Below are 223538 nucleotides of genomic sequence, written 5' to 3' on the forward strand. Positions count from 1 at the left end.
GTGGACGCGATCGCCGGCGCCGGCGGCCGGGCCCTCGGCGTCGGTGCGGACGTGTCGGACCGGGCCCAGGTGGAGGCGGCGGTCGAGCGGGTCGCCGCCGAGCTGGGCGCACCGACCGTGCTGGTCAACAACGCCGGCGTGCTCCGCGACAACCTGCTGTTCAAGATGTCCGACGCGGACTGGGACACGGTCATGGGCGTGCACCTGCGGGGCGCGTTCCTGTTCAGCCAGGCCGCCCAGCAGCACATGGTCGAGCGGAAGTGGGGCCGGATCGTCAACCTCTCCAGCACCTCGGCGCTGGGCAACCGGGGCCAGGCGAACTACTCGGCGGCCAAGGCCGGGTTGCAGGGCTTCACCAAGACCCTCGCCATCGAGCTGGGCCCGTTCGGCGTGACGGTCAACGCGGTCGCCCCGGGCTTCATCGTCACCGACATGACCGCCGCGACCGCCGCCCGGATGAAGGTCGACTTCGAGGCGCTGCAACAGCACGCCGCCGCCGAGATCCCGGTCCGCCGCCCCGGCCGGCCCGAGGACGTCGCGCACACCATCTCGTTCCTGGCCAGCGAGGGCGCGTCCTTCGTCTCCGGCCAGGTCATCTACGTCGCCGGCGGCCCCAAGGACTGACCCGTCGCGTCCCGCCCGGCGCGCTGCCGGGCGGGACGCCTCAGGCGGTGTCGTGGCGGGTGCGCCAGAGCCAGAGCAGGCCGAGGACGGGCAGGACCAGCGGGATGTAGCCGTAGCCGCTGCCGAACTCCGACCAGACCGTCTCGTCCGGGAAGAGCTCCTCGTCGACCAGGCTGAGCACGCCCACCCCGACAACCCCGATCAGCTCCACGGAGCAGCAGGCGAGCGCGACGCGCCGGCCGGCGTGACCGGCCCGGGCCAGCCCCACCGCGGCCACGATGTAGATCGCCGCGGCCAGCCCGGAGAGCAGGTACGCCACCGGCGCCTCGTCGAACTTCGTGGCGAGCTGGAGCCCGGCCCGTGAGGTGGCGGCGATGGCGAAGAGCAGGTAGACGGCGATCAGCAGCCGCCCCGGCCCCTTGTTTGTGGTCCGTTCCGGCGTACCGGTCTCAACCACCGAGGACCTCCCAGGTCTGCTGGAGCCGGACCACCACCACCGGGGTGACCAAGCAGATCGCGCAGACGATCGCCGAACCCCAGCGGGTCGGTTCCATCTTCGCCAGCACCCAGGCCAGCGGCGGCAGGCAGACCAGCGTCACCAGGTAGCCGAAGAAGGCGCCGGGCTCGCCCGGCCGCTCGCCGCCGCCGAGCGCGACCAGCGCCACCACGGCCAGCGCGAGCAGCGCCACCTCCAGGGCGGCCAGGCCGACGAACTGGAGCCGGTCCGGCGGCCGGTGGCGGACCGCCGCCACCAGGCTCCAGAGCGCGAGTACGAGCGACAGCACGATCGTCGCCGTCGCGAGGATGCCGTCCACCGGGGACCCGGCCGCGGCGGCGCTGGTCATCGGCGACATCCGATCGGAGTCTCGGTCACCGGCACAGCCTACTAAGCGTCGTAGTAATCCCCGGCGTCCCGGTCGGTCGGCCGCGTCGGCTGCACCCGCCGGGCCGGGCGACTAGCGTGGATCACGGCCACGGCACCACCGTGGCGGACGACGACTCCGGGGGTACTCGTGCTGCGGTTCGGCTTGTTCGGCACCGGTCACTGGGCGGCGGAGACGCACGCCGCCGCGATCGACGCGCACCCGCGCGCCGAGCTGGTCGGGGTCTGGGGGCGCAACGCGCAGCGGGCCGGCGAGCTGGCCGACCGGCACGGGGTGCCGGCGTTCGACGACGTCGACGCCCTGCTGGACGCCTGCGACGCGATCGCCGTGGCGCTCCCGCCGGACATCCAGGCCGACATCGCCGTCCGGGCCGCCATCGCCGGCCGGCACCTGCTGCTGGACAAGCCGCTCGCGCTCAGCCTCGCCGACGCCGACCGGGTGGTCGCCGCGGCCGGGAACGCCGGGGTGGCCTCGGTGGTCTTCTTCACCCAGCGGTTCCACCCGAACGTCACCGGCTTCCTCGCCGCCACCGCCGCGGCCGGCGGCTGGCAGCACGCGCGGGCGACCATGTTCGCCTCGATCTACCAGCCGGGCAACCCGTACGGCGACTCGCAGTGGCGGCGGGACCGGGGCGCGCTGTGGGACATCGGCCCGCACGCCCTGTCGCTGATCCTGCCGGTGCTCGGTCGGGTGAACCGGGTGGCGGCGATGGACGGGCCGAGCGGCCTGGTCCACCTGCTGCTGACGCACGACGGCGGCGCCACCAGCTCGCTCTCACTCACCCTGGACGCGCCGACCGAGGCGATGACCCGCGACTTCGTCTTCTTCGGCGAGAACGGCACCGAAACCGTCCCGCCCGGCGACGGCAGCGCGCTCGCGGCCTACGGCACCGCGATCGACCAGCTGCTGGAGGAGATCGACGCCGGCACCCGGGACCACCGCTGCGACGTGCGGTTCGGCCGGGAGGTGGTGGCGGTGCTGGCCGCCGCCGAGGCCGCCCGCGCCCAGGGCCGCACCGTCGAAGTCTGACCCCCGCGTCCGGCCCGCGGGCCGGGTTGGTGAGTGGGTGGACCCGGGTGTGTTCCTCCGGCTGGCTGTTGCCGGTTGAGCCTGATGACTCTGAGGTATCGGTATGCCTCAGAGTCATCACGCCCAACCAGACATGCGCTTCCCCCGTGGTCACGGGCGGAAAAGGTGTCGCGGGGTGGCCGGCGCGTGGCTAGCCTGGCGGCATGTTCACGCATGCCCTGATCGATGTGGCCGTCACGCCGGCCGCGCGGGGCCTCCTCCAGGTCGCCCGTCCGCGAGTCCGGCGTCCGGCCCTGGCCGGCCGGGACCTCCGGCGCGCCTGACCTGACCCGCGCACCGCAGCCGGCCGGCGACCGCCGCCGGCCGGTGCGCCGCGTCCACCACGGCACATCGCCGCTCGCCTGATCCGCGGATCCGTCCGCGCCTCAGGCGGCGGGCGTCGCGTCCCACGCCGAACTCCAGGGTCGTCCGAGTCCCGATCCGCTCGGACAGGCCCCGCCGTGCGCAGCCTGTCCGTACCGTCGCCGGCCGGCGACAGACAGGACGATCCCCGTGGCGCCCCGCCGACCCCGCACCACCGCACGCGACCGGTCCCGTCGCGTACTGTCCCAGAACTTCCTCACCGACCCGGCCGCCACCGCGCGGTTGGTCCGGGCGGCCCGCCCCGGCCCGGACGACCTGCTGCTGGAGGTGGGTGCCGGCCGGGGGCAGCTGACCCGGGCGCTCGCCGCCCGGTGCGGCCGGCTCGTCGCGTACGAGATCGACCCGGTGGTCGCCCCGGACCTGGCGGCCCTCTGCGCGCGGCTGCCCCGGGTGGAGCACCGGCAGGCCGACTTCCTGGCGGCGACGCCGCCGGCCGAACCCTTCTCGGTGGTCGGCAACATTCCCTGGTCGCTGACCGCCGCCGTGGTCCGGTGGTGTCTGGCCGCGCCCGGGCTGCGGGCGGCGACCCTGCTCACCCAACTGGAGTACGCGCGCAAACGCAGCGGTGACCACGGCCGGTGGAGCCGGCTCACCGTGCTCACCTGGCCGGAGCACCACTGGCGGCTGGCCGGTCGGGTGCCGCGCACCGCGTTCCGCCCGGTTCCCGGCGTCGACGGCGGCATCCTGCGGATCGACCGCCGGCCCGAACCGCTGCTGCCACCGGCGGCGCTGCCGGCGTATCGGAGGATGGTGGAGACCGGGTTCGGCGGAGTCGGCGGCTCGCTCGCGGCCTCGCTGTCGACGGCCCACCCGCGCGCCCGGGTCGACGGGGCGCTGCGGGCCGCGCGGCTCGACCCGGGCACGCCGGTCGGGCTGGTCTGGCCGGAGCAGTGGCTGGTGCTGTTCCGGCTGCTGCACGCCCGCGATCCGCGCCGGTGACGCGCCCGTGGATCAGGCGAGCGTGGCGAGCGCCTCGTTCAGCTCCGCCGGGTCGGCGAACTGTTCGGCGGGCAACGCCCGCAGCATCTGGAGCATCTCGGTGCTGGCCCCGTTCTCCTGACCCCAGCGGACCAGGTCCTCTCGGGAGACCGGATAGTCGAGCCCGGCCAGGTACTCCTGCAACTGCACCCCGGTGACCGTCATGCCCGCCGGCTACCCGTCCAGCCCGTCGGCACACCCCGATCCGCCCCGGTTTGCCCGGCGGGGTGGCCGGGTAGCCGCGCACATGCTGGTTCAGCGGCTCGGCGCGCCGAGCGACTTCGACCCCTTGCTGGAGCGCGTCCGGGACGCCCGGGTGGTCATGATCGGCGAGGCGACCCACGGCAGTCACGACTACTACCGGCTCCGCGAGCAGCTCACCCGCCGGCTCATCGCCGAGCAGGGCTTCTCGTTCGTGGCGGTGGAGGGGGACTGGCCCGACTGCGACCGGGTGAACCGCTCGGTCACCGGTGCGCCGGGTGGCGCCTCCGATCCACGGACCGCCCTGGAGGACTTCGCCCGCTGGCCCACCTGGATGTGGGCGAACGCCGAGGTGGACCGGTTCTGCCACTGGCTGCGGGCGTGGAACATGGCCCGGCCGGAGGGGGAGCGGGCCGGCTTCCACGGCCTGGACGTCTACAGCCTCTGGGAGTCCATGCAGGCCATCTTCGACTACCTCGGCGAGGAGGACCCGCGTTCGCTGGAGGCCGCGCAGGAGGCGTACAAGTGCTTCGAGCCGTACGGCAAGCGGGTCGAGGAGTACGGCGCCGCCGCCCGTTTCGTCTCCGCGCGTTGCGAGGAGGAGGTGGTGCGCCTGTTGGCGCGTACCCGGGAACACGCCGCGTCGGACGGCCCGGCGGCCTTCGCGGCCTGGCAGAACGCCGAGGTGGTGGCGGGCGCGGAGCGCTACTACCGGGCGATGGTGCGGGGCGGCCCGGAGTCGTGGAACGTCCGGGACACCCACATGGCGGACACCCTGGACCGGCTGCTGGCGGAGTACGGCCCGGACGCGCGGGGGATCGTGTGGGCGCACAACACCCACGTGGGCGACGCGCGGGCCACCGACATGGCCGCCGACGGGCTGGTCAACATCGGTCAGCTGGGCCGTGAGCGGCTCGGCCGGGACGACGTGGTGCTCGTCGGCATGGGCGGTCACCGGGGGACGGTCGTCGCCGCGCCGCGCTGGGGTTCCCCGGCGGAGTCGATGGTGGTGCCGCCGGCCCGGGAGGGCTCGGTCGAGCAGCGGCTGCACGAGCTGATGCCGGAGCGGGCGGTGCTGGTCTTCGGCGGGCCGGACCAGCCGGAGTGGGTGACCGGCACCGCCGACCACCGGGCGATCGGGGTGGTGTACGACCCGAGCTTCGAGTCCTGGGGCAACTACGTGCCGACCCGGCTCTGCGACCGCTACGACGCCTTCATCTGGTGCGACGAGACCACCGCTCTGCACCCGTTGTCCGCAGCCACCTCGCTCGGCGAGATGCAGACGTACCCGGCGGGGGTCTGACCGGGCCCCCTGCGGCGCGGTGGCGGCAGGGGGCCGGTCGTCCCGGCTCAGACCTTGGCGGGCTGCCGGTCGAGGTGGGCGCGCAGCCCCTCGCCCTCGATGTCCACGTTGGGCAGTGCCCGGTCGAGCCACCGGGGCAGCCACCAGGCCTTCGTGTTCAGCAGCGACATGACCGCGGGGACGATGGTCATCCGGACGACGAAGGCGTCGATGGCGACGCCGACGGCGAGCGCGAAGCCCATCGACTTGATCACCGGGTCGTCGAGGAAGACGAAGCCGCCGAAGACCGAGATCATGATCAGGGCGGCGGCGGTGACCACCCGGGCGCCGTGTCCCATCCCGTTGATGGTGGCCTGCCGGGCGGTGTCGCCGTGCACGAAGTCCTCCCGCATCCGGGAGACCAGGAAGACCTCGTAGTCCATGGCCAGGCCGAAGAGGATGCCGATCAGCAGGATGGGCAGGAAGCTGATCAGCGGTCCGGGGGTGTCCAGGCCGACCAGCTCGGCGAGGTGGCCCTGCTGGAACACCGCGACCGTGATGCCGAAGGTGGCCGCCACGGTGAGCAGGAAGCCCAGCGCCGCCTTCACCGGCACCAGGATCGACCGGAACACCAGCATCAGCAGCAGGATCGACAGTCCGACCACGAGGAGCAGGTAGACCGGCAGCGCGTCGGTGAGCTTCTCGGAGACGTCGATACCGATCGCGGTGACCCCGGTCAGCAGCACCTCGGCGTCGGCGATCCCGCCGACCTGGGCCCGGATGTCGTTGACCACCGTCTCGGTGGCCGCGTCGGTCGGCCCGGTCTTCGGGATGACACCGAGCAGCGCCGTCCGGCCCGTGGGGTCAACCTGCGGCGGGGCCACCGCCAGCACGTTCTCGGTGCGCTGGATCAGCGCGGTGACCTGGGGTACGGCGGCCGAGGTGGCCTGCGGCGAGTCGGCGGTGACGACGACCGCGAGCCGGCCGGTGAAGCCCGGCCCGAAGCCCTCGCGGATGAGGTCGTTGCTGACCCGCGCCGCGCTGCCCTCCGGGGCGGTGCCGGCGTCCGGCAGCGCCAGCCGCATGTCCTGGGCGGGGAGCGCGAGCAGGCCGAGACCGAGCAGGCCGGCCAGGATGACCGGCAGCCGGAAGCGGGTGGTCCACCGGGCCCAGCGGAACCCGAAGCCGGAGCGGTCCTCCGAGCCGGTGTCGTCGGACTCGACCGCCTCCCGTCCGCGCAGCTTGCGGGGGAGCACCCGGCGGCCGGCGAAGCCGAGCAGCGCCGGCTGGAGGGTGATCGCGACCAGCACGGCGACGGTGACGGTGCCGGCGGCGGCCAGACCCATCACGGTGAGGAACGGGATGTCGACCACGGCGAGGCCGGCCAGCGCGATGACCACGGTGGCGCCGGCGAATAGGACGGCGGAGCCGGCGGTGCCGACGGCCCGGCCGACGGCCTCCTCCGGGGACAGCCCGTCGAGCAGGTTCTGCCGGTGCCGGGAGGTGATGAAGAGCGAGTAGTCGATGCCGACGGCCAGGCCGAGCATCAGCGCCAGGATGGGCGCGGTGCTGGTCAGCTCGACCGCGCCGCTCAGCGCGAAGAGGCCGGCCATGCCGACGCCGACGCCGATCAGCGCGTTGAGCATGGTCATCCCGGCCGCGACCAGGGAGCCGAAGGTGACCATCAGGACGATCGCCGCGACCAGCACGCCGAGCGCCTCGGTGGAGCCGACCTCGGGCTCGGTGTTGAGCACCTCACCGCCGGGGGCGACCTGCCAGCCCGGCGCGGCCCGCGCGCCGACCTTCTCGTACGCCTCGCGCTGCTCGTCGGTGATTTCGTCGGCGCCGGTGGCGAACTGCACCTGCACCAGGGCGTACCGGCCGTCGGGGGAGAGGGCCTGCACCTGGAACGGGTCGACGGCGCCGACCACGCCGGGCAGCGTGGCCGCCTGCTGCACGATCCCCTTGACCACGGCCTGCCCCTCCGGGGTGGCCAGTTGGCCGGCCGCGGGGGCCTTGACCGCGATGGTGCCGGTGGCCCCGCTGGCCGCCGGGAACCGGTCGGCGAGCAGGTCGAGCGCGCGCTGCGACTCGGTGCCGGGCATGGTGAAGTTGCTGGCCGTGGGGCCGCGCAGGGTCGCCGCGGCGAAGCCGAGGCCGACGAGCACGACGAGCCACACGGCGACGACGAGTCGCCGGCGGCGCAACGAGGCCCGGCCGAGCCGGTACAGCAGGGTCGCCATCAGATCCTTGTCCTCACTCGGGGATGGGTGGGTCGATCGGTGCCACCGCCCGCCGGGCCATGGCCAGCAGGGCCGGTCGCAGCTCGTCGTCGGGCACGTCGACGAACTCGGCGCACGCCTCGGGGATCCCGGCGAGCAGGACCAGCGCGGTGATCCGGGCCTCCACCCGGTCGCTGTGGCCGGCGAGCGCGTCGAGGAGCCGTTCGGAGATCTGCTGGACGTGCGCGAAGGCCGGTTGCGCCAGCAGCTCGGGGAACTCGCCGCGGAGCAGCGCGATCTCCCGGCGGAAGCGCACGGCGAGGTCGACGAAGCCCTCGGCGGCGGCGCGCTGGGCGCGGTCGCCGGTGAGCCCGGTGACCCGTTCGTCCAGCTCGACGAGGACCTCGATCGGCTTCGCCATCAGCGCCGCGAGCAGCGCCTCCTTGTTGGCGAAGTGGTAGAGCACCGCCGCCTTGGAGCAGCCCACCTCGCGGGCGATGTCCTGCAACGAGGTGCCCCGGTAGCCGGTCACCGCGAAGCGCCGCGCCGCCGCGGCGAGGATCTCGCCGTGGGTCTCGGGTACCGCTCGAGCCATGCGTTCCAGCATGCCTGACCGATCGGTCAGTGCCTGACCGATCGGTCAGACTAGTGGGGTGGCCTTCGCCACACCCGTGCTCACTCCGGGTCGGGCCCGCCCCCGGTCCAGCCCGCGAGCCACTCCCCGGACCAGGTGAGCGTCCCGGTGCGCAGGTCGGCGGCGAGGGCCCGCACCCAGTCCAGCTCGGCCCGCGTCACCGCCAGCCGGTACTCGTCCTCGACGAGGAAGAGCCGGGGCAGCTCGACGGCGGCCAGCAGCGCCTCCCGCTCGCGCAGCCGCGCGGCGAGCGTCTCGGCGCGACGTTCGAGCTGCCGGGCGGCCTCGGCCGGGGGTAGCAGCGGGAGGAAGGAGAGCGCCGCCGGGAACTCGGGGAACTCCCGCGCCGGGGTGGCCAGCGCCTCGACCAGCCAGCGGTCGAGCGTCCGCCGGCCGGCGTCGGTGAGCTCGTAGACCGTGCGCTCCGGGCGGCGCTCGTCCCGCGCGGTGTGGCTGACCCGGACGAGTTCGTCCCGGAGCAGCCGCTCGATCGCCTGGTAGATGCTGTTGCGCTGCGCGACGTTGACGACGTCCTGCTTGTCGCGCTCCCGGATGAGCTGCTGCATCCGGTACGCGTGCATCGGCTCCTCCACCAGGAGGGCGAGCACCATCATCGCCAGCGGCGAGTGGCGGTGGGCGCGGGCTGCCATGCCATCACCTTAGGTGGCGCCCTTCTGCATCATAGTCATTCTATGTATAGTCATGACATGACTAAAGCACTCGTCATCGGTGGCGGCATCGCCGGCCCGGTCGCCGCCATGGCCCTGCGACGCGCGGGCATCGAATCGGCCGTCTACGAGGCGTACGAGCGGGACGCCGTCGGTGTCGGCGCCTTCCTCACCCTCTCGGTCAACGGCGTGGACGCCCTGCGGGCGGTCGACCTGGCCGACCTGGTCGCCGGGCTCGGCCACCCCACTGCCCGGATGGCGATGTACAACCACCGGGGCCGCCGGCTCGGGGAGTTCGGCACCGCCGGCACCCGCACCCGCGACCTGGGCAGCACCACCATCCAGCGCTCCGACCTCTACCGTGCGCTGCGCGACGAGGCCGTCCGGCGAGGCGTGCCGATCGTGCACGGCGCACGCCTGGTGGACGCCGAGCCGGCCGGGTCCGGCGTGCGGGCCCGGTTCGCCGACGGCCGGACCGCCGAGGGTGACCTGCTGGTCGGCGCGGACGGGCTGCGCTCGCGGACCCGGCAGATCATCGACCCGGCGGCACCCCCGCCGCGGTACGTGCCGTTGCTCAACGCCAGCGGCCGGGCCCACGTGCCGGGGCTGTCGGGAGAGCGCGGGGTGATGCACATGGTCTTCGGGCGGCGGTGCTTCTTCTGCTGGATCCCGGTCGGCGGCGACGAGGTCTGGTGGTTCGCCAACCCGCCCCAGCCGGTGGAGCTGACCCCGGCGCAGCTCGCCGCGATCGGGTCGGAGGAGGGGCGGAACCGGCTGCGGGCACTCTTCGCCGGCGACGTCGGTCCGGCGTCGACGATCGTCGAGAACACCGAGGTGATCCGGTACGGCTGGCCCACCTACGACCTGCCGTCGGTGCCCACCTGGCACCGCGACCGCATGATCGTCATCGGCGACGCCGCGCACACCGCCGCACCCTCCTCGGGGCAGGGCGCGGCGATGGCGTTCGAGGATTCGGTGGTGCTCGCCCGGTGCCTGCGCGACCTGCCGGACGTCCCGGCCGCCTTCACCGCGTACGAGCGGCTGCGCCGGGGGCGGGTGGAGAAGGTGGTGGTCCAGGGGAGGAGGACCAGCAGCACGAAGGCCGCCGGCCCGGTCGCCCGGGTGCTCCGGGACATCGCCCTGCCGATCATCGCGAAGCGGGTCGCGAAGGACGACGGGGCCTCCCTCGCCTGGCTCTACGACCACCACATCGAGTGGGACGCGACGGTGGCCGCCTGAGTCAGTCCCGCCGGTGCTCCCGGTCGTACGCCGCCCGGGCCGCGCTGATCGCCGCCCGGTGCCGCTCGGCCCACCCGGTCAGCGATGGGACACGACAGTGCCTCCCTCCGCTCGGCCCGATGGTCACACAGGATGCCCCGTGGCGACGAAGCGTGAGCGGCATCGGCGCGGGGACGGGGTCGGGGTCCGGCCGGCGTGCGGCGTCACCCGGGCCGGTCCGGCCCCACCCCGGGTACGCCCGGACCGGCCCGGTGCACCGCGATCGCGACGTGGAGCCGGTCCCGGGCACCGAGCTTGTCGAGGATGTGGCGGACGTGCGTCTTCACCGTCCACTCGCTGATCACCAGGTGGCCGGCGATCTCCTCGTTGTTCAGCCCGGCGGCGATGAGGAACGCCACCTCCCGCTCCCGAGCGGTGAGCCGGTCCAGGGCTTCGGCCTCGGCCGGCCGGGGTGGCTCGGCGTACCGTTCGATGACCCGTCGGGTGACCGCCGGGTCGAGCAGCGCCTGACCCGCGGCCACCACCCGCACCGACTGGCGCAGCGTGTCCGGTGGGGCGTTCTTGAGCAGGAACCCGCTCGCCCCGGCGCGGAGCGCGGCGAAGACGTACTCGTCCAGGTCGAAGGTGGTCAGGACGATCACCCGGGTGGGGTGCTCGGCGGAGCGGCCCACGATCGCCCGGGTCGCCGCGATGCCGTCCGTGCCCGGCATCCGCACGTCCATCAGCACCACGTCGGGCCGCAGGTGCCCGCTCAGCGCCACCGCCTCGGCACCGTCGCGGGCCTCGCCCACCACCAGGAGGTCGTCGGTGCGGTGCAGCAGCGACCGCAACGCGTCCCGCACCGCCTGCTGGTCGTCGGCGAGCAGCACCCGGACGGTCATCGGGACGCCCCCGGCTCGGCCGGCAGCCACGCCTCCACGAGGAATCCCCGCTCCGGGCCCGGCCCGGCCCGCAGCCGACCGCCGACGCTGCGGGCCCGGTCGGACATCCCGGCGAGGCCGTGGCCGCCCTGCGCGGGCAGCGCGCCGGGGCGGCCGTCGTCGTCGAAGCGCAGGTGCACCCCGTCCCCGGCGTGCTCCACCACCAGGCGGGCCCGCCTGGCACCGGAGTGCCGGATGGTGTTGGTCAGCGCCTCCTGGCAGATCCGGTAGACCGCGAGCGCCACCGAGCCGGTCAGCTCGGATCCGGGGCTGATCCGCACTTCCAGCTCCACCCCCGCCGCCCCGGCCACCGCCCGGAGACGGTCCAGGTCGGCCAGGCCGGGCGCCGGGGCGAGCGGCGCCGCGCCGTCCCCGTCGCTCCCGCCGCGCAGCAGCCGGACCGTCCTCGTCGTCTCCCGCAGCGCCTCGTCGTGGGCGGCCAGCGCCGCGGCGACCGCCGCCCGGCAGGCCGGCGGGTCCGCGGTCACCGTCTCCTCGGCGATCCGCAGCTGCAGCCCGATCACCACCAGGCTGTGGGCCGCCACGTCGTGCAGGTCCGCCGCCACCGCGAGGCGCTGCTCGGCCATCCGCTGGGCGGCCACCCGCCGGTTCTCCTCGGCGGCCCGGGCTAGCCGGTCCCGCACCTCGCCCGCCCAGCGACGCCGCTGCCAGGCGGCCTCGCCGACGGCCAGCGCGAGGCCGACGACGATCAGCGTCTGCGCCTCACCGACGAGGACCGGCAGGACCGGCTCGCCCTCGGCGCCGGTCCGCCAACCGATGTCACCGACGCTGATCACGACGGCGATCAGCGCGGCGGGGAGCAGCCGCCCGGCGGTGGCGGCCCGGGCGTACGGCACCAGCAACGGCCAACCCAGCCCGATCGCCGGAAAGCCGGCCACGTGGTAGCCGACCACCACCGCGGCGGAGAGCGCCAGCACCGGCACCGGTCGACGCCGCCCGGCCAGCTGAAGGGCGCCCAGCACCCCGCCGAGGGCCCAGCCGGCGAGCCCCGGCGACCGGCTGGCCGGTTCGACGGCGATGTCCACCGCCAGCCAGACCGACCCGGCGACGAGGCCGGCGGCTGCCGCGTCCCGGAGCCTCACGGGTGCGGGTGCGGAATCAGGTTCGTCGGGTTCACCTGGCCCTCCGTCCCGGGCGCTACGACGACGTACTGTCCCATCATGCCGGCGTCCTCGTGCGCCAACAGGTGACAGTGGAACATGTACGGCCGGGTCGCGTCGGCGTGCTGTCCGAAGCTGACCAGGAGGGTCACCTCGGTGCCCGGCGCGACGAAGACGGTGTCCTTGCGACCGCGCATGTCGGGCGTGGTCGCCCCGCTGACGGTGAACGCGGCGTTGTGCACGTGGAAGTTGTGCGGCACCCCCTGCCGGTTGCGGATCCGCCACCGCTCGGTGGTCCCGAGTGGCACCGCGAAGTCGATCCGGCCGAGGTCCATCGTCCGGCCGTTGATGGTGAAGTCGCCCAGGTCGAACCGCCGGTCGGGGTGGCCCCGGGGCGGCTGCGCGACCGGCGCGGCGGCCGGCAGGCGCGCCGGTAGCGGGACCGACGGCGCCAGCTGCCCGTCGGCGGCGAGCAGGAGCAGGTGGAACTCGTCGTCGCCGCCGGCCAGCCGGTCGTAGAGCACGTTCGCCCCCAGCTCCGGCGGGCGGCTGACCAGCAGCAACCGTTCGCTCGGCCGGACGGTGACCACCAGCTCGACGCGTTCGCCGGGGCTCACCCGGACGTGGTCGGTCTCCACCGGCGCGGGCAGCAGCCCCTGGTCGGAGCCGACCAGGTGGAAGGGGCGACCGTCGGCGAGGGCGAGGTCGTACACCCGTGCGTTCGAGGCGTTCAGCACCCGCAACCGGACCCGCTGCGTGGTCACCCGGAGCACCGGCCCCCAGGTGCCGTTGACGAAGACGTCCCGGCCGAGCAGTCCCACGATGTCGGTGCCACCGAAGTCGATGCCGTCGGTGTCCGTACCGCCGTCGTCGGTCACGGTCCGGTCCTGCAGGACCAGGGGGATGTCGTCGACGCCGTAGCGCTCCGGGAGCAGACCCGCCGCCCGGTCGTCGTCGACCAGGATCATCCCGGCCAGGCCGCGGTGGACGTGGTGCCGGGTGGAGCCGTGCGGGTGGGGGTGGTACCAGAGCGTGGCGGCCGGTTGGTCGATCCGCCAGGACGGCTGCCAGGTGCCGCCGGGCGGGACCAGCTGGTGCGGGCCGCCGTCGGCGACGGCCGGCAGCTCCATCCCGTGCCAGTGCAGGGTGGTGGCCTCCGGCAGGTCGTTGCGGACCCGGGGGGCCACCAGTTCCCCCCGGCGCATCCGCAGCGTCGGGCCGAGGTAACTGCCGTTGGCGCCCCAGGTGGGGGTGCTCCGTCCGGGCAGCAGCTCGGTGGTGCCGGCGCGCAGGGCCAGCTCGTGGACGATGCGACCGGCGGCGTCCCGGCGGGGCGTGGCGACCGGCGGCACGGCCAGCGGCCGGTCGAACCGCACCCGGCCGACGTTGCCGCGACCGGCGGTGACCCAGACGTGCCCGGCCAGCGCGCCCGCAGGCACCACGGTGGCCAGGCCGGCCAGTCCGGCCAGGCGGAGGAAGCGGCGGCGGGAGGTCACGTCCCCGGCCGGTCGCGCCGGGGCCACGCAGCGAGAGCCAGGCCGAGCAGGATCAGCCACCCCGCCACCCAGGACTCCGGCGCCGGCACCACGGCCGGCTCGCGGAGGATCACGTGCAGGGGCACGAAGAGCCCGCCGAAGAGGACGAAGACACCGAAGAGGGCCAGCGCCGCGCCGAGCAGCCGGCGCACGGGGACTGATCTACCGTGAGGTCGGGACATGCGGTGACGCTATGACCGCGCCATCGGCCCGGGCATCGCTCCACGGAGGTATCCGTCGGCCGCCCTGGTTGACCGGGGCCGCTGTGGCGGGGAGGGTGACGTGATGAGCGGGGCGGAGGAGACGCGGGACGGGGTCAAGCTGACCAGTCTGGACCAACCGCTGCTCGCCGGCGGGGACGTCACCAAGCGGGACCTGGTCGACTACCTCGACGCGGTGCGCGAGCGGATCCTGCCCGGCCTGCGGGACCGGCCGCTGTCGGTGATCCGGCTGCTGCGCGGCCAGGACCCGTTCATGCAGAAGAACCTGCCGAAGTACACCCCGGAGTGGGTGCGCCGCACCTCGGTCTGGGCCGAGGCGTCGCACCGGCAGGTGTCGTACGCCCTCTGCGACGACCGGCGGACCCTGCTCTGGTTCGCCAACCAGCGGGCGATCGAGTACCACCCGACGCTGAGCACCGTCGCCGATCCCCAGCACCCCACCCACCTGGTGCTGGATCTGGACCCGCCGGAGGGGGACGCCTTCACTGCGGTCGTCGGGGCCGCCCGCCTGGTGCGGCGGGCGCTCGCCGAGGCGGGGCTGGCCGGGGCGGTGAAGACCAGTGGCGCGAAGGGCCTGCACGTCTTCGTGCCGGTCGCGGCGGGCACCAGCGCCGAGGAGGCGGCCGCCGCCACCCGCGCCCTGGCCGTGCACGCGGAACGGCTCGACCCGGCGCTCGCCACCACCGCCTTCATCCGGGAGGACCGGGGCGGGCGGGTCTTCGTCGACGCGACCCGGGCCGGCGGGGCCACCGTGGTGGCCACGTACAGCCCCCGGGTGCGGCCCGGCCTGCCGGTCTCGTTCCCGGTGGCCTGGGACGACCTGGACGCGGTGAGCCCGGCGGACTTCACGGTGCGGACCGTCCCGGCCCTGCTCGGCGATCGGGACCCGTGGGCCGAGGCGATGCCGGCGCCGCAGCGGCTCCCGGACGACCTGGTCGCCGAGGGTCGGACCATCCCGGTGGCCCGGGTGCAGGCCATGCACGAGGGGAAACGCCGCGCGAGGGCCCGTCGGGAGTCCGGCGGCGGCTGACCGGGGCGACGTCGCTCCAGATCGTGGAGGAGGAGTGGGCATCGGTGGAGCTGTCGCTGGGTCCGGCTGCCAGGGCCGCCCTGGCGGAGCGCGGGTGGTCGAGTGAGCGGAGGGTGGACATCGCGGATCAGGCGTCTCGACTCTCCCGTCTCGGTTACCGGCTGGATGACAGGATGCTCGAGGTTCTGTCCTCCCTCGTCGGACTGCGGGTGGGCCCGGTCGTGGTGAGGGGCGTGGACTTCCATAACGATGAGCCGTTCATCGTCGACCCGCTGGGAGTTGGCACGAGGAACCGGGACGAGTGCCGGCGGCTGGAGAGGATGTTCGGCACGACGTTCAGTCCACTGGGGTGGTGGCTCTGTCGGTCGCACGTCTACTTCGGCGCCAGCGGACTGGTGGTAGCCGCGTTACCCGGCGTGATCTGGCATCTGGGCGACACCCTCGACGAGGCGATCGAGTTCATGTTGTTGGCGAACCGTCCACTCGTCAGGCTCTTGAGCAAGGATGGCCTGGAATGAGGGGTTGACGTCCAACGCGAAGAAGCCCGGACCGACTGGTCCGGGCTTCTTCGCGTTGGTGGTGCCCCCGGCAGGATTCGAACCTGCGCCCCCGCCTCCGGAGGGCGGTGCTCTATCCCCTGAGCTACGGGGGCTCAGCGACTCGGAAAGACTAGCAAACGCCCCTACCGATCGCCGAATCGGTATCCACTGTCCTTCTCCGTGTCGCCCACCCGCCCGCGAACCCCCGTGGTGATCATGGAGTTGGCGGCGATGTGGATCTTCAAACCGCCGTAAACTTCATGATCAGCGGCTGGGGTGGGTGGGTCAGGCGGCGGCCTGGGCTCGGCCGCAGCTGGGCAGGGGGTGCAGGGCGATACGGCGGGGCAGGCGGCGGGGCCACTCGTTGCGAGGCCAGGAGCCGTCCACGATCAGGTGCACGGTGCGCTCCTCGGCGCCGCTGAGCCGCAGCACGAAGTCCCGGGGGAGCGGCGCGTCGACGCCGGGCGTGGTCACCATGAACCGGACCCGGCCCCGGGACGACACCGCCGAGATGACGTCGGCGGCCGGCATGGTGCCCCGCAGGCGTACCCGGCCGATCCAGTAGACCTCGGCGGCGTGCTCCTGGGCGGCCCGGGTGATGGCCGGGTACTCGCTGCGTACCCACCGCTCCACCGCGCCGACGCAGAGCCCGCAGGCCCGCTCCCGCGGCTCCCGCGGACCCAACCCCCAGGCCCGCAGGTACGCCCCGACCGTGCCGGAGTCCATCGCCAGGTCGAACTGGCGCTCGACGAGCATGCTGAGGCTCTGTCGCGTCCACAGCTCCTCGTCCAGCCCGAACTCGTCGGGATGGACGCCGCGCAGGGCGTCGATCAGTTCCAGTTCCTGGTCGCGGCTGAGCGTTCCGGACTCGCCCTGCCGGTGTCCGCGACGGACGGCTGCCACCGCTCCGTCACCGCCGATGGTGTGGCGTCGGCACCAGCTGGTGACCGAGCGCCGCGCGTCTCTGAGTGCAACCCCCACGTCCTGCGCAACGAGCACGAATCACGACCGGTCACGCCATATGGCTGAAAAGGTTCACCAAGTCCCTCTAAAGCGATGAAGCGGCTGAAAGGGATGCGAGCCCTATAAGGTGCATATCGGACCCCCGGCGACCCGCCCGTGTGGGTACGGCGGGAGCGGTGGCTTCTCGCCGCGGTGTCGGCGGCCGCGACCTGTCGTTGCACCTGTGTGACGTGCCATCCGCCGCCGAGCCCCGGCCGGGCCTCCCCCGGAACCACCCGCTGGGCCCGGCTGTGCGTCGTGACGCTCACCCTCGGCGCGTTCGGTCCGTACCTCGCGCCGGGTCTGCGGACGGAAGAGGTGAGCGTCTACGGGGCGGTCGCGGCCCTGTTCCTGCTCGGGCTCTGGACGCGGGTCCGCCTCACCGGCACGGCGCAGTGGGTGGCCGCGGCGCACCTGACCCTCATCGCGGTCGCCACGTCCGGGGTGCTCCTCCCGCCGCCGAACCACACGCTGTACCGCCCGGGCAGCATCCTCGCCGGCCTCGACAACGTGCTCCTGCCGATCGCGGTCGTCGCCGTCGTCGGGATGCTGGTCGGGGCCGGTGCGGACCCGGGCCGCATGCTCCGCGCCGGCTGCGCGACCGTGGTGTGGGCGAACCCGGGTGCTGGCCCCGTTCCGGCTCTTCGGCGACGCGGAGAGCGTCGCCGACCGGGCCGAACAGCTCGGCCGCTACTGCTGTTGCTGGTGCGGCGGGACGGTAGCGCCGGGCCCTGGTGGCAGGCGGCCGGCTCCGGCCGGCACCGCACCCTCCTACCGCAGGGGGTGCCGCTGCGCCGGTCAACCCACCGGCGGTCGGGAGGTGCGCCGTGACGACGAGGGCCGCCCCCTCTCCACCGGAGAGAGGACGGCCCTCGCGGGTGCCGGCTGCCTCAGCCCTTCGCCTGCTTCTGCAGGTCCAACAGGTTGTTCAGCTCGTTCTGCTGGGTCGACTTCATCGTGGTGGCGAGCCGGACCACCTCGGGGTCGTCCGTGGCGTCCAGCACGGCGTCGATCATGTGGATGCCGCCCAGGTGGTGGGCGATCATGAGCCGGAGGAACTGCTGGTCGACCGCGATCCCCTGGGCCTCGCGCAGCGCCTTCATCTCCTCGCTGGAGGCCATACCCGGCATCAGCCCGTCGCGGAGCGCCTCCCGGCCGTCGGGCATCCAGGCCATCGGCGGCTGCGAGCCGGTCGGGGCCAGCCCCCACTGCCGCAGCCAGGTCTGCATGGCACCGATCTCGCCCTGCTGCCCGGTGGCGATGTCGACGGCCATCTGACGCACCGCCGGCAGGGTCGCCGAGCGGTACGCGGTGAGGCCCATCTCCACCGCCTGGGTGTGGTGGGTGGTCATGTCCCGGGCGAAGCCCGCCTCGACGGAGGTGTCGCCGGGGCGGGTGAGCCCGGGCGTCAGGAGGCCACCGGCGTACCCGAGGAGCAGGCCGACCACGACGGCGGCGAGCAGCGCGAGGGTGCCGGTGCGGCGGGTGGCCCCCCGGCCGTCGGTGTCGACGGCCGGGGTGGTCTCGTCCTCCGTCATGGCGGAAACAGACATCAGAGGCGTTCCCTACTGCGTCGGCTGGAGGTCGCGCGGCGTGGTGCCGGTGGCCGTGACGCCCTGGTTGCACAGGGCGGTCGGGCCCTCGATGGAGGCGTTCACCCGGAGCGCCTTGATGAACTCGTCGATCCGACCGTCGCCCGCGTCGTCGACCTTGAGCTGGTAGCCCCAGGCCTGGAGCGACACCGGCTTGTCGAGGCCGTCGACCGGGCTCATCATCGTCTTCTCAACGCCGCGCACCCGGTCGGCCAGCTTCTCCACCTGGTCCTTGGGCAGGTCCGACCGGTAGGTGACCCAGACCGCGCCGTGCTCCAGGCTGTGCACCGCGTGCTCGTTGGCGATCGGGGCGTCGTAGACGTCACCCATGCAGTTCTGCCAGGCGTTGTTGTGTCCGCCACCGACCGGCGGGTTGTACTTGTACTGGAGCGGGCCGGAGGTGTGCCTCTCGTACTTGAGGCTCTCGGGGTCCTTCTCGCGGAAGTTGACGATCCCGCTGATGTCGGCGGCCCGGTCCTCCCAGCTACGGGAGCCCTTGAATGCCGCCCAGGAGCCGTACCCGATGATCGAGACGGCCAGTACGCCGACGGCGACGAACAGGGCGATCGGCCCCCAGGCACGGCCGCTGCTCACCTTCACCGGGGTGACCGGCTTACGGGGGCCCTTGCCTCCCGAGGTCGGGCGGGGGTTGCCCGCCGACTTGCCGGCCCCGGGCTTGGCGCCGGGCGCGGGCCGGCCAGCCGCCGGCTTCTTGCCGGTGCTGACCACGGTGGGACGGCGCTGCGGGCCGCCCGGGGTGCTGATGCTCATGGTGCCTCGTCAGGTCGGTCGGTCAGGGGTTGGCGGGCCGGGTGACACGCTGGGTCGCCGCCGAGTTCCCGAGTCTACCCCCGATAACATGGATCAGTGACTCCTGCAGAACTCGCTGAGGTCGTCCTCTCCGCAGCCCACGCCGTCTTCACCGACCGGGGCCTCGACCCGGCCGCGCTCCCGGCGCGGACGGCGGTGGAACGACCGCGCAACCCCGAGCACGGCGACTACGCCTCGACGCTGGCGTTGCAGCTCAGCAAGAAGGTGGGGGTCCCGCCGCGGGAGCTGGCCGCCGCACTCGCCGAGCAGCTCGGCCGGGCCGGAGGGGTCAAGTCGGTGGAGATCGCCGGCCCGGGCTTCCTCAACATCCGGCTGGACGCGGCCGCCGCCGGGCAGCTCGCCCGGGTGATCGTCGAGGCCGGCCCGGAGTACGGCCGCAGCGACCGGCTCGCCGGCCAGAAGATCAACCTCGAGTTCGTCTCCGCGAACCCGACCGGCCCGGTGCACATCGGCGGGGTCCGGTGGGCCGCGGTCGGCGACGCGCTGGGCCGGCTGCTGCGCGCCACCGGCGCCGAGGTCGGCACGGAGTACTACTTCAACGACGCCGGCTCCCAGATCGACCGGTTCGCCCGGTCCCTGCTCGCCGCCGCCAAGGGCGAGCCGGCCCCCGAGGACGGGTACGCCGGCGCGTACATCAACGAGATCGCCGAGGCCGTCCAGCGCGTCCGGCCTGACCTGCTGGAGCTGGACGACGCCACCGCCCAGGAGGTCTTCCGGGTCGAGGGTGTCGCGCTGATGTTCTCCGAGATCAAGTCCTCGCTGCGCGGCTTCGGTGTCGAGTTCGACACCTACTTCAACGAGAAGGACCTGCACGACCGCGGTGAGCTCGACCACGCGCTCAACCGGCTGCGTGAGCAGGGCCACCTCTTCGAGGCCGACGGCGCCACCTGGCTGCGCACCACGGACTTCGGGGACGACAAGGACCGGGTGCTGCGCAAGTCCAACGGCGAGTGGACCTACTTCGCCGCCGACTGCGCCTACTACCTCGACAAGCGCGAGCGCGGCTTCGAACGGGTCGTGATCATGCTGGGCGCCGACCACCACGGCTACATCGGCCGGATGAAGGCGATGGCGGCGTGCTTCGGCGACGACCCGGAGCGCAACCTGGAGATCCTGATCGGCCAGCTGGTCAACCTGGTCCGCGACGGCGTGCCGGTGCGGATGAGCAAGCGGGCCGGCACCGTGGTCACGCTGGAGGACCTGGTCGAGGCGATCGGCGTGGACGCCTCCCGGTACGCGCTGGCCCGCTACTCCAGCGACTCGCCCATCGACATCGACGTGGAGCTGTGGACCCGGGCCACCCGCGACAACCCGGTCTACTACGTGCAGTACGTGGCCGCCCGGACGGCGAGCGTGGGGCGCAACGCCGCCGAGGTCGGCCTGACCCGGGGCGACGGCGACAGCTTCCGCCCCGAGCTGCTCGACCACGAGAAGGAGAACGAGCTGCTCAAGGCGCTCGCCGAGTTCCCCGCCGTGGTCGCCGCGGCGGCGGAGCTGCGCGAGCCGCACCGGGTCGCCCGCTACCTGGAGGAGCTGGCCGGCGCCTACCACCGGTTCTACGACAACTGCCGGATCCTGCCGCGTGGCGAGGAGGAGGTCACCGACCTGCACCGCACCCGGCTCTGGCTCAACGACGCCACCCGCACGGTGATCGCCAACGGCCTGCGCCTGCTGGGTGTCTCCGCGCCCGAGAGGATGTGATCGCGTGCGAGCGCGAGGAGTGAGCTTGCGAGCCCCCCGGTCGCGAAGCGGAGATCGCTGATGCGGGCCCACGAAGCCGGCGCCCTGCACGGCGACATCGGCAGCCGGCCGCCCTGGCTGCGTGCCCCCGGGGACGTCAACGCCCTGGTGCCGCAGCTGTGGCCGCGCAACGTGACGCGGGCCGCCGACGGCACGCTGGTGGTCGCGGGCCTCGGCGTCCGCGACATCGCGGCCGAGTTCGGCACCCCGGTGTACGTCCTCGACGAGGACGACCTGCGCTCGCGCTGCCGGGACTTCCGGGCCGCCTTCCCCAGCGAGGACGTGTACTACGCCGGCAAGGCGTTCCTCTGCCGCGCGGTGGTCCGGATGATCGCCGAGGAGGGCATGCACCTGGACGTGTGCACCGGCGGCGAGCTGGCCACCGCGCTCTCCGCCGGGATGCCCCCCGAGCGGATCGGCTTCCACGGCAACAACAAGTCGGTGGCCGAGCTGACCCGGGCGCTGGACGCCGGGGTGGGGCGGATCATCCTCGACTCGTTCACCGAGATCGACCGGCTCACCGCGCTGGCCCGCGAGCGCGGGGTACGCCCCGGCGTCATGATCCGGGTCACCGTCGGCGTGGAGGCACACACCCACGAGTTCATCGCCACCGCTCACGAGGACCAGAAGTTCGGCTTCTCGTTGACCGGTGGGGCGGCCGCCGCGGCCGCCTTCAAGATCCTCGACGAGGACGTGCTGGACCTGCGCGGCCTGCACTCGCACATCGGCTCGCAGATCTTCGACGCCAGCGGCTTCGAGGTCTCCGCCCGCCGCGTGCTCGGCCTCCAGGCGCAGATCCGCGACGCGCGCGGGGTGGAGCTGCCCGAGCTGGACCTCGGCGGCGGCTTCGGCATCGCGTACACCACCCAGGACGACCCGGCCACGCCGCAGGAGCTGGCGAAGCGGCTGCGCAAGATCGTCGACGGCGAGTGCGCCGCCGAACGGCTGGCCGTGCCGCACCTGTCGATCGAGCCGGGCCGGGCGATCGTCGGGCCGGCCGTGTTCACCCTGTACGAGGTGGGGACGGTCAAGTCCGTGCCGACAGGCACTGGTAACGACGCAGGGGATGGACGTCGTGCCTATGTCAGCGTCGACGGCGGGATGAGCGACAACATCCGCACCGCGCTCTACGACGCCTCCTACTCGGCGACGCTGGCCTCCCGGGCCTCGGCCGCCCAGCCGATGCTCGCCCGCGTGGTGGGAAAGCACTGTGAGTCCGGGGACATCGTGGTGAAGGATGAATTCCTGCCCGCCGATGTGCAGCCGGGAGATCTTGTCGCGGTGCCCGGCACGGGTGCCTACTGCCGGAGCATGGCCAGCAACTACAACCACGTACCCCGACCCCCGGTGGTCGCGGTGCGCGACGGCCACGCCCGGCTGATCGTCCGGCGGGAGACCGAAGAGGACCTGCTCGCTTTGGATGTGGGATGACGTCACCTGTGCGTTTGGCGCTGCTCGGCTGCGGGACCGTGGGCAGCGAGGTGGTCCGGCTGCTGCACGAGCAGTCGGCCGACCTCGCCGCCCGGATCGGCGCTCCGCTGGAGATCGCCGGCATCGCCGTACGCCGGGTGGGCCGCGACCGCGGCGACCTGCCGGTCGACCCGGACCTCTTCACCACCGACCCGCTCGGGCTGATCAAGCGCGACGACGTGGACGTGGTGGTCGAGGTGGTCGGCGGCATCGAGCCGGCGCGCACCTGGCTGGTCGAGGCGCTGCGGGCCGGCAAGAGCGTGGTCACCGCCAACAAGGCGCTGCTCGCCGAGGACGGCGCGGCGCTGCACGACGCCGCCGCCGAGGGGGGCGCCGACCTCTACTACGAGGCGTCGGTCGCCGGGGCGATCCCGCTGCTGCGCCCGCTGCGCGAATCGCTGCACGGGGACCGGATCAACCGGGTCACCGGCATCGTCAACGGCACCACCAACTTCATCCTCTCCGCGATGGACGCCACCGGCGCCGGCTTCGCCGAGGCCCTCGAGGAGGCCACCGAGCTGGGCTACGCCGAGGCGGACCCGACCGCCGACGTGGAGGGCTTCGACGCCGCGGCCAAGGCGGCGATCCTCGCCTCGCTGGCGTTCCACACCCGGGTCGGCGCCGCCGACGTGCACCGCGAGGGGATCACCGAGGTGACCGCCGCGGACGTGGCGAGCGCCAAGGCGATGGGCTGCACCATCAAGCTGCTGTGCATCGCCGCCCGGGGCGCCGACGCCGCCGGCCGGGAGACCGTCAGCGTCCGGGTCCACCCGGCGATGATCCCGCTGACCCACCCGCTGGCCAGCGTCGGCGACGCGTTCAACGCCGTCTTCGTCGAGGCGGAGGCCGCCGGCCAGCTGATGTTCTACGGGCGCGGCGCCGGGGGCGCGCCGACCGCCAGCGCCGTGCTCGGCGACGTGGTCGCGGTGGCCCGCAACCGGCTCGCCGGGGCTCGGGCGGCCAGCGAGTCGGCGTACGCCGACCTGGCGGTGCGGCCGATGGGGGAGGCGCTGACCCGCTACCACATCAGCCTCGACGTGGCCGACCGTCCGGGTGTGCTGGAGGCGGTGGCCGGGGTGTTCGCCCGGCACGAAGTCTCCATCGCCACCGTGCGGCAGGGGCCGGCGGGCGGCGGGCCGGCCGGGCAGGGCTCCGACGCCGACCTGGTCATCGTGACCCATGTCGCCCCGGACGCCGCGCTGGCCGCGACCGTACGGGAGCTGCGCGGCCTGGACATCGTCCGCTCGGTGGCCAGCGTGCTGCGGGTCGAGGGCGGGCAGTGACGCTGTCCCGCCCTGTGGTTGGGGGCGGGTGCGCCGGGAGCCGGTCCGGGCGGCTGGTCCAGGCTTGACGTGGCCCCGGCGGGACGCCGGCGGTGGGAGCGAGGAGAACGACATGTGGCGTGGTCTGATCGAGACGTACCGGGACCGGCTGCCGGTCACCGATGCCACCCCCGTCGTCACCCTGCACGAGGGGAACACCCCGCTGCTGCCCGCGCCGGTGCTCTCCGCCCGGCTCGGCTGCGACGTGTACCTCAAGGTCGAGGGGGCCAACCCGACCGGCTCCTTCAAGGACCGCGGCATGACCGTGGCGGTCTCCAAGGCGGTCGAGGCCGGGGACAAGGCGATCATCTGCGCCTCCACCGGCAACACCAGCGCCTCCGCCGCGGCGTACGCGGCCCGGGCCGGGATCACCTGCGCGGTGCTGGTGCCGCAGGGCAAGATCGCGCTGGGCAAGCTGGCCCAGGCCCTCGTGCACGGGGCGAAGCTGCTCCAGGTGCAGGGCAACTTCGACGACTGCCTGTCGCTGGCCGCGAAGCTCGCCCAGGACTTCCCGGTGGCGCTGGTCAACTCGGTCAACCCGGACCGGCTGCACGGCCAGAAGACCGCCGCCTTCGAGATCGTCGAGGCGCTCGGCGACGCCCCCGACATCCACTGCCTCCCGGTGGGCAACGCCGGCAACATCTCCGCGTACTGGATGGGCTACGGCGAGGACCTGGCCGCCGGCAACGCCACCCGCACCCCGAAGATGTACGGCTTCCAGGCCGCCGGGGCCGCGCCGATCGTGACCGGGCAGGTGGTGCACGAGCCCTCCACCATCGCCACCGCCATCCGGATCGGCAACCCGGCCAGCTGGACCAAGGCCGTGGACGCCCGGGACGCCTCGCAGGGACTCATCGCCGCGGTGACCGACCGGGAGATCCTCTCGGCGTACCGGCTGCTCGCCCGCGAGGTGGGTGCCTTCGTCGAGCTGGGCAGCGCGGCCAGCGTGGCCGGCCTGCTCCAGCAGGAGGCGCAGGGGCGGATCCCGGCCGGCTCCACCGTGGTCTGCACGGTCACCGGGCACGGGCTGAAGGACCCGGAGTGGGCCATCTCCACCGCGCCCGCGCCGGTCACCATCGCCAACGACGTCCTCGCCGCGGCGCGCTCCCTCGACCTGGCCTGAGGCGCCCCCGCCGCCGGCGACCCGGCTGCGGGCGGTGCGGGTCGGGTCGGGCACACTTCCCGTACCCCTCCCGCACGCACCCTCTCCCAGGAGTGACCACGCTGATGTCGCTGCTCGCCAGATTCAGCCTCGCCAATCGGGGGCTCGTCGCACTAGTCGCGGTGGTGATCACGGCGTTCGGCGCCTTCGCCGTACCGTCGTTGAAGCAACAGCTGCTGCCGTCGCTGGAGTTCCCGGCCGCGTTCATCGTGGCCCCCTACCCCGGCGCCGGCCCCGAGATCGTCGAGTCGCAGGTCACCGAGCCGATCGAGAACAGCCTCCAGGGCATCCCGGGGCTGGAGAAGCTCACCTCCACCTCCCGCGAGGGACTGACCACCATCCAGGTGCAGTACGCGTTCGGCACCGACCTGGACGACGTGGTCAACAAGATGCAGACCGCGCTGAGCCGGATCGACGCGCAGCTGCCGGAGAGCGTCGACCCGCAGGTCCTCGCCGGCAGCACCGACGACCTGCCCGCGGTGGTCCTCGCCGCGGCCGGCGGGTCCGACCAGGGGGCGCTGGCCGAGCGGTTGCGGGACACGGTCGTGCCGGAGCTGGAGGCGATCGAGGGCGTCCGCACGGTGGAGGTGACCGGCACCCGGGACGACGTCGTGGTGGTCACCCCGAACCTGGCCAAGCTGGCCGCGGCGAAGCTCTCGCCGACCGCGATCGGCACCGCGTTGAAGACCAACGGCGTCGCGGTGCCGGCCGGCACGGTCGTCGACGGCACCCGGGCGCTGCCCGTGCAGGTCGGCACGCCGATCGCCACTCTGGACGACCTGCGCGGCATCGTCCTCGCCCCGGCCGGGCCCAAGGCGGCGCCGGTCCGGCTCGGCGACGTGGCCACCGTCGAGCAGCAGCTCGCCCCGGCCACCGCGATCACCCGCACCAACGGCCAGGACAGCCTCGGCATCGCGGTCACCGCGGCCCCGGACGGCAACGCGGTGCAGATCTCGCACGAGATCCGGGACCGGCTCGCCGAGCTGAAGTCCGCCTCGGGCAGCGAGCTGACCGTGGTCTTCGACCAGGCCCCGTTCGTCGAGAAGTCGATCGAGAGCCTGACCACGGAGGGGCTGCTCGGCCTGCTCATGGCCGTCGTGGTCATCCTCGTCTTCCTGCTGTCGATCCGTTCGACGGTGGTCACCGCGGTCTCCATCCCGCTCTCCGTCGTGGTGGCGCTGATCGCTCTCTGGATCGGCGACTACTCGCTCAACCTGCTCACCCTCGGCGCGCTCACCATCGCGGTCGGCCGGGTGGTCGACGACTCGATCGTCGTGCTGGAGAACATCAAACGACACCTGGAGTACGGCGAGCCGAAGCGTGACGCGATCCTCGGCGCGGTCCGCGAGGTGGCCGGCGCGGTCACCGCGTCGACCCTGACCACGGTCGCCGTCTTCGCCCCGATCGCGCTGGTCGGCGGCTTCGTCGGGCAGCTCTTCGCGCCGTTCGCGATCACCGTCACGGTGGCCCTGCTCGCCTCGCTGCTGGTGTCGCTGACCGTGATCCCGGTGCTGGCGTACTGGTTCCTCAAGCCGCCGCGGGGCGGGGTGGACGACGCCGCGGCCCGCCGCGCCGCCGAGGAGAAGGAGCTGCGCAGCCCGTTGCAGCGGGCGTACCTGCCGGCCATCGGGTTCGCCACCCGTACCCGGGCGACCCGGTGGATCACCGTGGGGCTCGGGGTGCTGGTGCTGCTCGGCACCTTCGGGCTGGCCAGCCAGCTGAAGACCAACTTCCTGGACGACTCGGGCCAGGACACCCTGAACATCACCCAGGAGCTGCCGGCCGGCACCGGTCTGGCCGGCACCGACCAGGCGGCCCGCCGGGTGGAGGCGGTGCTGGAGCGCACCGACGGCGTCGAGACGTACCAGGTCACGGCCGGCGGTGGCGACAACCCGTGGCAGGGCGGCGGCGGCAACAACGTCGCCACCTGGTCGGTGGCGCTCGGTGGCGACACCGACGCCAAGGAGATGCGGGAGATCCTGCGCCGCGAGTTCGACACCCTCGGCCCGGAGGCCGGTGAGATCAGCTTCGGCGGCGGTGAGGGCGGCGCGTCCGCCAACCAGCTGGAGGTGGTCGTCCAGGCCACCGATCCCGAGGCGCTGGCCCGGGCCGCGGAGGCGGCCCGTACGGCGATGGCCGGCACGCCGGACGTCGAGGACGTCTCCACCAGCCTGGCCGCACGGGTGCCGCGGGTGGACGTGACCGTCGACCGGGTCGCCGCCGCGCGGGCCGGGTTGACCGAGGCCGCGGTCGGGCAGCTGGTGGCGCAGGCGTACCGGGGTGCCCCGCTGGGTCAGGTGGCGCTCGACGGCGGGCAGCGGGACGTGGTGCTGCGCACCTCCGCCACGCCGCCGACGACGGTGGAGCAGCTGCGCGCCCTGCCGGTCGGGCCGGTCAAGCTGGACGACATCGCGGACGTGGTCCAGGCCGAGGGGCCGCAGCAGGTCACCCGGATCGACGGCGAGCGCAGTGTCTCGGTGACCGGCACGGCCACCGGCGCCAACCTGGGCGCGACGACCCAGGAGCTGCAGAAGCGGCTGGACGACATCGACGTGGCGGGTGCGACGTTCGAGGTGGGCGGCGTCAGCGCCGACCAGGAGGAGGCCTTCGGTGACCTGGGGCTGGCCGTGCTGGCGGCGATCGCGATCGTCTTCCTCATCATGGTGGCGACGTTCCGGAGCCTCACCCAGGCGCTGATCCTGCTGATCTCGATCCCGTTCGCCGCCACCGGCGCGATCGGGCTGCTGCTGGCCACCGGCACCCCGCTGGGCGTGCCGGCGCTGATCGGCGTGCTCATGCTGGTCGGCATCGTGGTGACCAACGCGATCGTGCTGTTGGACCTGATCAACCAGTACCGGGCGCAGGGGATGGGCGTGGCCGAGGCGGTGGTCGAGGGTGGCCGGCGCCGGCTGCGTCCGATCCTGATGACCGCGGTCGCCACCATCTTCGCGCTGCTGCCGATGGCGTTGGGGCTCACCGGCGAGGGTGGCTTCATCTCGAAGCCGCTGGCGATCGTGGTCATCGGCGGTCTGCTCAGCTCGACGCTGCTGACCCTGGTGCTGGTGCCGACGCTCTACACGATGGTGGAGCGCACCAAGGAGTCCCTGCGCGAGCGCCGGGCGCGGCGCCGGGGCGGTCCGGCCGCGGTGGACGGTGCTCCAGCCGCGACCGACGGCGGCCCGGCGGCGGACGACGCCCGCCGGCCCGCCGCCGAGCCGGCTCCGGTCGGGGCGCCGGCCGAGGCCGCGCAGGCGGATCACGAGCCGGCTCCGGCCCGGCCGACCCCCTCACCGGCGCTGGTGGACGGTACCGACCAGTTCGAGGTGCTGCGGCTGCCCAAGAGCCGGCAGTCGCCGCTGCCTCCGACGGAGTAACCCCGTCCGGCACGCAGACCCCCGGTCCGGCTCCACCGGCCCGGGGGTCTGTCGTGTCGGCCGCCCGTCCCACCGAGTCGTTCACGTCATCAGCTCTGAAGCGTCCACACCGTAGGTGCGCCCCCTGGCCGAGCCGCCGCTGCCACCCGCCTCGTCGGCCCCGGGCCGGCTGGCCGCGGCCGGCCTCCGGTCGGTGGCGCACCTCCGGGCCGGGTGCCCTTCGGCACGGCCGCCCACCTGCTCCGACGTGGGGCCGAGGGCCGGTCGGCGGGTAAGGTTCCGGCACGTGTCACCCACCCTGTCGGTCCTCACCGGCAACCGGAACTTCCGCAATCTCTTCCTCGCCGAGCTGGTGGTCTTCGGCGCCGACTGGTTCGTCATGGTCCCGCTGCTGGTGCTCCTGCCGGAGCTGACCGGCAGCGGCGTGTGGGGCGCCCTGGTGCTCGCCCTGGACACCGGCGTGGTGGCGCTGCTGCTGCCGTACACGGGGACGATCGCCGACCGGTTCGACCGCAAGAAAATCATGATGGTGGCGAACCTCGTCACCCTGCTCGGCGTGCTGCTCCTGCTCGGCGTCCGGGACGCCGGCACCGCCTGGCTGGCCATGGCGGCGATCACCCTCGTGGCGGTGGGCAAGGCCTTCTACTCGCCGGCGGCGCAGGCCGCCCTGCCCAACGTGCTCGACCCCGACGAGCTGGCCGCAGGCAACGCGGTGGCCGGTTCCGCCTGGGGCACGATGACCGTGGTCGGCGCCTCGCTCGGTGGGGTACTCAGCGCGGCCTTCGGGCCGTACGTCTGCTTCTGGGTGGCCGCGGTCGGCCTGGCGCTCGCCGCGGGCCTGGCCGCGCTGATCCGCCGGCCCCTGCAGGCGCCCCGGGAGCTCGACCGGCCGACGCCACGGACCTGGGCGGCGATCCGCGAGGCGCTGGGCTACATCGGCCACCGGCCGCGGGTGCTCGCCCTGGTGACGGTGAAGTCCGCGGTCGGGCTGGGCAACGGCGTGCTCACCGTCTTTCCGCTGCTCGCCGGGGTGTTCGGCGTCGGCGCGGTCGGCGTCGGCCTGCTCTTCGCGTCCCGGGGCGCCGGGGCGCTGGTCGGGCCGATCCTGATGCGCCGGGTGCTGACCAACCGGGCCTGGCTGCTGCCGGGGCTCGCCCTGTCGATGTCGCTGTACGGCCTGGCCTACGTCGGCGTCTCGGTGGCCGGCTGGTTCCCGCTGGTGCTCGTCCTGGTCTTCGTCGCCCACTTCGGCGGCGGCAGCAACTGGGTGCTGTCGAACTTCGCCCTCCAGGGTGAGGTGCCGGACCGGCTGCGCGGCCGGGTCTTCGCCACCGACATGATGCTGGCGACCCTGGCCATCTCGATCAGTCAGCTGGTGGTCGCCGCCATGGTGGACGTGGTGGACGAGCGGGTGGTGCTGGCCGCCTGCGGCCTGGTGACCCTGGTGTACGCGGTGGGGTGGCGGATCGCGACCCGGCGCCTCTCGCTCTCGGACCCGGTCACCGAGCCCCGGGTGGCGCCGGCCCGGTGAGTCAGTCGGGGCGGCCGGCCGGTGGCGGCGCGGCCGTCCCGCCCCACGGCGCGGCGGCCGGGTCGACCGCCGGCGGATGCGACCCGGCCGGGTCGACGGCCGGTACGCCGGTCGCCGGGTCGCCGCCGTGCGCCGGGGGCGTCCAGCCGCCCCACGGGTCGCCCGGCGCCTCGGTGACCCGCCGCCCGGCGAACACCGCGCCGAGGAGCAGGCCGATGCCGACCGGGTAGGCCAGATAGAGCACGGCGCTGACCGCGAGGCTGATCGTGCTCAGCCGCCCGAAGCCTCCGTCGTCGAAGTGGTCGGACCTGATCAGATGGGGGAAGACCACCGTCCAGGCCAGGCCCATCAGCTCGACCAGCAGCAGCAGGGCGACACCGGAGAACAGCAGCAGCCGGGCCCGGCGGGGCAGCCGCTTGCGGCGTGCCACGGCCAGCACCAGGCCGGTCACCAGCACCGCGAGGGTGGGCACGTGTCCAACCGCCTGCATGACCTGGAAACCGAGGAACTCCACGCCGCCTCCCGACCGCCGATGACGGCGTCAGGCTAGCGGAAATGATCAATTCCCACCGTCCGGGCGGAACACCGGGACGTCGGCCCCGGGCCCTAGCATGAGCCCGTGCCGACGACATTCCACTCCGGCCCGGTCCGGGTCCGGGTGCCCGCCACCAGCGCCAACCTGGGCCCGGGCTTCGACGCGCTCGGGCTGGCCCTCGGCCTGCACGACGACGTGGCCGCCGAGGTCACCCCGGGCGGCGTACGGGTGACGGTGACGGGCGAGGGCGCCGGCGAGCTGCCGGCGGACGACCGGCACCTGGTGGCCCGGTCGATGCGGGCGGCCTTCGACGCCCTCGGCGGGCAGCCGCCCGGGCTGGTGCTGGAGTGCGTCAACCGGATCCCGCAGGCCCGCGGCCTCGGTTCGTCCTCGGCGGCGATCGTGGCGGGCGTGCTCCTGGCCCGGGCGCTCGTCGTCGACGGCGCGGAACGCCTCGACGACGCCGCGGTGCTGCGCCTGGCCGCCGAGATCGAGGGCCACCCGGACAACGTGGCTCCCTGCCTGTTCGGCGGCTTCACCCTGGCGTGGACGGAGGCGGCGGGGGCCCGGGCCGTCTCGCTCACCGTCGACGCGGCCGTCCGGCCGACCGTCTTCGTGCCCACCGGGCGCGGACTGACCGCGACGGCCCGGGCGGCGTTGCCGCCCTCCGTGCCGCACCCCGACGCGGCGCTGAACGCCGGCCGGGCCGCGCTGCTGGTGCACGCGCTGACCGCCGATCCGACGCTGCTGCTGCCCGCCACCGTGGATCGGCTGCACCAGGACTACCGGGCCGCCGGCATGCCGGAGACGGCCGCCCTGGTCGCTGCGCTGCGTGCGGCGGATGTGGCCGCCGTGGTCAGTGGGGCCGGTCCGACCGTGCTGGCGCTGACCGAGCCGCCGGCCGGCTTCGAGCCGGGAACAGACTGGCAGGTCTGGCGGTTGCCGGTAGAGGCGCGCGGTGCGGCGGTCTTCCGGGGTAGACTTGGACACGCCGAGCGGGACCCTGTTGCCGCAGGTCGGAAGAGTTGATTACGCTCTAGACTTAGCACAGCCGCGAAGCATGCGATCTCCCTGCGGGTCGGCGCACCCCCGAAGCTCTCGGCGGTCAGCCCGTCACCCCTGCCAAGGCCTACGCCGCACCGCAGTTTCCACAGGTCGCCGCAGAGGGCGAGACCTGCTCACCGACGTTGGTGAGTCGGGAAACCGACCGGCTGCTGTGCCACAGACTCCCGCGACGCGTCAGTGCGAGGCGGGTGCACCGAGGCCGCCCGGCCACCTGGCTTTTCGACTCCGGGCAGTCCCGGCCTATCGAGGGAAGGAATCCATTGAGCGACACCACCGACGTGACGTCGGATGTTTCCAACGTCGCTGGCGATGCCACCACCGCCGCCCCTGCCCGCCGTCGGCGTAGCGGTACCGGCCTGTCGGCGATGCTGCTGCCGGAGCTGCAGAGCCTGGCCGCGTCGCTCGGCATCTCCGGCACCGCTCGCATGCGCAAGGGCGAGCTGATCAGCGCGATCTCCGAGCGGCAGGGCGCCGCCGGCACCCCTCGACCTCGGGCCGAGGTCGCGGCCGCCGCTGCCCCCGCCCGTGAAGAGGTCCACGCCGAGGTGCGGGAGGAGCGGCCCGCCGAGCAGGCGCCGGCCGCGCCGGCCGCCACCGGCGAGACCGAGGGCCGGACCAGGACCCGGCGTGGCCGGGTCACGGCCGAGAGCCGCACCACCACCGAGGGCCGGGCTCCCGAGGAGCGCGCCGCCGAGGCGCGTACCGAGGAGGCTCCCGCCGAGACCGGTGACCGGGCCGAGCGCGGCGAGGGCCGCGGCGGTCGTGACCGGGCCGAGCGTGGCGACCGGGCCGAGCGTGGCGACCGGGCCGAGCGTGGCGACCGGGCCGAGCGCGGTGACCGGGCCGAGCGCGGTGACCGGGCCGAGCGTGGCGAGCGTGGCGAGCGTGCCGAGCGCGGTGACCGTGCCGAGCGCGGCGACCGCGGTGACCGGGCCGAGCGCGGCGACCGTGGCGAGCGGGCCGACCGTGGCGACCGGAACGACCGCGGTGGCGACCGGGCCCAGCGCGACAACGACGGTGACGACGACGGCGAGGGCGGCGGCCGGCGCGGCCGGCGCAGCCGGTTCCGTGACCGTCGTCGTGGCCGGGGCGACCGCCCCGAGGGCGGCGGCGACACCGGCGGCGGCCGCGAGCCGCAGGTCGCCGAGGACGACGTGCTCGTCCCGGTGGCCGGCATCATCGACGTCCTCGACAACTACGCCTTCGTGCGGACCACCGGTTACCTGGCCGGTCCGAACGACGTGTACGTCTCGATGTCGCAGATCAAGAAGTACGGGCTGCGCCGCGGTGACGCGATCACCGGCGCCGTCCGGGCCGCCCGCGACACCGGCGGCGAGCAGCGGCGGGACAAGTACAACCCGCTGGTGCGGCTGGACACCATCAATGGCATGGAGCCGGACGAGGCGAAGCGGCGTCCCGAGTTCTACAAGCTCACCCCGCTGTACCCGCAGGAGCGGTTGCGGCTGGAGACCGAGCCGCACATCCTGACCACCCGGGTGATCGACCTGGTCATGCCGATCGGCAAGGGGCAGCGGGCGCTGATCGTGTCGCCGCCGAAGGCCGGTAAGACCATGGTGTTGCAGGCGATCGCGAACGCGATCACGCACAACAACCCGGAGTGCCACCTGATGGTGGTGCTGGTCGACGAGCGGCCCGAAGAGGTCACCGACATGCAGCGGTCGGTCAAGGGCGAGGTCATCGCGGCCACGTTCGACCGTCCGCCGCAGGACCACACCACGGTGGCGGAGCTGGCGATCGAGCGGGCCAAGCGTCTGGTCGAGCTGGGCCACGACGTGGTCGTGCTGCTCGACTCGGTGACCCGGCTCGGTCGGTCGTACAACCTGGCAGCGCCGGCCAGCGGCCGGATCATGTCGGGCGGTATCGACTCCACCGCGCTCTACCCGCCGAAGCGCTTCCTGGGTGCGGCCCGCAACATCGAGAACGGCGGCTCCCTGACCATCCTCGCCACCGCGCTGGTGGAGACCGGGTCCATGGCGGACACGGTCATCTTCGAGGAGTTCAAGGGCACCGGTAACGCGGAGCTGAAGCTGGACCGGAAGATCGCCGACAAGCGGGTCTTCCCCGCCATCGACATCAACCCGTCCGGCACCCGCAAGGAGGAGGTCCTGCTCGCACCCGAGGAGCTGGCCATCATCCACAAGCTCCGCAAGGTGTTGCACTCGCTGGACTCGCAGGCGGCGCTCGACCTGCTGCTGGACCGGCTCAAGCAGTCCCGCACCAACATCGAGTTCCTGATGCAGATCGCGAAGTCGACGCCGGGGGAGTGACCTCACCCGGGTGAGACCCCGAAGGGCACGGCCGCACCGGCCGTGCCCTTCGTCGTCGCTCGACCGGCCGCCGTCCACACCGGACGGCCGCGGCTGCTCAGCGCGCCGGGAGGCGCTTCTCCATGACGTGCTCGCGGCGGACGCCGTCGGGCATCGCGTCGCCGAACCGGCCGGTGTCGGTGAAGCCGCTGCGGCGGTACAGCCCGATCGCCGCGTCGTTCCCCTCGGCCACGGCCAGCCGCAGCACCTCGGCCCCGGACCGGCGGGCCCACTCCGCCACGGCGCGCACCAGTTCGTGCCCGACGCCCCGGCCCCGTCCGGCCGGCGCGACGTACATCGAGATCAGCTCCACCACCCGCTCGTCGTCGGTCGGCACGCCGCTGGCCATGCCGACCGGCTTGCCGTTCCGCACCGCCAGGACGTTGTACGAGCGCGGGATGGCCAGCCGGGCGCGCCACCGGTCCTCCCGGTCGCCGTCGCCCTGCCAGTCCGCCAGCCGGGCGCCGAAGGCCTGGGGCGCCTCGGTCAGCGCGCGCAGCCGCAGTTCGCGCCAGCTCTTCCAGTCGTCAGGGGTGAGGGTCCGCAGCTTCAGCATGCCGGTCAGCCTCCCCGACCGGCCGGCACCGGGCCAGCGATAAACCCGGCCGCCTCAGAAGTCGCCGTCGGCGACCTGGAAGACGGTCAGGCCGAGGGAGCGCCACATGCGGACCACCTGCTGCCGGTCGTCGAAGACCCCGACCACCCGGTAGCGGTCGCGTACCTCGCGTTCGTAGATCTCCCGCTTGACCACGGCGTCCTTGCGGGAGTCACCCACCGCCCGCAGGTGCAGCGCCAGGTAGGGCACCCGCACGTGCCGGTCCAGCCAGGCCACCGTGGCGGGCCGGGCGGAGGCGTCCCGGCCGGAGCAGAAGACCACCCCGTACCCGGCGGCGTGCATCGCCCGCACCGCCGTGATCACCGCCTCGTTGGGCTGGTCCTCGCCGACCCGGGTCATGTCGTACGGGCTGCGGGAGATGTTGAGCGCGACCGTGCCGTCGATGTCGACCAGCACGATCTCGGTGGGCGCCGGCCGGGCCGGGTCGACGGCGCCGGCCCGGCCGACGCGGGCGGTCGGCACCGGCAGCGGCAGCGGACGGTCGGCGAGGTACCGCTCGTGCAGCCGGCGGATGTACACCTCGCCGACCCGGTCCTCCTCCGCCCGCACGGCGTCGCGCCGCAGGCACTCCTCGAGCGGTACGTCGGTGAAGTCGTGCACCACGAAGTCCGCGTCGTGGCGCGCGGCGAGGTCGGCCCAGTCCCGCAGGGTGCGGGAGCGCAGGTTGGTGTCGTCCAGGCAGACGCTCACCCGGGCGCCGAGCAGGGCCTCCACCTGGGCCCGCTGGGCCAGCGTCACCTGGTACTCGGCCCGCTGGGTGAAGAGCCGCTCGCCGTGCAGCATCCGGCGCAGGTCGTCCCGGTTGACCCGGACCACGGCCGGCTGGAGGCTACGGGCGAAGGTGGTCTTGCCGGAGGCGGGCAGCCCCCGGGTGGCGATCAGGCGGAGCGTGCGGCCCGTGCGGAGCGAGTCGGGCACGGCCCCCTCCGGGGACGAATCGGGCACCTGCCCACCGTAGCCGGTCAGCGTGAATGCTGGTCGAGGGCTGCGGGAATGCGGGTGGGGACGGGGGCGTTACTCCTGCCGGACCAGCCGTGCGGCCCGCCTGCCGGGTCGGCAAAGGCCCATGGCACACTGGTCAATCGGCCACCGGTTCCGGTTCACGCCCGAGTCCGTCGCGCACGAGGCGACGGGGAGATCAGCGGCGACCCGGCGACCACCGACGAAAGGACCGAGGCGACATGAAGCCCAACATCCACCCGGAGTACACGACCACCGAGGTCCGGTGCTCCTGCGGCAACTCCTTCACGACCCGCAGCACCGCCAAGGGCGGCTCGATCACCGTCGAGACCTGCAGCGCCTGCCACCCGTTCTACACCGGTAAGCAGCGCGTTCTCGACACCGCGGGCCGGGTCGCGAAGTTCCAGCAGAAGTACGCCAAGGTTCAGGCGAAGAAGGCCAAGTAGCTCCACCGACGACGCCCGTGCCCGGCTCCGTGCCGGGCGCGGGCGTTCGTCCGTTCCGCCCGCTTTCGCCCCCGGTCGTCGTCGAAGGAGCATCCCCCGCATGAGCAGCGAGCGCCTGGCCGCCCTTCTCGATGAGTACGCCGAGCTGGAGAAGCGGCTGGCCGACCCGGCCATCCACGCCGACCAGGCCACCGCCCGGCGGGTCGGCCGCCGGTACGCCGAGCTGGTCCCGCTGCACAAGGCCGCCGACGAGCTGGAGCAGGCCCGGGCGGACCTGACCGCGGCCCGGGAACTGGCCGCGGAGGACCCGTCCTTCGCCGGGGAGGCCGAGTCGATCGCGGCCGGCCTGCCGGCGCTGGAGGAGCGCCTGGCCGAGCTGCTGATCCCGCGTGACCCGCACGACGCCAAGGACGTGATCATCGAGATCAAGGCCGGCGAGGGCGGGGAGGAGTCGGCGCTCTTCGCCGGCGACCTGCTGCGGATGTACACCCGGTACGCCGAGCGGCACGGCTGGCTCACCGAGGTGATCGACGCGCAGGACTCGGACCTCGGCGGGGTGAAGGACGTCTCGCTGGCGATCAAGACCAAGGGCGTCCCCGAGGGCGGCAACGGCGTCTGGTCCCGGCTGAAGTGGGAGGGCGGCGTGCACCGGGTGCAGCGCGTCCCGGTGACCGAGTCGCAGGGGCGCATCCACACCAGCGCCGCCGGCGTCCTGGTGCTGCCCGAGGCGGAGGACGTCGACGTCACCATCGACCCGAACGAGCTGCGGATCGACGTGTTCCGCTCGTCCGGGCCGGGCGGCCAGTCGGTGAACACCACCGACTCGGCGGTGCGGATCACCCACCTGCCGACCGGCGTGGTGGTCTCCTGCCAGAACGAGAAGTCCCAGCTCCAGAACCGGGAGCAGGCCATGCGGATCCTGCGGGCCCGGCTGCTCGCGGTCGCCCAGGAGCAGGCCGACGCGGCCGCCTCGGACGCCCGCAAGGCGCAGGTCCGCACCGTGGACCGGTCGGAGCGGATCCGCACGTACAACTTCCCGCAGAACCGGATCACCGACCACCGGATCGGCTACACGGCGTACAACCTCGACCTGGCGCTCGGCGGTGAGCTGGACGCCGTCCTCGACGCCCTCACCGAGGCGGACCGGGCCGCGCGACTGGCCGGCGAGACCGACCTGAGCCGCCGCTGACGCCCCGCCGGGGGCGTCAGGAGGCGCGCGGCTTGGCGCGGAGCATCTCGCGGTCGGCGATCTCGAACGCCGTGCCGAGGGCGTCCCGCAGGGACGTCCCGCCGGCGCCGTCGACCTCGGCGAAGCCGATGCTCACCCCGACCGGGGTACCGGGTACCAGGGACTCCCAGTCCTCGCTGCGCACCGCCGCGTCGATCCGCCGGCCCACCTCGGCCGCCTCGGTCATGCCGGCACCGGAGAGCACCACCACGAACTCGTCCCCGCCATAGCGGGCGACGAAGTCGCCCCGGCGCATCACCCGGTTGATCACCCCGGCGATCCGTTGCAGCACCAGATCCCCGGAGTGGTGGCCGTGCCGGGTGTTGACCGCCTTGAAGCCGTCCAGGTCGCAGACGCCGATCACCACCCGCTCGCCCCGGGACACCACCGAGCCGATGTAGCGCTCCAGCCGGCGCCGGTTGGGCAGGCCGGTCAGCGGGTCGGTCAACGCCTCGCCCTCGTACCGGGCCGCCTCGCGGCGCATCTCCTCGTGGTCGATCCGGGCGGCGATGCCGTCGATGTAGACGTCCCGCAGCCGGTCGTTGCGCTGCGCGGCGAGCCGGAACGCCACCCGGTCGGCGCGGTGCGCCGCCGCGTGGTCGCCGCCCCGGGCGAAGGCGATGCTGCGCAACCGGGCCGGCTCGGCCGCGCCCAGCGTCTCGGTGGAGACCCGGGCGGTGTCCAGCCGGGCGATCGCCTCGATCGGCCGCCCGTCGGCGATGGCCAGGCAGGCCTGCCCGAGCTGACGCATGTCCCGCGCCCGGGCGCTGTCCCCGCCGTGACCGAGCAGCTTGACCGGGTCGGCCTCGTTGTCGCCGTCCAACCGGTCACCCAGCGCGGCCCGGCGGGCCGCGGCGTAGCCGTACGCGGCGAGGCTGCTGGGGCGGATGTTGCCCGCCCGCCCGTCCCGCAGGAAGCGGCCCAGGTCCGCGGCGACGTCACGGAGCACCCGCAGGCAGCCGTCGCTGTCGCCGTTGTGGTCGAGGGCGACGGCGTTGCGCAGCCGGATGCCCGGCGCGGCGAAGGCCTCCTCCTGGATGCCCGCCGCCAGGCCGAGCTGCCGGGCCCGCTCGATCGCGCCGAGCGCGTAGCCGTGGAAGCTGAGGTAGGAGTACGCCATCGCCAGGTCGTGCCAGCCCCAGGCGGTGTCCCGGTCCGGGTCGTCCACCGCGCCCAGCCAGCGGGACGCCTTGACCAGGTGGGTGACGCAGCGGTCCAGCGCCCCCTGGTGGTGCGCGGCGAGCGCCGCCAGCGCGTTGAGGTGCCCGTGCAGGTAGGGCTCGGACAGGTCGCGGACGGCGGTGGAGGCCTCTTCGATGGCCCGGGTGAACTCCGCCGTCCGACCGAGATTGATCAGTGCGCAGAGCCGCTGGACCAGCGCGTCCGCCCGGGTGTGCGGGTCGGTGGTGGTGCGCAGCACCCGGTCGAGCAGGGCGCAGGCCTCGGCGGACCGGCTGAACTCCTGGAGATGGCGGGCATGCGTCAGGGCGTCAACCTGGTCATCGACCCGGTCGAGCCACCCCACCTGCCGAACCTCCCGTCGGTGTGCGTCCGGGCGCACCCGCTCGTGTCGAAATCTGCGACGCTTCATGATTATGTCGTGACCTATCTCCCGCGCCACCCCTCCGAAGGGCCAAGACACGAACGGGTTTCGCCGGTGCTGGCGCGGGCCGCCCGGGCGCTCGCCGCAGCCGGGGTGCCCTCGGCCCGGGCCGAGGCCGAGCTGCTCGCCGCGTACGTGCTGGACGTGCCCCGGGGACGGCTGGCGCTCGCCGACGGCTTCACCGCCGAGCAGCGCGACCGGTTCGACGCGCTGGTGGCCCGGCGGACCGCCCGGGAACCGTTGCAGCACCTCACCGGCAGGGCCGCCTTCCGGCACCTGGAGCTGGCGGTCGGGCCCGGCGTGTTCGTGCCCCGCCCCGAGACCGAACTGCTCGCCGGGTGGGGGATCGAGGTGGCCCGGGCCCGGCCGGCGCCGGTGGTGGTCGACCTGTGCAGCGGCTCGGGGGCGATCGCGCTCTCCGTCGCCCAGGAGGTGCCGGGCGCGCGGGTGGTGGCGGTCGAACGGTCACCGGCCGCGCTGGAGTGGCTGCGCCGCAACGCCGCCGACCGCGCCGCCGCCGGGGACCGGCCGGTCGAGGTGGTCGCCGCCGACGTCACCGACCCGGAGCTGCTGGCCGAGCTGGTCGGCCGGGTCGACGTGCTGCTCTGCAACCCCCCGTACGTGCCGCGCGCGGTGGCCGTACCGCCGGAGGTGGCCGGGCACGACCCGGACGAGGCGGTCTTCGGCGGGACGGACGGGCTGGACGTGATCCGGCCGGTGGTCGACCGGGCCGCCACGCTGCTCGGACCCTCCGGTGCGCTGGGCGTCGAGCACGACGACACGCACGGCGCGGCGGTGCCGGGGCTGCTCGCCGCCGACGGCCGGTACACCGCCGTCACGGAGCACCGCGACCTGGCCGGGCGTCCCCGGTTCGCCACCGCGTCCCGCCGGGCGGACGGCCCGCACGCCGTCCGGGTCGCGGCGTGGCAGACTGGCTCACCGTGATGCTCTACGACTGTCGGTCGCCCGCCGACCGGGACCGCGGCATCGCCGCCGCGATCGAGGCGGTCAAGAACGGCGAGCTGGTGGTCCTGCCGACGGACACGGTCTACGGAGTCGGCGCCGACGCCTTCACCCCGTACGCGGTGAAGGCCCTCGGCGACGCCAAGGGCGGCAGCCGGACGGCGCCCCCGGTGCTGATCGGTTCCCGGCACACCCTCGACGGCCTGGTCTTCTCGCTGCCCCGGTCGGCCCGCGACCTGGTGGAGGCGTTCTGGCCGGGTGCGCTCACCATCGTGGTGGAGCACTCGCCGAGCCTGGCCTGGGATCTCGGCGACGCCAGCGGCACGGTGGCGGTCCGCATGCCGCTGCACCCGGTGGCGCTGGAGGTGCTCCGGGAGACCGGCCCGATGGCGGTCGCCTCGGCCAACAAGGTCGGCCAGCCGGCCGCGCTGACCGCCGAGGAGGCCCGGGACCAGCTGGCCTACTCGGTGCGGGCGTACCTGGAGGCCGGGCCCTGCCCGGACCCGGTGCCGAGCACCATCGTCGACCTGACCGGGGAGGCGCCGCGGCTGCTCCGGCTCGGTGCGATCAGCCTGGAGAAGCTCCGCGACGTGGCCCCGGACATCCTCGACGGTCGGGGGGCCTGAGTGCCACCGTTCACCGTCCTGCACGTCTGCATGGGCAACATCTGCCGCTCCCCGATGGCCGAGCGGCTGCTGACGCTGGCGGTCCGGGAGCGGCTGGGCCGGCTCGGCGCCGACCCGACCCGCTCCGACGAGCTGCTGCACAGCCACAGCGCCGGCACCGGCGGCTGGCACGCCGGCGAGGAGATGAACCCGCCGGCGGCCCGCCAGGTGCTCGGTCGCGGCGGTGACGTCGAGGGCTTCGCCGCGCGCAAGCTCCGCTCGGATCTCATCGACGCCGCCGACCTGGTCCTCACCGCCACCGCGGACCAGCAGGACTACGTGGTGGCGCTGCGCCCGGACGCGGCGGCGCGCACCTTCGTGCTCGGCGAGTTCGGCCGGCTGCTGGCCGGGGTGGACGCCGGCGGCCTGCCGCCGGCGCAGCCCACCCCGGACGCCGTGTACGCCCGCGGGGTGGCCCTGGTGGCGGCCGCCGACGCCGCCCGGCAGGGCGCGTCCGCGCTGCACTCGGACGACCTGGACGACCCGTGGGGTCGCGGCGACCAGTGCTTCAGCCGGGTCGCCGACGAGATCGAGGAGACGGTGCAGCCGCTCGCCGTCGTGCTGCTGCCCTGAACCACCCGCCCGGGTGACCTCTGCGGCGTGTCCCGCGCCGCGCGCCTTGTCCCACTCGCGAATTTCCTCCGTATCTGGGGAAAAGTGAGGGGATGCCGAGGTTTGCGGGTCATTCTGAACAGGTCCTGCCGGCTCCTGCGGGGAGAGCTGATGATCCGGGCCCATCTCGACAAAGTGCTGACCGTGTTGATCGCCGGCGTGCTCGCCGGACTGGTGCTGGCGGCGGCGGCCCTACCGGCCGCGCTGGTGTTCGGGATCGGTTTCGGCGCGCTCGCCGCGCCCTACGCGGAGCTGCCCAACAACCTGCGCACCACGCCGGTCGCCCAGCGCTCCAACCTGTACGCCAACGACGGCGTCACCCTGATCACCTCCTTCTACACCGAGGACCGGGTGGAGGTGCCGCTGGCGAAGGTCGCGCCGGTGATGCGGCAGGCGATCGTGGCCGCCGAGGACGCCCGGTTCTACCAGCACAGCGGGGTCGACATCCGCGGCGCGGTCCGCGCGTTCACGGTCAACCGGCGTGACGGGCGGACCCGGCAGGGCGCCTCCACGCTGACCATGCAGTACGTCCGCAACGTGCTCCGCAACGATCCCCGGCTCACCCAGGAGCAGCGGCGGAAGGCCACCGAGATCACCACCACCCGCAAGCTCAAGGAGATCCGGTACGCCCTGGCGCTGGAGCGGGAGCTGAGCAAGGACGAGATCCTCACCCGCTACCTCAACATCGCGTACTTCGGTGCCGGGGCGTACGGCATCGCCGCGGCGAGCAAGCGCTACTTCTCCACCTCGCCGGCCAGGTTGACGCTGGACCAGGCCGCGCTGCTGGCCGGGCTGGTCCGCTCACCGGACACCGACGACCCGATCAACGGCGACGTCCACGCGGCGCTGACCCGCCGCGCGTACGTGCTGGAGCGGCTGGTCGAACTCCGGCAGCTCCCGCCCGCCGAGGCGGCCCGGGCGAGGAACGCCCCACTGGAGCTGCGGCCCAGCCGGACCCCGAACGACTGCACGGCGGTGCCCGAGGAGCACAACGACTGGGGCTTCTTCTGCGACTGGTTCACCCAGTGGTGGAGCGCCCAGCCGGCGTTCGGCGCCACGGTGGCGGAGCGGCAGGACAACCTGCGCCGGGGCGGCTTCCGGATCGTCTCCTCGCTGGACCCGGCGGTGCAGCGGAGCACCGTACAGCAGGTGCTCGGCATCTACGACGTCGACAACCCCAAAGCCGTGCCCACGGCGGTGGTCCAGCCGGGCACCGGGCGGGTGCTGGCCATGGCGGTGAACCGCAACTACAGCGTGGCCGACAACCCGCGCGGCCAGCGGAACCAGCCCAACACCGTCAACCAGCTCGTCGCCGGCGGCAACGGCATCGAGGGCTACCAGGCCGGCTCGACGTTCAAGCTCTTCGCCATGCTGGCCGCGCTGGAGTCGGGGCTCCCGCTGGAGACCAGCTTCGTCGCGCCCAGCCGGATCCTCACCCGGTTCCCGGCCGCCAACGGGGCAGCCAGCTGTGACGGGCGCTGGTGCCCGGCCAACGCCACCCCGGCGTGGATGAACGGCCAGCGCACGATGTGGAACGCCTTCGGCCGCTCGGTGAACACGTACTTCGCCTGGCTCACCGAGCGGGTCGGCGCGGAGCAGGTGGTGGAGATGGCCGAGCGACTCGGCATCGTGTTCCGCGCCGAGGACGACGCCCGGCTGGCGAGGTACGGGGCGCGCAACTGGGGCGCGTTCACCCTGGGGGTCTCGTCGACCACGCCGCTGGACCTGGCCAACGCGTACGCGACGGTGGCGGCCGAGGGGACGTGGTGCGCGCCGGTCCCGGTCCTGTCGATCACCGACGGCGCGGGGCAGCGGGTGGCGGCCGGCCAGCCGGACTGCCGGCAGGTGATCGACACCGACGTGGCCCGGGCCGCGGCGGACGCGGCCCGCTGCCCGGTCGGCGACCGCTCCATGTACGGCCGCTGCGACGGTGGCACGGCGGAGCGCCTGCGGCCGATGCTGGGCCGTCCGGTGGCCGGCAAGACCGGCACTTCGGAGCGGGCCGAGACCGCGGCGGTGGTGGCCTTCACCCCGCAGCTCGCGGTCGCCTCGATCGCGGCGAACCCGGACGCCCCCCGGGATCCGGTCGGCCCCACCGTGCAACCCCGGATGGTCGACGCGATCGGCCGGGTCCTCGCCGCCGCCCTGCGCGACCAACCGGTCCGCGACTTCGTCCCACCCAGCGAAGCCGTCGCCTGGCACCCCACCACCACCCCCCGCAACGGCAACTGACCCACCAGCGGGTCCGGGGGCTGGGGCGTCAGCGGTGGAGGTGGTGGGCGGGGGTGGGGTGTTCGGCGTTGCGGGCGATGTTGCGGGCCATGCCGCCGAAGACCACCGCGTGGAACGGGGTGACCGAGCCCCAGTAGAGGTGGCCGGTGAGGCCGCGGGGGAGGAAGACGGCGCGCTGGACGTAGCGGCTGCCCCCGCCCTCCGCCGGCTCGGCGCGCATCTCCAGCCAGGCCCGGCCGGGCAGCCGCATCTCGGCGCGCAGCCGGAGCAGCTCACCGGGGACGATCTCCTCGACCCGCCAGAAGTCCAGCGCCTCGCCGACCTGGAGGCGGTGCGGGTCGCGCCGGCCCCGGCGCAGCCCCACCCCGCCGACCAGCCGGTCGACCCAGCCCCGCACCGACCAGGCGAGTGGGAAGGAGTACCAGCCGTGCTCCCCGCCGACCCCCTCGATCACCCGCCAGAGCGCGCCGGGCGGGGCGTCGACCAGGCGCTCCCGGACGTCGGTGTAGACCGTGCCCCCGGACCACTTCGGGTCGCTGGGCAGCGGTTCGGCCGGGGCGTCCGGCCCGCTCGCGGTGGACCAGCGGGTCTCCACCTCGGCGTCGCGTACCTTGGCCAGCGCCAGCGCGACGGCCTGGTCGAAGCCGGTGAGCCCGCCCGGTGGGTCGGGGATCCAGCGGGCGATGTCGTGCTCGTGCGCGACCGCCTCGTGGATCAGGCTCTCCACCAGCGGCCGGGCGATCTTGTTCGGCACCGGGGTGATCAGCCCGACCCAGTGCGAGGAGAGCGACGGGGTCAGCGGCCGGACCGGCACGATGACCCGCCGACGCAGCCCGGCCACCCCGGCGTAGCGCTGCATCATCTCCCGGAAGGTGAGGATGTCCGGCCCACCGATGTCGAAGCCCCGGTTCACCTCGGGCGGCAGCGCGGCGCAGCCGGCCAGATAGCGCAGCACGTCGCGGACCGCGATCGGCTGGATCCGGTTGCTGACCCAGCGTGGGGTGACCATTGCCGGCAGCCGCTCGGTCAGGTAGCGCAGCATCTCGAACGAGGCCGACCCGGACCCGATGATCACCGCAGCCCGGAGCACCACCGTCGGCACCCCGCTGGCCGTCAGGATCCGCCCGACCTCCGCCCGTGAGCGCAGGTGTGGCGAGGGAACGGCGCCGTCCTCCGGCGGCTGCGGGCCGCCCAGGTAGACGATCCGGCGTACGCCGGCCGACGCGGCGGCCGCGGCGAAGTTGGTGGCCGCCTCCCGGTCGGCGGCCTCGAAGTCGGGCCGCCCGAGCGAGTGCATGAGGAAGTACGCGACGTCGACGCCGTCGAACGCCGGCGGCAGCGTCTCCGGCTTGCGTAGGTCGGCCTCGACCACGTCGGCCCGGGCCGCCCATGGCACGTCGCGCAGCCGACCGGCCTTGCGGGCCAGGCAGCGCACCTCGTGCCCCTCCGCGAGCAGGCGGGGCGCGAGTCGCCCGCCGATGTAACCCGTGGCTCCGGTGACGAGGCATCTCACCGTCTCATAGTGCCCCAGTCGGAGGGTGCGCGAACCGGGTCCCGCGATTCGCCTCGGCGCATCCGTGAGGTGTCAATGGCGCCGGGGGCGGCACCACGATGTGGTGCCGCCCCCGAAATTGCCTTCCGGAAATTGTCGCGGTGAAATCAGAGGTAGTTTGCGGCCGTGGCATTGGTGCCGTAGCCGTACACCTTCAACTGGTAGCGCTCACCGTAGAGGCCGGGAATCTTGTGGTTGCGCTTGCTGCCGGTGCCGTGGCCGACCACGGCGCCGGTGTCGAGGTCGGTCACCCACCACTCGGTGGAACGCGCGACCTGCTTGACGTCGATCCAGACCCAGTGCTGCGAGCGGTGCGCCGGAATGGCCGGGCACTTCTTGGTCTGCTTGATGCCGGTGACCGGGTTGATGTTGCAGGTGACCCTGTCCCAGTCGGCGTGGGCCGGGCTGGAGACCACTGCCGTGCCGAGCAGTGCGGCGCCCGTGAAAGCGACGGCGGTGAGGGCTCTGGTGATTTTCCTGCGTGTGCCGGATGACCTCATTGTGTTCCTTCCCCGTTGCGGTGGGTGGATGGAGAACAAGCTAGCGGAGCGTTTACCGGGCTCGCTGCCCCTAATTTCCGGCCGTTAACTTTTGAAATATTTCACCAATGCGTTTCTCGCACGTCGATGCAGGTGGGGGAATTCAAAGGGGGGAGAGAGCGCGTTCACAGAAACTTGTGTCGATGTTGTTGCGATGCGCCGCCGCGCCGCCGCGCCGCCGGCGTCGCGACGAACGGGCGTCGCGTTCGGCGGGGCGGCCGACCTCTAGACTCGGCCCTGTGACATCAGCAGCGCCGCAGCCGGGGCCGAACCGGGAAACCGCCTTCTGGGGGCCGGACTTCCAGCAGCTCAGCGCCGTCGATCCGGAGATCGCCGGGGTGGTGCTCGGCGAGCTGGACCGGCTGCGCGGCGGCCTTCAGCTGATCGCCAGCGAGAACCTGACCTCCCCGGCGGTGCTGGCGGCGCTCGGCTCGACGCTGACAAACAAGTACGCCGAGGGCTACCCGGGGCGGCGCTACTACGGCGGCTGCGCCGAGGTGGACCGGGCCGAGGAGATCGGCATCGCCCGGGCGAGGGAGCTCTTCGGCGCCGAGCACGCCAACCTCCAGCCGCACTCCGGGGCCAGCGCCAACCTGGCCGCGTACGCCGCCCTGGTGCAGCCGGGGGACACGGTGCTGGCGATGGACCTGCCGCACGGCGGGCACCTGACCCACGGCAGCCGGGTGAACTTCTCCGGCAAGTGGTTCCACACCGTGGGCTACACGGTGCGGCCGGACACCGAGCTGATCGACTACGACGAGGTCCGCGAGCTCGCCCTCGCGCACCGGCCGAAGATGATCATTTGCGGCGCCACCGCCTACCCCCGCCTGATCGACTTCGCCCGGTTCCGGGAGATCGCCGACGAGGTCGGGGCGTACCTGATGGTGGACGCCGCGCACTTCATCGGCCTGGTGGCCGGCGGGGCGATCCCGTCCCCGGTGCCGTACGCCGACGTGGTCTGCTTCACCACCCACAAGGTGCTGCGCGGCCCGCGCGGCGGCATGATCCTCTGTCGGGAGCCGCTGGCGTCCCGGATCGACAAGGCGGTCTTCCCGTTCACCCAGGGCGGCCCGCTGATGCACGCCGTCGCGGCCAAGGCGGTCGCGCTGCGCGAGGCCGCGCAGCCCGAGTTCCGCACGTACGCCGCCCAGGTGATCGCGAACGCGCGGGCGCTGGCCGCCGGGCTGGCCGCCGAGGGGATGCGGCCGGTCTCCGGCGGCACCGACACCCACCTGGCCCTGATCGACCTGCGGGAGACCGGGGTGACCGGTGCCGCGGCCGAGGCCCGCTGCGACGCCGCGGGGATCACCCTGAACAAGAACGCCATCCCGTACGACCCGCAGCGGCCGATGGTCGCCTCCGGCATCCGGGTGGGCACCCCGAGCGTCACCACCCAGGGCATGCGGGAGGGCGAGATGCGGCAGGTGGCCGGGCTGATCGCTCGGGCCGTCTGCACCGACCCCGCCGCACCCGGTGGCGCCGACACCCTCGCCGGGATCGCCGCCGAGGTCACCGAGCTGGTCGCCGCCTTCCCGGCGTACCCCCGTGCCTGAGCCCGGGGTGCGCGCGCCGGAGGCCGCCGCGGACCGACGGTGGCGGCTGCGCCACCTGCCCGTGCTGCTGGCCGCCTCGGCCGCGCTGGCCGTGGCCGCGGCGGTGGTCGGTGGGGTGACCGGCGGTGCGGACGCGGCGCTCGGCGCGGCGGCCGGGGTGGCGGTGACGGCGACCAGCTACACCCTCACCACCCTGGTGCTGGCCTGGGCCGACGGGGTGAACCCGCAGCTCGTGCTCCCCTTCGGACTCGGCCTGTACGCCGCCAAGTTCACCCTGCTCGGGGCCGTCATGGTGACGGTCGCCTCGACCGGCTGGGCCGGCCTGATCCCGCTCTGCCTCGGCATCGCGGCCGGCGTGACGGTCTGGACCGGTGTGCACATCTGGTGGCTGACCAGGGTGCATTCCCGCCAACCGGCGAGCTGACGTCCCACCGGTCGCCGCGGCGCGCCCGACTGTCCACGTTCGGTCATTCACTGACTGGCGGAAGGGGAGTAGCGTGCCCCCAGACGACTGCACCCGCCATACGCCCACACAACGACGGTTGTGCGGGGGGTGAGGCACAGCCTCGTCTTCCCGACTGATATCGTTCGCCCCGTCATGGCTGGTGACCAAACCCCCCAACCCGATGGCGGCTCAGGCGAAGTTCCGTCCGGTGCCGGCCAGGGTTGGACCGCGCTCGGATACCTCATCACGGGCATGGTGTTCTGGGGTTTCATCGGCTGGCTGGTCGACCAGTGGCTCGACTCCGGCGGTATCGCCACCGGGATCGGCGTCGTGCTCGGCATGGCCGGGGGGATCATCCTGGTCGTCCGCCGACTCGGCACGCCTACTTAGGAAGGGACGCGGTGTTCGGACAGGCGAACGTCCTGGCAGCGGGCCAGGCGGCATTCCCACCCAGCGTGGAGGACTTCTACCTGCCCAGCATCCTGCCCTGGGGTGCGACCGACTCGTACTGGTTCACCAAGATCACGGCCATGGTCTGGATCGCCGTCGGCGTCCTGATCATCTTCTTCCTGGCCAGCTACCGGAAGCCGCAGCTGGTCCCCACGAAGAAGCAGTGGTTCGCCGAGTCGATCTACGGCTTCGTGCGCAACAACATCGCGGTCGAGATGATCGGACACGCGGGGGTGCGGTTCGCGCCGTACTTCACCACGCTGTTCTGCTTCATCCTGCTGACCAACCTCTTCGCGATCGTGCCGCTGTTCCAGATCTCGCCGAACTCGCACATCGCCTTCCCGGCCCTCCTCGCCGTGATCAGCTACGTGATGTTCATCTACGCCGGCATCAAGCACCACGGCGCCGGCAAGTTCATCAAGAACTCGCTCATCCCGCCGGCGCCCTGGTACATCCTGCCGCTGCTGATCCCGATCGAGTTCTTCTCGACCTTCCTCGTCCGGCCGTTCTCGCTGGCCGTCCGTCTCTTCGCGAACATGTTCGCCGGCCACATGCTCCTGCTGGTCTTCACGCTCGGCGGCTTCGCGATGCTCAACGTCAGCACCTGGCTGGCGCCGGTCTCGGTGCTGTCCTGGGCGATGACTGTCGCGCTCACCTTCCTCGAGTTCCTGGTGATCGTCCTGCAGGCCTACGTCTTCACGGTGCTGACCGCCAGCTACGTGCAGGGCGCGCTCGCCGACGAGCACTGATCCACCGGGCAGGCGCTCGCCAGCGAGCGCTGATCCACCGGGCAGGCGCTCGCCAGCGAGCACTGATCCAACTTGGCACCAACAGTTGTCGTCCCGCGTGACCGTCACGCGTGATAACCAGGAGGAACCCACTAATGGACATCTACGCCGCGGTAGAGGGCAGCACCGCCGCCATCGGCTACGGTCTCGCGGCCATCGGCCCGGGCATCGGTGTCGGCCTGGTCTTCGCCGCCTACATCCAGTCGACGGCCCGCCAGCCGGAGTCGTCCCGGCTGACCCTGCCGTACGTCTGGATCGGCTTCGCCGTCATCGAGGCGCTCGCACTGCTGGGCATCGCGTTCGGCTTCATCTGGCAGGGCCCGATTCAGTAATTCCGCCCCCCTTCGACCGGGAGGTCATCCATGTTCTTCCTCGCCGCACCAGAGGGTGGTGAGTCGACCCACAACCCGATCGTGCCCATCTGGGAAGAGATCGTGGTTGGTGGCGTCGCCTTCATCCTGCTCTGCTTCGTGCTGATGAAGTTCGTCTTCCCCCGCATGGAGCAGACGTTCCAGGCTCGGGTCGACGCGATCGAGGGCGGCATCAAGCGCGCCGAGGCCGCCCAGGCCGAGGCGAACCAGCTGCTCGAGCAGTACCGCGCGCAGCTCGCCGAGGCGCGCACCGACGCCGCCAAGATCCGGGACGACGCCCGGGCCGACGCGGAGGGCATCCGCCAGGACGTCCTCGCCAAGGCGCGGGAGGAGTCCGACCGGATCATCGCGGCCGGCAAGGAGCAGCTCGCCGCCGAGCGCGCCACCATCGTGCGCGAGCTGCGCACCGAGGTCGGCACGATCGCGGTGGACCTGGCCAGCAAGATCGTCGGTGAGTCCCTCGCCGACGAGGCTCGTCGCAAGGGCACGGTCGACCGGTTCCTGAGCGGTCTCGAGAGCGCGGGGGCCCGCTGATGCAGGCCGCCAGCCGGGAGTCGTACAAGGTCGCGGCCGAGCACCTCGACGCGTACGCGCGCAGTGCCGACCCGGTCGCGGTGGCCCACACCGCGAACGACCTGCTCGCCGTCGCCGGCCTGCTCCGGCGGGAGCCCCGGCTGCGGCGGGCGCTCTCGGACCCCGCCCGGTCCGCGGCGGACCGCGCCGGTCTGCTCGGCGAGATGCTGCGGGGCAAGATCGGCGAGGGGGCGCTCGACCTGCTCGCCACGCTGGTCTCCAACCGCTGGTCGGCGCCGTCGCAGTTGCTCGACGGCGCCGAGCGGCTCGGCGTGGAGGCCGTGCTGGCCAGCGCCGAGGCCGCCGGTGACCTGGGCGAGGTCGAGGACGAGCTGTTCCGTTTCGGGCAGGTCGTCGCCGGTCAGCCCGAGCTCTCCGCGGTGCTGTCGAACCCGGCGGTCCCGGTGGACAAGCGGGGCGTCCTGGTCGGCGAGCTGCTGGCCGGCAAGGCCCGGCTGGCCACCGTCCGGCTCATCGAGGTGGCGCTCTCCGGTCTCGGCGGGCGCTCCTTCACCGGATCGCTCTCCCGGCTGGTCGAGCTGGCCGCCGAGCGGCGGGACCGTCAGGTGGCGTACGTCACTGTGGCGGCCCCGCTGAGTGACGAGGAGGAGCGACGCCTGGGTGCGCGCCTCTCCGCGATGTACGGTCGAGAGGTTTCCGTCAAGCAGACGGTCAACCCGGAGGTGCTCGGTGGGGTGAGCGTCCAGGTCGGCTCCGACCTGTACGACGGCACCGTCCTGCGCCGCCTCAACGAGACCCGCAACGCGCTCGCGAAGCGCTGACCAGCGTCCTCGCAGCCCCTGATCGACGCCATTCGGACCGGTCGGTACTAGGTATCCCGGGACCCTGATACTTAAGGAAGCAGAGGATGGCCGAGCTGACCATCTCGACGGAGGAGATCCGCGGCGCCCTGGAGCGCTACGTCTCCTCCTACTCGTCCGACGTCTCCCGCGAGGAGGTCGGCACCGTCGCCGACACCGGCGACGGCATCGCCCACGTCGAGGGCCTGCCCTCGACCATGACCAACGAACTCCTGGAGTTCGAGGACGGCACGCTCGGCGTGGCGCTGAACCTCGACGTCCGGGAGATCGGTGTCGTCGTTCTCGGTGACTCCGCCAAGCTGGAGGAGGGGCAGCGCGTCAAGCGCACCAACCGGGTGCTCTCCGTGCCGGTCGGCGACGCCTTCCTCGGCCGCGTGGTCAACGCGCTCGGCCAGCCGATCGACGGGCTCGGCGACATCGCCAACGAGGGCTTCCGCGAGCTGGAGCTCCAGGCCCCGAACGTGATGGCCCGGCAGTCCGTCGACGAGCCGCTGCAGACCGGCATCAAGGCGATCGACGCCATGACCCCGGTCGGCCGGGGTCAGCGGCAGCTGATCATCGGTGACCGGAAGACCGGCAAGACCACGGTCGCCCTGGACACCATCCTCAACCAGCGGGAGAACTGGCGCACCGGCGACCCGAAGAAGCAGGTCCGCTGCATCTACGTCGCCATCGGCCAGAAGGCCTCCACGATCGCCTCGATCAAGGGCCAGCTGGAGGCGGCCGGCGCGATGGAGTACACCACCATCGTCGCCTCGCCGGCGTCCGACCCGGCCGGCTTCAAGTACCTCGCCCCCTACACCGGCTCGTCCATCGGGCAGCACTGGATGTACGGCGGCAAGCACGTCCTGATCGTCTTCGACGACCTGAGCAAGCAGGCCGAGGCGTACCGGGCCGTGTCGCTGCTGCTGCGCCGCCCGCCGGGCCGCGAGGCGTACCCGGGTGACGTCTTCTACCTGCACTCCCGGCTGCTGGAGCGCTGCGCCAAGCTCTCCGACGAGCTGGGTGGCGGCTCGATGACCGGTCTGCCGATCATCGAGACGAAGGCCAACGACATCTCGGCCTTCATCCCGACCAACGTCATCTCGATCACCGACGGCCAGATCTTCCTGGAGACCGACCTGTTCAACCAGGGCGTCCGGCCGGCGATCAACGTCGGTACCTCGGTCTCCCGGGTCGGTGGCGCCGCGCAGGTCAAGCCGATGAAGAAGGTCGCCGGTTCGCTGCGGCTCAACCTGGCCCAGTACCGCGAGCTGGAGGCGTTCGCCGCCTTCGCCTCCGACCTGGACCGGGCCTCCCGGGCCCAGCTGGAGCGCGGTTCCCGCCTGGTCGAGCTGCTCAAGCAGCCGAACTACTCGCCGTACCCGGTGCAGGAGCAGGTCGTCAGCGTCTGGGCCGGCACCGAGGGCAAGCTGGACGACATCCCGGTCGGCGAGGTCCGTCGCTTCGAGGCCGAGTTCCTCCAGTACCTGCGGCACAAGCACGAGGGTGTGCTGGCCGGCATCGCCGACAACCAGTGGAACGACGACATCATCGGCTCGCTGAACTCGGCAATCACCGAGTTCAAGCAGGTCTTCCTGGGCAAGGAGGACGAGCGTCGGATCAACGAGGCCCCGGCCGCGCCGCTCGAGGGCGAGGAGAACCGCGAGACGGTGACCCGCTTCCGCGACGGCCAGACCGACCGCCCGGCCGAGAGCTGATCCCATGGCGGCCCAGGTACGCGTTCTTCGTCAACGGATCCGCTCGGCGAAGTCGATGAAGAAGATCACCAAGGCGATGGAGCTCGTGGCGACGAGCCGGATCGCCAAGGCCCAGGCCCGGGTGGAGGCGTCCCTGCCGTACGCCCGGGCCATCACCGGCGTGCTCACGGCACTGGCGTCCAACGCGCGGATCGACCACCCGCTGCTCACCCCGCGTGAGCGGGTGCGGCGGGCGGGCGTCCTGCTGGTCACCAGCGATCGTGGCCTGGCCGGTGGTTACAGCTCCAACGCGATCAGGATGGCGGAGTCGCTGGTCGCCCGGCTCAAGGACGACGGCAAGGAGCCGGTGCTCTACGTCATCGGCCGCAAGGGCGTCGGCTTCTACCGGTTCCGTGACCGGGAGATGGCGGCGAACTGGACCGGCTTCTCGGAGCAGCCCTCCTTCGCCGACGCCCGCGAGGTGGGCGAGACGCTGATCAAGGCGTTCTCGGCCGGCGCGGACGACGCGGAGGGCCGGGCCGGGGCGGACGGGGTGCTCGGGATCGACGAGTTGCACATCGTCTACACCGAGTTCCACTCCCTGATGACCCAGACGCCGGTCGCGAAGATCATCGGTCCGATGCAGGTCGAGGATCGTCCGAAGTCCGAAGGGCTGCTGCCGGCGTACGAGTTCGAGCCGGAGGCGGAGGCACTGCTCGACGCGCTGCTGCCGAAGTACATCAACACCCGGATCTACGCGGCGTTGATCGAGTCGGCGGCGAGCGAGTCGGCGTCGCGGCGGCGGGCGATGAAGAGCGCCACCGACAACGCCGAAGAGATGATCGAGAAGTACACGCGCGAGATGAACTCGGCCCGCCAGGCCGGGATCACCCAGGAGATCAGCGAGATCGTCGGCGGCGCGAACGCGCTGGCCGCGTCGGGAAGTGAAGTGTGATGACTGCCCCAGTAGAGACCAAGACGGCCACGGGTCGCGTGGTCCGGGTCATCGGCCCGGTCGTCGACGCCGAGTTCCCGCGCGACGCCATGCCGGCCCTGTTCAACGCTCTGCACGTGGACGTGACCCTGTCCGGCGGTGAGAAGAGGCTGACCCTGGAGGTCGCCCAGCACCTGGGTGACAACATGGTCCGCGCCATCTCGATGCAGCCGACCGACGGCCTGGTCCGCGGCTCGGAGGTGCGCGACACCGGCTCCGGCATCAAGGTTCCGGTGGGCGACGCGGTCAAGGGCCACGTGTTCAACGCGATCGGCGAGGTCCTCAACCTCACCGAGGGCGAGACGCTCAGCCCGGACGACCACTGGCAGATCCACCGCAAGGCCCCGGCCTTCGCGGATCTGGAGCCGAAGACCGAGATGCTGGAGACCGGCATCAAGGTCATCGACCTGCTCGCCCCGTACGTCAAGGGCGGCAAGATCGGCCTGTTCGGCGGTGCCGGCGTGGGCAAGACGGTGCTCATCCAGGAGATGATCACCCGTGTCGCCCGGAACTTCGGTGGTACGTCGGTCTTCGCCGGCGTGGGTGAGCGCACCCGTGAGGGCAACGACCTCATCGCCGAGATGACCGAGTCCGGCGTCATCGACAAGACCGCGCTGGTCTACGGCCAGATGGACGAGCCGCCGGGCACCCGGCTGCGCGTCGCGCTCTCCGCGCTGACCATGGCGGAGTACTTCCGTGACGTGAAGAAGCAGGAGGTGCTGCTCTTCATCGACAACATCTTCCGCTTCACCCAGGCCGGTTCCGAGGTCTCCACGCTGCTCGGCCGCATGCCGAGCGCCGTGGGTTACCAGCCGACCCTGGCCGACGAGATGGGCGAGCTCCAGGAGCGGATCACCTCCGTCCGGGGCCAGGCCATCACCTCGATGCAGGCGATCTACGTGCCCGCCGACGACTACACCGACCCGGCGCCGGCCACCACGTTCGCCCACCTCGACGCGACCACCAACCTGGAGCGGTCGATCTCCGACAAGGGCATCTACCCGGCCGTGGACCCGCTGGCGTCCTCGTCCCGGATCCTCGCCCCGGAGTTCGTCGGCGAGGAGCACTTCCAGGTCGCCACCGAGGTGAAGCGGATCCTGCAGCGCTACAAGGACCTGCAGGACATCATCGCCATCCTCGGTATCGAGGAGCTCTCCGAGGAAGACAAGATCACCGTGGCCCGGGCCCGGCGGATCGAGCGCTTCCTGTCGCAGAACACCTACGCGGCCGAGCAGTTCACCGGCGTGCCGGGCTCGACGGTCCCGATCGCGGAGACCATCGACGCGTTCCGGAAGATCAGCGAGGGGGAGTACGACCACTTCCCCGAGCAGGCCTTCTTCATGTGCGGTGGTCTGGAGGACCTGGAGCGCAAGGCGAAGGAGCTGATGGCGGAGGGCTGACCTCCGGCAGATTCCACGAAGGCCACCCCGGCACGCGCCGGGGTGGCCTTCGGCCGTTCCCGTTCCCGTCCCCGGCGGCGGGCGGTCTCCGGCCGGGGATCCGTACCGCGGTCACCGGGTACGCGATTCCCAGCGGCGCGCGGTACCGTTTCGGCGCGACGCTCGCGAACGGGTGTCGATCCGATGCAACTTTTCACCTTCGTACGCCCGTCTCCTTGTCGTGGGCGTGACGACGAATGGAGATGCTGGTGGGTGAGACCGGCAAGGGCGGGCGCAAGCCGTCCGTCTGGTCGGGTGTGCCGCGGTGGGCCCGGGCCTGCACGGTGTTTGGCGCCGTGCTCATGGTGCTCAGCGGCGCGGTGCTGGTCGGCTACGAGGCGCTGCTGACCCGGTACGAGGGCGCGGTGGGCAAGGCCGACCTCTTCGGCGACCAGGCGGCCGGCGCCCAGGAACGCAAGAGCAACATCAAGGGCCCGCTCAACATCCTGCTGGTGGGCACCGACCCGCGCAAGCCGGAGGACCAGCCGCTGGCCGACTCGATCATGGTGCTGCACGTACCGGACTCATTGGACCGGGCCTACCTGTTCTCCCTGCCGCGCGACCTGATCGTCGACATTCCCCGGTTCGACAAGGCCGGCTACTCGGGCGGCACCGGGAAGCTCAACGGCGCCATGTCGAAGGGCAGCATCGTGCAGGGGCAGAATCCGAGCGCGTCGCAGGGCTTCGAACTGCTCGCCAGGACGGTGCAGAAGGTGACCCGGATCGAGCGGTTCGACGCCGGCGCGATCATCAACTTCACCGGCTTCCAGAAGATCGTCGACGCGATGGGCGGCGTCGACATGTACATCGAGCGGGACGTGAAGTCCGAGCACCGCGAGCCGAACGGCACGCACCGCAAGGGCAACCCGTACGGCCAGGGCTACATCGGGCCGCAGGCGGAGTACAAGAAGGGCCGGCAGCACCTCAGCGGCTGGCAGGCGCTGGACTACGTCCGGCAGCGCTACCCCAAGAACGGCGTCCCGGACGGCGACTACGGCCGCCAGCGGCACCAGCAGCAGTTCATCAAGGCGATGGTCAGCCAGGCGTTCAGCGCCGACGTGGTGACCAACCCGCTCAAGCTGGACCGGGTCATCCGGGCCGCCGGCCAGTCCCTGACCTTCAACGGCCGGGGCAACAGCGTGGTCGACTTCGCCATCGCGCTCAAGGGCATCCGGCCGGAGAACGTGGAGCTGATCAAGCTGCCGGGCGAGGGCGTCGGCACCGGCTCGGCGTACCGCGGCGAGCGGTTCCTGCCGGCCGTGGACGACTTCTTCACCGCGTTGAAGAACGAGCAGCTCGACGCGTTCATGCTGGAGCACCCGGAGTTCCGTAACAAGAACAAGTGACCGGCGCGCGCACCGGGTCGGCCCCGCGGGTCGGCCCGGTGCGGCGTGTCGTGGGTCCCGACCGGCGTGTCGGCGACGCGGGTGGCGCAGGTCTCGCCACCCGCGTTGGGGCGCGCACCCGGGCGGGACTAGACTTTCGACAATCCGCCGCCGCAGCAAGGAGACAGCGTGGCACAGCAGCTTCACGTCGAGCTCGTAGCCGTCGAGGAGAAGGTCTGGTCGGGCGAGGCCGAGATGGTCGTCGCCCGGACGACCGAGGGTGAGCTCGGCGTGCTGCCGGGGCACGCGCCGCTGCTCGGTCAGCTGGCGGAGCCCAGCCAGGTCCGGATCAAGCAGGCCGGTGGGCAGCAGGTCGCCTACGACGTCGCCGGTGGTTTCCTCTCGGTGACCGGCGAGGGCGTCACGGTGCTCGCCGAGAGCGCCACCCCCGCGACCCCCGCGCGCTGAGCCGACCCGCCGATGGAGATCTTGGAAGGGATCGGAATCGGCGTAGCGGTAGTGCTCGCCGCCGTGCTGATCCTCTTCATCCGGCGGGCCCTGGTAACCCGCAGCGGTGGCATCATCCGGCTCAGCGTCCGGGTCAGCACGATGCTCGACGGCCGGGGCTGGTCGCCCGGCTTCGGCCGTTTCGCCGGCGACGAACTCCGGTGGTACCGGATGTTCAGCTTCGCCCTGCGGCCCAAGCGGGTGCTCTCCCGCAAGGAGCTGGTCGTGGAGCGGCGGCGCCTGCCCGAGGGTCAGGAACGCCTCTCCATGCCCGCCGACTGGGTGATCCTGCGCTGTACCAGTCAGCACGCACCGGTCGAGATCGCCATGGCGCGCTCCACCGTCACCGGTTTCCTCTCGTGGCTCGAGGCCGCCCCGCCCGGGGCGGCCTCGCCGCGTCTGGCGTCCCAGGACTGGCCCGCGGCCTGACCCGCGCACCCGTCGACGCGCCGGCTCAGACGCCGCTCACCTCGCGCCGTCACCGGGTCCCGGTGGCGGCGACCAGCTCGACCTCGTAGCCCTGCCCGTCGGCCAGGAGCCGGCGTAGGTGCCGGGCGCCCCGCCGGCGTGCGGGTGCCGCTCCGGGAGGAGCGGCACCCAGCCGTACGCCGGGGCCGTGGCGCGAGGCCGCAGCCAGGTTTGGCACCCAGATTTCGACGTAATGCAGCGCGCCGGCGCTCAGCGGTTACCGCCCGGCACCCATAGCACATCCCCGTCCGGATTCGCGCTTCTTGACAGGATGAAGAGCAGATCGGAGAGGCGGTTGAGATACTTTGCCGGAAGGGAGCTGGTGCGATCCGGATCGTGGGCGACCAGTGCCCAGGCCGCCCGTTCGGCGCGCCGGGCGATCGTCCGAGCCACGTGCAGCAGCGCCGCGCCCGCGGTGCCGCCGGGGAGGATGAAGGAGTCGAGCTTGCTCAGGCGCGCGTTGTACTCGTCGCACCAGCCTTCCAGACGCTCCACGTACTCCTCGGTCACCCGCAGCGGCGGGTACTGCGGGTCCGGCTCGACCGGGGTGGCCAGGTCGGCCCCCACGTCGAACATGTCGTTCTGGATCGACCCCAGCACCGCCCGCAGCTCCTCGTCGAGCTGCCCCAGAGCGAGCGCCACGCCGATCGCGGCGTTGCACTCGTCGACGTCCGCGTACGCGGCGATCCGTGGATCGGTCTTCGGCACCTGCTCGTTGTTGCTCAGCCTGGTCATGCCGGCGTCGCCGGCCTTGGTGTAGATGCGCGTGAGGTGGACGGCCATGACGCACAGCCTACGTATCCCGGACCTGACGATCCCGGCGCGGCCGGACCCGGCGGGCGGTTGGCCCGTCGGGGTGGGCCCCGGCCACGCCGGTGACCCGGCGGTCACCGACGTCGACGTCATCCGGGTCCGCGGTGACGCCCGGCTGGCCGGCACGGTGCACGTGGTCGGCGCGAAGAACTCCGCGCTCAAGCTGATGGCCGCCGCGCTGCTGGCCCCCGGGCGCAGCGTGATCACCAACGTCCCACGGATCACCGACATCGCGATCATGGGAGAGGTGTTGCGCCGGCTGGGCTGCGGCGTGCGGTTCGAGGCCGACGATCCGGTCGATCCGATGGTGGCGGTCGGCGGGGTGGCCCGGTCCCGCTCGGTCGTCATCGACGTGCCCGAGCAGCCCGGTGTGGAGGCGGACTACGACCTGGTCCGCCGGCTGCGCGCCTCCATCTGCGTACTGGGCCCGCTGCTGGCCCGCCGGGGCTGTGTGCGGGTGGCTCATCCCGGCGGGGACGCGATCGGCTCGCGCGGCCTGGACATGCACGTCGCCGGGCTGACCCGGATGGGCGCGGACATCTCCGGCGAACACGGGTTCGTCATCGCCTCGGCCCCGCACGGCCTGCACGGCGCGGAGATCCTGCTGGACTTCCCGAGCGTGGGCGCCACGGAGAACCTGGTGATGGCGGCGGTGCTCGCCCGCGGCGTGACGGTGATCGAGAACGCGGCCCGGGAGCCGGAGATCGTCGACATCTGCACCATGCTGAACCAGATGGGGGCGCGGATCTCCGGCGCCGGCGGTTCGACGCTGCGCATCGTCGGGGTGCCCGAGCTGCACCCGGTGCGGCACGCCACGGTGGGGGACCGGATCGTCGGCGGGACCTGGGCGTTCGCCGCCGCGATGACCCGGGGGGACGTCACCGTCACCGGCGTGGACCCGGCCTATCTGGAGGTCGCCCTGGACAAGCTGGTCTCGGCCGGCGCGCTGGTGGAGACCCGCGGCGACGCCTTCCGGGTACGCGCCGACGAGCGGCCCGCCGCCGTCGACGTGGTCACCCTGCCGTACCCGGGCTTCGCCACCGACCTGCTGCCGATGGCGATCGGCCTGGCCGCGGTGAGCGACGGCGCCTCGCTGATCACCGAGAACATCTTCGACGGCCGGTTCATGTTCGCCAACGAGATGATGCGGCTGGGCGCGGACATCAAGACCGACGGCCACCACGCCGTGGTCCGGGGCCGCGACCGGCTCTCCGCCGCGCCGGTCCGCGCCACCGACATCCGGGCCGGCGCCGGGCTGATCATCGCGGGGCTCTGCGCGGACGGGACCACCGAGGTCTCCCACGTGCACCACGTCGACCGCGGCTACCCGGACTTCGTCGCCGACCTGCGGGCGCTCGGGGTCGAGGTGGAGCGGGGCACCGCGCCGGAGGCGCCCGACCCGACGATCTGAGGGCCTTAGTCCTCGTTCAGGCTCGCCGACTAGGGTGCAGACAGACACTCAATCAGGCGAGGGAGAAGCAGATGGCGGGTCGACTCGCGGTCGTCGGTGCCGGGCTGATGGGCTCGGGCATCGCCCAGGTGGCGGCGCAGGCGGGCTGGCAGGTGACGCTGCGGGACGTGGACGACGTGGCCACCCGGCGGGGCGTCGACGGCATCCGGAAGTCGCTGGCGAAGTTCGCCGAGAAGGGCAAAATCGACGCCTCCGAGGTCGAGGCGACCCTGGGCCGGATCACCCCGACCACCGACCTGGAGGCGGCCGCCGACGCGGACATCGTCGTCGAGGCGGTCTTCGAGAAGATCGAGATCAAGCACGAGGTGTTCCGCGCGCTGGACAAGATCTGCAAGTCCGACGCGATCCTGGCCACCAACACCTCGGCCATCCCGGTCACCCAGATCGCCACGGCCACCGAGCGGCCGGAGTCGGTCGTCGGCACGCACTTCTTCTCGCCGGTGCCGATGATGAAGCTCTGCGAGCTGGTCCGCGGCTACAAGACCAGCGACGAGACCCTGACGGTGGCGAAGGCGTTCGCCGAGGGGATCGGCAAGACGGTGGTGGTGGTGAACCGGGACATCGCCGGCTTCGTCACCACCCGGCTGATCTGCGCCCTCGCCATGGAGGCGGTCAAGCTGGTGGAGTCCGGCGTGATCTCGGCGGAGGACCTGGACACCGCCTGCCGGCTGGGCTTCGGCCACGCCATGGGCCCGCTGGCCACGGTCGACCTGACCGGCGTGGACGTGCTGCTGAACGCCACGAAGAACATCTACACCGACACCGCGGACGAGAAGTTCTTCCCGCCGGAGCTGCTCCAGCGGATGGCCACCGCCGGTGACCTGGGCCGCAAGACCGGCACCGGCTTCTACTCGTACTGAGCTCGGCATGCGGAAAGGGGGCGGGCGCCGGGCGCCCGCCCCCTCTCCGTGCCTCAGCCGTCGCGCCGGGTGGTCCAGCGGAAGGTGGTCAGGCAGAGGATCAGGCCGATGACGCACCAGGCGGCGAGGACCAGGGCCACCCGGCCCAGTTCGAACGAGCCGGCGGGCTCCTGGGCGCCGAAGCTCTCCGGCAGGAAGACCGCGCGCAGGCCCTGGCACATCCACTTGAGCGGGAAGATCGCCGCGACCTGCTGCATCCAGTTCGGCAGCTCGGTGAAGACGAAGAACACCCCGGAGATGAACTGGAGCACCAGCGCCACCGGGGTGACCACGGCCGATCCGCTGCGCGCGGTGCGGGCCAGCGACGAGATGGCGATGCCGCAGAGGGTGCAGGCGGTGACCCCGAGCGCGGAGACCCAGCCGAAGGTGAGCCACTTCGCGGCGGTGTCGGGCAGGTTCAGGTCGAACAGCGCCACCGCGACGGCCAGCAGCAGGACGGTCTCGGCGACCCCGATCGCCACCACCATGATCACCTTGCCGGCGAACCAGACCCACTTCGGCATCGGGGTGCCCCGGTAGCGCTTGAGCACCCCCCGGTCCCGTTCGATCGGGATCCAGATGCCGAGGTTCTGGAAGCTCACCGTCATCAGGCCGGTCGCGATCATGCCGGTGATGAAGTACTGGGTGAACTTCACCCCGCCGCCGATCTCCCCATTGAAGATGGCCGCGAAGATCAGGATCATGATGATCGGGAAGCCCAGCGTGAAGACGACGGACTCCCGGCTGCGCAGGAACTGCGTGATCTCCAACCGGCCCTGCCGCAGGGCGAGGGCCGCCGGGCCGAGGCGGCGACCCGGGGCGGCGGCGGTTCCGGCCGCCGGCTTCGTGGTGGTCGTCATGAGTGTCCGATCATCTTCAGGTAGACGTCTTCCAGGGTGGGCCGGGTCACCGTCAGGCCGGGGACCTCGCCGCCGAAGCGCGCGGCCAGCTCCGCCACCAGGGCCGTCGGCGTCGCGCTCTGCGCCGTCTGCGGCGTCCCGTCCGGGGTACGCCAGGAGACCGTGGCCAGCTCCTCCTGCCGGTTGCCGAGCCGGTTCGGCGGAGCCACCTCGACCAGCCGGCCGTCGGCGATCACGCCGACCCGGTCGGCCAGCGCCTCGGCCTCGTCCAGGTAGTGCGTGGTGAGCACGATGGTGGTGCCGGCCGCCGCCAGGCCGCGGATCAGCTCCCAGAACTCGCGCCGCGCCTCGGGGTCGAAGCCGGTGGTCGGTTCGTCGAGGAAGAGCAGTTCGGGGCGGCCGACGATGCCGAGCGCCACGTCCAGCCGCCGCTTCTGCCCGCCGGAGAGGGTGTGCGTACGGGCGGTCGCCTTGCCGGCCAGCCCGACCCGGTCGATGACCTTGTCCGGGTCGTCGGCGTCGGCGTAGAAGCCGGCGAAGTGGCGGACCACCTCCGCGACGGTCAGCTCGTCGAACTCGCCGGTGCCCTGAAGCACGATGCCGACCCGCGAGCGCCAGTGCGGGTCCGGGTTGGCCGGGTCGCTGCCGAGCACCCGTACCTCGCCGGAGTCGCGCCGCCGGTAGCCCTCCAGGATCTCCACCGTGGTGGTCTTGCCCGCGCCGTTCGGGCCGAGCAGGGCGAACACCTCGCCGCGGTGGACGTCCAGGTCCACGCCCGCCACCGCGACGTTGTCGCCGTACGTCTTGCGCAGTCCCCGGACGGAGATCGCGAGCTCGTCATCCATGACGTCAAGTGTGCGACCCCGGCGCACGTGGCGGCGGCCCGGGGTGTGGTGGTGTCGGCCATCTCGCGCCGCGTCGACCCGGCTGCCCGCTCCATGGAGCTGTGTAATTCTCCACAGCCCGTTTTACTGAACGGTAACTTAGACTCCGGCCATGGATGAGAAGGCTCTCCCGGGCCGGCTGCCCGAGCGCGACCGCCCCTGGGTGATGCGTACCTACGCCGGGCACTCCTCGGCCGCGGCCACCAACGCGCTCTTCCGCCGCAACCTGGCCAAGGGGCAGACCGGCCTGTCGGTCGCCTTCGACCTGCCCACCCAGACCGGGTACGACCCGGACCACGAACTCGCCGCGGGCGAGGTCGGCCGGGTGGGCGTGCCGGTGGCGCACCTGGGCGACATGCGGGCCCTCTTCGACGGCATCCCGCTGGCCGAGATGAACACCTCCATGACCATCAACGCGCCGGCGATGTGGCTGCTCGGCCTCTACGGCACGATCGCCGCCGAGCAGGGCGCCGAGCTGGCCCGCTGCGCCGGCACCACCCAGAACGACATCATCAAGGAGTACCTGTCCCGGGGGACGTACATCTTCCCGCCGGCGGCGTCGCTACGGCTGACCGCCGACGTCATCGCGTACACGCTGCGCGAGATGCCGCGGTGGAACCCGGTGAACATCTGCTCGTACCACCTGCAGGAGGCCGGCGCGACGCCGGTGCAGGAGGTCGGCTTCGCGCTGGCGACCGCGGTCGCCGTGCTCGACGCGGTCCGCGACTCCGGCCAGGTGCCCGCCGAGCGGATGGGCGACGTGGTCCAGCGGATCAGCTTCTTCGTCAACTCCGGGGTGCGCTTCGTCGAGGAGATCGCCAAGATGCGCGCCTTCGGCGCCCTCTGGGACGAGATCACCCGGGAGCGCTACGGCGTCGAGAACGCCAAGCAGCGGCGCTTCCGCTACGGCGTACAGGTCAACTCGCTGGGCCTGACCGAGGCGCAGCCGGAGAACAACATCCAGCGGATCGTGCTGGAGATGCTCGGCGTGACCTTCTCCCGGGACGCCCGCGCTCGCGCGGTGCAGCTGCCCGCCTGGAACGAGGCGCTGGGCCTGCCCCGCCCCTGGGACCAGCAGTGGTCGCTGCGCATGCAGCAGGTCCTGGCGTACGAGTCGGACCTGCTGGAGTACCCGGACCTCTTCGAGGGCTCGCACGTGATGACCGCACTGGTCGACGAGATCGTCACCGGCGCGCGGACCGAGCTGGAGAAGGTGCTGGAGATGGGCGGCGTGGTGGCCGCCGTGGAGACCGGCTACCTCAAGAGCGCGCTGGTCGCCTCGCTGGCCGAGCGGCGGCGCCGGATGGAGTCCGGCGCCGACGTGGTGGTCGGCGTCAACCGGTTCACCGAGACCGAGCCGTCGCCGCTGACCGCGGCCGGCGCCGAGGCCGTCGAGCAGGTCGATCCGGCGGTGGAGGCGGCCGCCACGGCCTCCGTACGCCGGTGGCGGGCCGACCGGGACGACGCCGCGGTCGACGCGGCGCTGGCCCGGCTGAGCGCGGACGCCGCGACCACGACCAACCTGATGCCGGCGACGCTGGAGTGCGTGCGGGCCGGGGTGACCACCGGCGAGTGGGCCGGCGCGCTGCGCCAGGTGTTCGGCGAGTACCGGGCGCCGACCGGGTTGACCGGCGCGGCCGGCGTGGGCGGGGACGCCACCCTGGTGGCCGTGCGGGAGCGGGTCGCGGCCACCGCGCGGGAGCTGGGCAGCGGCCGGCTGCGGTTGCTGGTCGGCAAGCCGGGCCTGGACGGGCACTCCAACGGCGCCGAGCAGATCGCGGTCCGCGCCCGCGACGCCGGCTTCGAGGTGGTCTACCAGGGCATCCGGCTGACCGCCGGGCAGATCGTGGCGGCGGCGGTCGAGGAGGACGTCGACCTGGTCGGCCTGTCGGTGCTCTCCGGCTCGCACCTGGCGGCGGTGCCCGCGGTGCTGGACGGGCTGCGCGCGGCCGGGCGCGGTGACCTGCCGGTGGTGGTCGGCGGCATCATCCCCGCCGGGGACGCCGAGGCGCTGCGCGCCGCCGGGGTGGCCCGGGTCTTCACCCCGAAGGACTTCGCCCTCACCGGCATCATCGACGAGCTGGTCGGCGTGATCCGGGAGGTCAACGGGCTGACCGCCTGACCTGTGGCCCACCGCCCGCGCGACCGCCCGGTCGTGCGGGCGGGCGTGGTCAGCGGCTCTGGTACGTCACACAGTCGGCCATGTCCTCGTCCGGGGCGACGGTGATCGCCGGGGCGTGGCACTCCAGCTCCGAGTTGTGCCGGCAGTCCGACCGGCTGCACGCGCCGACCTGGGCGATGAGCTGCTCGATCCCGCCTCGCACCGGCAGCTCGACGAAGGTGTGGCAGCGGGCGCGGTCGCTGCTGCCGACGGTGATGGCGAAGGCGTGGCAGTCGTTGGTGCGGTTGTAGGCGCAGGACACGACCGTGCACTCCTGTACCCGAGGCATCTCGATTGCTGCGGTCATGACGGCCTCCCTCTCGGCTTCTGTCCCGATGGTAGGCATCTGCCCCGGTTCGGCGCGGTGTTCGGGCGGACGGTCACCCGCACAGGCGCCAGGTCCCGTCCTCCTTGACCAGAGTCAGCAGCCGGGTGCTCTCGCCGCCGGTCTCCGTCGTCAGCCGTACGGTGGCGGTGCCCCGGACCCGGCCGTTGGTGTTGTTCACGGTCAGCCCCGCGACGTCGTAGTCGACCAGGCGGGGCTCCGCCGCCTGCCGCCGGGCGAAGTCGGCCGGCGGCGTCCGCTCGCGCTCCTCGCGGCAGAGCAGCTCGTACGCCCGCTGGTGGTCGCCGGCCCGGACCGCGTCCAGGTAGCTCGTCGTGGCCTCCCGGACCGGACCGACCGCCTCCTTCGCGGCGCCGTAGAGGAAGAAGCCGCCGACGGCGCCGCCGAGGCAGCAGACCGCCAGCACCACGCCCACCACGATCAGCACGATCCGCAGCGTGCGGCGGTTGTCACGCGGGGGCACCGGGATCGGCGGGTAGGTCATGGCCGCAGGCTAGATCGTTCGCGCAAGCCCTCCGCCCACGTCCGGTTCACCGGGCGAGCACCTCGGAGAGCGGGGCGGGCGTTAGGCCCCGCTCCGCCAGCCCCGCCAGGATGTGGGGCAGCGCCTCGTCGGTCATCGCCGCGTTCGCCTCGGTGACGTGCAGGATGATCACCGAGCCGGGCCGGACCTGGCTCAGCACCGCCCGGACGATCGGCTGCCAGGCGGTGGCGAAGGGGTCGCCGCTGACCACGTCACCGTCCACCACGGTCAGCCCGAGCGGCGCCAGCTCGGTTAGCGCCGCCCGGTCGTGGCAGAGGCCGGGAAAGCGGAAGTAGCGGGTCTGCCGGCCGCCGTACCGGCCGATCACCTCGAAGGTCCGCGCCACGTCCCGGGTCATCTCCCGTCGGGGCAGCGGCGTCAGGTGGTAGCAGCGCGGGGTGAACGCCGCGTGCCCGTAGGTGTGGTTGGCCAGTTCGAAGCGCGGGTTGTCGGCCAGCCGGCGGGTCAGCTCCGGGTACTCCTCGACCCACTTGCCGGTGAGGAAGAAGGTGGCCGGCACCCGCTCGCGCTCCAGCAGCTCGACGATCGCCAGGTTCGCGTACGACGGCGGGTGCGGCCGGCGCAGCTGCCGGCGCATGGTGTCGGTCATGTCGGCGTCGAAGGTCAGCGCCACCCTGCCCCCGGTACGGGGTCCGTGGTCGACCACCGGTGGCAGCGTGCCCGGCGTCGTCGCGCCGGGCAGTCCGGAGTCCTCGTCGGGCCGCCCACCGTCGTCGGGCTGCCCGCTCTGCCCGGGGGTCGGCGGTACGGCGGTCCCGCCCGCCGTGGTGGGTCGGAGGCCGGCCGGCGCCTCCGGCACGGCGGCCCTTTCCGGGGTCCGATCGGGTGACGGGCCGACGAGGAGCGCGACGACGGCGGCCAGTGCGAGGGTGGCGGCGGTGAGCAGGACGCGGGAGTTCTTCGCGAGCACCGGATGATCATGGCAGTGGGGACGATCTCGTGGTGGCCCCCGAACGGCCCCTTCCGCCTGACGGCGGGTCAACCAGGTGGGGTGTCGGTGGAGAACCGCTCGTGCCCCAGCACGGCGAGCAGCCGCAGCTTCTCGTGGCCCTCGCTGCGCGGTGGCGCGGTGAGCACGAGCAGCGCCTGGGACTGGTCCTCGGTGAACAGGACCTGGCAGTCCAGCTCGATCGCGCCGAGTTCGGGGTGGATGAGCGTCTTGTGGTCGGCGAAGCGCTGCGCGACCTCGTGCCGCTCCCACAGCTCGGCGAACTCCGGGCTCACCTTCTGCAGCACCCGCACCAGCTCACCGGCGCGCGACCGCGGGCCCATCGACCCGTACGCGGCGCGCAGGTTGGCGACCTGGGCGCGGCTCTGCCGGGGGCGGTCGTCCTCCGGGTAGCGCAGCCGCCGACCCCCACACCAAGTAACCCGCCCCCTCCCCCTTCCCCCACCGAACGCGTCGATCATGAAGTTGACGGGGTGGGGGAGATCCAATCCGCCGCCAACTTCATGATCAACGGGGAGTGGCGGGGGGTGGGGGCGCGCGGGGGTTAGACGCGGAAGCCGGCTGCGCGGGCTGCCTGGCGTTCCCGGCGGCGGTCGGAGCGGCGGCGCAGGAACCAGAAGCCGAAGGCCACCAGCCCCAGCAGGAAGGCCAGCACCAGCACCGGCAGGATGATCGCCACCACGGACATGACCACGCTCGTCGCGTCCTCAGCGGTGCTGGCCACCGGTGCGCCGAAGCCCGCGGTGGTGGCGTTGACAACCGGCCGGGCCGCCGACTTCAGCAGGTGCACGCCGAGCGCGATGACGACGCCGCTCACCACCGGCACCCACTGGTGGGACGAGAAGAAGCTGCCGGGGTCGCTGACCGTGACCGTCTCCGAGCTGGAGCCCGCGCCGAAGGCGAGGCCACCGGCGGTCGGCCGGACCACGGTCTGCACGATGTCGTTGACGTGGTCGACCACCGGCACCTTGTCGGCGACGACCTCGACGGCGAGCAGCACCGCCAGGATGAGGACGACCCAGCCGTTGCCCAGCCACTGCCAGCCGCTCGGTAGGTCGATCAGGTCGGTGTAGCGGGCGAGCAGACCCATGGTGAGCAGGGGAATGTAGGCATTCAGGCCCGCCGAGGCGGCGAGTCCGGTACCGGTGAGGACTTCGAACACGAAATCAGCATCGCACCGGCACGCCAGTGCCGCTCGGTGGCGATGGTCCGGTCCTCGGCTACCCTCGTCGGGTGCGGCTGGTGATTGCGAAGTGCTCGGTGGACTACGTCGGACGGCTCTCGGCTCACCTGCCGCTGGCCACCCGGCTCCTCATGGTGAAGGCGGACGGGTCGGTGTCCATCCACGCCGACGACCGGGCGTACAAGCCACTCAACTGGATGAGCCCGCCGTGCCGCCTCGAGGAGGCCCCGGGCGTCTGGCGGGTGGTCAACAAGGCCGGCGAGGAGCTGCGGATCACCCTGGAGGAGGTCTTCCAGGACACCTCGTACGAGCTGGGCGTCGACCCGGGGCTGCGCAAGGACGGCGTCGAGGCGCACCTGCAGGAGCTGCTCGCCGCCAACCCGGAGACCCTCGGCGAGGGCTTCACCCTGGTCCGGCGGGAGTACATGACCGCGATCGGCCCGGTCGACCTGCTCTGCCGGGACGCCAACTCCCGCGCGGTCGCCGTCGAGGTGAAGCGGCGCGGCGAGATCGACGGGGTGGAGCAGCTCACCCGCTACCTCGAGTTGATGAACCGGGATCCGCTGCTCGCTCCGGTCGCCGGGGTCTTCGCCGCGCAGGAGATCAAGCCGCAGGCCCGGGTGCTCGCCACCGACCGGGGCATCCGCTGCGTGGTGGTCGACTACGACAAGCTGCGCGGCATCGAGCGCGACGAGCTGACCCTCTTCTGAGCCGACGCCCGGTCAGCGCCGGCCGTACATCAGCTTGGCGGCCTTGACCAGGCGGGCGACGTCGGCGGGGGTCCGCTCGAAGGTCATCGAGGGCAGCAGTGACCGGGCCCGCCGCCGGGTGATCGACTTGGCCCGGCCGAACTCGCGCAGCCCGTCCTCGCCGTGGATTCGCCCGAAGCCGGAGTCGCCCACCCCGCCGAACGGCAGCGTGGACATGCCGGCGAAGGTGAGCGTCGAGTTGACCGAGGCCATCCCCGAGCGCAGCCGGCGGGCGATCGCCACCGCCCGCTTCCGGCCGAAGACCGAACCCCCCAGGCCGTACGAGAGCGCGTTGGCCCGGCGTACCGCCTCGTCGGCGTCGCGGACCCGGCTGATGGTGAGCGTCGGACCGAAGGTCTCCTCGCGTACGGCGGCCGAGGACTCCGGCACGTCCACCAGCACGGTCGGGTGCACGTACGGCGGCTGGACCGCCTCCGCCCCGCCCAGGACGGCCCGGCCGCCGGCGGCCAGCGCGTCGTCGATGTGCCGGCGGATCACGTCGAGCTGGGCCGGCATGGTGATCGGTCCGATGTCCGCCCCCTCCGCGCCGACGGTGAGCCGCTCGGCGCGGGCCACCACCTTGCCGACGAAGGCGTCGAAGACCGGCTCGACCGCGTAGACCCGTTCGATGCCGATGCAGGTCTGGCCCGCGTTGGTCAGCGCCCCCCAGACGCACGCCTCGGCGGCGGCGTCCAGGTCGGCGTCCGCGTCCACGATCATCGCGTCCTTGCCGCCCGCCTCCAGCAGCACCGGGGTGAGCGACTCGGCGCAGGCCGCCATCACCTTCTTGGCCGTGGCGGTGGAGCCGGTGAAGGCCAACTTGTCGACCCCCGAGCGGCACAGCGCCGCGCCCACGTCACCGAGCCCGTGCACCGCGGTGAACACCGGCTGCTCCGGCACCACCTCGGCGAAGGCGTCCACCAGCCACTGCCCGACCGCCGGGGTGTACTCGCTGGGCTTGAGGACCACGGCGTTGCCGGCCGCGAGGGCGTACGCGGCGGAACCGATCGGGGTGAAGACCGGATAGTTCCACGGGCCGATCACGCCGACCACCCCGTACGGCTGGTATTCGAGGTGACCGGAGAACTCGGCGAGGATCAGCCGGGAGCGCACCTTGCGGGGACCGAGCACGCGCGGCGCGTTGCGGGCGGCCCAGTCGATGTGTTCGATGGCCGTGAGGATCTCGACGATGGCGTCCGAGACCGGCTTGCCGCCCTCGGCGTGCACCAGCTCGGCGAGCGACTCGATCCGCCGGGCGAGCAGGCTGCGCCAGCGCAGCAGCCGCTCCCGGCGGCCACCGAAGCCCAGCCCGGCCCACCAGTCGCCGGCTGCCCGGGCGCGGTCGACCGCGCGGGCGACGTCGGCCGGAGTGGCGACCGGGAGGCGTCCGGCCTCCTCGCCGGTCGCCGGGCTCGTCGACACCAGTCGACCGTCCTCGATGACCGGGGTTCCCGGGACATGCACAGCCGTCATGGCGGAAGTCTAGACCCGGAGATTACCCACCGGTAGGCCCAGCTAATTCCGGCGACACCGACACGCTCCCGACCGAACCGGTTATCGGGAGTTGACCGGCCGGGGTCGCCGAGGTGGCCGGCCGGGTGGTGAGGTGGGTCCGGTCGAGCTGGCAGGCTGACCCGGGGGGCCATGCCGGGGGTGGGGAGCTGAGAGTCCATGGAGGATCATCCGGAACTTGTCCCGTTGCTGCGGGTGGCGGGCGGACCGATGCGTGGGGCGATCTTCCGGCTCGGCCGGCGGCAGCTCGTGATCGGCCGCGCGCCGAACGCCGAAATCGCCGTACCCGATCCGCACCTGAGCCGCCGGCACGCGGCGGTGCGGGTCTCCGACGCCGGGGTCACCCTGGTCGACCTGGGTTCCACCAACGGGACCTGGCTCAACGACCGGCGGATCCGCGTCGAGGAGTTGCTGTCCGACGGGGACGTCATCCGGATCGGCCGCACCGAGCTGCGCTACTCCGATCCGGGCCTGGCCACCACCGACCCGGTCGGGCTGAGCTTCGCCTCGGGCGGCGTCCGCCGCGACCACCGGCCGACGCTGCCGTTGCCGCTGGCCGCACCCGCGAACGGGCCGACGGAGGCCCTGCCCACGGGTGAGCCGGTGCCGTCCCGGCTCGGCGAGGGCTGACGGCGCTCCACGCGCCCTCCACCGGGCCCCGTCGCCGTGGCCCGCCCACCGGCGGTGCTCCGGCACATCGCGGGGCCGCCGATCGTGGGTGGCCGGCCCATGGACCACCCCGGGGCGTCGTGGCACCATGCCGCGGATGGAGATCGCGCAGCGGACCGTGACGGCGAACGGCATCGGCCAACGGGTCCGGGTGGCCGGGCCCCCGGACGGCACGCCGGTACTGCTGGTGCACGGCAACGCCTCCTCCTCGGCCTTCTGGGAGCCGCTGCTGCGCCGGCTGCCCGCCACGCTCCGGGTGATCGCGCCCGACCTGCGCGGGTACGGCGACACCGACCCCGCCCCGGTGGACGCCACCCGGGGGCTGGCCGACTTCGCCGACGACGTGGCCGCGCTGCTCGACGCCCCCGGGCTCTTCCCCGCCGACGCCCGCCCCGTCGTGGTCGGACACTCCCTCGGCGGGGGAGTGGCGATGCGGCTGCTCGTCGACCATCCGCAGCGGGTCGCGGCGCTGCTGCTGGAGGCGCCGGTCTCGCCGTACGGCTTCGGCGGCACCCGCGACCTGGACGGCACCCCGACCACGCCCGACTTCGCCGGCACCGGGGCCGGCACCGCCAACGCGGACTTCGTGGCCCGGCTCGCCGCCGGTGACCGGGGTGCGGACGCCCCGACCAGCCCCCGCAACGTGCTGCGGGCGACGTACGTGGCCGATCCGGCCACCCTGGCCGAGGACGAGGAGCTGCTGCTGGACAGCGTCCTGTCCACCGCGACCGGCGACGACAACTACCCGGGCACGGCCACCGGCTCGGCGCACTGGCCCGGCACCGCCCCCGGTGGGCGGGGGGTGCTCAACGCGCTCGCCCCGGCCCACTTCCGGATCGCCGACGAGCTGATCGCCGTCGCGGTCAAGCCGCCGGTCACCTGGGTACGCGGCGACGCGGACGTGATCGTCTCCGACACCTCGCTGTTCGACCTGGCGTACCTGGGGTCGCTGGGGATGGCGCCGGGCTGGCCCGGGGAGGCGGACTGCCCGCCGCAGCCGATGGTCGGGCAGACCCGGACGGTGCTGGAGCGGTACGCCGCGGCCGGTGGCACGTACCGGGAGGTGGTGCTCCCCGGCTGTGGGCACAGCCCGCACCTGGAACGGCCGGCCGAGTTCGTCGCGGAGCTGCTGGCCCTCACCGGAGCGCCGGCCACGACCTGACCCTGGCAGGGTGCGTGAAATATCCCACGGCGTCTCGACAACCCGACGTCACGTGGCAGACTCCGGCGCATAACCTTAGCGGCCGTTCAAGTCGGCTGCGGAGCGAACAGGGGAGGCCGGTCGTGGCGCGCGAGTTCACCAGTGTGGGTGTGGTGGGTCTGGGCACCATGGGTGCCGGCATCGTCGAGGTCTTCGCCCGCAACGGCATCAACGTCGTCGCGGTGGAGATCTCCGAGGCCGCCGTGGAGCGCGGCCGGGTCACCCTGACCGGCTCGACCGACCGGGCGGTCGCCAAGGGCAAGCTCGCCGAGGCCGACCGGGACGCCCTGCTCTCCCGGGTCGACTTCCAGGTCGGGCTGGAGGCCCTGCACTCGGTGGACCTGGTGATCGAGGCCGTCCCCGAGCACCTCGACCTGAAGCAGCGGATCTTCGCCGAGCTGGACCGGGTCTGCAAGCCCGAGGCGATCCTGGCCACCAACACCTCCTCGCTCAGCGTCACCGAGATCTCCGTCGCCACCACCCGACCCAACCAGGTCATCGGCATCCACTTCTTCAACCCGGCCCCGGTCATGAAGCTGGTCGAGGTGGTCCGCACGGTGGTCACCTCCGCCGACGTGGTCGCCGACGTCGAGGCGCTCTGCGCGCGGCTGGGCAAGGTCGACGTCACCATCAACGACCGGGCCGGCTTCATCGCCAACGCGCTGCTCTTCGGCTACCTCAACCACGCCGTCAGCATGTTCGAGGGCCGGTACGCCACCCGCGAGGACATCGACGCCGCGATGAAGCTCGGCTGCGGCCTGCCGATGGGCCCGCTCGCCCTGATGGACCTGATCGGCCTCGACACCGCGTACGAGATCCTGGACACCATGTACCGGCGCGGCGGCCGGGACCGCCGGCACGCCCCGGTGCCGCTGATCAAGCAGATGGTCACCGCGGGTCTGCTCGGCCGCAAGTCCGGCCGGGGCTTCTACACCTACGAGCGGCCCGGCTCCCCGGTGGTCGTACCCGACGAGCAGACGCCCGTGACGGCGGAGTCGGCGCTCGCCGACGGCGCCCGCGCGATCGCGAAGGTCGGCGTGGTGGGATCCGGAACGATGGCGACCGGCATCATCGAGGTCTTCGCCAAGGCCGGCTACGAGGTCGTCTCGGTGACCCGGGGCGCGGAGAAGTCCGCCAAGGTCTTCGAGGCGGTCAAGACCTCCCTCAACAAGGGCGTGGTCCGCGGCAAGCTCAGCGAGAGCGACCGGGACGCCGCGCTCGGCCGGATCAACTGGTCCGCCACCCTGGAGCACCTGGCCGACGTCGACCTGGTGGTCGAGGCGGTGGTCGAGGAGCTGAGCGTCAAGAAGGCCCTCTTCGCCAGCCTCGACGAGATCTGCAAGCCCGGTGTCGTGCTCGCCACCACCACCTCGTCGCTGCCGGTGATCGACGTGGCGATGGCGACCCAGCGGCCGGCCGACGTGGTGGGGCTGCACTTCTTCAACCCGGCGCCGATCATGCCGCTGGTCGAGGTGGTGCGGACCATCCGCACCTCGGCGGAGACCACCGCCACCGCCCGCGCGGTCTGCGCCGCGCTCGGCAAGACCGGCGTGGTCTGCGGCGACCGGTCCGGCTTCATCGTCAACGCGCTGCTCTTCCCGTACCTCAACGACGCGGTGAAGATGCTGGAGGCGAGCTACTCCACCGCCGACGACATCGACCACGCGATGAAGCTGGGCTGCGGCTACCCGATGGGCCCGTTCGAACTGCTCGACGTGGTCGGGCTGGACGTGTCGCTGGCCATCCAGCGGGAGCTCTACCTGGAGCTGCGCGAGCCGGGCTTCGCCCCGGCGCCGCTGCTGGAGCACCTGGTGACCGCCGGCTACCTGGGCCGCAAGAGCGGCCGCGGCTTCCGCGACCACACCCGACGCTGACTCCGGTCAACGCCGGACGCCGCTGACGGCGTCCTGAGGATGTGACCTTCGAGGAGTACGTCAGCAGTCGCGGGCCGGCGCTCGTCCGGCTGGCCCGGCTGCTGACGGGGGACGAGCACCGGGCCGAGGATCTCAGCCAGGACGTGCTGGCGCGGGCCTACGTGCACTGGCGCAGGATCGCCCGCGCCGACCGGCCGGACGTCTACGTGCGGCGGATGCTGGTCAACGCCCACACCTCCTGGTGGCGACGGCGGTCGAACCAGGAACGGGCCACCGCCGACTTCGCCGACCGTCCCGGGCGCGACGACCTCGGCGGCGCGGCGGCGGACCGGGACGAGATGTGGCGGCTGATCCGCACGCTGCCCGACCGGCAGCGGGCCGTGCTGGTGCTGCGCTACTACGAGGACCTCGACGACGCGACCATCGCCCAGATCCTCGGCTGCTCGCCGGTCACCGTCCGCACCCACGCGATGCGGGCGCTCACCCACCTCCGGGCGCGCATCGGCGCCCCGACGACGCAGGGGAGCCGGCCGTGACCGACCTGGACCAGCGGATCGCCGCGACGTTGGCGGAGCGCGCCGAGGGCGCGGTGGACACCGACCGGCTGGCCGCCGGGGCGGTCGCCCGGGGCCGGCTGCGCCGCCGTCGTCGCCGGACCGGCGCGGGGATCGCACTGGGACTGGCCGTGGCGGTCGGCCTCGGGCTGCCCGCCGCCCTGCCGGACGCCGCTCCGGACCTCGGGGTCGCCGCCGCGCCGGTGGCCCCGCCCCGGCTCGACGCGACCGCCGGAGCCGCCGCCCGCCCCGACCTGGTCGGCACCGACCCCGAGGTGCTGCACTTCGGGGTCGACCCGGCCCGGGCCCGCCAGCTCACCTGGCGGACCGGTCGGGGGGTCGAGGGCGGCCGGCTCGACCTCGGCGGCGGCCGGCAGGTCGCGGTCGACCTGTCCACCGACGTCGCCGCGGTGGAGCAGTCGACGCACGAGGGCATGACCTACCCGGACGAGCCCGCCACCGCCGCCGACTTCGACGGGCGGGTGCAGCGGGTGCCGTCGCCGGGGCCCGGCGGGCCGCCGGGCTGGTTCCTGCGCTGGCAGCCGACCCCGGGGCTCTTCGCCCGGGTGCACACCGTGGCCGACGACGACAGCGTGCTGCGCGAGGCGGTGGCCGCGCTCCGACTGGACGAGGCGCACCGGTGCGCCTCCCCGCTGCGGCTCACCACGCTGCCGCCGGACGCCCGGCTGGCCGGCTGCGAGGTCAACGCGATCGGCTTTCCGGACTCGCTGGACGTCGTCCTCACCGTCACCCGCCCCGGCGACCAGCGGCTCGACGTGCGGTTGGAGTACCGCGAGGGGATCGCCGGCCTCCGGACCCGGGGAAACCGGACGATCGGCGACCGCCCGGCCCACCTCTCCTCCCTGGGTGAGCTGGAGCTGCTCGGCATCCGCAAGGCGCACCTGATTGCCCGCTTCGGCTGGCCGCAGCCGGGGTTCACCGAGGCGGACGCGGCGACCGTGCTCGGCGGGGCGGTGTTGGCGACGGACCTCACCAGGCCGGAGACCTGGCGGTGACCGTAATCTGGGGGACGTGAGCCCCCGTCGCAACCGTCCCCGCCGCGAGGACACCGACCACCTGGACTCCGCCCGGGTCCGCCAGGGCGTGGAGACGGTCCAGCAGTGGCGCGACGGCGAGTGGCAGGTACGGGGGATCGGCGGCGGAGCGTCCACCAAGACGTACCGATGCCCGGGGTGTGACCAGGAGATCCGCCCGGGCGTGGCGCACCTGGTGGCCTGGCCGGCGGACGGCACCGGTGACCTCACCGACCGGCGGCACTGGCACAGCGGCTGCTGGCGGGCCCGGGACCGGCGGGGCCCGGCGATCCAGCGGGGCCGCAGCGCCCCAAGGTACGGCTGAGCGATCTGGGTCACCCTGTCACGCCCGGGTGGGCGGCAGCAGCGACTTCGCGCCAGACTTGAGCGGTGAGCACACCGATCCGCGCGTCGTCGATCCTGCCCGCCCGCCGGGAGGAGATCGAGCTGCACACCGCCGACGGCCTCCGCCTCGTCGGTGAGCTGGCCCGTCCGCTCGACCGCGAGCCGGTCGGCACGCTGGTCTGCCTGCACCCGCTGCCCACGCACGGCGGAATGATGGACAGCCACGTGTTCCGCAAGGCGGCCTGGCGGCTGCCGGCGCTGGCCGACCTGGCGGTGCTCCGGTTCAACACCCGGGGGACCAGCAGCGTCCGCGGCACCAGCGAGGGCGCCTTCGACAACGCGGTGGGGGAGCGCTTCGACGTCGCCGCCGCGATCGAGTACGCCGAGTTCCACGAGCTGCCGAACATCTGGCTGGTCGGCTGGTCGTTCGGCACCGACCTGACGCTGAAGTTCGGCTGCGACCCGGCGGTGTCCGGGGCGATCCTGCTCTCCCCGCCGCTGCGCTACTCCCAGCCGGGGGACCTCACCATCTGGACGGAGACCGGCAAGCCGCTCACCGCCCTGGTGCCCGAGTTCGACGACTACCTGCGGCCGGCCGAGGCCCGGGAGCGCTTCGCGGCGGTGCCGCACGCCGAGGTGGTCGGGGTCGACGGCGCCAAGCACCTCTGGGTGGGCGACGCCGAGACGGCGCTGAACGAGATCGTGCGGCGGGTCAACCCGGCGGTGCCGCTGCCGCTGCCGACGACCTGGGACGGCCCGATGGAGACCGGCGACGTCAGCGCGTACGCCGACCGTACGGTGGCCTCGTTCGCCGACACGCCGGTACCCGGACCGCAGCGGGACTGACCCGTCGCCGTCGTGCGGGGCGCGGGTCAGTCGGACTCAACGGTGACCGTGCTCGGCTTGGCGCTGCGCTCGTCGGTGGTCGGCTTGGTCGGCCGCTTGCCGTTCTCCCCGGTGCTGGTGATCCTGGTCGGGGTGGCCTCCCGTCCACCGGCGCCGGGCACCGCCGCCACGATCGGCTCGCCGTCGACCCCGGCGCTGGCCGTGGCACCGTCCACCGTGGTCACCGACTCGGCGCCCGGCCGGGACTTCGCGCCCCCGCCGTCCGAGGCGGGCGTGAGAGCGGGCTTGGCGCCCTTCGCGGCGGACGTCACGGTCGACTTCGCGCCGTCGGCGGCGGGCGTCGTCCGGCCCGCGCCGGTGTCGGTGGTCCGGACCGCCTTGCCCCCGTCCACCGCGACGGGCCTGCCACCGTCCACGGCGGCCGGCTTGCCGCCGTCCACGGCGACCGGCTTGCTGCCGGCGACGGGCTTGGCGCCGTTCCCCGAGGTCGGGAGCGGTCGGGCGCCGTCCCCCGCCGGGCCGGCCCCGTCCATCGACGGCACGGCCGCGGTGCCGGTGACCTTGCGGAGCTGGAGTTCGGTGATCTGCCGCTGAAGCTCGTCGAACTCCTGCCGCGCCTGCCAGGTCTCCTGGCGCAGGTCGGCGAGCTGCTGCTGGGCCTGGGCGATCTCCAGCATCACCTGGGCGAGCTGCTGGCGGCCCGCCGCCGCCTCCTGCTGGGTCGCGGCGAGGTGCTGCTGCGTGGTGGCCAGGTGCTGCTGGGTGGTGGCCGCGTACTCCTCGAACTGGCGGCGTGAGGCGGCGACGTGCTCGTCGGCCTTGCGGCGCTTGTCGGCGGCCTCCGTCTCGGCCCGGCTGAGCAGCGTCGCAGCCTCCTCCTCGGCGCGCTGGCGCATGGTCAGCGCGTCCTCCTCGGCGGCCCGGCGGATGCCCGCGGCGCCCTGCTCGATCTCGTCGCGCCGGGCGGTCCACTGGCGTTCCAGCTGGTCGTGCCGGGTCTTGTGCTGCTTCTCCAGCTCCTCGGACCGGGTCCGGTGCTGCTTGTCCAGCTCGTCGCGGCGCTTGGCGAACTCCTGCTCGGCGGTGGCGCGACGCTGGGCCAGCTCCCGGTCGGCGGCCTCGCGCCGGCCGTTGACCTCCTGCTCCACCCCGGCCCGCCAGGCACCCAGCTCCTGCTGCGTCTGCGCGCGGGCGTGCTGCACGTACGCCTCGGTCTCCGACCGCATCCGCTGCACGTACGACTCGGTCTCGGCGCGGTTGCGCTTGGCCGCCTCGGCGGCCTCGGTGGTCAGCCGGTGCGCCTCCTGCCGGGCCCGGCCCCGGGTGGACTTCGCGGCCTCCTCGGCGTCGTCGGTGATCCGCTTCGCCTCCTGGAGGGCCTTGGCATGCGTGGCCCGGCCGGCCTCGGCCGCCGACTCGGTGAGCCGCTTGGCCTCCTGCTGGGCCTTGGCGTGCACCTCCTTGGCCGCCTCGCGCAGCTGGGTCGCCTCCTGCTGGGCCTTGGCCAGCGCCTCCTTGGCCGTGTCGCGCAGCTTGGTGGACTCCTGCTGGGCGCGGGCGTGGATCTCCTTCGCCGTGTCGCGCAGCTGGGTGGCCTCCTGCTGGGCCTTGGCCAGCGCCTCCTGCGCGGCCTTGCGCAGCCGGGTGGACTCGTCCTGCGCGGTGGCACGCAGCTTGGTGGACTCGTCCTGCGCGGTGGCGCGCAGCTTGGCGGCGTCCTCCTTGGCCGACCGCAGCGTGGCTTCCGCCTCGGCCTTGCGGGCGGCGGTGTGCCGCTCCTCTTCGGAGCGTCGGGCGGCCAGCGCGATCTCGAAGTCCTTCAGGGCCTTCGCGGCCTGCTCACGCGCCTCGTCGATGATGTGCTCGGCGGCGCCTCGACGGGCCTCGATCTCCTCGTGGGCGGCGGCCAGGATGGCGTCGGCCTGCTCCTCGGCGAGGCTGAGGATCTGCTCGACCCGGGGCCCGAGGTGTCGGAACGAGGCCCGGTCCACCGCGCCGACCTGCTTACGCACCTGGACCAGATCCCGCTGGAGGTGCTCGACCTGGCCGGCCAGCTTGTGGATCTGCGTGTACGCCTGCTCCCGCTCGGCCGCCAGGGTCGCGATCTCGTGCTCCGCACGAGCGACGTAGCGGTCTACCTGTCGTTTCTCGTACCCCCGCAGAGCGGACTCGAAGCTGGGCTCCGTGGTCACGTCCCCGCCGAGAGCGAACAGTTCCTCGCCGTGCGACATGACCCCATCCTCACACGCATACCGCCCTGCTGGGGCGATACGGACGCCCCTGTTGGGAGCTACTTCACTCGCTTCGGACGAGTTGGTGTCAAGGGGTGGGAAACGGTCACGGCGTGGGGCAACACCGGTCACCCGGTGTCACCCCACGCCGTCAGCCCCGACGCTGCGGTGGGTCAGCTGGTGGTCTCCGCGGTGGCCCGCTGCTCGGTGCCGGCCTTGGCCGGCTCCGGCTTGGCCGCCGTGGCGGCCGGCTGGGACGGCACACCCGGCACGATCCCGGCGAGACCGGAGAGCATCTGGCCGAGCTGCGAGGTGACGGCGTCCTTCTGGCGGGTCAGGTCGTCCACCTCGCGGCGAGCCGCCTGGGTGGTCAGGTCCGCCTCGGTGCGAGCCTCGTGGAGCAGCCGCTTCGCCTCGGCCTTCGCCTCGTTCAGCGTCTTGTCGGCCAGCGCCTTGGCCTTGTCGACCGTCTCGTTGGCGGTGCGCTCCGAGTCGACCCGGCGGGCCTCGGCGCGCTGCTCGATCTCCTTGGCGCGCTCCTGGGCGGCGCGGGCGCGCTGCTCGGCCTCGCCGACCAGCTTCTGGGTCTGCGCGACCTGGGCGGCGTGCCGCTCCGACTCCTCGCGCTCGGCCTTCTCGCGGCGCTCGGCGAGCTGGAGCTCCAGGGCCTGGAGGTCCTTGTCGCGCTTGTCGCGGGCGTCGGTGAGCAGCTTGGTCGCCTCGGCGCGCTTCTCCTCGGCCTCGCGGGCCGCCTTCGCCCGCTGCTGGGTGATCTCCCGCTCGGCGGTGGCGCGGAGGGTCGCGACCTCACGCTCGACGGTGGACTTCAGCTCGGCCACCTCGTGCGCGGTGACCGTACGAAGCTGCTTGGTCTCCCGCTCGGCGTCGGCACGGAGCGTGTCGGCCTCGCGGCGGGCCTGCACCCGGACCTCGGCGGCCTCGCGCTCGGCGGCGGTACGGACGGTGCCGGCCTCCCGCTCGGCGGTGGCCTTCATCGCGGCCGCCTCGGCCCGCGCCTTGTCGGTGATCTCCCGCGCCTCGAGGCGGGCGGCGGAGAGGATGCCCTCCGACTCGCGCTTGGCCTCGTTGCGGTGGTCGTTGGCCTGCTCCTCGGCCAGCCGGAGGATCTGCTCGACCCGGGTGCCGAGACCGGAGAGGGTCGGCCGGCTGTTCTCCTCGAGCTGCTTGTTGGTGTCGGTGAGCTTCTGCTCGAGCGCGGTCTGCCGCTGCTCGGCCTGCCGGAGCCGACGCTGCGCGTCGTTCATCCGCTGCTCGGCCTCGGCCCGAGCCTGCTCGGACTGGGTCAGCGCGGCGGTCATCCGGCCGATGAAGTCGTCGACCTGGTGGGTGTTGTATCCGCGCAGGCCAACGGTGAAATCTGGCTGCGAGTTCGCGTTATCGAAGAACGCGAGAGGGGAGGACTGCTGCTGGGGCATTGGGACATACTCGCAGACCCCCCGGGGGCGTTCGCAAGAGCGGTCCCGAGCTTTCGTGTCCTCTTTACATGGTCAACTGCAACGCCGCGGGAGACCGGACCAAACGGCGATCTTGGCAGCTCCCGGGCGGGCCGGGGGTCACGCAAAGTGAGCGTGAAAAGGGCCGCGGGACATGCCCGCGGCCCTTTGTCCCGCTCACTCGAATGGCGGTCCGGTGACCGGTGCGGAAAGGCAATGGCCGCCTCGCCGCAATGGGTGAGCGGCCCTCACCCGGACGGCTCAGTGGCCGCGGAACCGGTTGATCGCGCTCTCGTGGCGGGACCGCATCTCGGTGTCCCGGACCCCCAGCCCGTCGGTGGGGGCGAGGCAGCGGACACCGACCTTGCCCTGGTGGGCGTTGCGGTGCACCTCGTACGCCGCCTGGCCGGTCTGCTCCAACGGGTAGGTCCTCGACACCGTCGGGTGGATCTGGCCGAGCGCGACGAGACGGTTGGCCTGCCACGCCTCGTGGTAGTTGGCGAAGTGGCTGCCGACGATCCGCTTGAGGTGCATCCAGAGGTAGCGGTTGTCGTACTGGTGCAGGAAGCCGCTGGTGGAGGCGCAGGTGACGATGGTGCCGCCCTTCTTGGCCACGTAGACGCTGGCGCCGAAGGTCTCCCGGCCGGGGTGCTCGAAGACGATGTCCGGGTCCTCGCCGCCGGTCAGCTCGCGGATCCGCTCGCCGAAGCGGCGCCACTCGTCCTGGTCCTGGGTCTGCTCGTCGGACCAGAACCGGAAGCCCTCCGCGGTGCGGTCGATCACCAGCTCGGCGCCCATCGACCGGCACAGCTCGGCCTTCTCCGGCGAGGAGACCACGCAGACCGGGATCGCGCCGCCGTTGAGCGCCATCTGGGTGGCGTACCCGCCGAGGCCGCCGGAGGCGCCCCAGATCAGCACCACGTCGCCCTGCTTCATGTTGGCCCCGTGGTGTGAGACCAGCTGCCGGTACGCGGTGGAGTTGACCAGCCCGGGGCTGGCCGCCTCCTCCCAGCTGAGGTGACGCGGCTTCGGCATCAGCTGGTTGGCCTTGACCACGGCCAGTTCGGCGAGCCCGCCGAAGTTGGTCTCGAAGCCCCAGATCCGCTGCTGCGGGTCGAGCATGGTGTCGTCGTGGCCGGCCGCGTCCTCCAGCTCCACCGACAGGCAGTGCGCGACCACCTCGTCGCCGGCCTTCCACTTCGTCACGCCGGGGCCGGTACGCAGCACCACGCCGGCGGCGTCCGAACCGACCACGTGGTACGGCAGGTCGTGCCGGCGGGTCAGCTCGGAGAGCCGGCCGTAGCGCTGGAGGAACTTGAAGGTCGGCAGCGGCTCGAAGATGCTGGTCCAGACCGTGTTGTAGTTGATCGCGCTGGCCATCACCGCGACCAGGGCCTCGCCCGGACCGAGTTCGGGGGTGGGCACCTCCTGCAGGTGCAGCGCCTTGCGCGGGTCCTTGTCCCGGGTGGCCATCCCGTCGAACATCCGGGTCTCGTCGGCGCGGACCACCATGCCCCGGTAGCTCTCCGGTACGGGCAGACCGGCAATACGGGCCAGCTCGCGCTCCGGCTGGTCGGAGCCTTCTGCCGCCATGATCGCTTCGAGGATGTCCTGCACGGTGACCTCCCGTTCGTCCGCACCCACGCCGGGGGGCAGGGGTGCTGCCATCGTCGGCGCCGGTGCGACCGACCGCCATGTCGGCAATCGACACATCCGGCACCGGTCGCGCTCCTTGTGGGCCGGGACGTTACTGAACGGTAGCTAGGGCCGGAAGTCCTCTGTGAAAAACTGCATTGGCCGATGCGTGGAGCTGTCCGTGGGACACGCCTATCGCGCACCGCCGCGCTCCGTCCCGCCTCCTGGGACGGGTCACGTCGTCGCCTTCGCCGGTGCCGCCCCCGCCGCCGGCCGTCAGCGCGGCCCCGGTTCGCGGCGTGTCGGGGTGTCCGGCGACAGGGGCGGCCCGACACGCCGCAAACGGCGGCACAGGGCAGGGGCAGGGGCGAAAGCGGTGGTCAGTGGGCGTCGGCGGCCGGCTCGACCAGCTCGACCAGGACGCCGCCGGCGTCCTTCGGGTGCACGAAGTTGATCCGGGAGTTCGCGGTGCCCCGCTTGGGCTCCGGGTAGAGCAGTCGCACGCCCCGCTCGCGCAGCGCCGCGCAGGCCGCGTCGATGTCGGCGACCGTGTACGCCACCTGCTGCACGCCCGGGCCGTTGCGGTCCAGGAACTTCGCGATGGTCGACTCCGGGGTCAGCGGGGCGAGCAGTTGCACGCAGCCGCCCTCGGTGGTCGGGCCGACGGCCAGCATCGCCTCGCGTACGCCCTGCTCGGTGTTGGTCTCGACGTGCACGCAGCGCATGCCGAAGGTGCGCTGGTAGAAGTCGATCGCCGCGTCCAGGTCGGCCACCGCGACGCCGACGTGGTCGATGCGGCGCAGCCCGACGTCTGTGACAAAGTCGGCAGCGGTCTCGACGGGGGAGTTCTCAGCCATGGCGCTAGTCTGACCGAACAATCGTTAAGGCGTACAGGTCGGCACCCCCTCGGAGGCAGGCAATGGCTTCGGTGATCGTCAGCGGCGCGCGGACCCCGATGGGGCGCCTGCTCGGCAACCTCAAGGATCTCCCGGCGACGAAGCTCGGCGGCGTCGCGATCAAGGCCGCGCTGGAGCGCGCCGGCGTCGCCCCCGACCAGGTCCAGTACGTGATCATGGGTCAGGTGCTCCAGGCCGGCACCGGTCAGATCCCGGCCCGTCAGGCCGCCGTCGAGGCCGGCATCCCGATGTCCACCCCGGCGCTGACCATCAACAAGGTCTGCCTCTCCGGGCTGGACGCGATCGCCCTGGCCGACCAGCTGATCCGGGCCGGCGAGTTCGACATCGTGGTGGCCGGCGGCATGGAGTCGATGACCAACGCCCCGCACCTGCTGCTCGGCCAGCGCACCGGCTACAAGTACGGCGACGTCACGATCAAGGACCACATGGCCCACGACGGACTGAGCGACGCCTGGGACTGCTGCTCGATGGGCGAGTCCACCGAGCGGCACGGCGCGAAGCACGGCATCACCCGGCAGGAGCAGGACGCGTTCGCCGCGGCCAGCCACCAGCGGGCCGCCGCGGCGCAGAAGAACGGCCACTTCGCCGACGAGATCACCCCGGTGGTGATCCCGCAGCGCAAGGGCGACCCGCTGGTGATCAGCGAGGACGAGGGCATCCGCCCGGACACCACCGTCGAGTCGCTCGGCAAGCTCCGCCCGGCCTTCGCCAAGGACGGCGCCATCACCGCCGGCAGCTCCTCGCCGATCTCCGACGGCGCCGCCGCCGTGGTCGTGATGAGCAAGGCCAAGGCCAAGGAGCTGGGGCTGACCTGGCTCGCCGAGATCGGCGCGCACGGCAACGTCGCGGGTCCGGACAACTCCCTGCACTCGCAGCCGTCCAACGCGATCAACCACGCCCTGAAGAAGGGCGGCCTGGGCATCGACGACCTCGACCTGATCGAGATCAACGAGGCGTTCGCCGCGGTCGGCATCCAGTCCACCCGCGACCTCGGCATCAGCCCCGACAAGGTCAACGTCAACGGCGGCGCGATCGCGCTGGGCCACCCGATCGGCATGTCCGGCGCCCGGCTGGTGCTGACCCTCGCGCTGGAGCTGAGGCGGCGCGGCGGTGGCACCGGCGCGGCGGCCCTCTGCGGCGGTGGCGGCCAGGGCGACGCGCTGATCATCCACGTCCCGGCAGGCGGTGAGACCGCGTAGTGAGCGCGAGGATTGAGCCGGGTCTGCGAGCCCCGCAGTCGCGAACGAGGACGGCACAGTGAGCGAGGCTGTCGACGTCCCGGCCGCGTCCGCCGTACCGGTGCGGCGTAGTCGGGACGTACCCCTGCTGGTGGAGCGGGCCCGCGCGGGTGACCCCCGCGCGGTGGCCCGCCTGATCACCCTGGTCGAGTCCGGTGACGAGGTGCTGCCGCAGGTGGCGGCGGCGCTCGCGCCGTACGCCGGTCAGGCCCAGGTGGTGGGCCTGACCGGTTCCCCGGGTGTCGGCAAGTCCACCACCACCAACGAGCTGGTCCGGGCGCTGCGGGCGCGCGGACACCGGGTCGGGGTGCTGGCCATCGACCCGTCCAGCCCGTTCACCGGCGGGGCGATCCTCGGCGACCGGGTGCGGATGCAGGACCACGCCACCGACCCGGGCGTCTACATCCGTTCCATGTCCAGCCGGGGCCACCTCGGCGGCCTCTCGGCGGCGACCCCGCAGGCGGTCCGGGTGCTGGAGGGCGCCGGGTGCGACGTGGTGCTGGTGGAGACCGTGGGCGTCGGTCAGGCCGAGGTGGAGGTCGCCTCCCTGGCCGACACCACCCTGGTGCTGCTCGCGCCCGGCATGGGGGACGCGATCCAGGCGGTCAAGGCCGGCATCCTGGAGATCGCCGACGTCTTCGTGGTCAACAAGGCCGACCGGGACGGCGCCGACGCCACCGTCCGCGACATCCAGGGCATGATCGCCCTGGGGGAGCGCGGGCCGGGCGAGTGGCGCCCGCAGGTGGTCCGGTCGATCGCCGCGCGGGGCGAGGGGATCGACGACATCGCCGCCGCGATCGACAAGCACCGCGGCTGGCTGGAGCAGCACGGCGAGCTGCGCCGCCGCCGGGAGGCGCGGGCCGCCGCCGAGATCGAGGCGATCGCGCTCGGCGTCCTCCGCGCCCGGATCGGCTCACTGCGCGACGGTACGGAGCTCCCGACGCTCGCCGCGAAGGTGGCCGAGGGCGGCACCGACCCGTACGCCGCCGCGGACGAGCTGCTCGCCCAGCTCCGCTCCTGACCCTTCCACTGCGGACGGTCCCCGACTAGTACGCTCGCACCGCCCCACGACGCGTGGGGCGGTGCGAGCCGTGGTGGGGAGAGCATGGACGAGGCGACGCAGGAGCTGTCGGTGACGCCGGACGCGGTGGCGGGCGGGACGACGCAGGTCTCCGACGAGGTGGTCGAGAAGATCGCGGTGGCCGCCGCGAAGTCCGTACCCGGCGTGGCCGAGCTGGGCGGCGACGTGGCCCGCTTCTTCAACGCGGTGCTCGACAAGGTGGGCCTGGACCAGGTCGGCGACGCCCGGCGAGGCTGCTCCGCGCACGTCACGGACGGCGCCGCGGTGGTCAACCTGGTGCTGGTGATCGAGGCCGGTCACCCGGTGCCGCAGGTGACCGACGGGGTGCGGGCCGCGGTGACGGCGGCGGTCGAGGGTTACGGGCTGCGCGCCGACGAGATCAACATCCGGGTCGACGACGTGGCCCTGGGCGGTCCGCCGCTGTCGCCGGCCTGAGACGGCCCGCTCAGGTGAGCGTGGCCCGGATCTGTGGCGGCACCTGGAGCAGGTCCAGGCTGTTGCGCCACAGCGTCTCGAGCTGGGCGGGGTCGTTGAGCAGCTTCGCCAGCAGCGCGCGTCCCTCGATCTGGGCGACCATGGAGCGCGCGGCTTCGCGGGTGTCGACCGACGGGCCGGCCAGCCCCTGCTCCTTCGCCTCGACGATCACCTGCTCGATGAGGTCGATCTGGGCCTCGAAGATCTCCTGGAGTCGGCTGCGGACCTCCTCGGCCTGGTTGCTCAGCTCCAGTGCGAGGTTGCCGAAGAGGCAGCCGGTGACCAGGCCGGCCTCGCGCTGCCCGGCGCGCTGCACCTCCTCGGTCGCCTCGAACAGGTCCCGTAGCCGCCGCAGCGGGTCGCGGTCGTTGCCGAGCAGCTCGACCCACTGCCGCCGCTGCTCCGCCCAGTGCTCGTCGATGACGGTGAGCGCGAGCGCCTGCTTGGACTCGAAGAAGTAGTAGAAGCTGCCCTTGGGCACGCCCGCCGTGGCGCAGATCTCCGCCACGCCCAGCGCCGAATATCCGCGCCGCTCCAGCAGCGTCGCGGCCGCTTCCAGGATCTTGTTCCGCGCATCACTCGTCCGGCCCATGCATTGGACGATACACGACCGGTCGGCTAGTTTTTTGTCGACCAGTCGTCTACTGGCCATCCAGGGCCGGGCCAACGGGGTCTTCGCCCGTCAGGAAGGGACACCTCATGACCACCAGTCAGGGACAGAAGGTCGCCGTGATCAGCGGCGCGTCCCAGGGCATCGGCGCCGGCCTCGTCCAGGCCTACCGCAAGCTCGGGTACGGCGTCGTGGCGACCTCCCGCTCGATCGGCGACGCCCACGACCCGGAGATCGTCACCGTCCGGGGCGACATCGCCGACGCCGGCACGGCGCAGCGGGTGGTCGGCGCGGCCCTCGAGCGCTTCGGCCGCATCGACACCCTGGTCAACAACGCCGGCATCTTCGTCGCCAAGCCGTTCACCGACTACACCGACGAGGACTTCGACCGGGTCGCCGGGATCAACCTGGCCGGCTTCTTCCACCTCACCCAGCGCGCCCTGCCGCACCTGCTGGCCTCCGGCGCCGGGCACATCGTCACCATCACGACCAGCCTGGTGGACCAGCCCAACCGCAACGTCCCCTCGGTGCTCGCGTCGTTGACCAAGGGTGGCCTCAACTCCGCGACCAAGTCCCTGGCCATCGAGTACGCCAGCCGCGGACTCCGGGTCAACGCCGTCTCGCCCGGCGTCATCAAGACCCCGATGCACCCGGTGGAGACCCACGAGGCGCTCGCCGGCCTGCACCCGGTCGGCCGGATGGGCGAGACCGGCGACATCGTCGACGCCGTCGTCTACCTCGAGTCCGCGCCCTTCGTCACCGGCGAGATCCTGCACGTCGACGGCGGCCAGAACGCCGGTCACTGACCCCCGACCCCGACCGACCCGCAACCCCTGAAAGGACCAGTGCGATGCCGATCGTCAACATCCAGATCACCCGGGAGGGCAGCACGCCCGGTACCTCCGCGGCCACCGCCGAGGAGAAGGCGGCCCTCATCAAGGGGGTCAGCCAGCTGCTGCTCGACGTCCTGAACAAGCCGCTCTCCTCGACCTTCGTGGTGATCGACGAGGTCGACACCGAGAACTGGGGACGGGGCGGCCTGCCGGTGGAGGAGTTCCGCCGACTGGAGGGACCGGCCGCGTCCCGGTAGCCGTCGAAGCGCGTACCGGCCGGTCACGTTACCGGCCGGTACGAACTTCCTTAGCGATCGTTCAGGCACCCGTTCTACACTCGGTCTTCAGTCGAGGACCCGAGGAGGAGCCCCGCGGATGAACGCCGACGAGATCGCAGCCGGACGGGCACGCTGGCAGGCCCGCTACGACGCCGCGCGCAAGCGGGACGCCGACTTCACCACGCTGTCCGGGATGACCGTCGACCCGGTGTACGGCCCACCGGAGGGCACCGCGTACCCGGGCTTCGAGCGGATCGGCTGGCCGGGCGAGTACCCGTACACCCGGGGTCTGCACCCGACCGGGTACCGCGGCCGGACCTGGACGATCCGTCAGTTCGCCGGATTCGGCAACGCCCAGCAGACCAACGAGCGCTACAAGATGATCCTCGGCGCCGGCGGCGGTGGACTCTCGGTCGCGTTCGACATGCCGACCCTGATGGGGCGGGACTCCGACGACCCGCAGGCACTCGGCGAGGTCGGCCACTGCGGCGTGGCGATCGACACCGCCGCCGACATGGAGACGCTCTTCGACGGCATCGACCTGGCCGGCGTCACCACCTCGATGACCATCTCCGGCCCGGCCGTGCCGGTCTTCTGCATGTACCTGGTCGCCGCCGAGCGGCAGGGCGCCGACCTGTCCAAGCTGGACGGGACGCTCCAGACCGACATCTTCAAGGAGTACATCGCGCAGAAGGAGTGGCTCTTCGACCCCGAGCCGCACCTGCGCCTGATCGGCGACCTGATGGAGTACTGCGCCCGGGAGATCCCGCGCTACAAGCCGCTCTCGGTCTCCGGCTACCACATCCGCGAGGCCGGCTCGACCGCCGCGCAGGAGCTGGCGTACACCCTCGCCGACGGCTTCGGCTACGTCGAGCTGGGCCTGTCGCGCGGGCTGGACGTCAACGTCTTCGCCCCCGGGCTGAGCTTCTTCTTCGACTCGCACGTGGACTTCTTCGAGGAGATCGCCAAGTTCCGGGCCGCCCGCCGGATCTGGGCCCGCTGGCTGCGCGACGTCTACGGCGCCACCAGCGAGAAGGCCCTCTGGCTGCGGTTCCACACCCAGACCGCCGGGGTGTCGCTGACCGCGCAGCAGCCGGTCAACAACGTGGTGCGGACCGCCGTCGAGGCGCTCGCCGCGGTGCTCGGCGGGACCAACTCGCTGCACACCAACGCGCTGGACGAGACCCTGGCGCTGCCCACCGACGAGTCCGCCGAGATCGCCCTGCGTACCCAGCAGGTGCTGATGGAGGAGACCGGGGTGGTCAACGTCGCCGACCCGCTCGGCGGCTCCTGGTACGTCGAGGCGCTCACCGACAAGATCGAGGCCGAGGCGGAGGAGATCTTCGCCCGGATCCGGCAGCTCGGCGGCGAGGGCCCGCACCAGATCGGCCCGATGACCTCCGGCATCCTGCGCGGCATCGAGGACGGCTGGTTCACCGGCCACATCGCCGAGTCGGCCTTCGTCTACCAGCAGGCGCTGGAGAAGGGCGACAAGAAGATCGTCGGGGTCAACTGCCACACCGGCACCGTCGCCAAGGACCTGGAGATCCTGCGCATCTCGCACGAGGTGGAGCTGGAGCAGCGCCGGCTGCTGGCCGAGCGGAAGTCGACCCGCGACGACGCGGCCGTACGGGCCGCGGTCGCCCGGATGGTCGAGGTCAGCCGCACCACGGAGAACATGGTGCCGGCGATGCTCGACGCCGTCCGCGCCGAAGCCACCCTCGGCGAGATCTGCGACGCCCTCCGCGCCGAGTGGGGCGTCTACCGCGAACCCGCCCGGTTCTGACCTCCGTCCACCCCACCCCGTCACCTCTCGGTTCCGGCCCGTCGGACGCGGCATCCGCCGCTGCTGTCGGGGTCGCGACCGCGAGATCGCGGGGTGGGGTGGCGTGCGGCCCGGCAGGGGGATGAGCAGGGGTGAGAGTTGCAACTGTCGCCGTCGCGGTTGATCTGAGTTCAGCGGGACACGTGCGAGACTAGGTAACCATGAGCGACCCACGGATCACCTCGTCGATCTTCACCCGCGGCGCGGTCGACCTCAGCGCGCTGCGCAGCACCGCACCGGCCCCGACCCGCCCCGCCACACCGACCCAGGCCGGCCCGCCCGCCGGTCTACCGGGCGGCCCCGCCGCAGGCGGCGGCGTCGCCGTGATCGACGTGACCGAGGCCACCTTCCAGTCCGAGGTCCTCGAACGTTCGCTGAGCACACCGGTGGTCGTGGACTTCTGGGCCGAGTGGTGCGAGCCCTGCAAGCAGCTCAGCCCGGTGCTCGAGCGGCTCGCCGCCGAGGGCGGCGGGGCCTGGGTGCTCGCCAAGGTCGACGTGGACGCCAACCCCCGCATCGCCCAGATGTTCCGGGTGCAGGGCATCCCGATGGTCTACGCGGTGGTCGGCGGGCAGCCGGTCGACGCCTTCTCCGGCGTGGTGCCGGAGGCCCAGCTGCGGCAGTGGATCCAGGCGGTACTCAAGGCCGGTGGCGTGAGCGTCGCCGAGCCGGAGGACCCGCGCCTCGACGAGGCCGACGACGCCCTGATGAGCGGCGACCTGGACGCCGCCGAGCGGGCGTACCGGAAGATCCTGGCCGACGCCCCCGCGGACGCCGCGGCCGAGGCCGGCCTGGCCCAGGTCGGGGTCGCCCGCCGGGTCGCCGGTGTCGACCCCCGGGCCGCGCTCGCCGCCGCCGAGGGCGCCCCCGACGACGTCGAGGCCCAGCTGCTCGCCGCCGACATCGAGGTGCTCAGCGGCCTGGCCGAGCAGGCGTACGCCCGCCTGGTGGGCCTGGTCCGCCGGACCTTCGGCGACGACCGGGAGAAGGTACGCCAGCACCTGGTCTCGCTCTTCACCATCGCCGGCCCGGACGACCCCGCGGTCGCGTCGGCCCGACGGGCTCTGGCCAGCGCACTGTTCTGAGTTCCCAGCACGCCAGCGCGGGCCGGCGTTCCGGCCGGCCCGCCCGACCACCGAGGACGGGAGCCCATGATGCGCCGGATCGCCGTCCTCGACGCGCCGACGAACCTGGGTCTGCGACCCCCCACGTCCACCTCCGTGCCCGGCTGCGCCAAGGCGCCCGGCGCGCTGCGTGACCAGGGGCTGCTCGCCCGGCTGCGGGCCCGCGACGCGGGCTGCCTGACCCCGCCCCGGTACGACCCGGGCGACTGGCGGCCCGGCGACGGCGTCTGCCACGCCCGGGAGATCTCCGGCTACTCGCTGACCCTCGCCGACCGGATCGGCGAGATCATCGACCGGGGTGAGTTCCCGCTGGTGCTCGGCGGGGACTGCTCGGTGCTGCTCGGCTCGGCGTTGGCCATGCACCGGCTGGGCGAGGCGGTCGGCGGGCGGATCGGGCTGGTCTTCGTCGACGGCCACTCCGACTTCCGGCACCCCGGCAACGCCTCCTACGTGGGCGCGGCGGCGGGGGAGGACCTCGCCCTGGTGACCGGGCGGGGGCAGGCCGATCTGGCCGCCATCGAGGGACGGCGGCCCTACTTCCGGGACATCGACGTGGTCGTGCTCGGCATCCGCGCGCAGGACGAGTACCGCCTCGACCTCCAGGCCGCCGGCATCACCACCCGGCCGGTGCCGGCGTTGCGCGCCGAGGGCGCCGCCCGGACCGCCCAGTGGGCGCACGAGCAGCTCGCCGACTGCGCCGGCTACTGGGTGCACATCGACGTGGACGTGCTCGACCCGGCCGTGATGCCGGCCGTCGACGCGCCCGACCCGGGCGGGATCGCCTTCGCCGAGCTGGAGATCCTGCTCGCCGGCCTGGTGGACACCCCGCACTGCCTCGGCGTCGAGCTGACCGTCTTCGACCCCGACTACGACCCGGACGGCTCGTACGCCGCCGAGATCGTCAACACCGTCGTGGCCGGGCTGGCCCCGGTCTCCGCACCGGGGGCGGTGCCGCCCCGGTTGCTGCCGTCGGCCCCGCCGCCGCAGCGCGTCCGCTCCGTCGGGCCGGGGCTCCTCGTCGGTGCGGCCACCCCGTCCGACAACGGCGCCGGCGCGGCCGACCGTTCGGGGCCGGGCACGCCGCTGGCCAGCACGCCGGTCGGGCCGGCCGGGCCGACGGGGGAGCCGAGGGCGGTGCCGGGCCCGGGAGCCCTCGTGGCCGGGGACCTCGCTCCGGCGCCGGTGGAGACGCCGGTGCCGGCGGTCGCCGTCGAGCCGGTCGGACCGCCCGCCGCCGTCGGGCCCGGCCTGCTCCGCCGGGTGCCCCGCGCCGAGGAGGACGGTGCGTCGGAGGACGACCCGTCGTCGTCCGCCGGCATCGCCTGACGGCTCCGCCTCCGACCCGGCGGCCATCCGCGCTGCCGTGCGGCCGTCCCGCCCGGGCCGGTCCCGACGGTGCCGCCCGCGTGATCGACCCCGGTTGCGGCGGGTCGGGGTATCCCGGCCGGCGACACCCCGACACGCCGCAAACCGGGGTGACCGGCCGGCGAGCCTGGAGCGGTGGGTCAGCGGAGGGCGCGGAGGAAGCGCTCGGTGATCGGGACCGCGCTGTCGGTGCTCGACCCGCCCCGCTCGACGAAGACGGCGAACGCGATGTCGCCCTGCCAGCCCACGAACCAGGCGTGGGTGTGCTTCGGGTCGTTGTCGTACTCGGCGGTGCCGGTCTTGCCGTGCACCGGGCCGCCCGGCACGTCGGCGAGGGCCTTCGCGGTGCCGGCGGTGACCACCTCGCGCATCATCGCCCGCAGCGGCTCCACCGCCGCGGCCTTGAGTTGCGGGCCGGGCTCCGCCGGCTTGGCCGGGGCCGGGTCCGACACCAGCTTCGGCTGTTCCCAGCGGCCCCGGGCGACGGCGGCGGTGGCGCCGGCCATGGCCAGCGGGCTGACCACGGTGGTGCCCTGGCCGATGGCGGCGGCGGCCTGCTCGACCGGGGGGCCGTTGGCGGAGACCTTGCCGGTGAAGAGCTCCGCACCGAGGTCCCAGCTGCCCTCCAGGCCGAGGGTACGGGCGGTCTGGGCGAGCCCGTCGGGGCCGAGCTGCGCTGCCAGCGGGGCGAAGGCGGTGTTGCAGGATCTGGCGAAGTCCGTTCGGAACGGCACCTTGCCGAGGACGAAGTCGTCGGAGTTCTTGAACTGGCGGCCCTCCACGGAGACGTTCCTCGGGCAGTCCACGATGGCGTCCGCGGTGACGGCGCCACGGTCCAGCAGGCCGAGGGCGCTGACCATCTTGAAGGTGGAGCCCGGGGGCACCTGGGCGGTGAATGCCAGGTTCTCCCCGGCCGCGCCCGGGCCGTTGGCCACGGCGAGCACCGCGCCGTCGCTGATCCGTACGGCGACCAGGGCGGAGCGCCGCTTCTCGGCGCCCAGGGCGGCGTCGGCCGCGTTCTGGGTGGCCACGTCCAGGGTGGTCCTCAGCGCCTGCCCGGTTCTCGGTTCGCGGCGGAACAGCTCCGTGCCGGTCGGCGACAGCTTGCCGTCGGGGCCCGGACGCGTGGTGACGACGGTGAGGCCGGGGACGCCGCGCAGCCGGTCGTCGTAACGGCCCTGGAGACCGCCGTGGCCGACGAGATCACCCTGGACGTACCGGTCGGGGTGGGCGGCGAGGTCGTCGGCCCGGGCCGGGTCGACCGTGCCGAGCAGGGCCCGGGCGAACTCCCGGGTGGGGGCCAGGTCCAGCTTGTCGGTCGAGAACAGGGTGCCGGGCAGGTCGTAAATGCGCGGACGAATCTGCCGGTACGCCTCGTCCCGCAGCGTCACCACTTCCACGCGGGCCTCCGGATCGGCCTCTTTGAGCCGTTTCGGCAGGTCGGAGAGGTCCACCGGAGGGGTGATCGGCGGCTTGACCGCCTTGAAGGCGGCGTCGAGCTGCTTCACCAGGGCCGGTACGTCGGTGACCTCCCGGGGGTGCAGCCCGACCCGGACCACCGGCCGGGGCGCCACGATCGGCTGGCCCGCCCCGTCCAGCACGCCGGCGCGGGGGCTGGCGTCGCGGCGCAGCGCCAACCGGTCGCCCTCGGTGAGCTGCTCGTGCACCAGCTGCGGCTCCCAGATCACCTGCCACTGGTCGCCGCCGCTGCGGCGCAGCCGCACCGGCCGGTCGTACGCCCAGGTGGTTCGGCCCGGCAACGCCCACTCCACCCGGATCTTCGCGGTGGCGATGTCCTTGGTGATCTCGGCCTCGCCGGAGCGGCGCAGCGTGGGCGGGGTGGCGGCCAGCTCCCCGGAGAGCTCCTTGAGCTCCTGGGCGACCTCGCTGGCCGGCACCCGGGCGCCGGTCGGGTCGATGAAGCCGACCGCGTCGAGGCTCCCGGAGCGCCAGCCGGTGAGGAAGGCGTCCACGCTGCCCTCCGGCCCGTCGCCGTCGGAGCAGCCGACCAGCCCGCCCCCCGTCAGCGCGGTGGCGGTCAGCGCCGCGAGGACCCGGCGGAGGTGCGTACGGCGACGGCGGTATGGGTACGACAGGGACATGGAGCCTTACCTCCGCGATCTCGGGTCCGCCCTGCACGCTAGTACGCCCGCGCCTGCGGCACTGTCCCGCAGGGCCGCACGCCGGGCCGAAGACGGAGCTGCGGGAGTGTGATGAACATCGCGAGTCGGGGTACTCCGCGACCGGCCGACCGTGGATCTGCAACGGGTGAAAGGACAAAGTCCCGAACCGGACGTCCGGCTGGTGGTCCGCCGACGAACGTGTCGAACGGCAGGGCCTAGGCTGAGCGGCAGAGTGACCCACAACGCGGTGGGTCGAGGGGAGTGGCACCGATGGACCGGCGTCCGGCGTTCAAACCGGGACCCGACCTCCGGCAGGCTGACACCGGCCGGGACGACAGCTTCGATTCGGCGACCGACGGGGACGGCCCCGGCCGACTCGACACAGGAGTGACCGGCAGGACCGGTTCGAGTATCGACACCCTCTACGAGCTGGGGCATCCCGCGGAAGCCCTCGGCGACGACGTGGAGGACGCGGAGCTCGACGAGCCGGTACCCAACGCGGAGCGCCTGGTCGCCCAGGCGATGGCGTTGGCCGGTGAGGATCACGACGCGGCGGCCCTGGTGGGCCGGTTCTGGCGGTTCGCGCCGGACGAGGAGCTGATCGGGTTCACCGCGGAGGAGATGCTCGAAGCGGCCCGGGCGCACCGCGACCTGGCCCAGCAGCGGGTACCGGGGGAGCTGAAGCTCCGTATCCACGAGCCCCACGCCGAGCAGCACCACACCGTGATCGAGATCGTCACCGACGACATGCCGTTCCTGGTCGACTCGGTGACCGCCCTGCTCAACGCCCACCACCTCGACGTCCACCTGCTGGTGCACCCGCTGGTGGTGGTCCGGCGGGAGCCGCTGGGCCGGCTCACCGAGGTCGCCGCCGACGTGGAGCCCGACGACGCGATCGCCGGTGACCTGGTCGAGAGCTGGATGCGGGTCGAGATCGACCCGGTCCGCGACGCCGGTCACCGCGAGCAGCTGCGGCGCGAGTTGCAGCGGGTGCTCACCGACGTCCGGGAGGCCGTCGAGGACTGGCCGAAGATGCGCCAGCGCGCCCTGGCGCTCGCCGACGACCTGGCCGCCGCGCGGACCTCGGACAACCGCCCACCGGTGCCGGAGAAGGACATCACCGACTCGGTGGAGCTGCTCCGCTGGCTGGCCCACGACCACTTCACCTTCCTCGGCTACCGGGAGTACCGGCTGGTGGACGAGTCGGGCGAGGGCGGTCCGGCGCTGGAGGCGGTGCTCGGCACCGGGCTGGGCATCCTGCGCTCCGACTCGCCGGAGGTCCGGACGCTGTCGTCGATGACCCCCGAGGCGCACGAGAAGGTGTTGGAGAAGCGTCTGCTGATCATCACCAAGGCGAACTCCCGGGCGACCGTGCACCGGTCGGCGTACCTGGACTACATCGGCTTCAAGATCTTCAACGAGGCCGGCGAGGTGGTCGGGGAGCGGCGCTTCCTGGGCCTCTTCTCGACCGCGGCGTACCGGACCAGCGTCCGCGAGCTGCCCGTGGTCCGCCGCAAGGTGGCCGAGGTGCTGGACCGCTCCGGCCTGAGCCAGCGCAGCCACTCCGGCAAGGACCTGCTCCAGATCCTGGAGACCTACCCGCGCGACGAGCTGTTCCAGATCAAGACCGACGACCTGTACCAAGCGGTGATCGGCGTGCTGCGGATGGCCGGCCGCCGGCAACTGCGGGTCTTCCTGCGCCGGGACGCGTACGGGCGGTTCATCTCCTGCCTGATCTACCTGCCCCGGGACCGGTTCACCACCCAGAACCGGCTGCGCATGCAGGACATCCTGCTGCGTGAGCTGAACGGTGTCGGGGTGGACTACACCACCCGGGTGACCGAGTCGATGCTGGCCCGGGTGCACTTCATCGTCCGGACCGACCCGGCCAACCCGCCCGGCGACATCGACGCCGACCTGCTCGCCGAGGAGCTGGCCGACGCCACCCGGCTCTGGGACGACGACTACCGGCTGGTGCTGGAGCGCAAGCTCGGCGACGAGCAGGCCAAGCACCTGTTCAGCCGGTACGCCGACGCGTTCCCCGAGGGCTACAAGGACGGGCACACGCCGTACGAGGCGATGAAGGACCTGGCCAAGCTCGAGCTGCTGGAAGAGCCCGGCCAGCTGGAGATGCACCTGTTCCGCAAGCAGTTGGCACCGCGGACCAGCCTGCGGGGCGCCGTCGTCGACGAGACGATGGACGTCCGGTTCAAGGTCTACCGGTACGGCGAGCCGATGATGCTCTCCGCCGTGCTGCCGGTGCTGCACTCGCTCGGCGTCCGGGTGGTCGACGAGCACCCGTACGAGGTGGACCGGGTCGACGGCCGGGTCTTCCTCTACGACTTCGGTCTGCGCCTGCCCGAGGCGCACCAGGAGCTGGCCGAGGTGCGCCCGCACGTGGAGAACGCGTTCGCCGCGGCGTGGCGGGGCGAGGCCGAAGTGGACGGTTTCAACGAGCTGGTGCTCCGCGGTGGCCTCACCTGGCGGCAGGTGGTGGTGCTGCGCGCCTACGCGAAGTACATGCGCCAGGCCGGCACCGTCTTCTCGCAGGACTACATGGAGCAGACCTTCATCGCGTACCCGAAGATCGCGGCGCTGCTGGTCGAGCTCTTCGAGGTGCGGTTCGCTCCGGGTCCGATGAGCGTGCAGGAGCGCCGGCAGCGCGGCGACGAGCTGGTCACCGCGATCGGCGCGGCCCTCGACGACGTGGCCAGCCTGGACCAGGACCGCATCCTGCGGGCGTACCTGACCATGATCCAGGCCACCCTGCGGACCAGCTTCTACCAGAAGCCGGTCGGCGGTCGGCCGAAGTCGTACGTCGCCTTCAAGCTGGACCCGCAGGCCATTCCCGACCTGCCGGCGCCCCGGCCGAAGTTCGAGATCTTCGTCTACTCGCCCCGGTTCGAGGCGGTGCACCTGCGGTTCGGGCCGGTGGCCCGGGGCGGGTTGCGCTGGTCCGACCGGCGGGAGGACTTCCGCACCGAGGTGCTGGGACTGGTCAAGGCGCAGATGGTGAAGAACGCCGTGATCGTGCCGGTGGGCGCGAAGGGCGGCTTCGTGCTCAAGCAGAAGCCGGGGGACCGGGACGAGGCGGTCGCCTGCTACAAGGAGTTCGTCGGCGCGATGCTCGACGTCACCGACAACATCGTCGCCGGTGAGATCGTGCCCCCGAACGACGTGGTGCGGCACGACGGCGACGACCCGTACCTGGTGGTGGCGGCGGACAAGGGCACCGCCACGTTCTCCGACATCGCCAACGAGATCTCCAAGGCCCACAACTTCTGGCTGGGCGACGCGTTCGCCTCCGGCGGATCGGCCGGCTACGACCACAAGAAGATGGGCATCACCGCCCGGGGCGCCTGGGAGTCGGTGAAGCGGCACTTCCGGGAGATGGGCCACGACACCCAGACCCAGGACTTCACGGTGGTCGGCGTCGGCGACATGTCCGGCGACGTGTTCGGCAACGGGATGCTGCTCTCGGAGCACATCCGGCTGGTGGCCGCCTTCGACCACCGGCACATCTTCCTCGACCCGGACCCGGACGCCGAGAGCTCGTACGCCGAGCGCAAACGGCTGTTCGACCTGCCCCGGTCGTCCTGGGAGGACTACGACCGGAAGCTGATCTCGGAGGGCGGCGGGATCTTCCCGCGTACCGCGAAGTCGATCCCGATCACGCCGCAGGTCCGCGCGGCCATCGGGCTGGACGACGACGTCACGCAGCTCAGCCCGCAGGAGCTGATGAAGGCGATCCTCACCGCGCCGGTGGACCTGTTCTGGAACGGCGGCATCGGCACGTACGTGAAGGCGTCGAGCCAGACCAACGCCGAGGTGGGCGACAAGTCCAACGACGCGATCCGGGTGGACGGCAAGAGCCTGCGCTGCCGGGTGGTCGGCGAGGGCGGCAACCTGGGCTGCACCCAGCTCGGCCGGATCGAGTACGCGCTGACGGGCGGGCGGATCTACACCGACTTCATCGACAACGCGGCCGGTGTGGACTGCTCCGACCACGAGGTGAACATCAAGATCCTGCTCAACACGGCGGTCGCCGACGGCGCGCTGGACGTCCCCGAGCGGGACGAGCTGCTCGCCCAGATGACCGACGAGGTCGCCGAGCTGGTGCTGCGGGACAACTACGACCAGGCGCGGGCGATCAACAACGCCCAGGCCCAGGCCAGTTCGCTGCTCCCGGTGCACCGCCGGATGATCAACGAGTTGGAGCGGGCCGGTCAGCTCGACCGCGCGTTGGAGGCGCTGCCGCCGGACGAGGAGCTGGCGGTCCGCACCGAGTCGGGGCTGACCGCGCCGGAGTTCGCGGTGCTGCTCGCGTACGTGAAGATCGTGCTGGAGCGGGAGATCCTGGCCGAGGGCCTGGCCGACGAGGAGTGGACGACCGACATCCTGGTCAACTACTTCCCGACCCCGATGCGGCAGCGCTTCGCGGACCGAATGTCCCAGCACCGGCTGCGGCGCGAGATCGTCACCACCGTGCTGGTCAACGAGGCCATCAACCGAGGTGGCATCTCGTTCGTCTTCCGGGTGGTCGAGGAGACCGCGGCGTCCGCGGCGGACGTGATCCGGGCGTACGTCGTGGTCCGCGAGGTCTTCGGGCTGGGCGAGCTCTGGGACGCCGTGGAGGCGCTGGACAACAAGATCTCCCCGGAGTTGCAGACCAGCGTCTACCTGGACACCCGTCGGCTGGTCGACCGGGCGGTGCGCTGGCTGGTCACCAACCGGCGCTCGCCGATCGACGTGCCGTCCGAGATCGCCCGGCTGCGGGACGGGGTGGCCCGACTCCTGCCGAACCTGGAGGAGCGGTTCTACGGCAGCGAGCGCGAGTCGCTGGCGGCGCACATCGACTCGATGTCCGCCAAGGGGCTGCCGCGCGAGCTGGCCGAGCAGGCGACCCGGCTGATGTACAGCTTCGGCCTGCTGGACGTGGTGGAGACCGCCACCACCACCGGACGGGACGTCGGCGAGGTGGCCTCGGTCTACTTCGTCCTCTCCGACCTGTTCCGGGTGGACTCGCTGCTGTCGAAGATCTCCCTGCTGCCGCGGGAGGACCGCTGGCAGACGCTGGCCCGGATGGCGCTGCGCTACGACCTGTACGCCGCGCTGGCCGCGCTCACCGCGGAGGTCCTCAGCTCCACCGCGGACAGCCTGCCCCCGCACGAGCGGGTGCAGGAGTGGGAGGAGTCGAACGCCACCTCCATCCACCGGGCCCGCCGGGCGATGGGTGAGTTCGACGAGTCGCGGGCGGACCTCGCCGCCCTGTCGGTGCTGCTGCGCCAGATCCGTACCCTGGTGCGGACCTCCGCCGCGGCCTGAGGCGTGCACGTGCCTGCGGCGGGCCGGGTGTTCCCGGCCCGCCGCAGGTGTGTCCGGGCGCCTCAGGCGGTCATCGTGGCGAAGACGACGACGTTGCTCAGGTAGCTGGCGGAGGCCTTGTCGAAGATGCCACCGCAGGTGACCACCCGTAGCCCCGGCCGGTCGCTCGGGCCGAAGACCCGTTCGGTGGGGAAGGCCGTCTTCGGGTACGACGTCACCTCGTCGACGGTGAAGTTCGCCTTCGTTCCGTCGGTGCGGGCCACCGTGATGAGGTCTCCCCGCTGCAAGGAGCCCAGCTCGAAGAAGACGGCCGGGCCGAGATGCACCGAGTCGACGTGCCCGACGATCACGGCGTTGCCGGCCTCGCCGGGGCTGGGGCCGGGTTCGTACCAGCCGGTGCGCTGGGCCTGGTCGAGCGGAGGCACCTGGACGGTGCCGTCGGGATTGGTGCCCAGTGCCATGACCTCGGCGTCCACCCCGATGCGGGGGATGGAGATGGTGGTGGGTGCGGACCGGACGAGCGGCGCGACGGCCGGCCCGGCAGCGGGGGACGGGTCGCCCAGATCACCGTCGGTGACCGGCGCGGTGGCCTGGGGATTGGCCTGGGGAGTTGCCTGGGCCGCCGGTTGTGGCGGGCGGGGCGGGGGGACGGTGCGCAGCGACGCGGCGATCATCCCGGCGCCCCCCATGGCCAGCAGGACGACGACGGCCGCGCCGGCGGCGCGCCACGGTTTCCCGTGACGGCCGCCGGCCCGTGTCGCCGTCAGATCAGACGAGCCCATTGGCCCGACGACGCCGCATCAGCACGATGCCACCGAGGGCGGCCGCGCCGATCATGCCCGCACCAGTGGCGGCCATCTCACGGTCGGCCCCGGTGGTGGTCATGCCACCGTCGCCGCCGTCCACGCCACCCTTGGGCAGGACCACCAGCTTGCCCTCGCCGCACGAGCCCTTGAGCTCGTACTCGCCGGGGCGGGCGTCCTTGTCGACCTTGGCCTCGCCGTAGTAGACGAAGTCGAAGTCCCGGTCGTGGTCCCGGTCGCGGTCGCGGTCCCGGTCACGGTCGCGGTCGCGGTCCCGGTCGTAGTCCCGGTCCTTGTGGTCGCGGTCGCGGTCCCGGTCCCGGTCGTGGTCCCGGTCGCGGTCGCGGTCCCGGTCGTGGTCCCGGTCCTTGTGGTCCCAGCCGTCGTGCCGGTCCCAGTAGTCCCGGTCCTTGTGGTCCCGGTCCCGGTCCCGGTCCCGGTCCCGATCGCGGTCGCGGTCCCGGTCGTGGTCGCGGTCCTTGTGGTCCCGGTCCCGGTCGCGGTCCCGATCGCGGTCGCGGTCGCGGTCCTTGTGGTCGCGGTCCCGGTCCCGGTCCCGATCGCGGTCGTGGTCCCGGTCACGGTCCCGGTCGTGGTCGCGGTCGCGGTCCCGGTCCCGGTCGTCCCGGTCCTTGTGGTCGCGGTCGCGGTCACGGTCCCGGTCGTGGTCGCGGTCGCGGTCCCGGTCGTAGTCCCGGTCCTTGTGGTCGCGGTCGCGGTCACGGTCCCGGTCGTGGTCGCGGTCCCGGTCACGGTCCCGGTCACGGTCACGGTCGTCCCGGTCCTTGTGGTCGCGGTCGCGGTCCCGGTCACGGTCCCGGTCGTGGTCGCGGTCGCGGTCCTTGTCGTCGCCGTAGCCGTAGCCGTAGCCGTAGCCGTTGCCGTTGTCGTCGTAGCCGTTGTGGTCGCGGCCCTTGTCGTCGTAGCCGTTGTGGTCGCGGCCCTTGTCGTCGTAGCCGTTGTGGTCGCGGCCCTTGTCGTCGTAGCCGTTGTGGTCGCGGCCCTTGTCGTCGTAGCCGTTGTGGTCGCGGCCCTTGTCGTCGTAGCCGTTGTGGTCGCGGCCCTTGTCGTCGTAGCCGTTGTGGTCGCGGCCCTTGTCGTCGTCGCCGTAGCCGTTGTCGTCGTAGCCGTTGTGGTCGCGGCCCTTGTCGTCGTCGCCGTAGCCGTTGTCGTCGTAGCCGTTGTGGTCGCGGCCCTTGTCGTCGTCGCCGTAGCCGTTGTTGTCGTAGCCGTTGTGGTCGCGGCCCTTGTCGTCGTCGCCGTAGCCGTTGTGGTCGTAGCCGTTGTGGTCGCGGCCCTTGTCGTCGTCGCCGTAGCCGTTGTGGTCGCGGCCCTTGTCGTCGTCGCCGTAGCCGTTGTCGTCGTAACCGTTGTCGTCCCGGTCCGAGCCCTGGTCGGCCATGGCGAAGCCGCCACCCTGGCCGTTCCAGCCGTTGCCGTTGTCCTTGTCGTCCTTGCCGTTGTCGTCCTTCTTGTCGTCCTTCTTGTCGTCCTTCTTGTCGTCCTTGCCGTTCCAGTCCTTGCCCTTGTCGTCCTTGTCCTTGTCGTCCTTCTTGTCGTCCTTGCCGTACTCGTCCTTGTCCTTGTCCTTGTCGTCCTTGCCGTTCCAGTCCTTGCCGTTCCAGTCACCGCGGTCCCCGCGCCGGTCGTCGTCGACCCGCTTCAGGTCGACCTTGCCGGTGACCTTCGACCAGACGTAAGCGTGGTCCTGCTTGTCCTCGCAGACCTCGAGGAACTTGACCTTCTCACCGGGCTTGACGATCTTCGGCTTGGCGTAGACCCTGCCGTCCCGGTCCCTGCCGTCGTGGTGGCCGTCCGCGAACGCGATCCCCGGCGTGAAAACCAGGAGGGACGCGCCACCGAGGGCGGCACCCGCTACGACCTTCCCGAGCATCTTCTTAGCCATGACCTGCGTCACTCCATCCCTGTTGTCCTGAGCCCGACGACAGTCGAGCTATGGCCGACGTTAGACCGTTTCGCGAGCTATCCGGGGAAAGATTCGCGTTTTAGAGTTTGCGGGTGGTGAGGGCGATAGGGGTGCTAGGTGGCTTCTGTGCGGCTTGCGCCCCGCCGCAGGGTCCTTGTCGCCCCGCCGCGCCCTGCGGGCGATGCCCGACGTGACCGGGCGTACGTCCGGGTTTCGAGGGCACATGCGGGTATCGAGGCATTGCCATGGAAGCGCTCCCATGCAAGAATCGCTGCACGCGGTTCGGGGAGCCACACCGCACCGGCAGATGTCGAGGGCAACCGGTCCGACCGGGCGACGTCTGCGTCCGACCACCCCGACCGGGGTCGGTCAGCTCACCACCACCACCGCCCGTCCGTCCGGGGCGGGCAGACCCCGAGACATCCCGTTGGCGCCGAGGTCGTCCCCTTCCGGGCGGTCCGCCGGGCCATTTCGCCGGGCCGTACGCGGATCCGGTCCTCGCCCAAGGAGTTCAGTGGTATGAATCTGTGGAGAAGTCTGTCCGGCCGGCGCCGGGCGCTCGCCCTCACCGGCGCAAGCGTCCTGGTGGCGGGTGGGCTGGTGGCCGTGCCGGTCACCGCGGCGCAGGCCGCGACCCAGTGCAGCGTCGACTACACCACCAGCGACTGGCCTGGTGGCTTCACCGGCACCGTCGTCATCAGGAACCTCGGCGACCCGCTGAGTTCCTGGAACCTCGCCTTCACCTTCCCTGACGGCGGGCAGAAGGTGCAGCAGGGCTGGTCGGCGAAGTGGTCGCAGACCGGCCAGAACGTGACCGCCACGAACGAGTCCTGGAACGGCTCACTGGGCACCGGGGCCAGCACCAGCATCGGCTTCAACGGGGCCTGGAGCGGCAGCAACCCGAAGCCGACCTCGTTCACCCTGAACGGCGTGGTCTGCAACGGCGGCACCCCGACCCCCACTCCGACCAACCCCACGCCGACGCCGACCAACCCACCCCCGACGCCCACCCCGCCGGGCCCGAAGGTGGACAACCCGTACGTCGGGGTGAAGGGGTACGTGAACCCGGAGTGGAAGGCCAAGGCGGACGCCGAGCCCGGCGGTAGCCGGGTCTCGAACAATCCCACCGCCGTCTGGCTGGACCGGATCGCCGCCATCAACGGCACCCCGGACAGCAGCTCCAACGGCGCCTTCGGGGTGCGTGACCACCTGAACGAGGCGCTCAAGCAGGGGGCCGGCTACATCCAGTTCGTGATCTACAACCTGCCGGGCCGGGACTGCGCCGCCCTCGCCTCCAACGGCGAGCTGGGCCCGGACGAGCTGCCCCGTTACAAGGCCGAGTACATCGACCCGATCGCCGCGATCCAGGCCGACCCGAAGTACGCCAGCCTGCGGATCATCAACATCATCGAGATCGACTCGCTGCCCAACCTGGTGACCAACACCTCCGGTCAGCCCGGCGGCACGGCCATGTGTGACACGGTCAAGGCCAACGGCGCGTACGTGAACGGGGTCGGCTACGCCTTGGCCAAGCTGGGCGCGATCGGCAACGTCTACAACTACATCGACGCCGCGCACCACGGCTGGATCGGCTGGGACAGCAACTTCGGCCCGACCGCCGACATGCTGAAGAGCGCGGCCGTCGCCTCCGGCAGCACGGTGAAGAACGTGCACGGCTTCATCGTCAACACCGCGAACTACTCCGCGCTGCGGGAGCCGTACATCAAGATCACCGACACGGTGAACGGCCAGACCGTCCGCCAGTCCAAGTGGATCGACTGGAACTTCTACGTGGACGAGCTCTCGTTCGCCCAGGCGTTCCGCAACAGGCTGGTCTCGACCGGCTTCGACGCCAACATCGGCATGCTCATCGACACCTCCCGCAACGGCTGGGGCGGCGCCGCCCGGCCCACCGGCCCGGGTGCGACGACCGACGTGAACACCTACGTCAACGGTGGGCGCGTCGACCGTCGGATCCACGCCGGCAACTGGTGCAACCAGGCCGGCGCGGGCCTCGGCGAGCGGCCCAAGGCCGCGCCGGAGCCGGGCATCGACGCGTACGTCTGGGTCAAGCCGCCGGGCGAGTCGGACGGCTCCAGCAAGCTCATCCCGAACAACGAGGGCAAGGGCTTCGACCGGATGTGCGACCCGACCTACACCGGCAACGCCCGCAACGGCAACAGCATGAGCGGCGCCCTGCCGAACGCGCCGATCTCCGGCGCCTGGTTCTCCGCACAGTTCCAGGAGCTCATGCGGAACGCCTACCCGGCGCTGTAGGACAGCGACGGTGGGACGGCAAACCCACCTGCCGCGGCAGGAGTGAGGCACTGCCGCGGCGGGTTCCCCAGGCCCCCGACGTGACCGGTACCGGTCACGTCGGGGGCCCCCGGCCATCGGCCGGTACGACGGTCAGGGCACCGTCCGCTCGATCGCCGCCGGGCCCATCTCGGCCAGGTCACGCCGGGCCCGCTCGATGTTCTTCGGCGACAGGTCCTGCCCTCGGGCCTTCACCAGGTCCTCCGGCTCCCACGGCTGCTCGGCGCCGGTGCGGATGTTGTCCCCGCCGGCACCGGTGCCCGTGCCGGTGGCGCCGGTGCCCGCCGCGTACGGGTCGCCGATCAGTTCCTCCGTCGGCGTGCCGCCGGGCTGCTCCCCGGGTGCGGTGAAGGACGGGTTGTCCGGATCGGCGCCGCCGCCGGTGGCCAGCTGCGGCACGGTGGTCTCGTCGTCCACCGCCGCGGCCACCTCCGGGCTCTCCTCCAGCGGCCGGCCGCGGTTCGGGTCACGATCCGTCATGGCGTTGCCCTCCTGTCCCCGACGGTTCTGCGATTTCGCGTACCCCGTCGGGACCGGCCCATGCCGCTGCGGCTCACGCCTTCCGGGCCTCCTCCGTGGTGGGCGGCTCGGCCGGGCGGATCCACTGCCAGGCCAGCATGAGCAGCCCGAAGGCGAGCATCCCCAGGCCGGCCCAGAGGTTGATCCGGACGCCCTGCGCCTTGTCGAGGTCCGCCGCCGAGTCGAAGAGACCGACGAGCCCGACGATCACCCCGTACACGACGAAGAGCCCACCGATGACCCGGCGGATGTCGAACAACCGGGCGGCCGCCGATGCCCGGCGCTCCCGTTCGGTCTCCTCGACCAGCGGGTCGTGCGCCCGCTCGCTGTGGTGCTCCATGTGGTCAGCCTCCTTCTGGTCTGCGTCCGGCTCAGAAGACCGGGATGTAGAGGAGTACGGAGAGGACCAGGGCGATCGCGCCGAGCAGCACGGGGGAGCGCCACCAGACCGCGTCCCCGGCCAGCACGTCGCCCTTGAGGTCCACCCCGCCCATGCCGTAGACGAGCCCTGCCAGCTCCTCGTCCCGCTTGGGCCGGGTGAGCGGGGTGACGATCAGGGCCACCACGGCGACCGTGACGAACGCGATGCCGGCCCCCCAGAAGCTCTCCTCCAGGTCGGAGTTGAAGTGGACGATCCCGCCCTTGTAGAGCAGGTAGGTCGCCAGCGCCGCCAGCGTGCCCGACAGCAGCGACCAGAAACCGGCCAGCGGGCTCATCCGCTTCCAGAACATGCCGATGATGAAGGTCGCGAAGAGCGGCGCGTTGAACAGCGAGAAGAGCGTCTGGATGTAGTTCATGATGTTGCTGAAGCCGGCGGCGATGAACGCCGTGCCGATGCCGACCACCACGCCGAGCACCGTGGCCAGCCGCCCGATCCGCAGGTAGTACTCGTCCGAGCGGTCCCGGCGCACGTACGCCTGCCAGATGTCGTACGTGAAGACGGTGTTGAAGCCGCTGACGTTGGCGGCCATGCCGGCCATGAACGAGGCGACCAGGCCGGTCACCGCGATCCCGAGCACCCCGTTGGGCAGCAGGTCGCGCATCAGCAGCGGGATCGCGTTGTTGTAGACCAGGTCGCCCTCCTCGGCGCCCAGCCCCTTCACCGTCGCCAGCGCGATCAGGCCGGGAATCACGGTGACCGCCGGGATGAGCAGCTTCGGGTACGCGGCGATGATCGGCGTACGCCGGGCGGCGCTCATGTTCCGCGCCGACAGGGCCCGCTGCACCTCGGCGAAGTTGGTGGTCCAGTAGCCGAAGGAGAGCACGAAGCCGAGCCCGAAGACGATGCCCAGCCAGTGCGCGCCGAGCGGGTTGCCGGTGCTGCCGGTGCCCTCCCAGGCGTGCAGGCCGGCCTCGCCGAGCTCCGAGTCGCGGACCGCGTCCATCAGGCCGGACACCCCGCCGACCTTGACCAGCCCGAGCACGGTGATCGGCACCAGCCCGGCCACGATCACGAAGAACTGGAGCACCTCGTTGTAGATCGCGCCGGAGAGCCCACCGACGGTGATGTACGCCAGCACGATCGCCGCGCCCACCACGATGGCGAACCAGAGCGGCCAGCCGAGCAGCGCCTGCATGATCAGCGCCAGCGCGTACAGGTTGACCCCGGCGATGAGCACCTGCGCCAGGGCGAAGCTGATCGCGTTGAGCAGGTGGGTGGGGCGGTTGAAGCGCAGCCGGAGGTATTCGGGGACGCTGCGGACCCGGGAGCCGTAGTAGAAGGGCATCATCACGATGCCCAGGAAGACCATCGCCGGGACGGCGCCGATCCAGTAGTAGTGGACGGTCATCATGCCGTACTGGGCGCCGTTGGCGGCCATCCCGATGATCTCGAGCGCGCCGAGGTTCGCCGAGACGAAGGCCAGGCCGGTCACCCAGGCCGGCAGGGACCGCCCGGAGAGGAAGAAGTCGACGCTGGTTTTGATCGCCCGGCGGGCGGCGAAGCCGACCCCGAGCACGGTGACGAAGTAGAGCGCCAGGATTCCGTAATCCAGCGCGTTCATGTTGAGTCGAAGACCGTCGCCGCCCATCCCGTCACCCTTCATCGAGAGCCTTGCGTGGGCGCGCTACTACCCCTGGCCGCCGAATTTCATGCTGTGACGCGCGACGCCCCGGCCACCGTGGTGGCCGGGGCGCCGCGGGGCAGGTCAGCGGCCCAGTACGCGGTCCAGGAAGTCGCGGTACTGCCGGACGGCCACCCGGAGCTGTTCGGTGTCCGCGGAACCGGCGTCCTGCCAGCCGCCCAGCTTCGCCTTCTGCGCGGCGAGCGCCGAGGAGAGCGCCTGGATGGCCTCCTCGACCAGCGACTGGGCCTCCCCGGCGGCCGCCCGCGGGTCGTCGACGAACCGGAGTTGGACGTCGCGCCACCGGTCCCGGAAGCTCTGCGCGGTGTCGTCGTCGAAGAGCGTCGCGGCGTGGGCCGGCACCGGAGCGCCGGCCGACAGGCCCGCCGCCCCGACGCCGGCCGCGGCCGCGGTGGCGCCACCCCCGGGGGCCTCGGCGTCCGGGTCGACCATCGCCGGGGTGGCGCTGCCGTACCCGGCCGCGCCGGCCACCACCGCCTCGTCGTCCCGCCGTACCGGCGCCGCGCGGTCCGCGCGGTCGTGGCCCAGGCCGGCGGCGTGCTCCGACGCCCAGCGCTGCCGGTCGTGGATCCGGTCCGCCGCCGTCGGGTCGGCCCGCTCGTCGTCGAAGGGCCCGGTCCGCCCCGGGGCGCCGTCCCCGGGCGCCACGGTGTCCTCGCCCCGGGCGTCCCGTTCGTCCTCGGGTCGCCCGCTGGCCAGGGCCGACGCGGCGACCGCGTCGCCCACCGAGGCCGCCCCGAAGGTGGTCGGCAGCGGCGCCGGCTCGTGGAACTCGGGCCCGCGGTCACCGCCGCGCCGCGCGTCGTCGCGGTCGGCGTCCCGGACGTCGTACGGGCGGGTGTCGTCCGCCGCCCGGGGGTCGTCGAAGGTGCCCCGGTCGTCGAGGACGTCCTCGGGTACGTCGGCGCGCCCGTCCCGGTCGGTCCGCGACGCCTCGTCGGCTGGCGGCGGGACGGCCACCGGCGCGGACCGGACGACCTCCGGTCGGTCGTTGTTGACCTGCTCTTCCTGGCGCATGGTGGCGGTCTCCTCAACGGCTCGTGACGTCGTGCGAACTGTCCGGGCGGCGCTGCTCCGGCCGGTGCCCGACCGGCTCCTCGCCGAGCAGGTCGGCGAAGAGGGCGCGGTAGTGGACGACGGCCTGGCGGAGCTCCTCGGTGCTGGCCTCGCCCCGGTCGGTGCGCAGCCGGATCTCGTGCGCATCGCGGTAGTTGGTGAGGGTGCGGGCGTGGTCGACGGAGAGGTGGGCGATCTGGTCGGAGAAGTCCCCGGTGGGGTAGCCGCGCTCGGCGATCAGCCGACTGACCAGTTCGTCGGCGTCGCTGACGGTCTCGGCGGGGGAATCGATGAAGCGGACCTGGAGCTCCTCCCAGGCGGCCGCGTAGCGGGCCCGTGCCTCGGGGGCGAGCGGGGTGAGTTCGAGTTCCGCGTGCCGGCGTTCCCGGTCACGCAGTTCCCGCTCGGCCTCGGCGCGGCTCTCCCGCTCCGCGACGACCCGGTCGTACTCCGGGCCGAAGCGCTGCTTGAGCGCGCGCCGACGGCCGGCCACGACGGCCAGGGCGACCAGCGCCGCGACGACCAGTACGACGAGAACCAGAACGACTATCTGCGTGGGCGACATGGCTCCTCCTTCGCCACCGGTATTCCCTCCGTCCACTGATCGCCAATCCCGATCCCACCGACTTTCCTGGTCCGTTCCGGTACCCGGGATCCGGCTGGGCATGGCGGGGCCCGCCGGACGACCGTCCGGACAGAAATTGACTCATTCCAGAAGACCCGCTTGGGTGTGGGTGCGGGGCGATCGCGACACCCACCGCCAGCACCGATCAGGAGGAGAGCGATGAGCGACCAGGCCGACAAGCCGATCCTCACCACCCGCCAGGGTCACCCGGTGCGCAACAACCAGCAGCAGCGGACGGTCGGTTCCCGCGGCCCGGCCACGCTGGAGAACTACCACTTCCTGGAGAAGATCAGCCACTTCGACCGGGAGCGGATCCCGGAGCGGGTGGTGCACGCCCGCGGCTTCGTCGCGCACGGCGAGTTCGAGGCGTACGGGTCGATCGGTGGCGAGCCGGCCTCGACGTACACCCGGGCCAAGCTCTTCCAGACCCGGGGCGGGAAGACTCCGGTGTCTGTTCGCTTCTCCACCGTCATCGGTGGCCGGGACTCCTCCGAGGCGGCCCGCGACCCGCGCGGCTTCGCGGTCAAGTTCCGCACCGAGGACGGCAACTGGGACCTGGTCGGCAACAACCTGCCGGTCTTCTTCATCCGGGACGCGATCAAGTTCCCGGACGTGATCCATGCGCTGAAGCCGGACCCGGTCACGCACCGCCAGGAGCCGAACCGGATCTTCGACTTCATGTCGAACACGCCGGAGTCGATGCACATGCTGACCTGGCTGTTCAGCCCGCGCGGCATCCCGGCCAACTACCGCACGCAGGACGGCTTCGGGGTGAACACCTACCGGATGGTCAACGCCGCCGGTGAGGGTGTGCTGGTCAAGTACCACTGGAAGTCGCGGCAGGGCGTCGAGTCGCTGACCGAGGAGCAGGCCGCCGCCATCCAGGCCACCGAGCTGGGGCACGCCTCGAAGGACTGCTACGAGGCGATCGAGCGCGGCGAGTACCCGCAGTGGGAGCTCAACGTCCAGATCATGAGCGACGACGAGCACCCCGAGCTGGACTTCGACCCGCTGGACGACACCAAGACCTGGCCGGAGGACGCCTTCCCGCTGCGCCCGGTCGGCCTGATGACGATCAACCGCAACGTCACCAACTTCCACAACGAGAACGAGCAGATCGCCTTCGGCGCCGGTGTGCTGGTGGACGGGCTGGACTTCTCCGACGACAAGATGCTCGTCGGCCGGACGTTCTCCTACTCGGACACCCAGCGCTACCGGGTCGGTCCGAACTACCTCCAGCTGCCGGTCAACGCGCCACGGGAGGACGTCCGGGTCAGCACCAACCAGGACGGCGGCCAGATGTCGTACGGCGTGGACGACCGGGGCGCCAACCCGCACATCAACTTCGAGCCGTCCTCCGTCGCCGGGCTCCGGGAGGCCGACGAGTCCTACCGGGAGTATCGCCCGTTCGTCTCCGGTCAGGTCGTGCGCGCGCCGATCGAGCGGCAGAACAACTACGGTCAGGCCGGCGAGCGCTTCCGCACCATGCCGGAGTGGGAGCGCGACGACCTGGTCAAGAACATGATCAATCTGCTGGGCCAGTGCGACAAGCACATCCGGGAGAAGATGGTCTGGCACTTCAGCCAGTGCGACGAGGGCTACGGCCGTCGGGTCGCCGAGGGGCTCGACCTCTCCGCCACGGGCTGACCAGCCGTACCCGAACGCCCCGCCGGCCCATGGGCGACCGGTCTGTCCCGGATCCGACTCCATCCACAGTAGTTACCGATGGACGGACGGTAGTGCTCCGGCGCGGGATTACGTATCCTGCCCAAGGCGCCCGCGCCGGTGCCCCCGGCGCCGAGGCCGGGCGCTGCCCGGCCGGTGCCGGCGCCTCCGCTGCCACCCCTTCCGGGCGAGGACTCATGAAGACCCGCGACTGGCCGATCCGCGCCAAGCTGACCGCCCTGGTCGTCACCCCGGTGGCCGCCCTGCTGGCACTCTGGATCTTCGCCACCACGCTCACCTTCGGCCCGGCGCTGGACCTGCTCTCCGCGCGGACCCTCCTCTACGACCTCGGACGCCCCGGCGAGCGGGTGGTCGCCGAACTCCAACGGGAACGCCGGATCTCCGTGGTCCGGCTCGCCGGGGCGGCCGTCCAGCCCGCCCTGACCGAGCAGCGGCGGCGCACCGACGCGGCGGTCGCCGAGCTGCGCCGCCGGATCGGCGGCGAGCGGCTGCGCGACGCGGCCGGCGATCTGCTCGACGCCCGGCTCGACAACCTGCTCTCCGCCCTGGACGCGCTCCCCGCCGGCCGCGGCTTCATCGACCGCCGGGAGGTCGACCGGGCCGGCGCCATCGGGCTCTACACCGGCATGGTCACCTCGGCCTTCCAGACCTTCTCGGCGATGGCCACCCTGCCCGACCAGCAACTCAACCGGGAGGCGCTCGCCCTCACCGCGCTCGGCCGCTCCCGTGAGCTGCTCAACCAGGGCGACGCGCTGCTGGCCGGGGCGTTCACCGCCGGGCGGTACGCCGAGGACGAGCACCAGCGGCTGGTCCAGACCATCGGCAACGAGCGGTTCCTCACCGAGCTGGCGGTGGCCGACCTGCCCGCCGCGGACCGCAGCGCCTATCAGCGCCTGACCGAGGGCGAGGAGTTCGTCCGACTGCGCACCATGCAGGAGCGGCTGCTGCGGGCCGACCCGTCCGGCCGGCCGCCGATCGACGCCCGGGCCTGGCAGGCCAGCCACGACGCCGTCCAACAGCGGCTGCGGGACTTCGAGTTGAGCGAGGCCGACGGGCTGACCGACCGCACCGTGCCGGTGGCGGTGGGCGTCCTGGTCCGGCTCGGCGTCGCCGGGCTCCTCGGGCTGCTCGCGGTCGTGGTCTCGGTGCTGGTCGCGGTCCGGGTGGGGCGTACCCTGGCCCGCCGGCTGACCGGGGTGCGGACGGCGGCGCTGGAGATGGCCGAGCAGCGCCTGCCCGACGTGGTGGCCCGGCTGCGCCGCGGCGAGGCGGTGGACGTCGCCCGCGAGGCCCCGCCGCTGGAGTACGGCCGTGACGAGATCGGCGAGGTCGGACGGGCCTTCAACGAGGTACGCCGCACGGCGGTCCAGGCGGCGGTCGACGAGGTGACCCTGCGGCGCGGCCTCAACGAGGTCTTCCTCAACCTCGCCCGACGCAGCCAGGGGCTGGTGCACCGGCAGTTGGCCCTGCTGGACCGGATGGAGCGGCGGAGCGAGGACCCGGACGAGCTGGCCGAGCTGTTCCAGGTCGACCACCTGGCGACCCGGTTGCGACGGCACGCGGAGGACCTGGTCATCCTCGCCGGGGCGGCCCCCGGCCGGGGCTGGCGGCAACCGGTCGCCGTGCTGGACGTGGTGCGGGGCGCGGTCTCCGAGGTGGAGGCGTACGACCGGGTGGAGATCGGCGCGCTGCCGCCGGCCGGCGTGGCCGGTCGCGGGGTCGCCGACGTCATCCACCTGCTCGCCGAGCTGATCGAGAACGCCACCACCTTCTCGCCGCCGGAGACCCGGGTGGAGATCACCGGCGAGCCGACCCCCGAGGGATACCTCGTGCACGTCACCGACCACGGCCTGGGCATGTCCGCCCCGGCGATGGAGGAGGCCAACCGGCGGCTGGCCCGGGCGCCGGAGTTCGACCCGACCGACAGCGCCCGGCTCGGCCACTTCGTGGTGGCCCGGCTCGCCGCCCGGCACGACGTCCGGGTCACCCTCCGCGCCGGGCCGACCGGCGGCACGACCGCCGTCGTCCTGGTCCCGGCCGACCTGGTCACCGCCGAGCCGCAGCCGGCCGCCCCCGACCCGACGCAGCGGGGGTCGGTGACCCGGCTGGCCACCCTGCCCCGACCCCGGACCACCCGCACCACCCGGGAGCGGGCCGATCAGACGGTGCTGCCGTTCGCGCCGGCCCGGGCCGCCGCGACGGAGGCCGCCCCCGACGGCGACGGCCTGCCCCGCCGGGTCCGCCGGCGGGGACCCGCCGCCCGCCCCCGCCAGCAGGCCGGCGAGGCCCCGACGGCCCGCTCGCCGGAGGAGGTACGCCGGCAGATGGCCGCGCTCCAGGCGGGCACCGCCCGGGGCCGGCGCGACGGCGCGGTGGTCCGGCCGGTGCCGTCCGGGCCGAACGACACCCCGGCCCCGGGCGGCGGCCGCCCCGAGGGGCGGGACGTGCCGACGCCACCCCCGCCACCGGGTGACCCGGTGGCGGCCCCCCGATCCCCCGACCGCGACTGAGAGGGACATCCAGTGGTGGAAACGACGAGGCGGAGCGCCGATCTCGGCTGGCTGCTCGACGATCTGGTGGAACGCGTGCCGGCGGCCCGGGAGGCCGTGGTGCTCTCGGCCGACGGCCTGTTGCTCGGCGCCTCCGCCGAGCTGGGCCGGGACGACGCGGAACACCTCTGCGCGCTGGCGTCCGGCTTCTCCAGCCTGGCCAAGGGCGCCAGCCGGCACCTCGACGCCGGCGGGGTGCGGCAGACCATGGTGGAGCTGGAGTCGGCGTACCTGTTCGTGACCGCCGCCGGGCAGGGCGCCTGCCTGGCCGTGGTCTGCGCGGCCGACGCGGACATCGGCCTGGTGGCGTACGAGATGGCGATGCTGGTCATCCGGGTGGGCGAGAACCTCACCGCGCCGACCCGGTCGGCGGCGGGAGTAGCCGATGCGGGCTGAGCCGCCGGGCCCGCGGCACGAGTGGCTGGACGGCGCCGCCGGACCGGTCGTCCGCCCGTACACCCTCACCGGCGGCCGGGTGCGGGCGGCGAAGGGCTTCGACCTGGTCGCCTTCGTCCTCGCGGCGCCCGGCGCCGACCCGGCCGGCCAGCGCGGCCTGCAACCGGAGCACCGGCGCCTGGTCGAGTGCGCCCGCCGCCCCGCCGCGGTGGCGGACCTCGCCGCCGACCTGGACCTCGCGGTGGGCGTGGTCCGGGTCCTCCTCGGCGACCTTCTCGCCCGGGGGCTCGTCGCGGTGCACCAGCCGCCGGCCGCCGGAGCACCCGACAACGACATCCTCAAGGCGGTGGTCAGTGGACTACGTGCGCTCTGACCGGGACCACTCCCGGCCCCGGTTGCCGCTGGCTCTCAAGATCCTCATCGCCGGCGGCTTCGGCGCCGGCAAGACGACGCTGGTCAGCGCGTTGAGCGAGGTCCGACCGTTGCAGACCGAGGAGGTCCTGACCGACGCCGGCATCGGCACCGACGACCTCTCCGGGGTGGAGGCGAAGTCGACCACCACGGTGGCGATGGACTTCGGCCGGATCACCATCAACGAGGACCTCCAGCTCTACCTCTTCGGCACGCCCGGTCAGGACCGGTTCTGGTTCCTCTGGGACGAGCTGGCCTTCGGCGCGCTCGGCGCGGTGGTGCTCGCCGACACCCGCCGGCTGGCCGACTGCTTCCCGTCCATCGACTACTTCGAGCAGCGGGGCATCCCGTTCGTGGTGGGGGTCAACTGCTTCGACGACGCCCGCCGGTTCGGCGCCGAGGCGGTGCGGCAGGCGCTGGACCTCGATCCGGAGGTGCCGGTGGTGCTCTGCGACGCGCGGGACCGCCAGTCCGCGAAGCTGGTGCTGATCTCACTGGTCGAGCACGTCGCCCGGCAGCGGGGCGAACCCGTCCCGGCGTGACCGCCGGCCGGCGGGTGACGCACCGGCCGGCCGGCGCGGCGGCGGAGAAATCCGGGAAAACAGGTCTAACCGCCGGGTACGCCGGGAAGCCTCTGGTTGGATCGACGGCAGAATCGGCGGAGGGGTGGATCGGTGACGGCAACGATCGTCCACATCGGGGGTTACACGGCGGCTGGCGGCGGACGGGGCGACGGCATCGTCGCCGCCCGCCGGGACCCGCGGACGGGGGCGCTGACCCCGCTCGGCACCGTCGCGGTCACCCCGTCCCCGTCCTTCCTCGTCCGGCACCCCACCCTGCCGGTGCTGTACGCGGTCAACGAGCTACCGGAGGGGGAGGTCAGCGCCTTCCGGACGGGGGAGCGGGGCGAGCTGACCCCGCTGGGCGTCCGCCCGACCGGCGGCGCCGAGCCCTGTCACCTGGCGGTCGCGCCGGACGGCCGGCACCTCTTCGTGGCCAACTACGGCGGCGGCAGCGTGGCCGTCTTCCCGCTGGATCCGGCGGGCGTGCCCGGCGAGCGCAGCGACCTCGTCGTGCACCAGGGGCACGGCCCGGACCCGGAGCGCCAGGAGAAGGCGCACACCCACATGGTCTCCCCGGACCCGGCAGGCGGGCCGCTGCTCGCCGTCGACCTGGGCACCGACTCGGTCTACCGGTACGACCTGGACGCCGCCTCCGGCCGGCTGGTGCCCCGCGCGCCCCAGGTCCGTACCGCCCCCGGCACCGGGCCGCGGCACCTGGCGCGGCACCCGGACGGACGGCGCTGCTGGCTGGCGGGGGAGCTCGACGGGACGGTCACGGCGTACGAGCTGACCCCGGAGGGCGCGCTGCACCAGCGGGGGCGGGTGGATGCCAGCGAGCGGGCGGGCCACGTCCAGCCCTCGGAGATCGCCGTCGGCCCGGACGGCCGGTTCCTCTACGTCGGCATCCGCGGGGTGGGCACCGTGTCGGTCTTCGCGCTGGACGGGGAGCTGCCCCGACTGGTGGCGGAGGTGGCGACGGGCGGGGAGTGGCCGCGGCACTTCGTGCTGACCGGGGAGCACCTCTACGTCGCGGACGAGCGGGCCGACATGGTCCGGGTGTTCTGGGTCGACCCCGACTCGGGCGTGCCGGAGGCGGTCGGCGAACCGGTTCCGGTACCGAGCCCCACCTGCGTCCTGCCCTGAAAAGTCACCGTCCGATGTGGATGGCGACCACTGGGCGGCACTGAACGGTCACGCAAAGTGGCAAAACCGCGATCAACTGTATCTCCTGCGTAACTTTCGTCCGAACGGTTGTGGCAGTAAGCGAACGAGATACGCAAGATGGTCAGCGTGTCTGGCCGCCATCGCATGCGTTCAAGTATCCGGGGAGCAGGAGCCGCAGCTGCGGCGACCGCTCTCGTCGTCGTGGTCTCCGGGTCGTGGTTCGGGTACCAGCAGCTGGCCGGGCCATCCTGCTCCGGGGAGATTCAGCTCTCCGTCGCGGTCGCTCCCGAGCTGGAGCCGGCCGTCCGCTCCGCCGCCGACGGCTGGCACGGCGCGGCGGTGGGCGGCACCTGTATCAAGGTGAACGTCGCCGCCTCCGAGTCGGTCGACGTGGCGGCCGCCGTAGCCAGCAAGCACGGCGCCACCCTCGCCGGTGTCGGCCAGGCGAGCGGCACCGCGATCACCCCGGACGTCTGGGTGCCCGACTCCTCGACCTGGCTGCTGCGCCTGAAGAACGGCGGCGCGACCGCCTTCGCCCCGGCCAACGGCGCGTCGATCGCCCGCAGCCCGGTGGTGGTCGCCATGCCGGAGCCGGTCGCCTCGCGGTTCGGTTGGCCGGACAAGAAGCTCACCTGGACCGACCTGCTGCGCTCGGTCACCAGCGACAGGCCGGTGCGGGCCGGGATCGTCGAGCCGACCCAGGACGCGGCCGGCCTGTCCGGGCTGCTCTCGCTGACCGCCGCGGCGGGCAGCGCCGGTGGCGACACCCAGAAGGCCACCACCGGCGCGCTGCGCGCGTTGGCCATAGGGCGTTCCTCGCTCCGCAAGGACCTGCTGGCCCGCTTCCCCCGGGCCAACGACGCGACCGCCATCGCGAACGGCCTCGGCGCCGCGGCGCTGTCCGAGAAGGACGTGATGGCGTACAACGGCACCAAGCCGCCGATCCCGCTGGCCGCGCTCTACCTCGAACCGTCGCCGATGCCGCTGGACTACCCGTACGCGGTGCTGCCCGGCATCGAGCCGGCCAAGGCGTCGGCCGCCCGGGTGCTCTACGAGCTGCTGACCACGCAGGGTTTCAAGAACCGGCTGGCCGCGCAGTCGCTGCGCGCGCCGGACGGCAACTGGGGTGAAGGTTTCAAGGCGCTGCCGGGTGCGCCCAGCCCGGCCGGCGGTCAGGCGACGGTGCCGCCGGCGGGTGTCGGCGCGGCGGGCGGCCTGGATCCGGTCGCGATAGACCGTGCGGTCTCCGGCTGGTCCATCGCCACCCAGTCCGGTCGGATGCTCTGCGTCATCGACGTCTCCGGCTCGATGAAGGCGCCGGTGCCGTCCGCCAACAACGCCACCCGCGAGCAGGTCACGGTGGCCGCGGCGAGCCGGGGCCTGAACCTCTTCGACGACTCCTGGTCGATCGGCCTCTGGACCTTCTCCACCAACCTGCGCGGCTCGCAGGACTGGGTGCAGCTGGTCCCGATAAACCCGCTGTCGAGCAACCGGAGCCGGCTGGAGCAGGGCCTCTCCGGGATCAGCCCGTCGAAGGGCAACACCGGCCTGTACGACACCATGCTGGCGGCGTACGAGACGGTCCAGGAGAACTGGGAGCCCGGCCGGGTCAACTCGGTGGTGCTCTTCACCGACGGCAAGAACGACGACAAGGACGGCCTGTCCCAGGCCCAGCTGATCAGCAAGCTCAAGCAGTTGGCCGATCCGGAGCGGCCGGTCCAGGTGGTCATCATCGGCATCGGCAGCGAGGTCTCCAAGGCCGAGCTGAAGTCGATCACCGACGTCACCGGTGGCGCGCCCTTCGTCACCGAGGACCCGACGAAGATCGGTGACATCTTCCTGAAGGCGATCGCGCTGCGTCCGAACGCGCCTCGCTGAGTCACGAGTCAGTGCGGGTGGACCGCCGTGCCGGACAATCCGGTGCGGCGGTTCGCATTTGAGGAATTCTCCGGGCGAGCAAACTGACGGTAATACGTCGGAAGCAATCGGTGAGCATCATTGTCAGGGCAGGATGTCGACAGTGCTCCGGCGTCGGCCCCCCCGGTGGGGACGACGGCGGACCGGGGCCGACCGGTGCGATGTGGGGGAGGCTGAGTGACCTCGGCGACGCTGTCCACGCCCGTACGGACCCCGCCGGCCCCCCGGGCCCGGCCACCGCGACCGGCCACCCACGGCGACCAGCGGGCGTACGTGCGGACCATGGTGGTGCTGGACACCGCCGTGCTCTCCCTGGCCGTCCTCGCCGGCTACGCCGCCCGCTTCGGCGACGGCGTGCCGGTCGGCTCGCAGATCCCCTACCTGCTGGTGGCGCCCGGTCTGGTGCTGGCCTGGCTGGTCTCGCTCAAGGCGCTGCGCTGCTACGACGACCGGGTGCTGGGCTACGGCGCGGAGGAGTACCGGCGGGTGAGCACCGCCAGCCTGCGGCTGGCCGGGACCGTCGCCATCATCGCCTACATCGCCGACGTGGGCGTCTCCCGTGGCTTCCTGGCGATCTCCTTCGCGGTCGGCACGGTGGCGCTGGAGGTGTCCCGGTTCGCCGCGCGCAAGCGGCTGCACCGGGCCCGCTGCAAGGGCGCCGGCTGGTCCCGCCGGGTGCTGGTGGTCGGCGACACCGCCCACGTGCTGGAGCTGGTGCACACCCTGCGCCGCGAGCCGTACGCCGGCTACCAGGTGGTCGGCGCGTGCATCCCCGACGCGCTGCTCGCGCCGGTGCCGCAGCGGCTCAGTGACGTGCCGGTGGTCGGCTCGCTGCGCGGCATCCCCGAGGCGGCCACCGCGATCGGCGCGGACACCGTCGCGGTCACCGCGTCCGGCGAGCTGACCGCCACCCGGTTGCGGCGGCTGGGCTGGCAGCTGGAGGGCACCGGGATCGACCTGGTCGTCGCCCCGGCGCTGACCGATGTGGCGGGCCCGCGGATCCACACCCGGCCGGTCGCCGGCCTGCCGTTGATCCACGTCGAGGCGCCCGAGTTCCGGGGCGCCCGCAAGCTGGTCAAGGAGCTCGTCGACCGGACGGCCGCCGGGCTCGCCCTGTTGTCGCTGCTGCCGCTGATCGCGGCGATCGCGCTGGCCATCCGCCTGGACAGCCGGGGCCCGGTGCTGTTCCGGCAAACCCGGGTCGGGCAGGGCGGCGAGGAGTTCGGGGTGCTGAAGTTCCGCACCATGGTGGTCAACGCCGACGCCCTGCTCGCCGAGCTGGCCGCCCGCAACGAGACCGACGGCCTGATGTTCAAGATGCGCGACGACCCGCGGGTGACCCGGGTCGGGCGACTGCTGCGCAAGTGGTCCCTGGACGAGCTGCCCCAACTGGTCAACGTGCTGCTCGGCCAGATGAGCCTGGTCGGCCCCCGCCCCCCGCTGCCCACCGAGGTGGCCCGCTACGACGGCGACGTGGCCCGACGCCTGCTGGTCAAGCCGGGCATGACCGGGCTCTGGCAGGTCAGCGGCCGCTCCGACCTCAGCTGGGAGGACGGCATCCGACTCGACCTCTACTACGTCGAGAACTGGTCGCTCGCCGCCGACCTGACCATCCTCTGGAAGACCTTCGGCGCGGTGCTCCGGGGGCGCGGGGCGTACTGACCCCGGGTGCGGTCAGGGCTGCGGCCCGGTCCAGTCCAGGCAGACCACCACCGCGTCGTCGATCAGGTCACCGGCGACGAACGCCCGAAGGTCGCCTATCAGCGACCGGACGGCGTCCAACGGCTCCATCGGGCCGGTACGGCGCAGGAAGCGGTCCAGCGCCGTCTCCCCGTACCGGACGTCCCCGCCGGTGGCGTCGACCACCCCGTCGCTGACCACGAAGAGCCGGTCGCCCCGGCGCAGCTGGAAGCGCTGCTCGTGGTAGTCGGTCCCCTCGAACATGCCGAGCGGGAACTGCTTCTCCAGCACCTGCTCGATCACCTCGCCGTCGCGCAGCAGGATCAGGCGGGGCGACCCCGCGTCGACCGCGGTCAGCTCGCCGGAGGCGAGATCGAGATCGAGCAGCAGGGCCGAGAGATGCTGCTCACCCCGGTGCAGGTCGTAGATCGCCTGGTCGGCCAGGGCGGCCTGGTCGGCCAGGGCCAGCCCGGCCCGGCGCGCGTTGCGCAGCGCGTGGGTCGCCAGCGAGGTCAGCATCGCCGCGGCCACCCCCTCGCCCATCCCGTTGACCGTGGAGAGCCAGAGCCGGTGCCCGTTGTCGGACCAGTCGAAGCTGTCCCCGCGCACCGCGTACGCCGGCTCCAGCTGGCCGGCCAGGCTGAACGAGGGTCGGATCCGGCTGCGCCCGGGCAGCAGATCCCACTGCATCTCGGCGGCGAGGGTGAGCCGCCGGGCCCGCCGGGCCGTCAGGTAGACGTCGGTGCCGGGGGAGACGGCGGCCAGTTCGTGGCCGAGCGCGGCGGCGATGCCGGCCAGCTCGGCGATCACGGTCCGGTCGTCCGGCACCGGGGCCAGCCGCAGCACCCCCCGCCGCTCGCCGCGCATCCCGACCGGGAACCAGCCCCCGCCGTCGGCGAGCACCGGCTCCTGGTGGTCGAAGCACCGCCAGGCCGGGTGGCCGGGCCCGGTGAGCGCCTCCCCGTCCCCCAACGGCAGCAGCGCCGAGAGCCGGTAGTCGACCTGGTAGAGCTCACTCTCGGTGACCCCGTAGGCGCTCGCCAGCTCCTCGGCGAGCCGGTCGAGGAGAAGGTCGGCCGGGGCCTCGATCAGCACCCGGCGGGTCCGATCCTCCGGTCCGCTCATCATCACTCCTTCAGGCAGGGCCGGTTGACAGGTACGCCGGGTAGTCTCGGGCGCACCATGGCCGAAGAACGCGGTCCACACGGACCCGAAATGAGTATGGCCGCCGAGGTCGACGCCGCGGCGGGGACCATGCTCGCCGTCTGGGAGGCGGCGCGGGAACAAACCACCAGTCGCCTCTCCAGCGCCCAGCTCCGGGCCGTCATGGTGGTGGAGCGGCACGATGGGATCAACCTGCGTCGGCTCGCCACCCTCCTCGACATGCTGCTCTCCTCGGCCAGCCGGCTCTGCGACCGGCTGGTGGCCGCGGGCATGCTGGAACGCGAACCGGGCCGGACGGACCGGCGGGAGATCTCCCTGCACCTCACCCCGGCGGCCCGGAACATCCTCGTCGAGCTGCGCCGGGACCGCCGGCGGCGACTCGACGACGTGCTCGACGGCATGAGCCCGGAGGGGCGGCTGGCGCTGCTGCGCGGCCTCCGGGAGTTCGACCGGATCGCCCGGGAGCGGGAGGTGCCCGCCGAGCCGTGGCAGGCCGGGACCGTCCCGCCGATCTCCCGCTCCGCCTGACCTGCGGCGGGCCGCGCGGTCACGCCCGGCCGGCCGCGGCGACGGCGAGCATGGCGATGTCGTCGTGGCTCTGCCCGTCCAGCCACTCGTGCACCAGCTGGAGCAGACGGTCGACCACCACGTCCGGCGGCAGCCCGGCCACCGAGGCGAGCGCCCGGTGCAGCCGGCCCTCGCCGAACATCTCCGCCGCCGCCGGGCCGCCGCGCGCCCCGGTCACCCCGTCCGTGTACGCCAGCAGCAGCTCACCCGGGGCGAGCCGGACCGCCACCTCGACGAAACGGGCGGTGCCGAACGCCCCGACCGGCATGCCACCCACGGTGACCGGGGTGACGCCGCCGCCGGGGTGGACGACCAGCGGGGACGGGTGGCCCCCGCCGGCGATCCGCAGGCGTACCCCGCCGTCGGGGTCGGGGGCCACGGTGCCGAGCAGCAGGGTGGTGAACTGGGCCTGCCGGGCGGCGTCCGGCGCATCGAAGAGCGCCCGGTTGAGCAGCCGCATCAGCTCCACCGGGCGCTGCTCGACCAGCCGCAGCGTCTGCAACGACTGGCGGACCCGACCGGTGAGCACCGCGGCGCCGACGCCCTTGCCGCAGACGTCGCCGAGCGCGAACATCCCGCCGTCGGGGGTGGGGAAGACCTGGTAGAAGTCGCCGCCGATGCGCAGGCTGTCCCCGGCGGCCCGGTAGCCGCCGGCGAGGGTCACCCCGGGGACCGGCGGCAGCTCGGGCGGCAGCAGGCTGTTCTGCAGGATCCGGGCCAGGTGGGCCTGCTCGCCGTAGAGGTCGGCGGTGGCGACCGCGGCGCCGGTCCGGGCGGCGAACTCACGGGCCAGCTCGATGTCGCGTGGCGCGAAGCCCGGGCGGTCGGCCCGGCGGATCAGCAGCAGGGCGCCGGCCGGTGCGCCGGCGCGCGGCATCGGGCAGGTCAGCACGGTGCCGGGCCGACCGAAGCCGGCGGGCAGCACCGCGGCCAGCGCGGCCGGCTCCGGGTCGAGCCAGGGGACGGGGTCGGTGACGTCGCCGTCGAGCGTCTCGGCGAGGCCGGGGACGGAGCCGGTCAGCTCCGGACAGCCGATGCCGGTGACCGGGCCGGGGTCGTCCTCGGTGTACCGGATCCAATGCGGCACGGTCTCGGCGGGCGACGGCGGGTGGTGGATCACCAGCGCGGCGTCGGCCAGGTAGGGGACGGGCAGGGTGGTGGCGGCCCGCAACGTCTGGTCCCGGTGCAGCGAGAGGCCGAGCCGGCTGCCGGCCTGGGCCAGGAACGCGGTGCGGGAGCGTTCGGCCAGCAGGGCCTCGGCGCGGGTCTGTTCCTCGGTGACGTCCCGCACGTACCAGGCGCACCGGCCGGTGGTGAGCTGCCGGCAGACGCCGCGCAGCCGCCGGCCCCGATGCTCGGCGTCGAAGCCCCGCGCCCCCTGCTCGACCGCGTGGGCGAGCGCCGGCACGGCGCACTGGGACAGGTCGGTGCCCGGGGTCAGCTCGGGGAGGAGTCGGGCCGCCATGGCGTTGACGAGGGTGACCACCCCGGCGTGGTCGGTGGTGACCACCGCTTCGGCGAGGCCGTCCAGCAGTTCGCGGGCGAGCCGGGGGTCGGCCGGCAGCGGTGCCTCCGCAGCCGGGCGGGCGGCCTGCCCGTCACCGCTCACCGGCCCGGCAGCGCCACTCCGGCGGGTCGTCGTCACCGCCGGTCGCCGGGCGCGGGGCCCTGTCGACCGCTGCGCATGCTGGTGGTGCACTCCTCGGGTGAAGATGGTTGCCTCGCGGAAAGGGTACCGAGGCGGACCCGCGATCGCCCGTCGAGGAAGCCCGTCTCAGGTCGGGCGGGAGAGCCATCCGGACGGTCGGGTGATGATCCGGCGTACCACCGAGCCGGCCCCGCCGACCGCTGCCGACGCGGCCCCGAGCGCCGCCGCGCGGACGGTGACCGGCGACCAGGCGGCGGTGAGCACCCGGTCGGTGAGCTCCGCGACCACGGGGGGCCGCAGCCAGCGGGCCAGGGGGGCGTATCCGCCCCCGAGCACCACGGTGTCCAGGTCGAGCAGGTTCACCACGCCGGCGACGGCGACGCCGAGGGCGGTGCCGGCGGCGTGCAGCGCGGCCAGGGTGGGCGGGTCGCCGGCGTCGGCGAGGTCGGCCAGCCGCCGGGCGGCGGTGTCCGCCGGCAGGTCCGCGCCGGCCAGCCCGGCCGCGGCGAGCACGGCCTCCTGCCCGGCGTACGTCTCGAGGCAGCCTCGTCCGCCGCAGCGGCACGGCCGCCCGCGCGGTTCGACGGGGATGTGCCCGATCTCCCCGCTCCAGCCCCGGGCGCCGCGGAAGAGCGCGCCGTCGAGCACGATCCCGGCGCCGATGCCGACCTCGCCGGAGACGTGCAGGAAGCTGCGGGGTCCGTCCGGTCGGGCGTGCAGCTCGCCGAGGGCGGCGAGGTTCGCCTCGTTCTCGACCACCAGCGGGGGTACGCCCGGCACCGGCTCGGTCACCGTCGGGTGCGCGGCGAGCAGGGCGGGGACGTCCACCTCCCGCCAGCCGAGGTTGGGCGCGAGCCGGACCAGCCCGCGCGCGTCGACCAGGCCGGGCACGGCCAGGGTCGCGCCGGCGAGGGTCAGCCCCTCCCGTACGGCGGCGGCGCGGGCCCGGCCGGCCAGCTCGACCAGTCGGGCGAGCGCGTCGGCGGGGGAGACTGGCCGCAGGTCGGCGCGGTGCACCTCGTGGTGCCGGACCTCCCCGGCGAGGTCGACCACGTAGGCGGCCAGGTAGTCGACGTTGATCTCCAGGCCGAGCCCGGCGGGGCCGTCGCGGGCCAGCAGCAGGACCCGGGCGGGGCGTCCGGCGCCGGTCCGGGGAGCGGGGTCGGCCTCGGCGACCAGCCGGCCGGTGATCAGGTCGTCGACCACCGCCGAGACGGTGGCCCGGGTGAGGCCGGTGTCGGCGGCGATCCGGGCCCGCGACGGCGGGGGGTCGGCGGCGGCGATCCGCCGGAGCACCACGGCGAGGTTGAGCTCGCGCAGGCTGCCCTGCCGAACCGCCCCGGCGGTGCGGGAACTGGTCACCGCTTGACAGTGCCACACGACGGTCATTTAATTCAACCACTGAACAAATTGCGGACGACACCCCCGGAGGTCTGCCATGGCACCCCGTCCCACTCCCGCCGACAAGTTCTCCTTCGGGCTCTGGACGGTGGGCTGGCAAGCCCGTGACCCGTTCGGCGACGCGACCCGCCCGGAGCTGGACGCGGTCGAGGCGGTGCACCGCCTGGCCGAGCTGGGCGCGTACGGGATCACCTTCCACGACGACGACCTGGTGCCCTTCGGCGCGGACGCCGCGACCCGGGACGCCCACCTCACCCGGTTCCGCAAGGCCCTCGACGAGACCGGGCTGGTCGTCCCGATGGTGACCACCAACCTCTTCACCCACCCCGTCTTCAAGGACGGCGGCTTCACCAGCAACGACCGCGACGTCCGCCGCTACGCGCTGCGCAAGGTGCTGCGCAACGTCGACCTCGCCGCCGAGCTGGGCGCCCGCACCTTCGTGATGTGGGGCGGCCGGGAGGGCGCCGAGTACGACCTGGCCAAGGACGTCCGCGCCGCGCTGGACCGCTACCGCGAGGCGGTCGACCTGCTCTGCCAGTACGTCGTCGACCGCGGCTACGACCTGCGCTTCGCCCTCGAGCCGAAGCCGAACGAGCCGCGCGGCGACATCCTGCTCCCCACCGTCGGGCACGCCATGGCGTTCATCTCCACCCTCGCCCACCCCGAGCTGGTCGGGCTCAACCCCGAGGTCGGGCACGAGCAGATGGCCGGGCTCAACTTCGCCCACGGCATCGCCCAGGCGCTCTGGCAGGGCAAGCTGTTCCACATCGACCTCAACGGCCAGCGCGGCATCAAGTACGACCAGGACCTGGTCTTCGGCCACGGCGACCTGCTCAACGCCTTCGCCCTGGTCGACCTGCTGGAGCACGGCGGCCCGAACGGCGGACCCGCGTACGACGGGCCCCGCCACTTCGACTACAAGCCCTCCCGCACCGAGGACATGACCGGGGTGTGGGCCTCGGCCGAGGCGAACATGCGCACCTACCTGCTGCTCAAGGAGCGGGCTGCGGCGTTCCGGGCCGACCCGGAGGTGGCCGCGGCGCTGGCCGCCAGCCGGGTGGCCGACCTGAACACCCCGACGTTGGCGCCGGGGGAGAGCTACGCCGACCTGCTCGCCGACCGGACGGCGTTCGAGGACTTCGACGCCGACGCGGCAGGTGCGAAGGGCTTCGGCTTCATCCGGCTCAACCAGCTCGCCGTCGAGCACCTGCTCGGCGCGCGCTGAGGCGGGCCGCCATGCCGCTGGTCGCCGGGATCGACTCGTCCACCCAGTCCTGCAAGGTGGTGATCCGCGACGCCGAAACCGGCGCGCTGGTCCGGCAGGGCCGCGCGCCGCACCCGGACGGCACCGAAATCCACCCTCGGGCCTGGTGGGAGGCGCTGCGCAGCGCCGTCGAGGCGGCCGGCGGGCTGGCCGACGTCGCCGCCGTCTCGGTCGGCGGCCAGCAGCACGGCATGGTCTGCCTGGACGAGGCGGGCGAGGTGGTCCGGCCCGCGCTGCTGTGGAACGACACCCGCTCCGCCGACGCCGCCCGCGACCTGATCGCCGAGGCCGGTGGCGGCGAGGCCGGCCGCCGCTTCTGGGCCGAGGCGGTGGGCAGCGTGCCGGTGGCCAGCTTCACCGCCACCAAGCTGCGGTGGCTGGCCCGGCACGAGCCGGAGCACGCGGCCCGGGTGGCGGCGGTGTGCCTGCCGCACGACTGGTTGACCTGGCGGTTGGCCGGCGCGCCCGGACTCGACGCGCTGCGCACCGACCGGGGCGACGCCAGCGGCACCGGCTACTGGTCCCCACGAACCGGGGAATACCGCCTCGACCTGCTGGAACAGGCCCTCGGCCGGGCGGTGCGGGTGCCCAGGGTGCTCGGCCCGGCCGAGTCCGCCGGCTTCCTCGACCCGGCCGGGCTCACCGGCGCTCCGCCCGGCGGCGGGTCGGCCGGCGGGCCGTCCCGGTCCGGCGGGGCCGGCCCCGGGATCCGGCTCGGCGCGGGCACCGGCGACAACGCCGCCGCGGCGCTCGGCGTCGGGGCCCGCCCCGGCGACGTGGTCGTCTCCATCGGCACCTCGGGCACGGTCTTCGCGGTGGCCGACGCGCCGGCCGCCGACCCGTCGGGGACGGTGGCCGGCTTCGCCGACGCCACCGGCCGATACCTCCCGCTGGTCTGCACCCTCAACGCCGCCCGGGTGCTAGACGCCGCCGCGGCGATGCTCCGGGTCGACCTCGACGAGCTGAGCGCGCTGGCGCTCGCCGGCCCGCCCGGGGCGGACGGTCTGGTGATGGTCCCCTACCTGGAGGGGGAGCGGACCCCGGACCGGCCGCTCTCCACCGGCGCGGTGCACGGGCTGACGCTGCGTACCGCCACCGCGGCGCACCTGGCCCGGGCCGCCGTCGAGGGGATGCTCTGCGCCCTCGCCGACGGGCTCGACGCGCTGACCGCCCAGGGTGCCGTCGCCGAGCGGGTGATCCTGGTCGGCGGCGGCGCCCGGTCCGCGGCGGTGCGCCGGATCGCCCCGCAGGTCTTCGGGCGACCGGTGGTGGTGCCGCCGCCGGGCGAGTACGTGGCGGACGGCGCGGCACGCCAGGCCGCCTGGGTCGCCCTGGGTGGCGCGGTGCCACCCGAGTGGTCGGTCACCGGCGCCGAGGAGTACGACGCGGAGTCCGTCCCCGCCGTCCGGGAGCGGTACGCGCAGGCCCGTGACCGGACCGTCGAACGGGTGGACGCGCCGAAGGGGTGAGCGGGGGCGGGGGTCGGTCACCGGGCCGTGACCTGTTCCTGGTTGGCTGCCGGTCATGACCAGCACCAGGACCGCACGGGGCGGGAACGCGGCGCACCGGTACTACAGCGTCGTGGTCTTCGTGGTGCTCGCCTCGCTGGACAACGTGGCCATCGGCCTGGTCCCACCGCTGTACGGGCCGATCTCCGGGGCGCTGGACGTACCGCAGCGGCAGCTCGGCCTGGTCACCGCGGTGAGCTTCCTGCTCAGCGCGGTGGCGTCGGTGGCCTGGGCGTACGTGGGCGACCGGACGAACCGGAAGCCGCTGCTCATGCTCGGCACCCTGGTCTGGGCGGCCGGCACCGGCGGCAGCGCGCTCGCCGACAGCTGGTCGGCGTTCCTCGTCGCGCAACTGGTGGCGGCGGTCGGCCTCGGCGCGGTCGGTTCGGTCGGGTTCTCCGTGGTCACGGACCTGATCTCACCGCGCCGCCGGGGGCTGGTGATGAGCTTCTGGGGGCTCTCGCAGGGGGTGGGCACCCTCGCCGGCACGCTCACCGGCGGCATCCTCGGTGCCACCGACTGGCGGCGCCCCTTCCTCATGCTCGCCGTGGTCGGGCTGGTCGCCGCGGTGGCCTACCTCTTCACGTACGACATCCGGCGCGGGCAGAGCGAACCGGAGCTGGCCGGGGTGATCGACGCCGGCGCCGAGTACGACTACCGGATCACCCGGGCCGACCTGCCCCGGATCCTGGCCCGGCGGACCAACCTTTGGCTGATCCTGCAGGGGCTGACCGCGCAGGCGGCGTTCGGCTCGCTGGTGTGGCTGCCGGTGCTCTTCGCCGAGCGGGCCGAGGCGCAGGGCTACTCGACCGCCACCGCAGTGGTGGTGGGCAGCGTCTTCGCCACCCTGTTCCAGCTCGGCGGGGTGCTCTCCATCGTCGGCGGGCTGGCCGGCGACGCGCTGCAACGGCGTACCCCCCGGGGCCGGGCCCTGGTCGCGGCGGTGGGCATCCTCGCGGCCGTGCCGTTCTACCTGGTCCTCTTCCTGGTGCCGGTACGGATCCTGGTGCCCGACGGCGCGGGGGCGGGCGAGGTGGTCCGGGCGGTGCTGGCCAGCGTGGTGACCGAGCCGACGGTCGGGCTGAGCCTGCTCACCGCCGTGCTCGCGCTGGCGCTCACCTCGGCGAACTCGCCGAACTGGTTCGCCCTGATCGCCGACGTCAACCCGCCCGAGCACCGGGGCACGGTCTACAGCCTCGGCAACCTGGTCAACGGGGTGGGTCGGGCGGCCGGCAACGGCCTGGTCGGGGTGGCCTTCCACGGGCTGCGGGCGGCCTTCCCGCCGCCGCTGAACTACGCCGTCGGGCTGGCGGTCTTCCAGCTCTTCTTCATCCCGACCGGGCTGATGTACTGGCTCGCCTCCCGGACCTCGCCCGGGGACATCGAGTCCGTGCACGACCTGCTGCACACCCGCGCCGACCGCCTCTGACCCACCGCGCGCGGACCCGGCGCCGACCGTTCCTTGGCGGAGGCGAGCAGGTCGCCCCGGCCGCTCGCCACCCGGCACCCACCGCCGGGACCCAGCCCCAGCGTCCACCGGCTGGCGCCGCATCGCGCCGACCCGGCGCCCACCACCGGCGCCCCCAGCGTCCACCGCCTGGCGCTGCACCGCTCCGACCCGGCGCCCCACTGCTCACCAGCGGCGTCCCCACCCGCACCATTCGCTGGGGCTGTGGGGGAGTGTCCGTGTGGTGGTGCGGCCCCTTTAGAGCTGATGACGCAAACGACTCAGGTCAGGTCAGGGATGCGGCGACCGGCCCCGCTCCGGTCGCCGCCGACCGGCGAGTCGGGCGTCTGATTCATTTGCGTCATCAGCTCTAAAGGGGGCGGTGAGGTCCTTGCCACCGGCGCCGAGCACCCGGCGGTCGCCGGCCGCCGTCGCAGAGCATCGGCACCGTGCGGCGTACCGCGACACCGCAGTCAGCGCCACGGGCAGCACCGCGACGGCACCGCGACCCGCGCCGCCGGTCCGCGCCGCCGGTCCGCGCCGGGCCGTCCGCGCCGCTGGGCGGCGAACGCCCGTCCGCCGGCCCTCGCTGCGTGGCGGGGCCGGCGGACGGGCGGTACGTCAGGCGCGGACCCAGACCGTGACGTCGGTGGGCACCCGGCCGTCGGCGTCCAGCGGGGCGCTGCTGTGCAGCACCTCCCCGGCCGGCGCCGGCACCGCGGCGTCGCCGAAGTTGGTCAGCACGACCAGGTCGCCGTTGCGGAAGGTCAGCACCTCGTCGCCCGAGGAGAGCCACTCCAGCGTGCCCCGGCCCAGCCCGTGCTCGCGGCGCAGCCGCAGCGCGGTCCGGTACATCTCGTACGTCGAGGTGGGCACGCCGCGCTGCCGGTCGAGGGCGTACTCGGCCCAGAGCGGCGGCTGGGGCAGCCAGCTGGCGTCGGTCGGGCCGAAGCCGTACGACGGGGCGTCGGCCTCCCACGGGATCGGCACCCGGCAGCCGTCCCGGCCCCGCTGGGTGTGGCCGCTGCGCTCCCAGGTCGGGTCCTGCCGGACCTCGTCCGGCAGCGTGGTGTGCTCGGGCAGCCCCAGCTCCTCACCCTGGTAGAGGTAGGCGCTGCCGGGCAGGGCCAGCATCAGCATGGTGGCGGCGCGGGCCCGCCGCAGGCCGAGTGCGGCGTCCGGCTGCGGGTCGCCGACGCCGATGCCGTTGGGCCGGACCGTGCCGATCGGCAGGCCGAGCCGGGAGGCGTGCCGCACCACGTCGTGGTTGGAGAGCACCCAGGTGGTCGGGGCGCCGACCGAGTCGGTGGCCTCCAGCGAGCGGGTGATCACGGCGTACTGGGCGGGAGCGGTCCAGGAGGCGAGCAGGTACTCGAAGTTGAACGCCTGGTGCATCTCGTCCGGGCGCACGTAGCGGGCCAGCCGCTCCGCCGGCTCCACCCACGCCTCGGCGACCAGGATCCGCTCGCCGGGGTACGAGTCGAGCACCCGGCGCCAGTCCCGGTAGATCTCGTGCACGCCGTCCTGGTCCCACATCGGGGGCTGGGGCTTTGCCACCTCGTTGCCGGAGAGGATCTCCTGCGGCTCCTGCCAGTCGGCCAGGTCGGCCTGCTTGATCAGGCCGTGCGCCACGTCCACCCGGAAGCCGTCCACGCCGCGGTCCAGCCAGAACCGCAGCACGTCCCGGAACTCCTCGCGGACCTCCGGGTTGTCCCAGTTCAGGTCCGGCTGGCCGGTGTCGAACAGGTGCAGGTACCACTGGCCGGGGCGGCCGTCCGGGTCGAGGATCCGGGTCCAGGCCGGACCGCCGAAGACGCTCTGCCAGTCGTTCGGCGGCTGGTCGCCGTCCGGGCCGAGGCCGTCCCGGAAGATGTACCGGGACCGCTCCGGGCTGCCGGGGGCGGCGGCCAGGGCGGCGGTGAACCAGCGGTGCGCCGAGGAGGTGTGGTTCGGCACCAGGTCGACGATGACCTTCAGGCCCTTGGCCCGGGCCTCGGCGATCAGCTTGTCGGCGTCCTCCAGCCGGCCGAAGAGCGGGTCGACGTCGCGGTAGTCGGCCACGTCGTACCCGGCGTCGGCCTGCGGCGACGGATAGAACGGCGACAGCCAGACCGCGTCGACACCCAGTTCGGCGAGGTGGCCGAGGCGGTTGGTGATGCCGGGCAGGTCACCGATGCCGTCGCCGTCGGAGTCGGCGAAGGAGCGCGGGTAGATCTGGTAGATGGCGGCCTCGGTCCACCATCCGGGGGCCACGCCCGCGGACTGGTCCGGCTGCCTAGCGTCGGTGTTCAGAGCCTTACTCCCTCTGTATTGCTGTTGCGGATGGTGGAATTCGGTCAGTTTGCCCGGGGCGGCGCGGTCGAGTCGCGCACCACCAGGCGAGTGGGCAGGATCACCGGCTCCGCCGAGCCACCGCCGGGGGCGGCGGGGTCACGCGGCTCGGGGATCCGGCCGGCGTACGGCCCGACGTGGCGGGCGCCGAGCGGGTCGAGCAGCAACTGGGCGGCGAGCCGGCCCTGTTCGGCGGCGGGCTGGGCGATGGTGCTCAACCCGAGCACGCCGGCGAGGTCGTGGTCGTCGACCCCGATCACGCTGACGTCCTGCGGCACCCGGAGCCCGGCGTCGCGCAGCGCCGTCATCGCGCCCATGGCCATCTCGTCGCAGGCCGCGAAGATCGCGGTCGGTGGCTCGCCCCGGGCGAGCAGTTCGACGGTGGCCCGGGTGCCGCCGTCGATGGTGAACTGCGACTCGACGTCCAGGCTCGGGTCGGGGCGGATCCCGGCCGAGCGCAGCGCCTCCCGGTAGCCGCGGCGCCGGTCCAGGTGGGTGGTGAAGGCCAGCTCGTCGTCGGGGTCGCCGGAGATGTGGGCGATCCGGCGGTGTCCCAGGTCGAGCAGGTGCCGGGTGGCCGTCCGGGCGGCGGCCACGTCGTCGATGCGGACGCAGGGCCAGCCGGGGACGACGGTGCCGGAGCTGATGGTGATCCCGGGCAGGTCGAGCGTGGCCAGCGCGGTCAGGTCGGCGGGGCGCAGCGGGGTGGCCACCAGCATGACCGCGTCCACCCGCTTGTGCAGGTTGGCGGTGCGCAGCACCCGCTGGCGGATCTGTTCGCGCCCGCCGAGGTTGTGCAGCAGCAGGTCGTAGCCGGCCTGGTGGAGGTGGTCCTCGACCGCCTCCACCACGGTGCTGAAGAACCAGCGGGTGATCCGGGGGACCACCACGGCCACCGTCCCGGTCCGGCCACCGGCCAGCCGGGAGGCGCTCGGCGAGACCGCGTACTCCAGTTGCTCGGCGGCGGCGAGCACCCGGCGGCGGGTCGCGGCCGACACCGTCGGCAGCCCGCGCAGCGCCCGGGAGACGGTGGCGGTGGACACCCCGGCGAGCCGGGCGACGTCGTCAATCCTGGTCATGGTCTTCCCCCGCTCCGCGTCGACCCCGCCGCCGCCCGGGGCGCCCGGGCGGCGGCGGTACGGCGGTCAACCCTTGACGCTGCCGGCGAGCAGACCTCGCACGAAGTAGCGCTGCAGGGAGAGGAACACGATCAGTGGTACGACGATGGACACGAACGCACCGGCCGTCAGGCGCTGCCACTCGTTGCCCCGGGTGCCGGCCATCTCGGCGAGCTTGACGGTGAGCGGCGCCGTCTCGGCGGCGCCCCCGGCGAAGATCAGCGCGACCAGCAGGTCGTTCCAGACCCAGAGGAACTGGAAGATGCCGAACGCGGCCAGGGCCGGGGTGATCAGCGGCAGGACGATGGTGCGGAAGATCCTGGGGTGGGTGGCCCCGTCGACCCGGGCCGCCTCCATCAGATCCTTGGGCAGCTGCGAGATGAAGTTGTGCAGCAGGAACACGGCGAACGGCAGCGCGAAGCAGGTGTGCGCGAACCACACCTGGACGAACTTCTGTTCGTCGACCAGGTCCCAGGCCGGCATCAGCGTCACGCCGCCGAGGGTGACCCCGGTGGAGAAGAACTTCAGCAGCGGCACCAGGGCCATCTGCAGCGGCACGATCTGCAGCGCGAAGATCGCGATGTAGAGCCAGTCCCGGCCCTTAAAGTTGATCCAGGCCAGCGCGTACGCGGCCAGGGCCGCGAAGGCGAGGGGGAAGAGCACCGACGGGATCGTGATCGCCAGCGAGTTGATGAAGTAGCCGGCGAGCTGCCCGGACGACGAGGATCGCCCGAACAGCACCTGCTGGTAGTTCTCCAGGGTGAACTGCGGGTTGGTGAAGGCGGTCCACCAGCCGGTGGTCTTGATCTCGTCCTCGGGCCGGAGCGACGAGATGAGGAGGCCGAAGGTCGGGATGGTCCAGACCACCGCGATGACGATCGAGACGAGGGTCGCGGTACGGCTGTTCAACCGCTTGCGGACCCGCGCGGCGGTGCCGGGCGTACGGCCGTCGGTCTTCTGGGTGCCGGCGGCGACGGTGGGCGTTGCGGTGGTCATCTCAGCCCTCCCGCTGCTGACGGAGGTTGCGGATCTGGTAAATCACGACCGGGATGACCAGGATGAAGAGGAAGACCGCGAGCGCGGAGCCCCGCCCGCTCTCGCCGTACCGGAACGCCTGGTTGTACATCTCGCTGGCGATCACGCTGGTGTCGTAGTTGCCGTTGGTCGCGGTCCGGACGATGTCGAAGACCTTGAGCGTGGCGATCGTGAGGGTCACCACCACGACGATCAGCGCCGGGCGGATGCTCGGCATGGTGATCTGCCAGAACATCTGCCAGGGGGTGACCCCGTCGAGCCGGGCGGCCTCGACGATGTCCGCCGGGATCGCCTTGATGGCGGCGGAGAGCACCACCATGGCGAAGCCCGCCTGGATCCAGACCATGATGACGATCAGCAGCAGCGTGTTCAGCGGTGACTCGAGCAGCCACTGCTTGGGTTCGCCGCCGAGGCTGACCACGATCTGATTGAGCAGACCGATCTGCTCGCCCTCGCCGCGGTAGGCGTAGACGAACTTCCAGATGATGCTGGCGCCGACGAAGGAGATTCCCATCGGCAGGAAAATCAGTGACTTGGCCACGGTCTCGAACCGGGCCTTGTCCACCAGGACGGCGTAGAGCAGGCCGAACGAGGTAGCCACCAGGGGGACCAGGAGCACCCAGACCAGGGTGTTGATCAGGACCCGGACGATCGAACCGTCGGAGAACATCCAGCCGTAGTTACTCAGCCCCACCCAGTCGTTGCCGCCCCTGTCCATCAGGGAGAGCAGCGTGGTGCGGATGGCGGGGACGACCAGGCCGATGGTGAGCAGCAGCACGGTCGGCAGCAGGAAGAAGAGCGCGAAGAGGCCTTCCCGCTGCCTGGGCCGGCGGGGGAGCGGAGCGCCGCTCGCGGAGGCGGCCACGAGCTGCGCCTCCCGTCGCCGGGCGAACCGGGCGGGCACGACGTCGAGCAGCAGGAGCAGACCGCCCACCGCTACGACGAAGGCGATCAGCCCGTACATCAGCATGAGGAGCTTCGGCTGCTCTTGCGCGAAGTCGAACTCCATCAACCCTCCCTCTGGGGTCGGCTCGGCCGGTGGCCCGGCCCGCGATCGCGGGCCGGGCCACCGCCGGGATCACTTCGGCCAGCTGTTTTCGATGCCCTGGAGCACCGGAGCGGTCTGCTTGCCGTTCAGCCAGTCGACCATGCCCTTCCAGAACGTCCCCGCGCCGACGCCGGCCGGCATCAGGTCGGATCCGTCGAAGCGGAAGACGGCGCTCTTGTCCTGGAGGATCTGGACGGAGAGCTTGTCGATCGGGCTGGCGACGTTGGCGATGTCCAGCTTGTTGTTCGCCGTGAGCCAGTTGCCCAGCTTGGCGCGGCTGTTCACGTACTCACCCGAGGCGAGGTAGGTCTGCACCGCCTGCACCTCCGGGCGGTCGGCGTAGGCGACGACGAACTCGCCCGCGCCCAGGACCGGCTTGCCCTTGGCCGGGTCGATGGCCGGGAAGTAGAAGGCGAACGCGTCGCCGTCCTCGGCCACCTTGGTGCCCTCAGGGAACTGGTTGGCGTAGAAGGACGCCTGCCGGTGCATGGCGCACTTGCCGTTGGTGATCGGCACGCCCGCCTCCTGGAAGGAGGTGGTGGTGATGCTCTTGACGCCGCCGAAGCCGCCGTTGACGTACTTCTCGTTCTTCAGGATCGCGCCGGCCTTGTCGACCGCGTCGGCGACCTTCGGGTCGTTGAACGGGATCTGGTGCGTCGTCCACTGGTCGTAGACCTCGGGACCCTGCGTACGCAGCATCACGTCTTCGATCCAGTCGGTCGCCGGCCAGCCGGTGGCGTCACCGGACTCGACACCCACGCACCACGGCTTCATGCCGCTGTCGGCGATCTTGTCGCTCAGGGCGATGAGCTGGTCCCAGGTGGTCGGAACCTCCCAGCCCTTCTCCTTGAACGTCTTCGGCGAGTACCAGACGAAGGACTTGACGTTCGCGCCGAGCGGCACGCCGTAGAGCGTCCCGTTCACGGTGCCGTACTTCAGCCAGTCGGCCGGCATGTTCTGCTCGGCCAGGGCCTTGGTCTCGGCGCCGAGGGCCTTCAGCTTGCCGGCGTCCGCGAAGCGCTTCACCAGACCCGGCTGGGGCACGAAGGCGATGTCGGGGGCGTTGCCGCCGTCGACCCGGACGGGGAGCTGGGCCTCGAACTCGCCGCTGCCCTCGTACTGGATCTCGATGCCGGTGCACTCGACGAACTGCTCCCACGACTTCTCCAGCAGGTCGGCCTCCGCGTCACGGATGGACGCGTAGATGGAGACCTTCTTGCCGTCGTTGTCGCCGTACTTCTCGTATGGGGCGCACTCCGCGGAGCCCGCGTTGCTGCTCTTCTTGTCGTTGCCGGTGCCACATGCGGTGGCGCCGAGCGCCAGGCCGAGTACGCCGGCGATCGCGAGAGCCTGGCGTGATCTGGCAAACGCCATGCCGATCTCCTTCCTTGCCGGCGCATGGGGGAATCGAATTCGCGCCGGTCCGATGGTCGTCTACACATGTAAGCGCTTGCATCCCCCGGGGTCCACCCCCTGGCGGACACGGCCCGGTAACAATCCCGAGACCTGCTCACCGGCTATGGTCGCGCTCCCAGGACGACGGCCCGCACCCGGAGTGCGCACCTCTTCCCATCGATGGCATTTTCTGCCACGCTGACCGCATCTCATCGAAGGTTCTCAACATCGGAGGTGCTGGATGCGTAGACGGTGGTGGAGCGTCGCGGTGGCCGCCCTGCTCGCCGCGGGGACCCTCGTCCCGGCGAGCCCGGCGATGGCGGCCCCGACGTTCAAGGTGCCGTTCCCCTGCGGCCAGTCCTGGTCCGGCCAGACCCGGTCCGACCACAGCCCGGCGTACGCGCTCGACTTCAACCGCACCGACGACCTGGGCGACCCGGTGGTCGCCAGCGCTCCCGGCACCGTCGACCGGGTCACCGACCTCGGCGGCACCAGCTACGGCAAGTACGTCCGCATCGACCACGGCGGCGGTTACACCACCTACTACGCCCACCTCAACGGCTTCAACGTCTCGGTCGGGCAGAGCGTCGGCTACGGCAAGGTGATCGGCTGGGTCGGCAGCACCGGCGGGTCGAGCGGGCCCCACCTGCACTACGAGCAGCGGCTCAGCGGCAACGACATCCAGGTCCGGTTCAACGGCGCCCTCGCGCTCTACTGGGGGACGAAGACGTACACCAGCGACAACGCCTGTTCCTCGGCGACCGGCTCCGGGACGGTGAACACCGCCGGCGCCGACCTGACCGTCCGGTCCGGCCCCGGCACCGGGTACGCCGCGGTCGGCTCGGTCGCTGACGGCACCCGGGTCACCATCCACTGCCAGACCAGCGGCAGCACCGTCACCGGCACGTACGGCACCAGCGCGATCTGGGACCGGATCGGCGCCGGGCGGTACATCGCCGACGCGTACGTGTACACCGGCCACGACGGCTGGATCCCGGACGTGCCACGCTGCTGACCTTGCGCGGGGAACGGGCCCCCGTGCGCCGGGGGCCCGTCCCCGGGCCTCAGCTGTTGAGCTGCCAGATGGCGAAGTTGAGCGCGGCGGCGAAGGTCACCCAGGCCCAGTAGGGCAGCATCAGCGCCGCGGCGGGGCGCGAGACCCGCTGGAAGAGCAGCACCGTCACCCCGATCGCCAGCCACATCAGCACGATCTCGGCGAACGCCAGGCCGTACCGGCCGGCGCCGAAGAAGAGCGGGGTCCAGATCGCGTTCAGCACCAGCTGGGCGATCCAGGCGTACAGCGCCGGACCGAAGCCGACCCGGCGCCAGACCAGCCAGCCGGCGATGGCGATCAGCGCGTAGAGGACGGTCCAGACCGGGCCGAAGAGCCACGAGGGCGGGGCCCAGTCCGGCTGCCGGAGGCTGGCGTACTCGTCGGCGGTCCCCTGCACCCCCAGCCCGCCGATCGCCGCGGCGACCGTCACGGCCGCGCCGAAGCCGAGCAGCGCCCACCAGGTGCGCGCCCCGTGGGTCCGCGAGGGGCTCCCAGTTATCTCCATCGTCGAGATGTTTCCGCGACCCGTGATCGGCAAACCCGCCCCGGACAGCGAAGCGCCGGGGTCGTCGGCTCCGGGTGTCTCCTGTCTGGGAGGACGGAGATCCCGGTGCCGACGACCCCGGCGGGTCCGGAAGCGGCGTGCCCGCCGCGCGTCAATTGCTGAAGATGCTGACACCACCCGGGCCGACCAGCAGCCCGACCACGATGAGGACGATGCCCCACAGGATCTGCCGGCGGAACAGCGCGAGGATGCCGGCGACCACGAGTACCACTGCGAGAATCCAGAGAATCAGCTCCATGGCGGCTGAATACCCGAGGCGCCGGTCCGAGAAACCTGGTCCTCAGTCCACCTGATCTCCCACGTGGAAGATGCTGTACGCCTGCTTGATGACCGGGTGGGCGACGTTGCGGACCCGGACCCCGCCCGGGGTGGTGCCCCGCTCGGTCCCGTGGTGGGCGTGCCCGTGCAGGGCCAGCGCGGTCGGCGCCGAGTCGATCGCCTGACCCAGCTGGTACGAGCCCAGGAACGGATAGATCTCCAGCGGCTCGCCCGCGAGCGTGTCCGGCACCGGGGAGTAGTGGGTCAGCGCGACCACCAGGTCGCACTCGAGCCCGCGCAGCGCCGCGCCCAGCGCGTCGGCGCTCTGGTTGGTCGTCCGGACGAACGCCTTCATCTCCGGCTCGCCGAAGTCGCTGGCGCACCGCCCGGCGAAACCGCCGCCGAAGCCCTTCACCCCGGCCACCCCGAGCCGGCCGCCGGCGCACTCCACCACCGTCCCGGTCCCCTCCAGCACGGTGATGCCGGCGTCCTCCAGCACCTTGACCACCTGCGGCACCTCGTCGCACTGGTGGTCGTGGTTACCCAGCACCGTGATCACCGGTACGCCCAGGTTGCCGAACTCCCGCGCCACGCACCGCGCCTCGGACTCCGTGCCGTGCCGGGTCAGGTCACCGGCGAGCAGCAGCGCGTCGGCGCAGTCGGGCAACTCCTCCAGGGCGGGCCGGAACCGGCCGACCACGTCCTCGTCCAGGTGCACGTCGCCGACGGCGGCGATGCGGATCATGCTCGGACCCCTCTCACGGCAACTCCTCGACCTGGGTGGGCGCCTGCGTCCGGATCACCCCGATGTCGCTGGTGATCGGCACGTCCGGGAACCGCTCGGCGACCCGGCGCAGGATCTCCTCCCGCCGGTGCGGGCTCTCCACCTCGCCGTAGAGGACGAGCCCGCGCTCCTTGCGCAGCACGGTGATCCCCTGTTCGGCGACGTCGGGGTCCTCGGTCAACATCCGGTGGATCTCCGCCTCGACGTACTCGTCGGGTGGTCCGGCGCCATGTCTGGTCACGGTGTCTCCTTCCCTTCGGGCGTGCGCGCGTACGGCACCGGCGTGCCGGTGTACGGGACCACGTCGAGTCGGTCCAGCAGCACCAGGAACGCCTCGGCGTACGGCGAGTGCTCGGTCTCCTTCCGTACCCGTTCCCAGTCGATCTGTTCGCGCAGCGAGCGGGCCAGCGGCAGACCGCGGGCGAAGTCGCAGTAGTGCTGCGAGAAGCTGAGCAGCTTGTGCACCATCAGCCGGGTCGCCGAGAGCACCGGCATGTGGATGGCGTCGACCGGGCGGACCACGGTGTCGGCGAAGGTCTCCTCGGTCACCGGGGTCTCGACCGGCCGGTGGATCAGGTCCACCATCCGACCCTCGTCGTAGACCTTCACCAGCCAGTCCTCCGGCGGGCGCTCGGCGGTGAAGCCCTCGGCGACCAGCGCCTCCAGGGACCGCTCGACGTCCTCCTCGCGGAGCAGGAAGTCCACGTCGTGTTCGCTGGAGTGGCCGCCGTGCGCGTACACCGCGAAGCTGCCACCGAGGGCGAACGGGATGTCGTTCTGCTTGAGCACGGCGGCGACCCGCTTGCAGGTGTACAACAGGCTCTCGTCCCCGCGCTCGGCCATCTGGTTCTCCCGTCGTCGTGAAGGTGGACAGGCGGTCGGAAATGACATCGCGTACCCGGCTGGCCCCCGGCTGACACCTCCCGGGGCGGACCCGCAGGTGACGAGCGGGTGACCAGGCGGACAAACCGCCGAGGTGTGAGCGGGCGTCGGATAGCGTGTGGAAGGTGGCCAGATCACTGCGGGCGACCGGCGGCAGGGCCCGACTGCGCCGGGTCGCCCTGATCGGCATCGACGGTTCGGGCAAGACGACCCAGGCGTACCGGCTCGCCGCCGCGCTCACCTCGGCCGGGCGACCGGCCACCTACCACCGCAACGCCGGGGGGCGACGCTGGCTCGGCCGGGTCGCCCACCGGCTGGGGGTCCCCGACGCGCAGCGCCTGTTCGGGCGCAACGGGGTGCTCGCGGTGGAGTCCGTACTGCGCTGGCTGGCCATCGCCGCCGCCCTGCTCAGCTGCCTGGTGACCGGCCGTACCGCGGTCATGGACCGCTACTCCGCCTGCCAGTACGCCAGCATCCGGGCGCACGGGGGGCAGCGTTGGGAGCGGCTGGCCCGGGTCGGCTACCGGGTCTTCCCGCCGCCGCAGGTGACCTTCCTGCTGACCGTCGACCCGGCCGAGGCGTACCGGCGGATCGAGCGGCGCGGCACCGACCACGAGACGATGGACTGGTTGCGGGCGGCGGACAGCGCGTACCGCACGCTGCCGGAGTACCCGACCTTCGTGCTGGTCGACGCGGGCGGCCCGCCCGAGGAGGTGACCCGGCGCATCCAGGCCCACCTGGCGCAGTGGCTGCCGGCCGCCGTCGAGCCGCCCGCCGCCGTCGAGCCGCCCGGCGCGCCGCTGGTGGTTCAGGCCCGGCCGTAGACCGGCACCGACGCCCCGCTGGTCGGCGCGGACTCGTCGGAGGCGAGGAAGCGGATCACCGGGGCGATCTCGGCCGGGGTGACCCAGCGGCCGTGGTCGGCGTCCGGCTGGGCGGCCCGGTTCGCCGGGGTGTCGATGACGCTGGGCAGCACCGTGTTGCAGCGCACACCGGATGCCCGGTACTCGACCGCGACCGCGTTGGCGAAGGCGAGCACCGCCGCCTTGGCGGTGACGTAGCCGGCGGCGCCGGGGAAGGGGGCGAGCGCCGCCCGGGCCGACACGCAGACCACCGCGCCACCGCCGGCCGCGACCAGGTGCGGCAGCGCCGCCCGGGTGACCAGATAGGTGGGGCGCAGGTTGACCGAGAGCATCCGCTCAAACTCCTCGATCCCGGTCTCGTGCACCCGGCCGCCGGCGGCGTACCCGCCGACCAGGTTGACCACGGCGCGCAGCGGCGCGGCCGGGTCGCCGGCGGCGACCTCGACGGCGCGTTCGGCGCCCTCCGTGGACATCAGGTCCGCGGCCAGCCGGACCGGGCCCGGCCCCGCCGGCTCCGTCGCGGCCGGGCTCTCCCGCCCGGGTACGACCACCCGCCAGCCCGCCTCGACGAAGGCGGCGGTGACCGCCCCGCCGAGTCCGCCCGTCCCACCCGTCACCAGCACGCTGCGTCCCGTCATGCCGCACACCGTAGTCCCGCCCCGCGGCTCGGGTGCTCGTCCGCCGGCCGCGCCGTCGCCACCACCCCGGTGAGCAGCCGATTCGACCGGAGCGGACGAGGTGGATCGGCCCGCGGTGATGGCAGGCTGTGGGGGAACGGGGCGGGTGCGGGGGATACTTGGTCGGATCCGCGGGGCATGGTTGACGCTCGGGGCTCATGAAAGTAAGTTTCATCCGTGGCGAAGAGTCCGAAGATTTCTGCGAGTCACGAGTCGGGTGGACTGATCGTCCACATCAGCGGCCTGCTGCCCTCGCTGTCGCCCGCCGAGCAGCGGGTCGCCCGGCTGGTCGTCGCCGACCCGGCCGGCGCCTCGCGGCGAACCATCACCGACCTCGCCACGGCCGCCGAGACCTCCGAGGCCACCGTGATCCGGTTCTGCCGGTCGGTCGGCATGGACGGCTACCCGCAGCTGCGCATCCGGCTCGCCGCCGAGGCGGCCCGCCGGGTGGAGCCGCCGGACGCCCGGGTGGTCGGCGGTGACATCCCACCCGGCGCCGACCTGGCCCAGATCATCGCCACCATCGCGTTCAACGACGCGCGGGCCGTCGAGGAGACCGCCGAGCAGCTCGACCCGGCGATCTGCGAGCAGGTCGTCGAGGCGATCGTCGCCGCCGGCCGGATCGACGTCTACGGGGCCGGCGCGAGCGGCTTCGTCGCCTCCGATTTCCAGCAGAAGCTGCACCGGATCGGCCGCACCTCCTTCTACTTCCCCGACGTGCACACCGCGCTGACCTCGGCCGCGCTGCTCGGCAAGGGCGACGTGGCGTTCGGCATCTCGCACACCGGCACCACCTCGGACGTGATCGAGGTGCTGGAGCAGGCCCGGGCCCGGGGCGCGTCGACCGTGGCGCTTACCAACTTCCCCCGCTCGCCGATCACCGAGGTGGCCGACTTCGTGCTCACCACCGCGGCCCGCGAGACGACCTACCGCTCGGGCGCCATGGCCAGCCGCCTCGCCCAGCTCACCGTGGTCGACTGCCTCTTCGTCGGGGTCGCCGCCCGGAACCGGGCGCGGGCCCGCAAGGCCCTGGAGGCGACCGCCGAGGCCGTGCTGACGCACCGGGTCGGCCCCGGGCGGAGGCGCTCGTGACCGCCGGTCGGGTGGAGCCGGACGGCGCCGTGGAGCATCGTCGGACCGGGGACGGCAGCGGTGAGACCGTCGTCGACCTGCGGCCGGTGGTCCGGGTGGGCGCGCCGACCGAGCGGCGCAACCCGCACAGCGCCGACCTCGACCTGATGTCGACCCGGGACGTGCTCACCGTCATCAACGACGCCGACCGGCGGGTCCCGGCGGCGGTCGCCGCGGTCCTCGACGAGATCGCCGCGACGGTCGACCTGGCGGTGACGGCGCTGCGCGGCGGGCACCGGGTGCACTACTTCGGCGCCGGCACCTCCGGCCGGCTGGGCGTGCTCGACGCGGCGGAGCTGGCACCCACCTTCAACTCCCCGCGCGACTGGTTCTGCGCGCACCTGGCCGGCGGCCCGGACGCGATGTGGCGGGCCGTCGAGGACGCCGAGGACGACGACCGCGGTGGCGCGGCCGAGGCGGCCGGCTGCGTACGGCCGGGTGATCTGGTGGTCGGGCTGGCGGCCAGCGGGCGCACCCCGTACGTTCTCGGGGCACTCGCCGCCGCCCGGGCGCAGGGCGCCTCGACGGTGCTGCTCTGCGCGAACCCGGAGGCGGCGGCCGCCGCGACGGTCGACGTGTTCATCGGGGTGGACACCGGACCCGAGGTGGTCACCGGCTCGACCCGGATGAAGGCGGGCACGGCGCAGAAACTGGTGTTGAACACCTTCTCCACGGCGGTGATGGTCCGGCTCGGCCGGGTCTACTCCAACCTCATGATCGACATGGTGGCGACCAACGCCAAGCTGCGGGGTCGGATGATCTCCATCCTGATGGAGGCCACCGGCTGCGCCGAGGAGGTCTGCCGGCGGGCGCTGCGCGAGGCCGACGGCGACCTCAAGATCGCCCTGGTCTCGCTGGTCTCCGGCGCCGAGGTGACCGCCGCGCGAGCCGCCCTGGCCCGCGCCTCCCACCAGGTACGCGGCGCGCTCGCCCTGCTCGCCTCCTGAGCCCCGTCGGGCCCGCGGTCCGCCCGATCACGGACGTGGCGGCCACCGGGCAGGACCGCGCTGGATCCTGGAAGTAGTGGTGTCCGGGTCGCGGCGAGGCCACTACATCCAGGAAGTGGCACGATCATGCGGCGGGCGTACCCCGCCGGGACGCCCCGGACGGGGCGTGCGGTGTGGGGTGAGACGCAGAACACGTCGCCGGGTGGACGCCGACCGGCCCTCGGATTGTTGTCCAGGGGGCGGGGTAATCGACCTTGCGTGGATGAACCGACCGGCCCGCCGGCGCGTATCCAGCAGTGACCAGGGTCGCAGCCGGGCGGTGACGAGCGTCGCTGTGGTCTTGGAAGTCGCGATGGTGCGATTTCCTCCGACGGACGACGTCCCGCCTCCGTCACCGCGGTCCGTGGCACCCGCGCACCCCGCACCGGCGGGGTGCTGACAGCAAACGTGGACCGCACTTTCAGCTGATACTCAGGCATTCGTGACACTTTCGACTCACGACATGGAATCCCCGACACGTCTCAACTGTTGTGTAGGTGTCAGCACCGACGGGCACAGCAGAGGTTACGGGGGAGGGCTGATGGACGTGGGGATGGCAAGGAACCGGGCAACCGGCGCGAGCGAGGGGACCGTGGGCAACGTGGACAAGAACATCGGCATGCGAACCGACGAGGTCGCCGAGGAGCGTGACCTGGTCGGCGTCTACCTTCACGAGATCTCCCGGACGCCACTGCTGGACGCCGCCAAGGAGGTCGATCTCTCCAAGGCCATCGAGGCCGGCCTCTACGCCGAGCACCTGCTCGGCGAGGACCGCGTCCCGGCCGGTGTCGACCGGGACGACCTGGAGCGCCTCGTCGCCGAGGGCGAGCGGGCGAAGGATCTCTTCATCCGGGCCAACCTGCGGCTGGTCGTCTCCATCGCCCGCCGCTACGTCCGGTCCGGGATGCCCATGCTGGATCTGATCCAGGAGGGCAACACCGGCCTGGTCCGCGCGGTCGAGAAGTTCGACTACGAGCGCGGCTACAAGTTCTCCACCTACGCCACCTGGTGGATCCGCCAGGCCATCAGCCGGGCGATCGCCCAGCAGGAGCGCACCGTGCGGCTGCCCGTGCACCTGGTGGAGGACGTCAACCGGATGCGCAACGTGGCCCGGCAGCTCACCCGTGAGCTGGGCAGCGACCCGGAGCCGGAGCAGATCGCCGCGGCGCTCGGCGTCACCGTCGAGCGGGTCAACGAGCTGCGTCGTTGGTCGCAGGACACCGTCTCGCTGGACACCCCGGTGGGCGACGACGGCGACACCAACCTCGGCGACCTGGTCGCCGACAGCGACGCCCCCTCCCCGGAGGACATCGTCCTCAGCGGGCTGGAGCGGCAGCGCATCGAGGGCCTGCTCAACCACCTCGACGACCGTTCGGCCGGCATCATGCGGGCCCGCTACGGCCTCGAGGACGGTCGGGAGCACTCGCTGACCGAGGTCGCCTCGCGCTTCTCGCTCTCCCGGGAGCGGATCCGCCAGCTGGAGATCCAGGCCCTGGGCCGGCTCCGGGAGCTGGCGCGGGCCGAGGGGCTGCAGGCCGCCTGACCTGGTAGCAGTGACGGAGAACGGCCGGCGTCCGATAGGGGGACGCCGGCCGTTCGCCGTATCTGCCGCCGGTCAGCGCACCCGGCCGTAGCCCTGGATGGGCATGATGTCCATGTCCCGCTTGAGCACGTTGCGTCCGGCGCTCGGCGCGTCGATGATCTGACCGCCGCCGACGTAGATGCCCATGTGCCCCAGGCCGCTGTAGAAGACCAGGTCCCCGGGGCGCAGCTCGCCACGGCTGATGTGGCTCACCACCCCCCACTGCATCCGGGTGTTGTGCGGCAGGGACCTGCCCGCCGCCCGCCACGCCGCCGAGGTCAGCCCGGAGCAGTCGTACCCGTTCGGCCCGTCGGCGCCCCAGACGTACGGCTTGCCGATGGCCCCGTACGCGTAGCGCACCGCCACCCCGGCCTGACCGGAGACGGCCGGCGCGTCGTCGGCGGGGGCCGACTTCGACTTCGGCCTCGGCTTCGGTGCCGCCTCGGTCGCCCGGCCGTACGCCTGCCGGCGCAGCTCGTACAGCCGCGACAGGTCCTTCTCGATTCTCTTCTTCGTGGTGGCCATGCCGCGGGCCTGCGCGGCCTCCCGGGCCAGGGTGGCGTCCAGCCGGGACTTCTCGGCGAGCAGCTGCCGCTGCTGCGTCGTGAAGCCGGAGATGCGGGCCTGGCGCTGCCGGGTCAGGTGGTCGAGCGTGCCCAGCCGGTCGGTCAGCGAGGCGGAGCCCGGCTCCAGCAGGGCCCGGGCGGTCCGCAGACCGCCGGTCTTGTAGGCGGTGGAGGCCAGCTCACCGACGTCCGCGCGGCTCTGCGCGGTCTGGGCCTCCAGCGGCCCGATCCTGGCCTGGAGCGAGGCCGCGGTGGCCTTGTTCGCCTTGATCTCCTCGTTGAGCTTGTTGTAGGACTCGACGATCCGTTCCAGCTCGGTGGAGGACTTCTCGATCCGCGCGGTGAGCTCGGTGACCGACGGTTCGGCCCGGACCTCCGCCGCCGGGGCGATCAAGGCGGCGGAGAGGCCGGCGACCACGAGCGTGCGCATCAGCAATCGTGAGGACGACAAGAGCGGAAGGCTCCTCTCGCTCGGTCGCCGGAGGGTGCTGACGCCTCCGGCGGCACCGTCAGCGGGGCCATCCGGGTGGATGGCGACGCCCCGTGCCGGCCCGCTCAACCTAACCCGGGACGGGAGTGACGCGCAGTGGAAGCCGGGGCGAATGTTGGCAAAGAGGCAGCTATTGCCGCTGTGCGCGCTGACAATCGGTGATGCTGGCGTGTCGCTCCGTCCGGCGTGTCGAAGGCATAAGTGGTGGACGCGGCCTTCGCCGGATTCGTCGTTCTCGGCGGATGCCGCCATGGATCGGTAGGGAAACGACGGACAAATCCGAAAGGCCGGACGGTTGCCGGCGACGCCCCGGCCACCGCCGCCGCTGCCGAGGCCGAAAACCGCCCGGCGGGCTGGCGGACCGGCAACAGAATGGAGCCGGAACCGGAAATCCCGCCGTACGCAGGACCGTCGCCGGTGGGAGCACCGGCGCCGCCGGCCCTGGGAGGACGCCGTGCAGGCAGAACACTTCGCCCGCGCGCCGCGCTCGGCGCGTCGCACCACGCTGCTCTACGCGCGCCCCGGCATCGTGGTGACCACCGAACGGTTCACCGTCGGCCGGAACACCTTCGCCGTCGCCGACCTCACCCACCTGCGGACCGGCCGGGGCCCGCACGACCGGTCGGCCGTCCGGGCCGTGGTGGTCACCGCCGTCATGATCGGCGGCGCCGGAGTGCTGCTCGGCTTCACCGGCGGGCTGGAACGGCTCACCGCCGGGGCGTACCTGGTGCTGGGGGCGGTCTCGCTGCTGCCGGTGCTGCTGGTGCTCGCCGGCGACCGGTGGCGGCCGCCGGCGTACGAGCTGTGGGGACGTTGTGGCGGCGTCGAGGTGCTGCTCTTCAGCGCCGACGACGAGCGGCAGCTCGACCAGGTCACGGAGGCGCTGCGCCGGGCCCGCGAGCTGACCCGGTACGACGACGCCGACGACCCGGCCGGCACGGCCACCTACTGGCGGCCGGCGCGCTGAGGACGGCTCAGAGGGCGGCCGGCTCCGGGGTGCGCGGCCGCTCGACCGCCAGGTCCCGGGTCACCCGCCGCTCGGCCACGAACGACACGAACGGCACCGTGCCGGCGAGCATCACCAGCAGCATCCGCTTGAGCGGCCAGTGCACCCGGCGGCCGAGGTCGAAGGTGGCGGCCAGGTAGAGCATGTAGAGCCAGCCGTGCGCGGTGCCGACGACCGCCACCACGATCGGCTCGTCGAACGCGTACTTCAGCGGCATGCCGATCAGCACCAGCACGACCAGCGCCACGCCCACGATCCAGGCGATCACGCGGTACCGGGTAAGGGCTCCGCCCACCGTCGTCCGTCCTTCCGCACCGGCCTCAGCCGGGATAGTCACCGGGTTTCGCGCCCGGGTTGGCGTTCAACCATGTCAGGTACCGGTTGTACTCGGCCAGGTCGGCGTCGACCGGCGCGTCGACGGCAGCCGGCACCCGGACGACGCGCACCGGCCGCCGTACCGCGCCGGTGGTGCGGGTCGACGCGGCGTCACCGGCCGTGACCGCGGCGTCGTCGGCGGTGGCCGGCTCGTCGGCGGCGGCGGACGGCCCGCGCAGCGTGTGCCGGACCTCACGCCACCAGACGAAGACCACGAAGGCGGCGAAGATCGGCCACTCGACCGCGTACGCCCAGCTGAGCGTGTTGCCCGAGGCGGCGCGGCTGATCTGCCACCAGCCCAGCGCCAGGAATCCGCCCACCAGCACGACCATGGCCACGTGGCGGGCGATCCACGCCGGTGTCCAGAGCCGCTTCATGGCGTCGAGCGTACCGGGCTGACCCGCCGTCTCCGACACGGTGTCGTAGGCGGGTTTGGTGACACCGGGTGTGGGCATCCGTCTAGACGCGAGCCCAAACGAGCCAGGGGGGCGACATGACCGAATCAGTACGGCAGTCCAGCGACGTGAGCCCGGAGCAGCGGGTCACCGAGTGGGACGGCGACCACGCCCGGAGCACCTCGGCCGGCGCGGACGTCGACGGCGAGGTGCTCGGGGTGGACCCGGCGGAGCTGGCCGACGAGGACCTGATCCGCGAGCTGCAGAGCCTGCACCGCACCCGGCTGGACACGCTGCGGCACGCGGCCGACTCCGCGCTCGCCAACCACCTGCGGCGCACCGCCGAGCTGGAGACCGAGTACCTGGCGCGGCACCCCGGGCGCGAGGTCGACCCGAGCCGGCTGCGGGACGCCTGATGGCGGCGCGCGCCGAGCAGGGGATGTCGGCCCCGCCCGAGGTGGTGTTCAGCACGGCCACCGACCCCGACCGGGTGTCCGCGTGGCTGCCCGCGCCGCTGCGCCACGACGGCGACAAGCCGGCGGAGGCCGACGCCGAGCAGCTGCGGGCCCGCTGGGACAGCGGCGCCGGTGACGGCTGGTCCGCCGAGCTGCGGGTCGAGCCGGCCGACTCCGGTGGCTCCCTCGCCCGGCTGGAGCTCACCGGCGACGCCGCCGACGGGCTGGCCGACGAGTCCCTGGCCAATCTCGCGCGCGAGGTGGCCGACAACCTGACCGCGGGCTGACGAAGTCCGCCGACCACCGTTGCCCCCATAACCGAGGAGACCAGGGTGCCCGAGAGTGGCCTGAAGCAGAGGGTGGCGCGGCTGCGCCAGGCGTACGCGCCGCACGAGTACCGGCCGCTGGGCGGCTACCTGGCGGCGATGGGGACGTACGCCGGGGTGACCGCCTCGATCGCCGCGCTGGTGAGATCGACCGGGCGACCGGTGCCCGACCGGCCGGCCCCCGCCGACGTGGTGCTGCTCTCCATCGCGACCCACAAGTTGAGCCGGCTGCTTTCCAAGGACGCCATCACCAGTCCGCTGCGCGCGCCGTTCACCCGCTACGACCACCCGATCGGCAGCGGCGAGGTGATGGAGCAGGTCCGCGATGAGGGCAGCGCCACCCGGCACGCCATCGGCGAGCTGCTCAGCTGCCCGTTCTGCCTGGCCGTCTGGGTGGCCACCGGGCTGACCAGCGGCCTGGTGCTGGCGCCGCGGCTGACCCGGCTGGTGGCCACCGCGCTGACCGCGGTCGCCGCCTCCGACTTCCTCCAGATGGGCTACGCGGTCGCCCAGCGGGCGGCCGAGCGCGGACACCACCACGAGTGACCCGGACGACGAGCGGGGCCGGCGGAGATCGTCCGCCGGCCCCGCTTCACGTCGTCCGACCTCAGGTCGGGGTGGTGCCGTGGTCCTCGCCGGCCCAGCCGCGCGCCGCCTCCGGTTCCCGTTCGCCCTCGTCCTCGCCCGTGACCACGTCCCGGTCGACGGCGGTGCGGTCGTGCTCGTTGGCGAAGTCCGGCTCGGGAAGGGTGTCCCGGCCCTCGGGGGGCTGACCCAGGGCGGGCAGCGCCTCGTCCTCGTGGTCCCTGTGCTGCGTCATGCCCTCGTCCTCTCGGTCGTCGCCGGGCACCCGGTGGCCGGCGCGCTCACGTCGCCGACCCGCCGAGCGCGTCGGCCGCCTCGTCCACGGAGTACTCGCCCTGGGGGAGCGCCTGGATCCGGGCGAGCAGCGCCGCGGGGAGCTGCGCGGCGACCGCCCGGCGGTGGATGTCCGCCTGGCTGATCCGTTCCTGGCCGCGGTAGATGTCGTCGAGCAGCTCGTCGAGCTGCCGCGTGTCGGCCTCGTCGGTCACGGGTGCCTCATCGCTCACCCCGCCCACCTACCCCGGCCCGAAACGGTCAAACTTCCCCTCAGGCGGGGGTGGGCAGGGTCGCCCGGCGGGTGCGGACGGCGGCGGCCAGATGCGCCAGCACCTCGGCGGTGGTGTCCCAGCCGATGCAGGCGTCGGTGACCGAGCGGCCGTAGGTCAGCTCCCGGGTCGGGTCCAGGTCCTGCCGGCCCTCCAGCAGGAAGCTCTCCAGCATGATCCCCACGATGCCGCGCTGACCGGCGGCGAGCTGACCCGCCACGTCGGCCGCGACGAGGGGCTGGTTGCGGTGGTCCTTGCCGCTGTTGGCGTGGCTGGCGTCGACCACCAGGCGCTCCGGCAGGCCGGCGGCCCGCAGCAGGTCCAGTGCGCCGGCGACCGACTCCGCGTCGTAGTTCGGCCGGCCACCGCCGCCGCGCAGCACCAGGTGCCCGTCGGCGTTGCCCCGGGTGTGCATGATCGCCGGGGTGCCGGAGACGTCGATGCCGGGGAAGACGTGCGGCACGCCGGCCGCCCGGATCGCGTCGACCGCGGTGCCGATGCTGCCGTCGGGGCGGTTCTTCATGCCGATCGGCATGGACAGGCCGGAGGCGAGCTGGCGGTGCACCTGGCTCTCCACCGTGCGGGCGCCGATCGCGCCCCAGGCCACCGTGTCGGCGATGTACTGCGGGGTGATCGGGTCGAGGAACTCGCAGCCCACCGGCAGGCCGAGGCGCAGCACGTCGAGCAGGAGCGCGCGGGCGGTGCGCAGGCCGGTGTTCACGTCGCCGGAGCCGTCCAGCGCCGGGTCGTTGATCAGGCCCTTCCAGCCCACCGTCGAGCGCGGCTTCTCGAAGTAGACCCGCATCACCACCAGCAGGTCCTCGGCGTGCCGGGCGGCGGCCTCCCGCAGCCGGTGCGCGTAGTCGAGGGCGGCGGCCGGGTCGTGCACCGAGCACGGCCCCACCACCACCAGCAGGCGGTCGTCGGCGCGGTCCAGCACCTGGCCGACGGCGCGTCGGCCGGCCAGCACGGCCGAGGCGAGCGGGGCGTCCAGCGGCAGCTCGTGCAGGAGCAGGGCGGGCGTGGTCAACGGCACGACGCGGTCGATGCGCTGATCGATGACCGCGCCGGTCTCCGGGGTCGTCACGGTGGGCTTTCCTTCCGCCGACCGTGCCCCGGGGCCGGTGCCCGGGTCGAGCCGGCTGCTCGAATGCAGAAGGCAGGAGCGTTCAGCTCCTGCCCGGCCGGCTCGAAACGCGGTGACGTCAGCTCATGGTGAGGTCACCGGCATCGCAGCCGGCTGCCTAAACCATCGATACGCGCGCGTCACGTCGGTCAGCGTACCCGACCGGACGCCGGTGGCTCACCCGGTCATCCCGAAAGGCTCGCCTGGATTTCACCTCCGTCGATGCCTGCGGCGGTAACTTCATCGCCACACACCGCACCCCCCGGAGGTATCCGATGGACCGTCGTACCGTCCTGCGCGCCACCGTCGCCGGTGGAGCCGCCGCCTTCGCCGGCAGCCTCTGGTCCGGCGCGGCGTCGGCCGCCCCCGCCCAACCCGGCCCCGGCCCGTACGGGCCGCTCGGCGCCGCCGACGCGCGCGGCATCCAGCTGCCCGCCGGGTTCACCAGCCGGATCGTCGCCCGGTCCCGGCAGGCCGTGGCCGGCACGTCGTACACCTGGCACGACGCGCCCGACGGCGGCGCCTGCTTCACCGCCGGCACCGGCTGGATCTACGTCTCCAACTCGGAGATCTCCGCCACCGGGGGCGCCTCGGCGGTCCGGTTCAACGCCGACGGGAGCGTCGCCTCGGCGTACCGGATCCTGTCCAACACCAACCGCAACTGCGCCGGCGGCGCGACGCCCTGGGGGACCTGGCTCTCCGGGGAGGAGGTCAACCTGGGGTACGTCTACGAGACGTACCCGCAGGGCGGCAGGGCGGGGGTGCGGCGGGCCGCGATGGGCCGGTTCACCCACGAGGCCGCCGCCTGTGACCCCGACCGCAAGGTGATCTACCTGACCGAGGACGAGAGCAGCGGCTGCTTCTACCGGTTCCGGCCCACCGTCTGGGGCGACCTGTCCAGCGGCACCCTGGAGGTGCTGGTCGCCGGCACCGCCACCAGCGGCCCGGTGAGCTGGGCCCGGGTCCCCGACCCGGACGGCTCCCCGACCTACACCCGCAACCAGGTCTCCGGGGCGAAGCGGTTCAACGGCGGCGAGGGCTGCTGGTACGCCGACGGCACCTGCTGGTTCACCACCAAGGGCGACAACCGGGTCTGGGCGTACGACGCGGTCAACCAGCGGATCGACCTGGCGTACGACGACTCGCTGGTGGCCGGCGGCGGCGCCCCGCTGACCGGGGTGGACAACATCACCGGCTCCCGCTCCGGCGACCTGTACGTCGCCGAGGACGGCGGCAACATGGAGATCGTCCTGATCACCCCGGACGAGGTGGTCACGCCCTTCCTCAGGATCACCGGGCAGTCCTCTTCGGAGATCACCGGCCCGGCCTTCTCCCCGGACGGCACCCGGTTCTACTTCTCCTCCCAGCGCGGCACGTCCGGCTCCTCCTCCGGTGGGATCACCTACGAGGTGCGCGGCCCGTTCCGCTGAGCCGAACCGTCCGCCGGGGTCGGTCCTCCCTCCCGGCGTAGGCGGGTGGGGGGCGGGGTACAAGGCGCGACATGAGTCACGAGCAGAGCGACCAGGAGCGGGTGGAGTCCCGTGCCCACCTGCTGCCCGAGGAGGCGGCGGTCGGCAGCGACGACCCGCAGGCCCAGGCCGACGCCATCCTCACCGAGTCCGACATCCGGGAGGAGGACCGCAACGCCGCCCCCGACACGGTGCTGGAGCACCGCACCTCCGATCAGACGGCGACCCCGGTCGAGCCCCCGGACTGAACCGACGCGCCCCGGCCCCGGCGGGACCCCCGGTAGGAGTGCTCGCGCAGCCAGGTGAGCGGCCCCACCGCCCGCAGGCCCGGCGGCAGGTTCCCCACCGGGTCGAAGGCGAGCGCGGCGTCCGTCCGGGCGTCCAGCGGGTCACCGAGGGTGACCTGGCCGACCGGGCGCCACGGGCCGACGGCGGACGCGACCGCGAGCACCAGCCGCGGCGCGTCCGCCCGTGTCGCGCCGGCCAGCTCGGCCAGGCCCCGGCCCAGGTCGGGCGAGTCCGGGTCGGCCAGCGCGGCCAGCCAGAGCCGCCGGGCCCCGGCCCGGTACGACATGATCGTGCTGTACGTCCCGGTGAAGCGCCGCCGGGGCAGCGGCAGGTTCCGCAGCACCGGGGCCGCGCCGCTGGAGCTGCCCAGCAGGTCGAACGGGCGCCCCTCGGGCAGGTGCAGCCGCACCGCCAGGCCGAGGACGTCCGGCCAGCGGCCCGGGGTGGGCACCCCCTTGGAGAGCCGGACGGTGGCCCGGTGCCGCCCGGGCAGGTCGAGCAGGTCCACGCCGGTCGGGGGTCCGGGCGTACCCCAGATCGTCACCTCGGCGGCGAACGAGTGGCCGGCCGGATGCAGCAGCCGGGCCCCCCGCCAACGGGCGAGTGCGGCGGCCGTCCCGGCGACGGCGACGGCCGCCGCGGCGGTGGAGGGGGTGGGCATGCCCCCACCGGTACCCCGCGCCGCGCGGTCGATGCCCCCCGACCCGGCTCGCCGGGTGCCCACACGTCACCTTCACGCCCGGGAGATCGGATAGCGTCGGGTCATGCCCGAGAGCGGTTACCCCTGGCCCATCGAGACGACCCGACTGGACAACGGCCTGCGCGTGGTGGTGAGTGAGGACCGGACCGCCCCGGCGGTCGCGGTCAACCTCTGGTACGACGTGGGCTCCCGGCACGAGCCCGAGGGGCAGACCGGGTTCGCCCACCTCTTCGAGCACCTGATGTTCGAGGGCTCGATCAACGTCGCCAAGACCGAGCACATGAAGCTGATCCAGGGCGCCGGCGGCTCGCTCAACGCCACCACCAACCCGGACCGGACGAACTACTTCGAGACGGTGCCCGCCGAGCACCTGGAGCTGGCGCTCTGGTTGGAGGCCGACCGGATGGGCGGCCTGGTGCCGGCGCTGACCCAGGCGACGCTGGACAACCAGCGCGACGTGGTCAAGAACGAGCGGCGGCAGCGCTACGAGAACGTCCCGTACGGCGACGCCTGGCTCCGGCTGCTCCCGCTGCTCTATCCGCCGGGGCACCCGTACCACCACGCGACGATCGGCTCGATGGCCGATTTGAACGCCGCCGACCTGGCCACCTTCCAGGCGTTCCACGCGACGTACTACGCGCCGAACAACGCCGTGCTCACCGTCGTCGGCGACGCCTCGGCCGCCGAGGTCTTCGCGCTGGCCGACATGTACTTCGGCGCGCTGCCCGCCCGCGCGGACATCCCCGCCGCGCCCGACGGCCGGACCGTCCCGGCGACCGCCACGGCCGCCGTCGAGACGGTCACCGCCGACGTGCCCGCCCCCCGGGTGTACATCGCCCACCGCACCCACCCATTCGGCACCCCCGGGTACGACGTGGCGACCGTGCTCGCCGCCGTGCTCGGCAGCGGCCGGGGCAGCCGCCTCTACCAGCGCCTCGCCGACGGGGAACGGATCGCCCAGCCGGACCTCGTCGGGGCGTACGGGGTGGACCTGGCGCACGCCCCGGCCCCGCTGATCGCCACCGCCACCGCCCGTCCCGGGGTGACCGCCGAGCGGCTCACCGCCGGCGTCGCCGAGGTGATGGACGAGCTGGCCACCGTGCCGGTCACCCACGCCGAGCTGGACCGCGCCAAGGCGCTGCTCAGCACGTCGTGGTGGCGGCAGATGTCCACGGTGGACGGCCGGGCGGACACCCTCGGCCGCTACGCCACCCAGTTCGGCGACCCGGCGAAGGCCGCCGAGCGGCTGCCCGCCTGGCTGGCGGTGACCGCCGAGCAGATCGCCGAGCTGGCCACCGAGGTGCTCGGCGCCGCTGACCGGGCGACCCTGACCTACGTGCCGGAGGAGACCTCATGACGCTGATCACCGCCCGTCCCGGACCGGGCGCCGCCCGCCCGTACCGGTTCCCGACGGTGGTCCGCCGGGACGTCGCCGGCGGCAGGGTGGTCGCCGCGCACCTGCCGGGGCAGAACCTCGCCGTCGCGCTGCTGCTGCTCGACGCCGGCGCCGGCCGCGAGCCGGTGGGCAAGGAGGGGCTCGGCGCGGTGCTGGCCAAGGCGCTGGAGGAGGGCACCGCGCAGCGGGACGCCACCGCGTACGCGCTGGCGGTGGAGGGGCTCGGCACCGAGCTGGTGACCGGGCTGGACTGGGACTCCTTCCAGGTCAGCGTCCAGGTGCCGGTGGACCGGTTGAGCGCCGCGGTGGAGCTGCTCGCCGAGGCGGTGCGCACACCCAGGCTGGACCCGGACGACGTGCGGCGGGTCCGCGACGACGAGGCGACCGCGCTGCGGATGGACTGGGCCAACCCGGGCCCCCGGGCCGACGCCGTGCTCCGCGCCGACCTGTTCGGCGTCGACAACCGCTGGGGCCGCCCCATGTACGGCGACCCGGACTCGGTGGCCGGCCTCGACGTCGAGGACGTCACCGTCTTCCACTCCGAGTGGTTCATCCGCCCCGGGACGCTCATCGTCGCCGGTGACCTGGACCGGCTCGACCTGGACGCGCTCGGCGCGGCGGCGTTCGCCGGCACCGGCGGCGGCCCGGTCGAGCGGGGCGGCCCGATCGAGGTCCCGTCCCGCCCCGGGCGGCGGATCATCCTGGTCGACCGGCCCGGCTCGGTGCAGTCCACGCTGCGGTTGGGGCACCCGTCCCCGCACCGGGCGCACCCGGACCACGTGCCGATGACGCTGGCCGGCACGGTGCTCGGCGGCGCCTTCACCTCCCGGCTCAACCACCTCATCCGGGAGGTGCGCGGCTACACGTACGGCATCCGGGGCGACTTCGCCTCGTCCCGCCGGTTCGGCCGGTTCGCGGTCAGCTCCGGGGTGCAGACGGCGGTGACCGCGCCGGCGCTGGTCGAGGCGGTCGGGGAGATCACCCGTACCCGGGTCGACGGGGTGACGGAGGACGAGCTGGCGGTGGCCCGCTTCTGGCGGGCCGGCCAGCTCTCGGTGGAGCTGCAGAGCCCCCGGGCGATCGCCTCGGCGTTGACCACCCTGGTGGTGCACGACCTGCCGGACGACTACCACGCCCAGCTGCGCGAGGCGCTGCTCGCCACCGACGTGGCGCAGGTCTCCGCGGCGGCCGCCGCGCACCTGCACCCGGAGGCGCTGACCCTGGTCGTGGAGGGTGACGCGGCGAAGATCCGGGACGAACTGACCGCGACCGGCCTCGGTGAGGTGACCGACGCCACGCCCTGATCGGGGCGAATCCGGTCCGGGCGGTGGGAAAGCATTCCCGCCCGGACCGGCGGCGTGGGTAGCCTCGCGGGCATGAGGATCGGCATTGTGGGGGCCACCGGCCAGGTCGGTGGCGTGATGCGGCAGGTGCTGGCGGAGCGCGAGTTCCCGGCGGAGCAGGTGCGGCTCTTCGCCTCCGCCCGGTCGGCCGGGCGGAACCTGCCCTGGCGGGACGGCGAGGTGACGGTCGAGGACGCGGCCACCGCCGACTACTCCGGGCTCGACATCGTGCTCTTCTCCGCGGGCAAGGGCACCGCGAGGGAGCTCGCCCCCCGGGTCGCCGCCGCCGGCGCGGTGGTGATCGACAACTCGTCCGCGTTCCGGATGGACCCGGAGGTGCCGCTGGTCGTCGCCGAGGTCAACCCGCACGCCGCCGCCGACCGCCCGAAGGGCATCGTCGCCAACCCGAACTGCACCACGATGGCCGCGATGCCGGTGCTGCGCCCGCTGCACGAGGAGGCGGAGCTGGTCAGCCTGGTCGTCTCGACCTACCAGGCGGTCTCCGGGGCCGGCCTGGCCGGCGTCGCCGAGCTGGACGAGCAGGTCCGCAAGGTCGCCGAGGACGCCACCGGGCTCGCCTTCGACGGCGCCACCGTCGAGTTCCCGGCGCCGCGCTCCTTCGCCCGGCCGATCGCGTTCAACGTGCTCCCGCTCGCCGGCTCGATCGTCGACGACGGCTCGTTCGAGACCGACGAGGAGCAGAAGCTCCGCAACGAGAGCCGCAAGATCCTGGAGATCCCCGGCCTGAAGGTCTCCGGCACCTGCGTACGGGTGCCCGTCTTCACCGGCCACTCGCTCCAGATCAACGCCCGTTTCGCCCGGCCGATCAGCCCGGCCCGGGCCCGCGAGCTGCTCGACGGCGCGCCGGGCGTGGCCCTGTCCGACGTGCCCACCCCGCTGGAGGCGGCCGGCCAGGACCCGACGTACGTCGGCCGGATCCGCGCCGACGAGACCGTCGAGCACGGGCTGGCGCTCTTCTGCGCCAACGACAACCTCCGCAAGGGCGCCGCGCTCAACGCGGTGCAGCTCGCCGAGCTGGTCGCCGCCGGCCTCCGCTGACCGCCGCCCGCCCGTCTCCCCGTCGATTCCGGCGGGGAGACGGGCGGTTCGCGTCACCGCAGCCGCACGCCGGTCGGATCTTCACGCGTCCGACCCGCCGATCGCCGTCCGATGCGGTGGGATGGAGACCAGTACGACGAGCCGACGCGGAGGCACCATGGCGGACGAGAAGACCCAGCAGGCCCTCACCGACCTCATCGCCAGCCGGTGGCTGGGTGTGCTGGTGACCATCAAACGGGACGGGCGGCCGCAGCTGTCCAACGTGGTCTACTCCTTCGACCGGGAGCGTGGGCTGATCCGGGTGTCGGTGACCGAGGGGCGGGCCAAGACCGCCAACCTGCGTCGTGACCCGCGCGCCAGCTTCCACGTCAGCAGCGACGACGGCTGGGCGTACGCGGTGGCGGAGGCGCGGGCCGAGCTGACCCCGGTCGCGCGGCGGGCGGACGATGCGACCGTGGAGGAACTGGTCGGGCTCTACCGGACGGTGCAGGGCGAACACCCCGACTGGGACGACTTCCGGGCCGCCATGGTCGCGGAGGAGCGTCTCGTGCTGCGCCTGCACGTCGAGCGGATCTACGGCATGCCCCCGCACCGGTGACCCTGCGTTACCTGTCCTGCAGCGGCGGGTAGACGGCGGTGCCGACACCGAGAGGGGAGCACCATGACAACGGTCGGAGAGTTCATGACGACCCGGTTGGTGACGATGGACGGCAGCGACACGCTCACCGCCGCGGCTCAGGAGATGCGTGACAGCGCGATCGGCGACGTGGTGGTGACCGACGGCGACAACGTGGTCGGTATCGTGACGGACCGGGACATCACGGTCCGGGGCGTTGCCGCGAACATGGACCCGAACACCACCCAGCTCAACGCGATCACCAGCAAGGACGTGGTCACGGTCAGCCAGTACGACGACGCGGTCGCGGCGGCCGACCTGATGCGCACCTACGCCGTACGCCGACTGCCGGTGATCGACGACGGCCGACTGGTCGGGCTGGTGTCGATGGGTGACCTGGCGGTCGAGCGGGAGCCCCAGTCGGTGCTCGCCGACATCAGCGCCGACGATCCCAACAACTGACGTCCGCCGTGGACAACCGACGCCGGCCCCCGTACGCGGGGGCCGGCGTCGCGCGTCCCGGCTTCCTCCGGGGCCGGCGACTCACCCGGAACGGGCGAGGTTGAGCGCGCACCGGACGGGGACCCCCTCTCGTACGTCGTACATGCCGCTGATCGACGGGGAGAGGACCCGATGGTGGATGCGACCACGAAGTTCTTCGAGGACCTCGACGGGCGGGGCTACGAGCCGCTGTTGGCGAAGACCTCGGGGACCCTGCGTTTCGACCTGTACGAGGAGGCGCAGACCACCCACTGGCTGCTCCGGATCGACCGGGGACGGCTCGAGGTCAGCCGGGAGGACCGGGAGGCCGACACCGTCATCCAGACCAGCCCGGCGTTCTTCGAGGACCTCGCCGCCGGCCGGGAGCACGGCCTGGCCGCGGTGCTGAGGGGAGACATGACGGTGACGGGCGACCCCCGGCTGGTGGTCCAGGTGGAACGGATCTTCCCGGGCCCGCCGGACAGCCACGGGCCGCGTCGGCGTATCGGTAGGGAGGTGCACTGATGGGGTCGAGCAACACCATCCGGATCCTCGACGGCAACACCTTCGTCGTCTCGCAGGACACCGGGGACATCGAGGGGACGCCGAGCGAGCCGACCGGCCTCTTCTCCATCGACACCCGGTTCCTCTCCAACTGGGTGCTGACCGTCAACGGCGAACGGCTCAACGCACTCTCCTACGACGACCTGCAGTACTACGAGGCGCGGTTCTTCCTGGTGCCGGGGCTGGCCACCCACTACATCGACGCCAAGCTCTCGGTGATCCGGGAGCGCGCGGTGGGCGGCAGCTTCCGGGAGACGCTGACCATCCTCAACCACGACGAGAAGGCGGTGGACCTGGAGATCCGGATGGACGCCGGCTCCGACTTCGCCGACCTGTTCCAGGTCAAGGACGAGATCGTCAACAAGAAGGGCGAGCTCTACACCGAGGTCGAGCCGGACCGGCTGCGGCTGGGCTACCGGCGGGGCAACTTCCGGCGGGAGACGGTGATCTCCTCGTCCGGCCCCGCCCGGTTCGACAAGAACGGCTTCTCGTACACCGTGCACCTGGAGCCCAACGGGCAGTGGGAGACCGGGATCGACGTGCAGACCCACGCGGTCGGTCCGGGCGGACGTGACCTGCGGATGGGGCTGCGGCCGCACGGCACCGAACGGCTCGCCCTCCAGCAGGACCTGGAGGAGTGGATCGCCAGGGCGCCCAAGGTGAACACCGAGCACGAACAGTTGGCGTCCACCTACAAGCGCAGCCTGATCGACCTCGCGGCGCTGCGCTTCTCGCCGCTGTCGCTCGGCGGCCAGACCCTGCCCGCGGCCGGCCTGCCCTGGTTCATGACCATGTTCGGCCGGGACAGCATCTTCACCTGCCTCCAGGTGCTCCCCTTCACGCCCGACCTCTCCAAGACCACGCTGCGGATCCTGGCCGCGTTGCAGGGCACCCGGTTCGACGACTTCCGGGACGAGGACCCGGGCCGGATCCTGCACGAGATGCGCTACGGCGAGACGGCCGCGTTCGAGGAGCAGCCCCACTCGCCGTACTACGGCTCGGTGGACGCCACCCCGCTCTTCGTGATCCTGCTCGACGAGTACGAGAAGTGGACCGGGGACGTCACCCTGGTCAAGGAGTTGGAGCGGGAGTGCCGCGCCGCGCTCCGGTGGATCGACGACTACGCCGACCTGGTCGGCAACGGCTACATCTGGTACGAGCGGCGCAACAGCGACACCGGCCTGGAGAACCAGTGCTGGAAGGACTCCTGGGACTCGATCTCGTACCGTGACGGCACCCTGCCGCCGTTCCCGCGGGCCACCTGCGAGGTGCAGGGCTACGCGTACGACGCGAAGCTGCGCGCCGCCCGGCTGGCCCGGGAGTTCTGGGGCGACCCCGGCTACGCCGACCAGTTGGAGCGGGAGGCGGCGCAGCTGAAGGAGCGGTTCAACCGGGACTTCTGGGTCGAGGACGGCGAGTACTACGCCCTCGCCCTGGACCCGGACGGCCGGCAGTGCGGCACGCTCAGCTCCAACATCGGGCATCTGCTCTGGAGCGGCATCGTCGACGACGACCGGGCGCAGAGGGTCGCCGACCATCTGGTCGGTCCCCGGCTCTTCTCCGGCTGGGGCGTGCGCACCCTCGCCGAGGGGGAGGTCCGGTACAACCCGATCGGCTACCACAACGGCACGATCTGGCCCTTCGACAACTCCTTCATCGCCTGGGGTCTGCGCCGGTACGGCTTCGCCGAGCACGCCGCCACGATCGCCAACGGCATCCTCGACGCGGCGACCTTCTTCCAGGGGCGGCTGCCGGAGGCCTTCGGCGGCTACCGGCGCGAGCTGACCAAGTTCCCGGTGGAGTACCCGACGGCGTGCAGCCCGCAGGCCTGGTCGACGGGCACCCCGCTGCTGCTGCTGCGGACCATGCTCGGGCTGGAGCCGCACGAGGGCCACCTCGCGGTGGAGCCGGTGCTGCCGTCGGGCATGGGGCGCATCGAGGTGCTCGACATCCCGGGTCGCTGGGGTCGGGTGGACGCCTTCGCCCGGGGGCGCCTGGACATGCACGACGCCGCCGACTGAGCCCACGTCGCCTGCTTCCCCGCGACCCTCACGGGTGGTGGGGAAGCAGGCAGAATTCGTTGCCCTCCGGGTCGGCGCAGACCGTCCAGCCGGGCAGTTCCCGGACCACCGTCGCGCCGGCCTCCAGCACCGCGGCCCGTTCCTCGGCGTCGCCGACCAGGTCGAGGTGGATCCGCCCGGGCCCGGGCTGCTCGCCGGTCGCGGTGACCGGGGCGATCCACACGTCCGGCCGGTGCCGGTGCGGGTCGCGCAGCAGCACCGCCTCGTCCGGGGCGAGCGATCGGTCGGCGAGCTTCCGCTCGTCCTCCGGTGCCACCGGCAGCCCCGCGGCCAGACTCCAGAACGGGGCCAGCAGGTACGGGTCACGGCAGTGGATCACGATCGCGTGCAGCTCGGGCATGCCCTGACGGTAGTACCGTCACCCCGTCGTCAGGACGGTGTCGAGGAACGCCGCGGTGACCGCCAGGACGTCCGGCCGGTCCAGCGGGAGGGCGTGGCCGCCGTGGGTGAGCCAGGCGTGGGTGGGGTGCCCGGCGGCGAGCAGCGCGCCGGCGAGCGCCACGGACTGGCCGACCGGCACGGCGGTGTCCTCCCCGCCGTGTACCAGCAGCACGGGCGTGCCGCTGCCGAGGTGGCTGGCCACGGTCGAGTCGACGGTGGCCGGATCGCCCGCCGCGGGGCGGTGGCCGAGCAGGTCGGCCCACGGCTCGTCGCCGGCGCGCCGGCTACGCCACTGCTCCTCCAGCGGGTCGCTCACCGGCCAGTACGCCAGCCCGGCCGCCACGTCGCCCGGCTGCCCGACGCCGCGCAGCGCCAGGTGCAGGGCCAGCATGCCGCCGCTCGAGTCGCCGGCGACCAGCAGCGGCAGCCCGGCCGCGCCGTCCCGGGCCGCGCGCGCCGCCTGGCGTACGTCGTCGAGCTGGGCCGGCCAGGGGGCCTGGTGGGAGAAGCGGTGGGTGGCCGGCAGCACGCGCAGGCCGAGTCGGGCGAGCGCGGCACCGTCCTCCTCGGATCGACCCCGCCATCCGCCGCCGTGGATCCAGAGCAGTACGCCGCGCACGGTCATCCCGTCATGCTCGCCCCCGCCCGTCGGGTACGCGAGCCCGCTCTGCCACGGGCAGAAGGTCCATCGACGCCGGTCGCCCCTACGGTTGCGTAACCTACGCGGGGTAAAGTTGCCGGATGCCGGAACTCGTGTACCCGCCCGTGATCGCCGCCGCCAAGACCATGTTCCGGGTCCTGGACCTACGCCTGACCATCGAGGGCAGCCACCACGTCCCGCGCTCCGGCGGGGCGGTGCTGGCCAGCAACCACGTCAGCTACCTCGACTTCATCTTCTGCGGGTACGGCGCGCAGGAGTCCCGCCGGCTCGTCCGGTTCATGGCCAAGCACGAGGTCTTCGCGCACAAGATCTCCGGGCCGTTGATGCGGGGGATGCGGCACATCCCGGTGGACCGGCGCGCGGGTGCCGGCTCGTACAGCTCGGCGGTGGGCGCGCTGCGCCGTGGCGAGGTGGTCGGCGTCTTCCCGGAGGCGACGATCAGCCGCTCGCTCACCGTCAAGGAGCTCAAGAGCGGGGCCGCCCGGATGGCCCAGGAGGCCGGCGTGCCGTTGCTGCCGGTGGCGATCTGGGGCACCCAGCGGCTCTGGACCAAGGGGCGGCCGAAGACCCTGACCCGCCGGCACACCCCGATCACCATCCTGATCGGCGACCCGATGGACCCGTCCGGGTACCCGGACGCCAACACCATGACGGTGGATCTGAAGAAGCGGCTCACCGCTCTGGTCGACCGGGCCCAGCAGGAGTATCCCGACAAGCCGGCCGGTCCCGAGGACGCCTGGTGGCAGCCGGCCCACCTCGGTGGCACCGCGCCCACCCTCGAGGAGGCCCTGGAACTGGACCGGCGCGCCCGGCGCACCTCCGCCTCCTGACCGTCCGACCGGGGATCCGCCCGCCCGCCCGGTCACCTGACGGCGGCGGCCGTCCGTGCCCCGGCGATCCGACGCTCGGCCCACGCGGCGTCCGGAACTCCTGACCGCTGCCGGTCGCGGACCTCATCCGGACGCTTTGGAGCTGATGACGTATCCGGATCAGCGGTCCGCCGGGAGCGTGGCGCTGCGCGGCCGGTGGCTCCGGGCGGCCCGGCCCGGTGACTCGCTTACGTCATCAGCTCCAAAGGCTCCGACACCGGTCCGCCGAGCACCGGAGGAGCGACGGTCAGCCGCCAGCAGGGCAGGCCCAGAGTGGGCGGGCTGGTGACCGGACCGTTCCCGGATCCGGGCATGTTGTCGTCCGCCGCCCCCACCGACCCGGGAACCACAACGGGCAGAGCGGCGGCCGAGCGCCCGGTCGGGCCCGGCGCCACCGCCGAAGTCGCCGCCCGGCGGTCGGGCCGAAGCCGCCGCCTGGTTGTCGCGCCGGTTGCGCGCGCCCCGGGTCAGCCCCCCACCGCGTCCCGCGTCGGCGTCGCGGGCATGCGGTAGTAGTCCTCCCGGGACAGGAACTCCACCGGCAGCGAGCCCGGCAGCGTCACCCGGGTCGCCCCGGCCAGCGGTACGGCCGCGGCCCGGCGGGCCAGCTCGTCCCGCTCCGGCGGGGAGAGCTCCACCACCTCGGGGTGGGTGAGCCGGTAGTCCGCCACCGATCGCCGGATCAGCCCGGCCAGCTCCGTCACCGTCCGGAGCGGGCCGCCCAGGGCGAGCGCGGGCTGCTGGATCGTCCGCAGCGCGTCGCAGACCACCAGCAGTTCGGCGTCGGGCTCCTCCGCCGCGAACCCGTCCCGCGTGGGGCCGGTGGCGGCCGGCGGCAGCTCCAGCCGGGACGGCCACTGCCAGCGGACCTGACCGCTGACCAGGCGGGACAGCCGGACGCCGCGCCGGTGCCGGGCGCCGCTCCGGCCGTCCCGCCCGGAGATCACGGAGAGTTCGGCATCGGTGCAGACGTAGGCCAACCGGCGGTCGGTGACCGTCACCGTCGCCGGGCCCGGCAGCATCCACTCACGACGGGAGGTGGTGGGCCCGAGCAGGCAGCCGGCCACCGGGGCACGGAACCGGCGCAGCACCCGCTCACCGGGCTCCGGGACCAGCTCGTAGCGTCGGTCCAGCACGGGCCGGAGCCCGTCGTCCGGCGCGTCGAACCGGTGCGGTGCGATGAAGAACGGGGACGCGTCCTCGCGCATCGTCACGACCTCCCGGGGGCAGTTGGCCTGCTGCCCGCAAGCCTTCCCGACCCCGCCGGGGCTGTCATGACACCCGTTAGGGGGTCGGCCGGTCGGTGGCCGCCTGCGACCGGTAGATGCCGATCTCCTCCGGCCGGACGAGCCCGTCCTCGATCGCCCGGGCCAGCAGCGCGGCCTTGGTGGCCGCCGGCCGCCCCGCCCGGGTGTACTTGATCCGCGCCCGGTCGACGTACTGCTTGACGGTGTGCTCGCTGATCCGCATCCGACGCGCCACCGACGCCTTCGACATCGACTGGAACCACAGCAGCAGCGCCTCGCGCTCCTTGTCCGACAACGCCGGCCGGTCCGGTCGCGGGTCGCCGACCATCGCCCCGGCCAGCGCCGGCGGCACGTACGGGAGGTCGCTCGCCGCGGCGAGCACGGTCGCCACGCAGTGTTCCCGTCCCTCGTGCTTGGCCAGGAACGCCGCCGCCCCGGCGTCCAGCGCGGCGAGCATCGTCGCCGGGTCGGTGTGCTCCGAGTAGACCACCACCCGCCGCCCGGCGGCGCTCAGCTCGGCCAGCTTGTCGATCACCATCCGCCCGTGCAGGCGCAGGTCCAGCAGGATCACGTCGGCCTCGGGGGCGGCCCGCAGCACCTGGTCCGGGTCGTCCCCGGTGGCCAGCACGCGCAGCCGGGGCTCCGTGGCCAGCCAGGCCCGCACCCCGTCGATGACCACCGGGTGATCGTCCACGATCGACACCCCGATCGGGCGGCCCCCGCTCACGTCCTCCGCCACCGGGTCTGCGTCCATCCGATCTCCCCGTCCCGTTCGCGCACGTGTTCCACCTGGCCGTCGTCGTCGGCGGGACCGGGCGGTCCGGTCGCCTGCGGACCGTCCACCGCGGGCGTGACCAGGCTGACCGCCACCTCGTCCGGGCCGGCGACCACGGTCAACCGGGCCCAGCCGGTCGCCTCGGCGAGGGCGGCGGTGGGCGCGTCGACCAGTCGCCGGCGAACCTGCACCGGCAGCGGCGGCGGGGTGCCGATGGCCACCAGTTCGATCGGCAGGCCGTTCCGCTCCGCCAGGTCCGCGGCGGCCCGCAGCTCGTGCAGCAGCGGGTCGGGCACGTCGTCGGACTCGGCGATCAGCCGGCGCAGCCGGGCGGCGGCGAGCACGCAGCGGCGCTGCACCCGCGGGTCGGCCGGGTCGGCCCGCCCGTCGGCCAACTCGGCCAGCACCTCCCCGGCGGCGCCGCCGACCAGGGCGAGCCGCTCCTGCCGGTCCCGCCGCGCCCGCTCGGCGGCGTCCCGATCGGCGGCGACGGCGAGGGCCGCGGCGGCGGTACCGGCCCGGCCCCGGGCGAGCGTGGCGATCACCGCCGCGCCGGTGAAGACCGCCACCTGCAGCGACGAGGTGCCGTAGACGTACATCGCGTAGCGGGCCAGGTCGGCGGGGGCGGTCGCGCCGTACCCGAGCAGCGCGCCCAGGGCGATCAGCGCGTGCCCGGCGAGCAGGGCGAGCAACCAGTGGACCCGCCGCCCCCAGAGCACCACCACGAAGAACCAGCCGAGCGTGCCCCACACCCAGTTGGCCGCGGTGACGAGGTGCGCCTGACCGGCGGCGGCGAAGACCGCCACGTCCACCGCCAGCAGCACCGCCAGCAGCGGCCCGACCGGCGCCGCGTGGCCGCGCAGCAGCCGCGCGCCGGCGTACCCGCCGGTCACGGCGACGGTCAGCCAGCCGGCGCCGACCACGACCGGCACGGCCAGTTCCGACCAGGCGCCCAGGACCGCCGGCAGGCCGATCACCGCGTGCCAGACCAGCGCGATGGCCACCGCGGCGATCCGGGCGCCCCGGTCCGAGGCCCGGGCCACGTCCACCCCCGCGCCGCCCTCGACCCCGACCGCCGGGGCCGCCACCCCGATCCGGGGTACGACGGCCGGTGCGGTCGCCTCGAGGTCAGCCGACATGCGGCCAGTCCAGCCGGATCCGGGTGCCCGCACCAGGGGCGGAGGTCACCTCGGCGCGCCCGCCCACCTCGCTCATCCGGCCGCGTACCGACTCGCGCAGCCCGTACCGGTGGGCCGGGACGGCGGCCGGGTCGAAGCCGGGACCGTCGTCGACCACCTCGACCACGACGGCGCCGGCGTCCCCGGACAGGCGCACCGTCGCGGTGGAGCCGGGCGCGTGCCGGGCCACGTTGGCCAGCGCGGCGGCGGTGGCGTCGGCGAGCGCGGCGGCGACCTCCGGGGGCGCTTCGCACGGCGTCAGGTCGGCCCGCACCGGCAGCTCGGGCCGGTCGGCGAGCACCGCCCGCAGCCGCTCGTCCACCGCCACCGGGCCGCCCGCCGGCGCGGACCGGGTGCCCGCCAGGTCGACGAGGGTACGCAGGTCCGCGGCGGCCCGCGCCCGCAGCAGCGCCGAGCCGGCCGGCACCGCGCCCAGCCCGACCATGGTGAGCGTGGACAGGAGGGTGTCGTGCAGGTCCCGGTTCTGCTCCCGCTCCGACTGCCGGGCGGCCCGGGCCACCAGCGCGTCCCGGCGCAGCCGCTGATAGTCGGCGAAGGCCCGGTCGGCGCGGCCGATCCACCGGCGCATCACCGCCGTCAGCATGGCCGCCAGGCCGGTCTGCGCCAGCAGGGTCGCCGCGTGCGCGGTCGCCTCGGTGGGGTTGCCGGCGGCCCCGGCGCCCGCCGCGTAGCCGACGGTCACCAGCAGCCCCGCCGGCACCGACCAGCGGGCCGGGGCGGTGGCCTGCGCGTTGATGACCGTGGTGCTGGCCAGCACCGCCACCCAGCTGCCCTCCCCGGGCAGCACCTCCGGCGCGACCAGGCGGGGGATGAGCAGGCAGGTCGCGGTGGTGAGCGCCACGTCGACGGCGACCAGCGCCGGACCGATGCCGACCCGCAGCGCCCGGCCGGCGTAGTGGACCGACCAGGCGGTCAGCACCGCCACGACGCCACAGAGCAGCGCGGTGTCCACCGGCGGGGTACGCACGGCCAGGGCGACCACCGCGCCGACCAGCCCGCAGGTGAGCCGCAGCAGCGCCGGGAGAGTGGTGAAGATCAGCTGGAACGCGCCGCCGGCCGGTCGGTCCAGCGACGGCGGCAGGGTCGGAGCGGATACGGCCGACATCGGGGAGGCGTCCTTCGGGCAGCGACCCGTCCGGGTCCGCACGGCGGTGCATCGACGCAGGAGAATAACACGGAACGGCGTCGTTGATCACCGTCCGTGCACGGCGCGTCGCCGGACGGATCGCTCAGCCGGCCCGCCGCCGGAGCCACTCCAACGCCGCCTCGCCGCCGGCCAGGACGGAGATGTGGCCGTCCTCCGGGCTCAGCCGCAGCTCCGCCGACGGGCAGGTACGGGCCAGCCAGCGGCCGTGGCCGGCGGGTACCAACCGGTCCCGCGCGCCGTGCAGGAGCAGGACCGGCGGCGTCACCTTCGCCGGGTCGAAGCCCCACGGGGTGACGTAGGCGATGTCGTCGTCGACCAGCCCGCCCAGGCCACCACGCACCGCCGGCCCCACGACGCTGTCGAACCAGGACCAGGGGCCGTGCAGCGCCGCCAGGTCGGCGGGGGTGAACTCCGGGTCGTACTCGACGCCGGACGTCTCGTACCGTTCCTTGGCCTCGCGGCCCTCGGCGGCGGCCCGCAGCGACGCCACCCCGGAGGCGGCCATGCCGGCGAACCAGTCCAACCCCGGGGCGTCGTACGGCGCCAGGCCGGCCCCGCTCACCACGCCGAGCACCCGCTCGGGCAGCAGCGCGCCGCAGGCCAGCGCGTGCGGCCCGCCGCCGGAGTGACCCAGGGTGGCGAACCGTCCGATGCCGAGGGCGTCGGCGACCCGGGCGGTGAGCTCGGCCGCCGAGGCCACGTCCCGGCCCGGCCGGCGGGTCGACCCGCCGTAACCCTGCCGGTCGTACGACACCCAGCGGATGCCGAGCCGGTCGGCGGCGGCAAAGAGCGGGGCGGGCGGAGCGCCGACGTTCGGCGTGCCGTGGTGCCAGAAGACGGCGAGCCGGTCGCCGTCACCGGGCCCGGTGTCGTAGACGTGCAGCCGGTGCCCGTCGGGCAGCACGAGATCGGTCTCGGTCACCATGCCGCTGACCCTAGGACCGGCCACCGGCGGGGATCAGCTCCTCCGGCCAGCCGGCCGGGTTGCTGACGGACTCGCGGGAGATGCCCGAACCGGTCTCCGGCCACTCCCCGAAGCGCTCCTGGTGCAGGTGGCCGAAGAAGTAGCACATCTCCTCGCAGTCGATGTCGAGCACCGCCATCGCCGGGTCGGCCCGGACCGCCTCGTAGTAGTCCCGGCCGAGGGCGACGATCCAGCCGCGGGCGTAGAGGAAGCCGTCGTCGGAGCCGTCGGTCACGTCGTGGATGTCGGCCCGGTCGATGTCGTGCAGCTTGCGTTCGAGCACCCGGTCGAGGTCGGTCAGCTCCCAGCTGGACAGCTCCGCGGAAAGGTCGCGCAGGGCGCCCAGGAACCGGTCGAGCCAGGCGTCGATCGGGTGGCCGGCACCCTCGTCGTCCTCCGGGTCACGGGTGAGCAGCGCGCGGCGCAGCGCCGCCGGCTCCGGGCCCAGCCGCTCCCAGGCGGTCTCGATCAGCGCCCAGAACCGGGCCTCGTCCGCCGCCGTCGGCCACTTCGGTGTCTGCTCAACCGTCTCGGTCACGCCGCGTACGGTAGCCGGCGGGTCCGACATCGCCGGGCGACGAGTGCCGGCGGGTGGTCGATGAGCGCGGCGGGCCCCGGCCGTACGGAGGCCGGTACAGTCCGCGACGTGGGCATGGACGTGGACATCTTCCTCGGGCCGATCGAGCCGGATCCTGCGTCCACCCTGGATGGGTTCGCGCCGGACGTGGCCGAGGTGCTCGGCCTCCACCTCGTCGAGGTGTCCGGCGACCCGCGGAGCTTCTACGGCCAGGGCGAGGACTTCCGCGCCTGGCTCCTCTTCCACCCCGAGAGCACCGAGCCCAGCCTCAGTCACCCCTTCATCCTGGAGCTCGGGGCCGGGATGGGCGAGGAGGCGGAGGTCGGCACCCGGGTGTACCAGCAGCTGGCCGACAGCGGCCGGTTCCGGGCGCTGCTGCTGTTGGACTCCGACTGCGTGCGGTCGACCCACTTCCCGTGCGAGAAATGGTGAATTCTCTGGTGTCCGCGATCGCGTGGTTGACCGTGGTTGACCGGAGCAGGGTTCGGGAGTTGGCGCGGCTGGCTCGGGAGTCGGCGTCTGCGCTCCGTGCGTACCTGAGCGAGCACGGCCGCGATCCGGGTGCACGGTACGACTGGTCCGGCTACTGCCTGGTGGATCTGCTGGACTACCTGGAGGCGCGGGGCGTCGACCTGGAGGAGTCGGAGTTCGCCGCCGAAGCGGTCGCCCTCAACGAGGCGGATGACCTGACCGTGCTGATCACGTCGGCGCACCGGAGGTTCCTGGACCGGCTCGATCCGGCCGGGCACCGCGAGGAGGAGCTGTCCGCCCACTTCGAGGAGCTGGGCAACGGCTTCGAGGAGAGCGGCATCGCCGGCCTGGACGGCCTGAAGCTGCTGCACGACAGCATCTCCCGACTACGGGACGACGAAGTGCTGCTGTTGCACGTCGGCTGACGCGGGGCAACCTGCGACGGTGGAGGCTGGTATCCATGGGTCCCAAGAGAACCGATCATGTCGACCCCGCGGACCTCGCCGCGCTCCGCGCGGCCTTTCAGGTCGACGACGGTGGTGAGTCGGCGCTGGGGTGGGAGGCCGTGCGCGCCTTCGAGGCGGAACACGGCGTCGTCCTGCCTGAGCCCTACCGAACGTTCGTCGCGGAGATCACCGACGGGTCGTACTCCGGGCCGCCGGAGTACGGGCTCGTCGGGCTGGCCGAGCTGCCCGACGACTGGGGTGACGACCGGCCGGAGCGGATCCTGAGCCGGCCCTTTCCGCTGACCTCCGGGTGGCTCTGGGAGGACGATCCGAGGCCGCTGGAGGAGATTGACCCGCTCCTCGAGCCGGTCTTCAACGACGGGTCGATCGTGCTGGGCACCGACGGATGCGGCATGTACTGGCACCTCGTCGTCACGGGCCCCCATCGCGGGCACATCTGGAACATCTGCGGTGAGGGCGCCACCCCCTTTGGCGCCGAATTCGGTTACACCACCGGCGAATCGGGATTCGTCGGATGGGTCCGGCACTGGGCCGCCCACAAGCCGTGGTTCGACGCCGAGTGACGCGCTGTCGCCCCCTTAAGGTGATTTCGTGATCGACATGGAGGTGCGGACGGAGCAGGGGGAGGTCGTCGCCCGGGGAGAGCGTGGCTTCGACTGGTCGCAGGAGTTGATCGACCTCGACCCGTCGGCGTACCCCATGCTCAGTGGGCTCTGCGCCTACCTCGACACGATGTTCAACGCCCGCCAACTGCGGCCGCTGGTCGACGAGTTGGACCGGTTGCCGGCGGGCGTCGCTCTGGATGACGAGACCCGGGCGGAGATCCGTCGACTCTGTTCGGTCACCCTGATGGAGCCCCACCGCTACCTGTGGTTCCTGGGCGACTGAGGGAGTGCGGTCCGGCTCGGGCGTGCGCCTTACGTCCAGCGCCCGTCGTTGCGGGTTGCCCTGGCGACCTCCAGCAGGTGGGCCAGTCGGTACCGCAACACCCGCGCCTGCCCGATCGACAGGACGAGGCTGGCTGCGGCAGCGCCCTCCACGCTGTTCAGGTTCACCATCGGCTCGGCGGCCGGGTGCAGGGCTTGCACAAGGGCCACGTCAAGAATGAACGCCTCCGGCCGGTCGGTGTCCGCGCGGCCGGAGCGGGAGCGATGCTGGCCCCGGTGGTGGCAGTCGTGTCGGTCGCACCAGCGCGGGTGGCCCGGCCCGAGCCGGTCAGCGAGGGTGCCGGTTGAGAACACGTGCAGGTAACCGCAGGGCCGGTTGGTTCCGGGCGCCATGCCGATCGGTTGGGTGTCCAGCCCGGCCCGGGCGCTCACGGCGGTCGCGTGGGTGAGGTGCGCGGTGCAGGTGTACGCGCAGGCGTCGAGCGAGTCGGCGGTGTAGAGCTCAATGCGGACTGTCGCAGGTTCTCCGCAGCTGGGCAGGGTGGGTAGGGTGCTCACGGGTCGCCTCCCGGGGCGATCAAGGCCCTCGGTCAGCGGCGCAATCGCTTGGCCGGGGGCCGCCTCTGTCTGACCATGACAAACGTACAGTCGATGTACGTCTAGTGGCTAGACGTCTAGTCAGTGGACAACCCCGAACATGTACAGATCATGTGCGTGCCTACGCTCTCGCCCATGACGAGCCCGCTGTCCAACGTGCCGCTCTATCGGCAGTTGGCAGACCTGCTCGCCAAGCAGATCGAGGAGGGCGAGCTGCGCCCGGGGCAGCCGTTGCCGAGCGAACTCCACTTGCAACAGACCTATGGCGTAGCCCGGGGCACCGTGCGGATGGCCATGCGCGAGCTACGTACGCGGGGCCTCGTCGTCACCGTCCACGCGCGGGGCACCTTCGTAGCCGGTCACCCCGAGGCCGAGCCGCAGTAGCGCCTGACCCCGGCTGACGCGGCTGTGCCTGGCCATGTCGAAGATCAGCCCTGATCGGCGTACAGCCGAACTTAGCGACAAGCGAGACTTCGTGAGGGAGATCGAGCGGAGAGCCGCCAGTTCGTCTCCATCCGTCGGATAGGCGCCGAGAACTGCGGAGGCCGGTCGGGGTCAAGAGTGGCGCCGCAGGCCGGCGGCGTGCCGACGCGTAGCGCCGGCATCGTGGCCGGCTGGTCGTGCTCCTGGCCAGCCCGTCCGTGGTTGTCGGGGCGTCGTCGGCGGCTGCGGCTGTCCTTGGCTGTATGGATGGCTGTATGACCGGTCAGCGGTCGGCCATCTGATCCGTGCCGCTGTCGTAGCGACGAACGACGAAGCGGATCTGGGGGTATGAGCCGCCCTCCGTGCTGAGGGTCGCCGTCACCAGGATGCCGCCTTCTTCCAGGGAGTACGTCAGTGAGAACTGAAACTGCTCGTCCTCCTCGAACACAACGTCCTCACCGGCGTGGAATCGTTCGATCAGCCCGCGGACAGCTTCGACCTCCTCGCCGGTGATGGTCGTCTCGGCCTGCGCGATGAACGGGTGGGCCCTGACCTCGAACAGGGCATCTTGCCAACTACTCATGCTGAGGTCTGCAACCTGTCGGCCGTAGGGCGGCCTCAGGGTGATTCGGAATCGGCTGTCGCCATCGTGTAGGTCAAGCAGCGCTGAGCCTGGATCGTCGGCCACCCGAGGACCATAACGTCTCGGGTTGGCTTGAGTTTCGTGGCAACCAGTGGCGCCTGAACACCTATGCCCACGTCCTGCCGCAGATCGAGCGGGCCGCCGTGGATGAGGTCGCGAAGCACCTCATCGGCTGACTTGGCTGTACGAATGGCTGTACGGAGGGCGCGGTGATCGACGGGGCCGGGCGCGCCAAGCCGCTGACCTACGGTGAGATAGGTGCGCCCGGCAGGATTCGAACCTGCGGCCTTGGGATTAGAAGTCCCCTGCTCTATCCGCTGAGCTACGGGCGCGCGCGTGGCTGTCGCGCCAAGAGACTACCGCCGTCCCCCGGGCGAGCGGGGGAACGGGTGGCCGTTCCGGGCGTCGATGATCAGCGTGACACGCCACCCCGCCGGTGGTCACCCGGGTTCTGCGGAACGGGGGCGACAGTCAGGCCCGTACCCTCGGGTTCGTGCTGCTGGAACCGGATGCCGAGAACGAGGTCGCCTACGAGCTGTGCCAGCTCCTGGGGCGCGCGATCCTGCCGATCGGCCCGGCCGACGCGGCGGGCACGGCGTTCTTCCTCGACGGTGAGGCGGGGGAGTACCTGCTGACCGCCGACGTCCTCACCCGGGTCGAGGTGGGCGAGATCGGGCTGCGGGCGAGCGTCACCGAGCCGGCCGGGGTGGCCGCCGACGCGGTGGTGCTGGCCGACTTCCCCGCGCGGTGGGCGCACCGCTCCGACGTCGGGGCGGCGGCCATGCCGACCGCCGGCCTGCACGCCTACGCCGACGAGCATGGCTGGCGGTGGCGTACCCAGTCGGTGCCGGATGCGGTGGCGGTCCGGGCGGACGAGGTCGCCGGGCTCGGCGCGGAGCCGGTCAGCGCCTTCGTGCTGGCGGTCGGGGTCGGCGAGGACGGGTCGCGGCCGTTGGAGGTGGCGGTCGAGCGGGCGGTCCGCACCGACGACGGCGGTCTGCGGGTCACCGCCGCGCTCCCCGCCGGCTACGTCGGTGCGCCGGTCTTCGGGGTACGGGCCGACGAGGCGGGACAGGTCGGGCTGCGCTGCCTGGGCCTGGTGCTGCCCGGGGAGGGCGGCCACCCGCTCGCCACCCTCGACCGGATCGTCGCGGCGCTGCCGCCCGCGCGCTGAGCCCGGCGGTCAGCCGCCCTGCGGGAGCGCCTCCGCTCGGTCGCCGTCCTCGGTGGGGGTCCGGCCGGCGGGTGCGACCGGCGTCCTGACCGCCGCGTCGCCGTCCGTCGTGCCGGGACCGGCCTCCGCCGGGGCCGGGCCGGCCATCGAGCTGGGGGCGGCGGACGTCGGGCCGGCCCCGAGGAACGCCTCGGCCCACCGTCCGACCTCGGCGAAGACCTTCTCCCGTACGGCGGGGCCGGAGAGCGTCAGGTCGTGCTTGCCGCCGTCGAAGCGGGCCAGCGTGACGTGGTGGCCGAGCCGGGGCGCCCAGCGGACCATGTGCTCCACGTCGAGCACGGCGTCGGCGAGCGCCGCCGAGTCGTGCCACTTGGTGCCCCGGAAGCTCCGGGTCGAGCAGGCCAGCAGCACCGGCACCCGGATGTCGAGACCGGCGCGAAGCCGGCGCTGGGCGGTGCGGATGGCGTTGACCCAGCCGGCCCGGACGGGGAACCCGGCGAGCGGCTTCCACGCCAGGTCGTACGTCCACTCGCCGCGGTGGTCGGCGTGCAGGCTCTCGCCGTACACGGTGCCCAGGCCGAAGGGGAGGACCCGGTGCGGCGCGCGGCGGCCCAGCCGGGAGACGGCGGCCGCGAGGGGTCGACGGACCGCCCAGGGCGCGTTGAGGTCGAAGAAGGGGCTGTTGAGGAAGAGCCCGTCGACCAGGCCGGCGTCGCGTCGGGCGTCGGCCCAGAGCGAGGTGATCAGGCCGCCGGTGGAGTGACCCATGACGAGCAGGGTGTCGTGCCCGTCGTCCTGGCGGATGATCTGCGCGGCGGCGTCCAGCTCGGGGAAGTAGTCGCTGAGGTCGCGGCAGAAGTTCGGGGTCTGGTGCGGCAGCAGGCTGCGCCCGTACTTGCGCAGGTCGAGCGCGTAGAAGTCCCAGCCGCGCTCGGCGAAGAAGTCGGCCAGGTGGGTCTGGAAGAAGTAGTCGACGAAGCCGTGCACGTAGAGCACGGCCCGCCCGGTGGGTCGGTCGGCGCGGCGGCGGACCAGGGTGGCGACCACCGGCCCCTCGTCGTCGGTGCCCAGGTCGATCGTCTGCCGCTCGTACGGCGGCCCCAGCACGTCCTGTTCCACGACCGCGACGGTACGCGCGCCAGCTACCCGGCGGTAGCCCCCGGCGGCGCCCAGCCGTCCGCCCCGCCCGGGCGCACCGCACGGACGGGAGCGGACGATCGTCTTCTCAGACCGTCTCGGCGTCGACCCGGTCGGCGTCGCCGTCGGCGTCCGCCACCTGGCTGGGCCCGGGCTGGCCCAGCTCGCGGAGGTGCTTGTTGTGCCGCGGCTCCTGCTTGGTCTTGGCGTCGTTGAGCCGCCGGCGCAGGTCGTCGCGGGCGTCGTTGAGCGCCGCCCGCAGGTCCTCCTCGCTGGAGGTGGTGACGATCTTCTGCCGCCCGGCGATCCAGCACTCCAGGGTGACCTTCTGCCCCCGCGCCTCGCGGTCCTTGACCGACACCTCCAGCTCGGTGGCGTCGGCGTGGAAGGCGGCCAGCCGCGCGTCCAGGGTGGCGAACTGCTCGACGATCCAGTTCCGGTCGCCCTGGGAGAAGCCCGCGCCCATCCGCAGGCACTCGGCCACGGTCGCCGGGTTCGCCACCGCGCTCATCGCCGCACCTCCCGCTCGGTGCGGACGGGGCCGGTCGTACGAAGCGGGATGCGAATCATCATCGCTGGCCTTTCTCGTCGGACGTCGTGCCGTGGTGTGGCTCGGTTGATCAACTACATACCCAGTCGGGGTCGACCTCACTCCGACCGGCCCGGTCCCGATCCTGGTGGCGCGGCGGATGGCGACCCTTGATCGGTCTGCCCTAGCACACCGGGACCGTGATCAGGTCTTTGTCCACAGCCGGTCCCGTCGTCCACAGCCCGGCGCCGCCCGGTCGCGCCGAGGGGACGCCTCCGGCCAGGCTCGGCCCGAGTCGACTCGCCACGGCAGGCTTTCTCCAGACCCCTGGGAGGGGACCATGTTCGACACCTACGTCACGATCGTCGGCAACGTGCTGACGGCACCGGAGTGGCGCCGCACCACCCAGAGCAACACCCTGGTGGCCAACTTCAAGGTCGCCTCGACGGCCCGCCGACTCGACCGGGACAGCGGTCGCTGGGTGGACGGCAACAGCCTGCGGGTCCGGGTCAACTGCTGGCGCAAGCTGGCCGAGGGGGTGGCTGCCTCGGTGATGGTCGGCGACCCGGTGGTGGTGGCGGGGCGGCTCTACACCCGCGACTGGACCGACGACGCGGGCAACCACCGCACCCTCTACGAGCTGGAGGCGGTGGCGGTCGGCCACGACCTGTCCCGGGGCCGCGCCCGCTTCCTGCGCAACCGGCCCGGCCTGACGACGAGCACCGTCGAGGACGCCGAGGCGGCCACCCGGGTGCACGGCGAGCCGACCGAACCGGTGCCCCACGAGCAGGCCCCCGCCTCGCCGGACGACCGGCCGTTCGACGAGGAGTTCGAGCTGGCCGGCTTCGGCGCACCGCGCGCCGACGCCACCGGTTTCGCGCCGCCGGCCGACTCCTTCGACCATGAGGCCGACGCCGACGCCGACGACGACCTCGGGGCCGACGCCGACGACGCCGGTGTCGACGACGACCCCGGGGCGGGCGGCGACGACCTCGACCCGCTCGCCGCGGACGACGAGGGGACGGGGGACGGCGCGGCGACGGGTGCGGCCGGCGAGCTGGACCCGACGCCGGAGGAGACCGCCGGCCCGTCGTCCGGCCGGGGCCGGCGGGGCCGGGTGCCGGTGCCGGCCTGACGGCCGCGCCACAGCGGGAGCGTGGGCGTCCGGTTCCGGGGCGTACGGACGGGGGCGGGGCGGCGACGGTGAGTCGCCCCGCCGTACGGCTAGGCTGGCCGGCCGGAGGTGGTGAGCGGTGCGGCAGGCGACCGCCGTGGCGAACGCGGCAGGGCTGGTGGCGGGGTACGCCCTGGACAGCGTCTTCGGCGATCCGCGCCGGTGGCACCCGGTGGCCGGTTTCGGCCGGACCGCCGGCGCCCTGGAGCGCCGGGTCTACCGACCCGACCGGGCGGCCGGGAGCCTCTTCACCGCCGTCGCGGTCGGAGCGCCGGTGCTGCTCGGCGTCGCCGCGACCCTGGCGACCCGCCGCCACCCGGTGGCCCGGGCCGCGCTGATGGCGGCCGGCACCTGGACGGTGCTCGGCGGGCGCACGCTGCGGCACGAGGCCGGCGTGATGGGCTCGGCCCTGCGCGCCGGTGACCTGCCGGCGGCCCGCGGGCGGCTGGGCCACCTCTGCGGGCGGGACCCGTCCACGCTCGACGAGGCGGAGCTGGCCCGGGCCACCGTCGAGTCGGTGGCCGAGAACACCTCCGACGCCGTGGTCGCGCCGCTGGTCTGGGGCGCGCTCGCCGGGCTGCCCGGACTGCTCGGCTACCGGGCGGCGAACACCCTGGACGCGATGGTCGGCCACCGCTCGCCGCGCTACGCCCGGTTCGGCACCCCGGCCGCCCGCCTCGACGACGTGCTCAACCTGGCGCCGGCCCGGTTGACCGGCCTGCTCACCATCGCCGTCGCCCCGGTCGCCCACGGCGACCGGGCCCGCGCCTGGCGGGTCTGGCGCCGGGACCGCGACGACCACCCCAGCCCCAACGCCGGCCAGTGCGAGGCGGCGATGGCCGGCGCCCTGGGAGTCCGGCTCGGTGGGCGCAACCGGTACTTCGGCCGCTCCGAGGTGCGCCCCTTCCTCGGCGACGGGCCGCGCCCGGAGGCGCGGCACCTGAAGCGGGCCGCCCGCATCTCCGGCGCCGTCGGCCTCGCCGCCCTCGGTCTCACCGCGGCCTGGCCGCTTACCGCCGGTCGGCTGGTCTCCGCCGTCGGCCGGCGCGCCCTGCGCGCGGCTCTGCCCAGGGTCGCGGCCGGACGGGGCGGCGGGCCGCGTACCGGGGCCGGCGGTGCCGACCGGCCCGGTGCCGCCACGGGCGGCCCGGCGCGCGCCGGGCGGGGGCGGGTCCGGTGAGCGGCGGGCTGCTCGTCGCCGGGACCACCTCCGACGCCGGCAAGAGCGTGCTCACCGCGGGCATCTGCCGCTGGCTGCACCGCCGGGGCGTCAAGGTGGCGCCGTTCAAGGCCCAGAACATGTCCAACAACTCCGCAGTGGTGGTCGGCCCCGACGGGCGGGGCGGCGAGCTCGGCCGGGCGCAGGCGATGCAGGCCGCCGCCTGCGGGCTCGACCCGGATCTGCGGTTCAACCCGGTCCTGCTCAAGCCGGGCAGCGACCTGGCCAGCCAGGTGGTGCTGCTCGGTGAGGCGGTGGACACGGTCACCGCCGGCAACTTCCGCGAGCTGCGACCGAAGCTCGCCGAGACCGCGTACGCGGCGCTGGCCGAGCTGCGTGAGCAGTACGAGGTGGTGATCTGCGAGGGCGCCGGCAGCCCCGCCGAGATCAACCTCCGGGCCGGGGACTACGTGAACATGGGGCTGGCCCGGCACGCCGGGCTGCCCACCATCGTGGTCGGCGACATCGACCGGGGCGGGGTGTTCGCCTCGATGTTCGGCACGGTCGCCCTGCTCGACTCCGCCGACCAGGCGCTCGTCGCCGGTTTCGTGATCAACAAATTCCGGGGTGACCTCGGGCTGCTCCGGCCCGGGCTGGACATGCTGCACCGGGTCACCGGCCGCCCCACCTACGGGGTGCTGCCCTGGCACCTCGACCTGTGGCTCGACGCCGAGGACTCCCTCGCGTACGGGCGGGTGCTCGGCCGGCCCGCCGCCCCGCACGGCACCGACTGGCTGGACGTGGCGGTGGTCCGGCTGCCCCGGATCAGCAACGCCACCGACGTCGAGGCGCTCGCCACCGAGCCCGGCGTCCGGGTCCGGCTCACCGTCGAGCCGGCCGAGCTGGCCGCCGCCGACCTGGTGGTGCTGCCCGGCTCGAAGTCCACCGTCGCCGACCTGGCCTGGCTGCGGGAGACCGGCCTCGCCGACGCCGTCACCGCGCACGTCGCCGCCGGCAAGCCGCTGCTCGGCATCTGCGGCGGTTTCCAGATGCTCGGCCGGGCCATCCACGACCCGGTGGAGAGCCGCCGGGGCAGCGTCCCCGGGCTCGGCCTGCTCCCCACGGAGATCACCTTCAACCCGCGCAAGACCGTGCGCCAGGCCGTCGGCGTCGCCGCCGCTACCGGCGTCCCGGTCCGCGGCTACGAGATCCACCACGGGTACGTCTCGACCGCCGACCCCGACCTGCCCCCGCTGCTGACCTACGCCGACGGCACCGGCGAGGGGGCCCGGCTGGGCGCGGTGCACGGCACCCACTGGCACGGCGCGTTCGAGTCCGACGAGTTCCGCCGCGGCTTCCTTACCGAGGTGGCCGCCCGCGCCGGGCGGCACGGCTTCCGGGTCGCCCCGGACACCGCCTTCGCCGCCGCCCGCGAGCGCTCCCTGGACCTCCTCGGCGACCTGGTCGAGGAGCACCTGGACACCGGGGCGCTCTGGCGGCTCATCGAGAACGGACCCCCCGCCGGTCTGCCGTTCATCCCGCCGGGCGCCCCACCGACAAGCTGACCCGCGGCCGGCGCCGAGCCGGTGACGCGCCTGCGGCCCACGAAGCTGGCATGCGAGGGCCTGGCGCGGCTGCCTTTGCAATGCCGCATCTGGCTGCCCGGGGAGTCCGCGCGGCGGATGCTTCGACATGCGCCACGAGCAGGAGTCGCTGCCCGGGTTGTCAGGTGGCGCGGCGCGGAGGGAAGTGCCGCCACGAGCGTGATACCTCAGAGGTATCAAGATGCCTGTGAGGTATCACGCTCGAAGCAGTACATGCCTTCGGGCCCGGTCGTCGGCGGGAGCGGACGGCGGCACCCGTGAGGCCGGTCGGGCGGGGACGTCGGCAGGCCGGGCGGCCGGGAGGTAGGACGGCGGGGCGGCCGGTCGGGCGCGGACGACGCTGGGTGCCGGCGGAAGGCCGGGAGCCGGGCGGTGAGAGGCCGGGGCGGTGAGAGGCCGGGTCGCCGGGGCGGCGGGGTGGCGGCCAGGGGCGTTGAGAGGCCGGGTCGCCGGGGCGGCGGGGTGGTCGGTCAGGGGCGGACGTCGGCGGGCTCGTCGGAGAAGGGCAGCCCCGCCTCCCGCCACGCCTGCACCCCGCCGATCATGTCGGTCGCGTTGCGCAGCCCCAACGCCTGCAGGCTCGCCGCTGCCAGGCTGGAGGCGTAGCCGTGCCGGCACACCACCACGATCTCCCGGTCGTACCCGGTGGCCTCGGGGATGCGCCAGGCGCTGGCCGGGTCCAGCCGCCACTCCAGCACCGTCCGGTCGATGACGATCGCGCCGGGCAGGTCGCCCTGCTCGCGGCGCTGGAGCTCGGAGCGGGTGTCGACCAGCAGCGCTCCGGCCCGTACCGCCTCCACCGTCTCCTGCGGACTCAACCGGCGCAGCCCGGCCCGAGCCTGTTCGAGCAGGGCGTCCACGCCGGGGCTCATCACGTCATGCAGCACGTCCAGATCATGCCGCCCACCGGGGGCGGTCGCGTGCGGAACGGCCGCCGCGACGCCGGAACCAGGCTGACGGGGGACACCCGCTAGCGTCGGTCGGGTGACGGTGACGGTGGCGGTGGTCGAGGCGTACGCCGGGCTGGCCCGGCGGCTGCTGGCCCGGCCGGCGCGGTTGGGGCGTACCCGGCTGGTGGCCGTCGACGGCCCGAGCGGCGCGGGCAAGAGCGTCTTCGCGACGCGCCTCGCGGACGCCCTCGCCGCGCTGCCCGGCGGGGCGCCGCCGCCCGTGGTGCACACCGACGACCTGCTCGGCGGGTGGGACGACCAGTTCACCTTCTGGACCCGGCTGGAGGAGTGCGTGCTCGCGCCGTTGCGGGCCGGCCGGCCCGGGGCGTACCACCGGTACAGCTGGGTGCGGCGGGCCTTCCTGCCCCGGGCGGTGCCGGTGCCGGTGGCGCCGGTGCTGCTGGTGGAGGGGGTGAGCGCGGCGCGGGCGGCGGTCCGGCCGGAGCTGAGCCTCGCGGTCTACGTGACCGCCCCGGCGCGGCTGCGGCTGTCCCGCGCGCTGCGGCGCGACGGCCCCGCCATCCTGCCCGAGCTGCGTCGCTGGCACGCCGGGGAGCGGGAGCACTTCGCCGCCGACGCCACCGCCGCCCACGCCGACCTGGTGGTCGACGGCGCGCCGGCGCTGCCGCACGACGCCCGGCACTACTTCGTCCACCGGGTGGGGGGTGCCACCAGCGGCGCCGTGGCCTGGCCGGATACGGCCAGGTAAGGCCGGCATACGATGCCGGTCATGACCACTCCGATCATGTCCGAGTCCGAGGTACGGGCCGCCGTCGAGCGGGAGATGCCCGGCGTCCGTGCCGACCTGGAACGTCTCGTCCGCATCCCGGGCATCGCCTTCGAGGGCTTCGACCACTCGCACGTGGAGCGCTCCGCGGAGGCGGTCGCCGAACTGCTGCGCGGCTGCGACCTCGACGTCAAGATTGTGCGATCCGGCGGGCAGCCCGCGGTGATCGGCAGGAAGGCCGCCCCGGCCGGCGCCCCGACCGTGCTGCTCTACGCCCACCACGACGTGCAGCCGGTCGGCGACCTGTCGCTGTGGGAGTCCGACCCGTTCGAGCCGGTCGAGCGGGACGGCCGCCTCTACGGCCGGGGCGCCGCCGACGACAAGGCCGGCATCATGGCGCACATCGCGGCGCTGCGCGCGTTCGGCGACCGGCTCCCGGTCGGCGTGGTCCTCTTCATCGAGGGCGAGGAGGAGTACGGCTCCGACTCGCTGGAGCGGCTCCTGGAGGAGCACCGCGAGGAGATCGCCTCGGACGTCATCGTGATCGCCGACTCCGGCAACTGGGACATCGGCGTGCCGGCGCTGACCACCTCGCTGCGCGGCATCGTCAACTGCTTCGTCGAGGTGCGCACGCTGGACCACGCCGTGCACAGCGGCATGTTCGGCGGCGCCGTGCCGGACGCCCTGACCGCGCTGGTCCGGCTGCTCGCCACGCTGCACGACGACGCCGGTGACGTGGCCGTCGAGGGCCTGGTCGGCCGGGAGGGCGCCGCCGTCGACTACCCGGAGGACCGGTTTCGCGCCGAGGCCGGGCTGGCCGAGGGCGTGCAGCTCATCGGTACCGGCCGGATCACCGACCGGCTCTGGACCAAGCCGGCCCTGGCCGTGCTCGGTGTCGACGCCCCGGCCACCGGCGAGGCCCCGAACGCGCTGGTCCCGGCCGCCAAGGCCAAGCTGAGCGTACGGCTGGCGCCGGGCGACGACCCGAAGCGGGCGTACGAGGCGCTCCGCACCCACCTGGAGAAGCACGCCCCGTGGGGTGCCCGGGTGACGGTCAGCTTCGAACACGACGGCGACCCGTGCGTCATCGACGCCGCCGGTCCGATGTTCGACGCCGCCCGCTCCGCCTTCCGCGGCGCCTGGGACGGCACCGACCCGGTGGACATCGGCGTGGGCGGCTCGATCCCGTTCATCGCCACCTTCCAGGAGATGTTCCCGCAGGCGGCGATCCTGGTCACCGGCGTGGAGGACCCGCACGCGCGGGCGCACGGGCCGAACGAGAGCCTGCACCTGGGCGAGTTCGCCCGGGTCTGCCTGGCCGAGGCGCTGCTGCTCGCCAACGTCGCCCGGGCGGGGGGACAGGTCGGTTAGGTGTCGGAACCGTAACTTCGGGGCCGATGTCGGAGTTTGCGGTGTGTCGGGCGGCGGGCTGTTATAGCCTTTCGAACATGCGTACGAACGACGTCATGGCGCGACTGGAAGCCGCCGTCAGTGCTCTGGGGGACCTCGACGTCTCCGCGTGGCCCGAGGACACGCTCAAGGAACAGCTCGGCGATCTCTCGGCCGCGCTGGTCGCCCTCGACGGTGTGCTCTCCCGGGTCGCCGAGGAGGTCCGCGCCCGGGGCCTGCGCATCGAGGAACCCGTCTCCGCCTGACCCGCACGGCCGCGTGCCGCGCGGGTCGCCGCGTCCGCGAAACGGCCCGGGCACGGCAATGCCCGGGTGGTGTCGGGGGTGGCTGGCAGGATGAGGCCGTGCGGTTCCTCGACCTGGCGGCCACCTCCGCGGCGGTCGGCGCCACCAGTGGCCGGCGGGCCAAGGTGGCGCTGCTCGCCGAGGCGCTGCGGGCGCTCGACCCGGCCGAGGTTCCGGCCGGCTCCGGCTACCTCGCCGGCGAGCTGCGCCAGCGGCAGACCGGCGTCGGCTGGGCCGGCCTGCGTGACCTGCCCGCCCCGGCCGCCGAGCCCACCCTCACCGTGGCCGCCGTCGACGCGGCGGTCGAGCGGATCGCGGCGGTACGGGGGGCCGGCTCGCAGGCCCGCCGCCGGGAGCTGCTCGGCGCGCTCTTCGCCGCCGCCACCGCCGACGAGCAGCGGCTGCTGGTCGGGCTGTTCAGCGGCGAACTTCGGCAGGGTGCCCAGGCGGGGCTGCTCGCCGACGCGATCGCCGCGGCGGCCGAGGTGCCGGTGGCGGCCGTGCGCCGGGCCCTGCTGCTCGCCGGTGACCTGCGCGCCGTCGCGGTGGCCGCGCTCTCCGGCGGCGCCGCCGCGCTGGCCGGCTTCAGGCTCCAGGTGGGCCGCCCGCTCGCCCCGATGCTGGCGCAGAGCGCACCCTCGGTCGACGCGGCCCTCGACGCCACCGGCGTCCCGGCGGTGGTCGACGTCAAGCTGGACGGCATCCGCATCCAGGCGCACCGCTCCGGCGACGAGATCGCCGTCTTCACCCGCAGCCTCGACGAGATCACCACCCGGGTCCCCGAGGTGGTCGCGGCCGTCCGCGCGTTGCCCGCCCGCGAGCTGGTCCTCGACGGCGAGGCGATCGGTTTGGACGCCACCGGCCGGCCCCTGCCCTTCCAGCAGACGTCCAGCCGGGCCGCCCGGCGCATCACGCCCAGCACCACCGGTCGCTCCCCGGTCGCCCCGGCCGTGGTCGCCGCCGCCGAGACCACCGGCGCGACGGTGCTCACGCCGTACTTCTTCGACCTGCTGCACCTCGACGGCGAGGATCTGATCGACCTGCCCGGCCGGGAGCGGTGGGCCGCCCTGGCCGGCGCGGTCGACGAGTCGCTGCTGGTGGGGCGCCTGGAGGTGGCGGGCCCCGAGCAGGCCGCGGCGGCCTTCGCCGCCGCGCTCGACGCCGGCCAGGAGGGCGTCGTGGTCAAGGCGCCGGACGCGCCCTACGACGCGGGCCGTCGCGGCGCGGCGTGGGTCAAGGTCAAGCCCCGGCACACCCTCGACCTGGTGGTGCTGGCGGTGGAGTGGGGCAGCGGCCGGCGACAGGGCTGGCTCTCCAACCTCCACCTCGGCGCCCGCGACCCCCGCACCGGCGACTTCGTGATGCTCGGCAAGACCTTCAAGGGTCTCACCGACGAGCTGTTGCGCTGGCAGACCGAGCGGTTCCTCGGGCTCGCGGTCGAGCGCGGCGACTGGGTGGTCCGGGTCCGCCCCGAGCAGGTCGTCGAGATCGCCTTCGACGGGGTGCAGACCAGCTCGCGTTATCCCGGCGGGATGGCGCTGCGGTTCGCCCGGGTGGTGCGCTACCGCGACGACAAGGCCGCCGCCGAGGCCGACACCATCGACACGGTCCGGGCGATCCACACCGGTCGGGCCGGCGGCTGAGCCGACCGCAGCCGGGTCACCGGACGTCGGGGGCGGACCGCATGGCCGGTCGACGGATCAGGCGGACGCCGCCGGTTCGGCGGCCCGGTCGACCGGGGTCTTCGGCGTGTCCAGCCCGGCCGCGCGGCGGGCTTCACGGCGGGCCACCCAGCCGTAGCCGAAAAGCGACATCACCGCGAAGATCCACCACTGGATGACGTAGCCGTAGTTCTGCCAGTTGTTGGTGTGCCCGATCGGCACCGCGCGGAAGGCCGGGTCGTCGGCCGGGGTCTGCTCGTCCAGCAGCAGGTAGGCCCCGTGCACCGGGTACGGCAGCTCCCGGGCCAGCTTGCCGACGGCGATCCGGCGGGTCTCCAGCCGGCCGTCGCGCCGACTCACCTCGCTCCCGCGGGGCTCGCTCGGGTGCACCCGGCCGACCACCGTCACCTCGCCGGTCGGCAGGTCGGGGACCTGCGGCATGGCCACCGCGCCGCCGGGCGCCGGCGGGATCCAGCCCCGGTCCACCAGCACGGCGGTGCCGTCGGCGAGCACCAGCGGGGCGAGCACCTCGAAGCCGACCTTGCTCTCGACCGTCCGGCCGCGGACCAGGACGACGTTGTCGGCGTCGTACCGGCCGGTGGCGGTGACCCGGCTCCACTCGACCCGCTCGGCGGGGGCCGCCCCGACCGAGCCGGCCCCGCCGGTCGGCGCCGGCAGCGCGTCGCGCAGCGGCGCGGGGGCCATCCGGCTGCCGGCGTCGATGCGTTCGTTGACCGCCGTACGTGCGTGGTAGCGGTCCAGCTGCCAGTTGCCGAGCATCACCATCACCGCGGCGGCGACCAGGGTCAGCGCGAGCGCGCCCAGCCAACGTGGGGTCAGCAGGAACCGGTACACAGCCACGAGGCTACCCGTATGACCGGCACCACTGACCGCGACGGCCCGGTGGGACGGGCCGCTCGGTGGCCGCCGTGCGTCGGTGCGGACGGGTATGGTCACGCGAGCGGATCACCGTCCCGTTCCTCCCGGTCCGCGCACCACCCCCTGTCGCCTGCGAGGAGTCGCTGATGACCGCCGTGCCGCGCCTCGTGCTCAGCGCGCCGTCCTCCGGACACGGCACCAACGCCCTCTCCATCGGCCTGCTCGCCGCCTTCGCCGACCGTGGGGTCGACGTCGCCGGTTTCAAGCTCGGCCCGGACCACGTCGACGCCGCGTACCTCGGGCTGGCGGCCGGTCGTCCCGGCCGCAACCTGGATCCGCGGCTGGTCGGCGCCGAGCGGCTGGTGCCGCTCTTCGCGCACGGCGCCGCCGGGGCCGGCCTCGCCGTGGTGCAGGGCACGATGGGCCTCTACGACTCGGTCGCCGGGCGTCCGGAGACCGAGTCGACCGCGGCCGTGTCCGCCGTCCTGCGCAGCCCGGTGGTGCTGGTGGTGGACGTGGCCGCGATGGGCCAGTCGGTGGCGGCCCTGGTGCACGGCTTCCGCTCGTACGACGAGCAGCTCTGGCTCGGCGGGGTGGTCCTCACCCAGGTCGCGTCCCCCCGGCACGAGACGATGCTGAGGCAGGCGCTCGACGACATCGACGTGCCCGTCTACGGCGCCCTGCGCCGGCACGAGCTGCCCCCGGTGCTGCCCTCCCGGCGGCACGGCGTGGTGCCCGTGGTGCGGCGGGACGCCGAGGCGGTCCGGGCGGTGCGGCGTCTCGGCGAGGCGGTGGCCGGCACGGTCGACCTGGAGCGGTTGCTGGCGCTGGCCCGGTCCGCGCCGGCTCTGACGGTCGAGCCGTGGTCGCCGGACGCGGGGGAGCCGGACGGCGGCGCCCCGGTGGTGGCGCTCGCCGCCGGGCCGGGCGGCAGTTACAGCTACGCCGAGACGGCCGAGCTGCTCCGCGCGGCCGGGGCCGAGGTGGTCGCCGTCGATCCGCTGCGCGACGAGACGCTGCCCGCCGGGGCCCGCGCGCTGGTCGTCGGCGCCGGCCTGCCCGAGTCGTACGCCCGGGAGCTCTCCGCCAACCGCCGGCTCTGCATCGCGGTGGCCGAGCTGGCGCGCACCGGCCGTCCGGTGCTCGCCGAGGGCGCCGGCCTGCTCTGGCTGGCCCGCGAGCTGGACGGGTTGCCGATGTGCGGGGTGCTCGACGCGGTCGGCGCCACCCGGGACGGCCTGGTGGTGGGTTACCGCGAGGCGACCGCCCTCAGCGACAGCGTGGTCGCCGGGACGGGCACGGCGGTGGTCGGCTACAAGCAGCACGGCGCGGTGCTCACCCCGCGCGCCGGCCAGCGGGCCGCCTGGAGCTGGGACGGCGGTTCCCCGGAGGGCTTCGTCTGGCGGGGTGTGCACGCCTCGCAGCTCGGCCTGCACTGGGCGGCCCGGCCGGGGATCGCCACCCGGCTGGTGGCGGCGGGGGTGGCCGAGGGTGTGGGAGCGCCCGCGTGATCGGGCAGGTCGCGGTGCGTCGGTTCCCGGCGCTGACGGTCTCCACCCCGCGCACCGAGGTGCGTCAGCTGACCGCCGGGGACGCCAAGGCGGTCGACGAGATCTTCGCCGACCGGCAGACCCAGCGGTGGCTGCCGGTGGCCGAGTCCGCCGGGCGGATCGAGGGGCACGCCTGGTGCACGGAGCTGGCCCGGCAGCGGCGGGACAGCGGGGACGGTGACCACTACGCGGTGGTGCGGCGGGAGGACGCCCGGGTGGTGGGCTGTCTGTGGACCCGGCGCACCGACTGGGGCGCCCGGCTGACCGAGGTGTCGTACGCGCTCGCCCCGCACGCCCGGGGCTTCGGGCTGGCCGCCGAGGCGGTGGACGCGCTGGCCATCGCGCTGATCCTGGAGCACGGGCTGCAACGGGTGGAGGTGCGGGTGGCGCCCGGCAACGTGGCGTCCCGCCGGGTGGCCGAGAAGGCCGGCTTCAGCTACGAGGGCCTGCTGCGCAACGCCGGGTTCGTCCGCGGCGCCCGGGTCGACCTGGAGCTGTGGTCGCTGGTCAGGGCCGACCTGCACTAGGGGATGCCCCGGGAGCGCGGATCCGTCCGAAGTGGACGCTGGACGGGGTTCGCGCCAGGAACCGCACCGTTCCTGACGCGAAACTCGTGGCCGCCCCGGTCACCCCACCATGCGGTCGGAGGGTGGGGTGAAGTCGCGGGTCGGGCTGCCCTTCAGGGCGTCGCGCAACGTCTGGGCGACCGCGTGGATCGGGATCTGGGACTGGCCGTCGCCGACGGCGTTGAACGGGTTGTCCGGGTCGGCGATGAAGCTCGCCGCGGCCAGTTCGGGGGTGTAGCCGACGAACCAGGCCGACCGGGTGCTGTCGGTGGTGCCGGTCTTGCCGGCCACCGGACGGCCCACCGTGCCCCGGACGCTGTCCGCGGTCGACCAGCCGCCGCAGCCGCCCCGGGCCGGGGTGTCACCGGTCGGGCAGCGGGCGGCGTCGGTGGCGGCCCGGGCGGCGTCCGCGTTCACCACCTGCCGGCAGCGCGGCTTGGCGACCTCCCGCTCGATCCCCCCGAACGTGCGGTACGTGGCGGGGGTGCCGTCGCGGTTGGTGATCGAGTTGACCGGCATCGCCTCGCAGTACCGGCCGTCGGCGGCGATCGCGGCGTAGGCGTTGGCCATCTCCAGCGGGGTGGCGTCGGAGACGCCCAGGGTGAACGCGCCCCACTTGCTGGCCTTCGCCGGGGAGGCGTGGTCCCGGTCCACGTCGGTACGCCAGCGCAGGCCGAGCTGTTCGGCGAGGCGGACCGCGCGCTCCGCGCCGACCTGCTCCTCCAGCTTGACGAAGTACGTGTTCACCGACTTGCCGAAGCCGGACCACATGGTCTGCCGGCCGGTCATGGCGGCGCTGGCGTTGGAGGGGGCCCACCCGTCGTACACCCGGGACTGGTACCGGTACGGCGAGTCGTACTCGGTCGACAGGGGCATCCCGGCGTCCAGCGCGGCGAGCATCGGGAACATCTTGAACGTGGAGCCGGCCTGGTAGCCGGGGAGGCTGCCGCCGCCGAGCAGTGGCGCCACCGTGTTCGGGTAGTTGGCCTTGACCCTGGGGTCGGCCTCCGGGTTGGAGGAGGGGCCGTTCTCGCTGAGGTCCAGTGAGTAGTTGCGGTTCACCGCCATCGCCTTGATCCGGCCGGTGCCGGGTTCGGCCACCACGATGCCGTTGGCGAAGGGGCTGCCCACGCCCTCCTTGGCGCTGACGTTCTTCTCGGCCGCCGCCTGGGTCTTCGGGTCGAGGCTGAGCACGATCCGGTAGCCGCCCCGGCGCAGCTTGTCCATGCGTTCCAGCCGGTTCTCGCCGAACGCGGGCTGGGCGCTCCACCAGTTCTTCACGTAGTCGCAGGCGAAGCCCCAGGTCTGGTACCTGCTCGGCAGCGAGGTGCAGTCGTTGGGCGGGTTGGTCACCCGGGTCCGGATCGGTTCGGCCTTGGCCGTCGCGGCGGCGTCCGGGGAGAGGTAGCCGAGCTGCGCCATCCGCTCGAGCACGTAGTTGCGCCGGTCGGTGGCGTCCTTCTTGTCGGAGGTGATCGGGTCGTACTCGGAGGGGGACTTGACCAGGCCGGCGAGGGTGGCCGCCTCGACCGGGGTGAGGGTGGCCGGGGTCTTGGAGAAGAAGATCTCGGCGGCGGCGTAGATGCCGTACGCCCGGTGGCCGAAGTACGCCGAGTTGAGGTAGCGCTCCAGGATCTGCTCCTTGCTGAGCTCCTTCTCGATGTCCAGCGCCATGCGCATCTCCTTGACCTTGCGCAGGCTGGTCTGCTGGGTGGCCTCCTGGACCTCTTTCGGGGTGGTGGCGCTGTCCCGCAGCGCCATCCGGACGTACTGCATGGTCAGGGTGGAGGCGCCCTGGGAGACGCCGTTGGAGCGGGCGTTGGCCACGAAGGCGCGCGCGACGCCCTTCGGGTCGACGCCGCGGTGCTGGTAGAAGCGGTTGTCCTCGGCGGCGACGATCGCCTGCTGGATGTTCGGCGACATGTCCGACAGCTTCGTGTACTGCCGGTACTCCTCGTAGAACATGGTCAGGATCGTCCTGCCGTCCGGGGCGTAGAGGTACGACGTCTCGGCCGGCAGCGCGGTGCGCAGGATGTTGGTCTTGTGCTCCATCGCGTGTGCGGTGGCCTTGGCGCCGAGACCGGTGAAGGCGGCCACCGGGTAGGCCACGGCGGCGATCACGAGGCCGGCGATGAGGCCGGCGCGGAGGAGCGGAACGGAACGACCAGCGGCAGCAAGGGGTCGGTTGCTCACAGGGTCAAGTTATGACATTTCCGATTCGGAAATGAGAAGAATTCATAAACGGCCGTCCGTGCTGGCCGGTGGTGACGTGGCCCACGCCGGGATCCGCTGTCCCGTACGGCGGCTTCCCGGCAGGATCGCGGACATGCGTGGTCAGCTGATCGGTGCGGAGTGGGGCGCCGAGGACGAATCGAGGCCGGACCGGGACCCCGGAGCGCCCGGGTCGGTGCCGGACACCGGGCCGACGCCGGGCGCCGACGGCGAGCCGGACCTCGGGCACCACGGGGACGCCGAGGCCACCCCGGGCCTGATCGACCTGGCCGTCAACGTCCGGCGCGACCCGATGCCGGAGTGGCTGGCCGACCCGCTCACCGCCTCGTTGGCCGACCTGGCCGCGTACCCCGACCCCCGGGCCGCCCGGGCGGCCGTCGCCGCCCGGCACGGCCGTCCCCCGGAGGAGGTGCTGCTCACCGCCGGCGCCGCCGAGGGCTTCGTGCTGCTGGCCCGGGCGCTGGCCGGGGTGCGCCGACCGGTGGTGGTGCACCCCCAGTTCACCGAGCCGGAGGCGGCGCTGCGGGCCGCCGGGCATCCGGTGGAGCGGGTGCTGCTCGACCCCGCCGACGACTTCCGCCTGGACCCGACCCGGGTGCCGGCCGACGCCGACCTGGTGATGGTGGGCAACCCGACCAACCCCACCTCCGTGCTGCACCCCGCCGCCGACCTCGCCGCCCTGGCCCGGCCGGGCCGGGTGCTGGTGGTCGACGAGGCGTTCGCCGACACCACCCTGACGCCGGGCGTCGACGGCGAGCCGGAGTCCCTCGCCGGCCGGCGCGACCTGCCCGGCCTGGTGGTGGTCCGCAGCCTGACCAAGACCTGGGGCCTGGCCGGCCTGCGGATCGGCTACCTGCTCGGCGAGCCGGCGCTGCTGGACCGGCTCGCCGCCGTCCAGCCGCTCTGGGCGGTCTCCACGCCGGCGCTCGCCGCCGCCACCGCCATCGCGTCGCCGACCGCCGTCGCGGCCGAGCGCGCGATCGCCGCGCGCCTGGCCGCCGACCGCGACCACCTGGTCGCGCGCCTGTCGGCCCTGCCCGGGGTACGCGTCGCGGGCCGCCCGGCCAGCGCCTTCGTCCTGATCCACCGGCCCGGCGCCGACCGGGTACGCGAGCAGCTGCGGGAGCGCGGCTGGGCGGTACGGCGCGGCGACACCTTCCCCGGGCTCGGCCCGGACTGGCTGCGGATCGCGGTCCGCGACCCGGCGACGACCGACGCGTTCACCGCGGTTCTCGCAGAGATCCTGGAGGCATGATGCTGGAGACCACCATCGCGGCGATCGGGCCGCTCGACGAGTCGGCGATGGCCGCCGCCCGCGACCTCCAGGGGCGGTTGACCAAGCCCGCCGGTTCCCTCGGCGCGCTGGAGGACCTCTCCGTCCGCCTCGCCGGGCTGGCCGGTTCCTGCCCGCCGCCGCTGCCCGAGCCGGCCGCGGTGGCGATCTTCGCGGGCGACCACGGCGTGCACGCCCAGGGGGTGACCCCCTGGCCGCAGGAGGTCACCGCCCAGATGATCGCCAACTTCCTGGCCGGCGGGGCGGTGGTCAACGCGTTCGCCCGTCAGGCCGGCGCCTCGGTCACCGTGGTCGACGTCGGCGTGGCGACCCCGCTGCCGGTCGATCCCGCCGCCGGGCCGGACGCGCCGGGCGGAGTCGACGGGACGGCCGCCCGCACGGGCTCGCGGCTGGTCACCGCGAACGTCCGGCGCGGCACCCGGGACATGACGGTGGTCGCCGCGCTCACCCGGGACGAGGCCCGGGCGGCGGTGGAGACCGGCATCCGGATCGCCGGGGAGCTGATCGACGCCGGGGCGGGCGTCCTGCTCACCGGTGACATGGGCATCGGCAACACCACCCCGGCGGCCGCCCTGATCGCCGTCTTCACCGGCGCCGACGCCGCCGAGGTGACCGGGCGGGGCACCGGCGTGGACGACGAGACGTACCGGCGCAAGGTCGGCGTGGTCCGGTCGGCGCTGGACCGGCACCGGCCCGACCCGGCCGACCCGCTGGGCGTGCTGGCCGCCGTGGGCGGCCTGGAGCACGCGGCGCTGGCCGGTCTGATCCTCGGCGCCGCGGCCCGCCGGGTGCCGGTGCTGCTGGACGGCGTGATCGCCGCCGCCGCCGCGCTCGCCGCGGCGGCCCTCGCCCCGGACGCGGTCGGCGCGATGGTCGCCGGGCACCGCTCCGCCGAGCCGGGCGCCACCGCCGCGCTGCGCCACCTCGGGCTGGACCCGCTGATCGACCTCGGCCTGCGGCTCGGCGAGGGCACCGGCGCGCTGCTGGCCCTGCCGGTGGTCACCGGCGCGGTGCGGGTAGTGCACGAGGTCGCCACGTTCGACTCGGCGGGGGTCTCCGAGAAGTGAGCGCCAACCCGTACCCCCTCGGCCTGCGCCTCGCCGGGCGGCGGGTGGTCGTGGTGGGCGGGGGAGCGGTCGCCACCCGTCGGGTGCCGGCGCTGCTGGACGCGGGCGCGGACGTCCTGCTGGTCGCGCCGGAGCTGACCCCCGCGCTGCGCGGCCACGTCGACGCCGGCCGGCTGCGCTGGGAGCCGCGCCGCTTCGCCCCCGCCGACCTGGACGGCGCCTGGCTGGTCCAGGTCGCGGTCGACGATCCGCTCGCCGCCGCGTCGGTCAGCGCCGCCGCCGCCGAGCGCCGGATCTTCTGCGTACGGGCCGACGACCGGGCCGCGGCCACCGCGTGGACGCCGGCGGTGACCCGGCACGGTCCGGTCACCGTGGCGGTGCTCGGCGGCGGCGACCCGCGCCGGGCGATGGGGGTCCGGGACGCGATCCGGGACCTGCTCTCCGCGAGCAGGGGTTCCCCGTCGACGCCCCCGGCGGTCGACACCCCCGCCCGGGGCGGGGCCGCCCCGGTGGGGCCGGCACCGGCCGGCGCGCGGCCGGCCGGGCGGGTGGCGCTGGTCGGGGCGGGCCCCGGCGACCCGGAGCTGATCACGGTCAAGGGGTGGCGCCTGCTCACCGAGGCCGACGTGGTGGTCGCCGACCGGCTGGTGCCCGGGCTGCTCCTGGACGAGCTGCGCCCCGACGTCGAGCTGGTCGACGCCTCGAAGATCCCGTACGGGCCGTCCCGGGCCCAGGAGGAGATCAACCGGATCCTGGTGGACCGGGCACTGGCCGGCAAGGTCGTGGTCCGGCTCAAGGGGGGCGACCCGTACGTCTTCGGCCGGGGCGGCGAGGAGCTGCTCGCCTGCGCCTCAGCCGGCGTACCGGTGACCGTGGTACCCGGGGTGACCAGCGCGGTCGCCGTGCCGGCGGTGGCCGGCATCCCCGTCACCCACCGGGCCGTGGCACACGAGTTCACCGTGGTCTCCGGGCACGTCGCGCCGGACTCCCCGGCCTCGCTGGTGGGCTGGGAGGCCCTCGCGGGGCTGCGCGGCACCCTCGTCGTGCTGATGGGGTTGAAGAACCTGGCCGCGATCACCGCCACCCTCGTGGCGCACGGCCGGGACCCGGCCACCCCGGTCGCGGTCGTCCAGGAGGGCACCACCACCGGCGAGCGGACCCTCCGTTCGACGCTGGCTGCGGTCGCGGCGGACGTGGTGACGGCGGGCCTGCGCCCACCCGCGATCGTGGTGATCGGCGACGTGGTCGGCACCCTCGACACCTGACCCACCCCACCCGCCCGGCCGCCGGCCGTCCGTCGGCCCGTACCGTCGGCCCTCACCGTTTGCGGCGTGTCGCGGTGTCCGCCCGCCCGGAGACCGCGACCCGCCGCGAAGCGCGGTGACGGCGTGCCGGCGGGCGGATGCGCGACGGCGGCCGGGGAACGGATCCCCGGCCGCCGTCGTGGCGCTGGTCAGGTCACTGCTTGAGCATGTTGTCCAGCATCAGGGCGCAGCGGATCAGGCCGAGGTGGCTGTACGCCTGCGGGTGGTTGCCCAACCCCCGCTCCGCGAGCGGGTCGTACTGCTCGGGGAGCAGCCCGGTCGGGCCGGCGGTGTCGATCATCTGGGTGAACAGCTCCTCCGCGTCGGTGCGGCGGCCGGTGCGCAGGTACGCCTCGATCAGCCACGCCGTGCAGATGTGGAAGCCGCCCTCCCGGCCGGGCAGGCCGTCGTCCCAGTGGTAACGGTAGACGACCGGGCCGCTGCGCAGGTCCGCCTCGATCTTGAGCACGGTCGACAGGAAGCGCGGGTCGTCGCCCGGGAGCAGCCCGGAGATGCCGATCCAGAGCGAGGAGGCGTCCATGTCCTCGTCGCCGTACGCGACGCTGTACGCCTCGACCTCCTCGTGCCAGCCGTTCTCCAGCACGTTGGCGCCGATCCGGTCGCGCAGCTCCACCCACTCCGGCCGGTCCTCGCCGCCGTGCTGCCGCATCACGTGCAGCGCCCGGTCCACGGTCATCCAGCACATGACCTTGGAGAAGACGTGGTGCCGCGGGGGGAGGCGGGCCTCCCAGATGCCGTGGTCCGGCTCGTGCCAGCGGCGGCGTACCGCCTCGACCATGTTCTCCAGCACCCGCCACTCGTCCTCGCGGACCGAGCCCCGGGCGTCGGCCACGGCGGCGAGCAGGTCGGCGATCGGGCCGAAGACGTCCAGCTGGAGCTGGTGGTTGGCCAGGTTGCCGACCCGGACGGGCCGGGAGCCGGCGTATCCGGGCAGGGTGTCGATGACCGCTTCCGCGCCCAGCTCGTACCCGTCGACGGTGTAGAGCGGGTGCAGCCGCTCGGGGTGCCCCCCGGTGCGTTCGATGCAGCCGTCCACCCAGCGCAGCAGCGCTTCGGCCTCCTCGATCGATCCGAGGTCGACCAGGGCCCGGGCGGTCATCGCGGCGTCCCGCAGCCAGCAGTAGCGGTAGTCCCAGTTGCGGACGCCGCCCAGCTCCTCCGGCAGCGAGGTGGTCGCCGCGGCGAGGATCGAGCCGGTCGGCTGGTGGCAGAGGCCGCGCAGGGTGAGCGCGCTGCGGGCGACCAGGTCCCGGGCGGTGGTGGGCAGCCGGAGCGAGGCCACCCAGTCCTTCCAGGGCTGCTCGGCGGCGGCCTGGCGCTCGTGGATCGGCACCGCGTGGTGCTCCAGGCTGTGCGTGCCGAAGCGCAGCTCCAGCACGACCTGCCCGCCGGCGGCGGTGAGGTCCACCACGGCCTTGGCGCTCTCGTACCCGCCGTCGTTGCCGACCTCCCACTCGACGCCGGGGGCGTAGAGCGCGATCGGCTCGTTGGAGCCGAGCACCAGCAGGCCGTCGTCCATGGGTTGCAGCTGGACCTGGACCTGACCGAACTCGGGGCGCGGAGCGAAGTCGATCCGGGCCCGCCCGGTGCCGGTGAGCACCCGCACCAGGGTGGAGTCGCCGGTGATGACGGCCGGGCCGTCCGGGGTGGTCTCCCGGGCGGGCAGGTCCAGCCAGTCGGTGACGGTGAGACCGGACCAGCGGGTCTCCACGGTCATGGTGCCGCTCCGGTAGCGCTGCCCCAGCGGGATGCCGCCCCGCTCCGGCCCCACCGTGAAGTGTCCGGCCGGGCTGCCGCCGACCAGGTCGGCGAAGATCGCCGCCGAGTCCGGCTTGGGGTGGCAGAGCCAGCTCACCTTGGCCTCGGGGGTGAGCAGGGCCACCGTCCGGCCGTTGGCGAGCATCGAGTGCCGCTCGATCGGCACGGCGCGTTCGCCGAAGAGCCAGTGCCGGCGGGTCTCCAGCAGCAGGCCCAGGGCCCGGGCCGCGTCGAGCGGATCGGCCACCCGGAAGTGGGCCTGGGTGTCCCCGGGACCGATCTTGATGCCGATGTCCGGCCCGTGCAGGTTGCCGAAGGCGTTCTCGTCGGTGACGTCGTCGCCGATGAAGAGCACCGCGCTGGCCGAGAGCTGGGTACGCAGCTGGTCGACGGCGGTGCCCTTGTGGGTGGCGACCACCGACAGCTCGATGACCTCCTTGCCCTGGGTGACGGTGACGTCGTCCCACTTCGCGGGGCCGTTGCGGACCGCGTCGATGGCGGCGGCGGCGATCTGCGGGTCGACCCCGCGGGTGTGCACGGCGACGCTGGCCGGCTTGCGTTCCAGCCGTACGCCGGGGTGCGCGGTGGCGATCTCGCGCAGCGCGTCGCGCAGCCGGGTGCGGACGGCGACCAGCTCGGGGGAGAGCCGCTCGACGAAGCCGATGTCGAACTCGGAGCCGTGGCTGCCGACCAGGTGGACCTCGCTGGGCAGCCGGGAGAGCGCGGCCAGGTCACGCAGGGCGCGCCCGGAGACCACCGCGACGGTGGTCTGGGGCAGCGCGGCGAGCGCCCGGACCGCGGCCACCGACTCGGGCAGCGGCACGGCCCTGCTGGGGTCCTGGACGATCGGCGCGAGGGTGCCGTCGTAGTCGCAGGCGATCAGGAGCTGCGGGACCCGGGCGATCCGCCCGATGGCGGCGCGCAGCTCGGGGTCCATGGTGCCGGCCGCGGGGGTGATGATGTCGCTGGCGGCGGCGTTCACGCGGTCTCCGTTCCGGGCGCGCCGAGCTCGTTGAGGAACGACCGGGCCCAGTGGCCCACGTCGTGGGTGCGCAGGTGACGTTGCATGATCCGCATTCGGCGACGGGCCTCCGGCTTCTCCACGTGTACGGCCCGTAGCAGGGCGTCCTTGACCGCGTCGGGGTCGTGCGGGTTGCACAGGAACGCCTGGCGCAGCTCGGTGGCGGCGCCGGCGAATTCACTGAGCACAAGTGCGCCGCCCTGGTCGGCGCGCGATGCGACGTACTCCTTGGCCACCAGATTCATTCCGTCTCGCAGGGGGGTCACCATCATGACGTCGGCCGCGGCGTACATCGCGGCCAGTTCGGAGCGACTGTACGACTGATGCAGATAATGCACCGCGGGCACCCCGACCCGTCCGAATTCGCCATTAATCCGACCGACCTCGCGCTCGACCTTGACGCGGAGTGCCTGATAATGCTCCACCCGCTCCCGGCTCGGCGTGGCGACCTGCACCATGACGGCGTCGGGGACTGTCAACTTTCCGTCGGCCAGGAGCTCCCGGAAGGCCTTCAGCCGCAGCTCGATGCCCTTGGTGTAGTCCAGCCGGTCGACGCCCAGGATGATCGTCTTCGGGTTGCCCAGCTCCTCGCGGATCTGCTTGGCCCGGGCCTGGATCGCCGGGTCGGCCGCCATCCGCTCCATCTCCCGGGTGTCGATGGAGATCGGGAAGGCGCCCGCCTTCACCTGCCGACCGTCGACCTGGATCATCTGGCCCTCGTAGCGCAGGCCGAGCAGGTGCCGGGCCAGCCGGACGAAGTTCTGCGCGGCCAGCCGCTGCTGGAAGCCGACCAGGTCGGAACCGAGCAGCCCGCGCAGGATCTCGGTGCGGAAGGGCATCTGCATGAACAGCTCGATCGGCGGGAACGGGATGTGCAGGAAGAAGCCGATCTTCAGGTCCGGGCGCAGCTCGCGGAGCATCGACGGGACCAGTTGGAGCTGGTAGTCCTGCACCCAGACCGTCGCGCCCTCCGCGGCGACCTCCGCCGCCGCCTCCGCGAACCGCGCGTTGACCAGGCGGTACGCCTCGCGCCAGCGGCGCTTGTAGGCCGGGGTCTCGACGGCGTCGTGGTACAGCGGCCAGATGGTGGCGTTGGACTGGCCCTCGTAGTACCGCTCCAGCTCCTCGGCGCTCAGCGGCACCGGGTGCAGCCGGATGCCCTCCAGGTCGAACGGCTCGGGGGCGGCGCCGGTGCCGCCGGCCCAACCGACCCAGGTGCCCTGGTGCTCGGCGAGCACCGGGTGCAGCGCGGTGACCAGCCCGCCCGGGCTGCGTCGCCACTGCCGCCCCTCGGGTGTGCTCACCTCGTCGACCGGCAGTCGGTTCGCCACTACGACAAAGGAGCTACGGACGGTCACGATCGGCCACCTCCGGGTGCTGACGGGTCCACCGCGATGAGCGTACTGAGCGTAGCTGCGGCGTCTGAGGCCCCGTGCCGGAGTTCCCTACCCGTCCCACGGTCGCTGAACCATCTTAGTGATCTTGTTGACAGGCCGCGTCGGCGACCCTCGAAGGCCCTCTCCCGGCCGGCAGGGCGGCGGCGCTTAGTGGCCGTCCGTCGTGGTTCCCGTCACACCGCAGAGGTGCCCGGCCGGCCGGTGCGGCCCGCCACCGTACTGCTCGGGCGGGGTGATGTGGGCGGAGCGGGCCGTACCTGTCAGGATTGACGACGGCGTGCGCGCGGCCGGCTCCCGGCCGGCGGCGGTGGGCGGAGGTCGCAGACCGCGCCGTGCCCGCCAATCGGCGACAGCAACCGACGGAGGTAGCCCGCACCGTGGCCCAGTTCATCTACGTCCTGGAAAAGGCGCGCAAGGCGCACGGCGACAAGGTCGTGCTCGACAACGTGACGCTGAACTTCCTGCCGGGGGCCAAGATCGGTGTGGTCGGCCCGAACGGCGCCGGTAAGTCCAGCCTCCTCAAGATCATGGCAGGCCTGGACAAGCCGAGCAACGGCGAGGCCCGGCTCATGCCCGGCTACACCGTCGGCATGCTCGCCCAGGAGCCCCCGCTCAACGACGCCAAGACCGTCCTCGGCAACGTCGAGGAGGCGGTCGCCGAGACCAAGGCCAAGCTGGAGCGGTTCAACAAGATCGCCGAGCAGATGGCGACCGACTACTCCGACGAGCTGATGGAGGAGATGGGCAAGCTCCAGGAGGAGCTCGACCACCTCGACGCCTGGGACGTCGACTCCAAGCTCGAACTGGCCATGGACGCGCTGCGCTGCCCGCCGCCGGACGCCGACGTGACCCAGCTCTCCGGTGGTGAGCGCCGCCGGGTCGCCCTCTGCAAGCTGCTGCTGGAGGCGCCCGACCTGCTGCTGCTCGACGAGCCCACCAACCACCTGGACGCGGAGAGCGTGCAGTGGCTGGAGCAGCACCTGGCCAAGTACGCCGGCACCGTCATGGCCATCACCCACGACCGGTACTTCCTCGACAACGTGGCCAACTGGATCCTCGAGCTGGACCGCGGCCGGACCTACCCGTACGAGGGCAACTACTCCACCTACCTGGAGAAGAAGGCCGCCCGGCTGGCCGTCGAGGGGCGCCGCGACGCCAAGATGAAGAAGCGGCTCACCGAGGAGCTGGAGTGGGTCCGCTCCAACGCCAAGGCCCGCCAGACCAAGTCCAAGGCCCGTCTCGACCGGTACGACGAGATGGCCACCGAGGCGGAGAAGACCCGCAAGCTGGACTTCGAGGAGATCCAGATCCCGCCGGGCCCGCGCCTGGGCAACACGGTGATCGAGGCGCAGTCGCTCACCAAGGGCTTCGGCGACCGGATCCTGATCGACAACCTCAGCTTCTCGCTGCCGCGCAACGGCATCGTCGGCATCATCGGCCCGAACGGCGTCGGCAAGACCACCCTGTTCAAGACCATCGTCGGGCTGGAGCAGCCGACCGACGGCCAGGTCCGGGTCGGCGACACCGTCTCGCTGTCGTACGTCGACCAGAACCGGCAGGGCCTCGACGGCGACAAGACCGTCTGGGAGGTCGTCTCCGACGGCCTCGACTACCTGATGGTCGGCAAGGTCGAGATGCCGTCGCGGGCGTACATCGCCGCGTTCGGCTTCAAGGGCCCGGACCAGCAGAAGCCGACCAAGGTCCTCTCCGGCGGCGAGCGCAACCGGCTCAACCTCGCGCTGACGCTGAAGATCGGCGGCAACGTGATCCTGCTCGACGAGCCGACCAACGACCTGGACGTGGAGACCCTCTCCAGCCTGGAGAACGCGCTGCTGGAGTTCCCCGGCTGCGCCGTGGTCATCTCCCACGACCGGATGTTCCTGGACCGGGTCGCCACGCACATCCTGGCCTGGGAGGGCGACGACGAGAACCCCGCCAAGTGGTTCTGGTTCGAGGGCAACTTCGAGGCGTACGAGAAGAACAAGGTCGACCGGCTCGGCGCCGAGGCGGCCCGCCCGCACCGGGTCACCTACCGCAAGCTCACCCGCGACTGAGCATGGCGGACCGGTTCGTCTACCACTGCACGCTGCGCTGGTCCGACCTGGACGCGTACGGCCACGTCAACAACTCGCGCTTCCTCACCCTGTACGAGGAGGCCCGGGTGGCGTTGATGTTCGCCGGCGGCCGGGCGTGGGGAGTGGGCACACTCGCCGACGGGGTGGTCATCCGCCGGCACGAGGTCGACTACCTGCGCCCGGTCGACTACGCGCTCGGCCGGGCCACCGCGGCGGCGGCGCCGACCGTCCGGATCGAGCTGTGGGTCGAGGAGATCCGGGCCTCCCGGTTCACCGTCGCCTACGAGCTGTACGACGGTGACGTGCTGGCCAGCACCGCCCGCTCGGTGCTGGTCCCGTTCGACCTCGATCGCCGGGCGCCCCGGCGGATCAGCGACGACGAGCGGACCTTCCTGCTGTCGTACGCGGCGGCGGGCGGGTCGGCGTGAGCGGCGCGCCCGTGGCGACGCCGGGGCACGGTCTCGCGGGGGTGGCCGACGCGGGCGCCTTCCTGGCCCGGCTGGTCCGGTTCGACCCGGCCACGGTGGTCCGGCTGCGTCCGGTCGGTGGCAGCGGTCGTACGGCGCTCTGGGCCCGCCTGCCGTGGGACGTGCTCGTGGTCCGGACGGTGGCCGGCGACGCCCCCGGTGACGTGACGGTGGCCGCCGCCGACCTGCTGGCCCGGTTGGAGGCGGCGGGGTCGACGCTGCCGGCCCGCCGGGACGCGCAGTGGCGGTGGCCGCTGCCGCCGGCGGCGAGCCGGCAGGTGGAGCTGCTGCCCGCCGGCGAGTTGCGGCGGATCGCGGCGGCGGCGGCGGGCACCCTGCGGACCGCCAGCACCGAGGGGGTGGGCGGCCGCGCGGTCGGGCCGCGGGTGCTCCGCGACGCGCTGCTGGACCACGTCGCGGTGACGGTCGTTCCGGACGAGTCACCGGGCGAACCGGTGGAGGTCAGCCAGCGGCTCGTGCAGGGCGTGGTCCGGATGGGGTTCCTCGGCCCCGCCGAGGCCGCCGACGTCCAGGTGCGGGTGGCCGGCCGATGGGTCGGACTCGTGGGACCGTACGGGGCGGCGTGGTCGCGGAAGGTCTCGGAGCTTGCCATCCGCCCGCCCGCTGATCGTCCGAACGGCTGATCCCTCGTCATTCTTCCGGCCTGGGGCTGTCGTTGGGGGGGTGCTTCAACCCGGCTGTCCGGGTACCGTCCATCCTCGGATCCAACGCACCGTAGGCGACTGGATCCGCTGGGGAGTGAGGTGCGCGAGCGATGCCGTGGTGGTCATGGCGCCCTGGTCCCGCCGCCGGCGGTGACCCGGAAGCCCGAAGCGGGATCACAGTGGACAGCGCCGTCCGGGTCGGACCCCCGTCACCGCGCCAGCCGGGGGACGACGCTCCGGCCGCCGACCGGCCCGTGACCGCGGACATGCCGGTCACCGTCGAGCCGGTCACCCTGCGCCGGGTCTGCGACGCGCTCGACCTGCTCGACGTGCGCTACCTCGCCGACGGGGACGGCAACCTGCTGGCCATGTGGGAGCGGCACGCGGTGCTGGTCACCCTGGAGGGCCCGGAGGACGAGATCCTGGTGATGCGGGCCCGTCCACACGCGACGGTCCCGCCGGACTGGGCGGACCGGGCCTACCGGGTGGTCAACGAGTGGAACCACACCCGGCGGTTCTGCAAGGCCTACATCGGCGACCCGACCGAACGCGGCCAGCTGCCCATCTACGCCGAGCTCCAGGTGCCCTTCGGCGCCGGTGCCCACGACGCCCTGCTGGTCGAGCTGCTGGACTGCGGCGCCGCCGTGGCGTCCACGTTCGTGGACTGGCTGCACGACGAGGGCGCCCTGCTCTGAGCGGTCGGCCGGCGTCCGGGCGGGTGCGGCCCTACCCGTCCTGGGCCGGGTCCTCCATCACGTTGACCATGAAGTAGGCGGCCCGCTCCAGGTAGTCCCAGAGCGCGCCGGCGACCTCCGGCGGCAGGTCCAGCCGGTCGACCGCCCGGCGCATGTGGTGCAGCCACGCGTCCCGCTCCACCGCGCCGATCCGGAACGGGGCGTGCCGCATCCGCAGCCGCGGGTGCCCGCGCTGCGCGGAGTAGGTGTTGGGGCCACCCCAGTACTGCATCAGGAAGAGGGTCAGCCGGTCGGCGGCCGGCCCGAGGTCCTCCTCCGGGTACATCGGGCGCAGCAGCGGGTCGGTGGCGACGCCGGCGTAGAACTCGTCGACCAGCTTGCGGAAGGTGGGCTCGCCGCCGACCGCTTCGAAGAGGGTCCTCGACGCACCGGGCCGGTCGGACTCAGCTGCGGGATTCACCGTTCCATCCTGCCAGGTGCCCGGGGCGACCGGCGGGTGCGGACCGGTGCGGAGGGCTGCCGATCACGTCACAGCGTGGCTGCGGCGGCGCCGCTCACCGGAGCGGCCCTCCGGCGGGGAGCACCCGGACGGCCCGGTGCGGGGCCGGGCGGCGGCGGGAGCGGGCGGGTGTCCGCCGGCGGCGGCCTCGTTGACCCGGTGGGCGGCGTCGACCGCCGCGTCGATCGTCGCGCCGTCCGGCCAGCGCAGGATGACCACCAGCATCAGCAGCACACCGGCGGCGCTCCACGCGCCGACCACCACCGGAATGGAGAAGTGCTCCGCCAGGAGGCCGGTCACCAGGACCGCACCGCCCTGGATCACCTGGATGCCGGTGGCCATCACGCCGAAGGCGCGGGCCCGGTAGTGGACGGGCAGGGCGCGGACGAAGAGCCCGTTCGCGGTCGGGACCAGCCCGGCGACGGCGAAGCCGCAGGCGGCGGCGAGCAGGGCCACCACCAGGGGTGGCGGGTCGAGCAGCGCGGGCACCAGCATCAGCGGGGCGAGCACCGCCAGGGGGCGGACCAGGCGCAGCCGGCGGGCCGGTCCGACCGCCCGCCCGATCAGCAGTCCGCCGAGAATGTAGCCGACCGGGTTGGCGGCCATGATGACCGCCTGCGCGGCGCCGTCGTCGAGGCCGCCCCCGGCGTGCTCGCCGGCCCAGCCGGCGGCCAGGCCCTCCGGCACGATGGAGAAGAGCACGGCGCTGAAGACGAGCACCGCGATCGCCCGCAGGACCGGGGTGCCGAAGACGATCTGGAAGCCCTGCCCGGTCTCGCGCAGCAGATGGCTGCGGTGCGCCTGGGTCAGCACCGGGGCGCGGTCGCGGACCCCGAAGCGCACCAGCGCGGCGGAGGCGGCGAAGGTGGCCGCGTTGAACAGCAGCGCCGCGGTGGGGTCCACCGCGGCCAGGGCGGCGCCGAGCAGGTAGCCGACGACCTGGGCGGCCTGGCCGGCGCTGGCGCTCAGCGACAGCCCCAGCACGAGCTGGTCACCGCGGAGGACGGCCGCGGTCAGTGCCGACCGCGCGGCCTGGCTGGGCGGGTTGGCCAGCGTGGTGGCGAAGAGCAGGGCCAGGATCGCCCACACCGGTAGGCCGGGGATGGCAATCAGCGCCAGCAACGCCATCCGGATCAGGTCGCAGGCGACCATGACCTGGCGGTGGCGGTGCCGCTCGGCCAGCGCCGCGAGCAGCGGCCCGCCGACGAGCCAGGGCAGGTAGCTGACCGCGAACGCGGCGGCGGAGAGGGCGACGGACCGGCTCTGCTGGTAGACCAGCACGGTGACCGCCGCCCGGGCGACGTAGTCGCCGACCCAGGCGAGCACGCTGGCCGAGAAGACCGCTCGGAACTCGGAGTGGCCGAACACCTCGCGGAAGGTGGCGGGCCCGTCCGGAGAGGGTCGCTCGTCGGACACCGTCGCCTCCATCGTGCCCCGACCTCGGCCGGCCGTGCCGGCCTGGGGGGACCCCGTCGTAGATCTACGGATCAGCGAGGACATGATCACGCTCCGGCGGGAGCGCGTGCACCGGATTCTGCCCGATCGTCTGACAACTGGCTAGGGCGAACGGTTTGGTCGTCGCATGCCCGACTGAACGAACGGACGATACCCGAGGGTCCGCTCGGTCCGCGACCCCCGGATTTCGGCCGTCCGTCGGCGGGACTTCACGTCGGTCAGGTGGCGCCGCCTTGACCGGTGGCCGGGGTGCCGGCGGTCCCGCCGGCCAGCGGCGGCAGGCCCGGGTAGAGACGGGCGGCGGCGATCCGGGCGGTGATCCCCGAGTTCTCCAACGCCTCGGCCAGCCGGCGGCGCAGCTCCCGGCCGACGGCGTACTGTCCGTCGGCGGTCGTCTTGACCACCGTCCGGATCACCGCCCCGTCCACGGTCATCTGCTCGACGCCCAGCACCTCGGGGGCCTCGACGATCTCCGGCGCCAGCTCCGGGTCCAGGGCGACCGAGGCGGCCGCGGTCCGCAGCACAGCCGTCGCCTCCTCGGTGCCGGCGAAGCCGATCGGCAGGTCGACCACGACCAGGGCCCAGCCCTGGCTCTTGTTGCCGACCCGGACGATCTCGCCGTTGCGGATGTACCAGAGCACGCCGCGCCCGTCGCGGACGGTGGTGACCCGCAGGCCGACCGACTCCACCACCCCGGTCGCCTCGCCCAGGTCCACCGTGTCGCCGACGCCGTACTGGTCCTCGATGAGCATGAACAGGCCGGCGATCAGGTCCTTCACCAGGCTCTGCGCGCCGAAGCCCAGGGCCACGCCGGCGATGCCGGCGCTGGCCAGCAGCGGGGCGAGGTCGAAGCTGAACTCCTTGAGCACCATCAGCAGCGCGATGCCGAAGACGAACGCGGTGACCAGGCTGCGCAGCACCGACCCGATCGCCTCGGCGCGCTGGCGCCGCCGCTCGGGAATGAACTCGGCCGGGTCGACCGCCGCGCTCGGGATCCGCTCCCGCAGCGGCCGGAGCATGGTCGGCACCGCGCCGTCGGTGGTGGTGCGGACCAGCCGGTTGATCGTCCGGTGCACCGCCCACCGGGCGACGACCGCCAGCAGCAGGATCAGGACGACCCGCAGCGGCTTGAGCAGGATCCAGTAGCTGCCCTCGGCGAACCAGACCGAGTCGGTCACGTCCAGCACGGACTTGCACCAGGTGTCGCTGAGGCAGTTCTGCGAGGGCGTCGGGCTGGGCAGGATCGGTTCGGCGAGGGGGATCGGATCGGCGGCGCTCATCCTGTCTTCGTACCCCAGGCCCGGTCGCCGGTCGCGGCCGACCCACCGGGCGAGCGGCCCGCGCCACCGTGGCGGGCCAGGGGTACGGAACCGGTCATCCTCACACAGTTGGAAACAGCTTCACGTCAGACCCCGGATTAGTGCGTGCAATCCGGGGTCCGATCAGGGACTATTGGCGCAACGGACGTCGGTGGTCCCGCCGGCGTCGGTCGTGGTTCCCCGCTGCGCGGGGCGCGGCCGGCGTTGCCAGCGGTGGGAGCGGCTGGACCGGGAGGGTGAGCACGATGCCTGACATACGACCCACGGTGGGCTCCGGCGCGCTGGTTCTCAACGCCACCTACGAGCCGCTGTGTGTCGTGTCCGTGCGTCGCGCCGCGATCCTGGTGCTCTCGGCCAAGGCCGTCTGCGTCGCCGACGGCGACGGCGTCCTGCACAGCGCCCGCAACGCGCTCCCGGTGCCGTCCGTCGTCCGGCTGACCCGATTCGTGCGGGTGCCGTACCGCACCCACGTGGGGCTCTCCCGGCGGGCCATCTTCGCCCGGGACGGCTGGCGCTGCGCCTACTGCCGCGGCCCGGCCGAGACCATCGACCACGTCTTCCCGCGCAGTCGCGGTGGCCGGCACGCCTGGGAGAACGTGGTCGCCGCCTGCGCCCGCTGCAACCACACCAAGGGCGACAAGACCCCGGCCGAGCTGGGCTGGCGGCTGCACAGCCTGCCGGCGCCCCCCAAGGGGACGGCCTGGCGGGTGCTCGGTCACCGGGCACCCGACCCGCGCTGGGCCGACTGGCTCGACCTGCGGGAGCCGGCCCGCGAGCCCGAGGCCGCCTGACCCGTCGTCAGTCGCCCCGGGCCTTCACCAGCGAGGCGTACACCACCACGTTGTCGGCGTACCCGGTCGAGCCGCCGACCCAGCGGCCCCCGCAGGTGATCAGCCGCAGGTTCGGCCGGCTGAAGTCACCGAAGATCTCGTCGGCCGGCAACCGGTCCTTGTCGTAGCGCTCCACCTGGTCGACCTCGAAGACGGCCACCCGGCGGTCCTCCCGGGTCACCTCGACCGTGTCCCCCTCCCGCAACTCCTTGAGGCCGTGGAAGACCGCCGGCCCGGTGGTGGTGTCGACGTGCCCGACGATCACCGCCGGCCCGTACTGGCCGGGGGTGGGGCCCTGGTCGTACCAGCCCGCCTCCTGGGCGCGGGCGGTCTCGGGAGCGGCGATGCTGCCGTCGCGGGCGACGCCCACCTGGTGCACCGGCGCCCGCAGGTCGAGCTCACCGATCGTGATCTCGGTGGGCGGGCTGGCCGGCAGCACCGGGAACTTCTTCGGCGGAGGGCGCAGCCCCGCGATGAACCGGTCCGGCAGCACGCTCAGGCCGGTGACCTGCTCGACGCCGAGCATCGCGACGATCAGCGCCATCAGGCTGGCGATCACCAGCACCGGCGCGCCCGGCCCCCGGCCCCGGTAGCGGCCCGGTCGGGCCGTCCGGCTCGGCTGGGCCGTCCGGCTCGGCTGGGCCGTCCGGCGCGGCGGCGGCCGTACCGGATTGGCCCGGGCGGCCGGGTCCGGCGTGGCGACGCTGGCGGAGCAGGCCTGGCCGGCGACCCGGCGGAGCCGGCCGGCGGCCCGGCGGGCGAGCCGGGCCGCGGCCCGTGCCCGGTCCCGACCCGACCTCCGCTCAGGCGTGGGTGCGCCGGCCATGGCGGTGACGGGTCAGGAGCGGGTGCCGGCGCGACGACGGCCGCCGCCGAAGACCCCGAGGCCGGCCACCACCGCCAGCACGGAGAGGCCGCCCACCAGCAGCAGCGAACCGGGGCCCCGGTCGGCGGTGCCGCCGGCCCCGGTCGCCGGGCCCTTGGTCGGCTGGGCCATCTGCAGCACGGTGAGTTTCGTCGACGCCGTGTTGCCGTTGTCGCAGCGCAGGTCGACCGGGTAGTCGCCCGGTTCCTTGCTGCCCGGCACGGTGACCGCGCCGGTGAGGAAGCCGTTGTCCGGCCGGAGCATCACCCGGCCGAAGGCGTCGCTGTGCACGTCGGCCTGCTCGTTGTTGGCGTTGTCGCAGCTGGCCCGGATGCTGACCCGGCTGCCGGCCTGCACGCTGTTCGGTGTGACCTCGACGAAGACCTCCTCGCCGGCCCGAGCCGGCGACGCGGTCGCCAGGATGAACGCCCCGACCAGGCCGAGCATGCTCAGCACGGCCGTCAGGGCACGATGTGCCACGAGCCCCCGCATGATTCCCCCCTCCCGGTGCGGTGCACCGGAATCCTGCTGACGGGCAGTGGAGGCTGTTTTCCCGCTGGCCCCCGGGCAAACCCGCCCCGGCCCCGCCCGCTCGCCGACCCACCCGCCCCGCCGACCCACCCGCCCGGCCCGCCCGCCCGGCCCGCCCGGGCAAGATCGCGCTGAATCCTGGAAGTAGTGGCTTCCCGAGCCGGGTGAGGGGACTACATCCAGGATCGAGCACGATCTTGCCCGGGCGGGGCCCGGGCGGTGGCGGGGGCGGGCGGCGTCAGCGGCGGGGCGGTGGGGTGAGCGGGGCGACCGGGTGCCAGTCGAGCGGGGTGGAGAGCACCATCGTGCTGGACGGCTGCCCGTACGGGGCGAGTCGGTCGATGACCGCCTCGAAGTCCCCGATCGACCCGGCCGCGACCTTGAGCATGCTGCACGCGTCCCCGGTGATCCGGTGGATCTCCCGGATCTCCGGCCAGTCGGCGACCTCGGGGTCGTGCAGGATGCAGCGCGCGCCGTAGCAGGACATCCGGATCAGCGCGACCACGGCGCGACCGGCCCGGGTCAGGTCCACGTGGGCGTGGTAGCCGGTGATCACCCCGGACTCCTCCAGCCGGCGGACCCGCTCGGCCACCGCCGGTGGGGAGAGGTGCACCCGGCGGGACAGCTCGCTGAACGACAGCCGGGCATCGTTCTGGAGTTCCCGCAGCAGCGCCCAGTCCATGTCATCCACGCAGGAACTTTACCTTCCTGAGGTCGAGGCGGGTAAGACCCTTCCGAGCAGAAGGTGATCAGCGGGGAGTGCCGTTGAATCGGCATTCCATTCGGCGTTCTCACCGCGAGATCATGTCGTCACCCCGGCTCATGGAGGAGGCGACACGATGGAACACCCCACCCTGGCCGCGGTGGTGCGCCCGGCGACCCCGCAGCAACGCACCGCGCGGGCGGCCCGCAACGGCGGCGAGCCGACCCTGGAGTTCACCGAGCGGGTCCCGTACGACGCGTACGTGCACGCCAGCACCCTGCACTCGCTTCAGCAGCCGCTCAGCTCGGACCCGGGCGAGATGTCCTTCCTGATGGTCAGCCAGATCATGGAGCTGTACTTCGGGCTGACCTGCCACGAGCTGCGCCAGGCCCAGCGGGACCTGCGGGCCGACCGGGTCTGGGAGGCGCTCGCCCCGCTGCGGCGGGCCGCCCTGCACCTGGAGGGGCTCAACGCCGCCTGGCGCGGGCTGCGCTGGATGACCCCGGCCGACTTCAACCGGTTCCGCAACCTGCTCGGCGAGGGCTCCGGATTCCAGTCCGCGATGTACCGCCACCTGGAGTTCCTGCTCGGCCTCCGGGACCCGGCCCTGATCCGCCCGTTCCGCCGCCAGCAGGAGGTCTACGACGGGCTGTGCGCGACCCTCGCCGCGCCGAGCCTCTGGGACGACGTCGTCGCCCTGCTCGCCCGGCAGGGACACGACCTCCCCGCCGACCTGCTCGACCGGGACGTCACCGTCGAGCACCGGTCGCATCCCCTGGTCGAGGCGGCCTGGCTGGAGGTCTACGGCGACGAGGGGCCGGACAACCACCTCCGGCTGCTCGGCGAGGCGCTCACCGAGGTGGCCGAGCAGTTCGGCGACTGGCGGTGGAACCACATCAAGGCCGTCCAGCGCACCATGGGCGCCAAGGTCGGCAGCGGTGGTTCCGCCGGGCTGGCGTGGCTGCAGCGCAGCATGGCCCGGGTGGTCTTCCCGGAGCTGTGGTCGGCTCGGACGGCGATGTGAACGGGGGACGGACCATGCGGACCGACGAGCAGGAGGCGCGCCGCCTCGACCGGGCCGACCCCGGACACCGCCACCTCTTCCACGTACCGGCCGCCGACGGGGGGCGCTACTCCGAGGCCGCGTACCTGGCCGGCAACTCGCTGGGACTGCAGCCCCGGGCCACCCGGGACGAGCTCCTCGCCGACCTGGACGCCTGGCGCCGGCTCGGCGTGGAAGGGCACCTGGAGGCGGCGCGGCCGTGGCTGCCGTACCACGAGCTGCTGACGGCGCCCGCCGCGCGACTGGTCGGCGGGTCGCCGGCGGAGACCGTGGTGATGAACTCCCTCACCGTCAACCTGCACCTGCTGATGGTGAGCTTCTACCGGCCGGCGGGGCAGCGGACCCGGATCGTCATCGAGGACACCGCCTTCCCGTCGGACAGCTACGCGGTGCGCAGCCAGGCCCGCTTCCACGGCCTGGACCCCGACGCCACGGTGGTCCGGCTGACCCCGCGCGCCGGCGAGGACACCCTGCGCACCTCCGACGTGTGCGAGTTCCTGGCCGCCGAGGGCGACACCGTCGCGCTGGTCCTGCTCGGCGGGGTCAACTACCTCACCGGCGAGCTGATGGACATCCCGGCGATCACCGCCGCCGGTCGGGCCGCCGGCGCGGTCGTCGGCTGGGACCTGGCGCACGCGGTCGGGAACGTGCCGCTGGGCCTGCACGACTGGGACGTCGACTTCGCCGCCTGGTGCTCCTACAAGTACCTGAACTCCGGTCCGGGCGCGCTCGCCGGGGTCTTCGTCCACGAGCGACACCTGGGCGACCCCGACCTGCCCCGCTTCGAGGGCTGGTGGAGCACCGAGGCGGCCACCCGGTTCGAGATGACCCCGGTCGCCCGACCGCCGGCCACCGTCGAGGCGTGGCAGATCTCCAACCCGCCGATCTTCGCGATGGGCCCGGTGCGGACCTCGCTGGAGCTCTTCGAGGCGGTCGGCATGGCGGCGCTGCGGGAGCGCAGCATCCGGCTCACCGGCTTCCTGGAAAAGCTGCTCGACGAGGTCACCCCCGGCCGGCCGCTGACCGTGGTCACGCCCCGGGACCCGGCGCGGCGCGGCTGTCAGCTCTCGGTGCGCATCGGCGCGGGCAGCGCGAACGAGCTGGCCAAGCGGCTGCGCCACGAGCACGGCGTGATCGCCGACGCCCGGGAGCCGGACGTGGTCCGGTTCGCCCCGGTGCCGCTCTACTCGACGTACCACGACTGCTGGCGGGTCGCCGACGCGCTGGCCGCGACGGTGGAGGGCACCGCATGACGGCGCAGCGGGATGAGATCGCGGTGGTCGGTGCCGGCCTCGCCGGCTGCCTGCTGGCCTGTTTCCTGGCCCGGCGCGGCTACCCGGTGGCGCTATACGAGCGGCGGCCCGACCCGCGTACCGGGCGGGTCGAGCGGGGCCGCTCGATCAACCTGGCGCTCTCCGAGCGCGGCCTCGACGCGCTGCGCCGGATCGGCCTGGACGAGCAGGTGATGGCGGACGCGCTGCCGATGCGCGGCCGGATGATCCACCCGGTGGCGGGGGCGGCGCAGTTCCAGTCGTACAGCGTCTCCGGCGACCGGGCGATCAACTCGATCAGCCGGGGGACGCTCAACAACGCGCTGCTCACCGCCGCGGCCGCGCTGCCCGGGGTCCGGCTGGCCTTCGACCACCGGCTGGTCGGGCTCGACCCGGCCACCGGCGCGATGACCTTCGAGACCCCGCAGGGCAAGGTCGCCGCCACCGCGTCGGTCGTCCTGGGCGCCGACGGCGCCGGCTCCGCCGTGCGCGGGCAGCTCCTCGGGTACGACGTGCTGACCGAGAGCCTGGACTTCCTGGACTACGGCTACAAGGAACTCACCATCCCGCCGCTCGGCGGCGAGTTCGCCCTCGACCCGGAGGCGCTGCACATCTGGCCGCGCGGCACCTCGATGATGATCGCGCTGCCCAACCCGGACCGCTCGTTCACCTGCACGCTCTTCTGGCCGACCCACGGCACCGCCAGCTTCGCCTCGCTGGGCAGCCCGGCCGCGATCGAGCGGCACTTCGCCACCCACTACCCGGACCTGCTGCCGCTCGCCCCGAACCTGGTCGACGACTATCAGCACAACCCGGTCGGCGTGCTCGGCACGGTGCGCTGCAATCCGTGGCAGGTGGGTGGGAAGGTCGGTCTGCTCGGCGACGCGGCGCACGCCGTCGTGCCGTTCTACGGCCAGGGCGCGAACTGCGCCTTCGAGGACGTCGTCGAGCTGGACCGCTGCCTCGACGAGTGCGGTGACGAGTGGTCGGCCGCGCTGCCGTTGTTCCAGCGGCGCCGCCAGGACAACGCCGAGGCGATCGCCCGGATGGCGCTGGCCAACTTCGTGGAGATGCGGGACAAGGTCGCCTCGCCGGTCTTCCGGACCCGCAAGCGGGTCGAACACGCACTGGAACGGGCCCTGCCCGGCCGGTACGTTTCGCAGTACGAGCTGGTCTCCTTCTCCACCGTCCCGTACGCCGAGGTGCGCCGCCGGGTACGGCGGCAGTACGCGGTGGCGGGGGCGGTGGTCGCCGGGGCGGTGGCGCTGCTGGCCACCGGGATCGGTGCGGCGATCGGCCGAGGGAGGCGGGGATGACGCGCTGGGATGCCCGGCTGATGGCCGGACGGGCCCCCGACGGGCCGGCGCTGCTGCGCAACTTCGTCGGCGGTGAGTTCGTCGACGCCGGCGCGCGCTTCACCAAGCGCAGCCCGGTCACCGGCGAGCCGGTCTTCGAGGTGGTCGAGGCGTCGAGGTCGACAGTGGACGACGCGGTGGCCGCGGCCCGGTCGGCGCTGCGCGGACCGTGGGGCCGGATGGGGGAGCGGGAACGCGCCGAGGTGCTGCGCCGGGTCGCCGACGAGCTGGAACGCCGCTTCGACGACCTGGTCACCGCCGAGGTCGCCGACACCGGCAAGGCCATCTCGCAGGCCCGCACCCTCGACATCCCGCGCGGCGCGGCGAACTTCCGGGCGTTCGCCGAGATCGCGGCGACGGCACCGACCGAGTCGTTCACCACGGTCACCCCGACCGGCGGCCGGGCGCTCAACTACGCCGTCCGCAAGCCGGTCGGCGTGGTCGCGGTCATCGTGCCGTGGAACCTGCCGCTGCTGCTCCTCACCTGGAAGGTCGCCCCCGCCCTGGCCTGCGGCAACGCCGTGGTGGTCAAGCCCAGCGAGGAGACCCCCGCCTCGGCGACGCTGCTCGCCGAGGTGATGGCCGCCGCCGGTGTGCCCGACGGGGTGTTCAACCTGGTGCACGGCTTCGGGCCGGACTCGGCCGGGGAGTTCCTCACCCGGCACCCGGACGTGGACGCGATCACCTTCACCGGTGAGTCCGCCACCGGCGGCGCCATCATGCGCGCCGCGGCGGACGGGGTGAAGGCGGTCTCCTTCGAGCTGGGCGGCAAGAACGCCGGGCTGGTCTTCGCCGACGCCGACCTGGACGCCGCGGTGGCCGGGTCGGTCCGGTCCAGCTTCACCAACGGCGGCCAGGTCTGCCTCTGCACCGAGCGGATCTACGTGCAGCGGCCGGTCTTCGAGGAGTTCACCGACCGGCTGGCCCGGCGCGCCGACGAGCTGGCGTACGGCTGGCCGGCCGACGAGGCCACGGTGAACATGCCGCTGATCTCGCACCAGCACCGGGACAAGGTGCTCGGCCACTACGACCTGGCCCGCGCCGAGGGGGCCGAGGTGCTGGCCGGGGGCGGGGTGCCGCGCTTCGGCGACGCCCGCGACGGTGGCGCGTACGTGCAGCCGACCGTGCTCACCGGGCTCGGCCCGCGGGCCCGCACCAACACCGAGGAGATCTTCGGCCCGGTGGTGCACGTCGCGCCCTTCGACACCGAGGACGAGGCGTACGCGCTGGCCAACGGCACCGAGTACGGCCTGGCGGCGGCCGTCTGGACCCGGGACGTCGGCCGGGCGCACCGGGCCGGCGCCCGGCTGGACGCCGGCATCGTCTGGGTCAACACCTGGTTCCTGCGCGACCTGCGCACCCCGTTCGGCGGGGTGAAGGCGTCCGGGATCGGCCGGGAGGGTGGCGTGCACTCGCTCGACTTCTACTCCGAACTCACCAACGTCTGCGTGGACCTGACATGAGCGTCGACATCGAAGCGGCGAACCGGGAGCTGGCCGAGGCCCGGTCGAGCGGCAAGCCCTGCCCGCCGCTGCGCGGGCGGCTGCTGCCGGAGTCCGACGTCGAGTCGGCGTACCGGGTGCAGCAGCTCCAGGCGCGGGCCTGGCAGGGCCGGGGCGAGCGCCGGGTGGGCGCGAAGATCGGGCTGACCTCCCGGGCGGTGCAGGAGAGCTTCGGCGTCTTCCAGCCGGACTTCGGCGTGCTGACCGACGCGATGGCGGTCGGCGACGGCGTGGAGGTGCCGATCGACCGGCTGCTCCAGCCCCGGGTGGAGGCGGAGATCGCCTTCGTGCTCGGCGCGGACCTGCCCGACGAGCGGGTCACCACCGTCGACCTGATCCGCGCGGTCGACCACGTGCTGCCGGCGATCGAGATCGTCGACTCGCGGATCGCCGGCTGGGACATCTCCATCGTGGACACCGTCGCCGACAACGCCTCCAGCGGGTTGTTCGTGCTCGGCACCACGCCCCGCCGGCTCACCGACGTGGACCTGCGGTTGTGCGGGATGGTGCTGGAGCACGCGGGGGAGCCGGTCTCGGTCGGCGCGGGGGCGGCCTGCCTCGGCAATCCGCTGCACGCGCTCCAGTGGCTGGCCGGCACGCTGGCCCGCGCCGGCGACCCGCTGCGCGCCGGGGACGTGGTGCTCTCCGGGGCGCTCGGCCCGATGGTGCCGGTCACCCCGGGCGCCGGGTACGAGGCGCGGATCTCCGGCCTCGGTTCGGTTCGGACCTGTTTCTCGAAGGAGGCCCGGGCATGACCACGGGCGTGGCGGTGATCGGGTCCGGCAACATCGGCACCGATCTGATGATCAAGGTGTTGCGGCTGAGCGACAGCCTGCGGATGGTGGCCATGGCCGGCATCGACCCCGCCTCCGACGGGCTGGCCCGGGCCCGGCGGCTCGGCGTGGCCACCACCGCCGAGGGCGTGGCGGGGCTCGTCGCGCTGCCCGAGTTCGCCGACGTGGAGCTGGTCTTCGACGCGACCTCGGCCGGCGCGCACCGGCACAACGACGCGGTGCTGCGCGCGCACGGCCGGACCGTGGTCGACCTGACCCCGGCCGCGCTCGGCCCGTACGTGGTGCCGCCGGTCAATCTGGACGAGCACCTGCACGAGAGCAACGTCAACATGGTGACCTGCGGCGGGCAGGCGACCGTCCCGATCGTCGCCGCCGTCGGCCGGGTCACCCCGGTCGCGTACGGGGAGATCGTCGCCTCGATCGCCTCGCGCTCGGCCGGGCCGGGCACCCGGGCCAACATCGACGAGTTCACCGAGACCACCGCCCGGGCGATCGAGGTGGTCGGCGGCGCGCGGCGCGGCAAGGCGATCATCGTGCTCAACCCGGCCGAGCCGCCGCTGCTGATGCGGGACACGGTCTACTGCCTCTGCCCGGACGCCGACGCCGACCGGTCCGCCATCGCCGCCTCGGTGGCCGACATGGTCGCCACGGTCCAGGAGTACGTCCCCGGTTACCGGCTCAAGCAGGACGTCCAGTTCGACCGGGTGGACACCCACGTGCCGGCGCTGGGGCGGCGGTTCGACGGGCTCCAGGTCTCCGTCTTCCTGGAGGTCTCCGGGGCCGGGCACCACCTGCCCGCGTACGCCGGGAACCTGGACATCATGACCTCGGCCGCGCTGCGGACGGCGGAACGGCTCGTGGCCCTGCGCAAGGGGGTGTCGGCGTGACCGACCTGTACATCCAGGACGTGACGCTGCGCGACGGCATGCACGCCGTCGCCCACCGCTACACCGTCGACCAGGTGCGGACCATCGCCGCCGCGCTGGACGCCGCCGGGGTCGCCGCGATCGAGGTGGCGCACGGCGACGGGCTGGCCGGGTCCAGCGTCAACTACGGCCACGGCGCGGCGAGCGACGCCGACTGGATCGCGGCGGCCGCGGAGGTGCTGACGAACGCGCGGCTGACCACCCTGCTGCTGCCGGGCATCGGCACCATCGCCGACCTGAAGGCGGCGAAGGCGCTCGGCGTGACCAGCGTCCGGATCGCCACGCACTGCACCGAGGCGGACATCTCCGCCCAGCACATCTCCTGGGCCCGGGAGAACGGCATGGACGTCTCCGGGTTCCTGATGATGTCGCACATGTCCGACCCGGCCGGGCTGGCCGCCCAGGCGAAGCTGATGGAGTCCTACGGGGCGCACTGCGTCTACGTCACCGACTCCGGTGGCCGGCTGCTGATGTCCGACGTGGCGCAGCGGGTCGACGCGTACCGGCAGGTGCTGGCGCCGGAGACGCAGATCGGCATCCACGCGCACCACAACCTGTCGCTCGGGGTGGCCAACAGCGTGGTCGCGGTCGAGCACGGCCGGATCCTCGGCGCGGGACCGCTCGGCTCCCCGTCCGGCCGGACCGTCCGCGTCGACGCCTCCCTCGCCGGCATGGGCGCGGGCGCCGGGAACGCGCCGCTGGAGGTCTTCGTCGCGGTCGCCGAGCTGCACGGCTGGAAGCACGGCTGCGACGTCTTCGCGCTGATGGACGCCGCCGACGACGTGGTGCGGCCGTTGCAGGACCGGCCGGTCCAGGTCGACCGGGAGACGCTCTCGCTCGGGTACGCGGGGGTCTACTCCAGCTTCCTGCGGCACGCCGAGCGCGCCTCGACCCGGTACGGGGTGGACGTCCGCTCGATCCTGGTCGAGCTGGGCCGGCGGCGGATGGTCGGCGGCCAGGAGGACATGATCGTGGACGTGGCGCTGGACCTGGCCGGTCGGCGTGAGCAGCAGGGGGAGACCGCATGATCGGGCCGGACACCGCGGGGATCGCCGAGCGGCTCGGTGTGGCCGCCGACACCGCCACCGCGATCGGCCAGCTCGCCGCCGAGACCGGGCTGGACGTCGACGCCGCGTACGCGGTGCAGACCGCGCTGGTGCAGCGCCGGCTGGACCGGGGTGAGCGGCTGGTCGGGCTCAAGATGGGGCTGACCAGCCGGGCGAAGATGGCCCAGGTCGGGGTGGACGAGGTGATCTGGGGCCGGCTCACCGACGTGATGCGGGTCCCCGACGGCGGCACGGTCGACGTCGCCGACTTCATCCACCCCCGGGTCGAGCCGGAGGTGGCCTTCCTGCTGGACCGGCTCCCCGAGCCGGGTGAGCCGGTGGCTTCCTTCACCGACGCGGTCCGGGCCGTCGCCCCGGCGATCGAGCTGATCGACTCCCGGTACGCGAACTTCACCTTCTCCCTGCCGGACGTGGTCGCCGACAACACCTCGGCGGCGGCGTTCGTGGTGGGGCCGTGGTCGCCGGTGCCGGACGGGTTGGACAACCTGGGCGTGCTGCTGGAGATCGACGGGCGGGTGGCGCAGGTCGGTTCGACCGCCGCGATCCTCGGTGATCCGCGCCGGGCCCTGGACGAGGGGATCCGGCTGGCCGGGCGGCACGGGGTACGGCTCCGCGAGGGCTGGGTCTTCCTCGCGGGCGCCGCCACGGCCGCCGTGCCGCTGCGGCCCGGCGCGCACGTGCGGGCCGTGGTGGAGAAGCTCGGGACCGCCTCGCTGCGGGCCGCGTCGTGACCGCCCGGGTGGTCGCCGGCAAGGCCGTCCCGCGGGGGGCGTTCCCGCACGTCAAGGTCGCGGGCGGGTTCGTCTTCGTCTCGGGTACGTCGTCGCGCCGGCCGGACAACACCTTCGCCGGCGTGACGGTGGACGAGTTCGGCACGACCGACCTGGACATCCGGGCGCAGACCCGCGCGGTCATCGAGAACATCGGTGACCTGCTGCGCTCGGTCGGCGCCGACCTGGCCGACCTGGTGCAGGTGACCTCCTACCTGGTCAACATGAACGACTTCGGTGGGTACAACGAGGTGTGGGCGGAGTTCTTCGACGCCACCGGGCCGACCCGGACGACGGTGGCGGTGCACCAGTTGCCGCATCCGCACCTGCTGATCGAGATGCAGGCCGTGGCGCTACTACCGTCGGGAGGCAGTCATGAGTGAGATCGCCGAGCCGTTCAGCTTCTCCGGCTGGATCGGGGAGAACCAGCACCTGCTCAAGCCGCCGGTGGGCAACAAGGAGATGCTGCCCGGCAGCGACGACTTCATCGTCATGGTGGTGGGCGGGCCCAACCAGCGCACCGACTTCCACGTCGACCCGTACGAGGAGTTCTTCTACCAGGTCAAGGGCAACATGCACATCAACCTGATGCTCCCCGAGGGGCCGCGCACGGTGCACGTGCGCGAAGGCCAGATGTGGATGCTGCCGCGCGACACCCCGCACTCGCCCCAGCGACCGGAGGCCGGCTCCATCGGCATGGTCATCGAGCGGGTCCGCGAGGAGGGCACCCTGGAGCGGTTCCAGTGGTACTGCCCCGACTGCCACCACAAGGTGCACGAGGTCGAACTCCAGGTCCGCGACATCGCCGCCGACCTGCCCCCGGTCTTCGCCGCGTTCTACGCCGACGAGAAGGCCCGGACCTGCGGCAACTGCGGCGCCCTGCACCCGGGCAAGGGCTGATGCGCGCTCCGGTGGTCGACGTGCACACGCACGTCGTACCGAAGGGGTGGCCGGACCTCGCCGCGGCCTGCGGCGGGTCCGGCTGGCCGCGGCTGCGGATCGACTCCGAACGCGCGGCCATGATCATGGTGGGGGAGACGGAGTTCCGGCCGGTCGGGGCCGAGTGCTGGGACGCCCCGACCCGGCTGGGCGACATGGACGCCGACGGCGTCGACGTGCAGGTGGTCTCGCCGACCCCGGTCTTCTTCAGCTACGACCGCCCCGCCGACCAGGCGGTGAAGGTCGCCCGGATCTTCAACGACCTCACCCTGGAGGTCACCGCCGCCGGTGGTGACCGGCTGGTGCCCTTCTGTCAGGTGCCGTTGCAGGACCCGGACGCGGCCTGCGCCGAGCTGGACCGCTGCCTGGCCACCGGTCACGTCGGGGTGGAGATCGGCAACCACGTCGGCGACCGTGACCTCGACGACGCGGGCATCGTGCAGTTCCTGACCCACTGCGCCGAGGTCGGCGCGCCGGTCTTCGTGCACCCGTGGGACATGCCCGACGGGCCCCGGCTGGACCGGTGGATGGCCCGTTGGCTGGCCGGGATGCCCGCCGAGACGCACCTGTCGGTGCTGGCGATGATCCTCGGCGGCGTCTTCGACCGGGTGCCCGAGACGCTGCGGATCTGCTTCGCGCACGGCGGCGGCAGCTTCCCGTTCTGGCTGGGCCGCGCCGACAACGCCTGGCACCGCCGGGGCGACCTGGTACGCGGCGCCTCCACGATGCCGCCGAGCCGTTACGTCGACCGGTTCAGCGTCGACTCGGTGGTCTTCGCGCCGGCCGCGCTGCGGCTGCTGGTGGAGACGGTCGGCGAGGACCGGGTCATGCTCGGCAGCGACTACCCGTACCCGCTGGGGGAGCGGCCGGTCGGCCAGGTCGTGCACCGGTCCGACTTCCTCACCGCCGCGCAGCGCGACAAGCTGCTCTCCGGCAACGCCCTGCGCTTCCTCGGCAGACCGGGTATATAAAGACGGCAAGACGATATACACTCTTCCCGTGAAGACCGTTATCGATCTTGATGATGAACTGCTCGAACGGGCCCGGCGCGAGCTGGGCACCAAGAGCAAGAAGGACACCATCCACGCGGCGCTCCGGCTGGTGGCGGAGCGCAGCGAGCGCCTTGAGGCCGTGCGCGAGCTGCTCGCGGTCGACCGGGACTGGACCGGCATCGTCGATGACGACAAGACGCCACAGGGTCGGCAGGACGCGGCGTGACCTTTCCGGGCGGTCTCTACCTCATCGACACGTCGGCGTGGGCCCGGCTGCGGCTGCCGGTGGTGCACAAGCGACTGGCGGCGATCCTGGAGGAAGGTCTCGCGGCGACCTGTCTGCCGCTCGACCTGGAGGACGGACGGAGCGCTCGCGACTTCCGCGACGCCATGACGATCCGTGCCCGCCGCGCCCAGTTGATGACCGAGCTGCCGGTTACCGCTGCGGTGTCCACGCGGGCGCGTGACCTTCAGCTGGCGCTGACCGCGCACGGCCAGCACCGGGCGGCGAGTCCGGTGGACGTCACGGTCGCGGCGGTCGCCGCCGAGTACTCGGCGACGGTGCTGCACTACGACCGGGACTTCGACCTGCTGGCGGAGGTCGGCGGGCCCCGGTCCGAGTGGGTGGCCCCACCCGGCACCCTGTCCTGACCCTCCCGCGCCGGTGCCCGTCGACCGGCGGGGTGACCGGCCGACGGGCAGCTGGCCCGACGATGTGGCTCAGGAGTGGGGGCAGGTGTCCCGGTACTCCTGGATCGCCGTGCCGCGTGGCGCCGGGCAGAGGAACTGTTCGTAGCGGGTGTCGTCGTCCACGAACCGCTTGAGCCAGGAGATGCTGTACTTGGCGACGGTCACGTTCGACGACGTGGGCGCCGAGTGGCTGGCCGCGTTGAGTTCGAGGTACGCCTTGTCCAGGGTGGACGGCAGGCTGGTGTAGAACGGCTCCGAGTGCGAGGTCACCGGGGCGATGGAGTCGTTCTCCGCGCCGACGACCAGCGTCGGGACGCGTACCCCGGACCAGTTCTTGACGGTGTGCCAGCCGGTCAGCGGGATCGCGGCCTGCAACGCCGGCCGGGTGTTCGCCGCGGACAGGCTGCCGCCGCCGCCCATCGAGTGGCCCATCACGGCGAGCCGGTTCCGGTCGATCCGGGTCCGCACCGTACTGGCGGTGGTGAGGTGGTCCAGGGCGGCGAGCAGCTGGGTGCCGCGACTGGCCGGCTGGTCGTAGCGGGAGAGGGTGTCGATGGTGACGACGACGAAGCCCTGCGAGGCCAGCCGGGGGCCGAGCCAGGCCACGCTGGACTGGGTCGCGGTGTAGCCGGGGGAGATCGCCACCGCGCCGAAGGTGCCCTCGGCGGTGCTGGTGGGGTAGTAGACGGTGCCGCCGCGGAAGCCGCTGACGCTGGAGGCGGCGATGGTGGTCTGGGCGATGGCGAACGGGCCGCGGCTCGCCTCGATGCTCGCCACGGTGGGGTCGGGGCCGCGCTGGTAGGGGCTGGCGGCGGCCTGGGCGGCCGGCGCGGCGGTCAGGCCGGCGCCGACCAGGATCAGGGTCAGCACGGCGCGGACGGTGGCGGTGGTCCAGCGGGGGGCCGGACGGTGCCGGGGGACGGTGGGGGCTGCGGGTGGCATGTGGTCGCTCCCTGTGGGGTGCGGAGCCGGCGGTTCCGGTGCCGGTGGTGGTGGGCGGTCCGGAACCGATCGATGTATGTTCATCGATACGTAATGGTCCGTCGCGGCGTCCGCCGCAGCCAATCCCGGGCGGCCCCTGTCATCGCGATATGTGGCAACCGGCGTCCTCGCCGCCCGGCGGTCGGTCGTGTCGCCGCCGCCACCGGCGTCCGACCGGGCAGGATGAGGGAATGGCCGAGCCGCACGACCTGACCGCGCTGGAGCAGGCGGCCGCGATCTCCCGCGGCGAGCTGACCAGCGCCGAACTGGTCGCGCACCACCTGACGCGGGTCGACGCGCTCGGCGACACGGTCGGCGCGTTCGTCACCGTCACGCCCGAGCGGGCGCTCGACGCCGCGCGCGCCGCCGACGCGGTGCCGGCCGAGCGGCGCGGCCCGCTGCACGGCGTCCCGACCGCGATCAAGGACCTGACGCTCACCGCCGGGGTGCGCACCACCTTCGGCTCGGCGGCCTTCGTCGACTTCGTCCCGCCGGTCGACGCCGACGTGGTCCGGCTGATGACCGCCGCCGGGCTGGTCAGCCTCGGCAAGACCACCACCTCCGAGCTGGGCTGCTCGCTCTACTCCGAGGGTCTGGTCGCGCCACCGGCCCGCAACCCGTGGGACCTGGCGTACACCGCCGGCGGGTCCAGCGGCGGCGCGGCGGCCGCGGTCGCCACCGGGCTGGTGCCGGTCGCCCAGGGCTCCGACGGCGGGGGGTCGCTGCGCATCCCCGCCGCCCTCTGCGGACTGGTCGGCTACAAGCCCAGCCGCGGGCTGGTCTCCGGCGGTCCACTCGGCTTCGGCGCGTTCGGGCTGCCCACCAACGGCCCGATCGGGCGCACCGTCGCCGACGTCGCCGCCCTGCTCGACGCGATGGCGGTGCCCGTGCCCGGCGAGCCGTACCTGCCGCCGCCCCGACCCGCCGGCGGCTACCTCGGCGTGGCGCGCCGGGCCGACCCGGGACGGCTGCGCGTCGGGCGGTTCACCGCCCCCATGCTCGCCGACGAGCCGGTCCACCCGGAGTGCGTCGCCGCCGTGGACCGGGCCGCCGCGCTGCTCACCGCGGCCGGCCACGAGGTGGTCGAGATCGACCCGCCGCTCGGACCCGCGACGTGGCCGCTCTTCGAGACCGTCTGGTACGCCCTGGCGCTCGCCCCGGTGCCCCCCGCACGGGAGGCCCAACTGCTGCCGCTGACCCGGTTCCTGCGCGAGCGGGGCGCGGCGCTCGGCGCCGGCGCGCTGCTGACCACGCTCGGCGAGCTCCAGGCGCAGGTACGGCTCGGCGCCCGTCGCACCGCCGGCTACGACCTGCTGCTCTGCCCCACCCTCACCGCGCCCCAGGCGCCGGTGGGCTGGTTCACCGCCGACGGGGACCCGGCGGCGGATTTCGACCGCCAACGCCGGTTCTCGCCGTACTGCGCCATCTTCAACGTCACGGGCGATCCGTCCGTGTCGGTGCCCGTCGGCCGTACCGCGGCGGGCCTCCCGGTCGGGGTGCTGCTGTCCGGTCGCTACGGCGACGACGCCCGGTTGGTCGCCGCCGCGGCGCAACTGGAACACTGCGGTGACGGGTGGGATCGGCACCCCGCAATCTGGCGGGGGGTCGACTCCGCTAACGTGAATGGCAGTGGGCTCGGGCGGTCCGCGGCATGATCGTCCACCCGAAACCGGATGCTCTGGTCTCTCTTCCGCCTGGGGGCGTTGGGATTGTCTGTCACTGACACTTTGCTGATCTTCGCCGGCATCCCGGCGGCCGTGGTGCTGGTGATCGTCGGACTGATCTTCGCCGGCAACCGCCACGGTGGTGGCGCCAAGCGCTACCGGCCGGGCCGGCCCTTCGACTTCACTCCGGTCTGGTTCCTGGGCCACCCGGAGCAGCTGGCCGACTCGGCCGGCACCGCCCTGGCCGCGGGCGCGCAGGCGCCCGCGCTGACCAGCCGCAAGCAGGAGCAGGCCGGCGTCGAGGCACCGGCCGGTGGAACCGGAGGCGCAAGTGACCGTTGGTGAGCTGCAGCCCGGCTCGGGCACGGGCACGCCGCCCGACGTGCTGGACGGGCCCTTCTCGACCCGCCAACTGCTGCGTATCGACGAGGCGCTGCGCCTGGCCGACCAGGGCAGCGGACTGGTCTTCTCGGTCTACGTGGGCGGCCTGGACGAGCCGATCCGCGAGCACGCCGAGCGGCTGCACCGCCAGCTCGCCGAGCCCGACCGGTCGGTGCTGATCGCCGTGTCGCCCAACCAGCGCCAGCTGGAGATCGTCACCGGCCGGTACGCGCGCAAGCGGATCCCCGACACGTACGTCAGGCTCGCCGCGCTGAGCATGGTCGCGTCCTTCGGCGGCGGCGACCTGGCCGGCGGCATCATCCAGGGCCTCGACCAGCTCGCCAGCCACGCCGGCAGGGGCTGAGTCCCCGCAGGCACGACGAAGCCCGGCCCGCGTGACGCGGGCCGGGCTCTCTCGTTTCTCAGCGGGGCCAGGCGGAGGGATCGAGCCGCATCGGCCAGGGCTCGTCGATCCGCACCGGGTCGTCCGGGCCGACCGTGCCGAGCAGGTTGTAGTGGACGCCCTTGACCAGCGTCTAGCGGTGGACGACTGGACCGAGGTCGCCGCGTTCGACCCGCCAGTAGGAGGGGATGCCCGCCTCCGCGTGGAGCGCGGGCTTGGTCAACCGATCGTGGCGGCGACTGTTGGGCGACTCCACCTCGATGACCAGGGCGAGGTCCGTCCACTCCGCCCACATCCTGTCCCGAGGGGCACCCGGCTTGAACGTCATCCGGATGTCGTCCGCCAGCTCGTGATGTTCCGGCCCGGCAGGTGGGGTCACGTGCAGACTCCCGTCGACGATCTCGTAGCGGTTCCCGTCCTCGGGCAGGTCGAACAGGTCCTGTTCCCGCCAGTCACGCTCGGGTGGCCGCCACTGATGCGTCGGCTGTGCCATCACGTCCACCTCCTCGCCACACGACAACGGCCGAGGCCGGCGCGGGCTCCCACCCACGCCGGCCCCGGCCGCGTACTCCCGGTCAGGCGCTCTGGGCGTCCTTCGCGCGGGCCCGCAGCGCCCGGACGACGCCGTCGCGGCCCTCGGCGACCAGACGGCGCAGCGGCGCCGGCTGGCCCGCGGCGGCGGCCAGCCAGGCGTCGGTCGCCGCCACCGTCTCCTCCTCGACCAGGTAGGCCGGGTACGCCAGCTGCACGAACTCCTGCGCCGGCTCGCTGTCGCGCTGGCTCCAGACCTGGGCCACCGTGGCGAAGTACCGCTCCCGGTACGGCGCGGTGAGCTCCACCTGGGTCGGGTGGGTGAAGCCCTGCAGCAGCGCCCGGTTGCGCCAGTTCGGCAGAGCCTCCGGGCCGGTCAGCTCGGCCCAGACGGCGCCCTTGTTCTGAGCGGTCGGCACCAGCGCGTGCGCGTACGCCGCCTCCCGCTCGCCGCTGGCCGTCCGGTCGCCGGCCAACTCGGCCTCGATCTCGGCCGGGCCGGCCGCGCCCTTGGCCACCAGCGACTGGAGGATCGCCCAGCGCAGCTCGGTGTCGATGGTCAGCCCCGCCGGCACCCCGGTGCCGGCGAGCCAGCCGCGCAGCGTCGCCAGGTCCTCGTCGGAGCGGGCCGCCGAGGTGTACGCGCGGGCCCAGGCGAGCTGGAAGCCGCTGCCCGGCTCGGCGGCGTTCAGCGCCGTCCGCGCGGTGCGGGCCAGCCCCGCCCAGCCGGTCGGCGCCCAGGCCGGGTCGACGTAGAGGCTGAGGGCGGTGGTCGCCTGCCGCAGCGTGGCGGGGATCAGGTTGATGTCGGTCTCGGCGGGCAGCCCGGACATCACCAGCGCCACGTAGTCGCGGGCGGCGAGTTCGGCGTCCCGGACCATGTCCCAGGCGGCCGTCCAGCACAGCGCACGGGCCAGCGACGACTCGAAACCGGCGATGTGCTGCACCACCGTGGACATCGACCGCTCGTCGAGCCGCAGCTTGGCGTAGGTGAGGTCCTCGTCGTTGAGCAGCAGCACGTCGGCGGCCCGCTTGCCGTGCAGCACCGACAGCTCGGTCTGCTCGCCGGCCACGTCGACCTCGACCCGCTCGCGGCGGACCAGCCGGCCGTCGGTGAGGTCGTACAGGCCCACCCCGATGCGGTGGGTGCGCAGCGTCGGGTGGGCGGCCGTCGCCTCCTGGCGGACCAGCACCCGCTCGTACCCGCCGTCGGCGCCGATGGTGACCTCGGGGCGCAGCGTGTTGACCTGCGCGGTCTCCAGCCACTGCGCGGCGAACTTGCGCAGCTCCCGGCCGGAGGCCGTCTCCAGCTCGGAGAGCAGGTCGTCGAAGGTGGCGTTGCCCCAGGCGTACTTGCCGAAGTAGGCGCGCAGCCCGGCCAGGAACGGTTCCTCGCCGACGTACGCGACGAGCTGCTTGAGCACGCTGGCGCCCTTGGCGTACGTGATGCCGTCGAAGTTGACCTCGACGGCCTCCAGGTCCGGCATCTCCGTGTAGACCGGGTGGGTGGAGGAGAGCTGGTCCTGCCGGTAGCCCCAGTTCTTGCGGATCGACAGGAAGGTCGTCCACGCCTCGGTGAACCGGGTGGCGTGGGTGTTGCACCAGTGGCTGGCCCACTCGGCGAACGACTCGTTCAGCCACAGGTCGTTCCACCAGCGCATGGTGACCAGGTCACCGAACCACATGTGCGCCAGCTCGTGCAGGATCGTGTTGGCCCGCTGCTCGTACTCGAAGTCGGTGACCTGCGAGCGGAACAGGTAGTGCGACTCGGCGTGCGTCACGCAGCCGAAGTTCTCCATCGCGCCGGCGTTGAAGTCCGGCACCCAGAGCTGGTCGTACTTGGGCAGCGGGTAGCGCACCCCGAACTGCTCGTGGAAGAAGTCGAAGCCCTGCCTGGTGATGAGGAACAGGTCGTCGGAGTCCAGGTGCGGGGCCATCGAGGCCCGGCAGAAGACGCCCAGGTCGATGCCGTCGTGGCTCTCCCGCACCTCGTGGTACGGCCCGGCGCAGAGCGCGGTGATGTAGGTGCTCATCCGCGGCGACTCCACGAAGTGGACCGCCTTGAGGCCCTCGCCGGCCGGCTCCTCGCGCCCGACCGGCATGTTGGACACCACCCGCCAGTGCTCCGGGACGGTGGCGTGCCAGGTGTAGACGCTCTTCAGGTCGGGCTGGTCGAAGGCGGCGAAGACCCGCTGCGCGTCCGCCGTCTCGAACTGGCTGTAGAGGTAGGTCTCGCCGTCGACCGGGTCCACCGTGCGGTGCAGGCCCTGCCCGCTGTTCGAGTAGCCGAAGTCCGCGTCGACGACCAGGACGTTCTCGGCGGCCAGGCCGGGCAGGGTCAGCCCCTTCTCCGCCGACCAGCCGCCCAGGTCGACCTCGGCGCCGTTCAGCGTCGCCGAACGCACCGACTCGGCGGCGACCTCGATGAAGGTGCTCGCGCCCGGCTCGGTGCACCGGAACCGGACCTCGGTCACCGACCGGAACGTGCGGCCCGTGGGCTGCACGGCGGTCGACAGGTCCAGGTTGATGTCGTACCCGGTGACCTCCAGCAGGCGGGCCCGCTCGGTCGCCTCGACCTGCGTCAGGTTGCGCACTCCCGGCACTGTTCGTCTCCATCCCAATTCTCGCCGCCTCGCGGCGCGCCGACCCCTCGGCCGCTCGTGACGGCCGGCCCGAGCCGAGTCTTCCATGCACCGACGCCCCGCGGTGGTCGAGCTCACGCTCTCATTCCGCTACCGGTCGATGCCCCTCGGGGTGAGGATCGGAGACAGCAGCGTCGGGTCGCCGACGCGCCAGTCGTGAAGGGACCTCACCGTGACCGAGCGTGTCGCCGTTGACATGTGGTTCGACCCGATCTGCCCGTGGGCGTGGATCACCTCCCGCTGGCTGCTGGAGGTCGAGAAGGTGCGGCAGGTGGACATCCGCTTCCACGTGATGAGCCTGTCGGTGCTCAACGAGGGCCGGGACCTGCCCGAGCAGTACCAGGAGCTGATGCGGACCGGGTGGGGCCCGGTGCGGATCTGCATCGCCGCGGAGCAGCGGTACGGCCAGGAGGCCGTCGCCAAGCTCTACACCGCCCTGGGCACCCGGATCCACCTCGGCCAGGAGAAGGTCGGCCCGGAGCTGTACGCGGCGGCGCTGACCGAGGCCGGCCTGGACCCGCAGCTCGCCGAGGCCGCCGAGTCCACCGGGTACGACCAGGCGCTGCGGGCCAGCCACGAGGCGGGGATGCGCCCCGTCGGCACCGACGTCGGCACCCCGGTCATCCACGCCCCCGGCCCGGACGGCGGCATGGTCGCCTTCTTCGGCCCGGTGGTCACCCCGGCGCCGAAGGGCGAGGCCGCGGGCCGGCTCTGGGACGGCGTCCTGCTGGTCGCCGGCACCCCCGGCTTCTACGAGCTGAAGCGCTCCCGCGAGCTCGGCCCGATCTTCGACTGATCGGAGGGAGGGGCCCCGGCGCGCCGCCCGAGGCGAGCCGGGGCCCTCTCGACAGCCGGCGCCCGCGGCGCGGCGGGCGTCCGCGTCACCCTCCCGTACGTGGGGTCGTTTCTCCAGGTGTCCAGCGCAGCGGCCCGCGTGGCCGCACCCGGTGCACCCGGAGGCTCCCCGATGGCCAAGCATCGCCGTCCGTCCGCCGACGACTCCACGGGCGAGGAGGTGGCCGAGATCCCCGCCTACTGGTCGGTCGACGACGGTCACTGGCCCCTCGTCAGCCCGACCCTGCCCGACGACATGGTCGACCTGCTGGCCCCGCCGATCGTGGTGGGCGTCGCCCGGGTCCCCGTCACCTCCCGGGCCACCCCACCGGGGAACCGCCCGCGGCCCGCCGGCCTCGGTGACCGCCCGCGCGTGACCGTCCCCGGGCCGGCCGGTCGGCACCGCTCCGGCGCCGT

214 protein-coding genes, 2 tRNA genes and 3 pseudogenes (2 of these 219 only partly in view) are annotated in these 223538 nt (G+C 73.2%); 128 read left to right on the top strand and 91 right to left on the bottom strand.

The features are described 5' to 3' along the window. Positions 1-624 carry the 3' portion of a 3-oxoacyl-ACP reductase FabG gene (fabG, locus tag AC5L3Z_RS02925; protein ID WP_494839246.1) on the top strand. The gene continues 135 nt to the left of window position 1, outside the view, so the window shows 624 of its 759 coding nt (coding positions 136-759); its start codon lies off the left edge, out of view; the stop codon is at positions 622-624. Here the strand turns inward: fabG and AC5L3Z_RS02930 are convergent. Together AC5L3Z_RS02930 and AC5L3Z_RS02935 are read right to left on the bottom strand one after the other, a co-directional pair. Beyond that, positions 597-1081: pseudogene (locus AC5L3Z_RS02930) on the bottom strand (hypothetical protein). The gene fabG and the pseudogene AC5L3Z_RS02930 overlap by 28 nt on opposite strands. Further along, positions 1074-1478: a hypothetical protein gene (locus AC5L3Z_RS02935; RefSeq protein ID WP_494839248.1), complete on the bottom strand. Its 405-nt coding sequence runs from the start codon at positions 1476-1478 to the stop codon at positions 1074-1076. Before AC5L3Z_RS02935 ends, AC5L3Z_RS02930 begins: the two are co-directional and overlap by 8 nt. A 159-nt stretch (positions 1479-1637) precedes the next feature. On the opposite strand from AC5L3Z_RS02935, the gene AC5L3Z_RS02940 reads away from it, so the two are divergent. After that, positions 1638-2537, top strand: a complete 900-nt coding sequence (locus tag AC5L3Z_RS02940) for a Gfo/Idh/MocA family protein (RefSeq protein ID WP_494839249.1) — start codon at positions 1638-1640, stop codon at positions 2535-2537. 552 nt (positions 2538-3089) lie between these two features. Then, a complete protein-coding gene (gene erm / locus AC5L3Z_RS02945) occupies positions 3090-3899 on the top strand; it encodes an ErmE/ErmH/ErmO/ErmR family 23S rRNA (adenine(2058)-N(6))-methyltransferase (protein ID WP_494839251.1) in 810 nt (269 codons plus the stop codon). A gap of 12 nt (positions 3900-3911) precedes the next feature. Here the strand turns inward: erm and AC5L3Z_RS02950 are convergent, their stop codons facing one another. Beyond that, the gene (locus tag AC5L3Z_RS02950; protein WP_334533348.1) at positions 3912-4103 is read right to left on the bottom strand and encodes a DUF2795 domain-containing protein; all 192 of its coding nucleotides are present in this window, start codon (positions 4101-4103) and stop codon (positions 3912-3914) included. 82 nt (positions 4104-4185) lie between these two features. On the opposite strand from AC5L3Z_RS02950, the gene AC5L3Z_RS02955 reads away from it, so the two are divergent. Then, the gene (locus AC5L3Z_RS02955; RefSeq protein ID WP_494839253.1) at positions 4186-5442 is read left to right on the top strand and encodes an erythromycin esterase family protein; all 1257 of its coding nucleotides are present in this window, start codon (positions 4186-4188) and stop codon (positions 5440-5442) included. A gap of 47 nt (positions 5443-5489) precedes the next feature. On the opposite strand, the gene AC5L3Z_RS02960 is transcribed toward AC5L3Z_RS02955, so the two are convergent. The 3 genes from AC5L3Z_RS02960 to AC5L3Z_RS02970 form a co-directional block, all read right to left on the bottom strand. Next, positions 5490-7664 carry an MMPL family transporter gene (locus tag AC5L3Z_RS02960; protein ID WP_494839255.1) on the bottom strand — a complete coding sequence of 725 codons (2175 nt, stop codon included), beginning with the start codon at positions 7662-7664 and terminating at the stop codon, positions 5490-5492. A gap of 13 nt (positions 7665-7677) precedes the next feature. Next, the gene (locus AC5L3Z_RS02965) at positions 7678-8238 is read right to left on the bottom strand and encodes a TetR/AcrR family transcriptional regulator (protein WP_494839257.1); all 561 of its coding nucleotides are present in this window, start codon (positions 8236-8238) and stop codon (positions 7678-7680) included. Between the two features lie 80 nt (positions 8239-8318). Further along, a complete protein-coding gene (locus AC5L3Z_RS02970) occupies positions 8319-8927 on the bottom strand; it encodes a PadR family transcriptional regulator (RefSeq protein WP_494839258.1) in 609 nt (202 codons plus the stop codon). 57 nt (positions 8928-8984) lie between these two features. Here AC5L3Z_RS02970 and AC5L3Z_RS02975 point away from each other — a divergent pair, with 57 nt between their 5' ends. Beyond that, positions 8985-10184: an FAD-dependent oxidoreductase gene (locus AC5L3Z_RS02975; RefSeq protein WP_494839260.1), complete on the top strand. Its 1200-nt coding sequence runs from the start codon at positions 8985-8987 to the stop codon at positions 10182-10184. A gap of 203 nt (positions 10185-10387) precedes the next feature. Here AC5L3Z_RS02975 and AC5L3Z_RS02980 read toward each other — a convergent pair whose 3' ends face one another. Genes AC5L3Z_RS02980 through AC5L3Z_RS02995 form a run of 4 tightly spaced genes read right to left on the bottom strand, consistent with a single transcriptional unit; the run spans position 10388 to position 13942 of the window. Further along, positions 10388-11065 (bottom strand): response regulator, encoded by a 678-nt coding sequence (locus AC5L3Z_RS02980; protein ID WP_494839261.1) that lies wholly within the window; start codon positions 11063-11065, stop codon positions 10388-10390. Then, complete coding sequence (locus tag AC5L3Z_RS02985) at positions 11062-12207, bottom strand: sensor histidine kinase (RefSeq protein WP_494839263.1); 1146 nt, start codon at positions 12205-12207, stop codon at positions 11062-11064. Before AC5L3Z_RS02985 ends, AC5L3Z_RS02980 begins: the two co-directional genes overlap by 4 nt. Continuing rightward, positions 12204-13721 (bottom strand): multicopper oxidase family protein, encoded by a 1518-nt coding sequence (locus AC5L3Z_RS02990; RefSeq protein WP_494839265.1) that lies wholly within the window; start codon positions 13719-13721, stop codon positions 12204-12206. The genes AC5L3Z_RS02985 and AC5L3Z_RS02990 overlap by 4 nt, the downstream gene beginning before the upstream one ends. Next, positions 13718-13942, bottom strand: coding sequence for a hypothetical protein (locus AC5L3Z_RS02995; protein ID WP_494839266.1), 225 nt, complete (start codon positions 13940-13942; stop codon positions 13718-13720). Before AC5L3Z_RS02995 ends, AC5L3Z_RS02990 begins: the two co-directional genes overlap by 4 nt. A gap of 103 nt (positions 13943-14045) precedes the next feature. Between AC5L3Z_RS02995 and ligD the strand changes: the two genes are divergently transcribed. Further along, positions 14046-15011 carry a non-homologous end-joining DNA ligase gene (gene ligD, locus AC5L3Z_RS03000; protein ID WP_494839268.1) on the top strand — a complete coding sequence of 322 codons (966 nt, stop codon included), beginning with the start codon at positions 14046-14048 and terminating at the stop codon, positions 15009-15011. Positions 15012-15055: 44 nt separating this feature from the next. Beyond that, positions 15056-15529: an SUKH-3 domain-containing protein gene (locus AC5L3Z_RS03005; RefSeq protein ID WP_494839269.1), complete on the top strand. Its 474-nt coding sequence runs from the start codon at positions 15056-15058 to the stop codon at positions 15527-15529. Between the two features lie 59 nt (positions 15530-15588). On the opposite strand, the gene AC5L3Z_RS03010 is transcribed toward AC5L3Z_RS03005, so the two are convergent. Together AC5L3Z_RS03010 and AC5L3Z_RS03015 are read right to left on the bottom strand one after the other, a co-directional pair. Then, positions 15589-15663, bottom strand: a tRNA-Arg gene (locus AC5L3Z_RS03010). Between the two features lie 172 nt (positions 15664-15835). Then, on the bottom strand, positions 15836-16531 hold the full coding sequence (locus AC5L3Z_RS03015) for a winged helix-turn-helix domain-containing protein (RefSeq protein ID WP_494839271.1): 696 nt from the start codon (positions 16529-16531) through the stop codon (positions 15836-15838). Between the two features lie 279 nt (positions 16532-16810). Between AC5L3Z_RS03015 and AC5L3Z_RS03020 the strand changes: the two genes are divergently transcribed. Next, complete coding sequence (locus AC5L3Z_RS03020) at positions 16811-17383, top strand: hypothetical protein (protein WP_494839272.1); 573 nt, start codon at positions 16811-16813, stop codon at positions 17381-17383. A 59-nt stretch (positions 17384-17442) separates the two neighbouring features. Here AC5L3Z_RS03020 and AC5L3Z_RS03025 read toward each other — a convergent pair whose 3' ends face one another. Next, the gene (locus AC5L3Z_RS03025) at positions 17443-18105 is read right to left on the bottom strand and encodes a DUF305 domain-containing protein (RefSeq protein ID WP_494839273.1); all 663 of its coding nucleotides are present in this window, start codon (positions 18103-18105) and stop codon (positions 17443-17445) included. 12 nt (positions 18106-18117) lie between these two features. After that, entirely contained in the window at positions 18118-18915 is a 798-nt protein-coding gene (locus AC5L3Z_RS03030) for a thioredoxin-like domain-containing protein (RefSeq protein ID WP_494839275.1), read from the bottom strand. 96 nt (positions 18916-19011) lie between these two features. Between AC5L3Z_RS03030 and argS the strand changes: the two genes are divergently transcribed. The 6 genes from argS to AC5L3Z_RS03060 all read left to right on the top strand — a co-directional run bounded on the left by argS (position 19012) and on the right by AC5L3Z_RS03060 (position 29574). Then, positions 19012-20676 (top strand): arginine--tRNA ligase, encoded by a 1665-nt coding sequence (argS, locus tag AC5L3Z_RS03035; protein ID WP_494839276.1) that lies wholly within the window; start codon positions 19012-19014, stop codon positions 20674-20676. A 60-nt stretch (positions 20677-20736) separates the two neighbouring features. Then, on the top strand, positions 20737-22146 hold the full coding sequence (gene lysA, locus AC5L3Z_RS03040; RefSeq protein WP_494839278.1) for a diaminopimelate decarboxylase: 1410 nt from the start codon (positions 20737-20739) through the stop codon (positions 22144-22146). Positions 22147-22154: 8 nt separating this feature from the next. Further along, positions 22155-23468 (top strand): homoserine dehydrogenase, encoded by a 1314-nt coding sequence (locus AC5L3Z_RS03045; protein ID WP_494839593.1) that lies wholly within the window; start codon positions 22155-22157, stop codon positions 23466-23468. A 112-nt stretch (positions 23469-23580) separates the two neighbouring features. After that, the gene (gene thrC / locus AC5L3Z_RS03050; RefSeq protein ID WP_494839279.1) at positions 23581-24630 is read left to right on the top strand and encodes a threonine synthase; all 1050 of its coding nucleotides are present in this window, start codon (positions 23581-23583) and stop codon (positions 24628-24630) included. Positions 24631-24734: 104 nt separating this feature from the next. Then, on the top strand, positions 24735-28043 hold the full coding sequence (locus AC5L3Z_RS03055) for an efflux RND transporter permease subunit (protein ID WP_494839595.1): 3309 nt from the start codon (positions 24735-24737) through the stop codon (positions 28041-28043). Between the two features lie 286 nt (positions 28044-28329). Further along, a complete protein-coding gene (locus tag AC5L3Z_RS03060; RefSeq protein ID WP_494839281.1) occupies positions 28330-29574 on the top strand; it encodes an MFS transporter in 1245 nt (414 codons plus the stop codon). A 1-nt stretch (position 29575) separates the two neighbouring features. Here AC5L3Z_RS03060 and AC5L3Z_RS03065 read toward each other — a convergent pair whose 3' ends face one another. Then, complete coding sequence (locus tag AC5L3Z_RS03065; RefSeq protein ID WP_494839283.1) at positions 29576-30088, bottom strand: hypothetical protein; 513 nt, start codon at positions 30086-30088, stop codon at positions 29576-29578. A 105-nt stretch (positions 30089-30193) separates the two neighbouring features. Between AC5L3Z_RS03065 and thrB the strand changes: the two genes are divergently transcribed. Continuing rightward, positions 30194-31138 carry a homoserine kinase gene (gene thrB, locus AC5L3Z_RS03070; protein ID WP_494839285.1) on the top strand — a complete coding sequence of 315 codons (945 nt, stop codon included), beginning with the start codon at positions 30194-30196 and terminating at the stop codon, positions 31136-31138. Between the two features lie 296 nt (positions 31139-31434). Further along, positions 31435-33462, top strand: a complete 2028-nt coding sequence (gene rho / locus AC5L3Z_RS03075) for a transcription termination factor Rho (RefSeq protein WP_494839287.1) — start codon at positions 31435-31437, stop codon at positions 33460-33462. Between the two features lie 97 nt (positions 33463-33559). Here the strand turns inward: rho and AC5L3Z_RS03080 are convergent, their stop codons facing one another. Continuing rightward, a complete protein-coding gene (locus AC5L3Z_RS03080; protein WP_494839289.1) occupies positions 33560-34057 on the bottom strand; it encodes a GNAT family N-acetyltransferase in 498 nt (165 codons plus the stop codon). Positions 34058-34111: 54 nt separating this feature from the next. After that, on the bottom strand, positions 34112-35062 hold the full coding sequence (locus tag AC5L3Z_RS03085) for a phosphatase domain-containing protein (protein ID WP_494839290.1): 951 nt from the start codon (positions 35060-35062) through the stop codon (positions 34112-34114). Positions 35063-35298: 236 nt separating this feature from the next. Between AC5L3Z_RS03085 and rpmE the strand changes: the two genes are divergently transcribed. Next, entirely contained in the window at positions 35299-35523 is a 225-nt protein-coding gene (rpmE, locus tag AC5L3Z_RS03090; protein WP_334526381.1) for a 50S ribosomal protein L31, read from the top strand. Positions 35524-35623: 100 nt separating this feature from the next. After that, positions 35624-36712, top strand: a complete 1089-nt coding sequence (gene prfA / locus AC5L3Z_RS03095) for a peptide chain release factor 1 (RefSeq protein WP_494839292.1) — start codon at positions 35624-35626, stop codon at positions 36710-36712. A gap of 16 nt (positions 36713-36728) precedes the next feature. On the opposite strand, the gene AC5L3Z_RS03100 is transcribed toward prfA, so the two are convergent. Then, on the bottom strand, positions 36729-38276 hold the full coding sequence (locus tag AC5L3Z_RS03100; RefSeq protein WP_494839294.1) for a GGDEF domain-containing protein: 1548 nt from the start codon (positions 38274-38276) through the stop codon (positions 36729-36731). Between the two features lie 132 nt (positions 38277-38408). Between AC5L3Z_RS03100 and prmC the strand changes: the two genes are divergently transcribed. The 4 genes from prmC (at position 38409) to AC5L3Z_RS03120 (ending at position 42826) form a co-directional block, all read left to right on the top strand. Beyond that, the gene (gene prmC / locus AC5L3Z_RS03105; RefSeq protein WP_494839296.1) at positions 38409-39299 is read left to right on the top strand and encodes a peptide chain release factor N(5)-glutamine methyltransferase; all 891 of its coding nucleotides are present in this window, start codon (positions 38409-38411) and stop codon (positions 39297-39299) included. Continuing rightward, positions 39299-39943, top strand: coding sequence for an L-threonylcarbamoyladenylate synthase (locus tag AC5L3Z_RS03110; protein WP_334526588.1), 645 nt, complete (start codon positions 39299-39301; stop codon positions 39941-39943). Before prmC ends, AC5L3Z_RS03110 begins: the two co-directional genes overlap by 1 nt. Next, a complete protein-coding gene (locus AC5L3Z_RS03115) occupies positions 39944-40555 on the top strand; it encodes an arsenate reductase/protein-tyrosine-phosphatase family protein (RefSeq protein ID WP_494839297.1) in 612 nt (203 codons plus the stop codon). It abuts the gene before it with no gap. A gap of 150 nt (positions 40556-40705) precedes the next feature. Then, the gene (locus AC5L3Z_RS03120; RefSeq protein WP_494839298.1) at positions 40706-42826 is read left to right on the top strand and encodes a transglycosylase domain-containing protein; all 2121 of its coding nucleotides are present in this window, start codon (positions 40706-40708) and stop codon (positions 42824-42826) included. A gap of 28 nt (positions 42827-42854) precedes the next feature. Here the strand turns inward: AC5L3Z_RS03120 and AC5L3Z_RS03125 are convergent, their stop codons facing one another. Together AC5L3Z_RS03125 and AC5L3Z_RS03130 are read right to left on the bottom strand one after the other, a co-directional pair. Next, the gene (locus AC5L3Z_RS03125) at positions 42855-44339 is read right to left on the bottom strand and encodes an SDR family oxidoreductase (RefSeq protein ID WP_494839299.1); all 1485 of its coding nucleotides are present in this window, start codon (positions 44337-44339) and stop codon (positions 42855-42857) included. A 146-nt stretch (positions 44340-44485) separates the two neighbouring features. Beyond that, positions 44486-44878: a hypothetical protein gene (locus AC5L3Z_RS03130; RefSeq protein WP_494839301.1), complete on the bottom strand. Its 393-nt coding sequence runs from the start codon at positions 44876-44878 to the stop codon at positions 44486-44488. Between the two features lie 278 nt (positions 44879-45156). On the opposite strand from AC5L3Z_RS03130, the gene glyA reads away from it, so the two are divergent. From glyA to AC5L3Z_RS03195, 13 genes are all read left to right on the top strand, one after another. Beyond that, positions 45157-46470, top strand: coding sequence for a serine hydroxymethyltransferase (gene glyA, locus AC5L3Z_RS03135; RefSeq protein ID WP_494839302.1), 1314 nt, complete (start codon positions 45157-45159; stop codon positions 46468-46470). Continuing rightward, entirely contained in the window at positions 46463-46894 is a 432-nt protein-coding gene (locus AC5L3Z_RS03140; protein ID WP_494839303.1) for a hypothetical protein, read from the top strand. Before glyA ends, AC5L3Z_RS03140 begins: the two co-directional genes overlap by 8 nt. Positions 46895-47068: 174 nt before the next feature. Further along, on the top strand, positions 47069-47305 hold the full coding sequence (locus AC5L3Z_RS03145; RefSeq protein WP_494839304.1) for an AtpZ/AtpI family protein: 237 nt from the start codon (positions 47069-47071) through the stop codon (positions 47303-47305). An 11-nt stretch (positions 47306-47316) separates the two neighbouring features. After that, positions 47317-48114 carry a F0F1 ATP synthase subunit A gene (gene atpB / locus AC5L3Z_RS03150; RefSeq protein ID WP_494839306.1) on the top strand — a complete coding sequence of 266 codons (798 nt, stop codon included), beginning with the start codon at positions 47317-47319 and terminating at the stop codon, positions 48112-48114. Positions 48115-48248: 134 nt separating this feature from the next. Further along, complete coding sequence (locus tag AC5L3Z_RS03155; protein WP_334526415.1) at positions 48249-48485, top strand: ATP synthase subunit C-like protein; 237 nt, start codon at positions 48249-48251, stop codon at positions 48483-48485. A gap of 30 nt (positions 48486-48515) precedes the next feature. Then, positions 48516-49058, top strand: a complete 543-nt coding sequence (locus AC5L3Z_RS03160; RefSeq protein WP_494839308.1) for a F0F1 ATP synthase subunit B — start codon at positions 48516-48518, stop codon at positions 49056-49058. After that, positions 49058-49879 carry a F0F1 ATP synthase subunit delta gene (locus tag AC5L3Z_RS03165; protein WP_494839310.1) on the top strand — a complete coding sequence of 274 codons (822 nt, stop codon included), beginning with the start codon at positions 49058-49060 and terminating at the stop codon, positions 49877-49879. The genes AC5L3Z_RS03160 and AC5L3Z_RS03165 overlap by 1 nt, the downstream gene beginning before the upstream one ends. A gap of 86 nt (positions 49880-49965) precedes the next feature. After that, positions 49966-51618 carry a F0F1 ATP synthase subunit alpha gene (gene atpA, locus AC5L3Z_RS03170; protein WP_494839312.1) on the top strand — a complete coding sequence of 551 codons (1653 nt, stop codon included), beginning with the start codon at positions 49966-49968 and terminating at the stop codon, positions 51616-51618. Between the two features lie 4 nt (positions 51619-51622). Then, positions 51623-52552, top strand: a complete 930-nt coding sequence (locus AC5L3Z_RS03175; RefSeq protein ID WP_494839314.1) for a F0F1 ATP synthase subunit gamma — start codon at positions 51623-51625, stop codon at positions 52550-52552. Next, positions 52552-53991 carry a F0F1 ATP synthase subunit beta gene (gene atpD / locus AC5L3Z_RS03180; protein WP_494839316.1) on the top strand — a complete coding sequence of 480 codons (1440 nt, stop codon included), beginning with the start codon at positions 52552-52554 and terminating at the stop codon, positions 53989-53991. Before AC5L3Z_RS03175 ends, atpD begins: the two co-directional genes overlap by 1 nt. Before the next feature lie 242 nt (positions 53992-54233). Continuing rightward, positions 54234-55376, top strand: a complete 1143-nt coding sequence (locus tag AC5L3Z_RS03185) for an LCP family protein (protein ID WP_494839597.1) — start codon at positions 54234-54236, stop codon at positions 55374-55376. Between the two features lie 168 nt (positions 55377-55544). Continuing rightward, on the top strand, positions 55545-55823 hold the full coding sequence (locus AC5L3Z_RS03190; protein ID WP_089012816.1) for a F0F1 ATP synthase subunit epsilon: 279 nt from the start codon (positions 55545-55547) through the stop codon (positions 55821-55823). 12 nt (positions 55824-55835) lie between these two features. After that, on the top strand, positions 55836-56291 hold the full coding sequence (locus tag AC5L3Z_RS03195; RefSeq protein WP_334526435.1) for a DUF2550 domain-containing protein: 456 nt from the start codon (positions 55836-55838) through the stop codon (positions 56289-56291). 49 nt (positions 56292-56340) lie between these two features. On the opposite strand, the gene AC5L3Z_RS03200 is transcribed toward AC5L3Z_RS03195, so the two are convergent. Together AC5L3Z_RS03200 and AC5L3Z_RS03205 are read right to left on the bottom strand one after the other, a co-directional pair. After that, positions 56341-56508 (bottom strand): hypothetical protein, encoded by a 168-nt coding sequence (locus AC5L3Z_RS03200; RefSeq protein ID WP_494839318.1) that lies wholly within the window; start codon positions 56506-56508, stop codon positions 56341-56343. A gap of 32 nt (positions 56509-56540) precedes the next feature. Then, positions 56541-57113, bottom strand: a complete 573-nt coding sequence (locus tag AC5L3Z_RS03205; RefSeq protein ID WP_334526441.1) for a cob(I)yrinic acid a,c-diamide adenosyltransferase — start codon at positions 57111-57113, stop codon at positions 56541-56543. Between AC5L3Z_RS03205 and murA the strand changes: the two genes are divergently transcribed. Together murA and AC5L3Z_RS03215 are read left to right on the top strand one after the other, a co-directional pair. Then, on the top strand, positions 57112-58554 hold the full coding sequence (gene murA / locus AC5L3Z_RS03210; RefSeq protein ID WP_494839320.1) for a UDP-N-acetylglucosamine 1-carboxyvinyltransferase: 1443 nt from the start codon (positions 57112-57114) through the stop codon (positions 58552-58554). The genes AC5L3Z_RS03205 and murA overlap by 2 nt on opposite strands. A gap of 71 nt (positions 58555-58625) precedes the next feature. Next, positions 58626-59474: a 3-hydroxyacyl-CoA dehydrogenase family protein gene (locus AC5L3Z_RS03215; RefSeq protein ID WP_494839322.1), complete on the top strand. Its 849-nt coding sequence runs from the start codon at positions 58626-58628 to the stop codon at positions 59472-59474. Between the two features lie 53 nt (positions 59475-59527). Here AC5L3Z_RS03215 and AC5L3Z_RS03220 read toward each other — a convergent pair whose 3' ends face one another. Both AC5L3Z_RS03220 and AC5L3Z_RS03225 read right to left on the bottom strand, forming a co-directional pair. Continuing rightward, entirely contained in the window at positions 59528-60373 is an 846-nt protein-coding gene (locus tag AC5L3Z_RS03220) for an ABC transporter permease (protein WP_494839323.1), read from the bottom strand. Next, positions 60370-61218 carry an ABC transporter ATP-binding protein gene (locus AC5L3Z_RS03225; RefSeq protein ID WP_494839324.1) on the bottom strand — a complete coding sequence of 283 codons (849 nt, stop codon included), beginning with the start codon at positions 61216-61218 and terminating at the stop codon, positions 60370-60372. The genes AC5L3Z_RS03220 and AC5L3Z_RS03225 overlap by 4 nt, the downstream gene beginning before the upstream one ends. 151 nt (positions 61219-61369) lie before the next feature. On the opposite strand from AC5L3Z_RS03225, the gene AC5L3Z_RS03230 reads away from it, so the two are divergent. Continuing rightward, a complete protein-coding gene (locus tag AC5L3Z_RS03230) occupies positions 61370-63379 on the top strand; it encodes a protein meaA (RefSeq protein WP_494839325.1) in 2010 nt (669 codons plus the stop codon). 49 nt (positions 63380-63428) lie between these two features. Here AC5L3Z_RS03230 and AC5L3Z_RS03235 read toward each other — a convergent pair whose 3' ends face one another. The 5 genes from AC5L3Z_RS03235 to AC5L3Z_RS03255 all read right to left on the bottom strand — a co-directional run bounded on the left by AC5L3Z_RS03235 (position 63429) and on the right by AC5L3Z_RS03255 (position 66419). Next, the gene (locus AC5L3Z_RS03235) at positions 63429-63725 is read right to left on the bottom strand and encodes a DUF1540 domain-containing protein (RefSeq protein WP_494839326.1); all 297 of its coding nucleotides are present in this window, start codon (positions 63723-63725) and stop codon (positions 63429-63431) included. 73 nt (positions 63726-63798) lie between these two features. Further along, positions 63799-64248: an Rv0361 family membrane protein gene (locus AC5L3Z_RS03240; protein ID WP_494839328.1), complete on the bottom strand. Its 450-nt coding sequence runs from the start codon at positions 64246-64248 to the stop codon at positions 63799-63801. A gap of 46 nt (positions 64249-64294) precedes the next feature. Beyond that, positions 64295-65218 carry a polysaccharide deacetylase family protein gene (locus AC5L3Z_RS03245; RefSeq protein WP_494839329.1) on the bottom strand — a complete coding sequence of 308 codons (924 nt, stop codon included), beginning with the start codon at positions 65216-65218 and terminating at the stop codon, positions 64295-64297. A gap of 68 nt (positions 65219-65286) precedes the next feature. Further along, positions 65287-65718: an MmyB family transcriptional regulator gene (locus AC5L3Z_RS03250; RefSeq protein WP_494839331.1), complete on the bottom strand. Its 432-nt coding sequence runs from the start codon at positions 65716-65718 to the stop codon at positions 65287-65289. Positions 65719-65801: 83 nt separating this feature from the next. Further along, complete coding sequence (locus AC5L3Z_RS03255) at positions 65802-66419, bottom strand: DUF4126 domain-containing protein (RefSeq protein ID WP_494839333.1); 618 nt, start codon at positions 66417-66419, stop codon at positions 65802-65804. Positions 66420-66490: 71 nt separating this feature from the next. On the opposite strand from AC5L3Z_RS03255, the gene nucS reads away from it, so the two are divergent. Beyond that, positions 66491-67150 carry an endonuclease NucS gene (gene nucS / locus AC5L3Z_RS03260; protein WP_334526477.1) on the top strand — a complete coding sequence of 220 codons (660 nt, stop codon included), beginning with the start codon at positions 66491-66493 and terminating at the stop codon, positions 67148-67150. Positions 67151-67162: 12 nt separating this feature from the next. Here nucS and AC5L3Z_RS03265 read toward each other — a convergent pair whose 3' ends face one another. Continuing rightward, positions 67163-68662 carry an aldehyde dehydrogenase family protein gene (locus AC5L3Z_RS03265; protein WP_494839335.1) on the bottom strand — a complete coding sequence of 500 codons (1500 nt, stop codon included), beginning with the start codon at positions 68660-68662 and terminating at the stop codon, positions 67163-67165. Between the two features lie 198 nt (positions 68663-68860). Between AC5L3Z_RS03265 and AC5L3Z_RS03270 the strand changes: the two genes are divergently transcribed. The 7 genes from AC5L3Z_RS03270 to AC5L3Z_RS03300 all read left to right on the top strand — a co-directional run bounded on the left by AC5L3Z_RS03270 (position 68861) and on the right by AC5L3Z_RS03300 (position 75224). Continuing rightward, a complete protein-coding gene (locus tag AC5L3Z_RS03270; protein WP_494839337.1) occupies positions 68861-69331 on the top strand; it encodes an FHA domain-containing protein in 471 nt (156 codons plus the stop codon). 136 nt (positions 69332-69467) lie between these two features. Beyond that, the gene (locus AC5L3Z_RS03275; protein WP_494839338.1) at positions 69468-70532 is read left to right on the top strand and encodes an alpha/beta hydrolase; all 1065 of its coding nucleotides are present in this window, start codon (positions 69468-69470) and stop codon (positions 70530-70532) included. A 122-nt stretch (positions 70533-70654) separates the two neighbouring features. Then, positions 70655-72445, top strand: a complete 1791-nt coding sequence (locus AC5L3Z_RS03280; protein ID WP_494839340.1) for a 3-hydroxyacyl-CoA dehydrogenase family protein — start codon at positions 70655-70657, stop codon at positions 72443-72445. A 41-nt stretch (positions 72446-72486) separates the two neighbouring features. Continuing rightward, entirely contained in the window at positions 72487-72981 is a 495-nt protein-coding gene (locus AC5L3Z_RS03285) for a SigE family RNA polymerase sigma factor (protein WP_494839342.1), read from the top strand. Continuing rightward, complete coding sequence (locus AC5L3Z_RS03290; protein WP_494839344.1) at positions 72978-74015, top strand: hypothetical protein; 1038 nt, start codon at positions 72978-72980, stop codon at positions 74013-74015. Before AC5L3Z_RS03285 ends, AC5L3Z_RS03290 begins: the two co-directional genes overlap by 4 nt. Before the next feature lie 16 nt (positions 74016-74031). After that, the gene (locus tag AC5L3Z_RS03295) at positions 74032-74358 is read left to right on the top strand and encodes an Rv1322 family protein (RefSeq protein WP_494839345.1); all 327 of its coding nucleotides are present in this window, start codon (positions 74032-74034) and stop codon (positions 74356-74358) included. 65 nt (positions 74359-74423) lie between these two features. After that, positions 74424-75224: an alpha/beta hydrolase gene (locus tag AC5L3Z_RS03300; RefSeq protein WP_334614745.1), complete on the top strand. Its 801-nt coding sequence runs from the start codon at positions 74424-74426 to the stop codon at positions 75222-75224. 26 nt (positions 75225-75250) lie between these two features. On the opposite strand, the gene AC5L3Z_RS03305 is transcribed toward AC5L3Z_RS03300, so the two are convergent. The 4 genes from AC5L3Z_RS03305 to mce form a co-directional block, all read right to left on the bottom strand. Further along, positions 75251-77455 (bottom strand): hypothetical protein, encoded by a 2205-nt coding sequence (locus AC5L3Z_RS03305; protein ID WP_494839347.1) that lies wholly within the window; start codon positions 77453-77455, stop codon positions 75251-75253. Between the two features lie 173 nt (positions 77456-77628). Then, entirely contained in the window at positions 77629-78891 is a 1263-nt protein-coding gene (locus tag AC5L3Z_RS03310) for a coiled-coil domain-containing protein (RefSeq protein ID WP_494839348.1), read from the bottom strand. Positions 78892-79170: 279 nt separating this feature from the next. Beyond that, positions 79171-80526, bottom strand: coding sequence for a crotonyl-CoA carboxylase/reductase (gene ccrA / locus AC5L3Z_RS03315; protein WP_494839598.1), 1356 nt, complete (start codon positions 80524-80526; stop codon positions 79171-79173). A gap of 398 nt (positions 80527-80924) precedes the next feature. Continuing rightward, complete coding sequence (gene mce, locus AC5L3Z_RS03320) at positions 80925-81401, bottom strand: methylmalonyl-CoA epimerase (protein WP_494839350.1); 477 nt, start codon at positions 81399-81401, stop codon at positions 80925-80927. A 62-nt stretch (positions 81402-81463) separates the two neighbouring features. On the opposite strand from mce, the gene AC5L3Z_RS03325 reads away from it, so the two are divergent. From AC5L3Z_RS03325 to AC5L3Z_RS03335, 3 genes are all read left to right on the top strand, one after another. Beyond that, positions 81464-82660, top strand: coding sequence for an acetyl-CoA C-acetyltransferase (locus AC5L3Z_RS03325; RefSeq protein WP_494839351.1), 1197 nt, complete (start codon positions 81464-81466; stop codon positions 82658-82660). A 58-nt stretch (positions 82661-82718) separates the two neighbouring features. Further along, on the top strand, positions 82719-83720 hold the full coding sequence (gene meaB / locus AC5L3Z_RS03330; RefSeq protein ID WP_494839352.1) for a methylmalonyl Co-A mutase-associated GTPase MeaB: 1002 nt from the start codon (positions 82719-82721) through the stop codon (positions 83718-83720). A gap of 84 nt (positions 83721-83804) precedes the next feature. After that, positions 83805-84215 (top strand): Asp23/Gls24 family envelope stress response protein, encoded by a 411-nt coding sequence (locus AC5L3Z_RS03335; RefSeq protein ID WP_494839353.1) that lies wholly within the window; start codon positions 83805-83807, stop codon positions 84213-84215. A 10-nt stretch (positions 84216-84225) separates the two neighbouring features. Here AC5L3Z_RS03335 and AC5L3Z_RS03340 read toward each other — a convergent pair whose 3' ends face one another. Further along, complete coding sequence (locus AC5L3Z_RS03340; protein ID WP_494839355.1) at positions 84226-84846, bottom strand: TetR family transcriptional regulator C-terminal domain-containing protein; 621 nt, start codon at positions 84844-84846, stop codon at positions 84226-84228. A gap of 107 nt (positions 84847-84953) precedes the next feature. Here AC5L3Z_RS03340 and AC5L3Z_RS03345 point away from each other — a divergent pair, with 107 nt between their 5' ends. From AC5L3Z_RS03345 to AC5L3Z_RS03365, 5 genes are all read left to right on the top strand, one after another. After that, positions 84954-85670: an SDR family NAD(P)-dependent oxidoreductase gene (locus AC5L3Z_RS03345; protein WP_494839356.1), complete on the top strand. Its 717-nt coding sequence runs from the start codon at positions 84954-84956 to the stop codon at positions 85668-85670. A gap of 44 nt (positions 85671-85714) precedes the next feature. Then, on the top strand, positions 85715-85954 hold the full coding sequence (locus AC5L3Z_RS03350; protein ID WP_494839357.1) for a tautomerase family protein: 240 nt from the start codon (positions 85715-85717) through the stop codon (positions 85952-85954). A 118-nt stretch (positions 85955-86072) separates the two neighbouring features. Beyond that, positions 86073-87761 (top strand): coenzyme B12-dependent isobutyryl-CoA mutase large subunit, encoded by a 1689-nt coding sequence (gene icmA, locus AC5L3Z_RS03355; protein WP_494839359.1) that lies wholly within the window; start codon positions 86073-86075, stop codon positions 87759-87761. Between the two features lie 200 nt (positions 87762-87961). Next, entirely contained in the window at positions 87962-88885 is a 924-nt protein-coding gene (locus AC5L3Z_RS03360) for a tetratricopeptide repeat protein (protein WP_494839361.1), read from the top strand. 66 nt (positions 88886-88951) lie between these two features. Beyond that, complete coding sequence (locus AC5L3Z_RS03365) at positions 88952-90250, top strand: arginase family protein (RefSeq protein WP_494839363.1); 1299 nt, start codon at positions 88952-88954, stop codon at positions 90248-90250. A 179-nt stretch (positions 90251-90429) separates the two neighbouring features. Here AC5L3Z_RS03365 and AC5L3Z_RS03370 read toward each other — a convergent pair whose 3' ends face one another. Next, positions 90430-92391, bottom strand: coding sequence for a penicillin-binding transpeptidase domain-containing protein (locus AC5L3Z_RS03370; RefSeq protein WP_494839365.1), 1962 nt, complete (start codon positions 92389-92391; stop codon positions 90430-90432). Between the two features lie 291 nt (positions 92392-92682). Between AC5L3Z_RS03370 and AC5L3Z_RS03375 the strand changes: the two genes are divergently transcribed. Further along, the gene (locus AC5L3Z_RS03375) at positions 92683-97737 is read left to right on the top strand and encodes an NAD-glutamate dehydrogenase (protein WP_494839366.1); all 5055 of its coding nucleotides are present in this window, start codon (positions 92683-92685) and stop codon (positions 97735-97737) included. Between the two features lie 62 nt (positions 97738-97799). On the opposite strand, the gene AC5L3Z_RS03380 is transcribed toward AC5L3Z_RS03375, so the two are convergent. After that, on the bottom strand, positions 97800-98504 hold the full coding sequence (locus tag AC5L3Z_RS03380) for a class F sortase (protein ID WP_494839600.1): 705 nt from the start codon (positions 98502-98504) through the stop codon (positions 97800-97802). Between the two features lies 1 nt (position 98505). After that, on the bottom strand, positions 98506-100446 hold the full coding sequence (locus AC5L3Z_RS03385) for a hypothetical protein (RefSeq protein ID WP_494839368.1): 1941 nt from the start codon (positions 100444-100446) through the stop codon (positions 98506-98508). 540 nt (positions 100447-100986) lie between these two features. Between AC5L3Z_RS03385 and AC5L3Z_RS03390 the strand changes: the two genes are divergently transcribed. Next, entirely contained in the window at positions 100987-102744 is a 1758-nt protein-coding gene (locus AC5L3Z_RS03390) for a glycoside hydrolase family 6 protein (RefSeq protein WP_494839370.1), read from the top strand. A gap of 132 nt (positions 102745-102876) precedes the next feature. Here AC5L3Z_RS03390 and AC5L3Z_RS03395 read toward each other — a convergent pair whose 3' ends face one another. From AC5L3Z_RS03395 to AC5L3Z_RS03415, 5 genes are all read right to left on the bottom strand, one after another. Then, entirely contained in the window at positions 102877-103263 is a 387-nt protein-coding gene (locus tag AC5L3Z_RS03395; protein ID WP_494839372.1) for a hypothetical protein, read from the bottom strand. Between the two features lie 73 nt (positions 103264-103336). After that, positions 103337-103642 (bottom strand): hypothetical protein, encoded by a 306-nt coding sequence (locus tag AC5L3Z_RS03400; RefSeq protein WP_494839373.1) that lies wholly within the window; start codon positions 103640-103642, stop codon positions 103337-103339. Between the two features lie 31 nt (positions 103643-103673). After that, positions 103674-105332, bottom strand: coding sequence for a sodium:solute symporter family protein (locus AC5L3Z_RS03405; RefSeq protein ID WP_494839601.1), 1659 nt, complete (start codon positions 105330-105332; stop codon positions 103674-103676). Positions 105333-105449: 117 nt separating this feature from the next. Next, the gene (locus AC5L3Z_RS03410) at positions 105450-106403 is read right to left on the bottom strand and encodes a hypothetical protein (RefSeq protein WP_494839375.1); all 954 of its coding nucleotides are present in this window, start codon (positions 106401-106403) and stop codon (positions 105450-105452) included. A 13-nt stretch (positions 106404-106416) separates the two neighbouring features. Continuing rightward, positions 106417-107007: a hypothetical protein gene (locus AC5L3Z_RS03415; RefSeq protein WP_494839377.1), complete on the bottom strand. Its 591-nt coding sequence runs from the start codon at positions 107005-107007 to the stop codon at positions 106417-106419. A 219-nt stretch (positions 107008-107226) separates the two neighbouring features. Here AC5L3Z_RS03415 and AC5L3Z_RS03420 point away from each other — a divergent pair, with 219 nt between their 5' ends. The 8 genes from AC5L3Z_RS03420 to AC5L3Z_RS03455 all read left to right on the top strand — a co-directional run bounded on the left by AC5L3Z_RS03420 (position 107227) and on the right by AC5L3Z_RS03455 (position 117415). Further along, positions 107227-108714: a catalase gene (locus tag AC5L3Z_RS03420; protein ID WP_494839379.1), complete on the top strand. Its 1488-nt coding sequence runs from the start codon at positions 107227-107229 to the stop codon at positions 108712-108714. A 215-nt stretch (positions 108715-108929) separates the two neighbouring features. Beyond that, entirely contained in the window at positions 108930-111263 is a 2334-nt protein-coding gene (locus AC5L3Z_RS03425) for a sensor histidine kinase (protein ID WP_494839381.1), read from the top strand. Between the two features lie 12 nt (positions 111264-111275). Further along, the gene (locus AC5L3Z_RS03430) at positions 111276-111698 is read left to right on the top strand and encodes a roadblock/LC7 domain-containing protein (RefSeq protein WP_494839382.1); all 423 of its coding nucleotides are present in this window, start codon (positions 111276-111278) and stop codon (positions 111696-111698) included. Beyond that, positions 111688-112071, top strand: a complete 384-nt coding sequence (locus AC5L3Z_RS03435; RefSeq protein ID WP_494839384.1) for a DUF742 domain-containing protein — start codon at positions 111688-111690, stop codon at positions 112069-112071. The genes AC5L3Z_RS03430 and AC5L3Z_RS03435 overlap by 11 nt, the downstream gene beginning before the upstream one ends. After that, the gene (locus AC5L3Z_RS03440; RefSeq protein ID WP_494839386.1) at positions 112052-112651 is read left to right on the top strand and encodes a GTP-binding protein; all 600 of its coding nucleotides are present in this window, start codon (positions 112052-112054) and stop codon (positions 112649-112651) included. The genes AC5L3Z_RS03435 and AC5L3Z_RS03440 overlap by 20 nt, the downstream gene beginning before the upstream one ends. A gap of 132 nt (positions 112652-112783) precedes the next feature. Next, positions 112784-113815, top strand: a complete 1032-nt coding sequence (locus tag AC5L3Z_RS03445) for a lactonase family protein (RefSeq protein ID WP_494839388.1) — start codon at positions 112784-112786, stop codon at positions 113813-113815. 165 nt (positions 113816-113980) lie between these two features. Further along, positions 113981-115714 carry a substrate-binding domain-containing protein gene (locus tag AC5L3Z_RS03450; protein ID WP_494839389.1) on the top strand — a complete coding sequence of 578 codons (1734 nt, stop codon included), beginning with the start codon at positions 113981-113983 and terminating at the stop codon, positions 115712-115714. Positions 115715-115930: 216 nt separating this feature from the next. Then, entirely contained in the window at positions 115931-117415 is a 1485-nt protein-coding gene (locus AC5L3Z_RS03455) for a sugar transferase (RefSeq protein ID WP_494839390.1), read from the top strand. Between the two features lie 12 nt (positions 117416-117427). Here the strand turns inward: AC5L3Z_RS03455 and AC5L3Z_RS03460 are convergent, their stop codons facing one another. Further along, positions 117428-118558, bottom strand: coding sequence for a PP2C family protein-serine/threonine phosphatase (locus AC5L3Z_RS03460; protein ID WP_494839392.1), 1131 nt, complete (start codon positions 118556-118558; stop codon positions 117428-117430). A gap of 90 nt (positions 118559-118648) precedes the next feature. Between AC5L3Z_RS03460 and AC5L3Z_RS03465 the strand changes: the two genes are divergently transcribed. Then, the gene (locus AC5L3Z_RS03465; RefSeq protein WP_494839394.1) at positions 118649-119125 is read left to right on the top strand and encodes a MarR family winged helix-turn-helix transcriptional regulator; all 477 of its coding nucleotides are present in this window, start codon (positions 118649-118651) and stop codon (positions 119123-119125) included. 19 nt (positions 119126-119144) lie between these two features. Here the strand turns inward: AC5L3Z_RS03465 and AC5L3Z_RS03470 are convergent, their stop codons facing one another. Together AC5L3Z_RS03470 and AC5L3Z_RS03475 are read right to left on the bottom strand one after the other, a co-directional pair. Beyond that, positions 119145-120773, bottom strand: a complete 1629-nt coding sequence (locus AC5L3Z_RS03470; protein WP_494839395.1) for a PP2C family protein-serine/threonine phosphatase — start codon at positions 120771-120773, stop codon at positions 119145-119147. 165 nt (positions 120774-120938) lie between these two features. Then, positions 120939-122201 carry an ROK family protein gene (locus AC5L3Z_RS03475; protein WP_494839397.1) on the bottom strand — a complete coding sequence of 421 codons (1263 nt, stop codon included), beginning with the start codon at positions 122199-122201 and terminating at the stop codon, positions 120939-120941. Between the two features lie 49 nt (positions 122202-122250). Between AC5L3Z_RS03475 and xylA the strand changes: the two genes are divergently transcribed. From xylA to AC5L3Z_RS03490, 3 genes are read left to right on the top strand one after another with little or no spacing between them, the layout of a single operon-like run. After that, a complete protein-coding gene (gene xylA, locus AC5L3Z_RS03480) occupies positions 122251-123438 on the top strand; it encodes a xylose isomerase (RefSeq protein ID WP_494839398.1) in 1188 nt (395 codons plus the stop codon). A gap of 11 nt (positions 123439-123449) precedes the next feature. Continuing rightward, positions 123450-124946 (top strand): xylulokinase, encoded by a 1497-nt coding sequence (gene xylB, locus AC5L3Z_RS03485; protein ID WP_494839399.1) that lies wholly within the window; start codon positions 123450-123452, stop codon positions 124944-124946. A gap of 55 nt (positions 124947-125001) precedes the next feature. Beyond that, positions 125002-126414 carry an MFS transporter gene (locus AC5L3Z_RS03490; protein ID WP_494839401.1) on the top strand — a complete coding sequence of 471 codons (1413 nt, stop codon included), beginning with the start codon at positions 125002-125004 and terminating at the stop codon, positions 126412-126414. Positions 126415-127053: 639 nt separating this feature from the next. Here AC5L3Z_RS03490 and AC5L3Z_RS03495 read toward each other — a convergent pair. The 5 genes from AC5L3Z_RS03495 to AC5L3Z_RS03515 all read right to left on the bottom strand — a co-directional run bounded on the left by AC5L3Z_RS03495 (position 127054) and on the right by AC5L3Z_RS03515 (position 133338). Beyond that, positions 127054-128724: a glycoside hydrolase family 13 protein gene (locus AC5L3Z_RS03495; RefSeq protein ID WP_494839602.1), complete on the bottom strand. Its 1671-nt coding sequence runs from the start codon at positions 128722-128724 to the stop codon at positions 127054-127056. Between the two features lie 44 nt (positions 128725-128768). Continuing rightward, positions 128769-129842, bottom strand: a complete 1074-nt coding sequence (locus AC5L3Z_RS03500; RefSeq protein WP_494839403.1) for a LacI family DNA-binding transcriptional regulator — start codon at positions 129840-129842, stop codon at positions 128769-128771. A 66-nt stretch (positions 129843-129908) separates the two neighbouring features. Further along, positions 129909-130877, bottom strand: a complete 969-nt coding sequence (locus AC5L3Z_RS03505) for a carbohydrate ABC transporter permease (RefSeq protein ID WP_494839405.1) — start codon at positions 130875-130877, stop codon at positions 129909-129911. Position 130878: 1 nt separating this feature from the next. Further along, positions 130879-131925 (bottom strand): carbohydrate ABC transporter permease, encoded by a 1047-nt coding sequence (locus tag AC5L3Z_RS03510; protein WP_494839407.1) that lies wholly within the window; start codon positions 131923-131925, stop codon positions 130879-130881. Positions 131926-131994: 69 nt separating this feature from the next. After that, positions 131995-133338, bottom strand: coding sequence for an ABC transporter substrate-binding protein (locus tag AC5L3Z_RS03515; protein WP_494839409.1), 1344 nt, complete (start codon positions 133336-133338; stop codon positions 131995-131997). A gap of 262 nt (positions 133339-133600) precedes the next feature. Between AC5L3Z_RS03515 and AC5L3Z_RS03520 the strand changes: the two genes are divergently transcribed. After that, positions 133601-134374 carry a M23 family metallopeptidase gene (locus tag AC5L3Z_RS03520; protein WP_494839410.1) on the top strand — a complete coding sequence of 258 codons (774 nt, stop codon included), beginning with the start codon at positions 133601-133603 and terminating at the stop codon, positions 134372-134374. Between the two features lie 49 nt (positions 134375-134423). Here the strand turns inward: AC5L3Z_RS03520 and AC5L3Z_RS03525 are convergent, their stop codons facing one another. The 5 genes and pseudogenes from AC5L3Z_RS03525 to AC5L3Z_RS03545 all read right to left on the bottom strand — a co-directional run bounded on the left by AC5L3Z_RS03525 (position 134424) and on the right by AC5L3Z_RS03545 (position 136911). Then, positions 134424-134918 (bottom strand): TspO/MBR family protein, encoded by a 495-nt coding sequence (locus tag AC5L3Z_RS03525; protein ID WP_494839412.1) that lies wholly within the window; start codon positions 134916-134918, stop codon positions 134424-134426. 151 nt (positions 134919-135069) lie between these two features. Continuing rightward, the gene (locus tag AC5L3Z_RS03530; RefSeq protein ID WP_334525784.1) at positions 135070-135216 is read right to left on the bottom strand and encodes a GPGG-motif small membrane protein; all 147 of its coding nucleotides are present in this window, start codon (positions 135214-135216) and stop codon (positions 135070-135072) included. Further along, positions 135207-135981, bottom strand: a pseudogene (locus tag AC5L3Z_RS03535) (metallophosphoesterase family protein). The gene AC5L3Z_RS03530 and the pseudogene AC5L3Z_RS03535 overlap by 10 nt, the downstream one beginning before the upstream one ends. 13 nt (positions 135982-135994) lie before the next feature. Next, on the bottom strand, positions 135995-136204 hold the full coding sequence (locus tag AC5L3Z_RS03540) for a hypothetical protein (protein ID WP_334525834.1): 210 nt from the start codon (positions 136202-136204) through the stop codon (positions 135995-135997). Positions 136205-136257: 53 nt separating this feature from the next. Beyond that, the gene (locus tag AC5L3Z_RS03545) at positions 136258-136911 is read right to left on the bottom strand and encodes a nucleotidyltransferase (protein WP_494839414.1); all 654 of its coding nucleotides are present in this window, start codon (positions 136909-136911) and stop codon (positions 136258-136260) included. A 116-nt stretch (positions 136912-137027) separates the two neighbouring features. Between AC5L3Z_RS03545 and AC5L3Z_RS03550 the strand changes: the two genes are divergently transcribed. Further along, positions 137028-137726: a dTMP kinase gene (locus AC5L3Z_RS03550; protein WP_494839415.1), complete on the top strand. Its 699-nt coding sequence runs from the start codon at positions 137028-137030 to the stop codon at positions 137724-137726. Here AC5L3Z_RS03550 and AC5L3Z_RS03555 read toward each other — a convergent pair. Further along, positions 137711-138403 carry an SDR family NAD(P)-dependent oxidoreductase gene (locus AC5L3Z_RS03555; protein WP_494839416.1) on the bottom strand — a complete coding sequence of 231 codons (693 nt, stop codon included), beginning with the start codon at positions 138401-138403 and terminating at the stop codon, positions 137711-137713. The two genes, AC5L3Z_RS03550 and AC5L3Z_RS03555, sit on opposite strands and share 16 nt — an antisense overlap. Positions 138404-138619: 216 nt before the next feature. Here AC5L3Z_RS03555 and AC5L3Z_RS03560 point away from each other — a divergent pair, with 216 nt between their 5' ends. The 3 genes from AC5L3Z_RS03560 to AC5L3Z_RS03570 all read left to right on the top strand — a co-directional run bounded on the left by AC5L3Z_RS03560 (position 138620) and on the right by AC5L3Z_RS03570 (position 142102). Further along, positions 138620-139534: a MurR/RpiR family transcriptional regulator gene (locus AC5L3Z_RS03560; RefSeq protein WP_494839418.1), complete on the top strand. Its 915-nt coding sequence runs from the start codon at positions 138620-138622 to the stop codon at positions 139532-139534. Further along, a complete protein-coding gene (gene murQ, locus AC5L3Z_RS03565; protein WP_494839420.1) occupies positions 139531-140520 on the top strand; it encodes an N-acetylmuramic acid 6-phosphate etherase in 990 nt (329 codons plus the stop codon). Before AC5L3Z_RS03560 ends, murQ begins: the two co-directional genes overlap by 4 nt. Positions 140521-141112: 592 nt before the next feature. After that, positions 141113-142102 (top strand): sigma-70 family RNA polymerase sigma factor, encoded by a 990-nt coding sequence (locus AC5L3Z_RS03570; RefSeq protein ID WP_334525766.1) that lies wholly within the window; start codon positions 141113-141115, stop codon positions 142100-142102. A 72-nt stretch (positions 142103-142174) separates the two neighbouring features. On the opposite strand, the gene AC5L3Z_RS03575 is transcribed toward AC5L3Z_RS03570, so the two are convergent. Beyond that, entirely contained in the window at positions 142175-143158 is a 984-nt protein-coding gene (locus AC5L3Z_RS03575; RefSeq protein WP_494839421.1) for a C40 family peptidase, read from the bottom strand. Between the two features lie 493 nt (positions 143159-143651). On the opposite strand from AC5L3Z_RS03575, the gene AC5L3Z_RS03580 reads away from it, so the two are divergent. After that, a complete protein-coding gene (locus tag AC5L3Z_RS03580) occupies positions 143652-144164 on the top strand; it encodes a DUF6232 family protein (protein ID WP_494839423.1) in 513 nt (170 codons plus the stop codon). 7 nt (positions 144165-144171) lie between these two features. Here AC5L3Z_RS03580 and AC5L3Z_RS03585 read toward each other — a convergent pair whose 3' ends face one another. Both AC5L3Z_RS03585 and AC5L3Z_RS03590 read right to left on the bottom strand, forming a co-directional pair. Next, the gene (locus tag AC5L3Z_RS03585; protein WP_334525757.1) at positions 144172-144498 is read right to left on the bottom strand and encodes a DUF3817 domain-containing protein; all 327 of its coding nucleotides are present in this window, start codon (positions 144496-144498) and stop codon (positions 144172-144174) included. A 25-nt stretch (positions 144499-144523) separates the two neighbouring features. Continuing rightward, positions 144524-144955: a hypothetical protein gene (locus AC5L3Z_RS03590; RefSeq protein ID WP_494839603.1), complete on the bottom strand. Its 432-nt coding sequence runs from the start codon at positions 144953-144955 to the stop codon at positions 144524-144526. A 116-nt stretch (positions 144956-145071) separates the two neighbouring features. Here AC5L3Z_RS03590 and AC5L3Z_RS03595 point away from each other — a divergent pair, with 116 nt between their 5' ends. Genes AC5L3Z_RS03595 through AC5L3Z_RS03605 form a run of 3 tightly spaced genes read left to right on the top strand, consistent with a single transcriptional unit; the run spans position 145072 to position 146300 of the window. Further along, positions 145072-145389: a DUF6158 family protein gene (locus AC5L3Z_RS03595; protein ID WP_494839425.1), complete on the top strand. Its 318-nt coding sequence runs from the start codon at positions 145072-145074 to the stop codon at positions 145387-145389. Then, entirely contained in the window at positions 145389-145715 is a 327-nt protein-coding gene (locus AC5L3Z_RS03600; RefSeq protein WP_494839427.1) for an SRPBCC family protein, read from the top strand. The genes AC5L3Z_RS03595 and AC5L3Z_RS03600 overlap by 1 nt, the downstream gene beginning before the upstream one ends. 45 nt (positions 145716-145760) lie before the next feature. Further along, positions 145761-146300 (top strand): DUF1360 domain-containing protein, encoded by a 540-nt coding sequence (locus tag AC5L3Z_RS03605; protein WP_494839428.1) that lies wholly within the window; start codon positions 145761-145763, stop codon positions 146298-146300. Positions 146301-146361: 61 nt separating this feature from the next. Here the strand turns inward: AC5L3Z_RS03605 and AC5L3Z_RS03610 are convergent, their stop codons facing one another. Genes AC5L3Z_RS03610 through AC5L3Z_RS03620 form a run of 3 tightly spaced genes read right to left on the bottom strand, consistent with a single transcriptional unit; the run spans position 146362 to position 147971 of the window. Further along, entirely contained in the window at positions 146362-146574 is a 213-nt protein-coding gene (locus tag AC5L3Z_RS03610; protein WP_334525747.1) for a hypothetical protein, read from the bottom strand. Positions 146575-146620: 46 nt separating this feature from the next. Further along, positions 146621-146845, bottom strand: coding sequence for a hypothetical protein (locus AC5L3Z_RS03615; protein ID WP_494839429.1), 225 nt, complete (start codon positions 146843-146845; stop codon positions 146621-146623). Positions 146846-146885: 40 nt separating this feature from the next. After that, complete coding sequence (locus AC5L3Z_RS03620; protein WP_334525743.1) at positions 146886-147971, bottom strand: 3-deoxy-7-phosphoheptulonate synthase; 1086 nt, start codon at positions 147969-147971, stop codon at positions 146886-146888. Between the two features lie 314 nt (positions 147972-148285). Between AC5L3Z_RS03620 and AC5L3Z_RS03625 the strand changes: the two genes are divergently transcribed. After that, complete coding sequence (locus AC5L3Z_RS03625) at positions 148286-149440, top strand: alkaline phosphatase PhoX (RefSeq protein ID WP_494839430.1); 1155 nt, start codon at positions 148286-148288, stop codon at positions 149438-149440. 71 nt (positions 149441-149511) lie between these two features. Next, on the top strand, positions 149512-149727 hold the full coding sequence (locus tag AC5L3Z_RS03630) for a hypothetical protein (RefSeq protein WP_334525737.1): 216 nt from the start codon (positions 149512-149514) through the stop codon (positions 149725-149727). On the opposite strand, the gene AC5L3Z_RS03635 is transcribed toward AC5L3Z_RS03630, so the two are convergent. Then, complete coding sequence (locus AC5L3Z_RS03635) at positions 149694-150428, bottom strand: phosphodiesterase (protein ID WP_494839432.1); 735 nt, start codon at positions 150426-150428, stop codon at positions 149694-149696. The two genes, AC5L3Z_RS03630 and AC5L3Z_RS03635, sit on opposite strands and share 34 nt — an antisense overlap. A 103-nt stretch (positions 150429-150531) precedes the next feature. On the opposite strand from AC5L3Z_RS03635, the gene AC5L3Z_RS03640 reads away from it, so the two are divergent. The 7 genes from AC5L3Z_RS03640 to AC5L3Z_RS03670 all read left to right on the top strand — a co-directional run bounded on the left by AC5L3Z_RS03640 (position 150532) and on the right by AC5L3Z_RS03670 (position 157946). Next, entirely contained in the window at positions 150532-151824 is a 1293-nt protein-coding gene (locus AC5L3Z_RS03640; RefSeq protein ID WP_494839433.1) for a M16 family metallopeptidase, read from the top strand. Further along, on the top strand, positions 151821-153167 hold the full coding sequence (locus AC5L3Z_RS03645; RefSeq protein ID WP_494839434.1) for a M16 family metallopeptidase: 1347 nt from the start codon (positions 151821-151823) through the stop codon (positions 153165-153167). The genes AC5L3Z_RS03640 and AC5L3Z_RS03645 overlap by 4 nt, the downstream gene beginning before the upstream one ends. A 72-nt stretch (positions 153168-153239) precedes the next feature. Then, complete coding sequence (locus AC5L3Z_RS03650) at positions 153240-154265, top strand: aspartate-semialdehyde dehydrogenase (protein WP_494839435.1); 1026 nt, start codon at positions 153240-153242, stop codon at positions 154263-154265. Between the two features lie 157 nt (positions 154266-154422). Then, positions 154423-154863, top strand: a complete 441-nt coding sequence (locus AC5L3Z_RS03655) for a PPOX class F420-dependent oxidoreductase (protein ID WP_494839437.1) — start codon at positions 154423-154425, stop codon at positions 154861-154863. A gap of 63 nt (positions 154864-154926) precedes the next feature. Continuing rightward, a complete protein-coding gene (locus AC5L3Z_RS03660; protein WP_334525720.1) occupies positions 154927-155343 on the top strand; it encodes a CBS domain-containing protein in 417 nt (138 codons plus the stop codon). A 171-nt stretch (positions 155344-155514) separates the two neighbouring features. Next, positions 155515-155886, top strand: a complete 372-nt coding sequence (locus AC5L3Z_RS03665; RefSeq protein WP_494839439.1) for an SCP2 sterol-binding domain-containing protein — start codon at positions 155515-155517, stop codon at positions 155884-155886. After that, complete coding sequence (locus tag AC5L3Z_RS03670; protein ID WP_494839440.1) at positions 155886-157946, top strand: amylo-alpha-1,6-glucosidase; 2061 nt, start codon at positions 155886-155888, stop codon at positions 157944-157946. The genes AC5L3Z_RS03665 and AC5L3Z_RS03670 overlap by 1 nt, the downstream gene beginning before the upstream one ends. A gap of 28 nt (positions 157947-157974) precedes the next feature. Here AC5L3Z_RS03670 and AC5L3Z_RS03675 read toward each other — a convergent pair whose 3' ends face one another. Next, entirely contained in the window at positions 157975-158346 is a 372-nt protein-coding gene (locus AC5L3Z_RS03675) for a VOC family protein (protein ID WP_494839441.1), read from the bottom strand. A gap of 18 nt (positions 158347-158364) precedes the next feature. Then, a complete protein-coding gene (locus AC5L3Z_RS03680; protein WP_494839443.1) occupies positions 158365-159012 on the bottom strand; it encodes an alpha/beta hydrolase fold domain-containing protein in 648 nt (215 codons plus the stop codon). Between the two features lie 116 nt (positions 159013-159128). Here AC5L3Z_RS03680 and AC5L3Z_RS03685 point away from each other — a divergent pair, with 116 nt between their 5' ends. Continuing rightward, the gene (locus AC5L3Z_RS03685; RefSeq protein WP_494839445.1) at positions 159129-159878 is read left to right on the top strand and encodes a lysophospholipid acyltransferase family protein; all 750 of its coding nucleotides are present in this window, start codon (positions 159129-159131) and stop codon (positions 159876-159878) included. A gap of 506 nt (positions 159879-160384) precedes the next feature. Here the strand turns inward: AC5L3Z_RS03685 and AC5L3Z_RS03690 are convergent. The 6 genes from AC5L3Z_RS03690 to AC5L3Z_RS03715 form a co-directional block, all read right to left on the bottom strand. Then, positions 160385-161125: a hypothetical protein gene (locus tag AC5L3Z_RS03690; RefSeq protein WP_494839446.1), complete on the bottom strand. Its 741-nt coding sequence runs from the start codon at positions 161123-161125 to the stop codon at positions 160385-160387. A gap of 76 nt (positions 161126-161201) precedes the next feature. Continuing rightward, positions 161202-161918, bottom strand: coding sequence for a response regulator transcription factor (locus tag AC5L3Z_RS03695; RefSeq protein WP_494839448.1), 717 nt, complete (start codon positions 161916-161918; stop codon positions 161202-161204). Next, a complete protein-coding gene (locus AC5L3Z_RS03700) occupies positions 161888-163078 on the bottom strand; it encodes a hypothetical protein (RefSeq protein WP_494839449.1) in 1191 nt (396 codons plus the stop codon). Before AC5L3Z_RS03700 ends, AC5L3Z_RS03695 begins: the two co-directional genes overlap by 31 nt. Next, positions 163068-164243, bottom strand: coding sequence for a sensor histidine kinase (locus tag AC5L3Z_RS03705; RefSeq protein ID WP_494839450.1), 1176 nt, complete (start codon positions 164241-164243; stop codon positions 163068-163070). Before AC5L3Z_RS03705 ends, AC5L3Z_RS03700 begins: the two co-directional genes overlap by 11 nt. 124 nt (positions 164244-164367) lie before the next feature. Beyond that, positions 164368-165210, bottom strand: coding sequence for an alpha/beta fold hydrolase (locus tag AC5L3Z_RS03710; protein ID WP_494839452.1), 843 nt, complete (start codon positions 165208-165210; stop codon positions 164368-164370). Between the two features lie 10 nt (positions 165211-165220). Then, positions 165221-165787: a DUF4240 domain-containing protein gene (locus AC5L3Z_RS03715; protein ID WP_334525691.1), complete on the bottom strand. Its 567-nt coding sequence runs from the start codon at positions 165785-165787 to the stop codon at positions 165221-165223. Positions 165788-165895: 108 nt separating this feature from the next. Here AC5L3Z_RS03715 and AC5L3Z_RS03720 point away from each other — a divergent pair, with 108 nt between their 5' ends. From AC5L3Z_RS03720 to AC5L3Z_RS03735, 4 genes are read left to right on the top strand one after another with little or no spacing between them, the layout of a single operon-like run. Beyond that, entirely contained in the window at positions 165896-166258 is a 363-nt protein-coding gene (locus tag AC5L3Z_RS03720) for a hypothetical protein (protein ID WP_494839453.1), read from the top strand. Between the two features lie 8 nt (positions 166259-166266). After that, a complete protein-coding gene (locus AC5L3Z_RS03725) occupies positions 166267-166722 on the top strand; it encodes a hypothetical protein (RefSeq protein WP_494839455.1) in 456 nt (151 codons plus the stop codon). 35 nt (positions 166723-166757) lie between these two features. Then, positions 166758-167327, top strand: a complete 570-nt coding sequence (locus AC5L3Z_RS03730; protein ID WP_494839456.1) for an SMI1/KNR4 family protein — start codon at positions 166758-166760, stop codon at positions 167325-167327. 28 nt (positions 167328-167355) lie between these two features. Then, on the top strand, positions 167356-167652 hold the full coding sequence (locus AC5L3Z_RS03735) for a hypothetical protein (RefSeq protein WP_494839457.1): 297 nt from the start codon (positions 167356-167358) through the stop codon (positions 167650-167652). Positions 167653-167681: 29 nt separating this feature from the next. On the opposite strand, the gene AC5L3Z_RS03740 is transcribed toward AC5L3Z_RS03735, so the two are convergent. After that, positions 167682-168209: a hypothetical protein gene (locus AC5L3Z_RS03740; RefSeq protein ID WP_494839458.1), complete on the bottom strand. Its 528-nt coding sequence runs from the start codon at positions 168207-168209 to the stop codon at positions 167682-167684. Between the two features lie 174 nt (positions 168210-168383). Here AC5L3Z_RS03740 and AC5L3Z_RS03745 point away from each other — a divergent pair, with 174 nt between their 5' ends. Further along, the gene (locus tag AC5L3Z_RS03745; RefSeq protein WP_494839460.1) at positions 168384-168632 is read left to right on the top strand and encodes a GntR family transcriptional regulator; all 249 of its coding nucleotides are present in this window, start codon (positions 168384-168386) and stop codon (positions 168630-168632) included. Positions 168633-168954: 322 nt separating this feature from the next. Here AC5L3Z_RS03745 and AC5L3Z_RS03750 read toward each other — a convergent pair whose 3' ends face one another. After that, positions 168955-169359, bottom strand: a complete 405-nt coding sequence (locus AC5L3Z_RS03750; protein WP_494839461.1) for a hypothetical protein — start codon at positions 169357-169359, stop codon at positions 168955-168957. A 214-nt stretch (positions 169360-169573) separates the two neighbouring features. Then, positions 169574-169646 (bottom strand) — tRNA-Arg (locus AC5L3Z_RS03755). Between the two features lie 161 nt (positions 169647-169807). Between AC5L3Z_RS03755 and AC5L3Z_RS03760 the strand changes: the two genes are divergently transcribed. After that, complete coding sequence (locus AC5L3Z_RS03760; RefSeq protein ID WP_494839462.1) at positions 169808-170488, top strand: hypothetical protein; 681 nt, start codon at positions 169808-169810, stop codon at positions 170486-170488. A 9-nt stretch (positions 170489-170497) separates the two neighbouring features. Here AC5L3Z_RS03760 and AC5L3Z_RS03765 read toward each other — a convergent pair whose 3' ends face one another. Beyond that, positions 170498-171607: an alpha/beta hydrolase gene (locus AC5L3Z_RS03765; protein ID WP_494839463.1), complete on the bottom strand. Its 1110-nt coding sequence runs from the start codon at positions 171605-171607 to the stop codon at positions 170498-170500. Between the two features lie 106 nt (positions 171608-171713). After that, the gene (locus tag AC5L3Z_RS03770) at positions 171714-172136 is read right to left on the bottom strand and encodes an HPF/RaiA family ribosome-associated protein (RefSeq protein ID WP_494839464.1); all 423 of its coding nucleotides are present in this window, start codon (positions 172134-172136) and stop codon (positions 171714-171716) included. A 358-nt stretch (positions 172137-172494) separates the two neighbouring features. Here AC5L3Z_RS03770 and ssb point away from each other — a divergent pair, with 358 nt between their 5' ends. The 3 genes and pseudogenes from ssb to AC5L3Z_RS03785 all read left to right on the top strand — a co-directional run bounded on the left by ssb (position 172495) and on the right by AC5L3Z_RS03785 (position 176052). Beyond that, positions 172495-173289 carry a single-stranded DNA-binding protein gene (ssb, locus tag AC5L3Z_RS03775; protein WP_494839466.1) on the top strand — a complete coding sequence of 265 codons (795 nt, stop codon included), beginning with the start codon at positions 172495-172497 and terminating at the stop codon, positions 173287-173289. Between the two features lie 118 nt (positions 173290-173407). Beyond that, positions 173408-174415 (top strand): annotated as a pseudogene (locus tag AC5L3Z_RS03780) (cobalamin biosynthesis protein); the annotation flags it as partial. 89 nt (positions 174416-174504) lie between these two features. Next, the gene (locus tag AC5L3Z_RS03785; RefSeq protein WP_494839467.1) at positions 174505-176052 is read left to right on the top strand and encodes a cobyric acid synthase; all 1548 of its coding nucleotides are present in this window, start codon (positions 174505-174507) and stop codon (positions 176050-176052) included. Positions 176053-176561: 509 nt separating this feature from the next. On the opposite strand, the gene AC5L3Z_RS03790 is transcribed toward AC5L3Z_RS03785, so the two are convergent. After that, entirely contained in the window at positions 176562-176963 is a 402-nt protein-coding gene (locus tag AC5L3Z_RS03790; RefSeq protein WP_494839604.1) for a rhodanese-like domain-containing protein, read from the bottom strand. A 112-nt stretch (positions 176964-177075) separates the two neighbouring features. On the opposite strand from AC5L3Z_RS03790, the gene AC5L3Z_RS03795 reads away from it, so the two are divergent. From AC5L3Z_RS03795 to AC5L3Z_RS03810, 4 genes are all read left to right on the top strand, one after another. Beyond that, entirely contained in the window at positions 177076-177750 is a 675-nt protein-coding gene (locus AC5L3Z_RS03795) for a uridine kinase family protein (RefSeq protein ID WP_494839469.1), read from the top strand. Between the two features lie 36 nt (positions 177751-177786). Continuing rightward, entirely contained in the window at positions 177787-179139 is a 1353-nt protein-coding gene (locus AC5L3Z_RS03800; RefSeq protein ID WP_494839606.1) for a dipeptidase, read from the top strand. 77 nt (positions 179140-179216) lie between these two features. Further along, positions 179217-179423 carry a hypothetical protein gene (locus tag AC5L3Z_RS03805; protein ID WP_334525651.1) on the top strand — a complete coding sequence of 69 codons (207 nt, stop codon included), beginning with the start codon at positions 179217-179219 and terminating at the stop codon, positions 179421-179423. A gap of 98 nt (positions 179424-179521) precedes the next feature. Continuing rightward, positions 179522-181105, top strand: coding sequence for an ATP-dependent DNA ligase (locus tag AC5L3Z_RS03810; protein WP_494839472.1), 1584 nt, complete (start codon positions 179522-179524; stop codon positions 181103-181105). Positions 181106-181162: 57 nt separating this feature from the next. Here the strand turns inward: AC5L3Z_RS03810 and AC5L3Z_RS03815 are convergent, their stop codons facing one another. Further along, positions 181163-181984, bottom strand: coding sequence for an SURF1 family cytochrome oxidase biogenesis protein (locus AC5L3Z_RS03815; RefSeq protein WP_494839473.1), 822 nt, complete (start codon positions 181982-181984; stop codon positions 181163-181165). 164 nt (positions 181985-182148) lie between these two features. Here AC5L3Z_RS03815 and AC5L3Z_RS03820 point away from each other — a divergent pair, with 164 nt between their 5' ends. Together AC5L3Z_RS03820 and AC5L3Z_RS03825 are read left to right on the top strand one after the other, a co-directional pair. Continuing rightward, the gene (locus AC5L3Z_RS03820; RefSeq protein ID WP_494839475.1) at positions 182149-183513 is read left to right on the top strand and encodes a cobyrinic acid a,c-diamide synthase CobB; all 1365 of its coding nucleotides are present in this window, start codon (positions 182149-182151) and stop codon (positions 183511-183513) included. Next, positions 183510-184079 carry a GNAT family N-acetyltransferase gene (locus tag AC5L3Z_RS03825; RefSeq protein ID WP_494839477.1) on the top strand — a complete coding sequence of 190 codons (570 nt, stop codon included), beginning with the start codon at positions 183510-183512 and terminating at the stop codon, positions 184077-184079. Before AC5L3Z_RS03820 ends, AC5L3Z_RS03825 begins: the two co-directional genes overlap by 4 nt. Before the next feature lie 99 nt (positions 184080-184178). On the opposite strand, the gene AC5L3Z_RS03830 is transcribed toward AC5L3Z_RS03825, so the two are convergent. Beyond that, positions 184179-186311 carry a transglycosylase domain-containing protein gene (locus AC5L3Z_RS03830; protein ID WP_494839478.1) on the bottom strand — a complete coding sequence of 711 codons (2133 nt, stop codon included), beginning with the start codon at positions 186309-186311 and terminating at the stop codon, positions 184179-184181. Between the two features lie 133 nt (positions 186312-186444). Between AC5L3Z_RS03830 and cobC the strand changes: the two genes are divergently transcribed. The 3 genes from cobC to cobA are packed head-to-tail and all read left to right on the top strand — an operon-like array spanning position 186445 to position 189976. After that, positions 186445-187605: an Rv2231c family histidinol phosphate aminotransferase CobC gene (cobC, locus tag AC5L3Z_RS03835; RefSeq protein WP_494839480.1), complete on the top strand. Its 1161-nt coding sequence runs from the start codon at positions 186445-186447 to the stop codon at positions 187603-187605. After that, positions 187605-188711, top strand: a complete 1107-nt coding sequence (gene cobT, locus AC5L3Z_RS03840) for a nicotinate-nucleotide--dimethylbenzimidazole phosphoribosyltransferase (RefSeq protein WP_494839607.1) — start codon at positions 187605-187607, stop codon at positions 188709-188711. The genes cobC and cobT overlap by 1 nt, the downstream gene beginning before the upstream one ends. Further along, the gene (gene cobA, locus AC5L3Z_RS03845) at positions 188708-189976 is read left to right on the top strand and encodes a uroporphyrinogen-III C-methyltransferase (protein ID WP_494839482.1); all 1269 of its coding nucleotides are present in this window, start codon (positions 188708-188710) and stop codon (positions 189974-189976) included. Before cobT ends, cobA begins: the two co-directional genes overlap by 4 nt. Positions 189977-190169: 193 nt before the next feature. Here cobA and otsB read toward each other — a convergent pair whose 3' ends face one another. Together otsB and AC5L3Z_RS03855 are read right to left on the bottom strand one after the other, a co-directional pair. Continuing rightward, positions 190170-192731 carry a trehalose-phosphatase gene (otsB, locus tag AC5L3Z_RS03850; RefSeq protein ID WP_494839608.1) on the bottom strand — a complete coding sequence of 854 codons (2562 nt, stop codon included), beginning with the start codon at positions 192729-192731 and terminating at the stop codon, positions 190170-190172. A 41-nt stretch (positions 192732-192772) separates the two neighbouring features. After that, entirely contained in the window at positions 192773-194173 is a 1401-nt protein-coding gene (locus tag AC5L3Z_RS03855; RefSeq protein WP_334525628.1) for an alpha,alpha-trehalose-phosphate synthase (UDP-forming), read from the bottom strand. A gap of 416 nt (positions 194174-194589) precedes the next feature. On the opposite strand from AC5L3Z_RS03855, the gene ettA reads away from it, so the two are divergent. The 4 genes from ettA to AC5L3Z_RS03875 all read left to right on the top strand — a co-directional run bounded on the left by ettA (position 194590) and on the right by AC5L3Z_RS03875 (position 198114). Further along, positions 194590-196266, top strand: a complete 1677-nt coding sequence (gene ettA / locus AC5L3Z_RS03860) for an energy-dependent translational throttle protein EttA (protein ID WP_494839483.1) — start codon at positions 194590-194592, stop codon at positions 196264-196266. A gap of 2 nt (positions 196267-196268) precedes the next feature. Next, the gene (locus tag AC5L3Z_RS03865; RefSeq protein ID WP_494839485.1) at positions 196269-196715 is read left to right on the top strand and encodes an acyl-CoA thioesterase; all 447 of its coding nucleotides are present in this window, start codon (positions 196269-196271) and stop codon (positions 196713-196715) included. After that, positions 196712-197398 carry a DUF8185 domain-containing protein gene (locus tag AC5L3Z_RS03870; protein WP_494839486.1) on the top strand — a complete coding sequence of 229 codons (687 nt, stop codon included), beginning with the start codon at positions 196712-196714 and terminating at the stop codon, positions 197396-197398. The genes AC5L3Z_RS03865 and AC5L3Z_RS03870 overlap by 4 nt, the downstream gene beginning before the upstream one ends. Before the next feature lie 131 nt (positions 197399-197529). Then, positions 197530-198114, top strand: coding sequence for a type III secretion system chaperone family protein (locus tag AC5L3Z_RS03875; protein WP_494839487.1), 585 nt, complete (start codon positions 197530-197532; stop codon positions 198112-198114). Positions 198115-198145: 31 nt separating this feature from the next. Here AC5L3Z_RS03875 and AC5L3Z_RS03880 read toward each other — a convergent pair whose 3' ends face one another. The 3 genes from AC5L3Z_RS03880 to AC5L3Z_RS03890 form a co-directional block, all read right to left on the bottom strand. Then, positions 198146-198574 carry a globin gene (locus tag AC5L3Z_RS03880; RefSeq protein ID WP_334525614.1) on the bottom strand — a complete coding sequence of 143 codons (429 nt, stop codon included), beginning with the start codon at positions 198572-198574 and terminating at the stop codon, positions 198146-198148. Between the two features lie 63 nt (positions 198575-198637). Next, positions 198638-200041 carry an MFS transporter gene (locus AC5L3Z_RS03885; RefSeq protein ID WP_494839489.1) on the bottom strand — a complete coding sequence of 468 codons (1404 nt, stop codon included), beginning with the start codon at positions 200039-200041 and terminating at the stop codon, positions 198638-198640. Positions 200042-200286: 245 nt separating this feature from the next. Continuing rightward, the gene (locus AC5L3Z_RS03890) at positions 200287-201348 is read right to left on the bottom strand and encodes a mechanosensitive ion channel family protein (protein WP_494839491.1); all 1062 of its coding nucleotides are present in this window, start codon (positions 201346-201348) and stop codon (positions 200287-200289) included. A 284-nt stretch (positions 201349-201632) separates the two neighbouring features. Between AC5L3Z_RS03890 and AC5L3Z_RS03895 the strand changes: the two genes are divergently transcribed. Continuing rightward, on the top strand, positions 201633-202178 hold the full coding sequence (locus AC5L3Z_RS03895) for an HNH endonuclease (RefSeq protein WP_334525605.1): 546 nt from the start codon (positions 201633-201635) through the stop codon (positions 202176-202178). A 7-nt stretch (positions 202179-202185) separates the two neighbouring features. Here AC5L3Z_RS03895 and AC5L3Z_RS03900 read toward each other — a convergent pair whose 3' ends face one another. The 3 genes from AC5L3Z_RS03900 to AC5L3Z_RS03910 form a co-directional block, all read right to left on the bottom strand. Next, positions 202186-203043 (bottom strand): class F sortase, encoded by an 858-nt coding sequence (locus AC5L3Z_RS03900; RefSeq protein ID WP_494839493.1) that lies wholly within the window; start codon positions 203041-203043, stop codon positions 202186-202188. A gap of 12 nt (positions 203044-203055) precedes the next feature. Next, entirely contained in the window at positions 203056-203529 is a 474-nt protein-coding gene (locus AC5L3Z_RS03905; protein WP_494839609.1) for a hypothetical protein, read from the bottom strand. A 322-nt stretch (positions 203530-203851) separates the two neighbouring features. Beyond that, positions 203852-204304: an Lrp/AsnC family transcriptional regulator gene (locus AC5L3Z_RS03910; protein WP_494839495.1), complete on the bottom strand. Its 453-nt coding sequence runs from the start codon at positions 204302-204304 to the stop codon at positions 203852-203854. Positions 204305-204452: 148 nt separating this feature from the next. Between AC5L3Z_RS03910 and AC5L3Z_RS03915 the strand changes: the two genes are divergently transcribed. Genes AC5L3Z_RS03915 through AC5L3Z_RS03975 form a run of 13 tightly spaced genes read left to right on the top strand, consistent with a single transcriptional unit; the run spans position 204453 to position 215646 of the window. Beyond that, positions 204453-205340, top strand: coding sequence for a tryptophan 2,3-dioxygenase (locus tag AC5L3Z_RS03915; RefSeq protein ID WP_494839497.1), 888 nt, complete (start codon positions 204453-204455; stop codon positions 205338-205340). Between the two features lie 14 nt (positions 205341-205354). Continuing rightward, the gene (gene kynU / locus AC5L3Z_RS03920; protein ID WP_494839499.1) at positions 205355-206632 is read left to right on the top strand and encodes a kynureninase; all 1278 of its coding nucleotides are present in this window, start codon (positions 205355-205357) and stop codon (positions 206630-206632) included. Next, complete coding sequence (locus AC5L3Z_RS03925) at positions 206629-207966, top strand: FAD-dependent oxidoreductase (RefSeq protein WP_494839501.1); 1338 nt, start codon at positions 206629-206631, stop codon at positions 207964-207966. Before kynU ends, AC5L3Z_RS03925 begins: the two co-directional genes overlap by 4 nt. 20 nt (positions 207967-207986) lie before the next feature. Next, complete coding sequence (locus tag AC5L3Z_RS03930) at positions 207987-209468, top strand: 2-hydroxymuconic semialdehyde dehydrogenase (RefSeq protein WP_494839610.1); 1482 nt, start codon at positions 207987-207989, stop codon at positions 209466-209468. Next, positions 209465-210262, top strand: a complete 798-nt coding sequence (locus tag AC5L3Z_RS03935) for a 2-keto-4-pentenoate hydratase (protein ID WP_494839503.1) — start codon at positions 209465-209467, stop codon at positions 210260-210262. The genes AC5L3Z_RS03930 and AC5L3Z_RS03935 overlap by 4 nt, the downstream gene beginning before the upstream one ends. After that, positions 210259-211188, top strand: coding sequence for an acetaldehyde dehydrogenase (acetylating) (locus tag AC5L3Z_RS03940; RefSeq protein ID WP_494839504.1), 930 nt, complete (start codon positions 210259-210261; stop codon positions 211186-211188). The genes AC5L3Z_RS03935 and AC5L3Z_RS03940 overlap by 4 nt, the downstream gene beginning before the upstream one ends. Then, positions 211185-212255, top strand: a complete 1071-nt coding sequence (gene dmpG / locus AC5L3Z_RS03945) for a 4-hydroxy-2-oxovalerate aldolase (protein ID WP_494839506.1) — start codon at positions 211185-211187, stop codon at positions 212253-212255. The genes AC5L3Z_RS03940 and dmpG overlap by 4 nt, the downstream gene beginning before the upstream one ends. Continuing rightward, on the top strand, positions 212252-213025 hold the full coding sequence (locus AC5L3Z_RS03950; protein WP_494839508.1) for a 2-keto-4-pentenoate hydratase: 774 nt from the start codon (positions 212252-212254) through the stop codon (positions 213023-213025). The genes dmpG and AC5L3Z_RS03950 overlap by 4 nt, the downstream gene beginning before the upstream one ends. After that, positions 213022-213447, top strand: a complete 426-nt coding sequence (locus AC5L3Z_RS03955) for a RidA family protein (protein ID WP_334525580.1) — start codon at positions 213022-213024, stop codon at positions 213445-213447. The genes AC5L3Z_RS03950 and AC5L3Z_RS03955 overlap by 4 nt, the downstream gene beginning before the upstream one ends. Beyond that, positions 213440-213964, top strand: a complete 525-nt coding sequence (locus AC5L3Z_RS03960; RefSeq protein WP_494839510.1) for a 3-hydroxyanthranilate 3,4-dioxygenase — start codon at positions 213440-213442, stop codon at positions 213962-213964. The genes AC5L3Z_RS03955 and AC5L3Z_RS03960 overlap by 8 nt, the downstream gene beginning before the upstream one ends. Next, entirely contained in the window at positions 213964-214974 is a 1011-nt protein-coding gene (locus tag AC5L3Z_RS03965) for an amidohydrolase family protein (RefSeq protein ID WP_494839512.1), read from the top strand. Before AC5L3Z_RS03960 ends, AC5L3Z_RS03965 begins: the two co-directional genes overlap by 1 nt. Positions 214975-215002: 28 nt before the next feature. Then, positions 215003-215221 (top strand): type II toxin-antitoxin system VapB family antitoxin, encoded by a 219-nt coding sequence (locus AC5L3Z_RS03970; protein WP_494839513.1) that lies wholly within the window; start codon positions 215003-215005, stop codon positions 215219-215221. Next, complete coding sequence (locus AC5L3Z_RS03975) at positions 215218-215646, top strand: PIN domain-containing protein (RefSeq protein WP_494839515.1); 429 nt, start codon at positions 215218-215220, stop codon at positions 215644-215646. Before AC5L3Z_RS03970 ends, AC5L3Z_RS03975 begins: the two co-directional genes overlap by 4 nt. 69 nt (positions 215647-215715) lie before the next feature. Here the strand turns inward: AC5L3Z_RS03975 and bdeA are convergent, their stop codons facing one another. Next, positions 215716-216627 (bottom strand): bis(hydroxyethyl) terephthalate hydrolase, encoded by a 912-nt coding sequence (gene bdeA / locus AC5L3Z_RS03980; RefSeq protein ID WP_494839517.1) that lies wholly within the window; start codon positions 216625-216627, stop codon positions 215716-215718. A gap of 230 nt (positions 216628-216857) precedes the next feature. Between bdeA and AC5L3Z_RS03985 the strand changes: the two genes are divergently transcribed. The 3 genes from AC5L3Z_RS03985 to AC5L3Z_RS03995 are packed head-to-tail and all read left to right on the top strand — an operon-like array spanning position 216858 to position 219075. Beyond that, complete coding sequence (locus AC5L3Z_RS03985; RefSeq protein WP_494839519.1) at positions 216858-218321, top strand: amidase; 1464 nt, start codon at positions 216858-216860, stop codon at positions 218319-218321. Between the two features lie 54 nt (positions 218322-218375). Next, positions 218376-218675, top strand: a complete 300-nt coding sequence (ctaJ, locus tag AC5L3Z_RS03990; RefSeq protein WP_494839521.1) for an aa3-type cytochrome oxidase subunit CtaJ — start codon at positions 218376-218378, stop codon at positions 218673-218675. Further along, positions 218662-219075: a DUF5130 family protein gene (locus AC5L3Z_RS03995; RefSeq protein WP_494839522.1), complete on the top strand. Its 414-nt coding sequence runs from the start codon at positions 218662-218664 to the stop codon at positions 219073-219075. Before ctaJ ends, AC5L3Z_RS03995 begins: the two co-directional genes overlap by 14 nt. A gap of 172 nt (positions 219076-219247) precedes the next feature. Here AC5L3Z_RS03995 and AC5L3Z_RS04000 read toward each other — a convergent pair whose 3' ends face one another. Next, complete coding sequence (locus AC5L3Z_RS04000; protein ID WP_494839524.1) at positions 219248-219607, bottom strand: Uma2 family endonuclease; 360 nt, start codon at positions 219605-219607, stop codon at positions 219248-219250. Between the two features lie 82 nt (positions 219608-219689). Next, positions 219690-222239 (bottom strand): aminopeptidase N, encoded by a 2550-nt coding sequence (gene pepN / locus AC5L3Z_RS04005; RefSeq protein ID WP_494839526.1) that lies wholly within the window; start codon positions 222237-222239, stop codon positions 219690-219692. Positions 222240-222459: 220 nt separating this feature from the next. Between pepN and AC5L3Z_RS04010 the strand changes: the two genes are divergently transcribed. Continuing rightward, positions 222460-223083: a mycothiol-dependent nitroreductase Rv2466c family protein gene (locus tag AC5L3Z_RS04010; protein WP_494839528.1), complete on the top strand. Its 624-nt coding sequence runs from the start codon at positions 222460-222462 to the stop codon at positions 223081-223083. Positions 223084-223254: 171 nt separating this feature from the next. Then, positions 223255-223538 carry the 5' portion of a hypothetical protein gene (locus AC5L3Z_RS04015; RefSeq protein WP_494839529.1) on the top strand. It continues 19 nt past the right edge of the window, so only the first 284 of its 303 coding nucleotides appear in the window; its start codon is at positions 223255-223257; the stop codon falls past the right edge of the window.

The sequence above is a fragment of the Micromonospora sp. LZ37 genome (genome assembly GCF_059359015.1).

Bases quoted from the DNA above. Each gene is read 5' to 3' on its own strand.
- mce (WP_494839350.1), bottom strand. From the start codon at position 81,401: ATGGCTGAGAACTCCCCCGTCGAGACCGCTGCCGACTTTGTCACAGAC.
- AC5L3Z_RS03695 (WP_494839448.1), bottom strand. From the start codon at position 161,918: ATGGACGCAGACCCGGTGGCGGAGGACGTGAGCGGGGGCCGCCCGATC.
- AC5L3Z_RS03865 (WP_494839485.1), top strand. From the start codon at position 196,269: ATGGCGGACCGGTTCGTCTACCACTGCACGCTGCGCTGGTCCGACCTG.
- AC5L3Z_RS03645 (WP_494839434.1), top strand. From the start codon at position 151,821: ATGACGCTGATCACCGCCCGTCCCGGACCGGGCGCCGCCCGCCCGTAC.
- AC5L3Z_RS03175 (WP_494839314.1), top strand. From the start codon at position 51,623: ATGGCGGCCCAGGTACGCGTTCTTCGTCAACGGATCCGCTCGGCGAAG.
- AC5L3Z_RS02935 (WP_494839248.1), bottom strand. From the start codon at position 1,478: ATGTCGCCGATGACCAGCGCCGCCGCGGCCGGGTCCCCGGTGGACGGC.
- AC5L3Z_RS03705 (WP_494839450.1), bottom strand. From the start codon at position 164,243: ATGTCGGCCGTATCCGCTCCGACCCTGCCGCCGTCGCTGGACCGACCG.
- AC5L3Z_RS03270 (WP_494839337.1), top strand. From the start codon at position 68,861: ATGGAGGATCATCCGGAACTTGTCCCGTTGCTGCGGGTGGCGGGCGGA.
- AC5L3Z_RS04000 (WP_494839524.1), bottom strand. From the start codon at position 219,607: ATGGCACAGCCGACGCATCAGTGGCGGCCACCCGAGCGTGACTGGCGG.
- AC5L3Z_RS03670 (WP_494839440.1), top strand. From the start codon at position 155,886: ATGGGGTCGAGCAACACCATCCGGATCCTCGACGGCAACACCTTCGTC.
- AC5L3Z_RS03540 (WP_334525834.1), bottom strand. From the start codon at position 136,204: ATGTTGACCGAGGACCCCGACGTCGCCGAACAGGGGATCACCGTGCTG.
- ligD (WP_494839268.1), top strand. From the start codon at position 14,046: ATGAGCGGGGCGGAGGAGACGCGGGACGGGGTCAAGCTGACCAGTCTG.
- AC5L3Z_RS03930 (WP_494839610.1), top strand. From the start codon at position 207,987: ATGGCCGGACGGGCCCCCGACGGGCCGGCGCTGCTGCGCAACTTCGTC.
- AC5L3Z_RS03465 (WP_494839394.1), top strand. From the start codon at position 118,649: ATGAGTATGGCCGCCGAGGTCGACGCCGCGGCGGGGACCATGCTCGCC.
- AC5L3Z_RS03650 (WP_494839435.1), top strand. From the start codon at position 153,240: ATGAGGATCGGCATTGTGGGGGCCACCGGCCAGGTCGGTGGCGTGATG.
- AC5L3Z_RS03350 (WP_494839357.1), top strand. From the start codon at position 85,715: ATGCCGATCGTCAACATCCAGATCACCCGGGAGGGCAGCACGCCCGGT.
- AC5L3Z_RS03570 (WP_334525766.1), top strand. From the start codon at position 141,113: ATGGCAAGGAACCGGGCAACCGGCGCGAGCGAGGGGACCGTGGGCAAC.
- AC5L3Z_RS03305 (WP_494839347.1), bottom strand. From the start codon at position 77,455: ATGTCGCACGGCGAGGAACTGTTCGCTCTCGGCGGGGACGTGACCACG.
- AC5L3Z_RS03220 (WP_494839323.1), bottom strand. From the start codon at position 60,373: ATGACGACCACCACGAAGCCGGCGGCCGGAACCGCCGCCGCCCCGGGT.
- AC5L3Z_RS03965 (WP_494839512.1), top strand. From the start codon at position 213,964: ATGCGCGCTCCGGTGGTCGACGTGCACACGCACGTCGTACCGAAGGGG.
- AC5L3Z_RS03360 (WP_494839361.1), top strand. From the start codon at position 87,962: ATGAGCGACCCACGGATCACCTCGTCGATCTTCACCCGCGGCGCGGTC.
- AC5L3Z_RS03365 (WP_494839363.1), top strand. From the start codon at position 88,952: ATGATGCGCCGGATCGCCGTCCTCGACGCGCCGACGAACCTGGGTCTG.
- AC5L3Z_RS03335 (WP_494839353.1), top strand. From the start codon at position 83,805: ATGGACGAGGCGACGCAGGAGCTGTCGGTGACGCCGGACGCGGTGGCG.
- AC5L3Z_RS02965 (WP_494839257.1), bottom strand. From the start codon at position 8,238: ATGGCTCGAGCGGTACCCGAGACCCACGGCGAGATCCTCGCCGCGGCG.
- AC5L3Z_RS03655 (WP_494839437.1), top strand. From the start codon at position 154,423: ATGGCGGACGAGAAGACCCAGCAGGCCCTCACCGACCTCATCGCCAGC.
- AC5L3Z_RS03110 (WP_334526588.1), top strand. From the start codon at position 39,299: ATGCTCTACGACTGTCGGTCGCCCGCCGACCGGGACCGCGGCATCGCC.
- AC5L3Z_RS03030 (WP_494839275.1), bottom strand. From the start codon at position 18,915: ATGAGCATCAGCACCCCGGGCGGCCCGCAGCGCCGTCCCACCGTGGTC.
- kynU (WP_494839499.1), top strand. From the start codon at position 205,355: ATGCGGACCGACGAGCAGGAGGCGCGCCGCCTCGACCGGGCCGACCCC.
- AC5L3Z_RS03515 (WP_494839409.1), bottom strand. From the start codon at position 133,338: ATGGCGTTTGCCAGATCACGCCAGGCTCTCGCGATCGCCGGCGTACTC.
- AC5L3Z_RS02955 (WP_494839253.1), top strand. From the start codon at position 4,186: ATGCTGGTTCAGCGGCTCGGCGCGCCGAGCGACTTCGACCCCTTGCTG.
- lysA (WP_494839278.1), top strand. From the start codon at position 20,737: ATGCGGGCCCACGAAGCCGGCGCCCTGCACGGCGACATCGGCAGCCGG.
- AC5L3Z_RS03960 (WP_494839510.1), top strand. From the start codon at position 213,440: ATGAGTGAGATCGCCGAGCCGTTCAGCTTCTCCGGCTGGATCGGGGAG.
- AC5L3Z_RS03940 (WP_494839504.1), top strand. From the start codon at position 210,259: ATGACCACGGGCGTGGCGGTGATCGGGTCCGGCAACATCGGCACCGAT.
- rpmE (WP_334526381.1), top strand. From the start codon at position 35,299: ATGAAGCCCAACATCCACCCGGAGTACACGACCACCGAGGTCCGGTGC.
- AC5L3Z_RS03145 (WP_494839304.1), top strand. From the start codon at position 47,069: ATGGCTGGTGACCAAACCCCCCAACCCGATGGCGGCTCAGGCGAAGTT.
- AC5L3Z_RS03950 (WP_494839508.1), top strand. From the start codon at position 212,252: ATGATCGGGCCGGACACCGCGGGGATCGCCGAGCGGCTCGGTGTGGCC.
- AC5L3Z_RS03195 (WP_334526435.1), top strand. From the start codon at position 55,836: ATGGAGATCTTGGAAGGGATCGGAATCGGCGTAGCGGTAGTGCTCGCC.
- bdeA (WP_494839517.1), bottom strand. From the start codon at position 216,627: ATGCCACCCGCAGCCCCCACCGTCCCCCGGCACCGTCCGGCCCCCCGC.
- AC5L3Z_RS03905 (WP_494839609.1), bottom strand. From the start codon at position 203,529: ATGCTCGGCCTGGTCGGGGCGTTCATCCTGGCGACCGCGTCGCCGGCT.
- AC5L3Z_RS03510 (WP_494839407.1), bottom strand. From the start codon at position 131,925: ATGGAGTTCGACTTCGCGCAAGAGCAGCCGAAGCTCCTCATGCTGATG.
- AC5L3Z_RS03250 (WP_494839331.1), bottom strand. From the start codon at position 65,718: ATGATCGACGCGTTCGGTGGGGGAAGGGGGAGGGGGCGGGTTACTTGG.
- AC5L3Z_RS03610 (WP_334525747.1), bottom strand. From the start codon at position 146,574: ATGACGCAGCACAGGGACCACGAGGACGAGGCGCTGCCCGCCCTGGGT.
- AC5L3Z_RS03935 (WP_494839503.1), top strand. From the start codon at position 209,465: ATGAGCGTCGACATCGAAGCGGCGAACCGGGAGCTGGCCGAGGCCCGG.
- AC5L3Z_RS03900 (WP_494839493.1), bottom strand. From the start codon at position 203,043: ATGGCCGGCGCACCCACGCCTGAGCGGAGGTCGGGTCGGGACCGGGCA.
- AC5L3Z_RS03225 (WP_494839324.1), bottom strand. From the start codon at position 61,218: ATGGATGACGAGCTCGCGATCTCCGTCCGGGGACTGCGCAAGACGTAC.
- AC5L3Z_RS03080 (WP_494839289.1), bottom strand. From the start codon at position 34,057: ATGCTGAAGCTGCGGACCCTCACCCCTGACGACTGGAAGAGCTGGCGC.
- AC5L3Z_RS03985 (WP_494839519.1), top strand. From the start codon at position 216,858: ATGGCCGAGCCGCACGACCTGACCGCGCTGGAGCAGGCGGCCGCGATC.
- AC5L3Z_RS03025 (WP_494839273.1), bottom strand. From the start codon at position 18,105: ATGTCTGTTTCCGCCATGACGGAGGACGAGACCACCCCGGCCGTCGAC.
- atpD (WP_494839316.1), top strand. From the start codon at position 52,552: ATGACTGCCCCAGTAGAGACCAAGACGGCCACGGGTCGCGTGGTCCGG.
- AC5L3Z_RS03665 (WP_494839439.1), top strand. From the start codon at position 155,515: ATGGTGGATGCGACCACGAAGTTCTTCGAGGACCTCGACGGGCGGGGC.
- AC5L3Z_RS03410 (WP_494839375.1), bottom strand. From the start codon at position 106,403: ATGCGCCAGGAAGAGCAGGTCAACAACGACCGACCGGAGGTCGTCCGG.
- AC5L3Z_RS03625 (WP_494839430.1), top strand. From the start codon at position 148,286: ATGGACCGTCGTACCGTCCTGCGCGCCACCGTCGCCGGTGGAGCCGCC.
- AC5L3Z_RS03525 (WP_494839412.1), bottom strand. From the start codon at position 134,918: ATGGAGATAACTGGGAGCCCCTCGCGGACCCACGGGGCGCGCACCTGG.
- icmA (WP_494839359.1), top strand. From the start codon at position 86,073: ATGAACGCCGACGAGATCGCAGCCGGACGGGCACGCTGGCAGGCCCGC.
- AC5L3Z_RS03545 (WP_494839414.1), bottom strand. From the start codon at position 136,911: ATGTCATTTCCGACCGCCTGTCCACCTTCACGACGACGGGAGAACCAG.
- AC5L3Z_RS03630 (WP_334525737.1), top strand. From the start codon at position 149,512: ATGAGTCACGAGCAGAGCGACCAGGAGCGGGTGGAGTCCCGTGCCCAC.
- AC5L3Z_RS03375 (WP_494839366.1), top strand. From the start codon at position 92,683: ATGGACCGGCGTCCGGCGTTCAAACCGGGACCCGACCTCCGGCAGGCT.
- AC5L3Z_RS03800 (WP_494839606.1), top strand. From the start codon at position 177,787: ATGTCCGAGTCCGAGGTACGGGCCGCCGTCGAGCGGGAGATGCCCGGC.
- AC5L3Z_RS03420 (WP_494839379.1), top strand. From the start codon at position 107,227: ATGAGCGACCAGGCCGACAAGCCGATCCTCACCACCCGCCAGGGTCAC.
- AC5L3Z_RS03890 (WP_494839491.1), bottom strand. From the start codon at position 201,348: ATGAGCGCCGCCGATCCGATCCCCCTCGCCGAACCGATCCTGCCCAGC.
- AC5L3Z_RS03325 (WP_494839351.1), top strand. From the start codon at position 81,464: ATGGCTTCGGTGATCGTCAGCGGCGCGCGGACCCCGATGGGGCGCCTG.
- AC5L3Z_RS03450 (WP_494839389.1), top strand. From the start codon at position 113,981: ATGCGTTCAAGTATCCGGGGAGCAGGAGCCGCAGCTGCGGCGACCGCT.
- AC5L3Z_RS03460 (WP_494839392.1), bottom strand. From the start codon at position 118,558: ATGAGCGGACCGGAGGATCGGACCCGCCGGGTGCTGATCGAGGCCCCG.
- AC5L3Z_RS03475 (WP_494839397.1), bottom strand. From the start codon at position 122,201: ATGACCGTCGTGTGGCACTGTCAAGCGGTGACCAGTTCCCGCACCGCC.
- AC5L3Z_RS03635 (WP_494839432.1), bottom strand. From the start codon at position 150,428: ATGCCCACCCCCTCCACCGCCGCGGCGGCCGTCGCCGTCGCCGGGACG.
- AC5L3Z_RS03925 (WP_494839501.1), top strand. From the start codon at position 206,629: ATGACGGCGCAGCGGGATGAGATCGCGGTGGTCGGTGCCGGCCTCGCC.
- AC5L3Z_RS03520 (WP_494839410.1), top strand. From the start codon at position 133,601: ATGCGTAGACGGTGGTGGAGCGTCGCGGTGGCCGCCCTGCTCGCCGCG.
- AC5L3Z_RS03915 (WP_494839497.1), top strand. From the start codon at position 204,453: ATGGAACACCCCACCCTGGCCGCGGTGGTGCGCCCGGCGACCCCGCAG.
- AC5L3Z_RS03660 (WP_334525720.1), top strand. From the start codon at position 154,927: ATGACAACGGTCGGAGAGTTCATGACGACCCGGTTGGTGACGATGGAC.
- otsB (WP_494839608.1), bottom strand. From the start codon at position 192,731: ATGGACCCCGAGCTGCGCGCCGCCATCGGGCGGATCGCCCGGGTCCCG.
- AC5L3Z_RS03165 (WP_494839310.1), top strand. From the start codon at position 49,058: ATGCAGGCCGCCAGCCGGGAGTCGTACAAGGTCGCGGCCGAGCACCTC.
- AC5L3Z_RS03055 (WP_494839595.1), top strand. From the start codon at position 24,735: ATGTCGCTGCTCGCCAGATTCAGCCTCGCCAATCGGGGGCTCGTCGCA.
- AC5L3Z_RS03790 (WP_494839604.1), bottom strand. From the start codon at position 176,963: ATGAGCCCCGGCGTGGACGCCCTGCTCGAACAGGCTCGGGCCGGGCTG.
- murA (WP_494839320.1), top strand. From the start codon at position 57,112: ATGACGCACAGCCTACGTATCCCGGACCTGACGATCCCGGCGCGGCCG.
- AC5L3Z_RS03590 (WP_494839603.1), bottom strand. From the start codon at position 144,955: ATGAAGCGGCTCTGGACACCGGCGTGGATCGCCCGCCACGTGGCCATG.
- atpA (WP_494839312.1), top strand. From the start codon at position 49,966: ATGGCCGAGCTGACCATCTCGACGGAGGAGATCCGCGGCGCCCTGGAG.
- AC5L3Z_RS03370 (WP_494839365.1), bottom strand. From the start codon at position 92,391: ATGTCCCTGTCGTACCCATACCGCCGTCGCCGTACGCACCTCCGCCGG.
- AC5L3Z_RS03160 (WP_494839308.1), top strand. From the start codon at position 48,516: ATGTTCTTCCTCGCCGCACCAGAGGGTGGTGAGTCGACCCACAACCCG.
- AC5L3Z_RS02960 (WP_494839255.1), bottom strand. From the start codon at position 7,664: ATGGCGACCCTGCTGTACCGGCTCGGCCGGGCCTCGTTGCGCCGCCGG.
- AC5L3Z_RS02975 (WP_494839260.1), top strand. From the start codon at position 8,985: ATGACTAAAGCACTCGTCATCGGTGGCGGCATCGCCGGCCCGGTCGCC.
- thrC (WP_494839279.1), top strand. From the start codon at position 23,581: ATGTGGCGTGGTCTGATCGAGACGTACCGGGACCGGCTGCCGGTCACC.
- AC5L3Z_RS03710 (WP_494839452.1), bottom strand. From the start codon at position 165,210: ATGGTGACCGAGACCGATCTCGTGCTGCCCGACGGGCACCGGCTGCAC.
- cobT (WP_494839607.1), top strand. From the start codon at position 187,605: ATGCTGGAGACCACCATCGCGGCGATCGGGCCGCTCGACGAGTCGGCG.
- AC5L3Z_RS02970 (WP_494839258.1), bottom strand. From the start codon at position 8,927: ATGGCAGCCCGCGCCCACCGCCACTCGCCGCTGGCGATGATGGTGCTC.
- xylA (WP_494839398.1), top strand. From the start codon at position 122,251: ATGGCACCCCGTCCCACTCCCGCCGACAAGTTCTCCTTCGGGCTCTGG.
- AC5L3Z_RS03215 (WP_494839322.1), top strand. From the start codon at position 58,626: ATGGCGGGTCGACTCGCGGTCGTCGGTGCCGGGCTGATGGGCTCGGGC.
- AC5L3Z_RS03730 (WP_494839456.1), top strand. From the start codon at position 166,758: ATGGGTCCCAAGAGAACCGATCATGTCGACCCCGCGGACCTCGCCGCG.
- AC5L3Z_RS03885 (WP_494839489.1), bottom strand. From the start codon at position 200,041: ATGGAGGCGACGGTGTCCGACGAGCGACCCTCTCCGGACGGGCCCGCC.
- AC5L3Z_RS03600 (WP_494839427.1), top strand. From the start codon at position 145,389: ATGGCGGCGCGCGCCGAGCAGGGGATGTCGGCCCCGCCCGAGGTGGTG.
- prfA (WP_494839292.1), top strand. From the start codon at position 35,624: ATGAGCAGCGAGCGCCTGGCCGCCCTTCTCGATGAGTACGCCGAGCTG.
- AC5L3Z_RS03275 (WP_494839338.1), top strand. From the start codon at position 69,468: ATGGAGATCGCGCAGCGGACCGTGACGGCGAACGGCATCGGCCAACGG.
- AC5L3Z_RS03555 (WP_494839416.1), bottom strand. From the start codon at position 138,403: ATGACGGGACGCAGCGTGCTGGTGACGGGTGGGACGGGCGGACTCGGC.
- cobC (WP_494839480.1), top strand. From the start codon at position 186,445: ATGCGTGGTCAGCTGATCGGTGCGGAGTGGGGCGCCGAGGACGAATCG.
- AC5L3Z_RS03745 (WP_494839460.1), top strand. From the start codon at position 168,384: ATGACGAGCCCGCTGTCCAACGTGCCGCTCTATCGGCAGTTGGCAGAC.
- AC5L3Z_RS03385 (WP_494839368.1), bottom strand. From the start codon at position 100,446: ATGGCTAAGAAGATGCTCGGGAAGGTCGTAGCGGGTGCCGCCCTCGGT.
- AC5L3Z_RS03230 (WP_494839325.1), top strand. From the start codon at position 61,370: ATGGATGAGAAGGCTCTCCCGGGCCGGCTGCCCGAGCGCGACCGCCCC.
- AC5L3Z_RS03595 (WP_494839425.1), top strand. From the start codon at position 145,072: ATGACCGAATCAGTACGGCAGTCCAGCGACGTGAGCCCGGAGCAGCGG.
- AC5L3Z_RS03340 (WP_494839355.1), bottom strand. From the start codon at position 84,846: ATGGGCCGGACGAGTGATGCGCGGAACAAGATCCTGGAAGCGGCCGCG.
- AC5L3Z_RS03185 (WP_494839597.1), top strand. From the start codon at position 54,234: ATGCTGGTGGGTGAGACCGGCAAGGGCGGGCGCAAGCCGTCCGTCTGG.
- AC5L3Z_RS03415 (WP_494839377.1), bottom strand. From the start codon at position 107,007: ATGTCGCCCACGCAGATAGTCGTTCTGGTTCTCGTCGTACTGGTCGTC.
- AC5L3Z_RS03435 (WP_494839384.1), top strand. From the start codon at position 111,688: ATGCGGGCTGAGCCGCCGGGCCCGCGGCACGAGTGGCTGGACGGCGCC.
- AC5L3Z_RS02950 (WP_334533348.1), bottom strand. From the start codon at position 4,103: ATGACGGTCACCGGGGTGCAGTTGCAGGAGTACCTGGCCGGGCTCGAC.
- AC5L3Z_RS03895 (WP_334525605.1), top strand. From the start codon at position 201,633: ATGCCTGACATACGACCCACGGTGGGCTCCGGCGCGCTGGTTCTCAAC.
- AC5L3Z_RS03820 (WP_494839475.1), top strand. From the start codon at position 182,149: ATGACCGCCGTGCCGCGCCTCGTGCTCAGCGCGCCGTCCTCCGGACAC.
- AC5L3Z_RS03490 (WP_494839401.1), top strand. From the start codon at position 125,002: ATGACCAGCACCAGGACCGCACGGGGCGGGAACGCGGCGCACCGGTAC.
- AC5L3Z_RS03690 (WP_494839446.1), bottom strand. From the start codon at position 161,125: ATGCGCGAGGACGCGTCCCCGTTCTTCATCGCACCGCACCGGTTCGAC.
- xylB (WP_494839399.1), top strand. From the start codon at position 123,450: ATGCCGCTGGTCGCCGGGATCGACTCGTCCACCCAGTCCTGCAAGGTG.
- AC5L3Z_RS03205 (WP_334526441.1), bottom strand. From the start codon at position 57,113: ATGGCCGTCCACCTCACGCGCATCTACACCAAGGCCGGCGACGCCGGC.
- AC5L3Z_RS03120 (WP_494839298.1), top strand. From the start codon at position 40,706: ATGATCCGGGCCCATCTCGACAAAGTGCTGACCGTGTTGATCGCCGGC.
- AC5L3Z_RS02980 (WP_494839261.1), bottom strand. From the start codon at position 11,065: ATGACCGTCCGGGTGCTGCTCGCCGACGACCAGCAGGCGGTGCGGGAC.
- AC5L3Z_RS03395 (WP_494839372.1), bottom strand. From the start codon at position 103,263: ATGACGGATCGTGACCCGAACCGCGGCCGGCCGCTGGAGGAGAGCCCG.
- AC5L3Z_RS03265 (WP_494839335.1), bottom strand. From the start codon at position 68,662: ATGACGGCTGTGCATGTCCCGGGAACCCCGGTCATCGAGGACGGTCGA.
- ssb (WP_494839466.1), top strand. From the start codon at position 172,495: ATGTTCGACACCTACGTCACGATCGTCGGCAACGTGCTGACGGCACCG.
- AC5L3Z_RS03680 (WP_494839443.1), bottom strand. From the start codon at position 159,012: ATGACCGTGCGCGGCGTACTGCTCTGGATCCACGGCGGCGGATGGCGG.
- AC5L3Z_RS03405 (WP_494839601.1), bottom strand. From the start codon at position 105,332: ATGGGCGGCGACGGTCTTCGACTCAACATGAACGCGCTGGATTACGGA.
- AC5L3Z_RS03875 (WP_494839487.1), top strand. From the start codon at position 197,530: ATGCCGTGGTGGTCATGGCGCCCTGGTCCCGCCGCCGGCGGTGACCCG.
- AC5L3Z_RS03345 (WP_494839356.1), top strand. From the start codon at position 84,954: ATGACCACCAGTCAGGGACAGAAGGTCGCCGTGATCAGCGGCGCGTCC.
- AC5L3Z_RS03640 (WP_494839433.1), top strand. From the start codon at position 150,532: ATGCCCGAGAGCGGTTACCCCTGGCCCATCGAGACGACCCGACTGGAC.
- AC5L3Z_RS03805 (WP_334525651.1), top strand. From the start codon at position 179,217: ATGCGTACGAACGACGTCATGGCGCGACTGGAAGCCGCCGTCAGTGCT.
- AC5L3Z_RS03685 (WP_494839445.1), top strand. From the start codon at position 159,129: ATGCCGGAACTCGTGTACCCGCCCGTGATCGCCGCCGCCAAGACCATG.
- AC5L3Z_RS03235 (WP_494839326.1), bottom strand. From the start codon at position 63,725: ATGACCGCAGCAATCGAGATGCCTCGGGTACAGGAGTGCACGGTCGTG.
- AC5L3Z_RS03530 (WP_334525784.1), bottom strand. From the start codon at position 135,216: ATGGAGCTGATTCTCTGGATTCTCGCAGTGGTACTCGTGGTCGCCGGC.
- AC5L3Z_RS03425 (WP_494839381.1), top strand. From the start codon at position 108,930: ATGAAGACCCGCGACTGGCCGATCCGCGCCAAGCTGACCGCCCTGGTC.
- AC5L3Z_RS03505 (WP_494839405.1), bottom strand. From the start codon at position 130,877: ATGACCACCGCAACGCCCACCGTCGCCGCCGGCACCCAGAAGACCGAC.
- AC5L3Z_RS03770 (WP_494839464.1), bottom strand. From the start codon at position 172,136: ATGAGCGCGGTGGCGAACCCGGCGACCGTGGCCGAGTGCCTGCGGATG.
- AC5L3Z_RS03240 (WP_494839328.1), bottom strand. From the start codon at position 64,248: ATGACCTACCCGCCGATCCCGGTGCCCCCGCGTGACAACCGCCGCACG.
- AC5L3Z_RS03310 (WP_494839348.1), bottom strand. From the start codon at position 78,891: ATGCCCCAGCAGCAGTCCTCCCCTCTCGCGTTCTTCGATAACGCGAAC.
- AC5L3Z_RS03675 (WP_494839441.1), bottom strand. From the start codon at position 158,346: ATGCCCGAGCTGCACGCGATCGTGATCCACTGCCGTGACCCGTACCTG.
- AC5L3Z_RS02995 (WP_494839266.1), bottom strand. From the start codon at position 13,942: ATGTCCCGACCTCACGGTAGATCAGTCCCCGTGCGCCGGCTGCTCGGC.
- AC5L3Z_RS03155 (WP_334526415.1), top strand. From the start codon at position 48,249: ATGGACATCTACGCCGCGGTAGAGGGCAGCACCGCCGCCATCGGCTAC.
- AC5L3Z_RS03390 (WP_494839370.1), top strand. From the start codon at position 100,987: ATGAATCTGTGGAGAAGTCTGTCCGGCCGGCGCCGGGCGCTCGCCCTC.
- AC5L3Z_RS03130 (WP_494839301.1), bottom strand. From the start codon at position 44,878: ATGAGGTCATCCGGCACACGCAGGAAAATCACCAGAGCCCTCACCGCC.
- AC5L3Z_RS03400 (WP_494839373.1), bottom strand. From the start codon at position 103,642: ATGGAGCACCACAGCGAGCGGGCGCACGACCCGCTGGTCGAGGAGACC.
- AC5L3Z_RS03700 (WP_494839449.1), bottom strand. From the start codon at position 163,078: ATGTCGGCTGACCTCGAGGCGACCGCACCGGCCGTCGTACCCCGGATC.
- AC5L3Z_RS03500 (WP_494839403.1), bottom strand. From the start codon at position 129,842: ATGACCAGGATTGACGACGTCGCCCGGCTCGCCGGGGTGTCCACCGCC.